The following is a 230686-nucleotide window of genomic DNA, read 5'->3' as shown; positions in this document are numbered from 1 at the left end:
ATGCTGAAACAGCTATTGGACGTGAAGAAGGTGTAATTGGAGCAGGTGTGATGAACATAGGCACTGACGAAAGCCCAGAGTATGTACCAAATACAGTAATGGTAGCAGGAAATCAGTTCTATGGCTATAACAGCCCAAGAAGATACCACGAAGCAGCCATATTTGATGGTACTTATGTGAAGCTTAGAGAAATGTCTTTAGGTTACTCATTTAGCTCTGCATTCTTAGAGAAAATGAAAATTCAAAACGCGAAACTTTCTTTAGTTGGTCGTAACGTATTGATGCTTTTCTCTAACTCTCCTCATATCGACCCAGAAGTTGACTCTTATGGCGGTAACTCTCAAGGTTTCACTTACGGACAATTGCCTAACTCAAGAAGCCTTGGCTTCAACCTAGCACTAGGCTTTTAATCCAAAAAAAATTGACAAGAAAATGAAAATAAATAATAAAATATTCTTATCTGCTTTAGCTGGAATCATGCTTGTTTTCGCAAACAGCTGTACGGATGATTTCGAAGAATTAAACACAGACCCTAACAATCCTACGTCGATTGGGGCTCAGTATCTCTTACCATATGCCATTGAAGAATCAGTAGATAGGTATTGGGGAGGAAGCACGCGTTTTGAAAGATTGAACCTTGATGGTGCCATGCTATGGATTCAATACCTGGCAAGAAACATCTATTCAAATGAAGGTGATAGTTATGGTATTACGCCAGCGTTTTACAATAACACTTGGGAATCACTATACAATGATGGCCTAACTAACTTCCAAAGAATAGAAACACTTAGTGGAGCAGAAGGTGCTAGCCCAAATGCTAACTACGAGGGAATAGCCATAGTAATGAAATCATGGATATATTCTTTACTAACTGACATGTATGGTGCAGTTCCTTATTCTCAAGCCGTTTCTGGAGCAGCTGAAGAGCCAATATATACGCCAGAGTATGACAATATGGAAGCTATCTATGCTGGTTTGTTAGCTGATTTAAAAATAGCAAACGAAAAGCTTTCTGTAAGTGGTCCTACTGTGTCAGGCGACATTCTTTACGGTGGTGACATACTTAAATGGAAGAAGTTTGCTAACTCTTTAAGCTTAAAATTAGCAAACAGGCAAGCTGCTAAGAAACCTACAGAGTCAAAAGCTATCATGTCTGAGATACTGGGTTCTCCAGGTACATACCCAATATTCACTAGTAATGATGACAATGCACAGTTAGTGCATACAGCGACAAGACCTAGTAATAATACATGGAACGAAGTAATGGTTCAGGGTGGACGTACCGACTGGAGTATGAGTAAAACCTTTGTTGACTTAATGACAGAAACTGCTGACCCAAGATTAGGTGCTATTGCAACTTCTGTAAATGGCGAATACAACGGTATTCCAAACGGCTTGCCTGATGCTATTGCTACTACTTATTTGAGCTCTGCTTCTATTCTTCAAAGCTCATTCAGTGCGGCCGATGCTCCTAGTATATTAATGACTTTCAGCGAGCTTAATTTTATCTTGGCAGAAGCTGCTTTAGAAGGCGATATTTCTGGTGATGCAGATGCTTACTTCAAGACGGGCTTAGAAGCTTCTTTTGAATCATTTGGATTAACAATGCCAGCTGGTTTTGAAACTTCTTTAGGTTCTTTAACTAAGGAAACTGTTATGACCCAGAAGTATGTAGCTCTATTTGGTCAAGGTATTGAGGCCTGGACAGAATATCGTAGAACTGGCTTCCCAGTCATTCCTGCGGCTGACCCAAGAGCAATTTTCGAAAACGACGGAATTATCCCAACACGTTTGCCTTACCCAACTACTGAGTATTCGCTTAATAAAGCAAAACTTGACGCTGGTGTATCGCTAAACGGCGGTCCTGACAATATGCAAACTGAACTTTGGTGGGCAGAGTAATTTTTGATTCAAATAAATAAAAAAAACAATGAAAAAATTATCATATATAATCTTAGTACTCGCAACGGTTACCACTTTTGTGGCCTGCGAAAAGCAAGATCCTTTTGTAGACAGAGTAGTAGCACCGGTATTAGTAACAGTAAAGGGAGACACTGGCTCTCCTTCATCAGGTCTAACTACTGACCCTACTATTAGCTCATCTTTTGGCGAAACCGCTAAGCTAAGCTTTATGGTTTTAGAACTTGACAAAACCAACATCTTAGATTACACCAAGGGGATTGATTCCATTCCGGTAGCATCTGTTTCACTTCTTGTAAAATTTAGAGGGGGAGCAGAAATCGGAACATTTACCACAGGAGCAGATGGACTTGCTTCCGTAGAAGTGCCATGGTCTACTTTAGGAATTTCCGAATCGGGCTCAACAGTTTCCTTAAGTGCCTCCGGAACTTATAAAGATGTGGCATTCACTAAATTATTCAAATTAGCTTCAAACTAACCTATAAGAAGCCCCTTCGGGGGCTTCATTTTCTTTTTAAAAAACTCTGAATTGATCATAATAAAAAAAACAGTAAAATGAAAAAATCTCTGAATCGTAGAAACATGCTTAAGACAGGTCTAATGTCTCTTGGAGGCATGGCCTTAGCTCCACATATAGCAAAAGGAGCCTTTGAAAGTGCCCCTTTCAAGCTAGATGCAAGTAACAGACTTGTTTATAGCCCATTGGCTAGAGAATATTTCGTTGACGAAAATTTTGCACCAGAAATTGTTGCCAAACTTACTTCAAACGAAAACCCTTACGGACCACCTGCCAGTGCAAAACAAGCAGTTATTGACTCTGTAAGCGGAGGAAACCGTTACGCTTGGAGAGAAATGGCAGAACTAATGGAAAGTATTGCCGAAAAAGAAGGTGTAACTACAAAGCACCTAATGATGGGGCCTGGTTCTTCTGATCTTTTGGAGAAAGTAGCCATTGTTCGTTTCATGAATGGTGGAAACTTAGTTTCTGCTGATCCTACTTACATGTCTCTTATTCGTGTGGCAGAAAGAGTTGGAGCTACTTGGAAACCAGTTCCATGTACTTCTGACTGGTCTCATGATTTAGATAAAATGGCTGAGGCTGTAGATGCAGACACTAAATTAGTTTACATCTGTAACCCAAATAACCCTGTAGGTACTATGACTGCAGCTAAAGACTTAGAAGCATTCTGTAAAAAAGTATCTAAGAAGGTTCCAATTTTCATTGACGAAGCATACATGGAACTAGCATACGGTCCAGATGCTATCACACAGTCTCCATTAGTAGCACAAGGATATAACGTAATAGTTTGTCGTACTTTCTCAAAAATCATGGGAATGGCCGGTTTAAGAATTGGCTTCATGGTTGCTCAGCCAGAATTCATTAAAGAAATCTCAAGCGTTACGCGTGGCGGAATGGGTATCTCATTAACATCAATCAAAGCTGCTACTGCGGCCTACGGTGATGACGGTTTCCAAGAAATGACAAAAACGAAGAACGATGCAGCCAAAAAATACACTATGGCTGAGGTAAAGGCATTAGGTTATGACCCTATTCCTTCCTTCACAAACTTCATGATGTTCCAGATAAACATGGACGGTAAAGAGTTCTTAGGCAAAATGCGTGAGCATGGCGTAGGCTGTAGAGCATTCACCATTAATGACAAAGACATGTGCCGTGTAAGTATGGGTACCATGGACGAAATGAAAATGTTCGTAAGTGCTCTTAAAACTTTAAGTTGATCAATTCTTATAAACACGCTTAGCCGAATTTCGGCTAAGCTGTTTTCTTAAACTCTCCTATCTCAATGAACGAAGCTATATTCAAAACCCTTATCCTTGTATTACTCATAGCATTAGGTTTCATACTTAAAGCTAAATTTGGTAGCAAAGACAAAATTAACGGCATCAAGGAAATAGTACTTTCGGTGGCACTTCCATCCACCATTTTCATCGCTTTAATGAAAATAAATCTGGACGCATCTTTACTCTTCATTCCGGTAGTAGCTCTTCTTTTTAATTTCATCATGTTTCTGATAACGCCATTGGCATTATCAAGCTTTGGAATGAAAAAAGACTCAGCAAGTGCCAGAACATTAACATTACTTATTCCTTCATTAGCTCCTGGTCTTTCTTGTTTCCCTTTTATTGTTGAATTTTTAGGTGAAGAAAGCCTAGCCATGGCCGCCATGGGCGACATTGGAAATAAGTTTTTCTGTTTAATATTCTTGTATGTAGTGGCCATGAATATGTCATTGAAAAACTCTGGTTCTGAAAAACAGAACGTCAAAGAAAAAATCACTTCATTACTAACAAGTTTGGCAAAAGAGCCTATCAATATTGTTCTAGTAGCAGGCCTAGTCTTATTAGCTTTTGGCGTTAGCTACAGTACACTGCCAGAAATAGTAAGAGGCGTTTTTGACAAAACCAGTGCTATTATGACGCCATTAGTCTTAATTTTTATTGGCCTAGCCGTTAACCTTAAAGAAGGTAAAAAGAAGCTTGTCTTTTCCTTACTATCTTTAAGAGCTGGTATTAGCCTTATTTTAAGTGCGTTATTTATATTTTCTACTGGCATGAGTTCAGCAAATCATATACTTCTTACTATTATATTCCCTTTAAGTTGTATTAGCTTTTGGCCATTTGCTCATATTTCTTTGTTTCTTAACAAAGAAGAAAGCATGGGTATAGCAAAAGAGAAAAGAACATTTAATTCAGAACTAGCTATTATGGTATTAGCCATATCTCTTCCATTCTCTACCACATTGGTTTTAACCATACTTACAGCAGGTACTTACTTTGTAGACATTTGGAAAATAGTTGGTTTAGGTGTTGTCTTATTAGCTTTAGGTACAGTTCCAATGCTAGTATCAAAACTTCAATTTAAAAGACACAAAACTAGCATGAGCGAAAATCATGCATAATTGACTCCTATCTTCTTTCATCAATAAACTAAAAAACACTCTCGCCATAAAGACGAGAGTGTTTTTGCTTTAAAGCTACAATTCTCTAAACCTGAAAAAAATAATTAATGTCAACTATTAGACTAATTTCCTAAATCTCACTTTATTTGACGCCCAATTAGAATAAATGGGATATCATTTCCTGTAATTTAGAATATTTTGCCATGAACCGCATTGACCCAGTCGATTTGAAAATCTTAAAGCTATTAGTAAAAGATGGCCTTAGCACCAATAAAGAGATTGCGGCAGAACTAAATCTTACTACTACGCCTGTTCATGAAAGAATTAAGAGACTTAGGCGAGATGGTATTATTGAAAAATATACTATCGAGCTTAATAAGAAAAAACTTCACAGAAACTTACTTGTTTTTTGTAGCGTAAGCTTAAAAGAACATGCTGCGGAATATTTAGAAAGATTTGAAAAAGACGTTCAAACACTTCCTGAAGTGGTAGAATGCTATTGTATATCAGGTGGTGCCGATTTTCTACTTAAAATAGTCGTTGAAGATATGGAAGAATACAAGCTATTTATCCTTAATAAGCTATCGGCTCTTTCTAATATTGGCAATGCTCAAAGTCAATTTGTGGTAAAAGAAGTTAAACAAGCCAGTATTCTTTCTTAAACTTGTCAAACTTTCAAATTTTCCCTTACTATTGGATTTCTTTTCAGACCATAGCCTATTAGAATGGGCACTAGTATTTTTCTCTGCCTTTATTGTAGGTTTCTCTAAAGCAGGACTCCGTGGGGTAGATGTAATGAATGTCACCATCATGGCTTTAGTTTTTGGTTCAAAAGCCTCTACGGGCATAGTACTTCCCCTACTCTGCATGGCGGACGTGCTAGCTGTAACCTATTATAACAGGCATGCCCAATGGAAGCACTTTAAGATTTTAATGCCCTGGATGGTAGCTGGTGTTTTAATTGGCTGGTATGTGGGCAGAGGCATTGACGACACACTGTTTAAACGCATCATGGCGGTAATCATTCTTGCAGCTGTAGGTCTACTATTTTGGTGGGAAAGAAGAAAATCCGAGAAAATGCCACAAGGCCTTTGGTTCGGAAGTACCATGGGATTAATCACAGGTTTCACCACCATGATTGGGAACTTAGCAGGAGCTTTTTCAAACGTCTATTTCTTGATTTTGAAATTCCCTAAAAATGAATTCATAGGTACTGTTTCATGGATGTTTCTTTTCATTAACCTTTTCAAAGTACCTTTTCATGTTTTCTCTTGGGAAACCATTAGCCTTGATACTTTTAAAATTGACCTCGTTTTAGCTCCTGCTATGGTAGCCGGCTTCTTTGTTGGTGTTAGAATTGTGAAGAGAATAAACAACGACAACTACAGAAAACTAATACTTGGGCTAACCCTTTTAGGTGCTCTGGTCATTTTCTTCAGGTAAAGCATCTGTGACTTAACTCACTCATTCTTGAAAACTGCATACGTAGCTTTGTGTCAAATAAAACACAAAAGAATATGTTCGATTTCATAAAAAAAATGTTTGCTGGCAACTCAGAAGAAATTAAGGAATTAATAAACAATGGTGCTGTCATTATTGATGTGCGTAGCCCCGGAGAATTTTCTGGAGGTCATGCTAAAAATGCTGTCAATATCCCATTAGACACCTTGACAAAAAACTTCACTAAAATTCAGAAATACAAAAAGCCCGTAGTTCTTTGCTGTGCTTCAGGTATGCGTTCTTCGAAAGCAAAAGGTATACTAACAAGCAAAGGCCTTGAAAACGTATATGATGCAGGCTCATGGGGTAACTTAAGGTAAACCGCTAATCTTAGCTCCCAAATGTTTAATGCTTTAGGTATAATTCCGTTGCAAAAAGCTAATTATTAAAATATTTTAATAACTTTGATTTAAACCTAATGTTATTAAAATGAAAACCATCCTTAGCTTAGTACTGTCTCTAGTGTTAAACCTTGCGGCATTTGCTCAGCATCAAATTATCCCTACTCCTGTTTCTTATGAAACTAATGACGGAATGTTTATGCTTGACAATCAAGTGGCCATTGATATCCGGACTGATGATGCACAGGTAAAAACCTATGTAACTAACTTTCAAAGTTTCCTTGCTCAATCTGGCAATAACATTGAATTGAAAAGTATAGCCGAACCGAGCAGAACCAATAGAGTCATTAGTATTTCTTTGGCTGCCGCTCCTGCACTCCCTAAAGAAGGCTACCAGCTTGAAGTACAAGAAAATGAAATTAGCCTAATAGCCAACGAAGCTGCTGGTATTTTCAATGGTCTTCAGACTTTAAGACAACTGCTCCCTAGAGAGTTTGAAAACACCGCTGAATACGGAATGGGCATGGGTATGGTCATGGGTTGTAAAATCACAGATTACCCTAGATTTGGCTGGCGTGGGCTTATGCTTGACGTAAGTAGACATTTCTTCTCTGTAGATGATGTAAAAGCCTATTTAGACAAAATGGCTCAGTATAAATTCAACGTTTTCCACTGGCATTTGACAGATGACGAAGGCTGGAGAATTGAAATAAAATCCTTACCAAAACTTACTGAAGTAGGTGCATGGAGAGTACCAAGGCATGGCCGATTTGGAAAAGACAGACCTTTCCCTAAAGAAGGTGAGAAAGCTACGGAAGGCGGCTTCTACACACATGAAGACATTAAAGAGGTTATCAAATATGCCGCCGACAGAAACATCACGATAGTACCTGAAGTTGACATTCCTGGGCACAGCATGGCCGTTTTAGCAGCCTATCCTGAACTTTCTACATTGAAAGAGCCTAAAGTGGTTAACCCTGGTGGCTACTTTGCCGACTGGACAGGCCCACATTTCAAAATGCTGATTGAAAACACATTAAACCCAGCCGACGAAAAGGTTTATGAGTTTGTAGATAAGGTAATGACAGAAGTGGCAGAACTTTTCCCGAGCCAATACATCCACATGGGTGGAGACGAGTGCTATCACGGATACTGGGAAGAAAGCCCTCAAGTGCAGAAATTCATGAAAGCTAATAAAATAGCGGATACGCATGGACTTCAAAGTTATTTTGTAAGTCGTGTTCAAAAAATCATCAACAGCAAAGGCAAAAAGATGATTGGTTGGGATGAAATCTTAGAAGGTGGTTTAGCAGAAGGTGCTGCCGTAATGAGCTGGCAAGGAATGAAAGGTGGTATAGAAGCTGCCAAGCTCGGGCATAATGTGGTGATGACACCTACTACTTTCGCATACCTAGATTACACCCAAGGAGACCACAGCTTAGAAAATCCTATTTATGCTGATTTAAGCCTAAAAAAGGCATACTCTTTTGAGCCAGTACCAGACGATGTTGATGCTAAATACATTTTAGGAGGACAGGGAAACCTTTGGACAGAAGTTGTTCCAAATCTACAATTTGCTTTCTATATGACTTACCCAAGAGCATTTGCTATTTCAGAAACACTTTGGAGCCCAAAAGAGAGCAAAAACTATCAGAGCTTTTTAAACAGAACAGAGAGCCACTTTTCAAGATTTGAAATGGCGAAAACTAATATCTCTCATGCGGTGCTAGACCCGATAGTTTCTGTTAAAAAAGAAGGTGATAAGCTCCTAGTGACTTTAGAAAACGACTTAGCTAATACCGAAATATTCTATACTATTGATAATACTTATCCTGTCCAATTTGGCAACAAGTACGAAGGTACTTTTGAAGTTCCTGAAGGCGATTTGAGTTTAAGAACTCAAACGTTCCGAAACGGAAGGCCTATTGGTCGTGCTATATTAATTTCAAGAGAAGACCTTGTAAAGAGGGCTAAATAAGTCATTTAGCTTCATTATGCATCTCCTATTTTTTGTAATAAATTGATAGGAGATGTATTTGTTTCAACATATTTAATTTTAAATTCGTTATCCAAAAATTAAATATCACATTATGAAACACTTCTTTTTCTTCGCATCCCTTATTCTAGTTTCTCATTTTGCTTCTGCACAAGATTTGGCCGGCAGAAAAATAGTTAATGGAAATTTGAATGCACAAATTACCTCTGGGTCAAACAATGACTATACTTCAATAAGTTCTTCACTTTTATTTGGAAAAATAAAGAGCGACAACACCTATTGGGCCTTTGGCGGAAAGTTCACACTTTATCCTACCAATAATTTAAACAATTCTTTTTCAATAGGACCATCTATAGAACGAGGTAAGTTTATTCCTTTGGTGGATAAACTATATCTTGCTCCATATATTGGAGGGTCTGTTTCAGCTATCCTTGGAGATACTGATGGTGTAAATATTAACCTTTATGCCACACCCATTAGGTTCATGTATCACTTTAAAGAAAGCTTAATGCTTACTGCTGGTTTTGGCTTCGCTAATATTGATTATACCAATCATAACTCTATATCGATATTATCTATAAATGCATCTTTAAACAATAATAGTGGCTTCGGAATTTTCTATACTTTTAAGTAAAATTCAACAAAGCCTATTTCAATGCGATTCTCCTTATTATTCCTTGCTCTTTTTTCATTCACCATTTTTTCTTGTCAAAAAGAGGAGGCAAAAAAGCCTAACATTCTGTTCATATTGACAGACGACCAAGGCTGGGGAGATATGAGCAGCCACGGCAATGACATCATAGAAACACCTAACCTAGATTTATTAAGTCAAAACGGTGCTGAGTTTGATCGCTTTTATGTTTCGCCACTCTGTGCTCCCACCAGAGCCAGCTTATTGACCGGCAGGTATCATTTAAAAACGGGTGCCACTTCTGTTTCTAATGGACTAGAAATTATGGACACGGAAGAAGAAACCATTGCCGAAGTTTTTAAAACGAACGGTTACAAGACTGGCATTTTTGGCAAATGGCACAATGGTTCCCATTACCCAAACCGACCAACCGACCAAGGTTTTGACGAGTTTATAGGCTTTTGTGCAGGGCACTGGAGCAATTATTTTGACACTAAACTAGATAGCAATAATACCGAAATTCAGAGTACTGGTTTTATCACAGATTATTTGACAGATAAAGCCATTGACTTTATAGACAGAAACAAAGAGGAGCCTTTTCTGTGTTATGTGCCATTTAATGCTCCGCATAGCCCTTTCCAAGTGCCCGACAGCTACTTCGACAAGTATAAAGCGAAAGGATTGGACGATAGACTTGCCAGTATTTATGGAATGGTAGATAATGTGGATTTCAATATCGGAAGACTCCTTGAGAAACTAGAAAACGAAGGTTTAGCAGAAAACACCATCGTGATTTTTATGTCTGACAATGGACCAAACGGTGCCCGCTATAACGGTGAAATGAAGGGTGTAAAAGGCCATGTGGATGAAGGTGGCGTAAGAGTTCCTGCCATTATTAACTGGCCAAATAAAATAGCGAAAGGAAGAAAAATTGGAGGACTGGCGGCACACATTGACTGGTTACCTACATTAAAAGAACTTTGTGGTATTGAGCATGAATCTAAAAAAGAAATTGACGGTATTAGTCTAGCAAATGTTTTATTAAACACAGAAGTAGAAATACCTGAAAGAGCGGTTTTTGGCCATGTTGCTTTTCTCGAAAAAGACCTAAAAAACAACCCAGGAGCTTTAAGAACTGGAGAAAGCTTGATGGTTTTTAAAGGAGAATCTCCAGAACTCTACTCCTTAAATTCCGACCCAAGTCAGAAAAACGATATTTCAGAAGACAACACAACACTTACCGAAAGCCTTTACAATAAGTACATCAGCTGGTTTACAGATGCCTCAAAGAATTATCAAGCTGTAAAACCGATAGCTGTTAATACAGATTATATAGAGTTACCCGCTTACGAAGCTCAATTTTCTGGTAATCTACATTATGAAGAAGGCCATGGCTGGGCACATGATTGGTTAAAAAACTGGACATCTACAGAAGATGAAATGAGATGGCTAGTGAGCTCATCAGAAGAAACTGAATTGAATGCCTATTTGATTTACAATTGCCCAGAGGAGTCTTTAGGTGCGGTAATCAAAGTGAAAATTGAAAACTCAGATGTGACCAAATCCTTGACTGAAGCTTTTGAGGGCACCTTCATAGATAGCCCAGATAGAATCACCAGAAAAGAAGCCTACGAAAAAACTTGGTCTAAAATGAAAATTGGGAATATCAAGATTCCAAAAGGCACAAATGACATTGTGCTTTCAGCTCTATCAATTCCCAATTCAGAAGCGGCAGAAGTAAAAGCACTAGTGCTTTCAAGAAATTAGTAGAAACTATTTCTACTTAGCCTTTGCCAATGCCATTTTAACCGCAAGTCCCGTTAGGACTGAGGCCATAAACCATTTCTGTACCCTTAACCAAATTGGTTTTCTAGAGAACCAATTTGCCATTTTTGCTGCAGAAATGACTATCAATAAATTAACAGAAAAGCTTATTAATATTTGAATAGCCCCCAATTGAAAACTTTGACTTAAAATAGAACCATGTTCAGGTTTTATAAACTGAGGAAAAAACGAAAGGTAAAATACCGCCATTTTCGGATTCAAAACATTTGTCAATAATCCAATATTAAAGAGTTTAAGAGGCTTGTCGGCTTTTAGGTTTTGGTCTGCGTCAAAAATCTTATTGTCCGACTTGACCGTCTTAAAGGCCAAGTATAACAGATATGCTACTCCCATAAATTTGACCAATGCAAAAGCATAAGGAACAGCAAAGAATATGGCAGTAAGACCAAACGAAACCATCAGTATATGAAATAAGAAACCACACATTACGCCTAAAAGAGAAATCACACCAGCACTTTTCCCTTGGGATAAAGACCTTGAAATTAAATAAATCATATTTGGCCCAGGAGAAAGCACCATAATTAATGCCGCTAAACCAAAGAGAAGTAAATTGTTAATTGGAATCATGGTTCATTATTTAAATTTAGTATCCAACGCTAGTATTCTCTGACCTTGGGTCAGAAGCTCCCTCGAGCATTCCGTTAGGGTGAAGCATGATGCAATCCATTCTCCCCAAGGTTCTGTTTTGAGCTTCTATGATAAAGCCTTTGTTTAGTAACTCTTGAAGAGCATCTAAGTCTAAGGCGTCTTTCTCTATAAAAGTTTTGTCTGGCAACCACTGGTGGTGAAATTTCAATGCATTTACCGCCTGCTGCATGCCCATGCCATGCTCTACCACATTAAGAATCGTTTGATAAACCGAAGTAATAATGGTACTGCCACCTGGTGTTCCTACCACCATTAGTAATTCCCCATCCTTCTCTACTATCGTCGGCGTCATAGAAGAAAGCATCCTTTTTCCTGGCTGAATTTCATTCGCCTTATTTCCTATCAAACCAAACATATTTGGCACGCCAGCTTTTACACTAAAATCATCCATCTCATTGTTCATCAAAAAGCCTGCACCGTCTACCACTACTTTGCTACCATATCCTCCGTTCAAAGTGGTGGTGAGAGAAACAGCCATTCCATCGCCGTCTACCACAGAAAAGTGTGTGGTTTCATCAGACTCATAATATGGAACCGCCCCTCCAGAAATATCTTCACTTTTACTTGCCTTATTCTCATCAAAAGATGCCCATCTTTCCTGCAAATATGGATAAGACATCAACTCGGTCATAGGTACTTTGACAAAATCCGTATCGCCCATCCATTTTGCTCTATCGGCATATACTCTTCTTTCTGCCTCTATCATTACCTGTACTGTTTTACCAGAGTTCCAACCCCAATCTTTTAAAGGGTAAGGCTCTACTAATCTCATTAACTGCACCAAAGCCACTCCACCACTTGATGCTGGCGGCATAGAAATAATCTCATATTCTTTATATGATTTCTTGATGGCTTCTCTCCAGGCGGCGTCATATGATTGCAAATCTTCATGGCTAATAATTCCGCCTCCTTTTTCCATTTCTTTTACTAACAAATCGGCCGTGATTCCTTCATAAAAACCTTTCGCTCCACCTTTTTGAATTCTTTTCAGGCTTTCTGCCAAATCCTTTTGAACAAACAAATCGCCAGCTTCCCATTCATCTTTAGTAGGATGAATAAAGTATGGCGTATCGTCACCATTCATTAATTGAAAACGCTTTTTAGAGCGATTCATACCATTAGCTCTACCTTCGGTCAATATTACTCCGTTTTCAGCAAGGTCAATAGCAGGCTGCAATAACTTCTCCCAAGACATTTTTCCGAGTTTTTGATGCAGCTCTACCATTCCCGCTACAGAACCTGGCACACCAGATGCCAAGTGACCCGAGGTGCTTTTTCCTTTAATTACATCTCCTTTCTCATCTAAGTACATATCTCTATGAGCTTTCAATGGAGCTTTTTCTCTAAAATCTAAGGCATGGTTAGTTCCGTTGCTTTCACGAATTACGGCAAATCCCCCACCACCAAGATTTCCTGCGAAAGGATACGTGACCGCCAAAGCGAAAAACGTAGCCACCGATGCATCCGCGGCATTACCTCCCTTCCTTAAAATTTCCTTGCCTATCTCAGAAGCCATTACATCAGCAGAAGCCACCATGCCATTGGCTCCAAAAACACCTTTTTTATCAGAATAAAATGTACTTCTATTCTCGTCCTCTACAAAAAGTTGGAACAGTCCATCGCCCGTTTTAATATTGGCCGCCTTTTGGGTTGATTTACAAGAAAAAATAAAAACTCCTAAGAGTATTATCGCAATTTTTTTAGTCATAGTACGTATTTTTAATTGCAGCTACCTACATAGCACCTGCACACACAATAGATAAGTTTTTAATTCACATGAAACACATCACCAAAATATCACTTTTCTCAATTTTACTTCTATCAAATTTCGCATTCTCTCAAGATACTACTACATTCTTACCTAAATATGCAATAAAGTGGAGGCCATTTGCTATGGTCAATATTGACCCCACTATTCAATTTCAGGCGGAGTATTTCATCAACCCTAAAAATAGCCTTCAATTTTCTTATGGCTTTGGTGCTCCTGAGATTTTCAAACAAACCAAATATACCAAAGCAGATGTTTTTAGAATAGAATACAAAAGGTATTACAAAACCATAGATATGGATAATCCGTGGGGTACATATTTTGGAGGTGAATTAGTTCTTTACCCTCAAACTGCTGTAAAAACGGAGGAGTCGCCAAGTAAAAATCCTCAAACTGATAAATACACTGTCAATATAAATGTAATGGCATTTCATCTAAAGTATGGAAAGACATTTATCAAAAAAGGAATTCCCACATTCGATTTCTTTATAGGTGCTGGCCTAAGATATCAATACAATTTTGACCAAGATTTGGAGCCTGGTTATGAATTCATTTACCATACCTCTTTCAATAGAATAGCACAGAAGGGTATTTACCCATCAGCCACCTTAGGCATTTCGCTTGGCATGAATGGCTGGGGTCGATATCCATAAATCCTCCTTTTCATCCGTTCGTTTATCCCTTCATGGCCTCCCTACCAAAAGCTTTGTTTTTTGAGTAGTGATTATCTTCCTTTACACTACCAAAATCGGCTAATTGAATGAAATTTCTACAACTCGTATTTGAAAGTTTTAGATTTGCATGGCAAGCTCTTAGAGCAAACCTTCTGCGAACATTGCTTTCCCTCCTAGGTGTTACTGTTGGCATTTTCTCCATCATAGGTGTTTTAACCATGGTAGATTCCCTAGAAGCGAACATCAAAAATTCATTAAGCAGCATTGGTGAAAAAACCATATATGTAGATAAGTTTCCATGGATGTTTGGAGAAGGCGACTACCCTTGGTGGAAATATTTTCAGAGACCAAGACCTAAATACTCCGAATATCAGTTTTTGAAAGAACGCATTAAAAATGCGAATGCCATTACCATCATGGATTACTCTTTGGCAAACGCGAAATACGAGAACAGCAGTTTTGATGCTTTATGTCATGGTATCACGGCAGAATTTAACTTAATCACAGAAGTACCAGTAATTGAAGGTCGATACTTTACGGAGCAAGAAATAAATTCAGGACAAAGTGTGGCTATTTTAGGAGGAGAAATCTACAACACTTTCTTTCCTGACGGGAACGGTATAGGTAAAAACATCAAAATAAAGGGTCAAAAATTTACTGTAATTGGCACACAAGAAATTAAAGGGAAACAGTTGGTAGATGTTGGTGGAAACCCAGACCAAAAAATTTACATCCCTTTCTTAAAGCACAAAAGAATGTTTTCTAGCGGAAACCTATATGGCATGATTCAGCTTCAAGCTTATGAAGATGATGAAAACATGGTTGCTCTAGAAGGAGAAATCACTGGTCTTATGCGAACCGTGAGAGGCTTAAGACCTACGCAGGAAGATAATTTTGCACTAAATAGACCTGATGCTGCCGCGAATGCCTTATCATCTGTTTTTAGTTCGTTGCGTGTCGGCGGCTATATTATCGGAGCTTTTGCTCTATTGATTGGTGGTTTTGGTATTGCAAACATTATGTTTGTCTCCGTTAAAGAAAGAACCAATATCATTGGAATTCAGAAGTCATTAGGGGCTAAAAACTACTTTATCCTTTTCCAGTTTCTTTTTGAATCTGTGTTCTTATGTGTACTGGGCGGACTTATAGGCCTATTGCTGGTATATTTGATTAGCTTCATTGACCTCGGCTCGCTTGATTTGATATTAACTTCGGGAAACATGATAGTCGGTCTTTTTATTGCTAGTTTTATTGGAATTCTCTCTGGAATAATTCCTGCATCTCAGGCAGCAGCTATGAATCCAGTAATTGCAATTCGCTCTAAATAAACAACATCATTTCTCTTCAAAACGGATGAAATAGAGATAATCTTGAAAAAAATCATTTGTTTTGTGTAACAAACGAAATAAAACCGCATTTTATGAAATTCAGAATATTTCTATTAGTCTTCTTGGCTATACTGCTAGCCGCATTTTGGTATGTTAGTACAGGTTACTTTAGCTCAGGCGAAAGAGCAGGTACTCTTTCAAAGCTAAGTGAAAGAGGCTATATATTTAAAACCTATGAAGGCGTACTTAACGAAGGTGGGTACTCTGGTGAAACTGGAACACTTCAGCCTCGCTACTGGGATTTCTCAACAGTGGCCGATTCGGTTATTGTAGATTTAAGAAAAGCATTAGGCACTGGAGAAAGAGTTACACTAATCTATCAAGAGAAGTTTGTAAGATTCCCTTGGAATGGAGATACTAAGTATTTTATTACGAAAGTAATATTCAAACCGCAACCAGAAAGACCTATCTATCAAGATTACGAAGAGCCTGCACAAGTACCACAACCGCAGCCTGTTTTACCACAGCCAGCTCCTTTATCTAAAGACACTGTAGCTGTTGCCGAGCCTGTTTAATTTTTGATAAAAGATTTGACAAAAACTTTATTATCCTCGTTTTTAAAACGAATAAAATACCTTCCACTTGGGAGGTATTTTACATTTAAGGGCACATCAGTTTGCCCTTTGCCCATGGTTTTACCGTTGGCATTATGAATTTCAAAAGAATACACCGTTTTCCCTGCCGTATCAAACTTTAAGAGTCCTTCTGTAGGGTTTGGATATAAAGAGAAACCTATTTCTTCCTGTGTACCTAAAGCAGGTACAAAAGAACCCAAAGAAAGGTCTTTAAGAATTAAATTATTAGGGTCAAAAACTATAGAACTAAGCTCTCCTTCCAGGTTGTCCAATGATATTATCATAGTATTGGTATCCACAAAAACCTTTTCAATTCGGCTGCTTCCATCTTTAAAAGTTAAGCTCAACTCCACCGGCATTGTAAACAAATCTGTTTCCTCTGAGCCTGAGTGAATAATGCTTAACCAAGCTGTATTATCCTCCGCTTGCTCCCAACCAAAAAAGTATTTAGGATAGCCGGTACCAAACAACCACTCGTCAAAAAAGTAAGTCAAATTTTGGCCAGAAACCCTTTCTGCCACTGCTTTGAAATCTTCGATACTGGCATTTCCGTAAGCAAACTCTGTATTTTGAAACTCTTTAAGTGTTTTAAAGAAAACATCATCACCCAATACCCCTCTAAGCATGTGTACCACTACAGAGCCTTTTTGGTAGGTTTTAGCAAAATTGAAAATCTCGTTTACCGAATTAGTATTCTCTATCGCCACAGTACCATTTACAAATTTGGCACCGTTCATGGCCAAACTTACCTCATTATTATAGGCTGCCTTTCCTTCTGACTTTTCCGTAAAATAATAGGAACCAAACTCTGCAAAAGCTTCATTAACCCAGATATCTCTCCAAGTTTTACAAGTAACTTTATCTCCAAACCATTGATGAGCTAATTCATGAGCTATCAAACTCGTATTGAATGTCCCCATAGAACTTATGGTTTGATGCTCCATCCCACCACCAAAGCCAAACATAGCGTGCCCATATTTTTCTTTAATGAAAGGGTATTCGCCAAAGGCGTCTGAAAAAACGCTCAACATTTCTACAGTTTCATCTAAAAGAGGGCTCAACCTTGGATCATTAGCAATCTCAGGATAGACATAATCCAAAACAGGCATAGCACCTGTTTGGCCGTAAGTAAAGCTTCTTTCTAAAAGCTGATAATTAGCTGCTGCAATAGAAATTAAATAGTGGGCTATTGGGTATTGGTGCTTCCATTTAGCAGTATTGGTACCATCAGTGTTTTTAATTAAGTCTTCCAAAGTTCCTTGCGAAACCGATGTATAATAGCTTGGTAATGTTATCCATACATCGCATGAATCCGCCTTATCGGCTGGATTATCCACACAAGGCCACCAAAGTGGGGCGTCATAAGGTTCGCTCAAGGACCAAATCACGGACTGATTATTACCGTGGGTGGTATATGCAAGACCAATTTTATCTCTCGGGCTAGGTGTGGTTCCTTGGTAGTAAACTTTTATCGATGCTGGGGTAGCACCTAAAGCTATGGTTGTAGGGAAGGTGATTTGTATTTGAGATGATTCTTTTGAAAAGCTTAAATTCTCCCCTTCATAAAGGACAGAATCTACCGCATATGAATCATCTAAATCTAAACTTATTTCAGACAGATTTTCTACCAAAGGCAGAAAATCTATCTGAACAGAACCTTTTAAGTATCTGGAACTTGGTTCTATTTTAATATCTAAAAAGTAGTAGGTGACGTCAATGTTTCCATCACCCGGATAAGCAACTTTGAGTTTTGAAAGTTTGTCATCAGTTATTCTGATTTTAGAATCAAAACAACTTACGTTTTCATCAAAGTAATTTTGAGCATTCGTCAAATGGGTAATTACTAAGAAAAATAGAAAAAACAATCTTTTCATATTACCCATATTTGTTATCCTGAAAACTTAAACACTCATTATATCTTTCTCTTTGACAGCCAGCATTTCATCTACCTTAACCATGAACTTATCGGTTAACTTTTGAACTCGCTCCTCACCTATTTTGATAGCATCTTCAGATACACCATCATTTTTAAGTTTTTTGATTTCGTCGTTTGACTCTTGTCTAACTTTTCTAACGTTGATTCTAGCAGTTTCCATTTCTACTTTAACCTTTTTCACCAAATCAAATCTTCTTTCCTCCGTCATTGGCGGTAAGTTTAATCTGACAAACTCGCCATCATTAGTAGGAGCTAAACCTAAATTAGCATTTATTATAGCTCTTTCAATATCAGCTAATAAGCTCTTCTCAAAAGGTCTAATAGAAATAGTACGGGCATCGGGTGTGGTTACAGATGAGGCCTGATTTATAGGAGTAGGAACACCATAATAGTCTATGGAGATGCCATCAAGCATATTTGCATTGGCTTTTCCTGCTCTAATTTTTTTCAATTCTGACGAAGTATAACGCAAAGATTTTTGCATACTATCTTCCGCCATTTCCAGTATCATGTCAATTTCTTCCATTGCTCTTAAATTTCGTTTGGGCTATTTACGAATTATTCTTTGTGAACGGTTTAAACACCGTTCTAACTAATCTTTTACTAATGTTCCTATAGTTTCACCATTTACCACCCTTAAAAGGTTGCCTTCTCCGTTCATGTCAAAAACAATAATAGGCAAATCATTTTCCTGACAAAGGGTAAAAGCTGTTTTATCCATCACTTTCAATCCTTTATTAATGGCTTCATCAAAAGTAATTTCAGTGTACTTCACTGCGTCATCACTTTTTCTTGGGTCTTTATCATACACACCATCCACATTGGTTCCTTTTAATAAAACCTCCGCTTCTATTTCATTCGCTCTTAAAGCTCCTCCTGAATCTGTAGAAAAATACGGATTTCCTGTACCTGCACCAAAAATAACGACACGCCCCTTTTCTAAGTGCCTAATGGCTCTTCTTCTTATAAAAGGCTCAGCTATCTGCTCCATTTTTATGGCAGAAAGCAGTCTTGTTTGTAAACCATGGTTTTCTAAGATAGACTGTACTGCCATACCATTAATAACTGTGGCTAGCATTCCCATATAATCTCCTTGAGACCTATCTATTCCTGAGTCGGCAGATGCCCCTCTATATATATTACCTCCACCTATCACTATGGCTACTTCGCAGCCTGCATCTACCACTGATTTTACCTCTTTGGCAAATTGTGAAAGTATTTCTGAATTAATTATCTGGCTTTTGTCGCCTCCGTTTAGGGCTTCGCCGCTTAATTTCAGTAGGATTCTCTTGTACTTGATTGACATTTATTGGGTGTTTGTGCAAATATAATTGAATTGCGATTATTTTTTTCTCTTATTAAAACCTCTTTACGTTTCCTTCTTATTTATTAGGTAAACACCTATCAAAATAACACTCATTCCCAGATAATGCCAAATTGAAATCAATTCGCCATCAAAAAGGCCTGCAACTGTAGCCACTATTGGAACAAGGTAAGTAACAGAAGAAGCAAAGACTGGTGAAGATATTTGGAGCATATAGTTGAAAAGCACTAAGGCTAGCGAGGTATTAACACCAGCCAGGCAAATCAAATAATAAAAAACTACTCTGTTTTCGGGAGCAAGTATTTTAGAATAAAAATCAGTAAACGATAATATAATCATTGCCACTATTCCTACAAAGAAAAAGGCAACAGCTGTCATTTGAAGCGGCTTCAGCTCTCCAAGGTATTTACTAACAATGTTCACATTGAAACCATACATCAATGTAGCCGACATGGCCAATAATGCATAAGGGTTTGCGAAGTTAATACCTTCTGTATTCCCAGTAAAAACTAAAATTAAACTTCCAGTGAAGCCTACTATAATTCCTATGATTTGAAATTTTAGAATTTTAGAAGCAAAGAAAAGAGCTCCTATTATTAGCACAAAAATAGGTGTGGTAGAATTAAGCGTTCCGGCTAATGAGCTGTTAAGCTTACTCCCTACCAGTGAAAATATAAATGCAGGAAACAAATTACCAAGTAAACCTATCCCAATAAGCCACTTATATTTTTCTTTTGGAATGGTCTTAAAACCTTTTAAAACCCAAGGAATCAAAAATATTGAAGCAAAGAAAACCCGTCCAGCTCCTAACTCTATAGGAGTCAAAACCACAACTATTTTCTTGATGAATAAAAAAGAGAGGCCCCAAATAATTGCCAGAAAAAGAAGGATGGACCATGCATAAAGCCCACTAGAAGAATTCTGTTTTTCAATCACATTGAAAGATTTTGAAGCCTAAAGCAGTTAAATAAAGGCAAAAATAGACAAATACATTCATTCGATAGAGCATAAGCAACGCTATTAAATTATCTTCCTCCTTTTATTCATGTATTTTTATAAAAAATTTCAACCCGAAATAAATTAACTAAACATTCGTATGAAGAATTCGCTCTACCTAGCCGTAGCATTAGCTTTTACGGCTTGTACTTCCTCCACTGAAAATACCGAGGAAGCATCAGAAGAAATAGCAGAAGTTGCTATTATTGATAGTAAAACTGTCAAAACTTTAGAAATAGGCTCTCAAGCTCCAGATTTTAAACTAATGGGAGTAGATAATAAAGAGTACTCCTTAGAGAGTTTTGAAGATGCTGATCTTCTTGCTGTATTATTTACTTGTAATCATTGCCCTACGGCTCAAGCATATGAGGCTCGTGTAAAAAAATACGTTACTGATTATAAAGACAAAGGTGTACAGCTGGTGGCCATTAGCCCAAATGCCGATAAGGCCGTTCTTTTTAATGAGTTGGGCTATACAGATGTAAATGACAGTTTTGAGGATATGCAATACCGTGCAAAAGATCAGGATTTCAACTTCCCATATCTATATGATGGTGCCACACAAGAAGTAACAGCGAAATATGGCCCTGTAGCTACTCCTCATGTTTTCTTATTTGACAAGGACAGAAAACTTCAATATGTAGGAAGAATAGACGATGATGAACATATAGGAAAAGAAAAGGTACTTAACCTAAGAATGGCAACTGATGCACTTTTAGCTGGAAATACGCCGAACCCAGCAGTTACTAAAACTTTTGGCTGTTCTATTAAGTGGATGGAGAAAGCAAAAAACAAAGCCAAAGAGATTGAAGACTGGTCAAAAGAACCAGTAAGTCTTGAAAAAGCTGACCTTGCCAAACTAAAGGAAGTTATGGAAAACAAGGGTACAGGAAACTATAGACTTGTTAACGTGTGGGCAACTTGGTGTGGGCCTTGTGTAGCCGAATTTCAAGGTTTGACAGAATCATATAAAATGTATAGAGATAGAAATTTTGAATTTGTGACAGTTTCTAACGACGAAGCAGACAATTATGACAATACCCTGAAGTTTCTAAAGAAGAAATTGGCAACAGATACTAATTACATTTTAGAAGAAGGTGTAAACAAATATGATATGATAGAGGCCATAGACCCTGACTGGCAAGGAGCTTTACCTTATACAGTTTTAATTTCTCCTGAAGGGGAAAAGGTCTACTCGCAAATGGGTGAGATTGACATTCTTGAATTAAGAAATGAAATAGCCGATAATATTGGTAGATATTTCGACTAATAGGATAACCCTAAATCTTCTTATTTTGAGCCAACTTTAAAAGAGTTGGCTCTTTTTTTTGACCGTAAAATAAGTTTTTGAAACCCTCCCATTTTATTGAAAATTTTATTCATGTCTACAGTCTATAAATTTTAGAAATCTCAAAGGGATATTTAGCACCTATAACTAGGCATTTTCGTCTTTCATAAAAACAAACTCTTTAGCATATACGCACCACTATAAGAATTGTTAGAATAAATTGTACAATCGCTACATTTCGCTTGCGTTTACACGCTTGAATCAGACTACTGATTTGAATTATTAATTTTTCAATCCTTTCAAAATCTATTTTGGTTAAAACAACTCTATTTTTATGAAAAAAAACGGACTAAGAAAATCTGTTAGAGCCTTACAATCAAGGATTCTACAGCCTCTTTTAGGTAATTGCAGTATTCTACTGCTCTTATTTGGAATAACCTTGCAATCGGTTGCACAGGTTGCAGGAACGGTTATGGGAGACGACAATTCTTCACTACCAGGGGTCAGCGTGGTTGTCAAAGGCACTACCACTGGAACTACCACTGATGTTAACGGAAAGTACTCTATTAACGCAGGCTCAAACGCAACACTTACCTTCTCATTTGTAGGTTACGAAGCACAGCAAATCTTGGTAGGAAGTCAGAGCATTATTAATGTTACTTTAGCCACTGATGCAGCTTCATTAGACGAAATTGTAGTAGTAGGTTATGGTACGTTAAAGAAAAGCCAAACTACAGGAGCAATCTCACAGATTTCTTCTAAACAAATTAGCGAAATGCCACTTACCAACGTAGGACAAGCACTGCAAGGAAGAGTAGCAGGTGTGGACGTATCACAATCTGGAAGTAAACCAGGTTCTACTCCAAAAATTCTTATTAGAGGAAGAAGATCTTTCAGAGCAAACAACGACCCTCTTTATGTGGTAGATGGAATTCCGATTGCTGGAGGGTATGAAGACTTCAACCCTAACGATGTTCAATCTTTAGAAATACTAAAAGACGCTACAGCTACTGCCATTTACGGAGCTAGAGGAGCAAACGGTGTAGTACTTATTACCACTAAGAGAGGAGCCGTAAAAGGTAAAACCACGGTTTCTTACGACACTTATTTTGGCCAATCTCAAGCCTTAGATAAAATTGAACTTTTCTCTGGAGATGAATTTGCGGAATATGTAAGAGAAGCGTATCGCTCTACTGGAATATATAAAGACGCAAGTGGTAACATTGTACCTACTGGTCAATCTTCTGTAGAAGCAGACAAGACCATTGCGGTATTAGGTGGAGATCCTAGTGTGGCTGCGGGTATTGCTGCTGGCAGAAACACAAACTACCAAGATATGATTCTACAGAACGGCTTTATTCAGAGTCATTCTATTGGGGTACAAGGAGGTACTGATAAAACGCAGTTTTACGTTTCTGGATCTTTCTTTAAAGACAAAGGGATTTCTGAAGGTTTGAACTACACAAGATCTTCTTTAAGAGCAAACGTGGATCATAATATCAATAAGTCTATTAAAATTGGTTTATCATCTTATATGATGCTATCTGACAGAAATGGTGAAAACCTAAACCCATATAGCTTTACGCTAAATCAAAACCCACTAGGTGCTCCATATGATGACGAAGGTAACATCAACTTCTCTCCTACTAACGATGCTCTTTTAACTAACCCACTTGCTGAGATAGTTCCTGGTGCACAGATTGACAACACTAAGTCTTATCGTATTTTCAATAGTATGTTTGCAGAAGTAAAAATCATTGACGGTTTAAAATATAGAATGAACTTTGGCCCTGATGTTGACATTTCTAGAAGTGGTCGCTTTATTGGTTCACAAACTAACTCAAGAAAAGGTGGTGACCCTCAGGCAAGCAGCACCAATAGATTTGGTTTTAACTACACGCTAGAGAATATCCTTAGCTACACTAAGTCTTTCGATAAACATAACTTTTCTGCTACAGCTCTTCACTCTATACAAAGAGACCGTTATGAGCAATATGGCACAAACGTTCAAGGGATTCCTGCTGAATCGCAAGAGTTTTTCAATTTTGGAAATGCTAGCTCGGTAACTGGAGTTTCAAGTGATTTAATAGCATGGACTATTAACTCTTACATGGGTCGTTTAAACTATGACTTTAACGACAAATACCTTCTTACCTTAACATTACGTCGTGATGGTTCTAGTAGATTTGGTGAGAATACTAAGTATGGTAACTTCCCTGGTGTGGCAGTAGGTTGGAATGTCGGCAATGAGAGCTTTGCAAAAGAAATTACCTGGTTAGACCTATTAAAACTAAGAGCAGGATGGGGTAAAGTAGGAAACCAAGCGGTATCGCCTTACCAAACCCAAGGTTTGTTAAGTAGAACTGCTTATGCATGGGATAACACAGCCGCTTTTGGTTACAGACCAAATACTATCGGAAACCCAGATCTTAGATGGGAAAGTTCTGCAACAGCTAACATTGGTTTAGACTTCAGCATGTGGAGAGGTAGATTACAAGGTTCATTAGAACTTTATCAAACCAATACCACTGCCTTACTTCTAGCAGATCAGCTTCCTGGCTCTATTGGCTTTAGTCAAGTTACTAAAAACGTAGGAGAAACTAGAAACAGAGGTATAGAATTAGGTTTCACTACCGTTAATGTAAATTCAACCAGTGGATTTAAATGGACTACAGACTTCCAGTTTACTAAAAACAAAGAGGCTATTATAGAACTTTATAATGGTAAAATAGATGATATAGGTAACAGATGGTTTATTGGCCAGCCGTTAAACTCTTTCTATGATTACAAGAAAGTTGGAATATGGCAGTTAGGAGAAGAAGAACTTGCTAAGTCTTATGGGTCTGCTGTAGGTCAAATTAGAGTGCAAGACACAAATAATGATGGTGTTATAAATGCAGATGACCGTGTACTTAACGGTTCGGATGTTCCTGATTTCTCTGCAGGTCTTACCAACAGACTGTCTTATAAGAACTTTGACCTGTCATTCTTCTTGTTCGGAAGGTTTGGTAATACTATTGTAAGTGGATTCCACCAAAACAATAACTCATTGGCTGGAAGATATCAGCAAATAAAAGTAGACTACTGGACTCCTCTTAACCCTACCAATGAATTCCCTCAGCCTAAGAGTACTCAGGAATTCCCTGTATACAATACTACTTTGATATACTTTGACGGTTCTTTTATCAAGTTGAGAAACATCAACTTTGGATATGCATTAAACCAGTCTCTTGCCAACAAATTAGGCATGGAGTCTTTAAGATTGTTCTCGTCTATACAGCAGCCAGCTATATGGGCTGAGTTCAGATCTAAGTATAACGGTGTTGACCCAGAGGCTGCAATCTCCTCTTCTGAAAACAACCCTATCACAGCTGTAAATAATGGTGTAACGCCAGCCACTAAGGTGTTTACTTTTGGACTTAACGCCAAGTTCTAATTTTTACAAAAATTAAAATAATTGAAGAAAATGAAATTGAATAATATAATAAAGCCCGTAAAACTATTAGCATTAGCGGCTTTACTTTTACCAACGCAATCTTGTGAAGACGTTTTAGACGAAGTTGTAGTTTCTGGTATTGGCAATAATTATATCAACACCCCAAAAGGTTTTGAAGATGCAGTTAATGCGGCATACTCTACGTTGAGATATTATTACGGTACACAACAAGGGCTAACATTGACAGAATATGGAACGGACATTTATGCTACTGGAGCAGATGGTGGCTATAAAGGTTTCCACTTTTATGACCCACAGTTAAACCCATCTGTAAATTACTTGGCAAACGTATGGGATGAATTATATAGAGGTATAAACACCTGTAATGCCATTATAGACAGAGCTCCAGAATCTTCGGTAGCCGCAGAAACTAAAAAACTTAGAGTAGCTGAAGCCAAATTCCTAAGAGCTCAGTACTACTTTATTTTGTTTCAACAGTATGGTGGGGTTGACTTAAGATTATCTGAGACATTGGCTCCCACCAAAGCGACTACTAGAGCTACCGATACAGAAATGTATACCGCTATAATTGCTGACTTCAATGCGGCTATTACTGATTTACCAGCTTCTCAAAGCCAATACGGAAGAGCAACAAAACCTGCTGCAGAAATGGCATTGGCTAAAGTTTATTTAGCTAAGGCCTACTCTTCTTCTAAAGCAAGTGATGATTTTAGCAAAGCAGCAGCATTAAGTCAAAGTGTTGTCAAAAATTATGGTTTTTCCCTATTAGATGATTTTGCAAGTGTTTTTGATGAGAACAATCAGAAAAACTCTGAAATAGTTTTTGCTGTACAATACACCTCAGACCTTCTCACTAACCTTACTAATAATACGAATGCAACAAATGGGGGCAATAACCTTCACTTATTCTTTGGTATGCAGTATGATGTTCAGTCTGGTATGCAGCGTGATGTATATTACGGTCGTCCTTTTAAAAGATTAAGACCTACTACCTATGCACTTGAAACTGTTTTTGGCGAAAGAGTAAATGACTCTAGATACAAAAAGACGTTTAGAGATACTTGGAAATCTAACAAACCAGGCACCTATAACTCTGCCTTTGATGACTCTAAAACAACTTTAAATTTTGCTTCTGGAGATACTACCATATTTATCCCAGGATATGAGATGTCAAAAGAAGAAAGAGCCAAAAGACCTTATCAAGTATTAAATCCGAGTAAGTACTCTGAGGCTTTATTCCCAACACTTACTAAATTCTTTGATACAAAAAGACCTGATATGACTTACGAGTCAGGAAGTAGAGATTATTTTGTATTTAGATTAGCTGATGCATATCTAATGTTAGCCGAAGCTCAACTAGGGGCAGGAAATATTCAAGATGCCACTGATGCACTAAACATGGTAAGAAGAAGAGCAGGATGGCCAGGTAAAAAAGAAGCTATGGTGATTACACCAGCTCAAATGAACATGGAAATGCTTATGGAAGAAAGAGCAAGGGAGCTAGCCGGAGAGCAAACAAGATGGTTAGATTTAAAACGATGGGGCAACCTAGTAGAAAGAGTTAAATTATATAACCCACAAGCTAGAGATTTCATAACTTCAATACACCTTGTACGTCCAATCCCACAAACTCAAATTGATAGATCAGACGCAGGCGTTTTTGCACAAAACCCAGGCTACTAAAATAAAAAAATAGTACATTTCTAATATTCAAAGACACCTTCGCAAATGCGGGGGTGTCTTTTTTTGTGCTATATACATCAAAGTCTTTAGGTTTCGTACCTATATACGCTCTATTCATCTAGATATTAATAGCTTACCCTGAAAAAACAAAACACCTCTTTTAGTAGACAAAATCAATAAGAGTATTAGAAAAGAGCATAAATTGTTCATTCCAAACAATTAAATAAGAAGATCAAAGTGATTTATTAGATTTTCAAAAGGTATTTTTTGACTATTTCTATAAAATTATTTTACGAAAATATTGCAATTTTCTCCTACTCCAACTACCTTACCGACCAAAGATGTTGTAAAAGCACTAATAAGCCTTGAAAACATCATATTACAAACCATTTCATTTTTATTAAACTTAACTCTATTTTTTATGAAAAGAACTAGACTCAGTCGTACTGCTGATTCCTTGAAAAAAAGGATTTGGCAGTTCAGTTTAGCAACTAGCAGCTTCATGCTGTTTTTTTTACTGACCTCTTTGCAATCGGTTGCACAGGTCACAGGTACAGTCGGCGGAGATGATGCTCCAGAATTACCAGGTGTTAGTGTAGTAGTAAAAGGTACTACTATAGGAACCACTACGGATATTAACGGTAAGTACAGTATTGCAGCTCCTGCAAACTCCACACTTACGTTCTCTTTCGTAGGTTATGTATCTCAAGAGGTGGTTGTTGGTAACCAATCTGTAATCAACGTTACTCTTGATACAGATGCTGCCGCTTTAGAAGAGGTAGTTGTTGTAGGTTACGGAACGGTTAGAAAAAGTCAGCTTACAGGTGCAATTAGTACAGTAAAAGCGAAAGACATTACTGACCTTCCTATTGAAAACACGCAGCAAGCTCTTCAAGGAAGAATAGCTGGTGTGGATGTAATGCAAGCAGGTAGTAAGCCGGGAACTCAGCCACGTGTAGTAATTCGTGGTCGTCGTTCATTCAATGCTTCTAACGACCCGCTTTATGTACTAGATGGTATTCCGTTAGCAACAGGAACTGGTGACATCAACCCTAACGATATCGCATCTATGGAAGTATTGAAAGATGCATCAGCCACTGCCATTTATGGTGCTCGTGGGGCAAACGGTGTTGTTCTTATCACCTCTAAAAGAGGGACAAAAGGTAAGCCAGTTGTTTATTACGACGCTTATTATGGTATCTCTAAAGCACATGACATCATTGATTTAATGGATGGTGAGCAATTTGCTGCAACAAAAAGAGAAGCTTATAGACAAGCTGACGGAACTATTCCTGATGATGCTTCTATATTCACAGCTGTGGAATTAGAGAGTATTGCTATGGGGCGTTCTACCGACTATTTAGATGGTCTTCTACAAACTGGTACAAAAATGAATCACCAAATCGGTTTTGCTGGTGGTAATGATCGTTCTCAGTTTTATATGTCTTTAAACTATTATAAAGACAATGGTATTATCCCAAATCAGGACTATAACAGAAATGTTCTTAGAGTAAACTTAGATCATAATATTACCAAAAACTTAAGAATTGGTCTTTCTAGTTTCATGAACTACTCTATCAGAAATGGTGAGAGTTTTAACCCACTTGGAGGTGCATTACGTGAGAATCCATTAGGAAAACCATATAACGATGATGGCACCTTGAATTTCTTACCAACGGAAGATGGTCTTCGTTCAAATCCATTCTCTGAATTAGTAGACGGGGCTATTGTTAATCAAAGAAGAAGCAATAGAATATTTGCTGGTCTATATGCAGAATGGAATATTTTGAAAAACTTGAAATATAGGTTCAACTTTGGTCCTGATATCAGAAATGACAAATATGACAATTTCGCTGGAACCTATACTAACGCTGTTCGTTTAGGACCACCAAGAGCTTCTAACGCAAACGAAGATATATTTAATTACACTGTAGAAAACATCTTATCTTATGACAAAGAACTTTTCGGTAATCATAAATTAAACTTAACTGGTGTACAGTCTTTACAAAAAGACCGTTATGAATCAAGTTTAATAAGAGTAGAAGGAATACCTTCAGAAACGCAGCAATACAACAGCTTAGGGACTGCGGCAACTATCTTAGGTGTTGACTCTCGTCTTGAAGAATGGGCAATCCTTTCTTATATGGCTAGAGTAAATTATGGTATAAACGATAAGTATTTATTTACAGCTACTATTCGTGCTGATGGTTCTTCTCGTTTCGGTGATAACACCAAATGGGGTTACTTCCCTGGTGCAGCTTTTGCTTGGAACATGTCTGAAGAGAGCTTTATTAAAAATGTTCCAGCCATTGACCTTATGAAGTTAAGACTTTCTTACGGTGCTATTGGTAACCAAGCTATTGACCCTTACCAAACTAAAGGACTATTAGGTCAAACAGCCTATAACTTCGGAAGTAGTCAGGCTTTTGGTTATGCACCAGGTACTATAGGTAATCCTGATTTGAAATGGGAAACTTCAACCTCTGCCAATGTTGGTTTAGACTTTAGTTTATTTAGTGGAAGAATTTACGGTTCGTTAGAGTATTACATGACTAACACTAGCGATTTATTACTTCTAAGAAACCTTCCTACTTCTACAGGTTTCTCTGATGTATTTACCAACGTAGGTAAAACAAGAAACTCTGGATTTGAAGGAACAATTAGTACTGTCAATGTATCTAAAGACAATGGCTTCAAATGGAGTACAGACTTCACCTTCTTTACCAACAAAGAGGAAGTAAGAGAATTAGCTCAAGGAAAAGCAGATGACGTCGGAAATGGCTGGTTTATTGGTCAACCTCTTTCTGTAATTTTTGATTACGAACAACAAGGAATATGGCAAACAGATGAAGCTGATTTAGCAGCAAGTTACGGTGGTGTTCCTGGTGAAATCAGAATTGTTGACCAAAATAACGATGGAGCTATCAACGCGGACGATAGAGTAATTCAAGGTTCTGGTGTTCCTAAATTTTCAGGTGGTATCACCAATAGACTTAAGTATAAAAACTTAGATTTCTCTTTCTTTGTCTATGCTCGTTTAGGACAAACGATTAGAAGTAATTATCATACAAGTAATAACTCATTATTTGGAAGATATAACAATATCGACGTGGATTACTGGACTCCAACGAATCCTGTAAATACATTCCCTAAGCCTAACCAAAATCAAGAATTCCCTAAATGGAACTCTTCTTTGAACATCTTTGATGGTTCATTTGTAAAAGTTAGAAACATTAACTTAGGTTATAGCTTCGCTGAGAAGGCCGCTCAAAAACTAGGTATGCAGTCTTTAAGACTATATACTAGTATTCAGCAACCGTTTATATTCTCTTCGTTTATCTCTAAGTATTCTGGAACCGACCCAGAAACTGATTTCGACGACAATATTGATGGCGGTGGTACTCCTGCAACATGGTCTGCGACCTTCGGCCTAAATGTTAAATTTTAAAAAATAAGCAACAATGGAAAATATAAAACAAACACTATTCAGAAAGATGAAGAGTTTAAGAATGGTAGCGTTGCTTCTAGTTACGTTATTAACAGGTCAATCCTGTGAAGATGTCTTAACCGAAAATGTAATCTCCGATATTGGTAATGACTATATTAATTCGCCAGTAGGATTTGAAGATGCAGTAAAAGCTTCTTACTCATTTTTGCGTCAATATTACGCTCAAGAGATGGGTATGACTATGATGCAAATGGGAACTGATACCTATACACATGGTGCCGATGGAAGTTATAAAAAGTATGACCGTTATGAGTCAAACTTAGATGGTAGAGATAATTTTATAAGGGGACTATGGCGTGAGTACTACAAGGGTATTAATACTTGTAATGCAGTAATAGAGCGTGGCCCAAATATCGAGGGTATTAATGCCGCGACTTTAAAAACCAGAATAGCAGAAGCTAAAGCTCTAAGAGCTCACTTTTACTTTGTATTAGTTCAGCACTATGGCGGTTTAGATTTAAGATTAACAGAATCTAGCGGTCCTATTACCGAGATTACACGTTCTTCTGAAGAGGCTGTCTATACACAAATTTTAGCCGACTATGCTGCAGCAATGCCTGATCTTCCTGCTACTAGTGGTGAGTGGGGAAGATATACGCAAATGGCTGTAGAAGCAATGCTTGTCAAAGTTCATATGGCTCGTGCCACACGTTCTTTTGGTGATGGTGCTGCAGACTTTGCAAAAGCAGAACAATACGGAAAAAACGTAATTAATAACTACGATAGAGCATTAGTTTCAGATTACGAGGAACTTTTCCAACTTGGAAACGATGAAAACTCAGAAGCCGTTTTTTCTATTCAGTTTAGTTATGATTTACTTACAGCAGGTGGAACAGGAAACAGATGGCACTTATACTACCTTATGGAATATGATACTCAGCCTGGTATGAGTCGTGTATTAGAAGTAGGTCGTCCTTGGAAACGTTTGAGACCAACTGACTATACGTATAATATAGCTTTTGCTGATAGAGTAAATGACGCTCGTTACGACAAGAGTTTCAAAAAAGTATTCTATGCAACTCGTGCAGGTACTTTCACTACATCTCTTGATAAATCAAAAGACGAAATCACAGTAGCGATTGGCGATACGGCTATTTATATGCCAGGTTTTGAAATGTCTGAAGCCGAAAGAGCAAAACGCCCTTATCAAGTTTATACACCTAGCATGTATCAAGAAAAGCAATTTGGTGTAATATCTAAGTTCTTAGACCCATTAAGAGCTAGTATTAACGAAGTACAAGGTGGTAGAGACTTTATGGTTACTCGTTTAGGGGATATCTACTTAAATGTAGCTGAGTGTTTAATTATGCAAGGTAAAAATGCAGAAGCTGTTGAGTATATAAATCCTATCAGAAGAAGAGCCGCAGTAGCTGGCAGTGAAGCTGCAATGGAAATATCAGCTGACCAAGCTACTATGGAGTTTATTTATGACGAAAGAGCTAGAGAACTTCTAGGTGAAGGTCATAGATGGACAGACCTTAAGCGTTGGGGTAAATTAGTAGAAAGAGTAAAAGCTTATAACCCTAATGGTTCTGTAAACATTGAAGAAAAACATAATTACAGACCAATTCCGCAAGAGCAAATTGACCTTACGGATGGTGGGGATGCTTCTTTCCCTCAAAACCCAGGTTACTAATAATTATTTTAGTTTATAATAAGACGAATAGGGCATCTCCTTTATGGGAGGTGCCTTTATTTTTTTAGGCGAATCACTTGTGGGCTTTTCTTTGGAATTCTTTCTATAATTCCTCTGGCTTCTAAATCGAGTTTAACCGTTACAAAGTACCAGCCCACCTTTCCTTCAAAGCTTGGCTGTAGTTCATCTTTAGCTTCTTCAAATAAGTCAGAAAAGCCAATCTCGGCTCTTTCTTTGAGAGCTGTTAAAATATAATTCTTTAGTGTATTATATTTCTCTAAATCAATATTAACCCCGTTTTTCCCTTGAGGATGAAGCGTAAGTATCTTCTCTGGTTTTGACATAATATCACTACGTTTTACACTTACTTTAGACCAAAAAGCAGGTGTAATAATTTAACTCTCTTTATAATAAACTCATAAAGCACCCAAGTTAAACCAAAAGTCCCCAGCACTAAGACAAACATTTTTATGCCATAATGAATGTTCAAATCCACCAAATAGAAAGCCAAAAGCATCATAACTGTTTGATGCAAAATATAAAAAGGATACACTGCCCTATTCCTATAAGTCAAAAGCTCACTTGGCTTATTAAGATATTTTGAGGCAAAACCAAAGATGGTTAATATCCACGCCCAACAGTTTATCTGTCGAGCTATAGGAATCCAGAAACTCGGGTCTAAATTATACCAAAGCCAAACTAAGCAGGGCAAAGCTACCATTCCTATTACAAGTGAAACGTATCGCAGTTTTTCTACGGTTTGCCAGAAAACCTCTTTAACGCTCACCAAAAGAAATCCGTAAATGAATAAGGTGAAAAACCAAGCCAATGCGTACCAATCTCCTACCAAAGCATGTGTTACAGGGTAATCGCCTTCTAAAAATAGGTCTACCAATATTAAGGGAATAGCAAACAAGTATATCAGTCCAGCCCTTTTCTTGAAGCTTCTTTTCAGAAATAAAACTACGCTATTGTCTTCATTTCTAAGCCAAAGGAATAGCGGCAGAGCGACCAAAGACATCAGAAACAAATAAGGTAAAAACCATAAGTGATGCCAGCTAAAATTCCCATCGGGATATGGTCCTGTATTAAAGATAGAAGGATAGAAATCAAAGAAACTTGTATAAGCGGCTCCATTATAAATACGCTCTAGATAAACCTGCGGTGGTACTATCAACAAAATACCCATCACCAAAGGGATAAAAAGCCGTTTAAATCTTTCAAAAGCAAAGGCCCCTCCACTTTTCTTTGATAAAGCATAACTAGTACCTATACCAGAAACCACAAAAAGTATAGGAAGCCGCCATTGATTCACAAAAATCATTGGCCACTGAATCCAGTCTACAATGACATTATTTTTCAGATGAAAACCCCACTCTACAAAGAGCATTCCTACATGATAAAAAATCAGGATATCGAATACGATAACTCTTATCCAATCAATGTCATGGCGACGTGTTTTAGTATGCATGCTTCATGGATGAACATTTTGGTCAAATGGTTGCTTTATTCAAAATGACTATCCTCTGTAATGCCCTTCCATGAGTCTGTTCTAAACGGAGAGGCTGGAAGGTTTTTTTTATTAAACAAATTGGCGTCTACAGGAGAATTTGACCAGCCGTATCTTACCGCTTTAGGTGCTTTAATCATCGGATGTGAAACCCCGACTGTATTTCCTATAATTTTGGACTCCGCGAAATAGAATTTCTTATCTGCTCCTGCTATTTCAAATCCTTCTAGGTTTCCGTACTTATTATTTACCTTTAAACCTCCTCCAACATTATCAAAGCTTAGAACAGCTCTTTTTCCTTTTACCTTCATGCTTTTAAAAGTAGGCCCGCTAAAAACTATATTTTTACCATAAGCTACCTTTTCTGCAGAAAGTGCCATCCTAAGCCCTACATCTTGCTTATTTCTTGGGTGAATATCTTTCGGGTTACCAATATCAATAGTCACTACTTCGCCCGTTTTTGGGAGTTTTAAGGCCATACTTTGAGCTTCTCTTAGCTCTGCCCAATCTGAACCTGAATTACTGTCATTAAAAGCCCCATAGCTAGAAAGCTGTACCCAGAAAAAAGGCAACTCTTCTTTCCATTTATTTCGCCAGTCATTAATTAAAAGCGGAAAGGCTTTTCTATAATCGTAAGCTCTTCCAGCATTAGACTCACCTTGATACCAAAGAACACCTTTCAAACCTAAACCTACAACTGGTGCTATCATGGCATTGTAACATAACGTTCCCTCATTATTCATCCATGGCTTGTATTTTCTTGGAGCGTCCCAGCTTGGTCTTGCTTTCCAGTCTGAATCCATTAGAGGAATGGATGAATCTGCAAACGAGAGTTTATATTTATCCGCACCGTGGCTTAAACCTAAGTCTGTGTTCTCTGGCCCCCTATTGGCCGAAAACTTAACTAGCAAACTATTTTCGCCTGCTTTCCATACACCATGAGGGATTTTAAATTTAATGAGGTCTTCATGATAGCCCTGATTAACCAATTTCCCATTTACATAAAATGCTATATCGCCCGTGGTTTCTCCAAAGCTTACTTCAGAAATAGACTCGGCTTGCTCTGCAGTAAGTTCTAAGGTCTTTTGAATATAAACAGTACCTCTAAATGATGGTACACCTTTCCAATCCCAACTTCCCATTGGCCCAATAGCTGTCCAATCGGAGAAGTCATAGGTTGGCTTTAAATAATCTTGTTCATTAAGCGTAGTAATGTCAAAGTCCTTAGAACCATGAAAACGTTCAATGGTTTTTTTCTCCATTTTTATGTCTGAAGCTGCCCTGTCAGTTGGCATACTTTCGACATAGTCTTTCAGTACTTCCGATGTCAACATAGCCGATTTGCTTATCCAAGTTTCTACATGCGAGCCTCCCCAAGCGGAGTTTACTAAACCTACTGGCACACCTAAATCTTGTGAAAGTTTTCTGGCAAAGAAATAACCCACTGCCGTAAAATCGCCAACCGTCTTAGGATTACAAACTTCCCACTCCATATCGGAAAAGTCTTTTTCTGGCGTAAAGGCGGTAGCTTTTGGAATTAAAATATGACGAATAAGTGGGTGGTTTCCGTTTTTAACTTCTTCTGCCCAATTATCGACATTCCAAACCTTCCATTCCATATTTGACTGACCAGAGCATAGCCAAACCTCTCCCATCAGAATGTCTGAAAAGGAAACATTTTCATCTCTATCCGAGATTTCCATTGTTAATGGTTTTAAGTCTGCTGAGGCCGAACCTAAAAGTAAAGACCAATTTCCGTCTGTATCCGTACTGGTTTGATATGACTCCCCATTAAACTGCACTTGTACTTTTTCATTTGGTGTATTCCAACCCCAAACATGAATGGGCTTATCTCTCTGAAGAACCATGTGGTCTCCAAAAATATTGGCAACCTTTAATTGAGCAAAAGCGGTAGAGCTCAAAAAGAATAAAAGAAGGCTTAAAATCTTATTCATCGAATTTATGTTTTGGCTTAGGGATAGCAGCGGCATCCTTTTTTTGGGTGCGGCTGGATTAGTGTTAAGAAAAAAAAGATATAGCGGATAGCCCGACCCTTTAGGGTAAGCTCCTAATCATCTATTGACTGAAAAACCATTTGTCTAAACATGTCGCCGGTGTAGTCTCCACCAGTTTGCTGCGTCTGTTTCATGATGATACCGATAGTGTTTTCTACTGGGTCAGCAAAATACTGTGTATTAAAATAACCACCCCAACGGAAAGTGCCTTCGCTACCTTTTCCGCCATCTGCCGCTCCCTTTTCATTAAGAATAGAAAATCCTAAACCAAATCCAGCATCTTTGCCAAACAGCTCTCCTACTTGGTTTTCAAGCATAAATTCAACAGTTTTTCTAGAAAGAAGCCTAGTGCCGTTTAACTCGCCCCCGTTTAGGTACATCTGCAAAAAGGTGGCATAATCAAATACTGTACTTGACAAGCCCGCTCCTCCAGAGAAGAAAGCTTTTGCTCCCGTTTTAGGATAATTTACATCGTAAAAATCATCAGTAAAAGGTACCCACTTATCATCTCTCTTGGTTTGAACTTCTACTAACCTGTTAGCCTTGTTTTTTGGCAGATAAAAGTAAGTATCCTTCATGCCCAAAGGTTTAAAAATGTGCTGCGAGAAGTACTCGTCAAGCTTCATTCCTGAAATAACCTCCACAAAGTAACCCAACACATCAATACCTTCAGAGTAAACATAAGCCTCTCCTGGTACATGATGAAGCGGTAATTTTGCCAGTTTTTTTACGCTTTTGCCTATTGGAATATCCTCCGTGGTGAAAAGGTCTGTAACACCTGCTTTTTTATAAATGGCTTTGAAGCTTTGGTCACGGTCAATAACGCCATAGCCTAAACCTGAAGTGTGGTTAATTAGCTGTCTAATAGTAATTTCTCTACCAGCCGGCTTGGTGGTGTACGAACTGTCTTTTAGGTTAAACCTGTCTAACACAGTAGGGTTTTTAAACTCCGGAATATACTTTGATATAGGGTCGTCAAGAAAGAAATGCCCTTCTTCCCATAACATCATAACAGCTGTGGTGGTGATTGCTTTTGACTGTGAAGCTATTCTGAAAATGCTGTTTGTTTCAAAAGCTTTTTTTGCCTGAACATCTGACTGACCAAAGGCCTTTTGGTATACTATTTTGCCATTTCGGGTAATGATGGCAACGGCACCGGGAATCACGTTTTCTTCCATGCCTCTGTTAATCATGGCGTCTATCCTATCTAGTCGCTGGCCAGACATACCAACCGACTCTGGCGAAGCGGCAGTTAATGGGGCACTTTTTTGTATAGATGCAGTTTGAGAATAGGCCGTGCAGCATACAGCCATTAGCAGAAAGAGTATTTTTTTCATTTTATCAGGGTAGTTGAATATTGTCAAAAATAAGAATTTCTATCCCGAGAAAGAAGAATATGAGACCAAGCGTTTATACTTAAAGGGCTTAGAAAAAGAAATGTACTACCTTTACAGCCCTAAGCTCCCTGTATGACCAAAAGAATGAAAACCAAAGTCAAGAAAACTGTCCTATATGGATTACTTTTTATGGCTTCCAAGTGGACAATAACTGCTCTTCTTTACTATTCTGGTTTTTGGTCTTATTGGTTTTTATTACTCTTCCCTATTGCTGATACCATAGCGGCTACTTTTGCCATCATATACCTTAGAAATAACTTTAGGAAATACTTTAAAAAAGCTTTAGAAATCAGTTATCCCGAAAAGTTTAAGGATATTATTAAGCAAATTGAAAGTAAGCAAACTTTACTTTTGAAGGAGATTACGTATGCCACAAAATCAAAAAACCCTTTAGACAAAAAGATGGCTTTTTCTGCTTATTTCTTGTCAACAATTAAAGTTTTAGAGAAGGAAGGCGAATCTTTTGAGACTATTAAGAAACTCTGTATTGATATAGCTAAGGATTATGTCAAGCCCAAAAACAAGCTTCACAAATGGATAAACACCTTACAGCCTAAGCTGATAAACTTGCCGTTTGCCGAGAGATACCTTAAACGATATGGTAGGAAGACTAGTGCAGCCTCACACGAAAATGGCTTTACTGCCGATGTGTTTACAGACAAAGACTCAACCCTAGGTTTTGGCTACGGAATGGATATTAAAGCCTGTGGCATTTGTACACTTTTCAAAAATAACCAAGCCACAAACTATACAGCTATCATGTGTGAAGTAGATAAGCTTACTTTTAGTTTGGCTGGATATGAATTAATAAGAATGGACACCATAGCAAATGGTGCTAGTAAATGCGACTTTAGGTTTAAGAAACTTTAGTATGCAACTGTCCCTGGTTTATCATAGCCTTTAGAAGCATCATCAATAACTAATACCCAGTCATTTCCTTTTCCGCTAGAAGGAGGTACCGCAGCAAAAGAGCCGTAATTAACCGTATTTCCGAGCATAAAAGCAGCTCCTGTTCTCACATCATACCACCAAATCCTTAGGTTTTGACCTCTTAATTCTTTCGTATTAATATTTACAGTTTTTCCTGAAGGCGAATAGATGAAAGCGTAAGTTCCTGACTCATCTCTAGTTCCTATAACATAATTCTCATCTTCGGCTTGCTCTCCTTCTATTAAAGTTTGGTCTGGTATTCTATCAAAAAATGGCCTAGACAGCATCAAGTTTTTTAGATGTTTCATTTGATTAGCCATTGGCAAATCAAGAGACTGTTTCCAAGAACGAATAGGAGAAATAACCCCTTTATCTTTCTCTGGGTCATACATTTGCCATACGCTGTTATGACCGTAAGTTTGACCGAAGGCTCCTGCAAAAACATTCCAATACATTCTTCTTCTTATATCGTAGGTTTGGCTATAGCCATTCTTTTTTTCATTAAAGCAAAACGGAATCTCCTCGTATAATGGCTCACCGTCAATGGTAGGTTTAACGGGCTTTAAATTATACTCGTGGCTTATTTTTTTATACGTAGTTAGGTCTTCGCAATGTCCCGTTTGGTTCATATTAAAACTTAACCAATCATCATTATGAAACCAATTAGAAGAACCTCCCGGCGTATTTGGTTGTGTATGAAACGAAAAGATACCGTCTACAAAGATGCCAAGCCCTTCTTTTACTCCCTTTGCCATGGCTCTCCAAATCTCTACATCGTTTGTATTTTCTCGTGGCGTTCTGTCTCCCCCTATAATCCAGACGATATTGGTTTTGTCTCTTAAATGAAGTCCTAAAAGCTTTCCATATTCAAAGGCATTTTTCTCATTAAACATTTCTGGTCCTTTTCCCCATTTGTCTTTGAAAACTTTATCGCCCCAGGTTGGTAGCAAACCTACATATAGACCATTTTCTGCCGCCTTGTCCAATACCGTTCTTACATGATTGATATAAGATACATTTAGCTTAATAGGATTTGTAGAAATAAAAGGCTTTTGCCCCAGAGCGTTGGCCGTTTCTACACCGTCAAATTCTGCCAAAATAACAGTTTGAACAATATTGAACCCTTGCTCGGCTCTTGTTTTGAAGTAATAATCTACCTCATCATTATTAAGCTTATGAAGTAACTCCCAAGCGGTATCTCCCGTCCAGAAAAAAGGTTTACCCTCTTCTGTTTGAAGAAAACGGTTATTCTCTGAAACTTTTAGTTTTGGTAGCTGTGAAAAAACTTGTGAAGAAATAAATAAACAAAGGCAAAATAATATTCTCATGGAGTAATTGGGTTTCATCAAATGCTAAGATAAACGCTCCTATTGAAATCTGTAATAGGTAAGCCTTATTTCCTTGTTTTTTTATTAGACTGCGGCTGATATTCAATCACCATATCGGTGATTTTATTCTTTTTCACAATCTTTATCAGTTCCCCATCTTCATAATGATATTCATCCACATTGTCATTTAAAACACCTTTATAGTATTCTGGCGAAGGTTTTGTGATGTTTATAAAATCGGCGTAGTATTCGGCGTAAACTTTATCTTTAGCCTTAGGTTCGTTAAAATATAGACTAGCGAAAGTGCTATTTATTTCACCCTTAATTTTCTTGTTAACTTTATCCTCATGCTGGACAGACTTGACATCATAACCCTCCTTGGACTTCTTAGTATCTGTCAAAAAGTTACCTCTATTTGACTCCACCTTAACTAAAGAACGCTGAAGTTCTCCACCTAACAAAACAGAATGAACACGATAGTCTACTTTTAATTTATAAACCAAAAAGTTGACATCAACTTTACTTTTAAGTTCGTAAGAAGTACTGTCTCCTGAAGTAGCTTTTGTAGCGTAAATAGTTCCTACCTTAACTCCAACTACTTTCACAGCATATTCTCTTGTTTGAGAGAAACAATTGAAAGAGAAAAAAAGAAGAAGGGTTAAGAAAATTTTGTTCACACGTAATTTACGTTATCAAAAGCTTTTTGGACTAGTCTACGCCAGCGTAGTCTACTTTCTTCGCTTTGGTTTCCAAGAAATAACCGTCAAATTCTACTAAAACATCATCCAAGATTGAAAACAACTCTTCTGGCTCTAGACTTTGAACTAGCTTCATTCGGTGTTCTTTAAAATGAGGTAGCCCTTTGAAATAATTAGAATAATGGCGACGCATTTCTAAGATGCCTAGTCTTTCATTTTTCCATTCTATAGAGAACTTCAAATGCTGTCTACAAGCATCCACTCGCTGTTTCATACTGGGTGCCGCTAAGTTTTCTCCAGTAGCAAAGTAGTGCTTTATTTCATTAAATATCCATGGATAACCTATGGCGGCACGACCAATCATAATGCCGTCAATTCCATATCTATTTCTATATTCCAATGCCTTTTCCGGCGAGTCTATATCTCCGTTTCCGAAAATAGGAATGTTGATTCTTGGGTTTTCTTTGATTTTAGCAATCAATCGCCAATCGGCCTCCCCTTTATACATTTGAGCTCTGGTACGCCCGTGAACAGTCAAAGCTTTTATACCAACATCTTGAAGCCTCTCAGCTACTTCTTCAATATTTTTAGTTTCATCATTCCAGCCTAATCTAGTTTTGACGGTGACAGGTAAGTCTGTAGCTTTCACTACGGCTTCTGTCATTTTTGTCATCATCGGGATGTCTTGAAGTAATGCCGCTCCTGCTCCTTTGCAGGCCACCTTTTTTACAGGACAACCATAATTTATATCAATCAAATCAGGATTTACGGCTGAAGCTATTTTAGTACACTCTGCCATGGTATCCACATCAGAGCCAAAAAGCTGAACGCCAATGGGTCTTTCGTATGGGAAAATATCTAATTTCTGGCGGCTTTTATAGGCATCTCTAATAAGGCCTTCCGAAGAAATAAACTCCGTATACATCATATCTGCCCCATTTTCCTTACAGACTTGCCTGAAAGGTGGGTCGCTCACATCTTCCATGGGAGCTAGTAATAATGGAAATTCACCGAGTTCTATGTTGCCTATTTTGACCAAACAGTTTAGGTATTTTGTGTATTATGCCGCAAATTTACATCAAAATAACCTTAAAACATGCAATTCAATTCCGTCCTAACTAAATTAAACTCCGATAAACCAGCTCTTTCTAGTATTTTGATAATAGTGGGAGTAGTGCTTTTATGCATGGTATTAGGGAATATAGCGGCCGCGGCTGTCATGATTACTGTAGGCGGAATTGGCCTTGATAACCTAAGTGATATCAACGCTGCACTAATGGCATCTGAGTCTGGATGGTGGGCATTAATGCTGGGCCAAGGAGTTGCAGCTATAATTACATTTATTTTTGCCGGTGTGTTTTACTGGAAAGTGGTAGAGAAGAAGTCTTTATCAGAGTTAAACTTTAAAGCTGTTTCTAGCCCTTCCATATTCTTATTGGTAATTATTACCCAACTATGCTTTCTACCATTTAATGGCTGGCTTCAAGAAATCAATGAGGGCATGGTATTCCCAGAAGCTCTTTCTGGTCTTGAATCTTTCTTTAAGAGTATGGAAGACTCTTTAGCCGAGGTTACAAAGTTCTTGACCACGTTTGACAGCTTTATTAAAATGTTAGCTGGGCTTATAGTTATAGCGGTGGTAGCTGGTGTAGGTGAAGAGCTTATTTTTAGAGGACTTATTCAGCGTAAGCTTTACAAAGGATTAAATAACCCGCATCTAGCTATTTGGGTAGCGGCATTTATTTTCTCTGCCATTCACATGCAGTTTTACGGTTTCTTACCGCGATTAATGCTTGGTGCCTTGTTTGGATATTTCTATTTCTGGACAGGAAACATTTGGGTGCCAATAGTCGCTCACATTTTTAATAATGGTTTTGCGGTAGTGATGTTCTACCTTTCACATACAGGTGTTATCAGCACTGATTTGGAAGAATTAGAAACATTCCCAATGCCAGTGGTTATTGCATCTTTAGTATTGACAGGTGGACTTATTTGGTTTTTCAGGAAAAAGACGGATGAGAGTATTTCTTAGTATATTTTTTATTCTAATCATTGGTATTCAAAACCCTACCTATTGTCAGGTTTTTGGATTAGATAGCTCGTACCTCATTCCTAACAAGGAATCGTATTTTGCAGAGCGAATATTTGAGCTAAGTGATTCTTCTTTTTTAGTTACATATTCAAAAAAGGGTAGTGTCTCTAGCAATAGAAAGGACATTTTCCAAAAACTAAATGCTTTCGGTATTTATGACATTTCTAAAGAAGAGATTTATTTCAATGAATTCTCTGAAAAAATTAATTACGTAGGAAAAACGGACGATAAACTAGTTTTTGCCGATACAAAAAACATTTCCACTTTCGATTTAAAGGCCCTAACATTTGACAATGAACTTGCCTTAACCTATTCTTCTCAATTATTACATCTTGACGCTACCTTTGGCGACCTATACTTCTATGATTCACTGAATCATAGCATTCTCAGTAAGAATCTATTTTCTGGAGAATTACTTCACAAATTTCATTTAAACCCTGATTTTGAAAACTATCACCTCGCTTTAGCGTCAAACGAGAAACAGGTTTGTTTTGCCATAAAGGACAAAACCTCTAGTGCTGCCAGAATATATTATTTAGACCATTACCTCCACTTAACTTCAAGTATAGATATAAGTATTAATTCTATAGTTCCATGGGGAAGTAGCGTAACCTATATTGGTATAATACCCAAAACAAACTCTGAAAGTTTTCTTTTAGAAGTTATAGATTATGGAGAAGGGACACACTTTAAGTATTTTGAAATTTCTAAAACCGGCAACAAAGTTTTTGACAATAAAGGTTTCTATCATATAAAGCAGTTAGAGAATGGCCTTGCATTTATATCCACGCTGTCCAAGTGGGAATCCTTAAATAGTAATATCCAAATAAGAGTCGAAATGCACGACTTCGCTCAAATAAACGGTGACTTTTACGCTTTGGATACCGCAGGAGTAAGAAAACTAAAGGATGGCTTAATATACCTAGACTTAATTCAACCGGTACAGCATTATGAATACTTATCAAAGTTTCATGTTCTGCAGTATGAAACAAATAGTGCATCACCGCCAAACTTCAAAATTGAAGGGTCTGGCTATCTTTCCAACGATACTCTATTTTTTAACACCGCTGGAACTATCAAAGTAATAGCTAGTGTACCTCAATCTCAACCTTTATGGCAAGAAATAACTATAGTCGTTGGTAAATCAAGCCCCGCGTTTAATATTAGAAGTTGTGAGCATTCAAATTTTTGGAATTTACCAAGCGACCTTCCTTTGAACTACCAAATTGAAGTTCAAAACCCCTACCAAAATGAACTAGAAGCAAGTATTCAAGGAGGAAACGGAACTTATGAAAATGGGATACTTGCCATTACTGAGTTTACAGAAAATGTGTTTAACCTAAGCATACAGTCAATTGAAAATGAAAACTTTCAAGCCTCCCAAGTAATTACTTGTCATTATTATATTGCTTTCCCAGGGTCAAATGACACTTCTTCTCTTGAGGTATACCCAAACCCAATTAGTGGTAAAACTTTTTATATACGCCTACCAAGCTCTGAAAGAGACAAAATTCCCAAGTTGAAATTATATGATTTAAATGGGAAGGCTGTCAAATTTAAAATGTTAGTGGCTGACCCATTCAACTATGAAATTTACATTCCCAAATCTACTCAAGGCACCTACATATTGAAAAACATGTCTTCTAATACATCTGCTAGAGTTATTTTTAATTAACAGGTAATTTCAAAATTATTAATAATTCAAACAACTACATACACTACTAATAACAAGGAGCATCCCGACCATTAGCACTAGTCATAAGTTCTTAAAAGTGTTAAATAGAATTAACACTTTTGATTTATGTCACTTACAAATAACACAATCTATTTGCCCTAGTCTGGACAACCAGAAATTAAGGCTTCAAAAACGTTTCCTTGCTCAATTACGGTTCCTGGCTTTAGCTGAACAGATTCCCCTGCCGTTAAAATGACATTTTTATTTGCCGTCATTTCTACTGTAAGCTCTATAAAATCAGAGCTAGTATAATCCGCTTCTACCAAACTCCCCTTAAGATTTATAGAACTTGGGCATGGATTATTAATATACGTTGGCGTTTCCAGTTGACTAAGCCAGCTTGAAGAGTTTGACTCTGTTCCGTTAGCGTAGCTTTGAGCGGTGCTTAATGAATAACTCTTGCCACTATCTGCTTCGGTGCTTAAAAACGAAGCTGTGTTATCCCAAACGCCTTCCGTAACAGCTTTGCCAGCGTGCACTTGAGTTCCAGATCCATACTGTAAATAATCTATCAAATCACCGCTTGTAGTATCTCCATCATAAAGGGCTAACTCACCATCATTTTGACCTATATCAGACCAATGAAGTACTAAGTATGCTGCTGAATCTAACATTACATTTCCGTTTAAAACCGATACATTTCCTCCTGAAATAGTGGAAGTCGCACTTCCATTTACCAAGGTGTAATTACTAATATCTACCGCAGCAGTATCTGGATTATACAGTTCTATCCTTTTCTTCTGAGTATTGACTTCGTTTAGTATAATTCTGCTATCTGAAGGTATCGTGTAATTTATAGTCAACTTAGGCTTATAGGCACCGTAGATAGATTCAGGAGCATCCTTTGAGAAAAACGCCTTCGCAGAGCCACTAATAGTTTCGTCTCCAATTAATATCCATCCATAATTACTGAGCGGATTTGACCTCCACCCATTTACATCATCTATCATTTTAGTTGACTGCCACTGGCCTTTCTCAGGAGGAAAATCTGCAAAAGACACAAGGTCTGAAGCAGAAGAATCAAGAACATAATCTCCTCCCGGATTATTCCAATTTGATGAACCATAAAAGTTATTACTCCAAGTAGCATCTCCTGTTTGTGCAGCTCCTCCCATTCCAGTACCTGAGGAACCTGCTTCTCCCCAATCAGACAACACTTTATGAATATTGAATTCATGATAAGTAGTTGTTCCTTGAGAAGATTGGAAAACATATAACTCCAACTTCACATTTTGAATAATAGCCTCAGCCGGAATTGATGTAATATCGAATTTTAATAGTGCTCTCCTAAGATGAGGGGCATTTTTCAATTTACCAGAAAAGATATTTATACCTGAGCCATTGCTATTATTAGTGTTTTCAGAATAAATACTATTATCCTTCTCAGCTCCTAGTTCCAGCGTAAAGCCCTGAGAATAGACCGAAAATGTCAGGTAAAAGAGAAAAAGAAATATACTCAACTGCCTTATCAAAGTTCTATAAGTTTAATCTACCACGAACGTTTCTTTTAGCTGATTGCCATTAATTGACAGCTCTACCACATAAGTACCTTTATCTAATTTTGCTGTTGGGATATATTTTACTTGAGTACCTAGGTTTTCGTAATAATCGTCAATGATGGTCACTATGTTTTGACCTTTGGCATCTAAAAGCACCAATTTGACATCTCCGGGGGCATTAAGCCTAAAAATCACTTTTTTGATATTATCTCTTTCTGTATCATCTGACAGCATTGTTTCTTTCTTCAAACTTAGCTCTTGATTTTCCTCAAAAGCCGTTTGAACGCAGTTTGCAATATCTGCTTTAAAGACTGCATCGCTAGACACTTCAAAACCTGGCAACAGCACTATGCTATTCCCTGCCGTGAATGTTATATTTTGGGTGCTTGGCACGAAACTTTGTGATTCAATTCTTTTTATCGCTTTAAATTCAGCATCAGTAATCTCGCCCCTAACTAAGGCTAAAGTATCACTGGCACAGTTTATATCCTGTCCTCGGCAGTTGCAGTTATCGTCAAAAACATCATAAGACGTAAGTGGGTCACCGTCATCACAAGGTGTATCTTTATTGTCGCATAGTAAGGCATCAAAAGACACTTTACTAAACCCTGAACAAGTGGCATCTCCCCAGTTGTCAACAGACGATATCAAAATGTATCTGGCTTTTAGTTCATTAAAATTTGGCCCAGAAAAACCTGAGTAATCACTGCTTCCTGGTGCTTGTGGCCATGAGTATGTGCCACCCAAAGCTTGCCAAGTAGTTCCATCTATGGAATAATCTACCACCACATTCTTAAAACCCTTTGTGGTTTCTCCAGGAACATTATAATTCCAAATTCTTGAGTTAGCGAACTTGTATTGATTGGTAAAATCATACTTAATCCATCTGTTAAGACTACTTCGAGCAGGATTTGGATTAGCGGCTGTACCACCTCCACATGAAAGCCACGAATTTTCTTCCGTACTTATGACATTAGTGGTATGCTCCGCTTTGTCATAAAAATCATATTTAGCAAAAAGATTATCACAGTCTTCGCCTGTGCAAGGCACTCCTGCACATTCGCAGTTGGCGTCTATTTGGTCATTGTTTGTAAACGGATTATTATCATCACATGGCGTACCTTGAGCTATACAAGAGACCTCACAATCATAATCATAGAGGTAAAAATTTGGCACTCTTTTCCAACCATCATGCGTTTGAAAAGGTGTTTTCCAGTGCAGACTAAAAAAGCCTCGCCAGGAGTTTTCCTTATGCCTAAACTCATAATAATAATATTTACCAGCCTCTAGCAGTAAAGGACCTATGTTTTGAAAAACAGAATTATCATGCTCTGATTCGTCTACGCCATAAAAAACCAATGCTTGACTGGTTTGCTTATATTCTATCGAATCATTTTTACTGAGAAAGAAAAAGGTTTGATTATCTCCTGTAATATTAAATTCATATTGACCGGTTACTGGTACTGTTAAATAACCCTGCACCAAAGAACCGAAGTCATTTCTATCATAAAAATCATGAGGACCAAAAGCACCATCTAAATACTCTCTCCTATCTGGTACCAAGGGGAAATTAGGAGCATTGGTCAAATCATTTTCTACGTACGTTCCGTCAATATCGTCATAGAAGTACGCCTCTACTTTGCCTCTTTCACCTACACATGCATTTGCCGTTGGATATTCTCCTACACAGTTGCAATGTCCGTCTTGTTGGTCATTTATGGTGGTGGCATTACCATCATCACAGGCTGTCCCCCTTTCAGGACAGCTTACTTCGCAGTTGTAATCTTTAATATAATTATAGTCTACTATTTGCCAAACGGTATCAATATCAGGAACATTTGGGTTTCGCCAATAAACGCCGACATGATCGCCACCGCTTCCCTCATAATGATGAATCTCAAAGTAATAATTCTGCCCTGCTACTAGCTGAGTCAATTCAGAGGTTTGGGTGCTGTCTTTATTATGTTGGCCTACACTCGTATAACTATAAACCCAAGCCTTCTTTTTAAGGTTTTCTCTACTTTCATCGGTACTTAAATAAAACTGAGAATCGTCATCTCCTGTAATATTGAAATAGTAAGATGCCGTTTGCGGCACCGAAATATACCCTCTAATAAGTGATACGTAATAGTTATTAAAATTGACAGCAGTTTCTAAGGAACCTAGAATAATGGTTTGGTCTGGCGTCTCTGGGTAAAACTCCTGCACAGACATATAAGAACTATCTCTAAAGGTTTCAAAACCCATCCAAATATTCCATTTGACCTGACCGGCTTGTCCCACACACTGGGCTTGCCCATCAAAAGCAGCTGTTAATACTAAAAAAAGAATATATAGAGCTTTTTTCATATCAATAAGTCAGACAGTTTTTAGGGTTATCTACACTAGAAATACCATCCGACATATTCATTAAGCCTAAAGGATAATTTCCTGCCGAATACGAATAGAAGTTTCCAAGATTTGGCAAGACGTAACATAAATCTGCAGGGCTAATGCCATACCAAAGAGCCAATTCAGCATAAAGCTCATCGGTAGAAACAGCGGGTATAAAATTCCCACGGAAAGAAACGTTTTGAGGATTATTATTAAGGCTCATTTGAGGAAAGCCACCATAAATTTTACCACCGTTTACAGCCCCTCCCATCACCATACTATTTCCTCCCCAACCGTGGTCTGAACCTTGACCATTTGAAGTTATCGTTCTGGCAAAATCTGAAATGGTATAGGTGGTTACTTTATCTGCTATTCCTAGTTCTACCGTGCTATCATAAAAGGCTTTCAATGCTTCACTAACCACTGGCAGTCTAGTATTCAAGCCATTGACCAAGCCATCATGCATATCCCAGCCACCATAATTCACAAAGAAAATTTGTCTTTTGGCACCTAAATCATTTCTCACACTCATTACCCTAGTAATAGCTGCCATTTCTTCTGCCAATGTGGTTTCAGGAAAAACTGTAGACATGGCAGGCACTTTCTTTAAAGCTTCTTTGAAAGTAGCAAAGGCCGATATGGACGTTTTTGCTGTGGTAGCATATGTTTTTTGCAGCAGATTAGCGTAAGTATTTGACATCATATTGTCAATCGCATTATCTCTTAACTGATTCAAATAACCTGCATTACTCCACCATTCTGGGAATGACTCAAAACCCACATTATTAGGTCCAATATTTGACCGAATGGCGTACTCCGCTATGTCATGACCTCTTTGAAATATATTCTTTCCATCTAAAGAAAGATTCATACTCAAACTTTGATTGGAATTACTGGCTTGAAGCAAATCTGCCATTCTTCCTCCAAAACCTACAGCATCTCTACTTTGAGGAACAGAGGTTTGCCATTGCATGGATTGGTCAGAATGAGAATAAATACCTAATGGCTTCTTCTTTTGACTGTTTTGATAATCGGCTATTGACATCAATGGCTCTACCAGAGTGCCAATATTTGACATAAAAGCTAATTTACCCGAATCAAAAAGTGTTTTCATTTCAGGCATTCCTGGATGAACACCAAAGGAATTATAGGCATTAGAAAAACCTCTAACACCTACATGCTGGGTATTATTAAAAACTTGTAAATCTTCTAAATCTTGAACGGCCAAATCTGTACGCAAAGCTTTGTAATCACTGAAGCCATTGTCTCCGCCAGCATCTTCCCCTGCGGGGATAAGCAAATTATAAGAATCTAAACCGCCTGAAAGCAATACACATACAATGGCTTTATAATCTTCTGCACCAGGGTCAAAAGAAGTATTTGCCATGGCACCATTCATCACACCAAGATTAGCCAGTGTATTTAGAAGCGTAGTGCTTCCCATAGCTCCACAACCAACCGATTTTATAAAATCTCTTCTTCTCATTTTATCTGTTAATTAAAAAGTCTGGTGAAGCCATGATAAGGTATATTGCCATTCTTATTCTGAAACCTTGGTCATCCTCATTAGGTAAACCATCTGAATATCGATAAGGCAAGTTTTTTAGCACAAACTCTATTTCTTGAAGATTTTGAGGACTTAATGCTCCGTGTGCCAAAATCAAATTATACTTATCTAAAAGCACCGAAACATTTTGGTCGCTACTCAATGCATAATCTGCTGAAAAGTCAAAACGTGGTTCTTGTTCTGGTTTATAGGTTTCCCCTCCGAAGTAAGATGAATAGTCTATAGGGTCGTCATCTATCAACCACTCACTAAGTGCATTCAAATAGCCCGTAAGTGTTATTGAATTAAGTTTTTGAAACTCTGGGCCAAACTTCCCTGCCTCTTTAAGGTCGCCATCTGGCACATAATCTGGTTCAAAAAAGTTAAAAACCGTGGGTGACTCTAAAGGCCGCTGCTCCATTTGGTCATACACCTCATTCATCCTATTTCTATAAACCCCCGTGCTGGAGTTTAAACCTAAACCATATACTAGGTTCATATAAGTCACAAAGGGCTCTCGAAGTTTTCCGGCAAAAGCTTCGTCCTGCTCGTTGACAAGTCTGGCTTCTCGGTCTAACAAAATAGCTTTGACCACCGCTTTTAAATCACCTCTAACTCCTTGACCATTATCATTAAATACTCCAGCAACTCTACTGATATAAGCACTTGAAGGATTTGAAGTAACTAATCTTTGAATAAGCCTTCTACTAATAAACGGCCCTACATTAGGGTGATTAAAAATAACATCTAATGCGTCTTGAATATCATCTTCGCCTTGCTCTACGGTTCTCCCCTGCCCTATGGTTGTACCCAAAAAAGTTTTACCACCGGCTTGGTGAGCATTTGTTATATCAGGGTTAGACTTCCAAGGCCTTCTTATTGCATCACTACTGTCAATAGGAAAAAACTTAAGTCTTCTAGTATAATCTTGTTCACTATTTTCTCTATCACCAATATACTCAGCATCTGGCCAAGATAAACCGGTGAAAACTTTAGCTAAACCCGCTATATCATTATTGTCATAAGTAGGTATAGAATTGCCTAGGGCGTCTTTCTTTTCTGTTCCGTCTTGATTTAGTTCATACAAACCAATAGAAAACAGCTGCATAATTTCACGAGCATAATTTTCATCAGGGAAAACCAAATTTCCATCTACAATACCTTGGGCATGATTATTCATGTAGGTTAAATAAACCGCCATGGTGGGGTGGTAAGTAATGCTATCTAGCAAGGCTCTATAATTACCAAAAGATTGGTCTAAGAGCAAATCATAATAACTGGCTAAAGCGTAGGGGTTTCCATCAAAGTCAGAGACTCTGGAAGTGACAAAAATCTCACTTAACGCCAAAGCTACTCGCCATCTAAGTTTATCAGGAGAGGTCATGCTTCCTTGAAACCAGGCAACGTCAAAATACCAGTCGCTTAAATTTAGATTTTCTACAGTAAAAGATGTTTCAGGGGCAGGGTCAGCCAGATTTAAAGAATCTGCAACCCCTTGAGCTAAATATCTTAAATAGCCCTCAATGCTAAATGAGTTGGATTGATTTAGTTGAGCATCCAACCAATTTTCGGTGCCTTGATTAGCTACCGCTTCAATATCAGCGAAAGTTGCCCCTAAGGTAGCTTGTGATAAAAAACGAGAGGCTGCATTATAATTTGGGAGGTAGCCATCTACCAGTAATGTGTTAATTCCTTTTGACGAATTAGAACTGGCAGTTACGGTAACATTTCTAACATTTCCTAAACCGAAGGTTTCTAGCTCTTGGCCAAAAACGGTGGTAAACAAAAAGCTACAAAACAGAAAGGGTAGCAGTGTTTTCATCTTGAAAAGGAAATATTAGGGGTTTGCAAAAGCAAACAGCCGCAAATATTATTCCTAAATCACTGAAAGACAAGCCCTAAAGAAGCAACAAAACGATTAAACGCTTATTATAAACACTATACGCTCCTAAATAAATACCTTAAAACAGTTATTAGGGCATTATAAGACATTAGCAATTACCCAGAATTACCCTAATCAGGCATATTCAAATTCCCCAAATTGACTCGTTATGGTCAATTTCTTAGTTTCAGAGGCCTCCACTCTACCCACTATTTGTGCGTGAATATTGAAGGATTTAGAAATATCAATCACTTTCTGAGCATGCTCCGCAGGAAGGTAAATTTCCAAACGGTGACCCATATTGAACACCTTATACATCTCTTTCCAGCTAGTAGCACTTTCTTTTTGAATCAATTCAAAAAGAGGCGGCACAGGAAACATGTTATCTTTTATGATATGTAGATTATCTACAAAATGAAGTACCTTGGTTTGAGCACCGCCAGAGCAATGCACCATCCCATTTATCTTACCCTTGAGTTCTTCTAAAATCTGTTTGGCTACTGGAGCATATGTTCTAGTAGGAGAAAGAATCAATTTCCCTACGGAGATTTGCTCACCAGTTTCTACCTTAATTTTATCTGTAAGCTGCTTGCTTCCAGAATAAACTAAAGAGCTATGAATATCTGGGTCATAACTCTCTTTATACTTTTCGGCATAAATCCCTTCCAAAACGTCGTGCCTTGCAGAAGTTAGGCCATTACTACCCATACCTCCGTTATACTCGTATTCGTAAGTCGATTGACCACTAGAAGACAAACCAACTATGACATCACCCGCTTTAATATTATCATTTGAAATAACATCAGCCCGTTTCATTCTGCCAATAACCGTAGTATTTACCGTGATGGTTCTTACCAAATCTCCCACATCTGCCGTTTCTCCTCCTGTGCTGTAAATCTCTACGCCATTATCACGAAGCATTTCTAATACCTCTTCTCCACCATTTATAAGCTCTGAAATAACTTCTCCAGGAATTTTACCTTTATTTCTATCGATAGAAGACGACATTAAAATAGGACCAGTGGCTCCTACACATAACAAATCATCAGTATTCATGATGATGCTATCTTGTGCAATGCCTTTCCAAACACTCACATCACCCGTTTCTTTCCAATATAAATATGCCAAAGAAGTCTTTGTTCCCGCCCCATCAGCATGCATGATATTGCAGTATTCAGGGTCGCCGCCTAAAGTATCAGGTGATATTTTACAAAACGCCTTTGGAAACAAACCTTTGTCTAATTTCTCAATTGCCTTATGAACGTCTTCTTTGGAGGCCGAAACGCCTCTTTGCATGTACCTATCGGTCATGGGTAAAGTAGTTTTTGATTCTGGCGTAAAGGTAGGGAAATATCAAATAGCTAGCCTGAAAAAATTACTGGCTTTCATTTAATATAGAATTTTTCTACTTCACCATGCTGGGCGTAAGCTACCCACGTTTAAACTAAAAAAGGGCTAAAAATTTTTCTCCAAAAATTAAGACCGCTACAGATACAGCAATCATTGCGACTATTAAAACACCTGCTGCAGCAATATCTTTCACTTGACCTATTCGAGTATCCCATTCTGGAGAAACAACATCACAAAGTTTTTCAATAGCCGTATTAAAAGCCTCCGCCGAAAAAACCAATGCTATTTGAATCAATAAAACGGACCATTCCCACCTCGAAACTTCAAAATAAAAACCTGCTAGAACAACAAGCGTTGCCGCTAAAAAATGAAATTGAAAATTATTCTCGCTACCCAGTAGAGCTTTAAAGCCCTTACCAGCATAGCTAAAACTTTTGACCATTTTCTTTACATTCATTTCGCTCTGATTATTTATTCTTTAGAAATATAGGACATTACCCGAGTCCTACAAAACAAAAAGCCCCCTTGATTTCTCAAGTGGGGCTTTAGTGGTCATCTAAAAGGGGTTTCAGAAAATCTGACCACATATCAATCAAAATAATAATCTCTAAACCAGATGGTTTAAAACCTAAAATCAATTTTAAGACGATAAATATCTTTGAGGTCACAAATAATAATGGGTTTACAATAAAATCTTTAGTTCCTCTTTTATAAATCGGGTAGATTTGCAGGAGAAAACAACAAACGTATGCCCAAACCAAAGAAAGTTTCTGAGTCTTTAGCTATTAATTCTCAAATGATAATGCCAAATGACACCAACACATTAGGTAACCTAATGGGTGGAAATTTGATGAGAATGGTGGATATTGCAGGTGCTATTTCTGCCCAAAGGCACTCCAACAGAATTGTGGTAACTGCATCTATTGACAATGTTTCTTTTGAAAACAAAGTACCCCTGGGTGACGTAATTACGCTAGAGGCCAAAGTCACCAGAGCCTTTAATACTTCTATGGAGGTAATGGTAAAAGTGTATTCTGAAAATATTCCAGCGGGCACTAGGGTTCAAACGAATACTGCTTTTTTAACTTTTGTGGCTGTGGACCAATCTGGTAGACCTATAGAAATAGCCGAGGCTGTTCCTGAAACAGACGAGGAAAAGGCCTTATTTGCGGCAGCATTAAGAAGAAGACAGTTAAGACTAGTATTGGGAGGCAGAATGAAACCTGAAGAGGCTAAGGAATTAAAGGCTATTTTTGGATTGTAAAACATTTAATTTCAAAAGAAACAGAAGTTCATCACCATGCATATGGTTTACTGCACAATGATGAAAGATTAAAATAAAAAATGGCTCGGTACGGGGTTCAATGGATAGAAGCTGAACGCAGCCCGGCTAGTCGCAGCCCGTTCAGTTTACGGCACAATGATGAAGGATATAAAATAAAATGGCTCCGTAGTTCAATGGATAGAATGAGGGTTTCCGGTACCCTTGATGAGCGTTCGATTCGCTCCGGAGCTACTAAGACCTCTGCTTTTTGTAGGGGTCTTTTTCTTTTATTCACATAGTTTAATTGTAAACTGCCTCTTTCTGAGGTAAGAAGCAGACTCAGCAAGGTTACTATTTCTGGTATCTTGATGGGTCAGATACCCCAATTTGATAAGTTCTGAAGGCACATCCAAGGCCATTAGTCTAAGGAGTTTCATAATCAATCCTCTGATTTATTAAACCTCTCACCTTTAAGTCGCCTCTATAATTGCTTTGCAAAAAACTGAAGCGTTTTCATAATGTTCTCTTTCCAATAGGCCCAACTATGCTCTCCCTCATAGGTGTGAAATTCATGAGGGATACCTGCATTTAATAATTGCTCATGCAAAGAAACATTCCCTGCATACAATGTGTCTTTACTCCCGCAATCAAACCGAAATGGTGATAAGATTTTCTTGTTTCCCACAATAATATCAAGAACCTTCTCCTCCTTAATTACAGATTTTTTAAGTGCACTAAAATCTTCTAAAAATTGGTCAAACTCATCAAAAAAAGTAATGGAAGACAAGCCACTAAAGGCCTTAAAAGCCTCAGGGTATTTAGCTCCAATTCTCAAAGCACCATAACCTCCCATAGAAAGCCCTGCAAGAAAAAAAGAAGAGTTTTCGCTTACTTCTTTGTATTGTTCTTTGATTAATTCAGGAACTTCATCAGAAATCCATTTTTCATAATCTGCTGTATGATGTGACAAATAAGCACTCCCATCTTGAAATAAACCATCTGAAGGCATCACCAGCATCATCGGTGGCAACTGCCCTTCATCTATTTTTTGTTGCATGGTAAGATGTACCTCTGCTTTTAAGCTCCAGGCCCAATGGCTTCCATACACACCGTGAAGTAAAACCACCACGGGCATATCCTGAAAATTTCCAGCAGGTTTATAAACAGAAACATCAACACGGTTGCCAATGGCTTTACTTTTAACAGTAAAGTACTCAATTCCGTTATTAGAACCGTTTTCTACGGTAAAAAAAGTATCCATATCTATTATTAAAAAACCAAAACTCCTTTCGCATTTTTTCCTGCAAGCATATCGTCAAAAGCCTGTTTCAGCTCCTGAATAGGATAAGTTCTAGTGACCATTTCATCAAGAAGAAGGTCGCCTTTTTTGTAAAGGTCAATGATTTTTGGAAAATCTATTTGTGGACGAGCTTTTCCATATAAAGGATTGATGTACAATTTATCCCACTCAAATAAATTCATATCAATACTTATTTCTTCTTCAATTCCACTCACCTGCACTGCCGTACCAGCGTTTCTTATCATAGCCAAGGGAGCTGCCCCCAAAGCAGGTATAGCCGTACATTCAAAAGCAAAATCAGCTCCTCTGCCTTCGCAAAGTTCTTTCACTTTTTCCGAAGCTTTCAAAAGTAGTTTATCTGTTTTTTCAGCTAAAATCGTATGTGTGGCACCAAACTGCCTAGCCAGCTCTAAGCGTTCTTCTTTAATATCAATTGCAATGATTTTTGCGGCTCCCGACACTTTGGCTCCCTGAATAACATTTAAACCAACTCCTCCCGTGCCTATCACTGCTACAGTACTACCTGGACTGACCTTTGTGGCATTCACTACAGAACCATAACCCGTCATAACACCACAGCTCACTATAGCCGCACTTGCAAAAGGAACATCTGAAAATGTACTTACACAAGCCGCTTCCCTTACCAGACTATATTCTGCCATGGTACCCAAGGCAAACGAACGCTCTATTGCTTTATCTTTAAAAGTTGTTGACTCTAAAGTGGCGTGCCCTCCAGCTAAAGTGTTTCCTGCAGTTACTGCTGAGTTCTTTTCACAGATATGCTGATTACCTTCCATACACTGAAAGCATGAATAACAAGGAATGGCCCAGTTAAGAATGACATGCTCACCTACCTTAAGATTTTTAACATCAGGTCCAACTTTCGCTACAATACCAGCCCCCTCATGCCCCATAACAATGGGTTTCCCCCAACTCAGTGAGTCCCAGTCTGTATGACAAATACCTGCAGCCTTCATCTCTACCAGTACTTCGTCTCCAATTGGGTCTTGAATTTTTATAGTTTCAATAGAAAACGCTCCATCTCCTAGGGCAATAGCCGCTTTGGCTTCCGTCATATTAGCTCAATTTTATTTTTAAAAGTCAAGGCTTATCCTCACTGGGCTATTTCAAGCCTTTACAAAGGTCATTTAATTTCGGAGCAGTTTTTTGGTGTTTCTTTTCAAAAAATTGTCTTATTTTATCTAAGCAGAAGCACTATTTAATGAAACATGCAAAATGAAAGCAGTTTTAGAGCATATTAGTCCAAATAACAATCATTCCGTTGTTTACAGAGAATTAGATCTTCCAAACTTTGATTCGCCATTTCATTATCATCCTGAGTACGAGTTAACCCTCATAGTCAAAGGTAAAGGAACTAGGTATATTGGAATGAAAATGGAAGAGTTTCAGGAGGGTGAGCTCGTTTTTTTAGGTCCTAATTTACCGCACTGCTGGTTAAATATACCGGAGCCTAATGGAGAAAATGTCAAATCTTATGTAATCCAATTCAAGGAATCTGTCTTTGAAAACTCTTTCTTTCAGCTTCCTGAGTTTAGCGAAGTGAAAAAGCTTTTTCATCAATCAAAGGCAGGCATTAGGTTTGAAGGCAACTATGAAAAAAACATTGAAAAAATATTTAAATCAGAGGGTAGTAAACGTATAATTTCCTTGGCAAATCTTTTGGTAGAGCTAAGTGCTCACTCCTCAAAAACAATCCTCGACAATATACCTCCACAAGGTACTAGCCCTGACCGATTTCACTCTGTTTTTGATTTTATAATCAAATATTTCAGGGAAAATATAACCTTAGCAGAAGTAGCTGAAAAGGCTGGTTTAACGCCTACCTCCTTTTGTAGGTATTTCAAGAAAACTACTGGTAAAACACTTTTTGAAGTGATTTTAGCATATCGCCTAGAAGCAGCAGCACAGTTATTGACTTCCGCCCCAATGCGGATAAACGAGATAGCGTTTGCTTCCGGCTTTGATGATATCCCCTACTTTAACAGAGTTTTTAAAAAGTGGAAAGGGTACAGCCCTAAAGAGTTTCGAAAAAAACATAACCAAGGTATTTGAAATGGTAAACCTCAACATTTCACTTCAAAAGCAAGCAAATCGTTATCATCAGTTTGCTATCAACTTCATGTCAAAATACTATTAGCTTCATTTACAATAAGCGAGTATAGAGAACAGAAAATGGATTAACTCCCTATATGTGCCAATTTATACCGCATTATTGGTAATATCCTGACAGTTTTTCTGAATTGGTAATATTTACTTTGGTTAATAATTCAACCTAACCTCATAAAATGCTTCAGAAAACGTCTTTTATCTGCCTATATATTCTCTTCTCTCTCATTTTCACAGAGGCAAAAGCTCAAGACAAACCGAACTTCGTCTTTATTCTTACTGATGACCAATCTTATGGCATGATGGGATGTGATGGAAATAGCATAACTCAAACACCAAACATTGACCAGTTGGCTTCAGAAGGGGTTTTCTTTACAAATGCACATATCACAAGTGGAATTTGCACACCAAGTAGAATCTCAATTCTACTTAGCCAACACGAAAGAAAACACCAGGTTAATTTTAATTCAGGTACCAGCGTCTCTCCAGAGGCTTGGAGTCTTTCATATCCTATGGTGATGAAAAAGGCTGGTTATTACACAGGCTGGATAGGAAAAAACCATGCACCCATTGGAGATGGTGGTTATGAAAGTGGATTAATGGATAAGAGTTTTGATTACTGGTATGCGGGGCATGGTCATTTAGGTTTTTACCCAAAAGACAGACATAAAATTTTTAATGGGGCAAAATCTGATACACAGGTAGAGGTTATTAATGAAGGAATTGATGATTTCTTGAATGACTCAAACGAGGATAGACTGGCAGGTGCTGTTCACTTTTTAACTAAAAGGCCAAAAAACCAGCCTTTTGTTCTTTCCATATCGCTTAATCTACCGCACGCGGCTGGCACGAGTTCAATGAAACTAAAGCCAGAAGATGATGACATTTACAAAACATTATATAGAGATAAGGACGTTCCAATGCCACCAAACTATGTGGCTAAAAAAGATATAAAGGAACCTAAATTACCAGCTGATTTATTAAGAGCGGAAGACCGTCAGGAAAGCTACAATAGCTCGTATACGCCTGAAGATAATCGTGAAAGAATCATACGAGAATCTCAAGCTATAACTGGAATAGATAGACTCGTAGGAAATTTAAGAAAAACGCTAAAAGAACAAGGCATTGAGAAAAACACCATAATCATTTTCACTTCTGACCATGGTCTTTTTCATGGGGAACAAGGCTTGGCGGGCAAAGCCCTTTGCTACGAAGTAGTAACGCATGTTCCCTTAATCATCTATAATCCTTCTCAAAACACGCCGCTTAAAGGAGCCAGGCTAGATGCCTTGGTACAAAGTATTGATATCCCCGCGACTATGCTCTCTCTTGCTGGAATTGAAAGACCCAGTTCTTTTCAAGGAAAGGATATTTCGGAACTTTTAATTGGCAAGAAAAAAGAAGTAAGAGAATATGTATTCACAGAAAACCTATGGTCTACGCAGTTTGGCAACCCACGCTGTGAAGCTGTTCAAAATAAGGAATGGAAGTATATCCGATATTACAAAAACCAAACTTTCCCGGCTTCTAAAAAAATAGAAGCTGCCAATTTCTTTGGAATCAAAATCAACGAAGTACTTTACGCTGTCCATGATTTGGACATGGCTATTTACCATGATTTCGTGGAAGCTCCATTAAAAGGTGAGCAGCCTGTCTACGAAGAATTGTATCATCTAAAATCAGACCCATATGAACTTCATAACCTCCTTTCAGGAAAATCGAATCAAGCCGTTTTGGCAGAAATGAGACAAGCCTGGAAAGAGGAAATACAGAAAGCAAGAGGTACTGAACCAGCCAAAGTATTAAGATATACCAAAGAAAGTCATAGTGCCGGTTCTTACTAATTATTTGAAACTAAATCAGACTAGTTCAGTTCATATTTCTATTCTTTTTTGCTCCTTTTATAAAAAATATGTTCACCAATAAAGAGGAGCTCTTGAGGTTTTATTTAAAGGCCCTCTAAGCAAAATGGTTCAAATCCCTTTTATCGAAAATTTCAAGAAATTCTAATAAATACAGACCTTAACCTTATTAAAATTCCTGCGGAAGAACTAGCAGTAAGGCTATGATAAGGTTAAATCTTTTTTTCTCATTATTTAACATTTCTTTGATCGTAATACTATTTCAGGATGGAATAAATTTATAAAAAAAAGAGGTCGCCCACCTTTAATTGATGAAACAACCTCTTTTTTATTAAGACCTTATTTATTTTACTTCGTCTTTACAATAGTAATTGGAATACATAAGGCCGCTTTACAGCTAGAGCAATTGAAAGGTGGCGTTACCGCAATATCTGTACTACAGCCATTTATTTCATCAGTAAGGGTTACACTAAATGAACCACTAGAAATATCAAAGCTTCCTGTTTCACCACTAGGTTGACCTACGTTTAACCCTGTTATATTTAAGCCATTCCCTGTAATTGAATAAGTATGGCCCAAGGCTCCCGTAGGTGTAATATTGAAACTAAATTTATCATCTGCCCCATCATCGTCCGTTCCATTATTATCACATAGCGTTACAATGTTTGGTACGGCCAGACTTTGATTAACCACAACATTGAAAGTGTCAATTGCGATACAACCGCCTTCGAAAGTAGCCTGCAATATATATTGACCGCTATTTGACACAGTGGCAGAATTAATATTCACCCCGTTGGTTGACAAGTATGAACCGTTTGGTAGCGTCCATAAATAATTTGTTATAGTTCCGGTACTGGTGCTTGCCGTAAGGTTAATAGAACTTCCAGAGCATAAACTCTCTGTTCCGGCAATAGTCACCTCTGTGGCTACTCCACCAATTACGATAAAAGGACAGCATAAGCCAGTAACACAGCCAGACTCATTATCAATATCGACCGTGTAAGACCCTTGCGATGAAACCACAAGTGTATTACCCGTTTCGCCAGAAATAGGAGAACCGTTAAGATTCCACTGATAAGAAGTATATCCCGCTGCCACACTTAAGGTTAAAGAATCTCCTCCACAGATTTCGTAAGGTACACTAGAACAAGCCAAACCATGGTCATCTTCATTAAGGTTGTTATTCGCTGGGGTAGAGTCTACGTCTGTTTGGTCTACGGCTATTACTTCGGCAGCATTAGAGATAACGCCAGAGCCAATAACTTTTACTGAAATGCTTAAGGTAACAGTATCTATTGATGCCATCACATTTCCAATCTCCCAAATCCCACTTATAGGGTCAAAAGTAGTCCCTGCAAATGCAGTATGTCCAACGTATTGCGTTTGTGAGGGTAATTGATCTAAAACCGTAACTCCTGTAGCTGCAATACCCGAAGCTTCATTCACTAAAATCAGCGAATACTCTAGCGTGTCACCAATAGCAGCCACTTGGCTATTTACCGTCTTCATAAGATTCAAATCTATATTACATGCCACAGGGTCACATGGATTATTAGGGTCACTCTCCAATGCGTCTACCTGGCCATTAAAGTTTTTATCTTCAGCACCGTCCGTATAGCCATCATTATCTGTATCAGGCTCTAATGGGTTTGTGGTAGTACTTGGGTCACTATCTGGTATAAAAACAGACACATTAGTATACTTATTTGGTGAAGTAAGACCAACCTCAGTACCGTCTTGTATTCCATCATTATCAGTATCTTTTAGAAGCGGGTCTGTAGCTGTAGTCAAAGGAGAACTTGCGAAAATCTCTGCATAGTCTGAAAGACCATCATCATCTGTATCTCCATCAAAAGGATCTGTAAAATATGTTGAATTTTCATCAATGTCAGAAATCAAGTCATTGTCATCATCTAAGTCACAGTCATCCGGAATTCCATCTCCGTCGTTATCTCTTAAATCATTTCCTGCACATTTGTCTAAACAATCATAAACACCGTCTCCATCGGTATCGATAGCTGTGTAGGCATAATAAACTCTGACATCAGATAATAAACTCAACACCGCACTTACTGTAAGTCTGATTTCATCAAAACTCTGCGTTGTTTTAAATGATAAACTTTGTATCGACGAATTACCCAGAACACTCGCCTTCACCAGAGAGTTGTTTGCCGCAAATGATTGTTTTAATACTCCTCCCTCATAGGTAGATATGATAATATTTTCAAGAGCACCAATATCTAAAATCCCTGAAGAAGGTGAAATGGTAAACCCTGCTTCCGTTCCTGCTGGTTTAGTAGAACCAACACTCACTGAAATAGAACCACTACCTAACACTCCAACTGTTTGACTAATGGTAGCAAAAAGAGTGGTATCATTATTCACTACGTTTGCCCTATCGCTTACAGAACATAGGACACAAATACCGCTTATTCCTGTACGAGCATTAACAACACTTGCTCCAGAAGAGGCTGTTACCGCTTCAATACAGTTACTTGGACAAATAGTGGGTTCTTCAAATGCATAATATACACGTAGGTTAGTCAATAACGACAAAGTGCCGTTTACCATAATTTGAATCTCGTCAAAATCAGAAGTGGATGTGATACCAATTTTTTGAAGTCCTGATGAACCACTAAGTAAACCCAATGAAACTAATCCACTACCTGTAGTTCCAGCCTGAACTAAAACATCATCTTTGTAAAGATTAATGGTAAGATTAGATAATACATCAGCACTAAGAATACCTCCAGCAGTTTGTATCACAAAACCAGCTTTATAACCAGAAGGGTATAGGTAAACAGAATCTTTAATAGACAATGCAGTACCACCTCCAAGTAAGGCTACTCCAGTTTGCATTTCAGTATAATTACTTAAATCTCCGTCAATAGATCTTCCAGAAGAAGATACGCCCCCGAGAAGATTAATCCCAGCACTTCTAGCTTGATTTATGAAAACGCCTGCTCCCACTATTGGGTCAGTACATGTCCCGTTGTTTTCTGCAGTTTGAGCATATAAAAAGGATGGAAAAAGAAATAGAATAAAGAAAATAAATTTGATGTTTTTTCTCATAGCATTTGTAAGTTTTTTATGAAAATGCTATCGGCAATTTATATACCCTTAGAGTACCAAATACCCAAATTTGAACTAATGGAATACTTAAATGAACAGAAGGACAAATTACGTATATTGATAAGCTTACCTTACCTTATGTATATATACGTAAATACCAACATTCGCTCCAATTTTTCGTCTATTGAATCAGTACTTAGATTGGCTACACTTTGATTCTCTGTTTATTTTTGATTGATTTAGACTATTAAAACAGGTTTCTGCTTGTTTTTTTTTAACACCATGAAGCATAAAAAAACAAATGACGCAGTTTAATTTCAGCGTAAAAGATCCTTTTACATTTTGGGAGAATATTTTAGAACATCATGAGGTATGTTCCACTGCAGATGAATTCGACTTAAACGGGAAAATAGGGTTCGGCAGTTACTCATTTAAAAGAATTGACCCTAACATTAATTACTTACAGTTTAACATTAAACTAAATGAATCTATTAAGTTTAACTTTCATGAAACAGAATATGCTAAGAATTATAAAATAATTTTATTCCATAAAGGTTCTCCCAGTGCCATCAGATTTCTAAACTCTAAAAATCAGAATACTGCTATTAGTAACGTTACCCCAATCCCCGGATTCGGGAAAGATAACACCTCCATTTCATGTCATCTTTTATCACAGTTCAGTGATATGCCAGATTTTATTATTAAGAAAGATGAAGCCTGTACATTTCACTTATTGTTCTTGAACCAAAATGTACTAGACCAAATGCTCCCCGATAATGTCAGCCTCAACTTTCAGGAGCCCTTGTATAACATACGGCAATCCTCTGAAATAATTGCTCTCAATAAAGTTGTAAGCTTTAACAAACTATTTGAAACCCTTAATCTCTTTCATGATAAGTTCCATGGGAATAAATTTGAAAAATTTGGAGATTTTTTAAAAATGCTCGGAGATTACTTCTTCGTAGTTAAGTTTTTGAAAGATTCTCGCCAGAAAAGCTCCTCAGCACTTGACGATAAAGACTTCAAAAAACTAATGCAAATAGAACGGAAGCTCAACCAAAGTTTATATTCCTGTCCTCCAACTTTAAAAAGTTTAGCAGAGGAGTTTGGAATGTCTAAAACAAAAATGTGCGTAGACTTTAAGGCCTTTTATGGGAAAGGGATTCTATGTTATTACAATGATTTAAAGTTAAAACTTGCGAAGGAACTACTTGTTAACACTAACCAGAGTATGAAGGAAATATCAAATCAGCTTTCCTTTTCAAATCAAAGTAATTGTAATAAATGGTTCAAGAAAAATGCAGGGACCACACCAAAAAGCTTTAGAAAGGGAGAAATTAAACACAGTCATGCCAAATAGGTATCTTATACCTTTTATCCAGGCCTTTTATATTGATTAAACTCCAAACCCTATGGAGCCAGGCTTGTTTTTCTGCGATTAGGTAACTCCAAGCAGTCTTTTGAAACACATTTAGAGAACAAAAAAATGAGACGATAGATTAAACATCAATCGTCTCATTTTAAGTTAAAAGAGTGAATTTCTATCTCTTAATCAACACCACCCAGTCCTGCTCCTCATTATTAGGCGACAGACCTAAACTTTGAATAGAACCACCTTTTATATTTTTCAAACTACCTGCTTGAAGTTCACCACCTTTTAAAGGGTCATACCATTGAATGGTAAAATCTCCTGAAACTCCTGACAGGTCAATTTTAGCTTCACCTTTTTTAGGAAGATAAACTGCATAGACTTCATTTGGCTTTGTCAAACAATACGCTTCTTCTTGATTTATCAAACCATGCTTCGGTGTCATTTCCCAATAAGGAAGATGATTTTCAAAAAAGGCTCTCGCATGATTAGAAAGGTCCCACAGCTGGTCTCTTTTTCTCCAATCTTCAGAAGTCAAATCGTTATGAGGATGCTTCGCTCCAAAATACCACTCCACACCTGCCGCACCAGACATTAACGAGCCCCAAAGCACATAATGACGTAACGAATCATGACCTGGATTTTCCTCATCCATAACAGCTCCTGTGTGCCATTTTCCTATCTCATCCATGGTAATTAACCACTCGTGGTTCTTTTCTTTTGCCTCCCTTCTCCAGTGCTCTATCACCTCCGCAGTTTCGGTACGCTCTGCCTGTTGAAGAGACAATCCATCCACGTATTTATTACCCACTATATCTTCTAAAATATCAGACCTTAAAGGGTCTTCCGAGTGCGTATGTAATAATACTGGATGATTATAAGGGTCGTTTTCTTTAAGATACTTTGCCATCGCTTTCCTTTGAGCATCGTTTTGCCCGACTGGTGACCAACTAGCTGGCCCATTTTCTTCGCCTAAATTCCACACCAAGGCAGGATTATGACCAAACCTCGCTATTAATTCATTAAAATATAGCTTCCTCATAGGGCCGGTATCTCCACCGTCTAACATGGTTTCATTCTCCGTTTCTTGAATCACAACATGAAGAAGAAGACCTTTTGACTGCATATGGTCAAATAAAATTTGCCATTGCTCTAGCTTACTCACATCAAACCTTGTAAAATCTTTTTCACTGGTATACGGCCACACATCTTTTCCATCTCCCAGAATGTTCATACTCAAAAAGTACACGGTGTTCATTCCTTTTGACGACAAGTAATTCATGGCACCAATGATGGATTTGCCTTTTCCATTTTGCCAAGTTGGGTCTCCTAATTTCCAGTCTTTTTCATGGTTTGCATATTTATGCAATTCTTCTGAAGCAGTAGCCTCACCATCACTCGCCTCCGCCGAAATTCTGAAAGTACCGTCAAAACCTTCATAAGCGAGAAGGTTCTCTGGACTGTTAGTTCCCATTTTTAACCAATACTTATTGGTATCGTTAAATTTGAAGTAACCTTCACTTGCCACCAAACGGCCTTTTGCTCTAAAATCTGCTTCATCTTTATCAGAAGGAACCACAATAAACTTTCCTTCAGAATTAGTGATGGAAACAGCAGCACCTGCATTCCCATCATTACTTAAAGCTATGTTTTCACCTTTTTGTAAGCTCGCTTTGTAAGTCCAATCGCCAATTTTATCTGGAGTAAACCTAACATTCCAAATAGCCCCTGCATCTGCACTAGTCTCGCCAGCATTTCCATCGGCAGCGTAAAAACCTCTAATGGTTTGATTACTTTCTTTATGCTTAAACTCTACTAAAAGTCTGTAATTCAAAAATGGATTATCAGCAGCACTTTCAGAAGTTTGAGGTCCTTCAAAAGACAAGGTCACTGTATTTAACTTGGTATAAACTGGCGTTTTTATGACACCCTTCAAAGGAACAAAAGAAGATTTTTCAGGTAAACGCAAACGCTCTACAGACTTAAGTTCCGGCTCTCCACCAGGTTTCCCACAGCCAGATGCCGTGTAAACATAATCACCAATCACCGCAAAACCGGTACCATGCCTTCCTCTATTAAATGATGGCCAAGCCTCCCACATTTCTGTCAGGGTATTGAAAGCTTCCACCTCATTTTGAGCTAAATCCATTCCTGCTTGCTCTCCGCCACCTATTATCACCAAATTATTATGAGCAAAAGCAAAACTTCCTGCTCGCTGAGTAGGTATGGCCAAATTACTAGTCACTGGCTGCCATTTGTCTTTTTTGAAATCGTAAATATTGCCATGCTGAATCGTTCTCGACATGTCTTCTCCGGTTCTTCTAGAGCTATTTCTTCCACCAAATGCATACAATTTATCATTAACAGCCACGGCCTGAAAATGGTCTCTGTCACTTGGAGCATCTTCCAAAACCTCCCATTCTCCAGTTTTAGGGTCATAAGCATCGAACCATGCTTTTGAGCCGTCCATGTGTCCATTAGTAATTCCACCTACCACATAAATCTTATTATTATAGACCACTGCCCCTGCTCCTCCTCTTCTTCTATCTTCAGGAATAGTATGGCCAAATTCATATTTATCTTCCTTTGGGTGATAAATCACGACCTTCTCTAATGGTTTTTCATTTGGCCACTGTCCAGTCATAGCACCTACTATATAAATAGCTCCACCATAACTTACTGGCTGAAAATGATGTAATTCTAAGGGTGTCTTCGCTTTTGAAACCCATGTATTTGTTGCCGGGTCAAATTGTGAAGTTTCATTTATTCTTCTACCTCCTAAAAGATATATTTTAGAATCATGAGCTACTAAGCCAGCTTCATGCCGAGCCACGGGTTCGCCATTGACGATTAATGTGTTCCATTGCCAGTTTTCTGTTTGAGGTTTTACACACCCCACTAAAAAAATAAAGCCCAAGAGGCCTAGAATACGACTGAGCGGTTGAAATTTTCTCATTAAAAAATGTTTGTTTTTGTTGTTCTCTTCAGGTTGCAATTTGTAAAAATCATGGGCTTAGATAAAACATAAGCCTCTCACTTCATGACACTTAATAAATAGCTAGACTAAACTAGCAAACTGTTTAATTTACCTATCCTAACAAATCTAGTGATTTTCCAATACTTTTGTATACAAAATACAGTATACATGATAAAGCATTCCGACCTAAGTAAGCTAGCATACCATGAATTAAAAAACAGAATACTGAAAGGTAATCTGGTAAAGGGGCAAAAACTGGTTCAGGAAAAAATAGCGGCAGACTTAGGCATTAGTCGCATGCCCTTACATAAAGCACTTCAAATGCTGGAAAGTGAGTTTTTGATTGAATCTGTACCCAGAAAAGGCTACTTCGTAAAAGAACATAACTTAAAAGATAAGATTGACGCTTTTGAATGTAGAGAAGTACTAGAAGGATTGGCTGCCAGAAAGCTGGCCAAAAATCCGGAACATAAAAAAATAGCAGACAAACTAGCCTCCTTTTTTAAACCTTACTTAAACAATACTTATATAAATAGCGAAAGTTATCGCAAAGCCGACCAAGATTTTCATAATACCATCTGTGAGTTAAGCAATAACACCGTTTTACAAAAGATGGATGCCTTGGCAAATTACTTACAAATGACTTTTATTTATGGATTATTAAGAACTCCAGAAGAAACACTCCCTGAGCACATGGGCATAATAGAAGCCATTAGGGAAGGAAACGGAGAAAAAGCAGAACTCCTAATGCGTAAGCATGCTTCCATTACCATAGATAAATTAGAAAAAGAACTTAAAGCTTCGCTTTAAATTATTATCAAAACTTTTAACGTCTTCCATTATAAGGCAAAATCTTAGCTAATTGCCTTGCTGTCTCAGCTCCTAGCCTCTGTGGCGTATCCATTCTGCTAGTTGGGTTTTGGCTTAATTTCTTTTGCCATAATAACTCCCCCGTTCTTCCATCGTATAAATTTCCATAAGTAGTTGCTCCGCCAGGTAAAGCACTAAATCCAAAGGGTGGATTAACCACAATACTAGTTTCTCCCCACACCACCGCATCCACATTCAGTACGCGGCATAGGTCGCCTTTATCTAATTTAGGAATGTCATAAATTTTAACTCCTGAAGACTCCAAAAGCTTGTTTGTTGTCAAAAAGTCTTGAACTACTTTTTCAAACTTTCCTTTTTCTACTTGTTTCGCCACAGAAATAAAACACTCCTTCTGCATATCTAAACCAGCTAATCTTTCTTGCTCTCGCCAATACTCAACACCAGTTCTTCCTCGTCTATTCTGCTTATATTCCTCATTAAAACTTACTTCAAAAGGAAGTACCGCAATTTTCTGGTGTCTTGAAATAGCACTCTGCACATCTGCGGAAACATATGGAGCATTTGAAGCACAACTTGTCACTATATAACTTAGAACCACTAAAGCCGTCAATATTCTTTTCATACTTATAAATACGCTTTTAGGGACAAAATTGTTGTATTTAATATGTACTTCAAAAGCTTCTATAAAAAAGTTATTTCTTTATAGCCGCCAGCCCTCTCCACCCTTTGAGGTAAATCTTTCAAAAGAGAGCTAATATTGTCTAAGACCAAATGCCCAAGTTTATTGGATCTCCCATTTACAGAAACAGTTGTTTTTTCTCTCCAAACCAACTTACCATTTCTCGCATCGTACATGGAAATAAAAAAGACTATTTTCTCTATACGTTCAATTTCATCATAGTTTTCAATCCAGTCAGAATCATTTACACCATCATAAAACTCACAAACTACCAAGCCATCAACATCCAACGTATTTCCAATATAAACCCTGTCGGCTCTCGACAAGCTGGAATATTGTAATTTATGACGCTTTACTTTTGAGTTAGATTCTAAAAAGCTCTGAAGTGCCAAATCAAGCTTACCCTCTGCCACTCTCTTTGCCAAGCCAATGAACAACTCCCTTTGAAGATAACTAGGTCTTAGCAGGCTTGATTCATCCCATTGTTTTTTTTCTTCTGAAAAAGGGTAAGCCATTGTCTTGCTTTGAAGCACGGCCACCTTCCCTATGTAGGCATCTTGATTAATAATAGAAGACTCTTGAAGGCCCGTTGGATATTCAACAACTTTATTAAATCTTCTTTGACAGGCCGAAAAAGAGAAGGTCAATATGAGACATATGATAAAATTTCTATTCATAATAGCTTAGTTTAAATGATACTTTGAATCCACCAAAGCCCAAATAAACATAAACTACTGATAAACAATTAACTAAAAAGACAAAAAAGGTTCTATACGAAATCTAACTTACTATTTGAATTTTCATAAATCAAGCGATTAACTGGCTTGATTCTGTCCTAAAATCCTAAAAAATTAATAAGGAAGAGCTTTAACTAATGCCAAAATACCTCTACGAACCATCGACGGTCTAATTTCCCCTAAATTATACTTACTACTAACTTCAGTTTTTTCATCCCAAACAAGCTTTAAGGTCTTAGTGTCATAAATTGAACAAAAGACTGTAGTGACAACATCTCTTCCACCCACAGACTCTTCCAAAGAAGATTTACAGATAATGATGGCGTCAACTCCTAAAACCCGACCAAGCTCACTAGAATCAAAGCCCTCTTCTTCTATGCCCTTATCTTTTAAAATTCTATTGGTCTCTATATAACTTTGAACCGATACCTCCTGTCTACCCTTGCTTACCTGCTCCGCAAGCGTGACAAAAAACTGCTTTTGTTCAAGGCTTTCATAAGGTAAGATGGCTATCTTCTTATGAATACCACGAAAACTTGCTTTTTCAACGTTGCTTTCACCCCCATTGGGAACAGTCCGAACACAGGCAAAAGTCGAAAAAAGGAAAAGATAAATTACGTACTTCATTTTTATGGATTTTTTATGAAAAGCAAAACCCTCGATTACGCTACCAAGCCTTCACTGTATCAATAAAACACTTCACATTATCGGGATTCATATCAGGATATACTCCGTGTCCTAAATTTGCGATATACTTCTGCTTACCAAATTTATTTAGCATTGCAGTAGTTTCTTTTTCTATTTCTTGGAAAGAGCCATATAACACACAAGGATCCAAATTACCCTGTAAAGTCTTATTTGGGATTAACTTTCTTGTCTCCAGAATATCCATATTCCAGTCCATTCCTACTACGTTACAGTCTAACTGGCCTATTTCTTCTCTTGCAAAATATGCTCCTTTGGCAAAAACAGTTACGGGAACGTTATTAATAGCTTTACAAATTTGAGAAATATATGGTGTAGCAAAAGCTGAGTATTGACTTGGAGAGAGTATTCCAGCCCAGCTGTCAAAAACCTGAACTAAATTAGCTCCGCAAGCTACTTGAGCTTTCAAATAAGTAATAGTTACATCTGTAATTTTCTGTAATAACTGATGCGACAATTCAGGCTCTGTATAAAGCATTTTCTTGGCTTCAGAGAATGTCTTAGATCCTTTCCCTTCTATCATATAGCAGAAAATAGTAAAAGGAGCTCCAGCAAAACCTATTAAAGGTACCCTTTCAGACAAACCTGTTTTGACTAATTTGATAGCATCTAGTACATAAGAAAGCCTGTCTTCAATATCCCCTGTATTAAGAGCGTCAACCTCAGCCTTAGAGTTAATTGTTTTTCTAAAGATAGGCCCTACTTTTTCTACCATCTCATATGGCAAATCCATTGCCTCAGGTACTACTAAGATATCCGAAAATATAATTGCAGCATCCACTCCTAAAATATCGACTGGTTGAAGCGTTACTTCCGCCGCCATTTCAGGACTCTTGGCCAAATTAATAAAACTACCTGCTGTTTTTCTCACAGCACGGTATTCCTTTAAAATTCTACCTGCTTGCCTCATTACCCATACAGGTACTCTTTCTTGGTCTTCTCCTTTGGCCGCTCTTAAGAGCAAATCATTTTGTAAACTCATGCTGCAAAAATAACAGGTCTTTAAACGAGATTTATTTTTTTACATAAAAAAAGCCAACCTACTGATTGACTTAAGTGTTTATATTGAAAAGCTACGTTAGTTCATTACATATTGCTCTTTCTTTGAGGAGCTCAAAAGCCTATGAGACTCGTCCAAACCGTCTAGTGTTTTTGTCAAATAGTCAGGATAATAAAACCCTTTAAGTTTTGTCACCTCATTTCCTTTATAGTCCGCTATCAATAACGTTGGAAATTCTTTCACACCAAAACGTTCTACAATTGCCTTTCCATCTTCCGAATCTATGTTCACTCTGTAAACTAGATAATTATCATTTAAGTACTCCGCTAAGCCAGCATCTGAAAAAGTTTCTCTATCCATCTTTTTGCAAGGTCCACACCATGAAGCCCAAAAATCTAGTATGATTGGTTTATGTTGTTTCTTAGCTGTCCTAAGGAAATTGTCATAAGTGCCACTGTAAAATTCTACAGTCTTTACATCTTTATTAGAAGTCCAGGAACTAAGTGTGATAAGAGAGAAGGCCAGAGCCAGTATGGTAAGTTTTTTCATTTTGCACGAGTATTTATATGTAATATTTTCAATTACCGTGCCAAAGATAAATAATATTATTCTGTGATTTAGAAAGCCTACTCAAAATAAGGCTGTTAGACTGAAATAATTACTATTTAAAATATTAACCCCTCTAAAAACTTAGAGGGGTAATATGCTCACCTTTTAACCTAAATTCTACATTGAATTTCAAATTCTTTATAGGAGTACATAAACCTCAGCCTAAAAACTAATAGAATTTCGACTTACTTTATGCCCTCATTTGTTAAAGTACGCATAATTCTAAGGTCAGTAGTGTAGAGTCGATTTACCATCAAAATCATTCGTTAAAACCATTCATTGGGTCGATGGCAAAAACCTTAAGTCAAACATCATTCTCCATGTCCAAAAAATTAGTTTCCCTTATTTAAGTAGATTCCCAGACTTAAACACTTTTTTTAGCACCTCGTGCAACCATCCGAGATAAAAGATGCATCTTAGGTTTGAAACAGGCCATTTATGACAAAAATTTTATCCTTGTTTAGCTCAGAACACAATCTGGCAAAAGCATTAAAACGAGGAGACAAAAAAGCTCAGAATCACTTATACGAACGCTACTCAGGTTTGATGTTCGGTATATGCATGCGTTATATGGGTGACCAAATGGCCGCAGAAGATGTAATGCTCAAAGGTTTTATGAAAATCTTTGAAAAGATTGACCAGTTTAATTTCAAAGGAAGCTTTGAAGGATGGATTAAACGCATCATGGTAAACGAGGCCTTAATGAAACTAAGGTCTATTAAAACAAAAGAGGTTGGGATTGAAGACGTTTCTGTCTCAAATTTTGAAACACAAGCTTCTTCTAAACTAGAAGCGGAAGACTTACTCTCCATGATCAACACTTTGCCGCAAGGCTATAAAACGGTTTTTAACCTCTACGCCATTGAAGGTTTTAGTCATTCCGAAATTGCAGAACAACTGGGCATTTCGGAAGGTACATCCAAGTCACAACTGAGCAGAGCACGAGCAATGCTCCAAAAAAGATTAGAAAATCAGGATAACAGCTTAAAAAATGAATTCAATTAAAAACAAAAAACATCCAATAGATGAGCTTTTTCGCCAAAAGCTTTCTGGTTTTGAAATAGAACCCTCTCTTGAGGCGAAAGAAAAGTTTTTGGCTTCTATCAACACAGAGGACTCTTCTAGAAAACCCTTTTGGTACTTCTCAGCAGCTGCTGGAATAATATTTATTGGTGCCTTAAGTTGGTTTTTCCTTAATAATAGTTCTGATTTCAATACAGATTCAGCTTTGGCGGAGCATTCTGTGGAATCAACTAAAACTAAAACACAAGCCACTTCTGAAAACACTATTTCAACTCCGGAACCGGAACAAGAAGAGCTTACAAATTCAACCAGTAAAAAAGAACCTGGTACACTACCTGATAAAGAAATACGTCAAATAGAAAACACTGGTATTCAAAAAACAATTACTCCGAAACCCGTAAAAAGTCTAACTGGTATAATTGAAACTGATGAGCTCATTCAAGACAGACTTACCTTGGCTCTACAAGCGGCTGAAGATAAAAAATCTAAAAATGAAGCTGATTTAAAGGCTGAAGATTTACAAACTTCAAAAGACCTCTTCCAAACAAGTGTTGGCGAGACTATAATCATTGTTGCCACGGAACTTGATACAGAAGAGATATATTTACCAGAAATAAATTCTGATTCACCTATTACTTTAGCTGAAGCTGAAGACCTAGGTTCCTCTATTTTAGAGGAAGACCGGTCTTTAATGGCTAAAGTATTCACTGAACTTAAACATTTGAAACATGGAGAAAAAACAAGTTTCAATAGCATTACAGCATCAAGCGACCAATCTATCCTTAATAATGAAGACGGCTTTATAGGGCATGAGACCATGCAATTCAAAGAACGATTCAGATGGGTTAAAGGAAAACTTTCTAAGCAATAATCTTATTCATCAGCTATTTTACAATGAAAAAACTTTTAGTGCTACTTAGTCTAATTTCTTTCCAAACAGCTTACAGCATGGAATGGGCAGCTGCAGACACCACCATTCTTTCATTTTCTGATAATTCGCTCAATAAAAGAGTGACAGTCATAAGCACCGGAAATAAAGAAATAGATATTCCTATTACATTTAATCTTGAAAAGCTATTAACTGAGCTCGGCCTAGGCAAAGATGAGACTCAAAATATTCTGAATGATATCCAAAACGACAAATATCGAAATGACACATTAAAGGTAATGAGCCCTTCGGGTCAAAAACTTCAGATTGTTGGAATAAGCCCTCATCAAAAATTTCTTGAAAAAATGGATGATTTTGAGGAGGCCCTAGATGAAGACAATTGGGAGTCCGCAGATAATCAAAACAACCATTCACCCGAATCTAGTCCAAAATTCTTTCCTCGAAGCGATTTTGGATTTTACATAGGTCTTAATAACTATAAAAACTCATCCACCACAGCTCCATCACAGCTAAGCAAACTTAGGCCATGGAGCTCCAGATACCTTGCGTTTTCTTTTAGAAAAAATGCAACGCTCTCAAAAAGCAAAAATCTTGACTTAGCCTTTAGCTATGGTCCAGAGTTTGCGATTTATAATCTCATGTTTGAAAACAGCAATGGTATTGTAAACCAAGATGGGCAAGTCACCTTTGAAACATTAGGATATGAGACCAAGAAGTCAAAACTAACAGTGCCTTACATAAACCTTCCTTTATTATTGAGCCTCGGAACAAAAAAGCAAGGTTTTAAATTAAGCTTAGGAGGTTACATGGGCTATAGAATAGGCAGCCATACCAAAACAAAAGATACAGACGGAAACAAAGAAAAGATACGAGATGGATTTAACCTTAATAGATTTAATTACGGCCTTACATCCGAAATTGGAAAAAAAGGTGGGCTGTCATTTTTCTTTAGGTACGATTTAAAACCACTATTTAAGTCAAATCAAATAAATGCAAAAGATTTACAAGCATACAGTTTTGGCATACGATTATAAGCAAATGGCTCGTAATTAGGCTCTTAAAAATTTCTTTTAAGCGAACCAGCCAAAGTCACTTTTACAACCTTGAAAAAAAATAGGTTTTTTTTAATCAATGTTTTGCCAATTCAAAAAATCGCCCTACTTTTGCAACTCCTTTTTCAGGAACAAGTTCTTTGTCTAGTAAATATTACGATTTTTGGGGGTGTACCAGAGTGGCCAAATGGGGCAGACTGTAAATCTGCTAGCTTTCGCTTACGGTGGTTCGAATCCATCCGCCCCCACAGTTTTTTAGACGCAGAAATGCGAGTGTAGCTCAGCTGGTAGAGCGACAGCCTTCCAAGCTGTAGGTCGCGTGTTCGAACCACGTCACTCGCTCTAAAAAGCCTTCGTAGCTCAGGGGTAGAGCACTTCCTTGGTAAGGAAGAGGTCGGCAGTTCAATTCTGCTCGAAGGCTCTCCTTGTTTCGAGTAAAAGGAGGTGTTTATCACTAGAAGTTTTTCTATGTGATTTTTTATTTTGATTTTTACATCGGATTTAATATAATTTAATTTAATAACAATATGGCAAAAGAGAATTTTGACCGTAGTAAGCCTCACGTAAATATTGGTACTATTGGTCACGTCGATCACGGAAAGACAACTTTGACTGCTGCGATTACAACAGTACTAGCAGGTAAAGGACTTTCAGCTTTAAGAGACTTTTCATCTATTGATAATGCTCCTGAAGAAAAAGAGCGTGGTATTACTATTAATACTTCACACGTTGAGTATGCAACTGCTAACCGTCACTACGCACACGTTGACTGTCCTGGTCACGCGGATTACGTAAAAAACATGGTTACTGGAGCGGCTCAAATGGATGGTGCCATACTTGTTGTTGCTGCTACTGATGGTCCTATGCCACAAACACGTGAGCACATCCTTCTTGCTCGTCAGGTAGGTGTTCCTGAGTTAGTAGTATTTATGAACAAAGTTGATATGGTGGATGATCCTGAACTACTTGAATTAGTAGAAATGGAGATTCGTGAACTATTGACATTCTATAAATTCGATGGTGATAACATTCCTGTAATTCAAGGTTCAGCACTTGGTGGCTTGAACGGAGAAGAAAAATGGGTTAAAACTATTGAAGAATTAATGGAAGCGGTTGATACTTTCATCCCTCTTCCAGAAAGAGCGACTGATAAGCCTTTCCTAATGCCAGTTGAGGATGTATTCTCTATTACTGGTCGTGGAACTGTAGCTACTGGTCGTATCGAAACTGGTGTAATTAACTCTGGTGACGCTGTAGACATCTTAGGTATGGGTGCAGAGAACTTGAAGTCAACTGTAACTGGTGTTGAGATGTTCCGTAAGATTCTTGATAGAGGTGAGGCTGGTGATAATACTGGTTTACTTTTAAGAGGTGTTGAGAAATCTCAAATTAAACGTGGAATGGTAATCTGTAAGCCAGGTTCTGTTAAACCACATACTAAGTTTAAAGGTGAAGTTTACGTTCTTTCTAAAGAAGAAGGTGGTCGTCATACTCCATTCTTTAACAAATACCGTCCTCAGTTCTACTTCAGAACTACAGACGTAACTGGTGAAATCATGCTACCTGCAAACGTAGAAATGGTTATGCCAGGTGATAACGTAACTATCGAAGTTACATTGATTAATGCAATTGCTATGGATAAAGGTCTTAGATTCGCGATTCGTGAAGGTGGACGTACTGTAGGTGCAGGTCAAGTAACCGAAATAATAGAATAATCTCGAATTATTTTAGATATTAAAAAAGCACTCCTCACGGAGTGCTTTTTTTGTGTAAAAGGCATTCCATAAAATGAAAACAAGAAAAGCCGCTACTGTCTTTATATTTATAACTGTCCTTATAGATGTAATAGGAATTGGTATTGTAATTCCAATAATTCCAGCTCTTATCCAAGATTTAGTCGGTGGAACTATAAGTGACGCTAGTCAGTATGCCATGGGGCTTGTTTTAATATACGCTTCCATGCAATTTCTCTTCTCCCCTATCATAGGTGGACTAAGTGACCAGTATGGCAGAAGGAAAGTCTTACTTTTTTCCTTACTAGGGTTCGGAATCGACTCCCTTTTCCAAGCACTAGCACCTACCATTGGCTGGCTGTTTCTAGGCCGTACCATTGCTGGTATTACTGGAGCAAGTTTCACCACTGCAAACGCTTATATAGCGGATGTAAGCACCCCAGAGAAAAGAGCTCAAAACTTTGGCCTTCTAGGAGCTGCATTTGGCCTAGGTTTTATTATAGGTCCCACACTAGGTGGCGTTTTAGGTTCTTATGACACCAGACTCCCTTTCTACGCCTCTGCAGCACTATCTTTCTTAAATTGGCTCTATGGCTATTTTGTACTTCCCGAATCTTTAGCTCCCGAAAACCGAAGAAAGTTTGACATAAAAAGAGCCAACCCTATTGGCAGTTTACTAAACCTTAAACGCTATCCCTTTATTCTTTCATTGGTTGCATCACTATTTCTAGTTTATGTAGCTGGTCATGCTGTTCAATCAAGTTGGTCTTTCTATACTATAGAAAAATTTCAATGGACCGAAATGCAAGTCGGCCTTTCCTTGGGTTTTGTTGGGCTAATGATAGCCATTGTCCAAGGTGGCCTTATACGAGTCATCATACCTAAAATAGGTCAAGTAAAATCATTATTTGTTGGCCTAACCATAAATATGTTTGGGCTCCTTGCCTTCGCTTTTGTTAGTCAAGGCTGGATGATGTACGCTATTATGGTACCCTTCGCACTTAGCGGATTAGCTAATCCTGCGTTTCAAGGAATTATTTCTAGTCAAGTTAAACCAAATGAACAAGGTGAGCTACAAGGTGCCCTTACCAGCGTTTTAAGCATTGCCGCCATTGTAGGCCAACCCCTCATGTTAGGACTTTTCGGCTATTTTTCGGCAAAAGATTCTGAAATTTATTTCCCAGGAGCACCTTTCCTTTTAGGCTCATTTTTCTGCCTAATCAGTATCATTGTGACCAGAAAAATCCTAGTAAAACAAAAAGGGTAGAAGAAACATTTGATAAAGTAATTTTTCTTCCTACATTTGCAGCCCAAATACTCCCTCAAACGGAGTACTTTTTTTTTATACACGGGCATAGTTCAATGGTAGAATAGCGGTCTCCAAAACCGTTGATCAGGGTTCGAATCCTTGTGCCCGTGCTTTAATTTGATAAAATGGAAAAATTACAAAGTTTTGTAAAAGAGTCTTGGCACGAAATTACCAATGAGGTAACATGGCCTAAATTCAGCGAATTGCAGGCTAGTGCTACTTTAGTACTTATTGCCTCTATTATTTTCGCATTGGTGGTTGGAGCCATTGATTTCGTTATAGACAATGGTCTGAAGTTACTTTATCAATCATTCTAAAGAATTATGGAAGAAATAAACTGGTACGTAGTAAGAGCTGTTTCTGGCCAAGAGAAGAAGATCAAAATGTACATTGAGAATGAGGCTGAAAGAGCAAATCTTAAAGACTTCATTCCTCAGATTTTAATTCCTTCCGAAAAAATAGTAGAAGTTAAAAACGGTAAAAAGCGTGTTCGTGAAAAGAACTTCATGCCTGGTTATATGCTAATCCAAGCCGATTTAAATAACGGAGAGGTAATGCACATGATTAAAAGCTTACCAGGTGTTATTGGCTTCTTAAGAAAAGATGGTAACTCATCTATTGAACCAGAACCATTAAGACTTTCAGAAGTTAATAGATTCTTAGGTGTTCAAAACGAAGTTGAAGAAGAGGCTATTGACTCTAACATCTCATTCGTTGTTGGAGAAGCTGTAAAAGTTATTGACGGACCTTTCTCAACTTTTGAAGGTAGCGTTGAAGAAATTTACGAAGATAAAAAGAAACTTAGTGTTAGTGTCAAAATATTTGGCCGAAGCACTCCGGTAGAATTAAGTTACGTACAAGTAGAGAAATTGTCGTAACACATTTTCTACCATATATATTTAAAAGCTCGCTATGCAGATAGCGAGCTTTTCTTTTTCACCACCCTCATCTCCATAACTATCAGCATTTTATTCACAACAACCTTGCGTAAAACAAAATAATAAATTACTTTTGCAGTCCGTTTGAAGAATCATGTGATTTTAGAACGGCAAAAGGTCAATTGTTTTCTTGTCAGTTTGCTCTTCCAAGCAGCTGCTAGGCTTCCCCTGAGAATGGAATTGATCTTTTGGAGAAACGAATGAGCATTTTAAGTAGAAATAGCTGATTGTGACTTACGCTATCGAAACTAATTTGTGGTTCGTCATTTCGTATTTCTCAATATTAAACAAGTAAAACTATGGCGAAAGAAATCGCAGGATACTTAAAATTACAGGCAAAGGGTGGTCAAGCTAACCCTGCACCTCCTATTGGTCCTGCCTTAGGTTCTAAGGGTATTAATATCATGGAGTTCTGTAAGCAGTTCAATGCTAGAACACAAGATAAAATGGGACAAGTGGTTCCTGTGTTAGTAACATACTACACAGATAAATCATTTGAGTTCGTAATTAAAACTCCTCCTACGGCCGTATTACTTAAAGATGCAGCAAAAGTTAAGTCGGGTTCAGACCAGCCAAATCGTGCTAAGGTCGGAACTGTAACTTGGGATCAAGTTAAGGTTATTGCCGAAACTAAGATGCCAGATCTTAACTGTTTTACTGTTGAATCTGCCATGAAAATGGTAGCAGGTAGTGCAGCTAACATGGGGATTAGAATCAAAGGTGCAGCACCTTTCTAATTAAATTATTAATGGGAGCCACTTAACAGTGGCGTTATTTACCAAAACAAACAAATGGCAAGATTAAGCAAAAAAAGAAAAGAAGCTCTCGAGAAATATGATTCTACTAAGGATTATACTTTGGCTGAGGCTACTTCAGTGTTGAAAGAAATTTCATACACTAAGTTTGACGCTTCTGTTGATTTAGACATCCGATTGGGTGTTGACCCACGTAAAGCGGACCAAATGGTTCGTGGCGTTGTGGCTCTTCCTCATGGAACTGGTAAGAAGATCAAAGTTTTAGTTCTTTGTACTCCTGATAAGGAGCAAGAAGCTAAAGACGCTGGTGCTGATTACGTAGGTCTTGATGAATACATCGACAAAATTTCAAAAGGATGGACAGACATAGATGTGATTATCACTATGCCTGCTGTTATGGCGAAATTGGGACGTTTAGGACGAGTACTAGGACCAAGAGGTCTTATGCCGAATCCTAAAGCAGGAACAGTAACACCTAACGTTGGTCAAGCAGTTACTGAAGTAAAAGCTGGTAAAATTGACTTTAAAGTTGATAAAACTGGTATTATTCACGCTGGTATTGGCAAAACATCCTTTGGAGCTGAGCAGTTAGAAGCTAACGCTAATGAATTGATTCAAACAATCATTAAGTTGAAGCCATCTTCTGCGAAAGGAACATACGTAAAAGGCATTACATTGTCTAGTACTATGAGCCCAGGAATAAAAGTTGATCTTACCGGAATAAACGGATTGTAATCATGAATAGACAAGACAAAGGAGCGATAATTCAGGATCTGTCTGAGAAGTTTGCTAACAACCCATTTTTCTATATCACAGACGCAAGTGGAATGACCGTAGCTACTACTAATAAGCTACGTAGACTTTGCTTTGAAAGAGGTATTGAATACAAAGTTGTTAAAAACACTCTTATAGAGAAAGCTCTAGAAACACTAGACACAGATTACACGCCATTCAAAGAGTCAGTTTTGACAGGTTTTTCAGGCATTATGTTTCACCCTGAATCAGGGAAAGATGCTGCCAAACTTATCAAAGACTTCTTGAAAGAAAACAAGGATTCGATTTTACTAAAAGGTGCATCTATTGACGCTGAACTATTTATAGGTCATGATCAATTGGATATGCTTGCTAGCTTGAAATCTAAAGCCGAATTAATTGGCGACGTAATCATGTTACTTCAATCTCCTGCGAAAACCGTTATTGGTGGTCTGCAGAGTGGTGGTAACAAACTGGCAGGTATTCTTAAAACTCTTTCAGAGAAAGAAGCCGCCTAATTTTAATCAAAGTATAAACTATTTAAATTTTTAGAAATAATGGCAGATTTAAAAGCCTTCGCAGAACAATTAGTTAACCTTACTGTTAAAGAAGTAAACGAGTTAGCTGACATTCTTAAAGACGAGTACGGTATTGAGCCAGCAGCTGGTGGAGCTGTAATGGTAGCAGGACCTGCAGGTGATGCTGGTGCAGCAGTTGAAGAAAAATCAACTTTTGATGTAATTCTTAAATCAGCTGGTGGAAGCAAACTTCAAGTAGTGAAATTAGTTAAAGATCTTGCAGGCTTAGGCTTGAAAGACGCTAAAGACCTAGTTGATTCTGCTCCTAAAGCAGTGAAAGAAGGTATTGCAAAAGACGAAGCAGAAGCTTTGAAAAAGCAGCTTGAAGAAGCTGGTGCTGAAGTAGAATTAGCGTAAGCTATACTTCAACCAAACATCAGACTCGGTCCGATTTTCTTTGGAAAATCGGTCGAGTCTTTTGCTGTAAATAACAGCCGCATTCTAATAACACACAATAAAAGATATTCAAGACGTTAAACTCTTGATTAATTAATAAGGTTTTTGCCCGATACACTGCTGTTTTTCGTAGGACAGTTGCAAAGGGGCATCAATTGGCTTCACTGCGAGTTCTTTGGTAAAAGACGCCTAGCGTTTTTAAATACCAACAAGTTATAATTTTTTTTAATTTAAACAATTAAAGCTTTGAATTTGACAGCAACCGGAAGGAAGAGTTTTGCCAATGTTCACCCTGCTTTAGAGTATCCAGATTTCTTGGATATTCAACTTCAATCTTTTCAGGAATTTTTCCAGATAGATACTCCAGCTGAAAGCCGCCGTGCCGAAGGTTTGTACAAAGTATTTATGGATAATTTCCCGATAGCAGATTCTAGGGAGAACTTTGTGCTTGAATTCGTCGACTATACCGTCGACCCACCAAAATACTCTATTGATGAGTGTATTGACAGAGGATTAACTTACTCTGTTCCATTAAAAGCAAAACTAAGATTGCTTTGTAATGATGATGATAACGAAGATTTCGAAACTATTGAGCAAGAGGTATTCTTAGGAAATATCCCTTACATGACAAACAGAGGTTCGTTTGTTATCAATGGTGCAGAAAGGGTTATCGTATCTCAACTCCACCGTTCTCCAGGTGTATTCTTCTCTATGAGTAAGCATACAAACGGAACAAAACTTTATTCAGCCAGAGTAATCCCGATGAAGGGTTCTTGGATTGAATTTTCTACTGATGTTAATAATGTGATGTATGCATATATTGACAGAAAGAAAAAATTCCCAGTAACTACACTTCTTCGTTCTATTGGTTTTGGTTCTGATAAAGATATCCTTAACCTTTTCGAATTATCGGAAGAAGTTACGGCAAGTAAAAAAGACCTTAAAAAAGCAATTGGTAGAAAACTAGCTGCAAGGGTTCTTAAAACTTGGACGGAAGATTTCGTTGATGAAGATACAGGTGAGGTTGTTTCTATTGATAGAAACGAAGTAATCATGGAGCGTGACTCCATCATCACCGAAGAAGATATTCAATTAATTTTGGATACAGACCAAAAGTCTGTCATTCTTCACCGTGAAGATGCTAACATAGCAGATTACAACATTATATATAACACGCTTCAAAAAGATAGCTCTAACTCTGAGAAAGAGGCCGTAGAACAAATCTACCGTCAACTTAGAAATACAGAAGCTCCTGATGAAGCTACCGCTCGTGAAATTATTCAGGGTTTATTCTTCTCTGAAAAACGTTACGACCTTGGTGAAGTAGGAAGATATCGTGTCAATACCAAATTGGAAATGGACACGGAATTGACCAAAAGAGTATTAACTACAGAAGATATTATCAAAATTGTTAAGTACTTAATCACTTTGATTAATGCTAAGACTGTTGTTGATGATATTGACCACCTTTCTAATCGTCGTGTTAGAACAGTTGGAGAGCAGTTATCTAGCCAGTTTGGTGTAGGTCTTGCTCGTATGGCTCGTACCATCAAAGAGCGTATGAATGTTCGTGATAACGAAGATTTCAAACCAGTTGACTTGATTAATGCAAGAACTCTTTCTTCAGTAATTAACTCATTCTTTGGTACTAACCAGCTTTCTCAGTTCATGGACCAAACTAATCCATTGGCTGAGATTACGCATAAGCGTAGAATGTCAGCACTTGGGCCAGGTGGTCTTTCTAGAGAAAGAGCAGGTTTTGAGGTTCGAGATGTTCACTACACGCACTACGGTCGTCTTTGTACTATTGAAACTCCTGAGGGACCAAACATTGGTCTTATTTCTTCGCTTTGTACCTATGCAAAGGTTAATTCAATGGGATTCATTGAAACTCCTTACATGGAAATTGCTGACGGAAAATTATCAGGTGATGTTCAGTACTTAACTGCTGAAGAAGAAGATGGTAAGAATATTGCCATGGCTACGCCAGATACTGATGAAAAAGGAGCCTTTACTACAGCTACTCTGAAATGTCGTTTTGAAGGTGATTTCCCTTTAAAAGACCCGAAAGATGTAGATTACATGGATATTGCTCCTAATCAAATTGTTTCGGTTGCCGCTTCTATCATTCCGTTCTTGGAGCATGATGATGCCAACCGTGCCTTGATGGGATCTAACATGCAGCGTCAGGCAGTTCCTTTATTAAGACCAGAAGCTCCTATTGTAGGAACCGGTCTTGAGAGTAGAATTGCTCGTGACTCTAGAACAATGGTTGTAGCCGAAGGGCCAGGAACTATTGAGTATGTAGATGCTAATAAAATCGTAGTTAATTATGACTGGAACGAAGATGACATCATGGTCAACTTTAACACTAGTGAGAAAACTTACGACTTAATTAAATTTAGAAGAACTAACCAAGACACTTGTATTAACCTGAGACCAATTGTTGGTATGAAGGATAGAGTACAAAAAGGTCAAATCTTAGTAGAAGGTTACGCTACACAAGGTGGTGAACTAGCACTAGGTAGAAACATGCTAGTGGCTTTCATGCCTTGGCAAGGTTATAACTTTGAGGATGCGATTGTAATATCTGAAAGAGTAGTAAGAGACGATATTTTCACATCGCTTCACATTGAAGAGTTCGACTTAGAAGTAAGAGATACTAAGAGAGGTCAAGAAGAGCTTACTGCTGAAATTCCAAACGTTTCTGAAGAGACTGTTAAAAATCTTGATGAAAACGGAATAGTAAGAGTAGGTACTCATATTAAAGAAGGTGATATTTTGATTGGTAAGATTACTCCTAAAGGAGAGTCAGACCCAACTCCAGAAGAAAAACTTCTTCGTGCAATTTTTGGAGATAAAGCTGGTGATGTAAAAGATGCATCTAAGAAAGCATCTCCTTCATTAAGAGGTGTGGTTATTGATACTAAACTTTTCTCTAGACCTTCGAAAGAAGAAAGAGTTAAGCATAAAGAAGAGTTGAAAACTTTGCTTAAAGAGCACAGCAAAAACCTTTCTGAAATCAAAACCATTATGATTGACAAAATGGTAGGTGTTCTTTCGGGAAAAACTACTAATGGCGTTAAGCATAAATTTGGTGATGAATTAATTTCTAAAGGAGTTAAATTCAACAAGTCAAATATCACTAATAACCTTTTCCCAGAGAAAAACCCATACGTAGACGAAAGTACATACAGTGTACCTGAAGAGTCTAACTTATTGGGTGATATCATGCTAGAAGGTTGGACTAAAACTGAAGAGACAAACCAACTTTTAGTTAGATTAGTTAAAAACTATCTTTCTAAGCGTAGTGAGATTATCGGTGAGTTCAAGAGAGAAAGGTTTGTATTAGAAGTAGGTGATGAATTGCCAGCAGGTATTGTCAAACTAGCTAAGGTTTATATCGCTAAGAAGCGTAAGCTGAAAGTTGGTGATAAGATGGCCGGTCGTCACGGTAACAAAGGGGTAGTTGCAAGAATAGTACGTCATGAAGACATGCCATTCCTAGAAGACGGTAGCCCAGTTGATATCGTACTAAACCCGCTTGGTGTACCTTCTCGTATGAATATTGGTCAGCTTTATGAAACTGCATTAGGCTGGGCCGGTAGAAAACTTGACAGAAGATATGCAACACCAATTTTTGACGGAGCCACTGCTACGCAAGTAGACGCTGAACTTAAAGAAGCTGGTCTTCCAGATTTCGGTAGAACGGTTCTTTTCAATGGTCTTACAGGTGAGAAATTTGACCAAAAAGTAACAGTAGGTATTATTTACATGCTGAAACTAGGTCACTTAGTTGATGATAAAATGCACGCTAGGTCTATTGGACCATACTCATTAATTACGCAACAACCATTGGGTGGTAAAGCTCAATTTGGTGGACAGCGTTTTGGAGAGATGGAAGTGTGGGCATTAGAGGCATTTGGTGCTTCTCATGTTCTTCGTGAGATTTTGACATTAAAATCTGATGATGTAGTTGGCCGTGCCAAAGCCTATGAGGCAATCGTGAAAGGGGAAAATCTACCTAAGTCAGGAATTCCAGAATCATTCAATGTACTTGTACATGAATTGAGAGGATTGGCTCTTGAGATTACCTTGAAATAATTTATCATTTTCATTTAAAAAAGAAGAAAATGTCTTTTAAGAAAAACAAAAAGTTAAACAGCGACTTCAATAGCATAACCATTAGTTTGGCTTCTCCAGAATCTATTCTGGAAAGCTCTTTTGGTGAAGTTACTCAACCAGAAACTATCAACTACAGAACCTACAAACCAGAAATGGGTGGTTTGTTCTGTGAGCGTACTTTTGGTCCAGTTAAAGACTGGGAGTGTCACTGTGGAAAATATAAGCGTATTCGTTATAAAGGTATCATCTGCGACCGTTGTGGTGTAGAGGTTACCGAGAAAAAAGTACGTAGAGAGCGTATGGGTCACATTGAACTTGTGGTTCCAGTAGCTCATATCTGGTATTTCAAAAGTCTTCCAAATAAAATTGGATACCTACTTGGACTTTCGTCTAAGAAACTAGACCAAATTATTTACTACGAGAGATACGTAGTAATTCAAGCTGGTGCTAAAGAAGAAGATGGTATCTCTTACATGGATTACCTTACGGAAGAAGAGTATCTTGATATTGTAGATAAGCTTCCAAGAGAAAACCAAATGCTTCCTGATGATGATCCTCAAAAGTTCATCGCCAAAATGGGTGCAGAAGCTCTAGAGATGCTTCTTGGTAGACTTAAACTTGATGAGTTATCTTATCAATTACGTCACCAAGCTGCTACTGATACTTCTCAACAAAGAAAAGCAGAAGCTTTAAAAAGATTGAGAATTGTAGAAGCTCTTCGTGATGCTAACACCAGAATTGAAAACCGTCCAGAATGGATGATTATCAAGATGGTTCCTGTAATTCCACCAGAATTACGTCCTCTTGTGCCTTTAGATGGTGGTCGTTTTGCCACATCTGATTTAAATGATCTTTATCGTCGTGTTATTATTCGTAACAACAGACTTAAGAGATTATTAGAAATTAAGGCTCCTGAAGTTATTCTTAGAAATGAGAAACGTATGCTTCAAGAAGCAGTGGATTCTCTTTTTGATAACTCAAGAAAAGTGAACGCTGTGCGTTCTGATGGAAACCGTGCATTGAAATCTCTTTCAGATATGCTGAAAGGAAAGCAAGGTCGTTTCCGTCAAAACTTATTAGGAAAGCGTGTTGATTACTCTGGTCGTTCTGTAATTGTAGTTGGACCTGAATTAAAACTTCACGAATGTGGTCTTCCTAAAGGAATGGCTGCTGAGCTTTTCAAACCATTCATTATCCGTAAGCTTATTGAGCGTGGTATAGTGAAAACGGTTAAGTCGGCTAAGAAAATAGTTGACAGGAAAGACGCTGTAGTTTGGGATATTCTTGAAAACGTGTTGAAAGGTCACCCGGTTATGCTTAACCGTGCTCCTACGCTTCACCGATTAGGTATCCAAGCATTCCAACCTAAGTTGGTAGAAGGAAAAGCAATTCAACTTCACCCACTAGTTTGTACAGCATTTAACGCCGATTTCGATGGTGACCAGATGGCCGTTCACGTTCCTTTAGGACAAGAAGCTGTTTTGGAAGCCTCTGTATTGATGCTTTCTTCTCATAATATTTTGAATCCTGCAAACGGTGCACCTATTACAGTACCTTCTCAAGACATGGTTTTGGGACTTTACTACGTGACTAAGGGTAAGCGTTCTACAGAGCATGAAAAAATTGATGGGGAAGGAATGACATTCTACTCTCCTGAAGAAGTCATCATTGCGATGAACGAAGGTGTTGTTTCTAAACATGCTTACATCAATTGTAAGTTGACTGTTAAGAACGAAAAAGGTGAGTTAGAGAAAAAGATTATAGAAACAGTAGCTGGTAGAATTTTATTCAATCAGTTCGTTCCTGAGCAAGTAGGATATATCAATGAACTTCTTACTAAGAAGAAACTTCAAACCATTATTGGTCAAGTTTTCAAAGAAGTAAGTTTTGCGAGAACTGCTGACTTCCTTGATGATATCAAAACATTAGGTTTCCAAACTGCCTTTACTGGTGGTCTATCTATTGGTTTAGGTGATATCATGATTCCTGAAGAGAAGCAAGATCTTATTGTAAATGCTCGTAAAGAAGTAGAAGAGGTTCAAAGTAACTATATGTTTGGTATTATTACTGAGCGTGAGCGTTATAACCAAATCATTGATATCTGGACGCGTGTAAATACAAGACTAAGAGAAACTCTTCTTCAACAATTAGAAGATAAAGATCAAGGTTTCAACTCTGTTTATATGATGATGCACTCTGGAGCCCGTGGTTCTAAAGAGCAAATTCGTCAGCTAGGAGGTATGAGAGGTTTGATGGCAAAACCACAAAAGAACATCGCTGGTTCTGTTGGTGAAATCATTGAAAACCCAATTCTTTCTAACTTTAAAGAGGGTCTTGACGTGTTAGAGTACTTTATCTCTACACACGGTGCTCGTAAAGGTTTGGCCGATACTGCTCTTAAAACAGCCGATGCAGGTTACCTAACAAGACGTCTTCATGATGTTGCACAGGATGTGGTAGTAAATGAGGTTGATTGTGAAACTTTAAGAGGTATCACAGTTTCAGCACTTAAGGAAAACGAAGATATCATTGAGCCTTTAGCTGAGAGAATTCTTGGTAGAACGGCTGTTGATGATGTTATCGACCCTATTACTAAAACTATCCTTGCAAAAGCAGGTGAAGAAATCACGGAGGAAATTGCAGACCTTATCGAAGAGTCAGCTGTTGATTCTGTAGAAATTCGTTCTGCTTTGACTTGTGAAACAAGAAAAGGTATTTGTGGTAAATGTTACGGAAGAAACCTTTCTACCAATAGAATGGTAGAAGTAGGTGAAGCCGTTGGTGTAATTGCTTCTCAGTCAATTGGAGAGCCAGGTACACAGTTAACATTACGTACGTTCCACACAGGGGGTACTGCCATGAACGTTTCGGTTGATGCAAACATCAAAGCGAAATTCCCAGGTGTTGCTAACTTTGACCAAGTAAGAACTGTAGATACAGTTGATAAAGAAGGTAACATAGCGAAAGTAGTGTTAGGAAGACGTGGTGAATTGAGGATTGTAGATCCAGAAACCAACCAAATCTTGATTACTAACAATATACCTTACGGTGCTACCCTTCAGATTGAAGATGGTCAAACGCTTGAGAAAGGTGACGATATCTGTCACTGGGATCAGTTTAACGCCGTTATTATTTCTGAAAGAGACGGTACTATTGAGTATGACGCTATCGAAGAAGGTATTACATTTAGAGAGGAAGCCGATGAACAAACTGGTTTCAAGGATAAAGTAATTACTGATTCTAAAGACCGTACTAAGAACCCTTCTATCATTATTAAAGGTAAAAAAGACGACGATAAGTCTTATAACCTTCCGGTAGGAGCTCGTGTAATGGTAGAAGAAAACTCAAAAGTAAAAGCAGGACAGATTTTGGCCAAAATACCAAGAGCTGTAAACATGAACGCCGATATTACTGGTGGTCTTCCTCGAGTTACTGAGCTTTTTGAAGCACGTAACCCTTCTAACCCTGCTGTAGTTTCTGAGATTGACGGTGTAGTTTCTTATGGTGGTATCAAAAGAGGTAACCGCGAAGTTTTCGTGGAAGCTAAAGACGGTACTAAAATGAAATACATGGTTTCTCTTTCTAAGCTTATCCTAGTTCAGGAAGGTGATTACACCAGAGCGGGAGAACCGTTATCTGATGGAGCCATCACACCTGCAGATATTCTTAGAATTAAAGGACCTACCGCGGTTCAAGAATACTTAGTGGACGAAACGCAAGCCGTATATCGTCAGCAAGGTGTGAAACTTTCTGATAAGCACATTGAGGTAATTGTACGTCAAATGATGCAGAAAGTCGACATTCTTGATGCTGGAGACACTATTTTCCTTGAGATGCAAGCCATCGATAAATGGAAATTTAGAGTTGAGAATGATAGAATTCTTGATATGAAAGTAGTAGAAGACGCTGGAGGATCTTCAACTTATCTACCTGGACAAATGCTTACAAACCGTGAGTTCAGAGATGAGAACAGTAGACTTAAGCGTGAAGACCTTAAAATTATGAAAGTGAGAGAAGCTAGACCAGCTGTATCTCAAACCATACTTCAAGGTATCACTACTGCCTCTTTAGGAACTGAATCTGTATTCTCAGCAGCATCGTTCCAGGAGACTACTAAAGTTCTATCTCATGCTTCTGTTCAAGGTAAAGAAGATACCTTGGAAGGCTTGAAAGAGAATGTGATTGTTGGTCATCTTATTCCTGCCGGAACTGGTAAGAGAGATTATCAAAATCTAATAGTAGGTTCTAAAATAGAATTAGAAGCGGCTCAAGAGCGTATGCTTATTGAGAACAGAAAAAGAGAATATGTAGACTAAGTCTATAAGCCCGCTTGAATTTCAAGCGGGCTATTTTTATTTAATATGATACTATTTTAACAATTTTTATAACTTTTGCCGATAACTCACACATTTCAATAGCTTTGTATGTGTTTTAAACACATTAGATTATGTATGAATATCGCTGAAAGGTGATTTAATCATAGGTTAAAGTATTTTCGTATTAGAAAGACATTTGGGATTCCCGAATGTCTTTTTTTTTGATTTAGGCCAACTAAAATAATTTTAGCAATGCTAACTTTAGCTTCTAATTCCGTTTAATTCACCGTACTTTTGTTCCACTCTCACCATAATTATAAATTGTGACCTTAATTAAATCCATCTCCGGAATCCGAGGAACTATTGGCGGAAAAGCCGGAGACAGCCTTAGCCCTTTAGATATTGTAAAATTCACTGCTGCTTTTGGTACTTTTTTAAAGAAAAGAAACGAAGACAACCATAACATCATCTTAGGAAGAGACGCCAGACTATCAGGAGAAATGATTTCTGGTTTAGTAAGTAATACTTTGATAAGTCTTGGCTTTAATGTCATTGACTTAGGACTCTCTACCACTCCTACTGTAGAGATGGCTGTCATTACCGAAAAAGCCTCTGGAGGTATAATTTTGACTGCAAGTCATAATCCTATTCAGTGGAATGCTCTAAAACTTCTAAATGAAAGAGGGGAATTTATATCCGCTCTAGATGGAGAACAATTACTTGAAATTGCAGATAGTGAAGATTTCAGTTTTGCAGAGGTAAAAAAATTAGGTACTTATAGTACAAACGATACCTTACTCCAAAAACACATCGATGCCATTCTCGCTCTTGAGCTCGTGGATGTGGAAGCTATCAAGAAAGCTAATTTCTCTGTAGCGGTTGACGCTATTAATTCTTCTGGTGGAATAGCCGTACCATTACTATTAAACCAACTTGGTGTTAAAGACATTAAATGTATTAACTGCGAACCTACAGGTCATTTTGCTCATAACCCTGAACCACTTCCTAAACACCTTACTGAAATCTCTAACGAACTAGAAAAAGGAGATTATGATTTAGGCATAGTGGTAGACCCTGATGTAGACCGCTTAGCATTTATATGTGAAAATGGTGAGCCATTTGGCGAAGAATACACACTAGTGGCTATAGCTGACTATATTCTCTCAAAGACCGCTAAAAAAGGCTTAAAAACAGTTTCTAATCTGTCTTCTAGTATGGCCTTAAAGGTTGTAACAGAAAAACATGAGGGCGAATACCATGCTTCTGCCGTAGGCGAGGTTAATGTGGTAACCAAAATGAAAGAAGTAGGTGCTATTATTGGTGGTGAAGGAAACGGAGGCATCATTTATCCAGAATTACATTACGGTAGAGATTCTTTGGTAGGAATAGCATTATTCCTTTCTCAACTAGCTCATTACAAAAAACCTGTTGGCTTTTTAAGAAAAAGCTACCCAAACTATTTCATAGCTAAGAAGAAAGTAGAATTAGATAAATCAATGGACCTTGATGCTATCATAGGTGGCGTAAAAGAGAAATACAAAAAGTACCCTGTTGACACTCAAGATGGTTTAAAAATCATTTTTGATAATGAATGGGTTCATTTAAGAAAATCTAATACAGAGCCAATAGTGAGAATATATGCAGAGTCAGAATTTGATACTACTGCAAATAATTTGGCTGATAAAATTATAGAAGATATCAAGGAGCTAATGAAAGCTACTGGAGATTCTAAGTAAATATTAGCTCAACAAATTTAAGCCTGTCCGTCAAAACCTCCACTCTAAAATAGAATGGTAAACCAATGACCGACAGGCTTTTTTATGTCTAACTAAATCCTAAATATCTGCTATTGGAATACGGTTTTTATAATTCCAGAATGCAGACACATTCACTATTTTCCAATCATCTTCGACCTTCTCCATGAGCCTAACTTCTTTTGAATGAAGGAAATACTCCTGACTTCTATCACTATTATACTGGTCCCAAGTTAAATGAGCTGCTGTGTTTCCGTAAAACTTAACCTTTATATTTTCCCTCTTAATTATTGGATGACTAGAACCTGGCTCCTCAGGGTCAGAAGGGTTTTCTTTAATATATTTCCCTAAGTTCTTCTCAATGGCCTCCCAACCCACACTAGCATCAAAGGTTCCGTCGGAGTTGCTCCAAGCTTGATAAGAATAATCTGTATGTGTAAACTGGTCTTGCCAGCAATCATAATCACGTAGAAAAAAACACTTTGTTTCTTCCTCTATTACTTTAACGATTTTGGCAGTCTCTAATTCTTCGTCAAGTTTTGTTTGGCTCGCCAAGTTACAAGATTGGCACAAAAATAGGCAGCCGGCAGAAACTGCTAGGTAGCTGATATAAGTTCTCATAATGGTAAAAGTTTAAATTGTCAATGAAAAGAATAATGACCGTAGCTCTGTGAATTGTTAAAATTCAAAACCTTTAAACTTATATCGTTTAGAACATACAAAATAGAAGAGAGAATAGCAAGAGAAAGTGCACAAAACTACTTAAATATATTATACTTTTTCTTTGATTTATACCGAAAAGAACTAAAAAGAGCGCTCCGCTTTTATGGCAGAACAATCTTAATCTATTTCCTTACTATTACCTATTAACGTCCAAAATCATCTTGAACACGAACGATGTCGTCTTCGTTTGATGGATTTGCCTTGTCTGTGTGTTGCCAAATTTCCGCAACAATGCCATAACCATCTGTACCTACCAATCTATGCCTCTCTCCGCATTTAAGGTTTATTACTTGGCCAATCTGTAGGTTTTGCAATTCCGTTTGCTCATCTGTATCAGAAATAACTACACCAGCCACTCCGCCAATCAGCTTCCAAATTTCCGCACGTCTGTGGTGATACTGCCAAGAAAGTCTTTGGTCAGGAGCAACTACCAATATTTTAGGGCTTAGTTTTTCAAAACCAGCAAAATCTTCCAAAGAAAGATGAGGAAAAAAACTTTTGATAAACTCAGGAGCTTGGCTTTCTTCTAATACGAAAAAACCACCCCACGGTCTATTATGGTCTGTAGCTACCACCTGAAAACCCTTATCATCTAAGAAGCTTTGAACTCCTTTAAAAACACTTGGCCTCTCAGCACTTTTATCAAAATCTAAACTCATCCTGTTGTGATATTTTTATTTAAAATTAGTTGAAAAATTATTCAAATGATAGTTTTACTGGACCTAACAAACCTGAAGAAACTGGTGCCCATTTGGAAGCATCAAAAGGAGTATACGTAATGTCCACAAAATTAATGTCGTAGAACTTTTTCCATGGTACTCCTTCTTTGTCTAAAAGTCTCATTCTATTTGCTGAAGTATTCCTTACCACTATTTCAAGGTAATTTTCCTTCTTTAAAACTCCCTTAGGAATATTTATTTCAAATGGCAAACTCCATGCCGTGCCTAAATCAACACCGTTCAATAATACTTTGGCCGTTTCACGAACATCACCAAGCGACAAAACACCTCCATCAACTGGTACATTTGACAAACTAAAATCTATCGAATATTTGGCGTAGCCATCAAAATACTGAGCCTTACTGTCTGGTGCATTTGTCCACGAGCTTAATTCCGACGTTACATAAGAAGCTGGCTTTTCTGGATTTCCTTTTAAAAATTCAACCTGCCACTCTCCTTTAATTTCTAATGCTTCATTCGTTTTATGCCAAACCCAATTTTCTTTTGAGCCGCCTCCTGCTACAATGAAAACACTTTGCCCGGGTTCTAAATAAAATGGAATTAACGTTTCACCTTCCTTTTGGTCAATTGCCTTTAAAACTCCATAATCCTCTGTCAATGGCGAGAATACTCCAAAATTCTCTGCATTCGTATTTAACCATACGTTTTGGTCAACAGTATTGGCAGATAAATTACTCACAAAGTATTCTATTTGACCCTTAACATTAATTTTCTTGACAAAGTCCAATCCTAATTGACCAAGCTCTTCACCATCAACATTAAAAGCATTTAAGGTAATCAAAGGTGCCTTTGAAACTTGCTCTCCCATTGCTGAAAGCATTGCTTTTAACTCCGTATCTCTTCTTTCAAAATTCTGGTAGCCGAAAGACTTCGAAGGTAATATTTCTTCAAAAACCACGGGCACCTTCGCTTCATGGAAAAACTTTAGCCTATTAGCCGTTTCCTTCTTCATGTGAACCGATTTTGGAATTACGACCGCCTTATATTTTGCTAAACCGTTCTTGATTCGTAAATAAGATTGATTCTCTGCCACCACATCTAAATCATACAACTGACTGTCTGAAATAAAGTCATAGGAAATACCAGCAGCCTTTAAGTCATCCAAAAGCTTTAATAACTCTTTAGAAAAGATACCTCCATTGGTAATGTTATGCACATCTACCATGTGCATTCTAGATTTATTTCCTATCGAATGCCATAGGTCAGAAAAAGGTAAAAGCACCAATACATCATTATCTGGGGTGCTTTGCTGTAATCGCGTTTGACAAACCTCTATGTATCTATTTAACAGTGGCAGCTCTTTAAAGAAATGCGAGTTTTGGTTAAAGTTAGTACTGGCATAAAATAGCCATCCTGGAAACTCAGCACTTGGGGGCGAATATGGCACACCATGATAAAAAACATGATTTACCCCTGCCACAAAAGACTCGTCTATCAGTGGCTTTATTTGCGAAAGTGCTCCTTTAAAATGATTGGCGTTCCATGTAGCAGTCTCTGATGACACCAATGGTTTCCCTAAAATATGTGCTGGCGAAGAAGCCATTTTCATCACATACTCCGTTGGCATACCAAAACGGCTTGGGTCATAATCTTCGTCTTGTCTATACCCCGGAATGTCATATTGTTTACTGCCGAAAAACTCCGTTTCAGGCACATCAGAAAGGCCATATAAATCTAAAATATTAGCAGGCGAACCATGTGCTTCGTTTCTAGCAAATTTGCCAAAGCTGTGAGCAAAGTCCATGTAGCTTTTAGTAAAGGTGCTTAAAAGTAAATCATGTAGCGTTTGATTATAGTCTGCCCAAATTCTCTGTTCTTTTTCTGTCCTAGCAGAATCTATAGCTAAGACATCATAATGTTCCGCAATATCATAGCCACGCAATTGTTTGAATTTAGCTAGAAAGTCTGTTGTCCAGTTGGCTCCATAAACCTCGTAGGAGTCATTATAAAAAGCTCTAACACCATAGTTTTTCATTTTGAAGGCTTTGCCAAACAAAGAGAAATACGTTTCGGCTGCTTCGGCACTAAAATGGTCAAGCACTAAACCTTCGCCACCAGGAGCTGCTCGCTTTACTTTTTGACCCGTATTGGTCACCATCAATTCGTATTTACCATTAACCTTTTCGAGGCTAAATTTCTTCGCAGCCTCTTTTTGAGTCAATTCCGAACCGCCAAAAGGCCAACCCGTTCCTAAACTCATGTCTATTTGCATGCCGTTCTTTTTGGCTTCTTTGACCGTAAAATCTAAGATTTCTAGCCACCTATCGGACATGTAAGGGATAAACTTATCCTCCTCCCCTTTTACACCGTAAATAGGAATAATGTGCATGCCACCAAAACCAGCTTCTGCATAAGTTTTTAAATTTGCCGCTAGGTCTGCTTCATTAACAGCCGAACCCGGCCACCACCAATACGCCCACGGCTTGGCGGTATTCTTAGTTGCTTCTTGAGCGAACAACGTGCTGATGGAAACTAAAAGAAAAAAAGACAGTAATATTTTACGCATAGGGTGATTGAATAAATTGATGCCAAATTAATCAGATATGCTGACTTATGCTCTATATATGGCTCTGGGATAGTCCAAAATATTAGCACCTTCTTTCTCCAATTCTCTCAAGGCATCTTTCGCAATCCATTTAGCTGCCTTGCTTTCCTTTTTCAGTAATTCCTTTGACAAGCTTATAGCTGCTTTGTTTAAATCTATATTTCTTTTGCCAATACTGCGTAAAGACCAATTAACTGCTTTTTTAACATACAGTCTTTCATCCTCAGATTCACGCTCAATGATGGGCAAGAAAGAAAGGAAAAGCTCATTCTCAGATTTTTTATCTGCCATGCAGTAAGATGAAAGCGTGGCAAAAGCAGCTCTCTTTTCAAACTCTCGCTCCCTGTTAGACCATTCTCTAATCTTTTTTACCGCAAAAGGTGATTTAGAAAACAAACCCATGCTAAACGAATCGCATATTTCCCAGTTTTCAAAAGTCACTAGCCATGTTTCCATGAGTGCTTCTGTAATATCCTTAGGTTTGAATATTTTACTGCATAAAAGTCTTCCTTCAAAAATGCCAGAATCAAACAGTTTCAAAGCCATCTCATTATTTGACCCTATCTTCTTAGCCAAAACCTTTAAATCTGCATGATAAACGCCCAAAGCATCGCTAGTAATTATGCCATACTTCTCCCTTTTGAATTTTACCTTTTCAGGATTCGCTAGAGCATGCAATTCCTCTATGACTTCTTGATAAGTCATTCCTTAATTTCTTCAAGGGTTGATTCTCCTTTAGAAAAATCTCCCGAAGTCCATTGCCATTTTTCATGTAACCTGATACGACCATCGGATAAGATTTCTGGAATAGAATGACAATTCCCCGTCAATAATTCACCTTTTACATTGATTTGATGATAGGCCACTTCTAAGCTTCCATCCGGTTTTACTTTTGCTAAAAGGTGTCCTTCTAGAATTTGTTCTCCCTTATAATTACAGCTCAGTATGTCACCTTTTTGCTGATATATGAAAATAGTATTTCCGTCGGTTTCGCCATTCTCCGAATTTGACATCACCCTAAACCTCCTATTGTTATAATCAATCATACAATTCTCTAATTCTAGCCTTCAAACGCAGTTTTTCGTCAATTTTTTGACACTTTTTCGATACAAAAATGGTTAGTTCCCGTAAGTAAAGGACGTTACAATAATCAAAAGTAAAAATAAAAAAAACAGGATTTATGCAGAAGTATATAGACCAAGTTACGAGTATGGCGGTTGAATTTTTACCGAAAGTTCTTTTAACCATCGTTACACTTATCGTTGGTTTTTGGATTATCAAAAAAATCACCGCAACCTTTAAAAGAACCTTAGATAAAAGAGAGATTGATGAAACCGTAAAACCATTTTTGGTTTCGCTGGTGAGCATAGGCTTGAAAGTGCTGCTATGCTTTAGTGCTGCAGGTATTTTCGGGGTAGAAACCGCCTCTTTTGTGGCTGTTTTAGGAGCTTTGGCTTTTGCCATTGGTATGGCGTTACAGGGTAGTTTAGGGCATTTTGCTAGTGGTGTTTTGCTTTTAGTATTCAAGCCATATCAAGTAGGCGACGTGGTAGAGATTAGTGGCAAAATAGGTACTGTAGAGGGTATCCATATTTTTAATACCATTCTGATTACACATGATAATAAGAAAGTAGTAATACCAAATGGTGTGGTGACCAGCGGGGTTATTATTAACATTACTGGTCAAGAAGAACAAAAACTAGTAATGACCTTTGGTATTGGTTATGGCGATGATATTGACAAAGCTAGAAGTGTAATTAAACAGGTAATAGACAGTTGCCCAAATATCATGAGAGAGAAGCCTATTGACATTTTCGTGTCAGAACTTGCCGATAGCTCTGTCAACTTTTCAGTAAGAGTTTGGGCTAAAAATGAACATTACTGGGGCATTAATTTCTACATGCAAGAGCATATTAAAAAGGCATTTGATAAGGAAGGAATTGAGATTCCGTTTCCACAAAGGTCTGTGCATATTGAGAAAACCGCTTAAAAGTTTCAAAGCGTTTGACAGTGAAGGGAGGTGCCTAATTGGGTATCTCCCTTTTGTGTTTAGGAGTCATTTTGAAATAAAAAATGACTTTTAAGATATTCTGCGTCTAATTAATAATTAACGCAATTATTGAACATTAAACCTAAACACAGATATGCAAAAATATACTGACCAATTCTTAAGCATGGCCGTCGAATACGCCCCAAAAATACTTTTAGCCCTTTTAACGCTAATCGTTGGTTTTTGGATTATTAAGAAGATTACCAATATTTTAGAAAAAACATTAGACAATAGAAATGTTGACGAGACTGTCAAGCCATTTTTATTATCGTTAGTCAGTATAGGTTTAAAAGTTCTTTTGCTTTTTACTGTAGCAGGAATGTTTGGCGTAGAAACCGCTTCATTCATTGCGATTTTTGGTGCCATGGCCTTTGCCATTGGAATGGCACTTCAAGGTAGCCTAGGGCACTTTGCCAGTGGCGTTATGTTACTTACATTCAAACCATACGTGGTAGGCGATTTAGTAGAATTAGGTGGGAAAGTAGGTGTGGTAGAAGCCATTCAAATCTTTAACACCATATTATTAACACCAGATAATAAAAAAGTTATAATCCCAAACGGGGTGGTAACTAGTGATGTTATTCTGAATATTTCAGGGCAAGGAGAAATAAGAGTAGATATGACTTTTGGGATAGGTTACTCTGACGATATAGACCGTGCAAGAGAGGTTATTCAGCAAGTGGCTGATAAGTGTCCACAAATATTGACCTCGAAACCAGTTGATATTTTTGTATCTGAACTAGCCGATAGTTCTGTGAATTTCGCGGTTCGCCCATGGGCAAAAAGTGAACATTACTGGGATGTGTATTTCTACATGCATGAGCAGCTTAAGAAAGGATTTGATAATGCGAAAATTGAGATTCCGTTTCCTCAAAGAACGGTGCATTTACAGAAGTAATAAAAACCTTCTGTGCAAAATTAAAGCGAGCCATTTTGGTTCGCTTTTTTCATGTTAAGAATTCAGAATATTCGATATTAAAAGACAGGGTACATCATAATCATCTAACTCCATTATAAAAGGTGATTCTCTACCATCCTTAAATAAATAAATTCCCTCCTTTGTTAGTTCGAAAGAGTGTATCTTAGTATAAGGCATTGAAAAACTCTTTTTCGTTCCTTGAAAGCCAATTCTTTTGTTAGTCAACCAAAATAAGCCGTTGTCAATTACCTTTAACTCTTCTCTTGTATTTGATGATACCTTAAACGAACCTATTCGATAACGAACACCCTTCGCTATTTTAACAGAGCTCGATAGACCCCGGTATGATGCACCACTATTGACCTTTTTAAATTGCTTCAATTTCATTTCACACCCCCAATGGTAAAACTCATCTTTTTTTAGAATCACATTTAAAGTACGAATATTTGTTTTCGGCAATTCCCCATTTTCAATTAATCCTAGAGTATAGCACTTATTAAACTCCTTTTGGTTAAAACCAAAGTCGCTTCTAGCAAAACCAAAATAACTCATTAAGTCCTCTAAGTGAGCCTTTTCGATTTCGGTTATTATACCATCCGAAGTGATTTCTTTAAAAACATTTGTAATTGCCTTTTTATGAATTCCTCGTAAATCACTAGCCAAAATATTATAGAACCTAGCTAAATCCTCTAATTCGCTTTTTTGATTCTCTGAAAGTGCCTTATCATTTAAAAAACCATGTAGTAAATCTTGATACTCCTTGTATCCCTCTGGTTTTGACAAAAAATTTTTCAAAAATTTAAACATGATATATAGTTTTGGGATTTATTTAATCTTTAGCCTTTGGTCAATTAGTACCTTAAATTCCGTACTTCTTCTTCAACTCCAAATGGCTTTCTCTAAAAGAGACATACTTCGTTTCATCTTCTTCCAATCGCTCATCTAAAAGTGCCTTTAACTCAGGTGAGAATTCATCCTCATCTTTCAATACTCTTGAGTTGTATTTAAATTTTTCTATCAGTGAATTGAAAAAATCCAATTCTCCTTCTGGAACCTCAACCAATAATTGTGTCATTTTCAAAACATTTTAGCCTAAACAAATTTAACAAAACTTTTGAGTCAAATCACTTCTTCAATTGCTTCATCATCCAAGCTCGCTGTTTCTCATGCTGTTCTGGAAAAACCCAGTGTGAGGACTCTACCGCTAAGAACGTTTCCTTTGGACTGGTGATACTGTTATACGCAGCATAAACAGATGTGGGCGGGCAAGTGGTGTCATTATAACCAAAGGAGAATAAAACAGGTACAGTAACTTGTCTAGCGAAATTCACGGCATCATAATATCCAATAGTCTCTAAAACATCAGGATGGCTTGCTCTTGACCTTTTGGTGGAATCTGCCAAATAATGTGGCCAACCGCCTGCTCTTCCTTCTAAATACCCTGTCAAATCGCACATGGCTGGGTGTACAGGAGAAGCGGCCGTTACTCTTTTATCAAGACCTGCGGTTACCAGCGTTAAAGTACCTCCTTGGCTGCTTCCCATCACGCCTAAGTTTTTACCGTCCCACTGTGGAAGCGACGTTATGAAATCATTGGCTCTCACCACCCCCATATACACGCGTTTGTAGAAGTAAGTGTCTTTATCGTTCAGGTTATTATTCCAATAATTGTTATTCCAGCCTGATAAAAGGTCGTCGTAATTTTGCTGTGGCATAATCACGGAAATACCATGAATGCCTATTTCAAAACTTATAACACCGTCTTCGGCAAACTGAACATCGCCATAATAAGGTCGAATACCTGCCCCCGGTACTTTTAAAACTGCCGGGTACTTCCCTTCGGCTTTTGGTACACATAGGATTCCGTAAAGCCTTGCCCCTCTTTTCCAGTTTTGAAGGCTTACGTGATACACATTCACTTTTTCGGTACAGCGTTCTGGTAAAAGTGTCATTTTGGTATCTAGCGGAAGTTTCGCATTTTCTGTCAAGGCTTCAGTCCAGAAGATGTTGAAATTGACAGGTTTCTGTACCGTAGCCTTAATTTTTTCAGGTTCAAAACCCGCTGTAGCCCAGCCGGAATATGTTTTACCATCTACCTCCGTACTGACATAACACCTTAGAAAGCCTGGAGTTTTCATGGTACCGCCACTAATTTTAATGGCACCATAGTTTAGCACCACTTCATTTTCAACAGTGGCAGCCATTTTCTCAGGACCTATGGAGTATTTGATGGTGGCGTTTTCTAAGGGGACATTTCTCTTAAGAACGGTCACCGTAAATTCGGCCTCCTCTCCTATTTCATAAAGCCAATCTGAATTATTTGGTGAAACTATCACCTCCACCCATTGATGGTCAGGTGGCGGTTGTGCTATTAGATTTTGCCAGGTGAAAAGGCTTAGGAATAGTAGGGCTAGGGTTTTCATTTTAATTAAAAATTTCATGGAGCTTCTTTTGAAGCAATTTTTTATCCGGCAGTTTGGTCTTATATTCTGAGACTAGTGTCGGCGACAAACTTCTACTTAGTGCATATTCTACCACTTCTTCTTCCTTATCCTTGCAAAGTAAAATTCCAATACTTGGATTTTCATTATGTCCTTTGACTTCTCTATCAAGTGCTTCCAAATAAAAGTTTAATTTACCTAAATGTTCAGGCTTGAATTTATCAGCTTTTAATTCAAAAGCAATTAGACACTGTAAGCCTCTGTGAAAAAACAGCAAATCAATATAAAAATCGCTATTGCCGACTTGTACTTTATATTCTTCTCCCATGAATAAAAAGTCTTTCCCCAGCTCCAAAACGAAGTCCTTCATTTGATTCACTAAACCTCTTTGTAAATCGCTTTCGCTATGCTTATCTTTTAGGTTTAAAAAATCAAATACATAGCTATCAAGAATTGTATTTGAAATTTCAGGGTAAGTCTTTTGAACCATGTTAACGGCTTTAGATTTACTCAACATCATTCGTTCAAATAATCCTGCTGAAATTTGGCGGTCAAGCTCTTTGACAGTATACCTCTCTTTGATGACCTGTTTTATGTAGAATACTATCTCCTCTTCCGTTTCACATCTAGTAAATATTGTTCGATGATGAGTCCAACTTAAACTACATAAAATAGTGTCTCTAATGTCATCTATTTTAAATTGTGTACTTGACGAGGGCACTTTTATACCACTCTTATTATCAGTAATTTGTAATTGTGTCCTCGCCGAGGACACAATTGCACTTTTCCCTTTTTCAAGCCCTTCTAATTGTGTCTTCTTAGATGTCACAATTGAGAAAGAAGCGTAGGTTTCGTAAAACTGCTTCATTCTGTACAAACCTCTTCTGTTAAAACCTTTCAGTTCTGGATGATGATTTTGTATAAAAGTTGCAAGCTCGTCAATCGTTTTATCACCCCATGAAGCTTCTTTAATCTCTTTAGAAATATACGCCCCAACATTCCAATACAAATTAATCAACTCTTCATTAACTGCCTTAAAAGCATTAGTGCGAGATTGTTGAATTATTTGGACGATATGTGTGAATTGTTGGTTCAAGTTATTGGCTTTGCCATGCGAAAAGGCTTAGGAATATTAGGGTTTTAATTAAATATCTCATGAAGTACAGACGTCTTTTATACAAATAGGTCGTTTTTGCGTTTACTATGGTTGTCCTACCGGACGGGTATTACTTTTTTAATGTAAAAAAGTAATCAAAAAAACATTATCAAAATAAACTTGTACACTCAATTTTTAAAGAGAAACCCCTTTTTGAAAACATCGCTCAAGAAAATTGAATGTACTTCAAACAGTATTTTAACAATATGGATGAACTTATAAAAGTGCTACCGCACAAATTAATAATAAGTCATTTAAAACATTACCTCAACTCCAAATCACCCTCCAAAACATCTCTAGAGTTAGTTCCTACAAAGACCTTGAAAGCTCCTTTTTGAAGTAAAACATTTCCGTCTTGGTCAAAGAATGAAAGCTTAGTGGCTGGCAATTCGAATGTTACTGTTTTTGATTGGCCTGCGGCTATTTCTACTCTTGCGAAATCTTTCAACTCTTTCACTGGTCGCACTGGCTGGGCAACTAAATCTCTAATGTAAAGCTGCACTATTTCAGTTCCGTCTACATCTGAGGTATTTTTGATATTGACCGAAACGGTAACAGACTCATTCTGATTGATGCTGCTTTTTGAGATTTTCAAATCTGAATATTCGTACGTAGAATAGCTCAAACCATAACCGAAAGGATATAAAGGCTCATTAGGAATATCTCTGTAACGCGACACCCAGAAATGTGCAGGACCTTCGTTTCCATCTATATGCGGACGGCTACCGTTATAGTGATTATAATAAACTGGTATTTGACCCATAGCCACAGGAAAACTCATGACAGTCTTTGCCGAAGGATTCACATCTCCACTCAAAACATCAGCTACGCCATGACCATGCTGCGTACCGCCAATCCACGTATAAAGCACCGTATTGAAATCTTTTACCACATCTGTCATAATCATTGGGCGGCCAGCCTGAACTAAAATTACCACTGTCTTCCCTGTAGCTTTTGCATTCGCCAACATTTCCATTTGACCATCAGATGGCGAAACATCAGAAAGTGAACGAGCCTCCCCTGCCAAATCACCAAAAAGCCCAATGGTGGCAATGATTACATCGGCTTTTTTAGCGGCCTTCTTCATTTCCTTTACAGAGCTGGCATCAAAATCTCCTTCTCTACTCACCGAGCGAATGAAAGTTAATTTCGCCTTCGGGTACTTTGCTTTTAGTCCTTCTAAAATAGTTACCGTGTATTTATGCTCGCCTTGTCCTTTCCAGAAATCTAAAACATCATCTTGACTTTCTGCCAAATGGCCTAAAACTAAAATGCTCTTTGGACTATTCAATGGTAAAACGCCATCCGAGTTTTTCAATAAAGTCATGGTGTTTCCTGCTGCTTTTCTAGCTTCAGCCAAATGAGCATCTGCCATAAGTGTAGCTTTTTCTTTGGCAGCATCATGATATTTGTAAGGATTGTCAAATAAGCCCAATTTGAATTTCAAGGCCAAAACTCGACTAACGGCTTCATCCAAAACAGCCATTGGAACTTTGCCTTCTTTTACAGAATTCACCAAAGTAGTTCTGGTAACTCCAGCCTCCATATCCATGTCAGAACCTGCCATGATAGCCTGAATGGCGGCTTGCTCGGCATCTTTGGAGTAACCATGGTTCATCATTTCGCCAAAAGACGCCCAGTCTGAAACCACCATGCCATCAAAACCCCATTTATCTCTAAGGACTTTATTGACCAAGTAATCATTTCCACTGGCTGGTACACCATCCACAAAATTGAAGCTATTCATTACCGTGGCAGCACCCGCATCCACTGCCGCTTTGTATGACGGTAAATAATAATTCCAAAGAGCATATCTGCTCACATCTACCGTGTTATATTCTCTTCCTGCTTCCACAGCACCGTATGCCGCAAAATGCTTTATGGTAGCCAAAACATGATTTTCATCGAAGTTTCCTTGGAATCCTTTTACTCTGGCGGCGGCAAATTTCCCTTGCAAATATGGGTCTTCACCAGAACCTTCCATCACTCTACCCCAGCGTGGCTCGCGAGACATATCCATCATAGGAGCGAATGTCCAGTGCAATCCTGCCGAAGAGGCTTCTTTAGCCGCAATAGATGCAGATTTTTCCGCAGCATCTAAATCCCATGAAGCAGCCTCAGCTAATGGAATAGGAAAAACCGTTTTGTAGCCATGAATCACGTCAAAGGCAAACAATAATGGTATGCCCAGTCTTGTTTGTTCTACGGCTATTTTTTGGGTGGCCAATGTTTGCTCTGTTCCTACCACATTTAGGAAAGAACCTACCATGCCGTCTTTTAATAATTGAATTTTGCCCTGTGCTCCCGGGTCGTTTGCTACACTTGGACCTGTTAATACACCACCATTTACTTGGTTTAGTTGACCCACTTTTTCTTCCACAGTCATTCTAGAAAGCAAATCTGCTATTCTAGCTTCGTCTGAAAGGCTTGCGTTTTTATAAGGGGATTGGGCAAAACTTACAATTGCCAATAAGGCAAAGGATAGGCTTAAGGTTAATTTTTTCATTTATAATTTAGGTTATTCTTATTGAATATAAAACTACGCAATTATTGCTTCTCTTTATTCTAAGAATATCTCTAGATTATGCTCTTTAATGGAACACGCCTGCCTGGCGGCAGACAGGGATTCCTTTTCTCAGACTGGGATTTAAGGCGTCTTACTTAACCGGCACCCAAATTTCCTCTTCTGCCTCTGGATTATTTCTTGCGTTTTCTTCTAATACTTCGAAGTCTGGGCGATTATCAATCTCATACTCCGAATTTGGAAGCCATTGACTTAAAATAGTTTTTATCTTTTCTATGAAGGCGGGAACGCTCTTTCCTTTGTGAAGAAAGATGGCATATTTACCTGCAGGTAATACGAAGGTTTCCATGCCCTCTGGCACATTATCAAGATTGGAAACTTCTACTAAAGCCCATTTTGTAAAAGACCTGTCAACATTTCTGTCATACATGGTGAAAGCAGGGTCTGTGCCTTGTAGTGAGAAATAACCCTCATGAATTCTGTTTTTCACTTCATGACGACGAGGCATGAAACTACCCCATAATTGACCCGTGGTATTATTGGCATAAGTCATTTCTAATGACATTCCTACAAACTTTCTTTCAGGCGAATTTATGATTTTAGGATTCATAATTTGATTTAATGATGCAATTTATAACCACAGAGTTCACAAAGCAGGCATAAAGTAGCTAAGGTCTTTTCCCATCGAAAGCTCTGTGCTCTTTGTGAAAACCTTTGCTTCCTTTGCGGTTCATTAATTTTATAATTTCAAGTCGCAGTTTTGCTCGTTGTCATCTATTACCGCACCTAAACTTCTATAAAACTCCTTTGCTTTCACATTCCAATGAGATACCTGCCATTTCACTTTTTGACACTTATTTTCTTTTGCAAAGTCTATCACTTTATTGATTAGTCCTTTGCCTAAACCCGTTCCTCTATGAGCAGGTTTTACGTAGAGGTCGTCCATGTAAATGGATTTTCCGCTCCAGGTATAATAAACAAAGTTATAGGTAGCGTATCCTACAATTTGACCGTCAGGTAAAACTGCCGCAAAGCCTTTGAAATAATCTTTTTCGGCCTTCATTGTGGTCAAATCATTGACCATCATATGAGGGCGTTTTTCAAAAACAGAGAATTCTTTGAAGAGCTCAAGCAGTTGCTCAAAATCATCTTCGCCAAATTCTCTGATATTAATGTCTTGCATATATTTAGTGTCCGCCTTTTGAAGCACCTTTTTTAGCTACTTCGGCATCAAAGTCAATTCCTTGCTTTCTCAATGTTTTCTGAGCTACTAAGCCAAAAACAAATAAGAAGATGAAACATGCTGCCGCCAAAGTATAAGAAAATTGAATACCTATCATATCGGCTAATTTTCCTTGAATTACTGGTAAAATAGCTCCTCCCAAAATCATCATGATAAGTAAAGCTGAACCTTGATTGGTAAACTTACCAAGACCTGCCGTACCCAATGAGAAAATACTTGGCCATAAAATAGAACAGAAAAGTCCACCAGAAATAAGACAGAAAAGAGCGATATCTCCCGTACTGAAAATACCAATACAGGTCATAATGGCACCTAATGCTGTAAATATTAACAAGATTAAAACAGGTTTTTCTCTAGCAGCTATAAACGCCAAAATCATAATAACCACACAACCCGCATACGGATAAAGGTCTGATACATCACCACTGTAAAGCGAATTGGCACCTAAAACAATACCGAAGGCCGAAAACGGAACTACCCAGGTCAAAATCTTCTTCCACATGACCGAAGGATTAAACGCTGGCATAGCGGCTGTCCAACGACCAATCATCATACTACCCCAAAACAGCGATACGTATTTAGATATTTCTGAAGAATCTAGGTCTTGCGTTTCTTTCAAATATTCACCGAGGTTTGAACCTACGGTAACCTCCACACCTACATAAACAAAGATGGCAGCCATACCTAAAAGAGCCTGTGGGTAATCAAAAACGGAGGATTCTTTTCCCGTTAAAGGACCGGAACTGATACCTCTGAAAAGAGCATAAGCCACAAAAAGCATCATAATACCAAAACTTACCATAATGGCCATTTCTATACTCACTGCAAAAGAAACTATCCCGAAAACACCTAAAAAAGCCAGCGGCACATAAGTTAGTGTATTGTCTACCGTAACTTCTTCTTCATTTCTAATTCTTGGAAGTTTAGACACTAAAAAGAAAATAGCCACAATTACGAAAAGAGCTCCTAAAATTAAATAAGGAATTTTCACATCTTGAATAGAAGCGTTTAATGCAGCATCCTTAGAAATAGATCCAAATATGGCATAACTAACCAATGCTGGACCAATGGTTCCACCAAAGTTATTTACGGCACCACCCATATTAATACGTTGGGCACCTGTTTCGGCAGGTCCTAAGGCTATCATAAATGGCTGTGTAGCCGTTTGCTGAAGGCTAAAACCAAGACCTACTATAAACAGGCCACCCAAAAGCAGCTCATAAGACTCTGCGACTGCTGCTGGATAAAACAAAAGCGTTCCTAAAGCTGATAAACCAAGACCAATGACGATTCCGTTTTTGTAACCAATCTTATTAAGAATATCGGTTTTCATTACTTTAGAGAATATCAAATAAAGCCAAGAACCTACAAAATATGCCGCATAGAAGGCAAAGTCTACCAACTGAGCTTCGGTTTGGGATAGGGCAAATTTCTCTTTAAATAATGGAATTAGGATACCATTAGATGCCGCCACAAAACTCCAAAAGAACCATACGGTCATTAGAGTGTACAGAGCCGGCATGTTGTTTTTTTGATTTTCAGACATGGGTTAGGGTTAGGATGGTAAATAATAGATTTTGTTTTCAGGGAAGAAGAACTTCGATTTTTTGAAAGTTGAAAGTCCATCTAAGATTCAAAAATAGAAATAACCGTCAATCACTTTCTAAAAACATGCATTTTTTTAAGAAGGGATAACATAATGTGCAGAAACGAAAAAGAGTAATTATAGCTACATTAATAATACAATTTTATCTGTGACAAAATGTCAAATATTCACTAGTTCATGTCATTAAAGTACAGATAACTAGCTTAATCGTTTTAGTAATCAAATAAAATACAGTTTGAAATGTAATACAAAATCAACTACTTTTGACATGAATACTTTTACCCTATATATTGAATGGCTCAAGTTTACCGAGAAATAACCCCATTGACCGAGTATGACTGCTTTTACGTTATCACTAGGACTAAAACCAATTTTGACTTCCCTCTTCATTTTCATGAAGAATTTGAACTTAACTTTTTGCTAAATGCAAAAGGTGTAAAACGAATAGTGGGCGACCACCAAGAAGTTATTAATGATGTGGAGTTGGTTTTAGTTGGTCCTAACTTACCACACGGCTGGGTAAATCACGATTATAACTTTGAGAAAACGGGAAAACATATTGATGAAATAACCATTCAGTTTCATCTTGATTTGTTCGGAGAAAACTTCTTAAAAAAGAACCAATCTTATCTGATAACAAAACTATTTGAGAAATCGGCAAGAGGGATAACTTTCTCACCAGAATTGGCTTTAAAGCTAAGACCAAAGCTTCAATCTTTAACAGAAAAAACAGGCTTCGAGAGCACATTAGACCTCATGAGTATTCTGCATGAGCTTTCTATATCAGAAGATATTCGTTTGCTATCTGATGATACTTTCATGGGGAATAAAACAAGCTTTAATAGCCGAAGAATAGAGGCCGTTTTTGAGCATATGAGAACCCATTATGCCAAAGAAGTAACGCTTTCTACTGTAGCCAAAATTGCCGGAATGACGGATGTTTCTTTTAGTAGGTTTATTAGAAAAAGAACTGGTAAAACCTTTATCGACAGTCTGAATGAAATCAGGCTAGGCCATGCTTCTCGGAGGTTAATTGACACTACAGAAACCATTTCAGAAATAGCGTATAAGTGCGGATTTAATAATCTTTCTTATTTCAACAGGCTTTTCAAATCTAAGAAAAACTGTACGCCAAAACAGTTTCGAGAGGATTTTGCTGGGACTAGGAAGTTTGTTTGATGGCTTTGGGCTTTGGGCTTTGGGCTTTGGGCTTTGGGCTTTGGGCTTTGGGCTTTGGGCTTTGGGCTTTGGGGAAATCATATTTTACATATCCAAGTTCCTCATTTCAAAATTTCATCTCAGAATTAACTCTCCAAACAAACACTAAGCAGTTCTTTTGCTATAATTTCTTACTGCTAGGAAATTAAATACTATCGCAAAACCAACCATCGCTAAGAAATCTGGGAGTAGCTCTGTAAAACTGCTTCCTTTGATGAAGACAGCTCTTATAACTCTTATAAAATAAGCCGGAGGATTTATCTTGGTGAGCCACTGTGCCCACTCTGGCATACTCTCAATAGGCGTATAAAGCCCTCCCAAAAGAATAAAAATCATCATAAGGAAAAAGGCAAAAAGTGTGGCTTGCTGCTGGGTATCGACAAAAGTACTTACCCAAAGGCCTACCCCTAAAACACCCAAAAGATACACTGCTCCAAAAACATAAACCGTGAGATATGAGCCCACAGGAATAATTCCGAAAATGAGCCATGCGAGCAGCATTCCCAAAGTAATAGAAACCATTCCAAGCACCCAGAAAGGAATAAGCTTCCCTAAAATAAACTCATGCTTCTTTAAAGGTGTCACATTAAGCTGCTCTATAGTGCCTACTTCTTTTTCGGCTACAATGTTTAATGCCGCTATAAAACTACCCACCATAGTTACCAAAATAACCAAGATACCTGGCACCATAAACAGATAATAATTAATGTGTGGATTGTACCAATTTGAAGAAGTAATCTCAATTTGGGGCAAAGGAAACATTCTTGGAAATTGCACCCATTCTTCTCTAATCTCTTGATTAAAACTGTTTATCATTTGACCAGCATAGGCCACTCCTAAACTAGCTCTAATACCATTAACAGCATCCGCTGCCAAATGAAGCGTGTTTTTATTCTCTTTAATTAAATCTCTTTCAAAATTTGGCGGAATGGTTAAAATAATATCCGTCTCGCCTCTGCCTGCCGTTTTTAAAGACTTTTGGTAAGAGTTATGATATTCGGCTAATTGAAAATAGCCAGAAGCCGTAAGTTTGCTTGTCAACCTTTTAGAATATGTAGAGTGGTCTTGGTCTACCACAGAAATATTAATCTGTTTCACCTCATAATCTGCCGCCAAAGGAATGATTATAAGCTGAATAATCGGCATCAAAAGAATTAAACGCAGAATGGCCGGGTCACGGAAAATCTGTTTAAACTCTTTCTCCAATAGAAAAAATAGGTTGTTCATTTTATTGATTTTAAAACCTTAACACTTGAGGGTTTTGGAACTATCTGAACACTCAATCACTCTAACCTTACTTTAAACTTTTTGATGGCTACTGCCAGAAAAACCACTGTCATCCCAAAAAGTATGGCAGTTTGTTTGGCCACAAAAGCAAAGCCAAGTCCTTTCACCATAATATTGCTAATGATGTTATAATACCATTTGGTAGGTACCACATTACTGACAATTTGAAGCGGAAGCGGCATATTTTCAATAGGAAACATAAAACCACTAAACACCAAAGCTGGCATAAGGAAACCCACCAAAGAAATAAACATGGCCACCTGCTGTGTATCAACAATGGCTGAAATCAACAGCCCTAAAGACAAGGCCGTAAATATGAACAACAGACTCTCTGCTAAAAGCAGCGGAATAGACCCTACAATGGGCATATCTAACACATAAACCGCCATCAATAAAATAATAATGACATCTATAAAACATAAAACCAAATAAGGTACCGCCTTGCTCAAAACCACCAAAAGTGGTTTCATAGGAGAAACCAAAAGTATCTCCATAGTTCCTGTTTCTTTCTCTTTCACAATAGAAACCGACGTCATCATAGCTCCCAAAAGCATCAAAATGAGCGTCATCACCCCTGGCACAAAACTGTATGCTCCTTTTAGCTGCGGATTATAGAGCATCCGAGTTTCGGTGTTTATTTGAAAAGGCAATTTTGCCCGTCCAAAAAGTTCGTTTTGATAATCTCTGAATATAGCCGAAGCATAGTTTATCATGATGTTCGAGGTATTTGGGTCAGAAGCATCACCAATTAATCGAACTTGAGCCTTATTACTATGTAACAAATTAGCTTGAAAATTTTCTGGAAAAACAATCACTAACCTAATCTCTCCCCTCCTGAAACTCTCTTCAATTTCACTTTCACTCTGCAGCACTTTATTGACGCTAAAATATTTGCTTTGGTCAAACCTATCTATCAGTAATCGAGTAGTTTCATCTTTAGAAAAATCTAGCACGCCCACCTCAGAGTTTTTAACCTCGGAGGTTAATGCAAAACCAAAAAGTAACATCATCACAATGGGCAAGCCCATCAAAATAATCATACTCCTCTTGTCACGCAGTACGTGCCAAAACTCCTTTCTAACAAAAGCGAAAAAGACCTTCATGCTTTAATATTTAAATCTTGTCAAATCCACTACTCTCCTCTTTTGGCTCCTCTAGCCAGTTTTAAAAACACTTCATTCATATCCTTCGCCTGAAAAGCCTTTTTCATCTCAGCAGGTGCATCTAAAGCTGCTATGGCACCATCTACCATAATACTTACACGGTCGCAATATTCTGCTTCATCCATGTAATGTGTGGTTACAAAAACCGTAATACCTCTGCTAGATGCTTCATAAATCATGTCCCAAAACTGACGCCTTGTAATAGGGTCTACACCACCTGTAGGTTCATCTAAAAACACAATTTTGGGCTCGTGAAGAATGGCGGTAGAAAAAGATATCTTTTGTTTCCAGCCTAGTGGCAATGAGCCTACCAATTTATCAGCATGCTCCTCTAGGCCTAACCTTTCAATAAGAGCATTCCCTTTTTCTTTCAGCTGCTTTCTGGGAATACCATAAATGCCCCCGAAAAAAGTAATATTCTCTCTCACCGTCAAAGTCTCATACAAAGAGAACTTTTGACTCATATAGCCTATGTTTTTTTTGATTTCCTCATTCTCTTTGTATACATCAAAACCTGCCACACGTGCTATACCCGAGGTTGGTTCTAATAGTCCACAGAGAATTCGCATGGCTGTAGTTTTCCCTGCACCATTTGCTCCTAAAAAACCAAATATTTCGCCAGCTTTTACGTCAAAACTTATGCCGTCTACTGCGGTGAAGTCACCAAATTTTCTGGTGAGATTGTCAGCATGAATTACCACGTCAGTCATTTTCCAGCATCAGTTTAATAAAAGTATCTTCAATATCAGGTTCTACCTCGGCTACAGAAACATCTGTATGCCCACAGTCTTTTAAATACGCTTTCAGCTTATTCTCGTCTGGTAAATTAGCCTTTAGGGTCACGTGATTTTCTTCACCAAAAGCGAAACAACTACTAGTGCCTTCGTAAGCCTTGATGTCTAACATGAGTTGATATCGCTGAACACCTTTTACTGCAAAAGTTTTCAATCTATGACGCTCTATTATATTAGTAAGCGTGTCTAACTCCAGTATTCGTCCGTTTTGAATCAAAGCTATTCTATCACATCGAGTGGCTTCGTCCATATAAGGTGTTGATACCACAATGGTAATTCCTTTCGCTTTTAGCTTATCTAGCATGTCCCAAAACTCTACTCTGGAAACAGGGTCAACCCCAGTGGTGGGTTCATCTAAAAAGAGTACTTTAGGCTCATGAATCAAGGCACAACAAAGTGCTAACTTTTGCTTCATACCACCTGATAAATCACCTGCCAAGCGATGTTTGAAAGGTTCTATCTGGTCATAAATGTCTTTAATGAGGTGATAGTTCTTTTCTAAAGTGGTATCAAAAACTGTTGCAAAAAAATTGAGGTTTTCTTCAATACTTAAATCCTGATAAAGCGAAAACTTCCCAGGCATATAACCTACTATCTTTCTTATATCCCAAATGCCTGACACCACATCAAAGCCCGCCACTTCAGCACTTCCAGCATCGGCTATTAAAAGCGTGGTTAAAACCCTAAACAGGGTTGTTTTTCCCGCTCCATCTGGCCCAATTATGCCAAAAAGTTCTCCCTCATTGACCGATAGGCTGATATTATCAAGAGCGAGTACCTTTCCCTTGTCATACGTTTTGGTGATATTTTCAACTTTTACAGCTATCATTAAAGCTTCACTTCTCCGTACATGCCTATTTTTAAGAAACCATCATTCTTCACTTTGATTTTGGTAGCGTAAACCAGATTTGCTCGCTCGTCTTTAGTCTGAATTGTTTTTGGTGTAAACTCTGCTTTGTCAGAAATCCACTCTACCACACCCTTTAATTCTTTATATCCATCTTCACCGTTATCTATCAGCACTTGCACCTCCTGTCCTACTTTCACTTTTGCTAGTTGGCTATTAGTCAAGTATGCTCTTAGTTTTAGCTCGGTCATGTCAGCCAATTTATATAAGGCTTTTCCTGGAGCTGTCATTTCATTTTGCTCTGCATATTTCACCAATACAGTTCCCGCCTGAGGGTTTTGAATTTGGCATTTGCCAATCATATTTTCCATTTGAGCTATTCGCTCTTGCATCGGTTTTTCTTCACTCATCACAGCACGGTTGCCAATCGCAATTTGTTGTTCTGCCGAAGTTATTTGCTGCTTAGTTACATTTAACTGGCTCTCTGCAGCTTCAATTTGCTTTTGAAGTACTTCTAAATTCCCCGTCAAATCATCCAACTGTTTGACCGGCACAGCCTCCGCTTTCACCAACTTCTCCACTCTTTTTTGTTCTTTTTCCAAAACCGAATACTGCTGACGCTGAGCTGCCAACTGTTTCTTTTGTGTTTCAATCTGCTGTTTTAGAATGCCTACCTGAGGGCCTGAAGAGTTCCTTTTAGCTCCAATAGCATCATAACTGGCCTCTAACTGTGCTTTTTGAAGGTTTAAATTTTCGCAGTCAATGTTTCCTATAATTTGACCTTCGGTCAAAACCGTGCCCTCTTCTATGGTCAGCTCCAAAATTTTACCTGAGCTTTCTGAAGAAACAATGATTTCTTTGGCTTCGAACACACCAGAGGCGTCAAAGTCATTTTCACCTCCACTGCAGCCTACTATCACAGCCGCTAAAAAGGTTAGTTTTAATATATGTTGTCCTGTCATTTTATGCTTATTTATCATGTTATTGACCCAGAATGATTTTAATATTTCTATTGGCTTGCATCAGCTGAACTTCGTGAAGAATCAAATTTCGTTTCGCCAAATCTTGCTTGTTAAGTTCTTCTAAATAGTCGGTGGCGGTAATGATGCCGTTTTCTAGCTGAGCACTAGACACTTCCGTTATTTCCTCTCTTATAGCTATCAGCTTATTATCACTTTCTATTAAACTCTCTAGCCTTTCTATTTCTTTTTTAAGCGAAGCCAACTGTACATTGGAAGCTATATCGAAGCTCTCTTTTTGCTTTTCTATTCTTAGCCTATTCACCTTTAATTGTTGAATTTCACTTTGCTGCCCACCATTATATAAATGACTTAAAGGCACCTTTAACTGCAAACCACCTATGAAATAGGGCGAAAAATCTCTAGCCAAAAAGTTAAGACCTGGTCTACCATAACCACCTGTTCCGAAGAGGGCAATCTTTGGTTTGTTCTTAGATTTCACCAAACTCTCCGAAGCCATAATAGACTGCTGCTGTGCAGAAAGTAGGCTTAACTCAGGTCGGTCGTTTTCGTAAGAATCAATCTGAAAAGTAACTGGTGATTCAAAAACCGTTTCTTTACTCAGCTGTGCTCCCGTCAAAAGATAAATACCTTCTAAAGCCGCTTCTTTTTTCTTGTCAATTTCTATAAGGCTTTGCTCTAGCTCTATCTTTTTAGCCTCTAAAGCCAGTAAGTTACTTTTGATGGCTACGCCATTTTCAATAGCCGCCTTTACTCTTACCAAATTGGCATTAATCTCTGTTAAGATTAACTCAGCGTTACCTTTCTGCCTGTTGGCAAACAAAACACCGAAATACAAGGCTGTTACCTGCTCTTCCGATTTATAAAGGTCAACCTCCACCTTAGCCTTTTCCACTTTTTGATTCGCCAGCGTCATAAACTTTTGACTGGCTGTAAGCCCGCCGTCATAAAGGTTTTGCTGAATATCCAAAGTTACTTTATACTGGTCTTGAGCCGGAAGCTCAATATCTACTCCTGGAATGCTAATAGGCAAAGAAGTAACTTCCGACTGCCATGTAGCCTGCCCACTTAATGACGATTGCGGCAAATAGGCTCCTTTGAGATTCTTAATTTGCAAAGCTGTAATCTCATCAATAAGCCCCATCTGCTCCTGTTGCGGATTAAAATCACGAGCCTTGGAAATCAAATCATCCAAACCAATATTGGTTTGAGCATGAAGCGAACCTGCAATTAAAAATATTAGTGCGAGTGTCTTTTTCATATTTAATCCACTATTAAAATTTTTCGGATATATCGCTTTAACTCTTCTATCCTACCCAGCATAAGTGCGGCAAAAGCTTCCTCATCTGCACCAAAATTATGCATCAAAATAGGCCTAGAGAGGTATGGAAAAATACACATCCCTAAAACTGAAAGTAACAATTGCATAGGGTCAAGCTCTGGCACCCGACCTAGTTTCAGGTCATCCGCATAACTTTTCATGAAGTTTTGTGCAATGGTTTCTTTAAACGGCAGCTTTTCTATAAAGCCATCATTTCCCCTTTTATTAACCGTGCTAATTATAAAAAAAGGTATAAAAGGGTTTTCATTCATAAATAGAATGTACTTCTCTATAAAAACCTCCAACTTCTCTACCATAGAATTATCGGTCTGGAAAATACTGGAAACTTCAGGGAAGAAGTACTTTGCCTTTTCGGCAAAAACTCGTTCGAATAGGAGTTTTTTAGAACGGAAATAGTAGTGCAACATAGCCTTATTAATTCCTGCCGTATCGGCAATCTCTTGCATACGGGCACCATCAATACCATCTCTAATGAAAATATCTTCGGCTGCCTTTAAAATCTTTAACTCTGTAGATGCTTCTTGTGTCAACTGCATAGTCTATCTGATTGGTTTAACCATTTGGTTAATCGATAGACAAATGTAAGCACGGAAAAGAATAGAAACCAAAAAAAATAATGAGCCTCCTTACCTAAACAACTACAGCTACCTATTTATAAGCAATTTACCAACTATAAATCATTCAAAAGAAAATAATCTTAGTTTGTCTTGGCTTTGACCTATAAGGAGTTTTTTGTCAATTTCTAGCAATGCCCTTGTTTCACCTTTTAAGTTTAATCCCGTTTTAGAAGGAGCTAAAAAACTAAAATCACCATGACCATCGTTAAGGAAAACTTGACCATGATTTGCGGAAATATTTCCGATTCTGACACGTGTATGTGTGTTATTTCCTGCGGCTATTAAATCCTTTTTACCATCGCCATTCAGGTCTTTTGCTAGCATGCCATAAATAGGTGCCGCCTGTATTTGGACAGGCAAATCTACATTCACAAACTTGCCATTGTCATTTCTAAAGTAAGAGGTAGAGAGGTTGGTAGCTTTGAAAACTTCGGGTTTCACATCTGGAAAGTTTTCTAGAAACATCTCGGTAGTTGTACCTGAGTAAATTTCATAAGTAGTATATACTTTCCTTAAAGAAGCTATATGGTCTAAGAGCTCATCTCGGCTGTATGCGGGATAGCTTTCACCCTGAATAAAGCATGATATCACAGGGTCAATTCTTCCATTTCCATCAAAATCTGCTAAATGCAGTTGCAATGGCTCTTTATCAGATGCACAGTATTGAGAATTAAGACCAAGATTTCCTGCGATTAAATCCATATCGCCGTCACCATCAAAATCTTCAAAAAGTAAACTTTGCCAAAAACCAGTTCCACTAGAAATAGCATCATTCACCTGTTCAAAACCGCTTCCTGTATTTCTTAAAATCTTAATATCCGTCCATTCGCCAGCTAAGACTAAATCCATTTTCCCATCCGAATCATAGTCTACCGCTTTAGCGTCTTTTATTAAACCTAGCTTAGCAAAAATTTCTGTATTCAGGTTTTTGAAGACGCCCCCATCATTGATGTACATTCTTGAAGAGTTTGCTTTTGGATAATCGCCCGGAACCACAAAACCAGCCACAAAAACATCTTGGTCACCATCGTTATCAAAATCAAAAACCTCCACTCCCGCATCTGAGAAGATATCAGCAGGAAAAGAGGCATCATTCTTAGAAAAGTTACCTTTCCCATCATTTAAGAAAAGCCTGTTTTGAAGCATGAGGTCATTTGGTAAATATTCATAACCTCCACCGACTACATATAGGTCTAAATCACCATCATTATCTGCATCAAAAAACTCAGCATCAACATCCGTACAAAGCTCCCATTGTTTGAAAACAGATTCATTCGTGGCTTTATACTTTCCATTCCCTAAGCCTTTCATTAGTTGCCCTGGAAAGCCTTTACCTCCTCCCAAATAAAAATCTTCAATACCATCATTATCTATATCTCCTTTAGTAAGGCATGGGCCTTGGTAGGAATACATCCAAGGCAATAAAATTTGACGGTTAAAGTCATTTAAATGCTTTTGCGAATGCTCTACTAACTGAAAATCAAGCTCCTTAAATAGTGGAACATCATTTTCAATACCCAATATTTCTTTTGGTGTAAACGCCACATCTATGTAAGTATCAACAGCAGGATTCATCAAGGTTTGCCCTTTCCCGTCGGGATAAATTACCTCTATCTTTTCTACAGAAGTAAGCTCACCCAAACCAAAAATCTGTGGACCATAATAAGAGCTTTGAAAACCATGATTTGGCGAAAACTCTCTGTATTGAGAGCTGCCATCGGCATAAACTTTAATTTTGGTGTTTAAAATCTGACTAGAATTACCTTCCAAATTAACACCAATGAAATGCCCTTTTTTATTCGTTTTATTCTCAAAAATACTAGCTACTTCATTTAAGTTGTTTGTGATTATTTCTAAATCTCCGTCATTATCTAAATCGGCATAAATAGCTCCGTTTGTAATTCTGGCATCTTCAAAACCCCAACTTTTTTGCACATTCTCAAAAGTCTGTCCACCCTTGTTTTTGAAAACGTAATTAGCTGTTTTGGTAGAAGGCATTTTATTAATAATCTCCAAAACATTGTCATTTCCTTCGCTTCTTTGTTCTGAGTAAAATTTGACAAAATCATTGTTAGTATAGTCTCTCAAATAACCATTTGAAACGAACATGTCTTTAAAGCCATCATTGTCAAAATCTGCTAACAGCGGAGACCAGCTCCAATCTGTATTAGAGATTCCGGCCAATTGACCCACCTCCGCAAACTTTCCAGAACCTTCATTGACATGCAGCATATTCCGCATCACTTCAGGGTGAAATCCGTTTTGCAGCATGTTTAAATACCCCTCATAATTATCTGGACCAAAAAGTAATTTTTGACGCCTATTATCTTCCGGAAGCATGTCTGCCGTAAAAATGTCCGGTAAAGCATCGTTATTAATATCTGCCACATCATTTCCCATACTGAAGTAACTGGTATGGTCTACCATCTCTGTGATATTATCCGTAAACGTGCCATCTTGGTTATTGACATACAGATAATCCCCTTCTATATAATCATTTGAAATATAAATATCTGGCCAGCCGTCTTGATTTAGGTCTGACACGCTAATTCCTAAACCAAAACCAATTGGATTTCCTTTAATTCCTGCTTCTTTGCTGACATCGATAAACTTGCCGTCATCATTCCTCAAAAGCTTATCGCCGGCATACTGGTCTCGCATAAAATGAATGGCCTCTACGTCAAAACGCTTAAAGTCTTTCACGTTATGATTCATAACATATGCGTCTAAATCACCGTCTTTGTCATAGTCAAAAAAAGCAGTTTGTGTGGTAAAACCATCGCAGTCTAAACCATAGTCTGCAGCCCTATCGGTAAACTTAAAACCACCCTCGTTTATATAAAACTTATTCTTTCTAAGGTCTGGTCGCTCTTCATTTCCAGAAACCGATACATAAATATCTAAAAGTCCATCTCCATTAATATCGACTACCGTTACTCCTGTTTTCCATTCATTATTCCATGTAATACCAGCTACTTCCGATTTGTCTTCAAACTTTAATCCCCCTAAGTTTTTATAAATCTTATCTGCACCTTGGTTTGCAGTAAAATATAAATCCGTTAAACCGTCATTGTCAAAGTCTGCCGCTGCCACGCCACCTCCATTATAAAAATACTCATACACCAAGACGTTTAAATCGTTGGTTTCTTCAATGCCATTTTTAAAGTTGATTCCAGAATCGGTAGCATCTATAGCTAAAAACAAGGTATCTGCTGACTTTTGACAAGAAAGCGTAAAAACAGTAAGACAAAAAAAGATGTATTTTTTCATTTGAGAAGGAGCATATTCGCATTTCACGGAAACATAAAATTACTTTTTTGAAAGCTTTTTAACTAAACAGCGGCAATATTTTAAAAAGGAATCAGGTAACTTGTGCAGGTTTAAAAGAACATCTCAAACATTCTGAAAATTTAGATGACAAAATACCTCTCTATTGCTTTAGTTGCCCTTATTGGACTTTCGTGTTCCTCGAAAAAGACAGAACTGACTTGGACCAAAAACTTGCCCAGGATAGGCTCACAGTCTTCGCCAAAAACTACAGATCTGAATAATGATGGCGTGTTAGACATTATTATGGGTGCTGGTAAAAATGAATATCAAAAATCTAATCAAGGGGTTATGGCCTTTGACGGAAAAACTGGTGAAACGATCTGGTCACATGCTACCATTGACCAAATATATGGTTCGGCAACCTTACTAGATGTAAATGAGGATGGCGTAAAAGATGTTTTTATTGGCGGGAGGTCAAATCAGTTTTATGCTATTGACGGAAAAACAGGCGAAAGTATTTGGAAGTGGGAATTCAAATATGAGAATCACCCGAAACTTAAAAATGCCAAATATAACTTCCATAATGCCATCATTATTCCTGACCAAAACAATGACAATACTAAAGATTTATTGGTGGTAACAGGTGGAAACTCTAAAGCCGCTCCAAACACCAGCGAAAACAGATACGCAGGTATTTTGATGATACTAAACAGCAAAGATGGTAGCGTAATAGCGGCCGACACTATGCCAGACGGAAGAGAATCTTACATGCCTCCACTTTACTTTAAACAACCTGACGGAACAGAAATTATAGTATTTGGTACAGGTGGTGAAACCATTGACGGAAATCTATACAGATGTACATTAGCTGATTTAAAAAATAACGATATAAGCCAATCAACAATTATTTCGTCTGATACTAGCGGTCATGGCTTCATAGCCCCTTCGGTAGCTGTAGATTTAAATGATGATGGTTTTTATGATGTTGTTTCTATTTCTCATGGAAGTAACATTTCTGCCATTGATGGTAAAAACAATGCAGTACTTTGGACACAGCATGTGCCAAATACAGAGTCTAGTAATGGTTTTGCCGTAGGCAATTTTAATGGCGACCAAACACCTGACCTTTTCACTTTTGTGAGTGAAGGCGTGTGGCCACAAAGCAGAGGTTCTATTCAAGTTATGTTAGACGGTAAGACTGGAAAAATAGGATACACGAATACGCTTGGCTGTACTGGGTTTTCTTCCCCAGTAATTTACGACCTTAATGATGATGGTGTAGATGAGGCCATCATAAGTATAAATGAATATGATTGTGAGGTTGGGTTTACATCGCCACAGGACATAGAAGTTACCACAAAACTTTTAGCCATAGATTTTAAGCGTAACAAAATCCAAAACATTGAGGAACTCGCTTTATTTAAGAACATATTTAGTACTCCTTGGATTGGCGACCTAGACCAAGATGGTTATTTAGACATTATTCACTGTCAATACTTTAGTCCAAACCCTAACTTACTTGCTTTCTTAGGCATGCAAGTCAAACGCATTAGCACTTCTATAAAAATGGATGTTCCTGTAAAATGGGGTGCCTATATGGGAACAGAAGGAAATGGAGTATTTACCAAATAAGATAATAGCCTATCAAGCTTAATGTTAAACATAAGGGAGAAAACAATTTCAGATCCATGTCTGAAAAACGAGTTCCCCTCACCTTCTGAAAAAAGCCTACGTATTTAAAGTCGCCAATGGCTCTAAAAAGGAAAATAGTACATATTACCCATCCTCCATATTTATCAATAGAGGCAGGCAAATTCACAGCTAGCAAGCCTTCTTTAATTAGAAAGTAAAGGGTAAAAATAAGAAGCCCTGATGCCACTATTAAGCTGTCAATAGCTTTTGGATTAAGCACTTTTTCTCCTTTCAAATTTGTGGGAATAGCTACGTCAAAACCAAATTTCCCGCCAAATACCCATGTAAAATGAATTCCTGACAGAATCAATAAAATACCAGCTTCAATAATAGTAAGGGTCAAGTCCATATTTTCATTTATTTAAATACACCATCATAATCACTACCCATATAAGCACCCCATTTTATGGGTTTTGAAATTGGAACTGTAGTTTTAAGGCAATTAACTCTTAAACCATCAAAGGTATAGGTATGATATTTATTTACGCCATGACAATATATAATATCAAGAAGGCCATCTTCTTCTAAATCACCAACCCAAGGCGTAGAAGACACATTATGACCAGGCAAACCATCTACAAGAGGCCCTGACTGATTTTGAGTGAACTCTATGGCATATAGCGTAGTATAATAATTTTTCCTGCTGAGGCTATCCAAAACTTGATAATCTACACTCAGAATAACTTCATCAATTCCGTCACCGGTCAAATCAACCACCACCGGACTAGAGGTTTGATAATAACCTAAAGAGTCCAAATACTGAATTTCACCATCTATTCCACTCATCATAGCTTGCCTAGTCCATGATAATTCTGGCCAAACACCTTGAGCGAATGAAACAAAAAAGTCAGGAATGTCATCTTCATTGAATTTGCCCACCGCCATAGAACCATAAGACTCTGTGTCTGGTATTTTCACCTGCCAAAGACTTTTATATGTTTTGCCATCAAAAGTTAAGAATCTCCCATCTACAGAACTAGCCACAATATCTTTTACACCATCTAGATTTATATCTACCCAAACAGGTGGAGCAATAAAACCTTTCTCACCGCCATCCGCTAGTTTGACAGAAGCACTTAAATCTCCATTCATGACCATCCCTAAAGTGCCTACAAACAGTCCACCCGGTGTGGTTTCTCCTCCCGTACCGTAAATAACTTTTGACAATAAAGGTTCTAGTTCATTCTTATCAACTGCTACCGACATATAGATTTCATGTTTATCGGGCATACTGGCATCAGCTATTAAAGCTCCCGTTTTTGAGGCAATGATGCATAGTCTTCCTTCTGTTCGGTTTGGGTCATGTGGTGCTACCCAAATATCCCCTCCATTTGAAATCAATAAATCTGGAACGCCATCTTCATCAACATCATGAATAATCTGAGGATTATAAAAGTTAAACCATCGTTTATTTCCTTCTTCAGAATAAGTCAAAGTATCAAAAGCCCAGAAAACCTCTCCTGTTTTACCATTTATGGCTTTTAACTCCGAAGAACGCCCTCCTAGGAATACATCTTCTACACCATCCTGATTAATATCTAAAAGCCCTGCAGAAACGAAAATTTGATCCGTGGCAGGTACTCGCCAAAGTAGGCTACCATCTTTTCCATCTAAAGCCAGCATAGCAGAATCGCAAGCTTGAAACTCTAATCTGCCTGCACCTAGAATTATATCCTTAGTGCCATCACCATTTAAATCTGAAACTCTTGGAGACGAGAAAGTGCCTACTGTAGGTAAAACGGTTGTCCAAGATTCTTGTGAAAAAGAAACATGTGAAACCAATATAACCAAGAGCGTAACCAAACTTTTGGCAAGGCCATGAAGAAATTTCTTATTTGAGATTTTCAAGGTCAAATAACACCATAATGATTCATCTATAAAATTAGGCATTGACCGACTAAAAACTTCTTATTTTAAAGTAAATTTGGAATACCGTTTTTATTAAAACCCATTGTTTTTCATGAGAGCCATTCTCCCCATTTTTTTTATTGCGTTTCAATTTATTTCCTGCCAGAAATCAGATGAGAAAAAAAAGCTCTTTGAATTAAAATCAGCAGAAGAAACTGGCATAAACTTCATAAACGAAGTAAAAGAGACTAAGGAATTCAATATTCACACTTACCGAAACTTTTATAATGGTGGTGGCGTAGCCGTAGGCGACATCAATAATGATGGACTGCCAGACATCTATTTCACCAGTAATCAGCATCAAAACAAACTCTACTTAAACAAAGGAAATTTTCAATTTGAAGACATTACAGATGCAGCAGGAGTAGGCGGAAGTAATGAATGGAGTACAGGTGTGGTCATGGCCGATATTAATGACGATGGCTTCCTTGATATTTATGTTTGTAACTCTGGTGGTTTAGAAGGACAAAACAAAGAAAACGAGGTTTTCATCAATAATGGTGATTTAACATTCTCTGAAAAAGGAAAAGCCCTTAACCTTAATAACACAGGTTACACCACACATGCAGCATTCTTCGATTACGACCAAGATGGTGATTTAGATTGCTATATTCTTAACAACAGCTTTAAAGACCCGTCGAAAATAGAGCTTTATAAAAGCATGAGAGACCAGCCAGATGCTGCTGGTGGCGACCGACTCATGAGAAACGACAATGGTATCTTCAAAGATGTTTCCGCAGAAGCAGGTATTTATAGTAGTGAGATTGGTTTTGGATTAGGCGTGGCCATTGGCGATTTAAACCAAGACAACCTACCCGACATATACATTAGCAATGACTTTTGGGAACGGGACTATCTTTATCTCAATAATGGAGATGGCACTTTCAAAGAGGATTTAACTAGCCGAATAAACTACACGTCTGTCTCAAGTATGGGAGCTGACATAGCCGATATTAATGGCGATGGATTCCCTGAAATTTTCACTACCGATATGCTTTCTGGTGACAATTATAGAATAAAGTCCATGGTCAATTTTGACCCATTTCATCTGGAAGATTTAAAGTATAGAGCCAATTATCATTATCAAATGATTCAGAACTGCCTTCAATTAAATGATGGCGATGCCAATTTTCAGGAAATAGCCCTATTGTCTGGTGTGGCAGCTACCGACTGGAGCTGGGGAGCTCTACTTTTTGATTTTCAAAACGATGGTACCAAAGATATTTTTGTTGCCAACGGCATCAATAAAGATATTATGTCAGGCGATTTTAGAGATTTCATGCGTAGCACTGACATTCAGAAAGAGCTCGCTACTTCGCCAGAGACTTTTGATTTTGTAGCTCTGAGCGAGCAAATACCCTCAAATCCACTGAAGAATGTGGCTTATCTAAATCAAGGAAACCTGAAATTTAGTAATGCTACTGATAGCCTTGGATTAGGAACTCCTTCCTTCAGCAATGGCTCCGTTTATGCCGATTTAGACAATGATGGCGACCTTGATTTGATAATCAACAATGTCAACATGCCTAGTTTCATTTATCAAAACAATGCCGAAACACTGTTTAAGAACAACTACTTAAAAGTAAGCTTTAAGGGTCCAAAAGGAAACTCGAAAGGTTTAGGAGCAAAGGTTACCGTAAAAACAGTCAAGGGAATTCAGGTCATGGAAAACTACATGAACAGAGGCTTTGAAAGTAGTATAGAACCTTCTTTGATTTTTGGTTTAGGTAAAGAATCCATAGATGAGTTGACTGTAATTTGGCCGGATGGCAAAACACAAATTGTAGACAAACCTCAAATCAATCAAGCCTTAGAACTCGATTATAAAAATTCTAGTGAACCACAAAAACTAAATACTTCTGAAAATATCAAGCCTTGGTTTACCGACATCACCAAAGAAACCATTAAAGGGAATGCCACACATGTAGAAAATCGCTACAATGATTTTGACCAAGAAATACTACTTACTAATATGCTTTCTACCGAAGGTCCAAGACTGGTAGTGGGAGATGTTAACGGTGACCGATTAGATGATTTTATTCTTTTAGGAGCAAAAGACGACCCCGATAAGCTCTTTCTTCAAAACCAGAATGGAAGTTTCAAACCCGGAAATAACAAGGCCTTTCTAAACGACAAAGCTTTTGAAAGCACTTGCGGGAGTTTTCTAGACTATGATATGGATGGTGACCTAGATGTACTTATTGGTGCAGGAGGAAATCAAATAAACGTAGAGAAAATCAATTTTATAGTAAGACTATACACCAATGACGGCAAGGGTAGCTTCACCGTGAGTCCTTCTAAAATCCCACCTGCTATTGGCAATTTTTCTACCCTAGAGGTGAGCGATTATGATAAAGACGGTGACCCCGATTTCTTTTTGGGAGCTAGAACCGTCCCTGGGAATTATGGCTTAGGCCCTAAAAGTTTCCTTTTTAGAAATGATGCAGGTATCTGGACTGATGTAGCCACAGACGCCATAGGAAATATAGGTATGGTGACAGATGCTATTTGGGAAGATTGTGACCAAGATGGTGACATGGACCTGATAGTGGTGGGCGAATGGATGGGCATTCATATTTTCAGAAACAATCGCGGTATCATGTCAATACCAGAGATAATACCAAACAGCACAGGCTGGTGGACACGTGTGGAATCTCAAGATTTAGATGGGGATGGAGATATGGATTTCATTCTTGGCAACTGGGGTGAAAACAGCAAATTCAAAGCTTCGGCTTCAAACCCACTTAGCTTATATGTCAACGATTTTGATGATAATGGTAAATCTGAAGCCATTTTAAACTGGAAAGCTCCTTTAGACTCTGAAAGTTTTCCCTTTGCAAGTAAAATGGACTTAACGATGCAAATGCCCAGTCTTAAAAGAAAGCATTTAAAGTATGACCAGTTTGGCAGAATGAAATATCAAGAACTATTTGATGCAGAAAAAGTGAATAAAGCCAAGGCCTTCAAAGCAGAAAACCTTAATACTGGAATCCTATGGAATGACGGCGGCAAATTCACTTTCAAAGCTTTGCCTATTGAGGCTCAAGTGTCACCAGTATTTGGAATTATAGCCAATGACTTTAATAAAGATGGCAGCATTGACATTTGGCTAGGAGGAAACTTTTATGGCTTAAAGCCTCAAGTAGGCCGCCATGACGCCAGCAGAGGTGTGTTATTAAAAGGCACAGGAAACCAAAGCTTTGAAGCTATATCTACTAAAGAATCAGGTATTAGTATCGCTGGCGAAGTGAGAGACGCTATTAGTTTTGGAGGTAAGATTTTTGTTGCTAGGAACAATGCTTCCATGCTAGTTTTTGAATAAAACAAGGATAGCTTTAAAGCAAAAAGAGGTTGCCAGTTGGCAACCTCTTTTTTTTAGAATTAACATTTAAGTTAATCTTACTGAACATCCCACCATACACGAGAAGTGTACTCATTAGGTAATGTCGCTCCTTCTTGAAAACTATCTGGGTTGATAGACAGTTCGCCATTTGGAACCCTTAGTTTACGCGGAATAGTTCCACCTGTAACGTTCCCTTGATAGTTAACAGGAGTTAGAACTGGATATCCTGTTCTTTTCCAATCTGACCATGCTTCCCACCAATTGAAAAACTTACTTACCCACATTTGCTCACCTATTGACTCTAATCCATTATAAGGATTAGCAGCAATATAGTCGGCAGCATCAGCATCTGATACAGTAAGAGACTCATCATAATGAGCATACTGCTGTAAAGCCGCCTTTACGCCTTTAGCATAATGCCCTGCAGCATCACTTGCTCCTCCTATACCTCTTTGAGCGGCTTCAGCTAATAAAAACTCCACTTCAGAATAATTCATGAAAACATAATCCTCATCATCATCAAGCATTTTAGGATTGATAACCGAAAATTCTTCCATCGGATTAGCACCAGATTTGCCTAAGAAATCCTGAAGTGTTCCTGTATCCAATCCATTAGGAAGGCCTTTTTGAGCCGCAGGGTCCATGTTTCCATTTACCCCTCCACTCAAAATCATTAATCGAGGGTCATTTTTAGCCTTTAACCAATCTACCAATGTTTGACTTAACGGAGAAGGCTGACCACCATCACCATCTGCAAAAGCACGAGAGATTCCATTTTGGTTTGTCCACTCACTAGGGCCTATGTCGGTCATGATCATCGCTCTATCTTCAATACTGGTCATAACACCTCCGCTAATGGCCTCTGTTGCATACTGGCTAGCTAAAGCCGCGTCCACATTCGAAACCCTCATTGCCATTCTTAATAATAAAGAATTACCGAATTTTTTCCATTTAGAAATATCACCATCATAGAAAAGATCTGCTCCAGGAACACCGTTAACTGTAGCAAGTCCATCTCCAGTAATTGAAGCATTTAGAGCTTTAGTAGCTTCCGAAACTTCCTTCATGATATCCTTATAGATAAATTCTTGGCTATCGTACTTAGGAAAGAAAATACCATCTGACTTACCTTTCAAAGCCTCGGTATAAGGAACATTTCCATAATAATCCGTAAGTCTCATAAAGTTATAAGCCTTCAGAATTCTTGCTATTTGAAATGTGTTTTCACGCTTACCAGCTTGAAAGCCCTCTGGTCCCGCTTGAATAATAATCTCCTGGAGCTCCTGTAAAACACCATTATACAGCAAATCCCATGGAGCTGCATCTGTTTCAGGGTTCTCTGTATACTTATCTCCTGGAGCTATTCCACCACCAACATTGGCAATATGCTGAATGGCATGACCAAACATTCCCATGTTGGTACGCCAGTCAATATATCTATTATCACCAGTATTACCGGCAGAAGCTGTTCCCAACTGAGCGGAAGTCAACAAATAGTTCATGTCTATTTCGTTGATCGCCTGGGGATTTATGTTTAATTCTTTCAACTTTTCTTCATCGCAACTTGTAGCGAAAAAGAGCATTGAAAAGAATGCTATTGCTATTTTTTTCATATTGTTTCTACTTTTAAAATTAATACGTAAAGTTTAAACTAAACCCAAGAGTTCTAGTTGCAGGTAAGGCAAAATACTCAAGACCTTGAGCACCACCAGCTACAGAATAAGAAGACTCCGGATCCACATTTGGAATGTCTTTATATAGCACTAGAAGGTTTCTTCCTACAATAGAAGCACTAATTGCCTGGAATGGAGTTTTACCAACTAAACCGGCTGGTAAACTATAACCAAATGTTAGCTGACGTAACTTTACAAAATCAGAACTGTACATATAAGCTGCAGCATTTCTATTCCCTAGGTTTTGCCAGTAAGCTTGTGCCTGTCTTGGAGTAAGGGTTAGATTAAGAGGCTCACCTGACTCGTTTACACCAGTAACAGTAAGTGGAGCTTCTCCATCACGACCGATTAAAGAGTTTTGAGAGAATCCCCATTCGTCTAACCTTTGATTAGAACCAGAATGGACATCTCCACCAAGCTTAGTATCAATCAAGAAATTAAGGTTAAAGCCTTTGTAGCTAAAACTGTTATTAATTCCACCTGAGAAAGGAGCAACTCCCTGTCCAAGAATCTCATAAACATCATTTCTTACTGGTACTCCTTCGTCCGTAAACACAGGCTGACCATTAATCATTTTTTGAGTAATACCAGTGATAGTTCCATAAGGATAACCAACTATATTTTTAATTCTTGTAGTTCGCGTTCTAGACTCTTCTTGAGAAAGTTCCGTAGAACCTTCAATTAAGCTAACAACTTCGTTTTTGTTGGTAGCAAAATTAAGAGATACATCCCAAGAGAAATTCTGTTTCCTAATAGCATTAGCTGTCAAAAGAAATTCAAAACCTTTATTGGTTATCTTACCTAAGTTAACAGTAGTTCCTCTAAAACCAGATGCAGCAGAAATACTTGCGTCAAGAATATCTTCCGTAGTAAACTGGCTATAATAACCCAAGTCTAAACCAATTCTACCACCAAGAAATCTCAAGTCTAAGCCAAATTCTGTCTCAGTAGATAAAGCCGGAGTAATAAACGGATTAGCTATGATACTTTTATTTGAAAAACCTGCCATATTTCTACCTAAATGAGGATTACCATTCAAAGCATAAGGCTGCGAAGTAGAATAAGGACTAAGACCTCCAGTTATCCCTACCTGAGCCCAAGAAGCTCTTACCTTACCAAAACTCAACCAATCAGGCATTGAACTTACGAAAGCATCACTAAATACAAAGCTACCACCCACAGAAGGATACAAAATACTTTTACCATCCAAAAGAGAGAATTTATCTTCACGAGCCGTAGCTGTTAAGAATAGATAATTGTCATATCCAACCTCCGCTGAACCAAAAATAGAATTGATACCTGACTCAGAAAAACCATAACCAAAGTTTCTGTTATTAGCTGAAGTCAATGCATGAACATCAGGTACTGAGAAACCATTACCGGTAGCTGAGATTTGCTCATACTTACTATACTGCTTGTTTCCACCGACAAAAGCATTTACAGAAATCTTACCAAAAACATCATCAAAACCTAACATCATATCCATGTTAGTTTCTTGGCGATTTTGAAAACGCTCATTGATACTACCACCTTGCTGGTAACCTGTTCCTTGTGGAGTAAGAGACTCTCCTTTAGTATAATACAAGTCAGTACTTAATCTACCTGTTACAAAAAGGAAATCAGTTATATCATATTTTAACTGCCCCGATGCCGTTACACGATCTCGCACGGTGTTTTCATTATATTGATAAGCCGACCAGTAAGCGTTTGAACCCCAGAAGTTTGCATAATCAGAAAGCATTTCCATCCCAGGAGTTCTACCACCAGCATCATATACGCTTTGATCTAAACCTGCAGGTAAGGCTCCTAATTTATTAGGATCACCCTTAGTATCAGTAATATCAACGTTCGCTGGTATTTTCCAAACAGCTTGATGTGGGTTACCTGGTGAATCAGATACTCTAGGACGATTCCTTGCAGTTTCCTTTGAATACAAGATTTTACCATTAACCGTCAATTTCTTTCCAAACTTAGAGTTGGTAGAGAATGAGATATTAGTACGGTCAAAATCAGAGTTAGGAACAATACTTTTTGATCTTAAATCCGCCAAAGACAATCTAAAGTTTTGCTGTCCATTTCCACCAGAAAGAGCAATACTATTTGTAAGAGCACTACCAGTTCTATAAAATGCATCAAAAGCATTTCCTTGATCAGTATAAGGTCTGTCTTCACCAAATACGTTTGGTACAGAACTTACACTGCCTAATTTAGGTCCCCATCCTATAGCACCCCAGTTACTCGCCTCTTGAATACTGCGAGGTGCAGTAGCCGTTTCATTGACATAATTCCCAGCACCATATTCGTTTTGCTTTTCACTTTGATCATTCACGGTTTCGGCTACATAGTTAAGAGCGTACTGCACACCAAGCCCTTTTCTCTTTGTTCCTTTCTTAGTAGTTACGTTAATAACACCATTACCACCTCTTGAACCATAAAGGGCAGTTGCATTTGCTCCTTTAAGTACTGTAATAGACTCAATGTCGTCAGGGTTCATACTAGAAAGACCATCTCCACCATCAGAACCACCCCATAAACCGGCCGATCCATTTTGGCTGTTATCCATAGGTACACCATCTATTACATATAAAGGCTGACCTGAACCTCCTAAAGACTTATTCCCTCTAATTACAACCCTAGAAGAACCAGCAGCACCAGTTGCAGGAGCTGATACATTCACACCAGCAATACGTCCTGCTAATGCATTTCCTAAGTTGTTTTCACGAGCCTTAGTAAAATTATCACCCGCAACTTCCGTCACAGAATATTGAAGAGCTCTTTGATCTCTTTCGACACCCAGTGCCGTAACCACCACTTCTCCTAAAACACTAGCATCCGCCGAAAGCGTAACATTGATTACATTAGCATTACCGACTGTAATATCCTGTGATTCAAAACCAACATAACTATAAGTTATTGTTTGACCTTTGGTTACTGTTATACTGTACTCTCCAGCATCATTTGTAATAGTACCATTCGTGGTACCCTTTACCGTAACATTTACCCCATAAAGTGGGGCTCCATCATCCTCTACTATAGTACCCGTAACATTCATTGACTGAGCCATTGAATAACACGAAATAAGAGAGAGGATAAAAACTTTCCATATAGGTAGTTTTTTTCTCATAAAAATTAAGGTTTAAATAATTGAATAAAAAATTAAAGAAAAGAGTTTAAGGGTGTCTCAAAGTTCATGAGGGTTAGACACGAACTTAACACTTTGCAAAGTTAAAACATTTATGAGGATAGTACCATTAGCTTTTGACACTATTTTATCCATTCATACGCCCTAGGTTTCACTTCGCTAGAATCAATGTCAATATCAAAGAGAGGACTGAAAGAGCCTCTGAGCAAACTTTTCTACTAAAAACTCAAAACTTGTGACAAAAAGAGCTCTCTAGAAACTAATACTAAATAGCAAAAAAAACACCATCCTTACCCTCTCCATTTCAGGGGTTAAACGGGAGTTATAACACCATTAGAAACAAGGCAGTTCTATCAAAACTGACACACATTTTTCTATACAATTTCTTATGAAAACTATTCGCAAAACATCAATCACAGTACTTATACTTATACCTACAAACAACAGCTGTAAAAGACCTTAATAAATTCCCAAGCCCAGTGGTTGAAATGTAGAAACTTACAGTAAAAGCAAAAAACCAACATAAAGAATAACCAGTTTCATTTAGTCAATCTGCCGTTTATACCAATTAGGTTCTCAGGAATACGTATTGTTTACTAACATTGCTACCGAAAACAAGAGATGCAGATGAACTATAGACTTCTATTTTTACTTTTTTTAGGTTCTTTGACCGCTTCGGCCCAAACAAAACTTTCGGGTGCGGGAGAAACAAAAACCTATTCCCTTTACGATTGCATTGATTATGCTTTAGAGCACAACATCACCTTGCGTCAAAGTGAACTTGCCATTGAAAGCAGCTCCATAGGACTGAAACAATCTCAAGCTGCAGTGCTTCCAAGTGTTAATGGTCAAGTAAATGCGAACACTAATTTTGGTAGAAATATTGACCCTTTTTCAAATGATGTAGTAACTAGTACTATTGGTACTAACTCCTTGGGAGCCGGTGCCAGTATGGTTTTATACAATGGCTACCGTCTAAAAAACACAATTTTACGAAGTGAACTAGACCTAGAGGCTGCCAGACTAGATGTAGAAACTCAAAAGAACAACATCTCTTTACAAATTGCGGTAGCTTACCTTAACATCTTGTCTTCCGAAGATATGATAGAAGTGGCAAACCAGAACGTAAATGTCACTAAACTGCAATTAGACAGAACTGAAAAGCTAGTTAGAGCAGGGGCACTTCCTGAAACTAATATTTTTAACCTTAATGCTCAGCTGGCAAACGACGAACTACAATTAGTTAATGCTCAGAATGGATATCAATCTAATCTATTGACATTAAAGCAGAACATGAATCTGCAAGATTATGATGCCATTGCCATTGAGCGAGTAGAGGTGCCAAATCCTTCGATGAGAATTTATCCGGAGACTCCTCAAGAGGTTTACGAAGCCGCTCTTAATTATCTCCCGGAGGTTAAATCATCTATTATGAGAGAAAAAATGGCGGAAGTAAATATACAAATTGCAAAAGCTGTGGGACTACCAAGTATAAATGCTAATGTAAGTTGGGGCTCGTCCTACTCTACTATTGCAAAAAATATAGTCCCTGGAGCTACCGTTTATAACCCAATTGCGGTTTCTGCCGAATTTGAAGGACAGACAATTCCGTTTGTGGTAAATTTCCCTGAGCAAAGCGTAACTAGAGAAAGTATTCCATACTTTAACCAAATTGGTAATAATCAAAATGTCAACATTGGCGTATCGATGCAAATCCCAATATTTAATGGTTATAATAAGAAATATCAAATGCAGAGTGCTCAAATTCAAAAAAGACAGTCTGAGTTAACCACAGAAAATACTAAAGTAGGGATTCGTCAAAACATTGACCAAGCTTACATTAACATGCTTAACGCATCAAAAACTTATAGTGCCAACAGTGTTCAGGTTGACGCACTTCAAAGAGCATTTGAAGCAGCTGATGCTAGTTATAATGCTGGAGCCTCCAATTATGTGGATTACAATTTGGCCAAAACCAACCTCGACAGAGCACTGGCAAACCAAATACAAGCGAAATACGACTACCTTTTTAAAATTAAAATCTTAGACTTTTATCAAAACAAACCGCTAGAATTCTGATATAAAAACTAATAGTAATGAATAAGAAATCGAATAAAATATGGTGGATAGTAGGTGGCGTAGCTGTACTTTTCATTGCCGCTTTACTACTTGCTAAACAGCAGGGCTGGATAGGACAAAAGAAAGCAACACAAGTAGAATTTACCACGGTAACAAAAGCCGATTTGGTAGAAACTGTTTCTGCTTCTGGAAAAATTCAACCTGAATTAGAAGTTAGCATCACACCTGATGTACCAGGAGAAATTATTGGTCTTTATATTGAAGAAGGCGACTCTGTTAAAAAAGGTCAATTATTGCTGAGGATTCAGCCTGAAAACTATATTTCTGTTGTAGAGCGTTTTAGAGCAGGTGTAAACCAAGCCAAAGCTTCTTCTGAGCAATCTAAGTCGCAAATAGCAAGAGCCGAATCGCAGCTACTTCGTGCCGAATTAGACTTTAAAAGACAAAAGCAGCTTTTTAACGACAAAGTAGTTTCTCAGTCAGAATATGAAATAGCTGAAACTAATTTTGGCGTAGCTAAACAAGACTTAGCAGCCGCTAAAGCAAATTATGAAGCTGCCAAATATGGTATAAGAAGTGCAGAAGCAAATTTGAAAGATGCTTCCGAAAACCTTCGTAAAACCAATATATATGCTCCAATGAATGGTATTGTCTCTATGCTTAATGTAGAACTTGGAGAAAGAGTAGTAGGAACCTCTCAAATGGCGGGTACCGAAATGTTAAGAATAGCCAATCTTAACAACATGGAAGTTAGGGTTAATGTGAACGAAAACGATATAGTAAGAGTTGCCGATGGCGATAAAGCTATTATTGATGTAGATGCATATAGTGCCGATGACAAAGAATTCATGGGTGAAATCACCCAAATAGCTAACTCTGCCAATGGTTCGGGAGGAGCTTTGTCAGCCAATGCTAATTCTACAGAAGCGGTTACAGAGTTTGAAGTTAGAATTAAAATCTTAGCAGACTCCTATAAAGAGTTATTGTCTAGAAACAGATACCCTTTTAAACCTGGTATGACAGCCACTGTAGACATTATAACAGAAACTAAAACTGACGTAATTACTGTACCAATTTCAGCGGTAACCACCCGTACAGGAGAAGAAAATAACACAAAGTCCGAAGGCAACAATGACATGGGACCAAGCCTAGGGGCTATAAAAGAAGAAACTATCGCTAAAGAAAAGCCAAAAGAAATAGTTTTCATTAATGAAGGTGGAATAGCTAAGATTAGAGAAGTAAAAACGGGTATTACTGACACCGAAGCAGGAACCATTGAAGTTATAGAAGGACTAAAAGAGGGTGATGTTATTATTTCAGGGCCTTTTGTAGAAGTATCAAAAAGACTTAAAGACGGTGATGCCGTAACCAAAAAAAAAGAAGAAGAGAAAAAGGATAAATAACACTTTTTGAAACATATTTATTAAAGAGAAGGCTCATAGCCTTCTCTTTTTTGGTTCTATAAAGATATATTTGCTATATGAAAGTTACAGTGATAGGAGGAGGAAGTTGGGCTACCGCATTGGTTAAGGTTTTAAGTGAAAACCAGCAAACCAAGATAAAATGGTGGATGAGGAATCATGATGCCGTAGAACATATTCGTAAGCACCATCATAACCCAAAATATCTCAGCAGTATTGAGTTTCATCCATCTAGAGTTAAACCATACTTTAACTTAAAAGAAGCCATCAAAAACACAGAATGGGTGATTTTAGCTGTACCTGCTGCTTTTTTGGCTGAAGCTATTGCTTCTATTAAAAAAGAAGACTTAAAAGGGAAATTTTTGGTTTCTGCCGTAAAAGGAATGATTCCCAAAACGAATGAACTGGTATCAGACTTTCTTTTAAAGAAATACGATATTCCACTTTCTCATCAATGTGCTATAGCCGGCCCATGCCATGCTGAAGAGGTAGCTGCCGAAAAGCAATCTTATCTTACTATAGCAGCTCCTGACTTAGAAGTAGGTCAACGGTTTGCCAAATTACTTTCTTGTAGATACGTCAACACATCTGCCATTACAGATTTATATGGTGTAGAAGTTTCTGCTGTTATGAAAAATATAGTGGCTCTAGCTTGTGGTATAACACATGGATTAGGTGCTGGTGATAATTTTCAGGCCGTTATGGTTTCAAATGCCATGCTCGAAATCAAGCGATTTGTTCATCAAATAGCTCCTTTAGAAAGAGAGCTAATATCATCTGCATACTTAGGAGACTTGTTGGTAACAGCCTACTCGCAATTTAGCCGAAATCGTACTTTTGGAAATATGATAGGGAGAGGCTACAGCGTCAAAACGGCTCAAATGGAAATGAATATGGTGGCAGAAGGCTACTATGCCGTAAAAAGCATTTATGAAATAAATCAGAAAGCGAAAGTTGAACTGCCCATTGTAGATTTTGCCTACGCTATTTTATACAAAAAAAACTCCCTGAAAAAGGAGTTTAATTCTTTGAAAGTAAAACTTTCTTAAGTCTTAAGCATCTACTCTGAAAGACAATTTACAAATACACCCATAAGTGGTTACTTTACCGTCTTGTACATGTGCTTTAATATCTTCTACATAAACCGAGTCTATGTTATGAATAGACTTAGAAGCAGATGTTACTGCGTTTTGAATTGCATCTTCAATACTGATTTCAGATGACGCTATTAGTTCAATTACTTTTACAATTGCCATACCTTATTGTTTTTAGTTTGTTATGAGGTGAAAAGGTAAGAATTTTAAACCAGCAATGCCAATTTAAAGCTCCTTCTGAATAGCAGTCGCTATTTCAGAAAGTTCTTCTGGTGAAATTTTAATTTTATCAGAAAAGTCCATATCCGCCATGCTATTTAAAGGTATCAAATGAACATGGGCATGAGGTACTTCAAGTCCAATTACAGCTACCCCTACCCTTTTACAAGGCACTGCAGCTTTTATGGCCGGCGACAATCTTTTAGCAAAAGCCATTAAGCCTAGATACAGCTCATCCTCCATATCAAAGATATAATCAACCTCCTTTTTAGGTATTACCAACGTATGCCCCTTTGCACAAGGAAATACATCTAAGAAGGCTAAGTAGTCCTCCGTTTCTGCAATTTTATGACAAGGAATTTCACCGTTTATAATTTTAGAAAAAATGGTAGCCATATCTTTATAATTACATGCTAATATCTACAACCTCTACTTCCACAATTCCTGCAGGTGCTTGAATTTCAGCTTTATCACCAACTGCCTTCCCTAACAGACCCTTAGCAAAAGGAGAGTTTATAGAAATTTTCCCTTGCTTTAAATCAGCCTCTTCTTCTGCCACCAAGGTGTAAACCATTTGAGCCCCATTTTTCAAATTCTTTATGGTAACTTTATTAAGTAAAGAAACCTTAGAATTGTCAATAGCCGACTCATCCAAAATTCGTGCTACAGACATTAATGTCTCCAACTTTGAAATTTCAGATTCCATGTGCCCTTGAGCATCTTTGGCTGCATCATACTCTGCATTTTCAGACAAGTCACCTTTATCACGAGCTTCTGCTATTTGATATGCTATATCTTGCCTACCTCTTCCTTTTAAATCGGCTAACTTATTCTTTAAGTTTTCGTAGCCCTCTTTCGTGTAATATTGATATTTTGACATATATAAATCTTTTATTATGTGTTTCTTAAAAAAAAATTGCCCGCCTTCGCAGGTGGGTAAAAAAAAGAACGGCGAAAATCGAACCGTTCCAAACAAACATATTATGTGTTATGGAATCTTGTTCAGAGTCGCTCTTTAAATTTAAATAAGTATATCTCTTGCCTCATTTTTGTTCTTTACAATCCAAAATTACAAATTATTCTGAGTAAATCAACAACCAAGACAATTTTCGAATTTCATTTTTTCTAGCTTTGCAGTACACAAAAAGGTTTTAAAAGAGATGAGAATAATATTTATGGGAACACCAGACTTTGCCGTAGAAAGCCTTAAAGTCTTGGTGGAAGCAAATTGTGAAGTAGTTGCGGTAATCACCGCTCCTGATAAACCATCAGGCAGAGGAAAGAAGATTCAGCAGTCTCCGGTAAAAACCTATGCTCTTTCACAAGATATACCTGTTTTACAACCTCCCCGCTTAAAGAATCCTGAATTTCTAGAAACCTTAAAAAGCTATAATGCCGACTTACAAGTAGTGGTAGCCTTTAGAATGCTGCCAGAATTAGTTTGGGCTATGCCAAAATTTGGGACATTTAACCTTCATGGTTCGCTTTTACCACAGTATAGAGGGGCTGCACCTATTAACTGGGCCGTTATAAATGGAGAAACAGAAACGGGTGTCACTACTTTCTTTATTGAAAAGGAAATAGATACGGGAAAAATCATTTTTAAAGAAAAACTAGTCATCAGTGAAAATGATAATGCAGGAAGCATCCATGACAAATTGATGGAGATAGGTGGTAAACTAGTACTTAAAACAGTAAGAGCCATTGAGCAGAATGACTATCCACAAGCCGACCAAGAGGAGTTTGAAGAATTAAAGCCTGCACCAAAAATCTTTAAAGAAGACTGTGAAATTGATTGGTCAAAAAACTCAAAATCAATATTTAATTTTATAAGAGGTTTAAGTCCATACCCTGGTGCTTGGACTAAATTTGAAAATCTAAAAACTAGCGAAACGGGAAGCCTTAAAATCTATGATTCCAAAATCTTAGATTCCGAAGAAAAGCATAAACCTGGCAAAATATTGACCGACAATAAAACGTACCTACATATAGCTACGGCAGACGGACTTTTAGCTATCTTAAACTTACAAATTCCTGGAAAAAAACGTTTGAGTATTGACGATTTACTAAGAGGCTATGATGCCGAACAAATCAAAATTTGCTAAGGTAAGCTTAAATTGTCAGCCTAGCCCATTAAGGGTCAATGGCTTACAGGATTGCACTCTACCAACTAATTATTTAACTATCAATAGATTAATAATATATTAAAATAGCACAATAGAGTTTACTAATTATTATGGTTACTTTTGCGGACTTTTTCATAGGCTTCTAGTTAACAAAACGTTCCCTCTAGAAATTTAATATTATGCAAGACATTAGAAACATCGCGATAATTGCCCACGTTGACCACGGCAAAACTACTTTAGTGGATAAGATAATCCACGCATCGAAAATTTTTCGTGAAAATCAGGAATTTGGCGAGCTAATTCTTGACAATAATGATTTAGAAAGAGAACGTGGAATTACCATCGTCTCTAAGAACGTATCAGTAAGATACGGCGACACAAAAATCAATATCATTGACACACCTGGTCACGCCGATTTCGGTGGTGAAGTGGAGCGTGTTTTGAAATTAGCTGATGGTGTTATCCTTTTAGTGGATGCTTTTGAAGGCCCAATGCCTCAAACGCGTTTTGTACTAGGTAAAGCACTTGACCTAGGCTTAAAGCCAATAGTAGTAGTTAATAAGGTAGACAAAGAAAACTGTAGACCTGATGAGGTTCACGAAATGGTTTTCGACTTAATGTTTAACTTGAACGCTACAGACGATCAATTAGACTTCCCAACACTTTACGGTTCTTCTAAGCAAGGCTGGATGAGTGATGATTGGCAAAAGCCAACAGACAATATTATTCCTCTTTTGGATGCAGTTATTAAGCATATTCCTGCTGCAAAAACAAAAGACGGTTCTGCTCAAATGCAAATCACTTCTTTAGATTATTCTTCTTTCGTAGGAAGAATTGCTATTGGATTGGTAGCAAGAGGTGTTCTTAAAGAAGGTCAAAATGTAATGCTTTGCACTGCAGATGGCCAAATGAAGAGAAACAAAATCAAAGAACTTCATGTATTTGAAGGTCTTGGTAGAGTAAAGGTATCCGAAGTTTCTTCTGGAGAAATTTGTGCCATTACAGGTATTGAAGGTTTTGAAATTGGTGACACTGTTGCTGACGTTGAAAACCCTGAAGCACTTCCAAGAATTTCTATTGATGAGCCTACCATGAACATGCTCTTCACTATTAATAACTCTCCTTTCTTCGGTCAAGACGGAAAATTTGTTACGTCTCGTCACTTGAGAGACAGACTAATGAAAGAAATGGAGAAAAACCTAGCCCTAAAAGTAGAGCAAGGTGAGTCTGAAGATAAATTTATAGTATTTGGTAGAGGTATCCTTCACCTTTCTGTATTGATAGAAACAATGCGTAGAGAAGGTTACGAACTTCAAGTAGGACAGCCACAAGTAATTTTCAAAGAAGGTGAAAATGGCGAAAGACTAGAGCCTATTGAGACTTTAGTAGTGGACGTGCCAGAAGAAACTGCCGGAAAAGTGATTGAGCTAGCTACACAGAAAAAAGGTGAGCTTCTTATCATGGAACCTAAAGGTGACTTACAGCACTTAGAATTCAACATTCCTTCTAGAGGTTTAATTGGTTTAAGAAGTAATGTATTGACAGCTACACAAGGTGAAGCTATCATGAACCACCGATTTAAATCTTACGAACCATATAAAGGAACATTACCAGGTAGAATTAATGGTTCATTAATTTCTATGTCTAATGGGCCAGCTATTCCTTACTCTCTTGATAAACTTCAAGACAGAGGGTCTTTCTTTATCGATCCAGGAGAAGAAATATACATGGGAATGGTAGTAGGTGAGCACAACCGTCAAAATGACATTGTGGTAAACCTTCAAACAACCAAAAAACTTAGTAACATGCGTTCTTCTGGTGCTGATGACCAGACTAAGATTGCTCCAAAAATTCAATTCTCTCTAGAGGAGTGTATGGAGTACATCCAAAAAGATGAGTACTTAGAGATTACTCCTAAGTCTTTGAGAATGCGTAAAATATTCCTTGACGAAAACGAAAGAAAACGTAACAGTCGTCAAACAGAACTAGCCTAAATTTAAAGGCTTATTAAAACCACCAAAGCAAATTTCTAAACCGCTTTGGTGGTTTTGCATATAACCTAGTCGCTGTTCTTTGTAGTTTTATCAAACACAAATTTCCTTGTAAATTTGTTGTTAATCGTCAACCCGAAGAAACCTTCATTTAATGCCTAAGACTCTCGCTTTTACTATTTGTTCTGTAAACTATTTGGCTCAGGCCAAAATACTCTCAGAATCTCTTCAAAAAACGAACCCCGACTTCGAATTCTTTATCGGATTGTGTGATAAGATGGAGAGTAGAGAAATAGACAAATCTAAAATTGAAGGTTTGAATATTTTAGAGGTTGACAAAATTGGTATTGAGGGTTTTGACGACATGTGTGAGCGTTATGACATTACGGAGCTTAACACCGCCGTAAAACCTTTCTATTTCAACTACTTTTTGAACGCTAAAAAAGACGTTGACAATTTTTACTACATAGACCCAGACATTGAAATCTTTGACAAATTTGACGGTATCCAAACAAGTCTTTCTAAATACGACATTATTTTAACACCTCATTTTTGTACGCCAGTATACGACAACTACTCCAGAACAGAGCAAGAGATGTTTGTCAACGGGATTTATAATCTTGGTTTTCTGGCAGTAAAAAGGTCTAATTCTACCACCGAGTTTATGAACTGGTGGATGATAAAGCTAAGAACAGAGTGCTACATGGATATCCAAAAAGGGATGTTTGTAGACCAGCTTTACTGTAACATGGTTCCTCTTTATTTTGACAATGTTTTTATAGAGAAAAGCCCTGCTTACAATATTTCATACTGGAACTTACACGAACGTACAGTTTCAGAAAAAGATGGTAAGTACTTTGTGAATGGTGAGCCGCTTATTTTTTATCACTACAGTGGCATGAATGCCAATGACCCTAATAATATTTCAAGGTGGCAAAACCGTTTTGATATAGCAAGAAGGCCAGACCTTGCTCCTCTTTTCAAGTCTTACAGAGAGCAGCTAGAAGCATTTTCAAACTCATACTTTAAAACCTTTAAGTGCGTTTACGCTAAAGGTGATGTAGTGGTAGACGATAGAAGCTTCCTAAAAAAGGCTCTGATGTCAATTTCTTACAGAGTTTTTACTTTCTTTGAAAGATTACCTATTTAATCTAAAAAGATGAAAATAGCCATAGTTTCTATAGTATTCCCCTACCCCGTAGATAACGGCGGTGGAGCGGCTACTTTTAACATGATTGACTATCTTAGAAATAAGCATGACATCACGTTTATTTGCCCTAATGTCAAACCTGAAAACAAAGAGAAGCTTCAAGAACTGTGGCCTAATGTTGAAATCTTAACTACCGATAAAATTGAGGGAGAAAGCCTCTCTCTCAAAGCTTACAAAACACTTCTAAAGCTTAATACATTTTTAAAAGGCAAAGTAGAAGATTACTTCTACCCAAAAACGCACCTTTCTATTAATGACCTTTCAAAGGTCTATTTCCCTGATTTTTTAAATTTGGTGAAAAGTAAGGTGACTAAAGCCAACTTTGACTTGGTGCAGGTTGAGTTTATTGAATTTGCCGGTCTAGTTCATATTCTTCCAAAAGACCTACCTAAAATTTTCATTCATCATGAACTGAGATTTAAGAGGTTGGAAATGGAATATCAAACACTACCATCTAAATCACTGGAAGATAAGTGGCATATTTCTGCCACTAAAGACCTAGAAATAGCACTACTTAATCATTATGATAAAGTGGTGGCTGTGACAGATACTGATAAGAATTTCTTAGAAGAAGCTGGCATAAAAAAGGAACTTCTTTATACCTCTACCCTTCCTATCAATTTTAAAAAAACGCAAATCAACCAGCCTTTTAAGTTTAAGCAAAACCTAGTTTTTCTTGGGCCTGAAAACCATTATCCTAATCTAGATGGTATCAATTGGTTTTTGGAAGAATGCTGGGATAAGATCTCAAAGGAACACCCTAAGCTTACGCTTCAAATAGTTTCAAAGTGGACAGCGGAATTTCAAAAGATACATAAAGGAAGAAGGAATGTAGAATTTGTGGGTTTTGTAGAAGATCTATCTAGCATTTTTCAAGGCTCTATCATGATAGTACCTTTAAGAATAGTTAGTGGAATGCGAATGAAAATACTAGAAGGTATTTCTTGGAAAATGCCTATTGTAAGTACCGTAGAAGGTGCCGAAGGGCTTCCAATGAAAAATGGCGAAAACTGTATGGTGGCAGGAAACACAGAAGAGTTTATAGAAAAAACGCTTCAACTAATAGATGATAATGAGCTATGCTCCAAACTAATTTTAGAATCACAAAAGCTCATAACCGACCAATACAAGATTGACAAATGTGGTGAAACTAGAAATTTGCTTTATAATTCATTCAAATAAATTCTATTTCGATAGTTAATCACTTAAAGGCTTTCCGTAAGTTTGGAAACCCTAATTAATCTCATCTTTACCTAAAACTTTTTCTCTCAATAGTTCGCAATGCCTTCAGTAAGCATCATTTTACCCAATTATAATCACGCCAATTTTTTGGTAGATAGAATTGAGAGCATTCTGAACCAGACGAACCAAGATTTTGAGTTAATAATTTTAGACGACGCATCTACAGACGCGAGCCCTTCTATCCTAAAAACCTACGAAAACCATCCAAAAGTATCCGCCTTAATTCTTAATCAGAATAACTCAGGTAGCACTTTTATCCAATGGCAAAAGGGTCTTTCTTTAGCTAAATCAGAATATATTTGGATAGCCGAAAGTGATGATTTGGCAGCTCCTAAATTTTTAGAATACCACCTTTCCGAGCTTCTGGCCAACCCTAACCTTGGTGTTTCTTTCTCGGCATCTGTCTGGATTGACGAAAATGGCAACAAGATTCATGAACCAGGGCACGAAACTGACTTTCAAAAAAAAGGAAGCGACCTACTTAAAAATGAGTTTATAAAAGGCAATGTAATTTATAATGCCAGCACTTGTGTTTTCAAGAAATCACTGGTGCCTTGGGAGACTTTAGCATCTATCTCAACATATAAATACTGTGGTGACTGGCTTTTTTGGGTTGACCTGATAAAAAATACCGAAGTTAAAAGAAGTAGTGAAAGGCTCAACTCTTTTAGGAGACACGCTAATAATGTCTCTTTTGAGGCAGAATCAAAAGGACTTCAATTTTCTGAAGGCTTAAAAGTGGTTAATCATATTTTTGATACGCAAACTTTTGGTTTCTTGGAAAAACAGAAGTTCATTTTCTATTGGGTTCAAAAACTTAGAAACAGCAAAATAGAGGAGAAGAAAAAATTCTTAGAAATAATGCCTTTCCCTGCTAAGGTCTCTTATGCCCTTACTCCACTTGTTAATATATTTTTACCATCAACACTAGCCTCATAAGAATCTAAATGAAAGGAATAAGCCTAATAATCTGCTGCTATAACAGTGAAGAAATAATTGAGCAAACACTTTCTTATGTAGAAAAACAAGTGGCTACTAATGTCAATTGGGAGGTTATCTTGATTGACAATAACTCTACCGATAATACATCGGCGGTAGTTAAGTCTTATTGGAACTTTGATAAAAACCCGAACCTAAAGGTTTTCAAAGAAGAAAACCCTGGGCTGTCAAATGCGAGGTTAAGGGGCATTAAAGAGTCACAATATGACATTATTTCGTTTGTAGACGACGATAATCTAATTCCTGAAAACTGGGTGGCTTATATACATGATGTTTTCCAAAAACAAGAAGTAGGCGTTTTGGGTTGTACATCCATTGGGAAATTTGATTACCCAGTACCAGCTTGGTACGAAAAACATAAACTCTCCTTTGCCACCGGCAAACTATACGAAGTAGATTTTGGCAATGTAACCTCTGCTGGTTTAGTATATGGGGCAGGCATGTCTATGAGAAAAGAGATTTTCAAAAAACTGGACGAAAAAGGCTGGGAACCTTACCTTTCTGACCGAGTTGGCAAAAAACAATCTGGTGGTGGAGACTCTGAACTAACCCTTGCTTCAAGACTCCTAGGCTATCAGATATTCTATTCTAATCAAATAAACACACAGCACCTTATCAAGTCAGATAGGCTTACTTGGGAAAGGTTAAAGGCCATGATTCATGGTTTTGGCGAAGCCGATGTTTTTGTGCTGCCTTACGCCTATCAATATAAAAAATCACAAGGCCTACTCACTTTTTTTGACCAACTTAGAAAAAAATGGTGGGTAAACTACCTTGGCAAAAAAGTGGCTCTTAATATACTTCGTATCAAAAAAGGTCTTGGTAAAGTAAGCCCTGAGGATTTTGAAATAGCCGAAATAAGAAATCAGGCCTTTTGCACATCCATTTTAGAGCAAAAAACAACTTTCGAAAATTATTTTGAAGACCTTAGCAAGCTACAATAAGCTTTCCTTCTCCAGAAATTAAATTTATATTTCGGGATGAAGCATGAGCATTTTATGGAAAGGGCTTTAGAGCTCGCTCAAAAGAGTGAAGGTTATGTAAGCCCAAACCCAATGGTAGGTTGTGTACTAGTACACAATGATAAAATCATTGGCGAAGGCTGGCATAAAAAATATGGCGAAGCACATGCCGAAGTTAACGCCGTAAACTCCGTAATTGACAAATCCTTACTTCCATTTGCTACAGCTTATGTAAGCCTAGAACCTTGCTCCCACTTTGGTAAAACGCCGCCTTGTGCCGATTTGTTAATCAAAGAAGGTATTAAAAAAGTGGTTATCTGTAATACCGACCCGAATGAGAAAGTAAACGGCAATGGAATTCAGAAACTAGAAAACGCAGGTATAGAAGTAGTCACTGGAATTCTTGAAAAGAAAGGTGCATACTTAAACAGAAGGTTTTTCAAATCACAAACCTCAAAAAGACCCTATATTACCTTAAAATGGGCGGAATCTGCCAATGGATGTGCCGCAAGTTCTGATGGAAACCCTGTGTCAATAAGCGGAGATTTTGCCCAATTACATTCACACAAATGGCGAGCTACGGAGGATGCCATTATGGTGGGCAGCCAAACAATTTTAAATGACAACCCAAGCCTTACTACAAGGCACTGGAAAGGCCGAAACCCAATAAGAGTGGTACTCTTTCCGGATATAGACATTAAAGCTAAATACCGCGTACTCGACCAAAATATTAAAACTTACGTATTTAATAAGAGCCATTCTTTGATAGATGGCAATGTTGAATTTATAAAGATTAGTGTAAATTCGAATATTCTTGATTTCATCTTAACGGAACTTCACCGCAGAGATATTACCTCTCTTATGGTAGAAGGAGGCCCTAGGCTTCATCAAATGTTTATTGAAAACAACTTTTATGATGAAATCAGAGTTTTTAAGAGTAAAAAGTTAATTATCCCTGGAGGGCTAAATGCTGCTGTAATTCCTAAAAATTTACTGGAAACAGAGAATATCGATTTAAAAACAGACTTTTTACGGATTTTTTCAAGAGAATTCCAACCATAACCGCAGTAGTTGAGTCTTGATAAATGGATTCCTTTGATAGGGACTTGCCATTTATTGGAAATTAACAGCTGATAATTGCAATTTCTATATCGAATGGCCAATGAAACTCAAATAATCCAAGACTGCTTAAAGCAGGACAGGGGTGCCCAAAAAAAGCTTTACGAGCTTTATTCGGGTAAGTTATTTGTAGTGGCATTACGGTACATGAAAGACAGAGAAAGTGCTCAAGATGTTTTGCAAGACTCGTTTGTCAAAATATTTAAATATCTCGACACTTTCCGTTTTGACAGTCCACTGGAAGCTTGGTTAAGAAAGATTGTGGTAAATACGGCTTTAAAAGCCCTAAAAAAAGACAAGAAACTTACTCAAAGTTTAGAAGGCGATTATATGATAAGCGAGGAGCTTCATCACAGTAATGCTGGCTTTGAAAACCTTGCTTACGAACATCTGATGGAAATCATTGGAGAATTGCCCGAAGGGTGTAGAACTATTTTTAACCTCTACGCCATTGAAGGTTTTAAACATCAGGAAATTGCTAAAATGCTTGACGTGACCGAAGGAACTTCGAAATCGCAGTATTCTAGAGCTAAGTCTTTATTGCAAGAGAAACTTGCAAAGGAAAATTATAAGAAGACTGGAAAAATTCCAGCAAAACTGTAAGTAATGAATCATTCTTTTGAAAATCAGTGGAAAAAAGCACTAGGAAGTGCCGAGGAGAATCCTCCAGCTGATGTTTGGAGAAAAATTGAGGGAGAGCTTGACGAGCAATTGATAGCAGAAGCAGCAATGAAAAATATGCTTTTATCTGCTTCAGAAATGCCTGATGATTCTGTATGGTTAAACATAGAAAAGGAACTTGACAAAGAGGAAGAGAGAAAGCCGTTTATTGTTTTTTGGTTAAACAAATATGCTGCTACAGGAATAGCCGCTTTACTTCTTCTCGCATTAGGTTTTTCTGTTTTTAACAATTCTGACAGTTTCTCATCAGAAGGTTCTAAAGAGCTTTCAAAGATTAGCTCTTTAAAGTCTGATAGCAGTATTGGCGACTCTGAGAATATCAATTCTCTTTCGTTTGAAAGTAATTCTTCAGACCAAATTTTAGAAACTAGTAAGTCAGTAGCATTTAATAAGAGCTATAAAGCATTAGGAAAGACAGCTATAAGTTTGACAGCCGAATCTGAAAATACTGCGACCACAAATCTTCCTTCTCTTTTAGGAGTAGAAAATTCTCAAAAAACTGAAAGTTTATCAAACACCATTGAGCATTCAGTTGACAATTTAAAATCATTAGTCAAAAAGGAATTTGACAAATACGGGAACAGGTTTGTCTTGAAAAGAAATAAGCTTTCTTATCAAACCCCAGACGAACTCCTTGCAGACAATTCTTCTTTCTTAAGAAGGTCTTGGTTTGGCCTATTCTCAGGAGTATCTCCTTTTGACCCAAACTTTAAGATTAACAATTTTGAAAGAGCTGCTCTGGTTTCTTCTAGCGATATCCCTTTTCAGGCAAACAGTGTGGGAGAAAATACAAACCCTATTAAGAGTGAGACTTTTGCCATTCCGCTTTCTCAACCTTACAATAACGTTAAGGCTGGCCGCTCTGTAAATATCAGCCTTAATTATGGAAAGCGATTTAAGAAACATTGGTCTATAGAAAGTGGAGCAAGGTACTTAGCTGGAAACTCATTAGTAGCCAGTAATGTGTATTCTTATAATCAGTTTACAGGAAGAGTTCAGAGCTTTTTAGAGTCGAATTACATTCGTCAAGACGCAGGAGCTTTTGAAAATACAGTTATTTCTGCTGGAGAAGATATTGACAGTGATTATCAGTTCTTAATGATTCCACTGCAGCTTGGCTACCATTTACCTATGACCAAGAAACTAGAAGCTTCTTTAACAGCTGGTGTGTCAGGCGACTTTATTATTAATAATGTTTTCGACAACATATCAGAAGGAGGCAGTAAACTTACCGCTGGCAACTCAGCATACAAACCCGTCAATCTTAGCGGCTTGGCTGGTTTAAAATTGAATTATGCTATCAGAAGCAACTGGCAAGTTTCTGTGGGTTCCAACTTCCAGCAAACTATCACATCTGGTGTAGAACGAAATGAAGGGTTTTCATTTAAACCAAGATACTTAGGAATAAACTACGGTGTCAACTACCGATTCCATTAATAATATTTTAATAAACTGTGCAAAAAAAATACCCCGTCGAATTTTTCGGCGGGGTATTTATCCTTTAAAAAATGAGCTTATTTAGCTTCGTCTTTCAAAGCCCTTCTTAAGATTTTACCAACGTTAGTTTTTGGCAATTCTTCTCTAAACTCTACATGTTTAGGGCATTTGTAAGGAGTAAGGTTTTCTCTCGCAAAAGCCTTAATCTCTGCCTCTGTAATATTTGGGTCTTTCTTTACCACAAAAACCTTAACAGCTTCTGTAGACTTAGGGTCAGGAACACCTACACAAGCTAACTCTAATACACCTGGATGCTCAGCTATAACATCTTCCACCTCATTAGGATAAACGTTAAATCCAGATACTATAATCATGTCTTTCTTGCGATCAACTATTCTGAAATAACCATCTTCGCTCATTTCTCCAATATCTCCTGTCTTAAACCATCTTCTGTTATCAGAAGGGTCTATAAAGAAAGTATTCTCTGTTTCTGTTGGTCTGTTATAGTAACCCGACATTACCTGTGGACCGAAGGCACAAATCTCTCCTACTTCACCAGGTTTTGCCCAAGTTTCATCATCTTTTAATATTCTGATATCAGTACTAGGCCATGGCACACCTATGGTTCCTATTCTATTGTCTCCTTTGATAGGATTGGAAGTTAATACTGGCGACGTTTCAGACAATCCATACCCCTCTACTGGTAAACAGCCTGTCATATCTTTCCATCTATTAGCTACAGCCTTCTGTAAAGCCATTCCTCCTGCTGATGTAATCTTTAATCTGCTCCAGTCTACCCCAACTATGTCTGGATGATTTAACAAGCCATTATAAAGCGTATTAAGACCTGTAAAAATATGAGGAGGATTCTTCTTTAAATCTTTTATAAACCCTGCCATATCTCTAGGGTTAGTAATCAAAAGATTCATAACACCAGTCTTTAATGCAGTAAGGGCATTAACAGTAAGGGCGTAAACATGATAAAGCGGAAGTGCCGCCACCACCACAATTTTGTCCTCTTCTATATCGCCCATAATAACACTTTGCCAAGCATCATTTGCTTCCAAATTGGCTAGTAAGTTTCTATGAGAAAGCATAGCTCCCTTTGACACACCAGTGGTACCACCAGTATATTGAATAAAAGCTAAGTCCGTTCTTTTGACCGCAGGTTTTACATATGCTTGACTTGCCCCTTGGCTCAAAGCAGCAGAAAGCTTAACAGCCGCAGGAAGAGAAAAAGGAGGTACCATTTTCTTTACTGTTTTCACTACAAAGTTCACCAATTGCTTTTTCGGAAAACTCAACATGTCTCCTAACTCAGTCAGTATTACGTGCTCAATAGCCGTATCAGCAATGACTTTCTCTAGGTTATAAGCAAAATTAGCTACCACCACTATTGCCTTGGCACCAGAGTCTTTAAACTGATGCTTCATCTCTCTAGGCGTGTAAAGTGGGTTTGTATTAACCACAACTAATCCTGCTCTCAAAGCTCCAAATAAAACTACAGGATACTGCAGGCAATTCGGCATTTGAATAGCTATTCTATCACCTTGTTTTAAACCTAAACCTTGTAGGTATGCTGCAAAGTGCATTGAGTGTGTATCTATGTCGGCAAAGGTCAATTCTTTACCCATATTAGAGTAAGCAGAATTTGACGCAAACTTGCTAAAACCCTCTTCTATTAAATCTATTAAAGAATTATGTAAGTCCGGATTTATTTCAGTTGGAATCCCTTCAGGGTAATTTTTAAGCCAGGGTTTCATATCAGTCATTTCTTTATAGGTATTTATAGTTTGTATTTATTGAAGTAAAATTAGTGTTTTTCATGGAGTTGATATGACAAATATAATGAAGACTTCTCTAATTTAACCATTCAAAAGATAGCATAAAAGATTCATTTCTGATAAAATACCTATTAATGTGCAAAGACTATAAAAAGTCTTCCTTTTTAACGAAAAAAGGCCGCCCCTGGATAAGGACGGCCTTTTAAATATTGCTAGTTTGGATTAAACATCTACATGAGCATATTTTGCATTTTTCTCAATAAACTCTCTTCTCGGAGCTACTTCATCTCCCATTAACATAGAGAATAAATGGTCAGCTTCTGCCGCTGAATCTATTGTTACTTGCTTTAGGGTACGTCCTTCAGGATCCATTGTGGTTTCCCAAAGTTGTTCCGGGTTCATCTCTCCAAGACCCTTATAACGCTGAACACCTACAGACTCTTCTTTACCATTACCAGCTAGCCTTTTTATAGCCGCAATACGCTGATCTTCTGTCCAGCAATATTCTGACTTAGTACCTTTTTTAACCAAGTAAAATGGTGGCTGAGCAATGTATAAATAACCTTTTTCAATAAGTTCTTTCATGAACCTGTAGAAGAAAGTCAAAATCAAGGTACGAATGTGACTACCGTCAATATCCGCATCCGTCATGATTATAATTTTATGATAACGTAGTTTCTCCATGTCAAGAGCTCTTTCATCACCATCTCTACCCATTCTCACACCTAATGCTGTGATAATGTTTTTTATCTCATCGTTCTCATAAATTCTATATTCCTGAGCTTTCTCCACATTAAGAATTTTACCTCTAAGTGGCAAAATAGCTTGGAATGCTCTGTCTCTTCCTTGTTTAGCAGAACCACCTGCAGAGTCTCCCTCGACAAGGTAAACTTCACAAACAGCTGGGTCAGAGTTGGCACAATCGGCTAGTTTCCCTGGTAAACCAGAACCAGTCAAAACGTTTTTACGCTGAACCATTTCTCTAGCTTTCTTAGCTGCTATTCTTGCTTTAGCTGCTATGATAACCTTGTCTACAATAGTTTTGGCTTCTTTCGGGTTTTCCTCCAGATAGTTTTCAAGCATTTCTTGAACACAACCACTCACTGCAGAAGTAACTTCTGAGTTACCTAGTTTGGTTTTTGTTTGACCTTCAAACTGAGGCTCAGCCACTTTAACAGAAATTACGGCTGTTAAACCTTCTCTAAAGTCATCTCCAGAAATCTCAATTTTTTCTTTTGCCAACATACCAGACTTGTCAGCATAGTTTTTCAATGTCCTTGTTAAGGCCATTCTAAAACCAGAAACGTGCGTTCCTCCTTCAATTGTATTGATATTATTTACAAAAGAAGATACATTCTCAGAGTAAGAGTTATTGTAAATCATAGACACCTCTACAGGTACACCATCTTTTTCTCCTTCCATATGCATAGGCATTGGAATAAGACGCTCTCTACTTTGATCTATGTATTCTACAAATTCTACTAAACCACCTTCTGAATGAAAATCTTCAGAAACAGGTTTACCATCATCATCCAGCTGCCTCATGTCCGTAAGCTTTAGCGTAATTCCTTTATTAAGGAAAGACAACTCACGAAGCCTATTAGCCACCGTTTCAAACTTATACTCTACAGTTTCAAAAATAGTTTCATCTGGCCAAAACTGAATAAAAGTACCACGCTTCTCCGTAGTGCCTATTTCTCTAACATCGTATTGAGGTTTTCCCGCTCTATACTCTTGCTCAAAGATTTTGCCTTCTCTGTGTACCTCTGCTCTTAATAATTTAGAAACGGCATTCACACAAGAAACACCCACCCCGTGAAGTCCACCAGACACTTTATAAGTATCTTTATCAAACTTACCACCGGCATGCAAAACAGTCATAACAACCTCTAGTGCCGACTTTTTCTCTTTATCATGGTATCCCGTAGGAATACCTCTCCCGTTATCTTGAACAGTTATGGAATTGTCTAATTCGATAGTTACTCCAATAGTATCGCAGTAACCGGCCATGGCCTCATCAATAGAGTTATCCACTACCTCCCATATCAAATGGTGAAGGCCTTTGGTTCCTACATCTCCTATATACATGGCTGGACGCTTACGCACCGCTTCCAGACCTTCTAAAACTTGAATATTATTAGCTGAATAATCCTTCCTATTCTCTGCTCCGTCAGACATACTCTAAAGGGTTTATTTTTGTAGTTTAGATTAAATTTCTCGTACTAAAAAGCCCATAAAAATGGGCTCTTGTTTTACCACGTAAAAATAGTCATTTTTTATGACAAATCGGCAAAAACTAAAGTCACAGAAAATAAGTAATTTCCCGCATTAATTCATGAAATGAAAAAACGAATGGCAAGTTCAAAAAGAATCCTCTCTGTTGACATTTATAGAGGTCTAGTCATGTTTCTGATGATGGCAGAGGTTTGGCACTTAAGTAAAGTCTCTTCAAACTTGCCAGAAAGTAGCTTTTGGAGCTTTTTAGCCTTTAACCAATCACATGTAGCTTGGGCTGGCTGCTCTTTACATGACCTAATTCAGCCTTCCTTTACATTTTTAGTCGGTGTAGCCTTGCCATTTTCTGTTGCACGAAGAATTAGTAAAGGAGATGATTCTAAAAATTTGTGGTTACATGTAATCAAACGTGCCGCTATATTGGTACTCTTAGGAGTGTTTTTAAGGTCAATGTATAGCTCTATTACCAACTGGACTTTTGAAGACACCTTATCACAAATAGGGCTTGGATATCCTATCCTCTTTCTTCTTGGTTCTAAAAGCGAAAGAAAACTATGGATTGCACTGGTAGCTCTTCTTATAGCTTACTGGCTTGCATTCTTCCTTTATGAAATTCCTCCTTCTCTTAATAATTTATCTAACACAGGAGTTTCTCCAGACTGGCAACACAATTACTCTGGTATAGCTTCTCATTGGAACAAGAACACCAACCTAGCTTGGGCTTTTGACCGATGGTTCTTAAATCTTTTCCCAAGAGAATCCGTTTTTAATTTTAATGGTGGCGGTTACGCTACTTTAAGTTTTATACCAACACTTGGCACCATGATTCTTGGTCTTTTTGCTGGAAGAATATTACTAGAAGATAGCTCCGATAAAATAATGCGTTTCGTAAAAATTGGCGGCAGCCTAATAACTATCAGCTTGGTACTTCATTTTGCAGGAATTAACCCAATAGTAAAAAGAATCTGGACGCCATCTTGGACTTTATTTAGCGGCGGTCTATGCTTTTTTATCCTAACTCTTTTCCATTGGCTTGCTGATAAAAAAGAAATAATCAAACCATTTAACTGGCTTAAAATAATAGGCATGAACTCTTTAGCTGCCTATGTCATGGCTCATACCATTGATAGCTTTATACACAAAAACTTTCAAATTCACATTGGAGAAAACTATGCTAGTTTCCTTGGGATGCCTTATCAAACATTAGTTTCGGGCAGTGTTATTTTGATAATGGAGTGGCTTCTTTTAAGATGGATGTATCAAAAGAAAATCTTTATTAAGGTTTAAGCAAAAGCTTAAACCTTAATAAAACTAAATCACTTTACCTTAATCTCATAAGGCATTCTAGCCTGTAATTTGTCCATTTTCTGTAGAGCATTTATCTCTTTAAGATAAGGGGCTAAAATCCCTAACTTCTGGTCTAATTTAAGAGAGCTTTGCTCCGATAGTTTTTCCATCAAAAACTCTATTTCGCTTTTCGCTTTTGGGTAATATCTCACCTGGAAATCATCTTCGATACCTACGTTTTCAGCAGCCAATTGAATGGCATCTTCTAAGCTTCCAAGCACATCAACTAAGCCATTTTCTTTTGCCTGCAAACCCGTCCAAACCCGTCCACTCGCTACGGATTTTAAATCTTCAAGTGACATATTTCTTCCTGCCGCTGCCTTTGAGGTAAACTCTTCGTACCCTTCATTCACACTCTTCTGAATCATCATTTTCTCTACATCAGACATCTCCCCTACTACTGATGGGAAGTTTGAATGCTCATGAGACTCCACGCCATCAAAAGTTACACCCAGTTTGTTATTTAGAAGTTCCTCTGCATTTATCAGCATTCCAAAAATACCAATAGAGCCTGTTATTGTAGTTGGGTTTGCAAAAATAGTATCACAGCCCATTGCCATATAATAACCACCTGATGCAGCATAGTCTCCCATACTAGCATATACTGGCTTCTCTTTCTTTGCAAGCTGAATTTCTCTCCACATAATATCAGAAGCCAAAGCACTTCCACCACCAGTGTTAATTCTCAGCACTATGGCTTTTACTTTTTTATCTTTTGCAGCTTTTCTAAGTTCCTTTATCCAGCTTTCTGAGGCTATCACCTCATTTGTTCCTTCTCCAGAAACTATGTTTCCTTGTCCTACTATTACCGCAATTCTTTGATTTCTATCGCCGCTTTTAATCATTTTCTTAGCCTTACCATATTTCTTGGCCGAAATGAAATTGATTTTATCATCCTCTTCTATTTCCAAAGCTTCTCTCAAAACCGCTTCAAATTCATCATAATACCCAACATCAGTAATTAACTTCCTTTCTAAAGCATCTTTAGACGAACTAACATTATCATTTAGTATCTCTTTTATTTCTTCATCTGTCATTCCACGAGACTCCGCTACTTGATGATAGATATGGTCTGCTATCGAAGTTATATAAGAAGTTACTTGCTCTCGATTGGCATCAGACATATTAGTCCTGACAAATGGTTCCACTGCACTTTTATAATCTCCAACTTTAAAAATAAGTGGCTTAACACCAATCTTATCAAAAAGTCCTTTGAAGAATGTCACTTCTCCATACAAACCATTAAACTCTAAGCCACCGGCGGTATTCAAAAATATTCTATCAGCCACAGAATTGACATAAACAGCCTGCTCCGACATTACTTCCGAATAGGCATAGATAAACTTACCTGACTCCTTAAATTCTTTTAATACATTTCTAAGCTCTTCTAAAGTACCAAAACTTGCTTGTGGGTATCCGCAGTCTAAAAAGATACCCTTTACATTTGGGTCTTCTTTGGCATTAAGAATGGCAGACTTTAAACTAACTAAGCCCACTTTACTTGGCCCGTTTTCGAAAAGCTCTGATAAAGGGTCTTCTGAAGGAGCATCCTCTATTATAAATTGGTTAAGGTTAAGCTCTAAAACAGAATTCTCTTTAACCGTCACCACAGAATCGGAGCTAGAAAACATAGAACCAATACCTGCCAAAAGAACTAGGGATAGGATGAAAAAGACAAACAACCCTGCCACTGTGGCCAAAACGTATTTAAAAAATTGAAGCATGTGCTTATATTATTATGAATCTTGAAATCAAAAATAGAGATACAAAAGTAAGATTGGTTAAGAATGTATCATGTTTTTATTGATAAATGGTATTTTGCACACCCAAAAACCTTATTTCAACAATTTTAATGGACAGAGGTATATTCCTTAAAGCTTGTAATTTTTGTGTTTATCAAGAAAGAACCCAAGATGAAGTGCGTCAAAAACTCCAAGAATGGCACACCTATGGCGAACCTGCCGAAGAGATTATCTCAGAATTGATTCAAGAAAACTTCCTGAACGAAGAACGATTTTCTAAAGTTTATGCTGGAAGCAAATTTAGGGTTAAGAAGTGGGGACGAAGAAAAATCTTGCTAGAACTAAAGAGACGTGGCCTAACAGATTATTGCATAAAAAAAGGAATGGCTGAAATTGACGAGGAAGAGTATTATTTGGTGTTACAGGCTTTGCTTCATAAGAAGCTTCATGCTTTAAGAACGGAGTCCAACCCCTTTGTCAAAAATCAAAAAGCAGCTAAGTATGCCATGCAAAAAGGGTATGAAAGTGGCTTAATTTGGGAAATATTGAAGAAAAACGACTAACTTCAAAGCCTACCACACTTCGCTATAAATCAACAAACCCTAAAATTGATGAAATACGACTACATAATAGTGGGGGCTGGAAGTGCTGGATGCGTTTTAGCCAACAGGCTTTCTGAAAACCCTGCGAATCAAGTTTTGCTTTTAGAAGCTGGCGGACCAGATAAAAAGCTAGAAATTCATATTCCCGCAGGCTACGCAAAACTTCACAGAACTAAAGTAGATGGCGGCTACTATACAGAGCCACAAGAACATATACTAAATAGGAAAATATACCTCCCAAGAGGGAAAGTGCTGGGAGGATGTAGCACTACCAATGCCATGGCGTATGTGCGAGGCAATAAAGAAGACTATAATGACTGGGCAGCTGCCGGCAATAAAGGCTGGGGCTATAAAGATGTACTTCCATATTTTAAAAAGTCAGAGCATAATGAAGACCATCAAGACCAATACCATGGTAGTGGCGGCGAGCTAAATGTTACTTTTAATCAGAGTTTTGGTACCCCATTTTCACAAGCCTTTATAGACTCTGCCATAGAGCAGGGCTTTGAACTAAACCCTGATTATAATGGAGCTTCGCAAAAAGGCGTAGGAAAATTTCAGTTTAGCATTAAAGACAGTAAAAGACATAGTGCCGTTGGAGCGTTTCTTAAACCCGCTTTTAAAAGAAAAAACCTCCGCATAATTACCAGAGCTACGGTCAGAAGAGTCAATATTGAGAACGACATAGCTAAAGGAGTAGAGGTAGAACTTGGAAAAAACAATATTCAAACCTTCCAGGCCGCTAAGGAAGTTATTCTTTCGGCTGGCTCTTTTGTTTCGCCTCAGCTATTGATGCTTTCCGGAATAGGCGAAAAAAGTCAATTAGAAAAACATGGCATCACGTGCATTAAAGAGCTTAATGGTGTAGGAAAAAACCTGCAAGACCACCTTTTTTATGGTGTGAGTGGCCTAGCCAATACCCAAGAAGGTCAAAATCACCATTTGTCTTTATTCAATCAAACGAAAGATTTCATTCAATACTTCTTTACCAAAAAGGGAGCATTGACTATTGGCCCATTAGAATCTGTGGCTTTTGGCAGCACCGCTGCTAGCCCAGATAGAATTGATTATCAATTACACTTTGCAGCCATAAATATTGGTAATGATTACACGGTTGATATTTACAATCACAAATCACTTCCTAAGCAAGATGGATTCACCATTTTACCAACTCTGTTAAGACCAAAAAGCCGAGGTGAGGTAAGACTGAAAAGCTCTAACCCTTTTGACCAAGCACTTATTCAACCCAATTTCCTCTCAGAAGAAGCAGACAGGCTGCTACTTTTAAACGCTGGCAAAAAGGCTTTAGAAATCTTACATTCTAATGCTTTCTCAAAACACATGGAGGCACATTTAACTCCGCCAGATTATAGTTCTGACGAAGCATTTATGGACCATATTTTGAAACAAGTAGAAACGGTCTACCATCCTGTAGGAACTTGCAAAATGGGGTCTGATGATATGGCAGTGGTTGATGATAATTTGAAGGTGCATGGCATAGAAAATTTAAGAGTCATAGACGGCTCTATCATGCCAACCATAGTTTCGGGTAATACCAATGCACCTATCTATATGATTGCTGAAAAAGGAGCAGCTGCTATTCTCACGGATTAATTTCAAAAAAACGCGTCGCTTTAATTATTCAAACAATATTTTGTACTTTTCTGATTCATTCATCAAGCTAAACTAAAAATTGGAAAACATCATAAACTACTTTGATACCATTCCACCCCTTCATAGAACCATAATTCTAGTTGGAGGAATAGCCTTCTTTTGGATTTTGGAGTCAATAGCCCCTTTGTTTGAATTCAAGTATAAAAAGGTCAAACACGCAGGTCTAAACATTTTCTTTACGCTAACCACCATTCTGGTCAATTTCCCTCTTGCTTTTATTCTTGTAAAATCGTCCGACTGGGTTGTGAAAAATGATTTTGGCATTATCAATTGGCTTCCCGAAATGCCTATTTGGGCTTATGCCATTTTGGGTTTAATGATTCTTGATTTAATAGGAGCATACTTTATTCATTGGCTAGAGCATCAAGTAAAATGGATGTGGATGTTTCATTTAATTCATCATTCCGACCTTAATGTGGACACCACTTCAGCAAATAGACACCACCCAGGTGAAAGCGTTTTTAGGCTTATTTTTACTACCATAGCCGTAGTGATAACGGGTGCACCCATGTGGATGGTTTTTATGTATCAATCTATCTCGGTGGTGCTTTCTCAGTTTAACCATGCCAATATAAACCTACCAGACAACGTTCATAAAATACTGAGCTACTTTATAGTAACGCCTAACATGCACCATGTGCACCATCACTATACGCAGCCATACACCGACTCTAATTATGGAAATATTTTTTCCATTTGGGACAGGATTTTCGGTACGTATAGTAGTATAGAAAAAAATAAATTAATCTATGGAATAGATACCTATATGTCTCCTGAAGAAAACGAGCATATTGGCCCCCTCCTAAAAATTCCTTTTGGAGCATATCGAGATCCTGAAAACGAAAAATATAACAAAAAACCGTGAACACAGTCATAAAAGGTACCGGAACAGAACTTCCAGAAAGAGTCATAAAAAACGACTACTTTCTTGACCATCAATTTATGAGCCCTGATGGCGTTCCAAATCCCAAACCGCAAGCAGAAATAATAGCTAAACTAGAGGCTATTACCGGCATAAAAGAAAGGCACTACATTGCAAAAGAAGGCGACTCGGCTCCGCTAATGGTAGCTGCTGCTGAGAAAACCATTAAAGATTCTGGACTCGACAAAAACGAGATTGACGGTATCATTGTGGCTCATAATGCTGGAAACATGCTGGAAGGCACTGCAGGTTTTCATACCGTGCCTAATATGGCCGCTATTTTGAAAAACAAGCTCGCAATAAGCAATCATGAGTGCTTTGCTTATGACATTCTCTTTGGCTGCCCAGGCTGGATTCAAGGAATAATTCAAGCGAAACAGGCGATAGAAGCGGGTGACGCCAAGAACGTTTTGGTGCTCGGCATTGAGGTGGCCTCCAGGCTCTTAGATCCTCATGATTTAGATTCCATGATTTTGGCAGATGGTTGCGGAGCAGCTATAATCTCTTCTTCAGAAGAGACTGATATTGGAATTTTATCATACGCCACATTTTCTCATGCTCAAGAAGACCTTGGCTGCATTTATTTAGACAAGTCAAACAATCCTGAACTAGACCTCCCTACCCTTTTCAAAATGAATGGCAAGGATGTTTATCGATATGCCACCGTTTGGGTACCGAAGGTTATAAAAAAAGCCCTCGATAAAGCCAAACTAACCGTAGCCGACGTAGATATGTTTTTATTTCATCAAGCCAACGGTAAAATGCTGCATGCTTTTGCAAACAATTTGGCTGAAATGTATGGCATGGAAGGCACTTCGTTTGAAGGGAAAATACCAACCACCATTCAGTTTACCGGAAACACTTCGGTGGCTACTGTACCAACCATGCTCGATTTGATTTTAAAAAAACGGCTAGGGGACTACGAAATAAAAAAAGGAATGACCGTGGTAATGGCTTCGGTAGGTGCTGGAATGCACTGTAACGCTCTCGTATATAAGTTTTAAAAAAATAAAATGGACAAAATAGTAGACTCAAAAAGCAAGGAACTCATTCAGCAAACATTTGCTGCACAGAAAGCCAACCAGTATACTATTGCCAACTGCACCATTAAAGAACGAAAAGCGAAACTTAAAGCTCTAAATAAAGCGGTAGAATTTACCTACAGAGATAAAATTAGGGCAGCCATGATGGCGGACTTTAAAAAGCCCGCAGAAGATGTTGACCTTAATGAAATTTTCATCATCAAAAACGAGGTCAAAGAGGCACTGCACCATTTAGGACAATGGACCAGAGACCAAGCTGTAAGTACTCCCATAAGTCTTCTGGGCTCTAAGTCTTATATAAAGTATGAGCCAAAAGGGGTTTGTTTGATTATCTCTCCATGGAATTTTCCTTTTAATCTCACATTTGGGCCTCTTGTTTCGGCCATTGCCGCAGGAAACACGGTAATCATAAAACCGTCAGAGATGACACCTAACAGTTCAGCTGTTATTAAAGAAATAGTGGAGGAGCTTTTCGAACCCAATGAGGTTGCCGTTTTTGAGGGAGCTGTCGAAACGTCAACGGCCTTATTAGAGCTACCATTTAACCATATTTTTTTCACGGGTTCTCCTGGTGTAGGAAAAATAGTAATGAAGGCTGCCGCCAAGAACCTTTGCTCTGTTACGCTAGAACTTGGAGGAAAATCTCCAACCATAGTTGACGAAACGGCTTCCATAAAATCAACGGCAAAAAGGCTTATTTGGGGTAAATTTCTAAATACGGGTCAAATTTGCATTGCCCCTGATTACCTCTATGTACACGAAAGCAAGAAGGAAGAACTCATTGCAGAGATGAAAAATACCTTGGTAAAGTTTTTTGGAGAAAATCCAGAAAACTCTGATTCTTACAGCAGAATGGTTAACACCAAACATGCAGAAAGAGTGATGGGTTATGTCAAAGATGCCGTAGCTAAAGGTGCCAAAATAATAGCAGGAGGCCAGTCAAATGAAAAATACATTGCCCCTACTTTAATAACAGACGTGGCTAAAGACAGCTCATTAATGATGAACGAAATCTTTGGCCCTGTTTTACCCATTTTTACCTTTCGAGATATTAACGAAGTTATAGCCGAAATAAACGCTGGGGAAAAACCACTGGCACTTTATATTTATAGCAGCAATAATAAAAACACAGACCACATATTAAAAAACACCAGAGCTGGCACCACATGTATTAACAATAACGATGTCCAGTTTTTTAACGGAAACCTTCCTTTTGGAGGTTCTAACAATAGCGGTATTGGAAAATCGCATGGCTACTATGGATTTCTTGCCTTTTCAAATGCAAGAGGAGTTTACAAACAAATTATCCCTGGTGCCATTGAGATGATTATGCCTCCCTACACAGACTTCAAAAGAAAACTAATTGCCCTTACATTAAAATACTTTTAAACTATGCTTAATCTTTCAACCTGTATTCAGGAAAGTGCCAGAAAGTACCCTACTAATACGGCCTATATTTTTGGCGATACAGAACTCAATTTTGCTCAAATAAACGGAGCAGCTAACCAAGTAGCTAACGGACTAGTGGCTAAAGGGATAAAACCAGGTGACAAAGTAGCACTAAGCTGCTTCAACCTACCTTACTTCCCTATTATATATTACGGAATTTTAAAAGCCGGAGCGGTGGTAGTTCCTCTAAGTGTTTTATTAAAAAAAGATGAAATAGATTACCATTTATCCGATAGTGAAGCTAAAGCATATTTCTGTTTTATAGGAACGGAAGATTTACCCATGGGAAAAATGGGCTATGATGGCTTTCAGCAAGCCAACTCTTGTGAACACTTTTTCATGATTATGCCAAAGCCCGAAATGCCTTCTTCTATTGAAGGAACGCAAACCTTGGGTAGTCTAATGAGCGGTCAATCGCCTTTATTTGACACCGTACAAACTGGTGCTGAAGATACCGCCGTAATCATTTATACTTCAGGAACCACAGGTAAACCAAAAGGAGCAGAACTTACGCATAGTAATTTACTTCAAAATGCAATTCTTTCGGCTGATTTAACTCGAATGAACTCGGAAGATACCGTGTTAATCGTATTGCCATTGTTCCACATATTTGCCATGACGGTATTGATGAATGCCGCAGCATATAGAGGGGCCACATCCGTCCTGCTGCCTAAATTTGATGCCGCCGCAGTATTCGGATTGCTAGAAAAGCATAATGTCTCTGTTTTTGCAGGTGTTCCTAGTATGTACTGGGGATTGTTGCATTATACCGGAGATGCCTTTGATTACGCCAAAATTTCTCAGAACTTAAAAATATGTGCCTCTGGCGGAGCTGCACTTCCTGTCAATGTACTAGAAGAATTTGAAGAGCGATTTAATGTAAACATCTTAGAAGGCTACGGAATGTCTGAAGGCTCGCCCGTGGTCACTTTTAACCAATTAGACCTTGGAAGAAAGCCAGGCTCGGTAGGAAAACCAGTATGGGGCGTTGATGTCAAAATTGTAGATGCTGAAGGAAACGAAGTGCCTACTGGTGAAAAAGGAGAACTTATTTACAGAGGTCATAACGTTATGAAGGGCTATTATAATAGACCCGAGGCCAATGCCAAAACACTTAAAGAAGGCTGGTTATATTCTGGAGATGTGGCCGTAAAAGATAATGACGGTTTCTTTTTTATAGTTGACAGAACCAAAGAAATGATTATCAGAGGCGGATTGAATGTGTATCCTCGCGAAGTAGAAGAGGTCATTATGCAGCATGATGCCGTTTCTATGGTAGCCGTAATAGGTATTCCAAACGAAAGACGAGGCGAAGAAATAAGAGCTTGTGTGGTTTTAAAACCTGGTCAAACTATTCCCGAAGAGGATTTAATAGCTTGGACAAAAGAGCGAATAGCTGCCTATAAATATCCAAGAGAAATAAGATTTATGGATGCACTTCCTATGAGTGCTACTGGAAAAATATTGAAAAAGGAAATTTCTAGGGATTAGAAAAATCCGTATCTCATTTGTGTAATCCGTGTGCTATCGTAAAAAAATAGAACACGGATTTTCTTTTGATTAGACACGGGTGCCTAGGGGCACACACAGATGCAGTCCTTCTGAAAAATTGTACTTGCTGTTAAAGCAAAATCCGTGTCCACCCCCCGCAATCCGTGTGCTATTGACACGGAAAACAACAAGATTAGACACGGATTTAATTATCCTTCGGTCAATCAGTTTGACCTACCAGAATAAAGCATATAATGCTATCACTACTATTCCTATTGCGAAAGCAGAAATATTGAAAGTAGCACTGGTTTCGAAGGTTTTCTTTGATAACTCAATACCCTTAGGGTCTTCTTCGCCATTGCTATCCAAGTGACTAATAACCACGATAACCAATGCTGCCAATACGGCCGACAAGCCCATTTGATGCATAAATGGTAAGTCTGTGAAAATATTGAAAGAAGCCGTAATTACGATTGACAATAAGGCACCCCAAATAGCACCTTTGTTGGTAGTTTTCTTATAAAAAAGACCTAACATAAATACTGCTAAAATACCTGGACTCACCATTCCTGTGTACTTCTGAATAAACTGGAAAGCTTGGTCTATACCACCTAAAAGAGGGGCCATAATACAAGCAATAAGCAAAGCAACAAAAGCCGAGATTCTTCCCACATTAACTAATTTCCCTTCAGAAGCATTTTTGTTAATGTACTCTTTGTAAATATCCATTGTAAAAATGGTAGAGGTAGAATTAAGCATTGACGCTAGCGAAGAAACAATAGCAGCCGTTAATGCTGCAAAAGCCACTCCCTTAAGACCAGAAGGTAATAATTGCAATAACCATGGATACGCTTTATCAGCCTGCCCTAAGCTTGGTAAGTTTGTTTGACCAAGACTACCTAATCTTTCCATTACGGCAGGGTCATTAACCATGACATAAGCTGCAATACCTGGAATTACAACGATAAAAGGAATTAACAACTTCAAACCAGCTGCTAAAACAATACCCTTTTGAGCTTCTTTAAGCGACTTTGCTGCCAAAGTTCTTTGGATAATATATTGGTTAAAACCCCAATAGTAAAGATTGGCAACCCAAAGTCCACCTATCAATACCCAAATACCTGGTAAGTTTTGATACTCTGGATTTGATTTATCTAAAATCATGTGGAAGTTTTGAGGAACAGCTGCATAAACCTGCTTAAAACCAGCTATTACACCAGCTCCATCAGAAAGCGTATTTAGAGCCAAATAAGTAGTACATAAACCTCCTAATACCAAGAAAACCACTTGAACTACATCTGTCCATGCTACTGCCGAAAGCCCACCATAAAGAGAATATGCTGCTGCAAAAAGAGCTAAACAAGCCACGCCTGTCAACATAGGCACTCCCATAATAGTCTCAAGAGCCAAGGCTCCCAAATAAAGTACGGAACTAAGGTTTACAAAAACGTAAAGACCAATCCAGAAAACAGCTAAAATAGTTTTAAGCTGTGTACTAAATCTTTTTTCAACAAACTCAGGAATAGTATACAATCCCTTTTCAATGAAAATAGGCAAGAAATACTTACCTACGATTAGCAATGTAATGGCCGCCATCCACTCATAAGAAGCAATAGCCAAACCACCCGCAAAACCAGAACCAGACATTCCGATAAACTGCTCGGCAGAAATATTGGCCGCAATCAATGAAGCTCCAATAGCCCACCATGGCAATGATTTACTAGCTAAAAAGTAATCTTCAGATGTTTTTTCACCTTTTCTTGACACCCACAGCCCAACCCCAAGGATTAAGACAGCGTAAGCCCCAAAGATGATGTAATCTAAGGTTGAGAAATTCATAAAATTATTTATATAGATTAGAGTAATAATTCAAACTGCGACAAATATAAGCGAGTGAACGAGAATATGGAGGCAAAAGGCTCAAACAAGTGCACTCAGAATGATATAAAATAGAGATGGGCAAAGCAAACATCCCAAACCTGTGTAAAAAGTAGCCGTCAGAGCTCCGTATGGCACCAGCTTAGGGTCTGTGGCTGCTAAACCAGCTGTAACACCACTGGAAGTTCCTATTAAACCTCCAAAGACAACAGCCGAATGTGGGTTGTCTAAGCCTATTCTTTTCGCAATTAATGGCGTCACTATAGTAGTAACCACTGTTTTTACTACGCCAATAGCAATACTAATAGCTATCACATCAGAACTGGCCCCTAAAGCTGAGCCTGTGATTGGACCTACAATATAAGTGCATGCACCCGCACCAATAGTGGTTAAACTTAACACATCACGATAACCAAGTGCTGCCGCTATGCCCACACCAAAAAAGAAGGAAAACATAACACCCACTAAAAGTGCTACTACACCAGCCAGTCCTGCATGTTTTATTTTATTCAAATCGGCTCCCATGGCCGTAGCTACCACCGTAAAGTCTCTAAGCATAGAACCACCTAGAAGTGCCATTCCTGCAAAATAGGGCACATTAGAAATTCCTTTTTCTCCACCAAAAGTAGCCAACCAAAGTCCTATTAAAATGGCTATAGCTACGCCAGGTATCTTTTTCTTTAAAAACTTATCTGAAAACCAGAACGAAACCAGCATGATGATGCCGACCAATAAAAAGGCGAAGACTAATCCATTTTTGTCAATGAGGGTTTTGATTAAATCCATGATTAGGCTTTCGGTTTTCCTATTTTAGAAATGACAGGAACTAAAAAAAAGAAGCCAAGGTAACCAACACACCTACCATCACTGCAACCCAACCTCCTGAGAGAGCTGCTTTCACATTTAAAATAGAAGCCATAGCTACCACTACTGGAATGTACATGGAGCTCCAAAACAAAATTCCTTTTTCGGTTTCGGCCTCCAACCAACCTTTCTTTCTTATGTAAGAGTTCATCAATATTAGTAAGAGCATAGCAAAACCTACGCCGCCTACATCGCCATTGACACCTATGGTTTCTCCTAAAAACGTACCCAACAGTTTACCTACCAAATAACAAAAGGCCAACAAGGCAACTCCATAAATTTTCATAGTATTTTGAATTTTAGAGAAGCTTCTTTAATTCTTTCTTTGTCACTTTCCCCATGACGTTCCTTGGCAAATCTTCTTGGAAAATATATTTACGCGGCATTTTGTAGTTGGGCAACTTCTCTTTCAACCATGCATTAAGAGCTTTTAAATCAATTTCAGATTCTTTGGCAATTAAACTTGCACCTATAATTTCTCCCCACTCATCGTCAGGAATACCAACCACACCGCAATCTTTTATACTAGGATACTTCCTTAAAACCTCCTCTATTTCTAAAGCAGAAATTTTATAGCCTCCTGATTTTATTATATCTACCGAATTTCTTCCAAGAATTCTGTAGGCACCATCTTCAAAAACTGCGATATCACCGGTTTTAAACCAACCATCTTTAGTAAAAGTCTCTTCCGTAGCTTCTGGCTTTTGCCAATATTCTTTAAATACATTCGGTCCTTTTATTTGAATCTCTCCCTGTGAACCATCCGTAATTTCAGCTTCGTTCTCATCTGCTAGTCTTACCGTAACATTTGGCAAAGCCTGCCCTATATATCCCGGCTTACGCTCTCCTTTATATGGATTACTGATGGCCATGCCCATTTCTGTCATGCCATATCTTTCTAAAAGCGTTTGACCACTAATAGCTCTCCATTGTTCTAAAACAGAAATTGGTAAAGCCGCTGAACCAGAAACCATGAATCTGAATTTCTGTAAGGCTTCAGAAACTTGCTTTTGATGAGCTTCGTCTAAGTCATTATAATAGTTTATCAGCTTATAATAGATGGTAGGTACCGCCATGAAGATATTCACCTTCCCTTCACAGAAAACATCAAAAATTCCTTCTGGACTAAATTTTGGCAAAAACTCTACACAAGCTCCGCTCCACAGTGGGCAGCAGGTGGCATTTATAATACCATGAACATGGTGCAAAGGCAGCACGTTTAAAATCCTATCGTCCTTATCCCATTCCCATGCCGTCACCAGAGAACTTAACTGAGCCTCTATGTTTGCATGTGTGCTCACCACACCTTTCGGATTGCCAGTGGTACCACTCGTATAAAGAATCATAGCTCTCCGACTTTCATCTATATCTGGTAAATGACCTGAAGTGGCTAAAATCTCATTTTTATTTAGGAGCAGCTCCTTATTAAACTTGGAAACCAAAGGCTCATATTCATCAGAATGAATGATGGTTTCTGCCTGTGTATCTTCAATCACATATTTCAATGACTCATAAGGATGCTTCACGCAAAGCGGCACAGCCACTCCACCAGCACGCCAAATGCCCCACTGTATAGCCACATAGTCAAAACCGGGGTTTACTATAAAAGCAATTCTAGCCTCTTTTAGGTCTTGCCTGCCTCTCAGCAAAGCAACTGAAATGTTTTCTGAACTATCTAAAAGCTCTTGATACGTATAATCTTTGTTTTCGCTGCGAACAGCTACTCTCTCTAAGTGAGCCTGAGCTCTTTCTACTATATTAATCAAATCGAGTTTCAATAAGGGTTTAGGCAGCAATATAGGAACAGAGAGCCTATTTCAATAAAAAAACAGATTTCTTTAAAACTTTATGAGCTAACATTTGGACTTTAAAATTAATGTTGTACTTTTGCAGTCCAATATCGCGGGATGGAGCAGTTGGCAGCTCGTTGGGCTCATAACCCAAAGGTCGTAGGTTCGAGTCCTACTCCCGCTACTAAAAACGAAAAGGAGGTCATTTGGCCTCTTTTTTTGTGCGTAAAAGTGTAATTCAAATCTTAAGATGGGTTAATTTCACTTACAATTCTTTCTATCCCCTTATCTTTGCCCCATGACAAAAACACATAGAGCTGGCTTTATAAGTATTATTGGTAAACCAAACGTGGGGAAATCTACTTTGATGAACCAGTTGGTGGGCGAAAAGCTATCCATTATAACTTCTAAGGCCCAAACTACCCGTCATAGAATTATGGGTATTGTTAATGGTGAAATGAATGGTGACGAATTTCAGTTGGTCTACTCCGACACACCAGGCATTATCAAACCAATGTATGAGCTTCATAACTCCATGATGGAGTTTGTTCATGGTTCGCTTGAAGATGCTGACGTGGTTCTTTTTGTCACTGATATTTTTGAAAAATACGACGAGGAAGATGTAATCCAAAAACTTGGTAAGTCTGATGCTCCTTTACTCCTAATCATAAATAAAATTGACCTAGCTACTGAAGAGCAGATTGAAGAAAAAATAAATCATTGGAAAACTGTTTTAAACCCACGAGAAATTCTAACAATTTCTGCTTTGAAAAATGTTGGGGTAGCAGAACTTCTCGAAACAGTTATTAAGCTTCTTCCTGTACATCCACCATACTTCCCGAAAGACCAACTTACAGACAAACCTGAACGCTTTTTTGCAGCAGAAATGCTGCGTGAAAAAATCTTCACGAACTATAAAAAAGAAATACCTTATAGCTGTGAAGTGGTGGTGAGTGAGTTTAAAGAAGATGATGATATCATTAAAATTTACGCCGAAATATACGTGGAACGATCTTCGCAAAGAGCCATACTCTTAGGTCATAAAGGCGAAAGAATTAAAAAAGTAGGAACAGAAGCCAGAGAAGAAATGGAAGCATTTTTTGAAAAGAAAGTTTTCCTTCAGCAATACATTAAAGTAGAGGCCGACTGGCGATTAAAAAGAGACAAGATTAAGCGGTTTGGGTATTAAAGTGTCTGATGTTAGGTGTCGGCTGCCAGATGCTTGATGACGCGTACGTATTCCGCTACTTTTGTCTTATGTCTAGTGTCTTATAATCTAAAAAAATGATTTACCTTCTTTCAAGCATCCTTTTCTCTGTTTTGCTATTGGTCAATTTCAGGTTATTTCCAAAGTTTGGTATCAATACGCTTCATGCTATTTCGCTAAACTACATCGTTTGTTTTGCCACCGGAATGCTTTTGATGCCCAAAGGGCAGTCTTTTGACTTAGACCTTTCTCAAAACTGGACATGGTTTTGCCTTGCACTAGGTGTTGGCTTTATTATCACCTTCGTTTTATCTGGCTTATCGACCCAAAAAGCAGGAATCACCGTAACGTCTTTGGCAAACAATGTCTCTTTGGTCATACCTGTATTGGTAAGTTTACTATTACTTGAAACAAAAGGAAAAGCCTTTGACACGTTTAACTACCTAGGACTATTATTGGCTATTTGTGCCGTAGGCCTAGCCACTTATCAAAAACCAGACGGTGGATTAAAGAACTCGCTATCAAGTTGGTATTTGCCTTTAGGCGTATTCCTTATGTACGGTATTACCAATGCTGCTATCAATTACCTCAACCTAGAATTTATTCCTAACCCCGAATTGACAATTCCAGTTACGTTGGTTATGGTATTTGGAGCGGTGATAGCTGGTGTCCTTCTGTTGAGCTTTAGCTTAATCAAAAACAAAGAAAAATGGGAATGGAAAAACGCTTTGGCGGCTGTGACGCTTGGTGTTCCAAATTTCTTATCGTTCTACTTAATTTTTCTTGCTCTTAGCTCCTTTGGCAATAGTGGTGCTTTTGTTTACCCTATTTATAACATTGGCGTGATTGTTTTTTCGGCTGCCGTGGCAGCAATATTTTTTAAAGAAAAACTTAATCAAATCAACAAACTAGGCTTCCTACTAGCTATAGTAGCCTTGTTTCTAATCTCTTATCAAGAGATTTCTAGCATATTTTAAGAAAACGAGGCAACATTTATAGCACTATTACATGATAGCACTGCACCTTTACTCGCTGCTTTCATGTAAAAGGGAACTTAGCAGAACATAATCCTCGTTCTTTCAGTATCTTTGCAGCCCTTTTCAGAAAAAGGGTTTAATTTTAGAAAAGAAAGTAAGTATTATGGCAAATATCGTAGCAATAGTTGGACGCCCGAATGTAGGCAAATCAACCTTATTTAATAGGTTAATAGAGCAACGTATGGCCATCACCGATAACGTATCGGGGGTAACCAGAGACCGCCACTATGGTGAGTCTGTATGGACAGAAAAATATTTTACAGTAATAGATACCGGCGGATACGTGGTAGGCTCAGAAGACACCTTTGAGGGTGCCATTAGAGACCAAGTAGCCATGGCTTTAGATGAAGCTACGGTAGTGCTTTTTGTGGTTGATACCATGACTGGCCTTATCGATTTAGATAACGACTTTGCCAATGTGCTCCGTCGCTCTAAAAAACCTATTATTGTAGTAGCAAATAAAGCAGAAACTTTTGAAAGACAATCTTTAGTAGCTCCAGAGTTTTACTCTTTAGGTATGGGAGAAGTTTTCCCAATATCGTCTACAGATGGTTCTGGAACAGGAGAACTGTTAGACGAAGTGGTTAAGCATTTTGATGATGATGGTGTAGAAAACCCAGACGATGGTATTCCAAGAATATCAATATTAGGAAGACCTAACGCAGGAAAATCTTCATTCCTAAATGCTCTTTTAGGAAAAGATAGAAGTATAGTAACCGATATAGCTGGTACCACTAGAGACTCTATTGACACACACTACAAACTTTACGGAAATCACTTTATTTTAACTGATACTGCTGGTATCAGAAAAAAAGCTAAAGTGCAAGAAAGTATAGAATTCTACTCGGTTTTGCGTAGCCTCAAGGCCATGGAAAACTCTCAAGTCTGTATTGTTTTACTAGATGCAGAAAGAGGTTTAGAGGCTCAAGATATGCACATTATTGCCCATGCTCATAATGCCAAAAAAGGTATTGTGATTATGATGAACAAATGGGATACCATAGAAAAAAGCTCAAAAACAGCTGACCAGATGAAGAAGGAGATTCTGGAAAGACTAGCTCCCATGAACTATATGCCTATGATTTTTGCTTCTGCACTTCATAAGCAAAGAATTTTCCAGGTGATAGAAAAAGCCATGGAAGTGTATGAGAATAGAAGCTTAAAAATACCTACATCAAAAATCAATGATGTGATGCTTCCTCATATTGCCCGTACTCCTCCACCTGCTGTAAAAGGTAAGTATATTAGAATTAAATACATCATGCAGCTGCCTACCCCGTCGCCTACTTTTGTATTTTTCTGTAACCTTCCACAGTATATTCGTGAAGATTATGAGCGATTCTTAAGAAACAAACTGAGAGAAAGTTTCGGTTTTGAGGGTTCTACCATTACTGTACTTTTCAGAAAGAAATAAGCTTTTGGCTCTTTACTTTTAAAGAGCCGGCAAATAGATACTTGTGCTTAAAAACTGTACATTGGAGTCATTTAAAACTCCTATGAGACAGTTTTTAGCATTATTGGGCATATCATTCTTCTTTTTCTCCTGTGAGAAATCTGAAGTATCTACACCTGAAAGACAAAGGCTGGTAGGCTATAAGCAGGTATATACTTACACCAACAAAACGGATGTTTACTCTGGAGTTTATAGTTATGACGAGAATAACAACCTCATATTAGAAGCAAAAAACGACACCTCTTATTCGGATATTACTGGACAAATATCGCCGGTAAAGGTAACTCACGAATACTTTTATAATGCCGAAGGCTACCTAACAAGGAAATATAGCGAGGCTCAAAGCATAACATTAGTAGATGAAGCCGAGGTTAATTATAGCTATAAAAACGAATTATTATCGCTAGAAGACTTCAATGAAAACGTGCGAGAATACCGCTATAATAGCCTGGGAGAACTCACCACAACCATTTTTACCAATAAGTTTTCTGGAAACAAAACTGTAATAGACTACGAGGATGACATTCCCCTAAATTATGTCAAAACCAATGAAGGATTTTCCTTCTTGCAGGAAAATGAGAAGACTTTTCTTGACAATGATTTACTTTTAAAAAGATACGAAAAATACAATAAGGATGAGCTCATTTTTGAGCAAGATTATACTTTACAAAAAAGCGGATTACCGGAGTCTGCTCTTCCTACTTTTAAAGGATTTCCGAAAATAAAAGCCTTTGATTACCGCATAGGGATAGAGAAAGAAATAGTAAGCCATAAAACCATTAATGGCGTCAGAATCTTGTCAGACCAAAGAACCTTGAATCCTGAATTTGACCAAAACGGTTATTTAATCAGAAACAGTGGGCAAGAACTTCTCAATCAAGAAACCGACAATCCCATCTTTCGCGAACTTCTTTTCGAGTACTATTACGAGGCTTATTAGCGGATAAAAACCCTTTTTATTCGTGTTCCTTTTTCTGTCAAAATCTGAAGAATATAAGTTCCCGAACTTAAACCTTCGGTGTTTAAATGCCTTCCATTTTCAAATGTCCTTTGTTTTTCTCCTTTCATATTAAAAAGGTAGGCCCCTTTTAATTTTTCAGACGACTGCACCTTTAAAGCACCCTCACTTGGGTTAGGGTAAACCAAAATCTTTTGCCTTGGCTCGGTAGCCAAAATGACCTCTTCAGAAAGAGCAAAATCCATAAAAATATCACCACCCGTTTTACTTTTACCTTCTAAGCTGCCATCTTCATTTCTGAAAACCATGCCTATTCTATACCAAGTGGCACTAGCTGGCACTCCAGAGAAATATTTATTTGGTGTCAATGTAATCTGCCATTTGGTATCAGAGCCACTGACTTTGGTCATTTGACCTATTCCGTCATCTTGCCCCCAGTTTCCTTTAGTGTATTCCCAGTTTTCGTCAAAAAGCGAAGCAGTAATAATACCGGCATGCATATATACCTTTTTAGCTCCTACCAAGCCCGCAGTGCCACTTCCATTAGCGGCAGCCGCATCAAAAGTGATAGTGATTGGCGTGTCTTTATAAAACTCTTTTGGATTAATCTTTACTACTTCCGCTTCCGATTTTAAGTTTAGCCAGATAAGCTCTTTGCCATAACCAAAGCCTTGAGTTAGGGTATCCTTACTTTTTAAATAAAGACCAATCTTATAAATTTCTTCTTGTTCAGGAACACCAAAATACGCTCTAGGATTTAAACTTAATTGCCAGATCTTCTCTTCCGCAGAGCTTAAAGTAAATTCGTTCTCGGCACTTGGCTCAATTTTCAAATATTTTAAATCCACGCTATTGGGTGAATCTGTGACAACGCCTGCAGCCAGAAATATTTGGTCAAGGTCTTTAAAATCACCCTCACTCTCTGCCAAGTTTGCTCTCAAATTAAGCGTTACATCGGTCCCAGCTGAAAAGCTTTCTGGCTCTGTAAAAACAATAGGCTCAAAAGTGGTAACCAAACCCTCTTCTAGTTCCTCTAGCTTCACCGAAGTATAAATATGAAACTCCCCAGGGCTAAGGTCAAAAACATGTTTTTCAGTACTAAGGCTTAATGAATCATCCGAAAAGTAATCAAACCACTTTCCTGTTTTCGGAAATGCTATTTCCTTCGACTGAACATTTATATCAAAATTCCCTACAATGAAGGCATCCATTTCATCTGCTTCAAAACTTATGCTTTTTACTGCTTGAATTAAAGAGCTCTTGACAGTTCCTTCTGAAAATGTAGCTCTGTTATTTTGAACAAGATTTATGATAGCTGCATAAGCTTTGTACAAGTCTCTTCGCTCTTTTTGTTCGTAATAGCCTAAGCCACCTTCACCCCATGCTTGTGGTTTATTTCCTACTCTGCCATTAAAATCTATGCTGACATCATAGCCAAGCTCTTGAAACTGCCACATCATTTTTGGGCCAGGCAGCGTAAAGAAAAAGGCGGCCAACATCTTATCTCTATTTAGTGCTATTAGCTCATTATTGGTATCATAAGTGGTTGTTTTTAAGGTGCTATTGTCTGCTTTATAAATCAATCGCTCCTCATCATGGCTTTCCATGTAAGCCACTTTTCCTAAATCCGCTACGCCAGAAATATCTGTGGTGGCTTTACCCGTCAATAAATCTCCATACGTATATGTGTAGTTTCCCCATGTGAGCATTCCTGCAGCTTGAAGTTCGTCTTCTTCATTATTAGCAGCAAAGTGTTCTAAAATTACATAAGCGTCTTCTTTCTGCTCCCATATTTTACTCGCCATTCTTTTTAGAATCGCTATTCGCGAATCATCTTTTTGACCCCATTTATCTATGTTATCAGGATTATTGGTTTGCGTAAAACCCTTTGACAAGTCAAAACGAAAACCATCAAAATGAAATTCATTTAGCCAGTAGGCATTCACATCATCTACAAAAGACTGTGTATAAGAGCTTTCGTGATTAAAATCATAACCGACATTAAAAGGGTGTTTAGGTACCAGGTTAAACCACGGGCTGTTTGCGGCAGGTCTATTATTAACAGCATCCCAATACATTTTCACCATGGCATTTTGACCGTAGGCATGATTTAAAACCATGTCTAAAATCACCGCGAAACCTTGCTCATGAGCAGTTTGAATAAAATTCTTCAAATCATCTTTTGAGCCATAATACTTATCTGGAGCAAAGAAGTAGCTTGGATTATAACCCCAACTTTCGTTTCCTTCAAACTCCATGATAGGCATAAGCTCAATGGCATTTACACCTAAAGTTTTCAAATAACTTAGCGTGTCCGCAAGGTCTTTATAACTATGAGAGCCCAGAAAATCTCTAACTAACAGCTCATAAATTATCAGGTTCTCTTTCTCAGGTTTTTGCCAAGAGTTTTCACTTTGACCCCAGTCAAAAGCCTTTTGACCCGTTTTTAAAACAGTGGCTACGCCAAAATCTGTTCGCTGATATGATGGCAAATTAGGATATACTTCTTGTGGAATATAGTTATCATTCCAAGGGTCGGCTACTTGGTCGGCATAGGGGTCCCCTATTTTTATATCACCATCTACCCAGTATTGGAAAACGTACTCTTTTAAAGGTGTTAGATTTTCAACTTCTAGCCAAAACAGTTCTCCGTCTGGCGTTTTGTTCATCAAAAACTCATCTTTGACTTCCCAATTGGTAAAATCACCGACCACGTAAACAAAATCCTTCTGCGGAGCTTCCAATACTAAAGTTACCTTAGACTGGTCTTCCGTATAGTTTATTCCCTTTTTTAGTCCAAGAAGTAGCTCTACAGTACTGATTGTTTTTTGAATCACAAATTGATATTCCTTGCTTATGTTTTGGGTGTCTGCCTCAAAAATGGCTTCTGCCAAAAGGCTTGCTTTCTGAGTTACTTTTGGTGTATAATCAAAATCAATGGTCTGACTATTGTTCACCGAACTTAATAATTCAAAGCCCTTACCTTGGTCTAAATATAAGGAAAGCTTCGTAGCTTCCGTAGATGCATCGGCTCTAAAACTAACAGCCTCCCCTTCTTTCAAATAAAGGCTAGACGCTGTAGGTGCTGAAATTTGAACATAATTATTGACCGTGATGTCAATGTAAATATCACCGTTTGTAGCTACACTACCACCATTAAAATTGCCAGGACTTCCTTTTCCTTCGCTACTGCCATTGGCATTTCTAAAAACCATGGAAAGTCTGAAAATATTGATGCCTGCTGGCACACTATAATAAGCGGCAATATTTGAAATTTTAATTGACCAGAGGTCGTCTTGACCAGCCACTTTGGTCATTTTCCCTAAGCCATCATCTTCTCCCCAGTTTCCTTTGACATACTCCCATGCAGTTCCATTTGGCTGGTCTATTACCACGCCAGAGTGCATGTAAACATTGGTGGCTCCCACCAAACCTTGAGTGCCCTGCGAGGCATCGAAAAATATTTCTATTTCGTCATTAAGGCTAGGATTTTCTGGAGTAACTTTTACTATCTGAGCTTGCGAACATAGCAAGCCAAATACGAAAAGAATGGAAAGTGTTATTTTTTGCATTTCAATAGGTTATTGTCTTACAAAATTAGGTCTAAACTACTTCCCATTCGCCCCGATTTAGAATGACCGCACATCTTCTAAAACAGCAAAAGCAGCCACTAATGGCTGCTTTTGCGTACCGATTTATAAAAGGACACAAATACCCTTTACGGCGAATCAATTTTTATCAATGCAAGACCACATCTGTTTGCATCGGTTTGAAATAGCCCTCTGTGGCTTTTTCAAACTCTGATTTTAGGCTAGCTCCTAGTTCAGATTCCTCTTCAAAAATGTTAGTCATTTCTCCTGGGTCATTTTTAACATTATAAAGTTGCTCTTCTTGACTTACTCCAACTTCAATGTTGACCTGTTTGTTCACAGCATTTCCTTTATATCTTGGGATATAGGCATAGTCACCTTTACGGTAAGACAAACGACCTGTGGCCTCTAAAACTAGGTTTTCTCTTCCTTCTTCGCTTTCACCTAAAAAGGTTGCTAAAAAATTTTTACTATCGTCAAAATCAGACTTGCCATTTACCAAAGAAGCAAAAGACGAAGCCAAATCTAACTGACAAACCATAGCATCCGAAACTGCTGGCTTTACCTTTCCTTTCCAAGAAACTATAAATGGCACTTTAGTACCTGCCTCAAAAAGGCTGTATTTTCCACCTCTCAATACACCTGCCGGGGTATGGTCGCCTAACTTCTCAACAGCTTCATCAAAGTAACCGTCGTTTAAAACTGGGCCATTATCGCTTGAAAAAACAACTAGTGTATTTTCTAAAAGACCTTTTGACTCAAGATGTTTTATAATTTCCCCGACACACCAATCTGCCTCTAAAATAGCATCACCTCTTGGCCCTAAACCAGACTTACCAACAAAGCGTTGATTAGGCACTCTAGGCACATGCGGCTGATGCAAGGCGTAATACATAAAGAAAGGTTTTTCAGACTCCGTGCTTTTATCAATTTGACCTTTAGCAATGTCAAGAAAATGGTCGGCCATGTCTTCATCAACCCAAAGAGCCGACTTACCGCCTTTCATGTAGCCAATACGCGGCACACCATTATGCACAGACTGGTTATGACCATGATGCCATTTCATTTTGGTCATTAATTCTGGGTTAGAAATAGCCGTTGGTTCCCCTTCAAAGTTCTCTTTGTAACTCACAAAAAGTGAATCGTCAGCCGAAAGGTTATCCACTCTTCTATTATCTACATACACGGTTGGTGTTCTATCATTTGTAGCCGCCATGATGTAGGAATAATCGAAACCAATATCGTTTGGAGTAATGCTTATATCTTCATTCCAGTTTATACTTCCATTACCTAAACCCAAATGCCATTTTCCAACCACAGAGGTTTCATAGCCTTGACTTTTAAACATATCTGCCATGGTATAAGAGGCTGAGTCAATAAGCATTGGAGCATCGCCAGCCAAAATTTTAGCTCTTTCGTTTTTCCATGGATATTGTCCTGTCAATAAGGCATATCTACTAGGTGAGCAAGTGGCCGAAGTAGCATAGCCATTTGTAAATCTTACTCCATTGGCCGCCAATGCGTCAATATTGGGCGTATTTAGCGTTCCCTGACCATAAGCACTTACGTCTCCATAGCCAAGGTCATCCGCATAAATCACCAAAACATTGGGTTGTTTCTTTTCTTCTTCCTGCGTACAGGAAATAAACATGCTAGCCAAAGCCAGTGATAAGAGTATTTTTTTCATTTATAATTATTTTTTATTGTCTTCAGACTAAGTATTGAATTGTTTTAAAAGTAGTTCTCAAAATCTTTAAACGTCACCTTTCTCTTTCTTTCATGAAGCACCCCCACCTTCTACTACGCTGGCCTTCCGGCCGGGATTTCATTTTTTTAATTGTAAAAAAACGAAACAAAAAAAGCACCACCCTGTAAACTCGTACACTCAAAACCATTATTATCAACAAAAAAAACCATCACAACTAAGCTAGGGTTTTGACTGTACTCAAACAGTACAGGGCGATATAAAGAATTCTTAATACTAATAATTTTACTCAGCCTACGATAACTATTTTTCTGATAATACGATACTAGGATTAAACGGGTAACGACCGAAATCTTTTCCGTAAACGGCCAAACCTCCACCGTTTTTAACGGTCAATTTTACTGAAAGTTGACCCTCTTTTTTTAAAGTCTTTAATTGAGTTTTGTTAAGAGGTATTTTAACCATATACCCATAACTACCAGCTTCATGAAGTAGCCTGTCTTCTTTTTGGCTATGCCAGCTTAATATTCCTCTATGGTCTGCGGGGTCATCTTCCAAACTTACATTTTTAACATTAAAACCATTGATGCTCACCATAACTTTTGACGGAAACTTGGTTTCGTCTGTCATAGGATAAGAGTTTTTGTTTTGACTTGGCTCTGCTATGGCACCTAACATATAATCCATGTCAATCAAATCTACACCACCTCTATCTTTAGCAAAAAGCTCTTTGGCACCTAACTCCATAAGCAGATAACCTGACTTTGCTTTTTTGGCATCGCCAGTAAAAACATACTCAAAAGAACCATTTCCTGTACCGTTCATTTTAAGACCGTCCATAACCTCCCAGCTCTTGACAGACCAGTCTGCATTTTTAAGGTCTTTTGGTGAAACTTCTAAAACAGAAACTCCGGCAGGATTAGCACCTCCACTCACTTTGAAGTTCATAAAGTTATGGTGTAAAGCTCTCCCATTCATGTCTTTCAAGATAAGTGTCACGGTGTATAAACCATCCATTTCTGGCATTTTCACACTTAACGGAGCCTCTCTTTTCTGCATCCATGGTGTGTAATCTAGTGTTTTTGACTGTGCAGGTAATTCGTGCATCTTCCCTAAAACGTCTATTCCAGTAACTCGATATTCTAAAGTCACTTTTGATTGCGGAAGCTCTTCATCCGTATGGCAAGATATATAAATAGGAACTGTAGCCATGGTACCAGCTTTGCCAGTTTGCGTTATATCTTGCCCAGTAGAAACATAAAATAGCGAGTGAAAGTCTTCGTCTTCCATGCCCTTCGCTATTTCGCTCAGGCCTGTATATTTCATGGTTCTGTCAAAACGCCAGTAGCCATTCCACTCGTTAATAACATCATGATGCTCGGTATATAACCAACCTGCCATTTTAGGATGCTGCCTGAAAACATTCATCATTCTGTGGTAATCATAGCTCCAGTCAATATCTCCCGTACTGCCATCATAACCCCAAACATTTCCGCACTCAGAATTAATCATTGGCTGGTTTCCTTGAGCAAAACCATCTTCAAAATCTGCTGTACTTCCGGCGAAGGTGTTTTTATCTAAATTGGTCATGAAAGCTTCCCATTCGTATCCTGGCAAATAGGCATGCCATGAATTGATATCGGTTTCTGTATGGCCTGCTCCGCAGCAAATAGAATTATCTTCCACCAAACGTGTCTCATCTAAAGACTTTGCCAAATAGTACATAGATGCCACCCAATACTGCGTTTTAGGCAGGTATTTACGGTCAATATCACCATTCTTATTTTTGACTTCCGTTTTTAAACCCCAAGTCTCGTTAAACGTAATCCATGAGAAAATAGACGGATGATTAAAGTCACGTTTTATCATTTCACGAAGTGTGTACTCTGATTCCTTTTGAGCGTCAGCGTCTGGCTCTCCCCAGCTATTTGGCAAATCAGCCATTACAAGCAAGCCTAATTTATCAGCCCAATAAAGCTTTCTAGGAATATCAATTTTGATGTGCGTTCTAAGTCCATTAAGACCAATATCCTTACATAACTGAATCTCATTTTTCATAAACTCATCCGAAGGAAAAGTATAAAACCCTTCTGGATGGTAAGACTGATCAAGGGTAAGTTGAAGATAAAGTGGCTTATTATTTAGAGCAACATAAGGTATATCTGTACCCGGTAAATTAGTCACCGATATTTTACGCATACCAAAATATGACTTCACTTTATCGTCAGCTACCGTAGCGGTAACCTCATAAAGATATGGGTCTTCTATGGACCATAAATGAGCATTTGCTAAATCAAACGTAGCTTCAAAGCGTTTTTGACCGGCCTCTATTTCAGTTTTGAGCGTTTTCCCAGCTACAGAAAGTTCTAAAGTTTCGCTTTTTATAGAAGCTGCCCCTAATTCTCCTTTGATAGTAAACTGCCCTTTGTCAATGTCTGGAATAAAATGAAGGTAATCTAAATAAGTACTCCCTCTGGCTTCTAGGTAAGCCGTTTGCCAAATCCCCCTTGCATTTCCGTAGCCTTGTTTGCCATAAAGTGTAAACATTCTTCTGGCGTCATCTACTCTTACTACTATGTTCTGAGCTTTTCCGTAGGTTAAATGCTCAGTCAAATCGAAAGAAAAGGGCGTGTAGCCACCTTCATGTTTCCCTAATAATTTTCCATCAATCCAAACTGTGGTTTCCCAGTCGGAAGCCCCTATGGTGAAAAAAGTACGTTTGCCTTTCCAGTTTTCAGAAACAGTGATGCTCTTTTTGTACCAAGCTATATCGGCCTCATCTGCCACACCTGACAGTTTAGAACCCCATGGAAAAGGAACATTGATTTCTTTAGAAAAATCAGCAGTTCCTGAGGTCCAGTTTTGACTAAGACCTACATTAAGGCTGTCAAATTCAAACTCCCAGATACCGTTTAAGTTTTGCCAATTCTCCCTTTCAAAGTCTGGTCTTGGGTGCTCAGGCAAAGGTATACTTTGCCCCATAGCCGAGTTGAGCCCTAGAAAAAGGGCTACTACTAACACATAAATTGATTTCATTTAATTAGGTTGAATTTTGTTATAAATAAGATTAGTCGTCCGTAGCATGACTCCCCCACCAATCGGCGTTGGGTTTGTACTCTTCTGACAACATCCTTCTTCTTTCTTCTTCTAATCTAGGCAGTAGTACCTTTCTATTCTTTTCCAGAACAGCATTATGTTTTTCTTGATTAAAGATAGGGTCTTGAGCGGCATATTCTGCCTTTGACTCATCTAACCATGATTTCAATTTCGCTAACAATAGCCTTGTTTTTTTTGACTGCTTTTGGCTTAAATCATTTCTTTCTTCAGGGTCATTTGCAAGATTATAAAGTTCATTTCTTTCATCTTCCCAATAGTGAATAAGCTTCCAATCGCCTTCTCTAATAACTGAAGATGGCTCACCGCCTTGATTTCCGTAATGAGGATAGTGCCAAAACAAATCTCTATTAATCTCCTTTTCACCAGTAATAATAGGCAAAAGACTGACACCGTCTACATGTTGAGAACTTTGAGCAGACAAACCTGCCAAATCTAAAAGCGTAGGGTAGAAATCCATGCCGATAACTCTGTCAGAAATTTTTCTTGGTGCTATACCCGGGGCAGCTATTAGAAACGGCTCCTTTATGCCGCCTTCCCACTGATAGCCTTTACCTCCGCGAAGTGGTGCATTTGAAGTAGAAAAAGCATCGCCCGAAGCCACGCCACCATTATCTGAAGTAAAAACCACTATGGTATTTTCTGCCAAGCCTAACTCTTCTAACCTTTTCATAACTATTCCCACAGCATCATCCATGGTTTCTACCAAGCCACCGTACACTGGATTATCTTGGTGCTGGCGAATAGGCAACACTCTTTCCATTTCAAAACCAGATTCCGCAATTCCTGCTTTCTTGGCTTTGTTTTGATATTTCTCCCACTTTTCTTCCGTTGTCTGAATAGGACCATGCACCGCATAAAAAGATAAAAATGCGAAGAAAGGCTTCTCCTTACTCTCTGAAATGAAATCCGCAGTTTCAGTGGCCAGTCTTATGGATAAATTCTCTCCGTTTGTGCCATCCTTCATTTTAGGATTATCGTAAGGAGAAAAATACCCTCCAAACGGGCTACCTGCGTGGTAACCTCCTACATTTACGTCAAAACCATGGTCTTCTGGATAAGAACCTTCTCCTCCTAAATGCCATTTACCTGCAAAGAAAGTACGATAGCCTTCTGCTTTAAAAGCTTCAGCCATAGTTGTTTCTTCTTGTGGTAAGTTATGAATATACGTAGCAGGCAAAAGTTTGTTTTCTCTGCCAACAGTACGCCAATCCGTACCCGACTTTGCACCTATCCAGTCTGTGATGTGTAATCTTGCAGGAGATTTCCCTGTCATTAATGCCGCTCTAGAAGGACTACAAACTCTGCTTGCCGCATAGCCATTAATAAAGTTTAAACTTCTAGAAGCTAAGGCGTCAATGTTTGGTGTTTCGTAATAGTCACTACCTGTATAGCCTAAATCATGATAGCCTAAATCATCGGCTAAAATGAAAACGACATTTGGCCTTTGTTGAGCCTGCACAGTTGACACTACAAATAGTAACAGGACTAATCTAAAAAAAATCATTTATTGAATATGGTTGAATAAGTGGGTGAATTTACAAAAAAACTAGCCTCAGCCATTCCAAAGCAAAAAAAATGAAATAATAAATAGCTCAGGAGAGCAAAAACCTTAGTAATTTTTCGGTTAATGAATTTTGAAACAACCATTATTTGACCCGAAATGAAAAAAAATATTCTTTTACTACTGTGTTCCTTCGGGTTTTTAGCCGCCTGCCAAAGCGAAGAAGCTCCTGAAAAAGCCACGGTCATTTTTGACACTGATGCCAACAATGAACTAGACGACCAACACGCCCTTGCCTACCTTTTAAGTAACGGCGACATTTTTGATATCAAAGGCGTAACAGTAAATGCAACACCCAGTGGAGGCGAAATTAATTTGCATTTTGATGAAGCCGAAAGAATTTTACAACTGTATAATTTAAAAGGTAAAATTCCTTTACTAAGTGGGGCAAACTCAAATTTTGAAGAAATTATAGCCTCCGATTCCCTTAAAGAAGATGGTTCCGATGCTGTAAATTTTATGATAGCAGAAGCAAAAAAAGGTCCGCTCACTATAGTTGCTGTTGGTAAATTGACCAATGTTGCTTTGGCAGTAAAAAAAGACCCCACTTTTGCCAAAAAGGTAAGGCTGGTTTGGCTCGGTTCTAATTATCCTAAACCGGGCGAATACAATCAAAATAGCGACCCTGCCTCTATGAATTATCTTCTGGACTCCGACATTCCTTTTGAAATGGTTACTGTTCGCTATGGAGAACCTTCTGGAACAGATGCCGTAAAAGCACTTCAAACTGATATTCATGAAAAAATGCCCAAACTAGGACCTAAAGCATCCAAAGAAATCACAGGGCGACATGGCGGTACTTTTGAGCATTTTGGCGATTATGCCATTGACCTTTTTGACCACATTACACTTCACGGAACACCTCCTTCAAGGCCACTTTTTGACATGGTAGCAGTCGCTATCATCAAAAATCCAGCGTGGGGAACTACCCGAGAAATACCTGCACCAATCTTAGAAAACGGCGAATGGAAAGAAAGACCAAACAACACTCGAAAAATTACACTTTGGGAAAACTTTGATAAAGAAAGTTTAATGACAGACTTTTACAGCCGAATGGAACATTATACGCTCCCAGAAACAAAATAACCGATATGGAAAGTCATAAAATATTAGTTATAGGCAGTGCCAACACCGATATGGTGGTAAAAACAAGTAGACTCCCTAAGCCTGGCGAAACCATTTTAGGAGGAGATTTTTTCCTTTTCCCTGGTGGCAAAGGAGCAAATCAGGCGGTGGCATGTGCCCGCTTAGGTGGGGCAGTAACCTTTGTGTGTAATTTAGGAAATGACGTTTTCGGGAAAGAGGCTCTGGAAGGTTTTAAGAAAGATAAGATTGATACTTCTTTTATTACTTTGGACGATAGTCAGCCTTCTGGTGTAGCCGTTATTACGGTCAATGAAAATGCAGAAAATACCATAGTAGTAGCTCCAGGAGCCAATGCTACTCTAAATGCAGAAAAGGTGTTGGAATTAGCTTCTGTTTTTGAACAAACTGAAATCATTTTAACTCAGTTAGAAACGCCGATAGAAGCCACGGAGGCTATGGTAAAAATGGCTAAAAAATACAAGAAAAGGCTAATTATTAATCCTGCACCTGCCAGGGAGCTATCTTCTGAAATTTTAGAAGGTTTATTCCTAATTACCCCTAACGAAACAGAAACAGAGCTATTGACTGGCATTTACCCCGACTCTCCTGAAAAGTGCCTAGAAGCATCAACTATTTTACTAAAAAAAGGCGTTGAGAACGTCATAATTACCTTAGGCAAAGAAGGTGCTTTTTATGCTTCAAAAGATGAAAGTTTCGTGGTGAAAAGTGAGCCCGTAAAAGCCATTGACACCACCGCCGCTGGTGATGTTTTTAACGGTGCACTGACTCTTTCCTTAGCTCAAAATAAAACTTGGAAAGACGCCATCACATTTGCCAATAAAGCAGCAGCTATCTCTGTCACCAAAATGGGTGCTCAAAGTTCTGCTCCATATTTGAAGGAATTAGAGGGTTAAGGACACCCACCCCCTATCTCCGCCCGAAAAACAGTGGCTGCACCATCATTAATTGGTGCTACCGAAAAACCGGGCAAGAGCTGCACATTATTGCTGCCTTGATAAAGCACATTATTGGTGTTAAAGATTTGGCTGCTGGCTTTTAAAATGGGGATTCCACTCAGGCTTGGGTTAGCACCATCGGGTATTTGAATATCTACCACTGCCTGGCCATACTCATGGGCACCCATATCTGGAAGCTCTACTCTGGTGAAGCCAGTGATGTCTTCCGCGGGTGCTCCTGTGGCAGTTCCGGCATTTATGGCCGGAGAGTAGCATTTTAATTGCAGAAAACCATTGGCGGCATCTACGAATTGTGGGTTTTGGTTATTGATAATGCCTGTCCCTGTGCTGTATAGGCTATTTTCCTGGGTTACGCTGTAGGTAACTAAAGGTGACGGTGTTTCATTACTATTTGCAATATCTGCCCCTTGTGAATTTGAAGCTCCATTTTTAACATTTTCCCAAAAAATATTATTGGTGATAATTGGAATGGATTCATTGTAGTTTAGTATTGCACCACCCCCACTAGATGAGCCAGCCGAATTACCCACAAAGGTATTGTTGTTAATTTCAGGAGAAGAATCCCAAATCACCATTCCGCCACCCCAGTTAGAAGCAGAATTACCAGAAAAAGTACAATTGCTGATTTTTGAATCTGCGTTTTGATTAAATAAGCCACCTCCCTGCTCTGCCAGGTTTTCGATAAAATTGCTGTTTGTTAACTCTACTGTTCCCGAATTGTATAGACCACCGCCATATTGGCCATAATTTCTTAAAAATAATACGTGATTAATGCGAGGATTGGAAGATTGGTTATACAATCCACCGCCAGCTTCTGCTGGTATGGAACTCGATTGATAAGTTATTCGGGCAGGATGCACTCCGTTTGCATTCCCTCCATTAAACTGAAAACCATCAATAATAGCAGCAGATGTCAAATTAGCTGTTATCATTATATGGTAGGCATTCTCGGTATTATTTGTGATGGAAAGTGTTGCTCCACTTCCTGAAACTATATCATCTCCATTAAAGTCTCCGCTTAGGTTGGTAAGATTCGCTTTCCAATCCCGCTCAGAAAACAAAGTTTCTGTGCCCTTAAAACCTCCGTAAATTTTCATATCCATGGCTAAATGAAAGGCATTATTTCTGTCCATAAGGCCAGTGGACGTAGTTCCATCTGGTGCGTCTTTGGGTAAATAGGTGCCTGCCGCCACCCAGATAGGCAAACTGCCACATTGATTATCTATGGCATTTTGCAGGTCTTTATAGGCATGGGCCCAGGTGCTTCCATCGTTATCGCCAGTGGCATTGTGTTTTACATAAATGGCATTGGTAAATGGATTATTTCCTTGATATTCATAAGCCCCCATATCTACTAAACTAGCCCCAAAAGGCCTCGTATTTCCTACCACATCAGTAGAAAGGCCTGTGGCAGTCCATGCGGCATTGTCTCCAGTATTTATGGCTGAGGAGCAACGACTTAACTTTAAATCGCCATTGGCGGCGTCTGTGAATTGTGGGTTTTGGTTGTAAACCATATTGTTAATACTACAAATCCCCCCATTTGAATTAGTACTCAGTGCGGTGGAATCAGACTCAGGAATTAAGGAATGACTAATTGCCAAAGAAGAATTATAAAGCCCACCCCCGTAATCTGTTGCTGAGTTTCCTTGAAAGGTAGCATTGTTTATACTTGGAGAAGAAAAAGAATTATAAAGCCCTCCTCCGTAAACTGCTGAATTTCCTTGAAAAGTAGCATTGCTTATACTTGGAGAAGAATCAAAATTATAAATACCTCCTACAATATACCCTTTATTATTTAAAAAATGAATATTCATTATCTTCGGAGAAGAGTTCTCCTCATTATAGACTCCCGCACCTCGGTTGAAGGTTTGATTCCCATAAAAAGTGATGTTCTTTATAAGCGGTGAAGAAGATACATTATACATACCTCCGCCATGACCAATGGATGCAAAGACTTTTCCAGCATAAGCTAATGGTGAATTTTCCAAATAATACGCATTGCCACCCCGAATGTGAAAACCATCTAAAATAGCGGCAGAGCTGAGATTGGCTGTAATGAGTACATGATTAGCATTTTCGTTATCCCCCGTAATATCCAGCGTGCTGCCACTTCCTGTTACTACATCATTCGCAATAAAATCTCCACTTAAGATGGTAAGATTTGCCTTCCAACCTCTTTGAGAACGCTCCGTTTCCGTTCCTGTAAAGCCACCGTAAAGCTGCATATCAGCTGCCATATGAAAGTTTTTATCGCGTGGGTCTGTTGGTGAGGCATTGCCTGTATGGTCTTTGGTGGGTAGGTAAGTTCCTTGGGCCACCCATATTTCCGTAGTTCCATAAGGATTGTCAATAGCATCTTGCAATTCTATATAGGCATTTGCCCAAGAAGCACCGTTTTTCATACCGCTGGTGGCACTGCTATCTACATAAATAATAGCTGGTATGGTTATGCCTTCATAGGCTCCCATGTCTACGGTGGTGTTTTGTGGGCGTAAATTTCCTGCAATATCCGTACTTAAGCCAGTGGCTGTCCAAGCATTATTATCCCCTGCATCCAAAGCAGGTGAACCTGACAAAAGCCTAAAGTCTCCCTGCTCGGCATTGACAAAAAGCGGGTTTTGATTTGTGATGCTCCCTGTACCCGCACCCCAATAAGTTCCTAGCTGCATAAGGCAATATTCTACTGTTGGTGCATTGTCTGAAGAAACATCTGAATTTTCTGCTCCGTTACTATTTGAGGCATAGTTGTTCCAAAAAATACAGTTTTTTATGATTGAACCAAATGATTGCTCAATAGATATGCCACCACCATAAGCAGCTGAATTTTCGTAAAAAGTACAGTTGGCTATAGTCGTATTTCTGTTAGTATAAATCCCAGAGTTTGAATTGAATGAAAACACTGAATTTCGAATGATAGAATTATTGAGTCCACCGACGTCAATTCCACGACCCTTATTACCTGAAATGGTAGAATTAGAGAGCGTTATTTGGGAGGTAGCAGTTAATCCACTATTTACATTTTTTTCGATATTTACGTTTGTCATTACCGTACGTGCGTTTGCATCAAGATATAAACCACCGCCGCTGCCGGCCGAATTGTTCATTATCTTCAAATTGGACAATTGTATATTTCCAAATCTTACACAAATTCCACCTCCAAGCGACCTAAAAAACGAGTTGCCGTTCAGGTACATTGTACCAGAACCATTGGCATTTCCTCCTTTTATGGTTAAACCATCTAAAATGGGTGAAGTAGCGGTAGTTACCATAAAAACATGATAAGCATTTTCGGTAGTATTGCTTATAAGAAGACTAGCACCTATGCCGCTAATCTCATCATCGTTACCGAAATCACCACTAAATATGGTTTCATTTATCTTCCAATCCCGTTCTGAAAGCGTGGTTTCTGTGCCGGCGAAACCTCCATAAATTTTCATATTTTTAGATAAATGAAAACTTTTATCACGATTATCAGTAGAAACATCATCTGGCGGGGAAGTAGGCAAATAGACGCCCGCGGCTACCCAAATAGTGTCTCCGTCAGAGGCGGCATCCATCATAACTTGTAAACTATCAGAAGCGTTAGCCCAGCTAGTACCAGATGCATTACCAGAGGCTGTGGGTTTTATGTGCCATACTGTGGCCATTGTTAAAAAACTCTGGCTTAGAAATAGAAAAAGCAGAATGGTTTTATTAAAAACAGACTTTCCATTTTTCAATAGTGCCAAAAACGGTAAATTATTACTTCTTGAAATCATATCTTGATTCATATTTTACGAGTTTAGATTAAGAACCTATGGTTTAATCTTTCCTCAACCTGGCCATTAAAATTTGCAGGAATCAGACGTAGGACTTTGCCTTAGCAACCGCCGAAAGGTAGTCTTTTTATATTGGCTTGTTAGGATATCAATATATTCTTAAAAAACATGAACCACAGTTAGGCTATTTCTATACATATCCAAACATGCTTAATATCTTCATTCCGAATTTTTAAGGAAAAAAGATGGTTCTAATTTCCTATGGCTCCTCCTGCACTAAAAACATTAAAACCGAAAACCTTCAACTTCAAAGAAAGCTTTGAAGCTTTACGGTACGTTCCCAGATTTTTTAAGAAAGTAAGGGAAGTAAGTCCTTTGCTTTTTTTCTTCAATATTCTTTCAAGGCTCATTGATGCCGTTACGCCAGTTTTGATGCTTTGGGTAGGTAAAATGATTATTGACGAAGTTATTTTGCAAGTAAGTCTCACGGAAAAAGACCTGAAACAGCTTTGGATTTTGGTGGGTATTGAGCTAGGTCTTGCCGTACTGTCTGACCTTTTAAAACGAGGTGTTAACCTTACCGATGCACTTTTAGGCGACCAATATTCTAATGCATCATCTGTAGAACTTATTCAAAAGACTGCAGAGCTAAATTTAGAACAATTAGAAGACGCTGAGTTTTACGACAAACTAGAAAGGGCTAGACGCCAAACCACCAACAGAGTGGGTTTAATGTCAAATATTTTGACGCAAACACAGGATGTCATTGTCATTGTTTCTCTGCTAACAGGTTTAGTGGTTTTTGAGCCTTGGCTCATTGTGCTACTTATAGTTTCCATTATTCCGACGGTTATCAACGAAATCAAATTTAGTGGCACCAGTTATTCCTTATCGCGTAGCTGGACATCTGAACGCCGTGAATTAGACTACCTCCGCTATGCAGGTGCTTCTGACGTTACCGCCAAAGAAGTTAAGCTTTTTGGACTCGCAGATTATCTGGCAAATCGATTTAAAATCTTGTCTGACAAATATTACGAAGCCAACAAAAAATTGTCTATTCAGCGAGCCTCTTGGGGTTCGGCATTTAATGTTTTGGGCACAGGAGCCTATTACGGAGCCTATGTTTTAATTCTTATGAGAACTGTGGCTGGCGTACTAACCATTGGCGACTTAACTTTCCTGTCAGGTTCATTTAGCAGCCTACGTAATAAATTACAGGGCTTTTTTACGCGTTTCACGCAAATCACAGAAAGCTCTCTTTACTTAAAAGACTACTTTGAGTTTTTAGACATTAAAAATGAGGAGACTGGCAATGATGAACATTTACCCTTACCTAAGGAAATCAAAACAGGTTTCGAGTTTAAAAATGTAGGTTTTCATTATCCAAACTCAGAAAGATGGGTGGTGAGAGGTATCAACTTCAAATTACTTGCTAATGAGAAACTGGCTTTTGTAGGAGAAAATGGAGCAGGAAAAACGACTTTGATAAAACTTCTTCTACGATTTTACGACCCTACGGAGGGTCAAATCTTACTAGAAGGAATTGACATCAAAAAGTACGACAGAGCAGCTTATCAGCAATATTTCGGAGTGATTTTTCAGGATTTTGTCAAATATGAACTGACTATTAGAGAAAATGTAGCGGTTGGGAAAATTGACCAAATAGAAAATGTAAATCAATTAGAAAACGCGGCTGAAAAAAGTTTGGCAAATCAGGTGATTGACGAAATGCCATCTGGCTTAGACCAGCAGCTAGGAAGACGTTTCAAAAACGGTAAAGACCTTTCTGGCGGACAGTGGCAAAAAATAGCTTTGGCGAGAGCCTATATGAAAGATGCCAAAGTGTTGATTTTAGATGAGCCTACCTCCGCATTAGATGCCAGAGCCGAGTTTGAAGCCTTTCAGCGATTCATAGGTTTGACCAAAGGTAAAACCGCCGTCATCATCTCTCACAGGTTTAGCACCGTAAGAATGGCGGACCGAATCATGGTACTAAAAGACGGTAAAGTGCTGGAAATAGGCACGCATGAAGAGCTCATGGGCAATGCTGCTTTATACTCAGAACTCTTTAATCTTCAGGCGGCGGGGTATCAATAATAGTTATTCTGGACAACCTTCTATTGACGCCTCAAAACTTCCCATATTAATGATTTTCGTTTCAAAACCAGGGTTGAGAATTACATTATTTTCAGCCTTAAAAACCGAGGTAGAACTATCCTTTACTTTATTAGTTGCAGTTATTTTTTCTGCCCTTGGATTTGTCACTTCGTTTTCCTCTATATCTAGTAATGTGGAATATAGATCCTTTACTTCAGGACACTCCTCCATTAATGAATAGGTGATTTTTGAGAACCCATTAGGCTTATTACTAACGGCACTACTCAACAATGTAACCCCATCAGAATCATACATGTGAATAGAATTATAAAAGTATTGGCCTAAAGTGGTTTCTAAGGTTTCAAAGATTAATTGATTTTCGCTGTAAGTCAGTTTCACCTTATAACGATTGTTTTCTGGAACGCTATAAGACACGCTGACTTTGAAATAAAAAGGCTTTCCATTAAAAATCCAAACAAACCAATCTTCATCTTCAATGTAATCAATGCATAAAATTTCACTCTCATAATTGATTGTCTTTATTTTAGAAGACGAAGTATGGACATCATTCATTTCTAAAGGATCACAATCAAGCCTTATATGCTTGGTCATTATATCTGATATACAATTTTCTGTTTTACAAATGGCCTTATATGCTTTTGATTTAGAGAGCGTCTCTACCCTGGTAGTTCCGTCAAAACCATTGTCCCATTGAATAGTTCCATTGGTACAATTTTGAATTGACAGGCTAACACTTTCTCCTGACGTAATAAAATCATTGGACGATTGAATAAATGAATTCGGTTTATCAAAAGCTTTTACATTTAAAACACCATGACTTAATGGACCAATAAAGCCGTTTTTTCGAATTACTCGTAAACGATAGTCTCCTGAAGAAACAAAGTTTGGCAAGATAAACTCTAAGTCAAACTTAGTTTCGTTCGCACTAAAATTTCTATTGATAAGCGTCAAACTATCAGCAATTAATGTTGAGCCAGTAACATCCACTAATTGCAAAACCAAACTATCTGCTCTGAATGGGTACACCAGATCTTTCACCTCCATTTTGGCAAAAATCTTTTGTCCTTTGCAAACTGAAATTGAGTCAAATAATAATAGAGTCTCGCAAGTATTAGTTTCATAAACTCGTTCGCAATCCCCACTTTTTAAAACTATACTATACTTACCAGGACTTGATATACTTAAATTAGGGCCTGTTTCAGCTAATTCCCTTAGCCCTCCAGTTGAATTTTCCATCCCATACCATTTCCAAGTAACCCCGGAATTTAAAGAGGTATAATTTAATATATAGTTAGCAGACCCAGAGTTATCACAAAGGGGGGCTGAACCTGAATTACTTAAATAAGGATAAACATTTTCACCAAATATATTTCCCTCACTCACCACTTCATTAGATTCAATGGTTTGGCCTAATGAGTTAGTAACTTTTACTTTAAAGGTTCCTACTCTACTATCATACAAATATGCAGAGGTATGCCCTGTCATAACGGAATTGTTATAAAACCATTGATATGTATAACTTCCACCATTTGGATAAGCCGAATAGCTAGGTTTAGAAGAGCAATCACCCGAATTACGAAGATATGCCTCTGAAGGAAAACAATTATTAGAAACTAAATTTAATTCAAAAGAACTTTCAATAAAGCTTGGGTTTAGTATTGGTATAGTATTTCCTGTTACCATAACCTTATACTTAGTACCAACCACATAATGAGGAGGTATTGGTAGTTTTATAGAGTTTAAGGAATCTTCCCAAGTAAAATAATTGTGAGTTATATTTGTTGATAAATCCTTTAGACCTATTACTACATTAAAATCCTCCCCCCAATTACCAGTTTTTTCAAAAGGAATTTCTATTATATCACCAGCACAAACATCCAGACTAATAGGTTCCATTAATTTAATAGCAGGTCGATCTTCAATATTGATAAGGACATCATTTGCCGTCAAATCATACCTGTCAAGAAAATCACATCCTGTAGAAATTTCACTTACAATGTACCTTCTAGACGCTTGAGGACTAACCTTAATGATGGCTGGATTAACTTTTGAGAAATAAGATTTTTCAAATTTTCCGTCATCAATTGTAAAATTGAAAGGTCCTGTATTACCAGTAAATAATAATTTCAATGAGACCGTATCTCCTTTTTCAATCAACTTAGTTGAAAAATCATCTTTTGTTGAAAACATTAGATCTTCTTTACTAAAAGAAAATGCTGGAGATGTAGAACTACACAAACCATTGTTTACCTCCAATTTATAGAACCCTAAAATTGACACCGAAATAACGGAATCCACCACATTCAAATCAGAGTATTCAGAATTCCTTTTGTCGGAGTATAACCATTTATAACTGTGAGAAGCGTTGGGCGAGCTTGCCTTAAGTATAACTTCTTTGCCATTTAAACAGCCACTTCCTTCAATTATTTCTATTCCCGCTTGAAAGGGCAAGATAAAAACTTCATAAGGTCTTGATGTACTATTATAATCATTTTCATTGTAAACTCTTACTTTATAATTTCCTGAATTATATGCAAAATAATATGAATTGATGGCTCCAGGTATTGGTTCATCTTCAAAAAACCACTGATAAAGAGCCCCGGTAATTTCACTTGTAGTAGGGTAAGCTTCTAGCCTCAGCCCAATGCAACTCGCTTCGCCTTCGTATGATTTTATAATAGCCTCCGAAGAACACCCCACCTCAGTAACCGTAAAATTAAATGCACTCTCAACTGAAGTAAAATAAGGCACTATACCAGTCGCACTGACTTTAAATCGAGTGTTTAATTCCGCATTAGGTGAAACAGTTATTGGTAAAGGGTTCTGAAAAGAGGTTCCATAGGAATAAGCAGACCCACTTTCTGGCACTAAAATCATACTAACTTTATTATTTTGAATATCCCATGTTCCTATTTTGCTGTAATCAATAAATAATGTCTCTCCTGCACAAACTTCCAAATCTTCAGGCGATTCAATATTTACGCTTGTGCTATTGTCTATTATAGCAACTTGACGGCTTCCTTGCCTGTTCAAAAAGGTTCCACATCTATTTTGGGAAAAATATGTATTGACCGTAAATTGTCTATTCATAGTCGGAACAACCTTTAAATTAAAAGGTGATTCTGTCATGGTAAATCCCGTACTACCTTTGCCATTTTCCAACCTCGCCTCAAAAGGTAAATCAGGTCCGATTAATTCGGCAAACAAATTCAAAGTATCTCCTAATGCTAAAATATTGTCTGCAACAAGATCACCATTATCATTCTTTAATCTAAGAACTCCTTCTGATAATAAATAAAAACTATTTGAATTAAAAGGAGGATTGACCCCATCAAAAACAGAAACTTGATATCTTCCAGAAGCAATTGTTTTCAAAGTACTATCAGTGGCACTTGGTATAGCTTCATATTGATAATTTGACGTATTCTGTTTATACCATTGGTAACTATAAGATGGATTTGAAGGTACTATCTTCATGGTTACCGAATCTTGGTTATTGCAGGTTGTTGGAATATCAGCAATAATACTGGGAAGAGAAGAGTTTATTTTGTCACCAGTATTTTCTGGCTTTGAAAATGTAGTGTTTGGTGCATTCTCCGTATTACTATAACATTGTTTTAATTCAACATTATTGGATGAGTACAAAATCTCTTCAAACTTAAACTTCACGGAATAAATTCCGGGCTCCAAAACTTCTAAATAAGGTACACCAGTAGTAGTAAATACTATGTCATTTTTCACCCAAGTATAAGGCGTATCAGAAATACTATTAACTTCTAGACTAACATGATTGTTTTCACAAACAGTTCTGGACCCGTTATGATAATTGACTTTTAATTCTATTTCTTTAAATTCAGTTTGAGCATTACTAGAAAAAATGAAAATAAAATTTATTAGTAGAAGTAGAAAAGGTGGGTTCCTCATTTCTTGTTAAGTGGATTATTTTTGAGTTCATGATTATAATGCAATTTATATTAATTTATTTTTTCGCTTGCCCCTCCTCTAAAATTATTCTACTTGATAATTTAAATGAGCTAGTAAACCTTCTATTCAGAACTCTTTAATCTTCAAGCGGCGGGGTATCAGTAAACTGCCTCATACAACCTTTTAGCCCGACTAAGCGTCTAAGGATAAAAATAGAATATCATGTTAAATAAAGTTGCTTTTCTTATCATCGGTTTATTTATGACACAACTAGATTCTTGCGAAAAAGCGGAAGTAGCCATCAAAGAAGATTTAGCTGGAGAATGGGTTTTAAAGAACGTTTTCTTAAGCGATGCCATTGACACACCTTGTGGCTGGGAAGTGGAAAAACACGAACCCTTAACACTTAAAGTAGCAAAAGATGGCGATAAATATTCCATCGGTGGAAAATCTGCAATCAACTCTTATTTTGGCACTTTAGAAGTCATTTCTTTTGACGAGAAAAACCGTGCAGGTAAAATAGAAACAGGACCTATTGGAAGTACTAAAATGGCTGGTCCAGAAAATTTAATGAATTGTGAAACTCGTTTTTTAACACAGCTAGATACCGCCACTGATTTTGCCTTTGATGATAATGGCGAACTTAGAATTGGAAACTTTAGAGACGAAAACAGTCACCCAAGAGATGGCGGCTATTATCTGATATTTGATAGGAAATAATAGGTTTTAAGCGGAGTACTTTCTAGCCAAATTTCTATTTTTGATAAAGACCCTATCAAAAAATGAATTTTCAAGATGCCCTTTTAGAACTTCAAAATGACAAATTACTACTATTTGCCATTCCGCTTTTCTTGGCATCTGCCGCTATCGAATATCTTTTTGCGAAAGAAAAGCACCCGGACCTTTACAACAGAAAAGACTTTTGGGTTTCTATATCCATGGGTATTTTCAGCAGTATTGTGGAGTTTCTGCCAAAACTATTGGCCTACATGGCTTTCTACTATCTACATGAAATTAGTCCGCTAAAAGACATTGTGCAGCGGCAGTGGTGGGCTTGGATTCTTCTATTCTTTCTGGACGACTTCGCCTACTACTGGTTTCATAGATTAAACCACGAAGTAAGGCTCTTCTGGGCAGGTCATGTGCCTCATCATTCTTCCATTTATATGAATTTTGGTACCGCACTTAGGCAAGGTGTAGGCGAAAGAATCCATAAGTTTTTCTTTTGGCTTTGGATTCCACTTTTAGGTTTTGACCCCTTGATGGTTTTCACCATGATTTCAATTAGCCTTCTCTATCAATTTTTTGTACATACAGAATTGGTAAAAAAACTACCCAAATGGTATGAAGCCATTTTCAATACACCTTCGCACCATCGAGTACATCATGCATCTAACATCAGGTATTTAGACTGTAATCATGCTGGAGTTTTAATTATTTGGGATAGGCTGTTTGGCACCTTTTCTGAAGAGTTAGAAAAAGAAAAACCGGTGTACGGACTTACTGTAAATATAGAAACCCATCAGCCTTTAAAGGTAGCTAGCCACGAGTATGCTGCCATTTGGCAAGATGTGAAAAAAGCGTCTAAACTATCTGATAAACTGTCTTATATCTTTAAGTCGCCGGGTTGGAGTCATGATGGAGAAGATAAACGAGCTAAAACTTTAAGAAAACAGCTTTAGAATAATTTCTTAAAAATCATTTAATGTCAAAGGGTATGCAACCTCGTCCGCCAAATTGCTACCTTTGAATTGATTTTAAACACTTAACAAAATTTCAAAACCGATGAAAAAATTACTATTGGGTTTTGCTGTGCTTTTCTCTATTTCTGCATCAGCCCAAAACCTTAAAACACCTGCTCCAAGTACTACACAAACTATCAAGCAAGACTTCGCTCTTTCTAGCATAGAAATCAACTATTCACGTCCATCTATGAAAGGACGTAACATTTTTGGTGGTTTAGTACCTTACGGTGAAAAATGGAGAACAGGAGCTAATGGCCCTACTACTTTTACTTTTGGCCAAGACGTTACTGTAGGTGGAAAAGCTGTTAAAGCTGGCAAATACTCTGTAATAGCTGTTCCTGCTAAATCTTCTTGGGAGATTTTATTATGCAATGAAGGAACAAGCGTTTTCAACTTCAAAGATGAAAATGTAGTAACAAGCTTTACTGCAAACTCTATCAACCTACCTTTTGATGTAGAAACTTTCACTATCATGGTTAGCAATGTAACTAACACCACTGCTGACATTGATATACTTTGGGCTAATAAAATGGCGACTATTTCTGTTTCAGCTGATATCGATGCTGATATCATGAGCCAGATTGACAAAGTGATGAACAATGATAACAAACCGTATTTTGCGGCCGCTTCATATTACTATGAAAACGGAAAAGATATCAATAAAACTGTAGAATGGGCTAAAAAAGCAGCTGATGCTCAGCCTGACGCTTACTGGGTAAGGCATTTATTAGCCAAAGCAAATGCTAAAGCTGGAAACAAAGCTGCTGCTATTGCTGCCGCAAAAGCATCTATGGAACTTGCTCAAAAGGGCGGAAACATGGATTACGTAAGACTTAATGAAGCTTTGCTTAAAACACTGAAATAAGTTTTAAATAAACTACTTCATAAATTAACGCGGAGCCAAACGGCTCTGCGTTTTTTTATGCTCTAAAAGTGGACTTTAATTTAATATTCAAAAAACAAAGTTTAGTTTAAGGGCTTCAATTCAACCTTAACAAATAAATGAAAGCTTTTTCAATTTCTATTTTAGCATTTATCCTCTTTTCTTTTAGCCTAACGGCTCAAAATTCCAGCTCTTTTGAAACCTTTAGCGATGACGGTGCATGGTGCTGGTTTTCAGACCCCAGAGCCGTTCAAATAAATGATAAAATTTATGCTGGCTGGGTAGCTGCAGACGGCAGTATCATGGTAGGCAGTCATAATCAAAGCACTGGAGAAACCAAAGAAGTGAATATTTCGCCTGAATTTGATAAAGACGACCACGCCAATCCTTCTTTCTTAGTACTTCCTGATAAAAGATTGATGGTATTTTTCTCTGCCCACTCTAGACTAGGTAAAGGAGAAGAAGAACCTGCCATTACCTACGCCACCACCACAAACCCAGAAGATATTAGCTCATGGGAGACACAAAAAAGGCTGACAAAAAATTCAGAAGGGCCCATGAAGTTTTGTTACACAAACCCCGTCATGCTCTCTAAAGAAAACAATAGAATCTATATTTTTTGGCGTGGTGGTGATTGGAAACCTACTTTCGCTTACACCGATGATTTTGGGAAAACTTGGTCTAATGCTCAATCACTTATAAAATCATTTTCTGACAACGGAAAAAGACCTTACGTCAAAATATCAAGCAACGGCATTGACGAAATCAACTTTGCATTTACCGATGGTCACCCAAGAAACGAGCCTTTAAATAGCATATACTACCTAAAATATAAAGCAGGTAAATTTCACAAAGCCGACGGCACTGTGGTAGGAACTATGGAATCGCTTCCAATTAGACACGGCGACTGTGACGTGGTGTATAGCTCACCAGACGAGTTTAAAGAAAGTCATAATGCCAGCAGGGCATGGATTTGGGATATTGCAGAAGATGAGAAAGGAAACCCGGTAATGGTTTATACACGACTTCCTGAAGAATCTAAACATCAATATTACTACGCCAGATGGGATGGCTCTAAATGGGTAAATTCTAAAATATCAGAAGCTGGTTCATGGTTTCCGAGATATCACAAGACAAAAGAAACACGTGAGCCAGAGCCACATTATTCTGGCGGAATCTACCTAGACCATGAAAACACCAACATCGTTTATTATTCAAGACCCGTGGGTGATGTTTTTGAAATCTTTAAATCTGAATCTTCAGATGCAGGAAAAACATGGACAGAAACAGCCATAACCTCAAACTCTGACAAAGATAATGTACGCCCATACGCTATCAGAGGAGCTGGAAAAGATGCCAAAAATCAGATTCTCTGGATGTTAAACGATAGGTATTCGCATTACATGGACTTTAATTCTCAGATAAAAATGGATAGCTCAAAAAAGTAATGTAGAGCTTGTTTTTATTTATAAATTAACACATTTCTAAAATAGACTGCCACAAACGGTCAATAAGCCTTATTTTTGGGCTTTAATCAATACTCTAAAATATGTCCGGTAAAGACAAAGTTTTTGAACAACCCTTAAAAGCTCACGATTTCAAATTCGGAGCCAATGTAGTTTCCGTGTTTGATGATATGGTTACTCGCTCCGTTCCTTTCTACCTTGAAATGCAACGCATGATTACTGAAATTGTTCAGGATTTTGCGGTAGAAGGCACTAATGTATATGATTTAGGCTGTTCTACAGGAACTACCTTAAACAACCTTGACAAGGTACTGCCAGACGGTATCACCTTTGTGGGTATTGACGATAGTAATGAAATGTTAGAGAAGTGTGATGCCAATTTTAAAGAGCAGGGCATGACCAGAGAATATAAGCTAGAGTGGCAAGACATGAACCAATCTGTTAAGATTGAGAATGCTTCAGTTGTGGTTCTATGTTTGACTTTACAATTTATCCGCCCGCTATACAGAGAGCGTTTATTGAAAGAAATTTACGATAGCATGAACCCTAATAGCTGCCTTATTTTGGTAGAAAAAGTTTTAGGAGAAGACTCTCTTTTCAACAGACAGTTTATCAAACATTACTACGATTTCAAACGTAGAAACAACTATAACGAGATGGAGATTTCTCAGAAAAGAGAAGCTCTTGAAAATGTTTTGATTCCTTATAAATTGAATGAAAACATTGAGTTATTGAAGAAAACAGGTTTTGAATACGTAGAGACCTTTTTCAAATGGTATAACTTCTGTGGCATGGTAGCCGTAAAATAATCTAACCCATAAAACACCCATGGTCAAAATTGGTAATGTACTTTATCATAATAGAAACTGGCTTTTCCCTATAGTCTATCTATTTTTATTTATTCCTTTCACGCAAGTTTTTGAGCACCCTAACACTGCCATGATAATTGGCTTTATAGTAGCCATTATCGGGCAAGCTACGCGTATTGCCACTATTGGTTTGGTCTATATTATTCGTGGAGGAAAGAACAGACGTGTGTACGCAGAAGATTTGGTAACTACAGGCATTTTTGCTCATTGCCGTAATCCTTTATACGTAGGTAATATTTTGATGCTTGCTGGTTTAGGAATTGCTTCTAACTCTTTACTTTTCATTGCGGTAATTATTCCGGCATTCTTGTTTATTTATCAAGCCATAGTTAGGGCGGAAGAAGATTTTCTTTCGAACAAATTTGGCAAAGGTTACGACGAATACACCAAAGATGTGAACAGATGGCTGCCTAGCTTAAAAGGCTTAGGAAACACGTTAAGCAGCATGGATTTCAAATGGAACCGTGTTATCATCAAAGAATACAACACCACATTTATATGGCTACTGGGAGGTTTAGGAGTGCTTTACATGCATTTCTTCAGAAACCCAGACTTATATAATATAGCAGAGCACAAGGTCTTTTTCATTGCTGCATTCGCGGCTATTGTAGCGTTCTACTTTATAGCTCGCTATTTGAAAAAAGCTAAGATTATTGTTAGTGATTGATTTACTCTTCATAAATCACTTTAAAGAAAAAGCTCCATTAAGGAGCTTTTTCTTTATCTATTCATCACAAACTATACGTATTCCCAACCTCACTCAAAGGAATACAACCTTTGTACGGCCCAGGAACTGGGTCATAAGTTAATACATTCAGGCCAATTTCTTCTGAAGAAAAATAGCCCCAAAGAGCGGTTGATTTCAAATTTCGATAAAAGCCAACTGGCTCTTGTTTGCCAGCAGCAGTTCCCCAGATAGACCCATTAAATTTGGGAGAATTTGCTTCTTCCATCTTTAAGAATTCTGCTTGGTTTTCTGGACTTAAGTCTGCAAACCTGTCACCAAATTTCTCTTTACATCTGGCGTCAAAATCATCCATCCCTTTGTCCATTTCTTCTTGACCCGCCTCTCCATTGAGTTTTCCATAAACTAGGTCAATAAACATATCAACTTTCATTTCTAAAGCCCCTGGCGTTTCTGTTTTTGGCAGTAAAGTATCTACTAAACTAGAAACCAGTTCGGCGTGCTTTACACTCAAAAACTGTGGCTGCCAATTAAGCCTAGACGTCTCTTTGCATGACTGCAATAACGATGGAAATAAGGCAGTAGCTACGCCAAATAGAGCGGTTTGTTTTAATGCTTCTCTTCTTTGCATAGTATTAAAGGTTTTTCTTTTTAAGTTCAGAAACAGCGTGATTAGCAGCTCTAGCAGTAAGAGCCATGTAGGTCAATGAAGGATTAACACAAGACGAAGAGGTCATACAGGCTCCATCTGTTACAAAAACGTTTTTGACAGCATGTACCTGATTGGTAGCATTCAGTACCGACGTTTTAGGGTCACGACCCATTCTTGCGGTGCCCATTTCATGAATTCCGTAACCCATGCCATGTTCGTTATCAAAACCCACAATATCTTTCAACCCTGCTTTCTCTAACATTTCTACAGCATCTATCTGAATCTGCTTATTGATAGCCAATTCATTTTCTTTAAACTCCGCATCAATCACCAAAGTTGGCCTGCCCCACTTGTCTAATTTGTCTCTATCTAAGCTTACTTGATTTTCATGGTATGGTAAACATTCAGCAAAACCGGTTATGAAAAACTCCCAGTCTCCTGGTTTCATTAGAGCATCTTTAAATTCTCCACCAAAGGCTTCTTGATTTGCTCCTGCACCCCAGTTTGCTCTTCCTGCTCCACCTTGATATCCGTAACCTCTTAAGAATTTATCTGTTGTTGATTTTTCGTCAATATTTCTATACCTCGGAATATAAATACCGTTTGGTCTTCTTCCTTTGTAGTACGTGTCTTCATGACCATCAAATTTACCCATAGCCCCTACTCTGTACGTATGGTCCATTAGGTTATGCCCCAACTCTCCGCTATCATTTCCTAAACCATTTTCAAAACGGTTAGAAGTAGAATTTAACAATAACTGCGTAGTACCAATAGTAGACGCATTACAGAAAACTATTTTGGCGTAATACTCTAGCACTTCCTTTGTTTCAGAATCTATCACTCGCACACCAACAGCCTTTCCTTTTTCTTCATCATAAATGATAGAATCTGCAAGAGAAAATGGTCTGATTGTCAAATTTCCTGTGGCATTTGCCGCAGGTAAAGTCACGGCATTACTACTAAAATAAGCTCCATAAGGACAGCCACGGTCACATCGGTTTCTAGATTGACATTGACCACGACCATTTAAAGGCTCTGTCAAATGAGCTACTCGTCCTATAATCATGTTGCGGCCAGGGAACTCCTTTTCTATTCTTTTCTTAACGTCTTTTTCTACACAGTTTAGCTCCATAGGAGGCAAAAAGTGACTATCTGGCAACTGTGGTAAGCCTATTGCTTCACCCGAGATACCAGCAAATTTTTCAACATGTGTATACCAAGGAGCAATGTCTTTATAGCGTATAGGCCAATCTACCCCATGACCATCTTTGGCATTTGCCTCAAAATCTAAGTCAGACCAACGGTAACACTGTTTCCCCCAAAGCAAAGAACGACCTCCCATTTGGTTTGCCCTTACCCACATAAAAGGCTTAACCTCTTTGTATGGGTTCTCATCATCTTTAGCAAAAAAATGCATGTTGTTTTCCCCAACAAAACCGGTGCGAGCATTTATCTGTCGTTCTTTCAGGTCACCTACAGATGCAGCCCCCCGAAGTTCAGAATCCCATGGGTCATTATTCATGGTAGGATAATCTATCACGTGTTCTACCAGTCTGCCTCGCTCTAGGACTAAAGTTTTAAGTCCACTTTCGCAAAGTTCTTTAGCAGCCCATCCACCGCTAATTCCAGACCCAACGACAATAGCGTCATAGGTCATATCCTTCTTTGCATCAATATTAAAATTCGCCATTAATTTTTCAATAGGTTTGAATGCTAAATTTAAGAAAAGAATTTGATGCTCTTTAATCCAACTGTTTTTAAAACTTAAGGTATTTTAGTAGTTCATTTTAACCGACAGTGTAGGTCAATTTCCTGTTTTAACCTATTCTCTGTTTAGAGCTTACCTTTAAAATAGTATATTGGAACACTAAAGTGAAAGCTAAACTTTCCTCTTTTTTCAACCCTCATATAAAAACGTAAACAATGACTAAGACAAGACTTATCCCCTTATTCCTCGCACTCCTTTTTGCCATTCAGGCAAATGCACAAATCAAATTACCGTCTATTTTTGGCGACCACATGGTTTTGCAACAGAAGCAGAATAATCCAGTTTGGGGTTGGGCGAAGCCAAACGAAAAAATAACTGTAGAGATAAACGGTCAAAGCCACTCTACCACAGCAGATGCCAAAGGAAACTGGCGTGTGGTTTTAAAACCTTTGCCTGTAGGTGGCCCTTATAGAATGCACATTGATGGAGAATCTTCTAATTTCTTTCTTGACGATGTATTGGTAGGCGAAGTTTGGATTTGCTCTGGCCAATCTAACATGCAATGGGAACTCAAAAGAAGCACTAGTGGCCCTTTAGCCATTACTGCAGCCAATTACCCAAATATCCGATTAATTACCGTGCCTAGAGTAGGTACTCCAGAAACCCAAGATGATTTTGAAGGCTCTTGGGAAATAACTACACCAGAAACTGCTGCCGACTTTTCTGCGATAGGCTATTTCTTCGGACAGCGTTTACATCATGCATTAGATGTTCCTATTGGTCTTATTGACAATGCTTGGGGAGGTTCTGCAGCCGAATCTTGGGTAAATAGAGATGTTTTAGAAGCTGATAAAAACTTTAGCGAATTTATGGCATCTTGGAAAAAGCTAGAGTCTACTTATGATTACGAGGAAGAAAAAAAGAAGTGGAGAAAATCTGTGGAAGAGTGGGAAGCCAATAAAGAAGACAAGGCTATGCCAAGAAAACCATACGATTTAATGACAGGCAATCACCGCCCTGCAAACATATATAATGGCGTACTTCATCCTACTATTGGATATGGAATCAAAGGTGTTATTTGGTATCAAGGTGAATCAAACGCAGGCCGTTCTTATCAATACCGTGATTTATTCCCTTTGATGATTCAAAACTGGCGTAACGAATGGAAACAAGGTGATTTCCCATTCTATTATGTACAGCTGGCAGACTTCATGGCAGAAACCGAGCAACCACAAGAAAGTGGCTGGGCAGAACTTCGTGAGGCTCAAACCATGACAAAAGATAGGCTTCCAAATGTAGGCGAGGCTGTCATCATTGACCTTGGCGAAGGCAGAGACATTCACCCTAGAAATAAACAAACCGTAGCCGACCGTTTAGTAAGAATAGCTTTGGCCAGAGATTACCATAAAGACATTATTTATGAAGGACCTAGCTATAAATCAATGGAGGTAAAGGGAGATAAAATTATATTGACCTTTGATAATGTTGGGCAAGGTCTTTACTCTTTTGACACTAAAGAACCTAAAGGTTTTGCTATTGCAGGAGCAGATAAAAAGTTCGTTTGGGCAGATGCCAAAATCATTTCTAGTAACCAAATGGAAATATCAAGCGAAAGTATTTCAAACCCAGTTTCTGTAAGATACGCATGGGCAAACAATCCTGTTTGTAACATGTATAACCGCGATGGCCTACCAATGACACCGTTCAGAACTGACTCTTGGGAAGGTGTAACCTTTGGGAAAAATGTGCGTTGATAATTTAAGCTAGCTTAACATCATTCTCCATGAAAAACGGAAGTCTAGCTTTCGTTTTTCATGGTAAAACCCAAAACCTCAGAAACCTAAATCTCCTGCAACTCTACCAATTTGTGGTAAATACCATCCGCATCAGTGTATAATTCTTGGTGTGTTCCTCTTTCTGCTATTTGACCTTTGTCTATCACTAAAATCTCATCCGCATGTTGGATAGTACTAAGTCGGTGTGCTATCACAAGTGAGGTTCTATCTTTCATGAGATGCATGATAGCGTCTTGTACCAGTTTTTCTGATTCTGTATCCAAAGCAGAAGTAGCTTCATCCAATATCAAAACGGGTGGATTCTGAAGAATGGCTCTTGCAATAGAAATTCTTTGACGCTGCCCTCCTGAAAGTTTGACACCACGGTCTCCTATAACTGTTTCATAGCCTTCAGACTGCTCTTCTATAAACTCATGGGCATTCGCAATTTTGGCGGCAGCTAAAACATCTTCACGACTTACGTCTTTACCAAAAGTGATGTTATTATAAATACTATCATTAAACAAAACAGGGTCTTGAGTCACTATACCCATCAAATTTCTTAAAGAAGCCTGCGATATTTCATTAATATCAATTCCGTCTAACTTTATTTGACCATCAGTTGGTTCATAAAATCTTGGTAACAAATCGGCCAGTGTAGATTTACCTCCACCAGATGGACCCACTAAGGCTACTGTCTTTCCTTTCCCTAATTTGAAATTGACATTCTGAAGTACTTTTTGACCTTCTTCATAGGCAAAAGAAACATTTTCAAAAGCTATTTCATTGTCTAAGGTTTTAACCTCTTTGGCATTAAGACTGTCTGAAATTTCTGGTTCCATGTTTAAAACCTCCAAAATTCTATCACCCGAAGCTATTCCTCTTTGCGAAGCACTAAATGCTTGTGCGATGGTTTTGGCGGGACGAACCACCTGAGAAAAAAGAGCGATATACGCCATAAAAGTAGACGCATCCAAGGCACTTTGGTCTGACAAAATCAAGCTTCCTCCATAAAGCAAGAGCGAAGCCACCATGCTTACACCTACCACTTCTGAGAAAGGATTTGCCAATTCTCTTTTGGCTGCGTAAGAAAAAATAGAACGTTTATAGCCCTGATTCTCTGTCTCAAACTTATTGCTGATAAATTTCTCTGCCACAAACCCCTTCACCACACGCATGCCGCCAAAAGTCTCATCCATCAAGCTCATGATATTACTAAGTCTGCCCTGTCCTTCGCCAGCATCATGTCTTAACTTTTTCAGCATCAAACCCAAAAATGTACCTGTAATAGGAATCACTATCAAAGCAAAAAGTGTCAACTTATACGACATATAAAAAAGGGCAATCAGATAACCCACCAAAAGAAAAAGCTCCTTAATAGCAGCCGAAAAGGTATTGGCAATACTGTTTTCTACTTCTTGCACATCCGTGGTGATTCTAGAAATAATATCTCCTTTTTTCTGGTTATTAAAAAAGCCTATAGGCAGCAGCAATGATTTGTCAAAAATGGCTTGACGGAGGTTTGAAACCATGTTCACCTTAAAGCCTTCCAATAAACGTAAGCTGAGGTATCGGAAAATATTCCCAATGAAAATACCTAGAATAAGAGCAATGCAAACAAATTGTAGTGCTCCTAATTTACCCTTTGTTTCTAGAAAATGAGCGAAATAATAATTGAACCAATCTAGTATGTTGAGGTTTTCTGGTTTGTGAAGCATTCCCGAAACAACTTCTGGTTCTACCTGACCAAATAGTACATCTAAAATAGGCTTTAAAAGCACCAGGTTTAACACCCCAAATACCGCCGCTATAAGAGAGGTAAACAAAAACGGAATGACAAATTTCTTTAGGTTTCCGGCGTAAGAAAGTAGTTTAAAATAAGTGTTCATATAATGGAGCCTTTAATCAGGCTGTCAGATTCTCTTTTATCTATGACTTAGTCAAAAATCAATACTCTTGTCCAAGCTTATCAGATTTTGATTCGCAAAGTTGCGGAAAAGCTTTTACTTTGAGTCTATGACTTGTCGTTTCTTCTTGTGCTGCTTTTGTTTGTTTGTCCTTTCCTGTTCTGAAAAGCCAGAGAAAAAGGTCATATCAAAGGCTGTATACCATTGGAAAGCGAGCTTTCAACCTTCACAGAAAGCGAAAGAAACTATCAAAACACTCAACATTCAGAAAACTTACATTCGCTTTTTTGATATCGATTTTAACGCTGAAGCAAATGAAGCTATCCCGAAAAGTATTGTAAAATTTAAAGACAGTCCAAAAGGCGATATAGTTCCTGTTATTTACATTACTAACAGAACCTTCAAAGAGATAAACGAAACTGAAATAGGCGACCTTGTTTCTAAAACCGCTATTAAAATAAAATCTATCGCTTCTGCCGACTCATTAAGTTTTGATGAAATACAGTTAGACTGCGACTGGACCAAAACCACAAAAGCTAAATACTTTCTATTTCTAGAAAAACTGAATGCTAAATTTGATAACAAAATCAAACTCACCGCTACCCTAAGGCTTCATCAAGTTAAATTCAAAGAAAAAACAGGCGTACCGCCGGTAGACAGAGTTGCACTCATGTTATATAATGTGGGCGACTGGACCAACATAAACACCAAAAATTCGCTTTTTGACCCAAGCATTATTGACCAATACATTTACCGCCTACCAGAATACCCACTGCCCGTTAACATTGCTTTGCCCATTTATCAGCAAGCCATAGTTTTTAGAAATAATCGGTTTCATACATATTTCAAAAATGTTTCTAAGCTAGATTTAAGAAAACATTTTAATACCAAATCCGGGGAAAACGACAAACTGCTTATTTGTCAAGAAAACTGTGAGTTTCAGAATCAGTCTTTCCGAAAAGGCGACGTTTTTAGGCATGAAGAAGTGGACTTCAAAACCCTCAACAAGGTCAAAAAAGCTATTCTTGAAAGGGTTAACAATAAAGATGTGCAAATTTTGCTCTTTCACCTTGACGACAAAAGCTTGGAAAACTTTACACTAAAACAATATGCGAAGCTGTTAGAAAATTAGATTATAGTTTAAACCAATGAAACTAAAAAGACTTCTCTCCTACTTTATTCTTTTCTCTATTGCCTGTGGACCAGGTCCGCTAGATTTTACAGAATACTTCACCATTTTTTACCCTGAAGCGGCCAATAATCCCTCTGCTACACAGCCTTATTTTTACACCAACGACTACTTAAACCAGCAGTATTCTATGCTGAGCTCTGCTCAATTGGCAGATTCGCTCAATATTGAAAGCTGGTATAATTACGCAGACAAAAAGATTGACAAAGCGGCCATTAAAAATGGTTTGTACGAAAAAACATCAGGGGAAAAATTTGCATCGCAACTTCGAAAAATCGGAAAACCTGAGGCTGCCGATTATGTACTATTAGCACAAGAAGTAGATAAAGAAACTGAAAAAAGAGCCAGCTATTGGGAGCCAGCTGAGCCCGTCAATGAGCAACTATTAGCCGACCTTAGAGATGTTGCCCTTATAAATGCCAATAAGTCAAACAGTGATTTCATAAAGGAACGCTACGCTTTTCAATTGATGAAAATAGACGCTAAAGTTAATGACTGGCGTTCTTTGTTTGAAGACTATGAGAAATTCAAAAAAGAGGTAAAAACAACAACATACATCTCGGAATGGTCTCAAAGCAGGTATGCTGGAGCCTTACTTTACAAAGGAGACACCGCAAAAGCTGTTTTAGAATTTGCGAAAATTTTTGAGAAATCACCCACCAGAAGAAACCAAGCTGATTTAAGTGTTAGAAGGCTAAATAAACCACATTTTGAAGACGCGATTCAGCTTTGCCAAAATGAGGAAGAAAAACTAATGGTTTATGCTTTGCAGGCCATCCAACCTTTTCAAGATGGACTGGAACTCTTAAAAAAGATGATTGCCATAGACCCAAAGCATCCGATGTTGGAATTGGTCATGGCGAGAGAAATCAATAAAAATGAAGTTAATTTTTATGCCGAAAAAAATGCGGGTTTATATTCTCATAACCTTGATGTTTTAGACCAAGATTATAAAATAGACTCTTCAAAAGTTCAGGGTATTGAAAATGAAAGTAAAACATACTTTCAATCGCTTTTAGCATTTAATGCAGACTTATTAAAAAGCAAAAGTTTAAAGGAAAAGGCATTTTGGCTAACCACGGCTGCCTACCTCCACTATATAAAAGGCGATTACCTAGCAATGGAACCGCTTCTGGAAAAAGCGGAGGATGAGGATGTGAATAACACTGCTTTGAAACGTCAAATACAGCTTTTTAAAACACTCTATTTCTTAGAAACCGAAGCCGTAGATGAGGAAGAAAGTTTGCTAGAGCAAATAGCTGTATTTAAAAAAGTAGAAACCTTCCGAGATAATAATGTTTTGGTGCTATTGACCGATAGGTTACAAGACAAGTATTTAAGTGTTAAAACTGTTGAATCTAAAAGCTGGTTGCAGTCATGCTTTAAAAACAAGGTAGAAAGTATTGATACCCAAAAAGTGAAGGCTTTCTTGGCAGAGAATATTGCCGCAGTAAAAGAGGATAATTATTCTTACATGAACGGTACTTCAGAAGCAAGACTTTTGGAAACACAAGAAGCACAGCTTTTAGAGGCGACATTAGACTTTATTAATAGCGAAGATTTAAGTACTGCAGACAAGCAATTAATTGCCCTTTCAGGCATCAATAAGCAAAACCTGTTGATGGCTTATGGCAGAAAACTCATTAGAAGCCAGCAATACGAAAAAGCACTTGCCGCATTCAAACAATGTGAAGTGTCCCATTTTCAGGAAGGTCCTTTTACACATTATTTCTCTCCAATTCCAAGACAATTTATTATGGGGGAAGAAGTAGATGAGGGATTGCTCAATCCATTATACTTCTTGGAAAATGCTGTCAAAAACCAAAATGAAGTAGTTAAGAATCCGAAAAATGCAAGAGCTTGGTATGAGCTAGGATTAGCAGCTTATAATATGAGCTACTGGGGAAATGGCTGGCTTTTTTCTGACCGTGAATGGAGTGCCATGGAAATTCAATACGGCGAACCAACTGCCGAAGATTACTTTACAAATACCTATGCTAAAGAGTGTTTTGAAAAGGCACTAGCTGCTAATCCTGAGCCCGAATTAGGTGCTAAAATTTGTTACATGGGTGCTTTATGCGAAAGAAATCAATATTTCGTGGCCTATACCAACGGCCAACCCAAAACCTATAAACAAGAAGAGCTAGATTACTATAGAATCAAAATGGAAACTAGCGTAAAACCTACATTTCAGAGTTTCTTCAAAAGGCTAAAGAACAAATACGACGAAACAGTTTACGAAAGTCAAGTAATTAAAGAGTGTATGTCATATGTAAGTTTTAAATTACAGTAAATAACACTAGCCCCATGAAATACTTCTCTCTGTTTATCCTAATTATTTTAGCATCCTGCGAAAAACCAAACCCTGCTTACTTCGACCAAAATCCTGAATTCCAAAAAGCTTTGGCTGATTTTGAAATCATGGATGGATTCAATATTGAAATAGTGGCAGCCGAACCTCTTATTTCTGACCCAGTTGCCATAGAAATTGATGAAAACGGAGATTGGTATGTAGCCGAGATGCCTGGATATCCATTGGATTTAACAAAAACAGGGAAAATCAAAAAGCTAATAGACACCGATGGAGACGGTTTGCCAGATAAAAGCGAAATTTTTGCAGACAGCCTCACATTGCCAATGGGCTTAATGAAATGGGAAGATGGAATTTTGGTGGCAGATGCTCCAGATGTAACATTCCTAGCTGATAAAGACAATGATGGCAAAGCTGATGTCATAAAAGCCATGCTTACTGGGTTTTCTCTTTCAAACCCGCAGCATAACATGAATACCCCCAAATTCGGCATTGACAACTGGATTTATGTGGCTCACTCTGGTGCCATTAATTCATTTGCCTACGAGCATGTTTTTAACGACAAAGGCTCTGAAGTAAGATTCGCAAATGAAGCTCAGTCGCCAAAATTGGCAAGAAATGCAGATGGAAGGAATGTTCGCTTTAAGCCTAATTCGCTAGAGCTTGAAACGCTCTCTGGCGAATCACAATATGGGCATACGACCGACCCATGGGGTCATCGATTTTACACAGATAATGCAAATCACCTTTTCCATGAAGTGATGGATGCACGCTATGTGAATGCAAATCCAAATTTGGCGATAGAGGAAGCCATGGAGAAGTTTTCTGACCACGGCAATGCCGCCAAAGTATTTCCAATTACACTAAACCCAAATCATCAATTGCTAACCGATGTGGGTCAAATAACATCTAGCTGCGGCATCACTTGGTACGATGGCGGAGCTTTTGGCTCAAGCTTTGAAAATACCACATTGATAGGTGAGCCCGTTCATAATCTAGTTCACATAGACCATATAGAAACAGAAGGAGCTACTTTTTCAGGAAAAAGAGTCTTGGAAAATAAAGAGTTTTTGGCCTCCAAAGACCCTTGGTTCAGACCTGTATTCTTTTATGTAGGACCAGACGGAGCTTTATATGTGGTAGATTATTACCGCCAAATAGTGGAACACCCAGAGTGGATGAGTGATGAAGTAAACGAAAGTGGTGCTTTATACGAAGGAACCAACAAAGGCCGAATCTACAGGATAACACCAAAAAGTGGTCTTAAAATGGACTGGATGAGTGTCTTGACCCTTGGAAAAAAATCTACAGAAGAACTGGCCGAACTTTTAAAACATGAAAATGGATGGTATAGAAGAACCGCCCAGCGTTTACTTTTTCAAAGAGACGACCATGCGGCTGCCCCTATTCTTCATGAAATATTGAGCGAAAGTAATGAGCAAGCCAAAATTCCTGCATTATGGCTGCTTCATGATTGGCAAGAATTAACAAGTGATGACTTGAAATCGGCTTTAACAGCTGAAGAACCAGGCGTAAGAGAAAACGCATTACAGTTAGCTGATAGAGTTTGGTCAAACCCCGATTTCCAAACAGATGAACTCAAAGCGGCAATATTAAAAACGGCAAATGACCTAAGTGAAAGAGTCAGGTTTCAATGGCTTTGCTCCGCTGCCTTTTTTGATTTCCCTGAGAAAGAAGCATTAAAGTCTACTATTCTAAAGCAAGATGTGGAAGACAAATGGGTAGGCATTGCAGCCATAGCCTCCTCGGCAGGTTCTGAAGAACAATTATTTCAGAATGCCGTAAGTGATTTTGGAGCGGAGGCCTCAAAAAATAAAAGTGAGTTTTTTACTCATTTGGCCGCCACCATATTTAAAAAGGGGGGAGCTAATCTAATTGCTAACATTCTAGACGCTAAGGGTGACAATAACAGTTGGTGGCAAGCCGCCATGCTTTCTGGCATATCATCTATACAGGCCTATGGCAGCCCAAAGTCGTTGACCAAGTTAGAACAAGAGCAACTCTTGAACACTTTCTTAAACAGTCAAAATCCTGAACTTCGCAAAAGTATGATTCGTGTTTTTGATGTATATAAGGTTTCCAATACTTTGAACACTAATCCTATTTATGCCAAAATGAAAAGCGATAATAACATCGAATTTCAGATAGACGGAATGAGCTTGTTATCAACTTTAGGAGAGCCTAAAATCAAGGGCAAAATCCTTGAAAATATTCTTACCGGCGAAAATGAAAAATTGCAATTAGCATCAATAAAAGCTTTGTCAAATACTTTAAGCAGCACTGAATTGGCAAGTATTAACAAGAAATACACAGATTTGACCAGTTCTTCCAAAAAGGCTTGGATAGCTTACTTACTGAATAACGAAAACAAAGTTTCTGAATTAATTAAGCAGGTAGAGTTAGGAAATATTGCCAAGACGGATATTGAATGGCCGCAAATAGTTCATTTGATGAATTATTATGATACCGATATTAGAACCTACGCCAGAGAGGTGTTTGCTATTAATGAAGACCGTAAAGCCGTGCTTCAAAACTATTTACCAGCTGCTGATATAAAAGGTGATGCCGAAAACGGCAAAAAACTATTTGCTCAAAACTGTGCTATTTGTCATCAAATTGACGGTAAAGACGGCACTGCCTTTGGCCCTGACTTAGCCACTTTAAAAAGCAGAAACAAACATTCTATCATTACAGAAATCATAAACCCTAATAATTCCATTGCCGATAAATACGGTCAATGGAACATTGAAACAAATGATGGTAATTACCTATCAGGTATTATTGTTTCGGAAAGTGAAAACTCATTAAGCCTGAAAACACTTGGTGGGCAAACAGAAAATATAGCGAAGACAGCTATAAAATCTCGTCAAATAGCCAAACAGTCTGCTATGCCAAACGGTTTAGAGGGTGCTATTTCACCAGAAGGGATGTCCGATATTTTAGCTCTTATAAAAGGAGAGTAATCAAAAAGAAACTCTTGAACAAAATCTGCCAGCTAGAGAACAGAAGCCTTACGGCAACTTTAAATTTCGGTAAACTTTATGCTAGAGGTTAAATAAACCCTTAGTTATAATTTTTAGAATATAAGAGCCACTTTATCAAACAAATAAACAATTGACTTCTAGATTTTAAATTCTTTTAATAACTGAAAATCTATCCTCTTGTCTACTTTTCTACCTAAAAAGCTGACAACTTAGGCTTTATATCGAATTTTCTCGACTTATATTTGAAGTTCCATTTTAGAAAATACATAAACAAATGAAAAAAAATGCTCTCGGGCTACTCCTACTAGGGAGTATCAACCTCCTATTTGCTCAGGAAAAGATTTTATCTGACGACCTATCTGGGTTTTCGAATAAAGCGAACAATTGGAGTATTGTGGGTAGTGCCTCTGCCAATCCTTTCCTTGACAATAACCTTGAAACTACTGCCGGTAAAGGCGTATTGGCCAACATCCATGAACATGGTACCTATGGCGGACAATATGAATTAGTCTCAGACTTTACACATGGCGACCTTGATATATCATTTGATTTTATGATAGCCAAAGGTTCTAATTCAGGCATCTATCTCCAAGGAAACTATGAAATTCAATTGTTTGATAGTTGGGGAAAGAAAAACCCTATCTACGGAGACTGTGGTGGAATTTACCAAAGATGGGACGAAAGTAAACCTGAAGGTCAAAAAGGCTATCAAGGCTATGCTCCAAGAATAAATGCAGCTAAAGCTCCTGGCTTATGGCAGCACATGGATATTTCTTTTCAAGCGGCAAAGTTTGACGCCAAAGGAAATAAAATAGCCAATGCCGAAATTCTTTCTGTAAAGCTGAATGGCATGTTGATTCATGAAAATGTGGAGCTTTCGGGTGTAACTAGAGGTGCCATGACTGCAAAAGATGTGGCAAAAGGTCCATTAAGATTTCAAGGCGACCATGGTTCTTTAGCATTAAAAAACATCATGATAAGCAACTTTGATAAACCAAGTGCAAGCTTGGAAAACTTAACATACAAAGTTTCTTATGCTCCTTATGACCCAAGTGCAGACCCAAAGAATCTTGCGATTGACGACTCAGGCGAGTTAAAAGAGCTTTCGTGGGAATTCATGAAGCAGCCAAACGAATACTCTTATACTATTAAAGGAGATTTTACCGCCCCAGCAGATGGGAAATATACTTTCAATCAGTTTTCCTCCGCTAACAACACGCTAAGCATTGACGGAAAAGAAGTTTTGGCCAACAAATACACAGGTTCAAATGACGAAAGAACAGGTGTAATTGAATTAAAAGCAGGTAAGCATTCCTTAGAAATATATAATGCGAAATATGACGGCTGGATGAGCCCTACATTGGGTCTCTTTGTGACTGGTCCTGGTTTTAGAAAAGTGGCTCTTCACTCACCAAGCTCTATGTTTGGAAATAAAGCTACCGACCCTATTTTAATTGATGCCAAAACCAATACAAACCTTAGAAGTTTTATGGATTTTGACAATGGCGACGAACGAATCAGAATTGTTCACGCCATAAGCGTTGGTACACCAGAAAATATTCACTTCACGTATGACCTTGACAAGGGTGCTTTGCTTCAATTTTGGAGAGGCGATTTCTTAGATGCTACGCCAATGTGGGATAGCAGAGGAGACGGTTCTTCAAGACCAAGAGGTTCATTGACATTACTTAACAATGATTTGACGCTTGCGAAAACGGCATTGGCCTGGCCTAAAGACACCGTAGGTACTGGGTACAAACCAAAGGGTTACACCATAGATGAAAACAATATGCCAACTTTCGTTTACGAAATTTATGGCTCTAAAGTAAGCGACAAAATCAGGGTTAAAGACGGAAAAAACTTTGAAAGAACTATTACGGTAGACGGCTCAAAAGATTTGTTTGCCAAACTGACTAGTGCTTCAAAGATTGAAAAAATGTCTGACAACTTATATGCGATTGATAATAAAAGCTGGTACATAAAACTAGACCCGAATGCTTCTGTTATTATCAGCACAAATGGCAACAAAAAAGAGCTAAAAGTTGCGGTGAAAGACCAATTGACTTACGAGCTATTATTCTAATATTAAAAGATTTAGATAAATGAAAAAATTACAAATATTACTTTTAAGCCTCTTCTGCTTTGCTGTGCAAGCTCAAGAGTCTCCAAAAGAAGAAGATTTTTACAAAATTGTTACGCCGCCAGTTCCTGAAGGAGTGCTTTTAGAGGTGGGTGGTGTATGTACATTACCTAATGGCTCTGTGGCTGTTTCTACCAGACGAGGAGATATCTGGATTCTGGAAAACCCACTTAGCAGAAAACCATATTACAAGTTATTTGCTTCTGGCTTACATGAAATTCTTGGTTTAGAATACCGAGATGGTTCTTTCTATTGCGTGCAGCGTGGTGAGCTAACTAAACTAACCGACGAAAACGGAGATGGCAAAGCAGACCGTTATGAAACCGTAAGTGCATGGCCAGTTTCTGGGCATTACCATGAGTATTCTTTCGGACCTAAATTTGCTCCAGATGGTAGCTTCTTTGTTAGTGGAAACGTAGCTTTTGGAAACGAAGAATGGTGGAGAGGAGAAGCAAGAGTGCCTACTAGAGGGACTGTATTTAAAGTGTTTCCTGATGGCCATAGAGAAGAGTGGGCTACAGGAATGCGTTCCCCAGCTGGTTTAGGAATGATTGACGGTGAGTTATTTTATGCCGACAATCAAGGTGACTGGATGGGTTCTGGTGGAATTTGGCATTTGAAAAAAGGTGCTTTTACAGGTCACCCAGCTAGTTTAGCATGGACCACGGAAGACTCGCCTACCAAACTTACGGAAGAGCAGTTTTTTGCGGAACGCGACAACAGAAAAGTTAGAAACGCAGCAGGTGCCTATATCAAACCTGAAAACGTGGTAGACGAAACGCCAGATATGCTTTGGCAGCTGAAAGAAAAATACCCACAGGTACAAACTCCTGTAGTTTGGTTACCTCATGGTATTCTTGGTATTTCTAATTCAGAATTAATAAAAGACGAAACTAAAGGAGCTTTTGGCCCATTTAGCAACCAGATTTTTATAGGTGACCAAGGTCAATCTAAAATCATGCGTGTGTTTATGGAGAAAATCAATGGTGAGTACCAAGGTGCTGCCTGGGACTTTAGAAGTGGTTTTCAGTCTGGTGTAATGAGAATGGATTGGGCTAAAGACGGTTCTCTTTTTGTGGGAGAAACTAACCGTGGATGGGGCTCTGCTGGAGATGCCAACCAAGGTTTCCAAAGGTTAGTATGGAATGGTAAAATGCCATTTGAAATGCTAACTGTAAAGGCTATGCCTGATGGTTTTGAAGTAGAATTTACATTGCCGGTAGATAGAAAATCTGCGGAAGATTTAGCTTCTATTTCTGCTTCTAGTTTTAACTATAAGCACCACCCAGTTTATGGTTCGCCTCCTATTTATAGAGAAGACTTAAACATTAAAGGTGTTAAACTTTCTGCCGATGGCAAAAAACTGAGAATAGTAATGGATGGCTTAAGAAAGTACTTTGTACATGAGCTAAACCTTGACGGCATTAGAGCTGCTGGTACCTACTACTCACTAATTCACCCTACTGTTTATTATACTTTGAATAATATTCCTGCAGGAGATAAAGCGTCAACATCAGATTTGAAAACAACGGATTCTGGAAAAGCAAAACCTGCTTCTGCTTCAAAAACAGTTAAGAAATTGGTTTCTCCTGATGGTCAAGGTCAAGCAAAAGCTTCGGCTGCTGCTCCTACTTATGATGAGGTGAAGCCTTTGCTTCAAAAGCATACCTGTTTGGCTTGTCACTCACAAGACAAAAAAGTGATTGGACCAGCATTTAAAGACATTGCCAAAAGAAAATACAGCGATGCCAAAATTGCCGAATTAATTGCAGTTCCTCAGCCAAAAAACTGGCCTGACTATGCTACGCCAATGGCCCCAATGCCACATGTGCCAAAAGCTGATGTGATGAAAATTGCTAGTTATATAAACGGGTTGAGGTAATCTAAAACTTCGTTTCAATTTAAACACCGGTTGTCAATATTGATAGCCGGTGTTTTCGTTTTTAGGGCGTCTGAAATAATTCAAATGATTGCACAAACCAGCAATTTGGCTGTTTTGAGATAAGCAGAATTCAGCAGAACCAATTTCTTTGCTTAACTTTAACCGTTACCCTAACAGAACAATAATGAACACATCAAGACGAAATGCCATTAAGGCCTTGGGCACAGTGGCGGCAACCTCAATAGCTGGAGGAGCAATTGCAAACGAACATTTAATCAAACCAAAAGTGGAACTTAAGAATAACATAAAGCACTCTGTGTGTAGATGGTGCTATGGCTCTATTGATTTTGAAGAATTATGCCAAGGTGTAAAAGACATCGGGATGGCTTCTATAGAACTTACTGGTCCTGAAGAGTGGCCAATATTGAAAAAGTATGGTTTAACAGCAGCCATTGGTTGGGGTGCATGGCCTAAAGGAACTGGTCTTACCAACTTTTTTGCCAACACTAAAAATCACGAAGTACTTATTCCTTTTTATGAAAACCTGCTAAAGCAAGCTTCTGAAAACGGTATTAAAAGTATTATCTGTTTTTCTGGAAACAGAAATGGCATGAATGATTACGAGGGTATGATAAACTGTGCCACCGTGATTAGAAAGCTAATTCCAACCTGTGAAAAGTACGACGTTATACTTTCTATGGAGTTACTTAGCTCAAGAAATAGCCACAGAGATTACATGTGCGACCACATAGACTGGGGTGTGTCATTATGTGAAATGGTGGGTTCTGAATACTTCAAATTATTATATGACATCTTCCATATGCAGAGTATGCACGGAGACCATATCAGAAATATCAGACGTTTTGGAAAATACATAAACCATTACCATACAGGTGGAATGCCAGGCCGTAACGAGATTGACGAAACACAGGAAATCTATTACCCAGCGGTGGTAGAGGCCTTAATAGAATCAGGTTACAAAGGCTATTTAGGTCAAGAGTTTATTCCTAAAGCAAAAGACAAAGCAGGCATGTTAGCATCACTTGAAAGATGTGTTAAAATATGTGATGTTTGATAAGCTTTTCAAGCTCAAATTTAAAACGAAGTATCGCGAGGTGCTTCGTTTTTATTTTGGCTACTCCATACTTAAAATTTTCAACTCCACACGTCTGTTTAGTTCTTCTTCATCTCTTGAGATTGGCCTATCTGGGCCTAAACCCAAGGTTCTAATTCGTCTTCCGTTTATTCCTTTCTGCACCAAATAGTCTTTACACGCCTCCGCCCTAAGCTCCGAAAGTTCAATATTGGCTCCTCTGTCTCCTTCCGATGAAGTATGTCCACTAATTTCAATTTTTGATTTAGGATACCTTAGTAAAAACTTATACACCGTATTTAAACTCTGCTGACTATAATAATCTAGTTCCGAAGAAGACTGCTCAAATTGAATCTCCTGCATCACTAATTCTTCCCCTATTCTTACTGCTTGCTCCCCTATCTCAAAACTCTCATCATTCGTTGAAACCATTGGTTTCTTCACCTTTATTGGCTTTGGTGCTCTCTCTTTTTTTCTAAAATTAAAAGACTGTTTAAGACCTAAAAATACACCATTGATAAGTTTGTTATTTCTATTTCTTCCTATGAGCGAGCCTCCATTATAAAAGTCAATTTGTTCTACATAAAGAGGCTGAAGAGCAAAACTAAAACCTAGCTCCAGTTCCGTATCACCTCCTAAAAACACCTCTTGCCCTATACCTAAGTAAAGTCCATATTTAAGGTCATTAGACACTAGGGTGTTGTATTTCAAACCTGTGCCACTTGTATTGGTATAGTCTCCTGAGATTATATCCGAAGAATATTTTTCTTTACGCCTGTTGTAAAAACCATTGGCATTTGGAATGAAATTTCCCTGCACCACATAATAGAGATTATAGGCTCTATATTTTATGCCAAAGTTTAGACTTAGGTAATTATAATTATCAAGAAAAGCCTGCACCTGCTGCCCCTGAAAATCATAATTCAAACTTGGCTTATAGGCACTCACATAATTTACCCTCGTTCCTCCCGCAGTTAAATCAATGTTTTGCGATAGCTTATAATTAAAATTTACGCCTATCCTATTTGTTGTTTGAAGGTTGAAGCTTCTTTCTCCTTGATTATTTGTGGTATAACCAATGTTGTAAAATTTCCATATGTAGTTCATCCTTTGGTTTCCCTCTATTGCTTTTTGAGCACCGGGCAGCAGCATTCCTAAACCAAAATGAGGGCTTATGCCAAATCTAGAATTTTCCGCTTGCCCAAAGGCTAGGCTAGAAGAAAAAACTAAAACACAGATAAATAGAATTTTGGCTTTGGTCACTTTCAAGTAAATTTTGGTTCAACTAAGCATTAATAATTTGACTAAAAAGAGGCAATGCTTGTTTTAAATCTGGCAGTTCTGGGTGCCATCTTTTCTCCCATTCTAGACTTATAAAGCCCTTGTAGTTTATTTTATCGAGTTGCCTCAAAACCTTTGCAATAGGCACTTCCCCTTTTCCTGGCAAAAAGTATTCGTGGGTTTCTCTATTCTTAAAACTACCGTCTTTAATCTGAACAAACTCTATAAATGGTTTTAACGATTTCGTCATTTTTGATGCGGACTCCTCCGTCAAATAATGCATATTGAAATAGTCCCAAATTATACCTGAACTGCCGGCTGGCTGCTCATTCATAACCTGCTTAATATCTTCAGACCAAACCAAATCTCCATGGCAGTCTAGAAGTACTTTCACGCCACTCCCATTTGCATATTCATTGGCTTCTTGCAGCCCCTCACTTATCAAATTGAGGGATTTTTCTTTATCATTTTTGAAAGCAAATTTGTCTGGAAAAACTCTGACATAAGGGCTATTTAGCTCTACCGCCAAATCAACATACCTTTTCAGCTCATCCAAATTAGCCTGACGCTTGCTTGTTTCTGTTTGATGTAAATTAGATGAGGGGTTTAGGTTGACAATTTCAACACCGCTATCTTCTGCCCTTCTCTTCGACTCCTTTAGCATTGCTTTAGAAAAAACAGGGCTTTTCAAAATATCAATCTCACTACCTAGCCCTCTTATTTCTATGCCTTTATAGCCATATTTTTCAGCATTATTTATAATTTCTTCCCAAGTCCAGTCAGGGCAACCTAAAGTGGAAAAGCAGAGTTTCCGGCCTTTCTTAAAAGACATTTGAACAAAACCAGACAAAACCGTAGCTAAGAAAAGTCTTCTATTTAAATTCATAAAGGTTAATTGTATTGATATTGTCGAAAATCACCATTTGGTTTTCACAATAGCTTATAAGGGAATAAAGGGGGTAGTTTTGAAATGATTTACTGTAAATTTACAGAAAACCTATTAAATAAATTATGAAACTTATACTCCTATTCTCTATGGCCCTATTAGCTCTAAACGTGGATGCCAAACCTGACACAAAGGTTTATGAATTACGTGTATATCACTGCCATGAAGGCAAAAGAGATGACCTTATTGCTCGCTTTCAGAATCATACTACGCGTATTTTTGAGAAGCACGGCATGACAAACGTAGCCTACTGGTTACCTACTTCACCAGACATGAAGAATGACCTAATCTATATGCTATCTTACCCTTCTATGGAAGCAAGACAAGCAGCATGGAAAGCTTTTTCTGCCGACCCAGAATGGCAAAAAGTAGCTGCTGACTCTCAAATAAACGGAAAAATAGTAGCTGCGGTGGATTCTAAATTCCTAAAAATGGAGCCTGAATTGACAAAGAAGCTAAAGTTAAAAGCTAAATCTCCAGAGCGAATCTTTGAACTTCGTTCTTACTATTGCCTTCCAGGAAGATACCCAAACATAGTTGCTCGATTTAGAGACCATACTAGAGACATTTTCGAAACACATGGTATTGAAAACATAGCCTACTGGGGCACTATAGAAAAAGACAATACTCAACCACATTTGGTATATATCATTGCTCATGAAAGTGAAGCTGCCGCCAAAAAATCATGGGACGCTTTCCGAGCTGACCATGTATGGAAAAAGGCTCAAAAAGTTTCTGAAGAAGATGGTAAAATAGTAGAAAAAGTAGTCTCAGTCATGATGACTCCATTGCCGTTTTCAAAGCTTAGATAAGTTTTATTTACATGAAAATTGCCACTTTCATCTTTGGTCTTCTAGCTAGCCTCTCCCTTATGGGACAAGAGATTACTAGAGGGCCTTATTTGCAATCTGCAAGGCAAGATGGTCTGATTATAAAGTGGCGTTCTAATGCTGTTCAGGTTTTTGAAATAAAATACGGCCTTCAGCCAAATAAATTAGATAGCTCAAAAACCATTACAGGCTTTATTGATTTTGAAGCCAATTTGACAGGCCTTTCGCCTGCTACACTGTACCATTACTCCATTACCAACTCTGAGAATAAAACGGTAATTGGCTCTTTTAAAACATTGCCTTTAACTGGCAGCACAAAAAAACTAAGCTTTGTGGCTTTTGGTGACTGCGGAACAGGCACTACAATGCAAAAGGAGGTTCTTTCGCAAGTCAAGAACTACTACCAAGAAAGGCCTATAGATGGCATGCTTTTATTAGGTGACAATGCTTACAGTTTTGGTTTTGACAGAGAATATCAATCCAAATTTTTCGCTGTTTATCAAGAAGATTTATTAAGAAAAACGGTTTTATGGCCAAGCCCCGGAAATCACGATTATGCGGGTAAGCTTTGGCCAAATGACCTAGGAGAAAGGCCTGATTATTTCAATATTTTCAATTTACCTACACAAGGTGAATCGGGTGGTTTGGCGTCAAACAGTGAAGCTTACTATTCCTTTGATATTGGCAATGTTCATTTTGTTTCTCTAGATTCTTATGGGCAAGAAGACGGCCAAAGAATGTCAAACCTGCTAGGGAAACAAGCCAAATGGTTGGAGGAAGATTTAACCGCCAATCAGCTTAAATGGACAGTGGTTTATTTTCACCACCCTCCTTTTTCTAAAGGCTCGCATGATTCTGATAAAGAACAAGAGCTAATTGATATAAGAAATAACCTTGTCCCCATTTTTGACAAATACGCTGTAGATTTAGTATTGACAGGGCACTCTCACACCTATGAAAGGTCTTATTTACTAAATGGATTTAACGGTCCTGAAACTGAATTTCAAAAAGACAAACACGCAGTAAGCAGCTCTTCTGCAAAATATAATCAACAAGAGAACTCTTGCCCATATAAAAAAGCTGATTTAGGTACCGTTTATATGGTAGCTGGAACCGCAGGCTGGGTTGGTACTACATCTGAGGGTTATCCTCATGACGCCATGTATTTTTCAGATACCAAAGAAACCGGAGCCGTGATTATAGAAGTAGAAGACAATGTATTCACCGTCAAATATCTTACTTCAAAAGGCATTACACTTGACAATTTTGTAATGGTAAAAGAAGAGCAAACCACTGAAAACCTAAGGATAGACTGTGGCGAGTCTTTGACATTAAAAACCAAGTGGTCGGATAATTCTTTGCTAAAAAACTGGAACCCTGAGGTTAATACAACACCCTTAATTCAAGACACATTAATTAGTATTACAGACAGCCAAGGTTGTCTAACTCAAAGCTTTCAAGTTCATGTCAATGCACTTCCTGCCCCTGTTGCGAGTTCTAACTCGCCTATCTTAGCTAACCAAGATCTTACCTTAAGTTCACAGACAAACAGTAACGGAACCTTGACCTGGAAAGGTCCAAACAATTTTCAAAGCAATGAGCCAAACCCAACATTGAAAAATGTGAGTACCAAAGAATCTGGAATTTATATTTTGACCGAAACTAATGGAGGCTGTGTGAGCGAAACGGCTATTGAAGTAATTGTCAACCCTGTTCTAAGCACTGAAACGCCTTTGGCGAAGCTCATTATTTCTCCAAATCCGTCTAAAGAAAGGTTTAAGGTTTTATTTAATCCTGTCAAGTCTGACACTTATAGTTTTCAGCTTTACACCCTTTCGGGTCAAATGCTTTATCAAGAAGCACATTATATTGATACCAAAACAAACTTTGAACTAGCCATTGACATTCAAAAAGCTAGATTAAACCAAGGTCAGATGATTTTGAAAGTAAGCTCCGAAAGCTATAGTCAAAGCAAATTAATCTCCACCTTTTAAACTATTTGCAAAAGGGAAAGACACCTTAACCGAGGTTCCTACATCTTTTACTTCGGGTTCATCTGTAAGGTTAGAAACCATGTAAGTAATATTGGATTGGTGAATGGCATTATATGTCATAAATCGTTCGGCCGTAATTTTCAAGCCTTGAGAAATATAGCCTTTATTCGTTTTAGCTAAAATAGCTTCCGCTCTATCTCTTCCCACGCCATCGTCTTCTATTTTACAAAGTAGGCTGCCATCATGGTTTTCAAAACTAATTTTGAGTAAGCCTTTTTTGTCTTTATATCTTATTCCATGGTTAATAGAATTTTCTACAAAGGGCTGAAGCATCATACTTGGGATTTCCATTAACACATCAACCTCAGGCCCCAAATCTATCTTAAAATCAAACCTATCACCAAACCTCATCTGCTCCATTTCTACATAAAGCGTTAAAAGCTTAATTTCCTCTCTTAATCTTATCTTAACCGAACGAGAGGAGTCTAAAAAGGAACGAATTAGCCTAGCAAACTTACTTAAATAGTCATTGGTAGATATAACATCATTTTTAAGAATAAAACTCTGAATAGAGTTAAGCGAATTAAATATAAAATGAGGGTTCATTTGCATTTGAAGTGTCTTCAGCTCTAATTCTGCCTTAGCCATTTCAGCCTTCATCGCTTGGTTTTTAACTTCGTTAAGCTCTCTTTCATTTTCCTTTTCACCAGTCACATCTATCGCTACACCTAAAAGCATATACGGCTCACCATTTTCATCTCTTATAGTCTTTGCTATATTATGAACCCATCTTTCCACACCACTTTTACTTACAATTTTACAAGTACCCGTGGCAATTTCAAGAGAGTAAATTCTCTTTTTAAAACCCTCTAATAAGTGCTTATGTTCTGGATGAACGGCCTTCTCCCAAAGGAGCCAATCTTCTTGCCATTCTTCTAGATTAAAGCCATAAAACTCCTCAAAAGACTTACTTACAAACAAAGGCACATAGTCTGGTATACTAGCTGCCCAAACAGCCTCATCTAAGGCAAATAAAAGATCACTTAAATTTCGCTCACTACTTTTAAGTTGATTTTGAGTATTAACCTGTTCTGTAATATCTAAACTAATACCCAGCATCATGTCTAATTCTCCACTTTCGTTATAAACGTATTTAGCCACACTATTTAACCACTTCAGATTACCATTAGCATCTTTAATTTGTACTAAAGCTTTAGCGGCTCCTTTTAAAGCTAACTCGTCCAGTAGCCGTTGGTGCTCTTCTTTTGAACTCTCTAAAACACAGTCAGTCCACACTTCGGTGTTTTGATACCATTTATCTGTTGATATCCCCACCACCTTTTCAAAAGATTCGCTAATAAAAAGTGGCTCTCGGCTCGGTAATTTTATAGCCCAAACTATTTCGTCCAAAGAGTTTAAAATAAGCGAAAGCTGCTTTTCACTTTTCTCCAATTTTTTAAGAACCATCACCTTTTCGGTAATATCTACGGCCATGCCCAAAATCATAGTGGGTCTACCTTCGTCATCAAAAAGAATTTTCCCTCTATTCTCTACCCAGCGGACTTCTCCCTCTTTATTTAATACTCTTAGAGTGTAGCTAGCAAAGGTTTTATTTAGCACATCATCTAAAACCGTCCCAATTATATGTTTATCCTCCTCGTGAATTACTTCCATCCACTTTTCAGGATTTTCTTTCCACTCTTTCAAGGTAAATCCAAATAAACGCTCAAAAGATTTACTCATAAATGTTGGCGTGTAGCTATAAAAATCAATAGCCCAAACCGCCTCATTTAAGGCGTGTAGAATTTCACTTAAAAGCTGTTCATTCTCCTTAAGTTTAAATTCAGAATCAATAGATGCTGAAATGTCTCTAAAAATAACAACAGTGCCCTCGTGCTTACCCTCAGCGTCGTAGATAAAGTTGATCGTATCTTCCCGCCAATAGTATTCTCCCGATTTATGCCTTGCCCGCATCTTTAGAACTAAACTCTTCTCTTTTTGTGCAACAGCATTTTGCCCTAAAACGCTAATAGTATCTCTTTCTTCTGGGTGAATGAAGCCTAACATATCCATTTCACTATACTCAAGCATTTCATTAAAACTATAGCCTGAAATCCTTTCACTAGAGGCAGAATAGTATTTTAAAAGTCCACCTTGCATCACAATAATACCATCGGAAGTATTCTCGGCAATAAATCTAAACTGCTCTTCTTTCTCTCTTAATTGCTCTTCAACATATGAACGGTCTGTTATATCCTGCCCTATACCAATTATTCCAGAAACCTCGTTATTATCATCTTTAAGAGGGTACTTAGAAACCAAAAATTTCCGAAGGCTTAAATCTGATGGTCTAACATGAAACGTTTCTTGGTTTAAAATAGCCTTACCGGTCTTAAGCACAACATCATTCCCCTCCATCCCTTCTTCTCCAGTATCTCTTGGAAATATCTGCGTGTTAGCCTTCCCTAAAACCTCTTCTTCTGAAGCTGCTCCAACATACTTCAAAGTCTCTTTATTAGACAAAATCCACTTGTAATTTTTATCCTTCACAAAAACATGAAAAGGCAAATTATCAACAATGGTTTTAAGCAAAAGACGTTCTTCTCGAAGCTCCTTTTTCGTCTCTTTTACTCTAAATAAGCTATTGACCAAGGATACTAAACCAGCCACTAGACTAACAAAGTATACCTCGCTATCACTCCATTCTCTTTTTTCTCCAATATGTTCACAGCAAAGTATTCCCGTCTGTTTTCCTCGTTCGTGAATAGGAACATCAAGCATAGATGTGATACCAAATGACTCTAAATATCCATCTTTAAATTCACTCGTACTTTCGTGTGAAGCCGCGTCATTTGCTACAATGGGTGCTCCTGTTTTAATCGCTTTAAAATATGAAGGGTATTCCTTTTCAGATAAAGTTCTATTAGTCTTACTTATTTCTCCTTTAAAGTAGGTACATCTAGAAACCATAGTGTCTTCATACAAATCCCAAAAGCTTAACCTGTCAACCTCAAGTACCTGATTAATGGATTTAGCTATTTCCTCATAAGCATGTGAAACACTCTGAAACTGGGAGAAATCGGTTTTAAGCAATTTTACCAGTGTTATATTTAGTATATTATTGGGATCAATATTTACCAATGTGATTTAACTTTTACAATTCTAGGAATTCAGGCAATTTACTCAATTCCCCCATAAAAAAAGTGGATTCTGCTTTCACAAAATCCACTTTAAATATTGTAAATCAAAATTTTAGATAAATTCCATTGCGTTTTCTGAAGCTTTATTTTCTTTCCATTCCTTCCATTTCTTTCCTAAAACCTTAGTCATGCCTCTATCTACAATACTGTGTCTTGCTAAAAACATTCCACCTTTCAGGGTAGTAAAAACAGAATCATTTGCTCTTAATGCTAAACTAAAGCCTCCATCTACGTATCTGATATGATGCCACCATAGTGAAGGAATAAAAATAGTTTCACCATGACCAAAAACGCCCTCTTGACCAACTAAATTTTTGGCCGCAGGAAACCTGTCAAAGTCAGGATTTTCTGGGTCAAAATGACTCATAACGGTATAAGGATGCTTATAAAGCTTTTTACTTTGATCAGGCCCAAAAAGAATAACCTTTTTTCTAGTTTGAAACTGTGTTAAAAAGACATTAGAACAATCCATGTCATAATGCAAACTGGTGACAGAATCCTGTCCGCCAAAAAACATAAACTTATAGCTTTTAATAAAGCCATCCATTATAGTAGGGTAACGAATATCTTCAGCTAATTCAGGTATCTTCTTAAAGATATCGAACAAAAATATTCTCAAATCTACCGGTCCAGCTTGAATGAGGTCTAGGTAATCACCAAACTTCATTTTTTTCGCAATCTGAAAGTACTTATCCGGATCATGATAGTGCTTATCTATCAATGGCACTTCTAAATTGCCATGATTTTTCTTTAGCCAATCAAAAGTCCACTTCTCAGTAGCTGGCCAATCTTTTACCAAGTCGGTAAAAATGACCGGCTTTTTGGGCTTTAAGTAACTTTCAATGAATTCTTCTCTTGATAAATTACTTCTTCTTTCTATTGCTTCTAATTGCATAAAACTAAATTCGGATTAGTTTCGTTTTCATTAAAACTAAAATCTTTAGTGACCATTTGTATTCTGCAACAAAATTAATATTATTTCCATTCATTACGTAATGACAAAAATCATAAAAAATGTTATCAGCCTTCTTATTGTTGCCCTCATTGCCATTCTTGTTTGGGAACTATTAATCCCAAAACTGTCAAATCCGTTCAAAATTAAAAGTATTGAGTCTAATCACTCCATAATTCTTAAGGAAGTAAAGACAATGGGAAATCTCGAATTAGCTGCTTACTACTTTAACGATATAGTAGAGCAAAAGCTTCCTAGAGACTTTTTGCCTGACCCAAAAGCTCTTTTAATTGTATATGGCAGTGCTTCTGGTTGTATTGATTTAACAAAAATAGGTAATGATGATGTATATACTTTAGGAGACACTACTTATATAAAATTACCAAAACCATATATCTGTCATTTTAAGATTGACCATTCAAAATCAAAAATTTACGACTCCGATTATGCCTTCATGAATGAAGAATTACTTTTTGGCGAAGCATTTAAATCGGCAGAAAAGAAACTTCTTCAAACCGCCCAGAATTCAAATTTACTCAAGACGGCTGAAGAAAATGCTTCAAAAATTTTAGTCCCTCTGTTAGAGAAAACCTCTAGAAACCCTGTAGTAGTAGTAAACTAAACCTGACAAAATCAGCCATAAGGTAATATATAACTTGTAAAAACAAGCAATTCTGGCACTTAAGACTCCTTATACCATGAAACATTGTCAATTTGACACACCTTGCTTTTCATGCACTATTCTTGTTATGTTACAAGTGTTATTAAGTAATTTTGTATTCTATTTTCTATAAGCGATATAAAGATTTTAAAGATATATAATGTTAGATTTTTTAAGTAAAGGCATCTCAAAAATATTCGGTACTAAATCTGAAAGAGATGTTAAAGAACTCACTCCATATGTTACGGCTACTAATCAGGAGTTTGAAAAACTTGGTCAATTAAGCAATGACGACTTCAGAGCTAAAACTGCCGAACTACAGCAGTACATCAAAGACTCGCTTGCATCCATTACAGATGAGATAGCAGCTATCGAAAAAAATATTGAAGAAAACGCTGAGTTGAGCATTGCTGACAAAGAAGCTGCTTTTAACCAGATAGATAAATTAAAAGAGCAAGAGAATGAGGAACTTGAAGTAGTTCTTCTTGAGATTCTTCCAAAAGCTTTCGCAATTATCAAAGAAACGGCGAGAAGGTTTAAAGATAACGATAGCATTACCGTTACGGCTAGCCACCTAGATAGAGAGCTGGCCATGAAAAAAGGCCATATCACTATTGAAGGCGACCAAGCAACTTGGAATAGCACATGGGAGGCAGCAGGCAATCTATTGAGATGGGATATGCTACACTATGATGTTCAAATTATTGGTGGAGCCGCACTACACAAAGGAAAAGTAGCTGAGATGCAAACGGGTGAGGGTAAAACCTTAGTAGCTACATTCCCGGCTTTCCTTAATGCACTTGCAGGCAAAGGTGTACATATAGTAACAGTCAATGATTATTTGGCACGACGTGACTCTGAGTGGATGGCTCCTATTTTTGAGTTTCATGGTATCACTTGTGATTGTATTGACAAATATCCAGCAAACAGTAATGCCAGAAGAGAAGCTTATGCCGCTGGTATTTCTTACGGAACAAACAACGAATTTGGTTTTGATTACCTAAGAGATAATATGGTAAGTAATCCAAAAGAACTTGTTCAAAAGAGACACCACTTCGCCATGATTGATGAGGTTGACTCTGTTCTTATTGATGATGCTCGTACACCACTTATTATTAGTGGACCTATGGCAAAAAAAGGAGACGAAGCTCTTTACAATTCTCTTAAACCTAGAATTGGTCAAATTGTAGAAGTTCAAAAAACAATTGTCAACAACTACCTTAACGAAGCCAAAAAATTAATAAAAGCTGGTGAAATAAAAGAAGGTGGCCTTTCTCTTTTCAGAGCTTACAGAGGTTTACCCAAAAGTAAACCACTGATTAAGTACCTATCAGAAAGTGGTATCAAAAAGATATTACTTGATACAGAGGCTACCCACATTGCGGAAAACAACAAATTAATGCCGCAAGCCGACGAACCTCTTTATTTCACTATTGATGAAAAGAATAAGGGCATTGAACTTACAGATAAAGGTATTGACTACTTAACAGGCCATGATGAAGACCCTAACTTCTTTATCATGCCAGATTTGTCAATCAAAATTGACGAGATTGACAAAAGTGAAGCATCAGAGCAAGATAAAATCCTTAAAAAGGACGAACTTATAAGAGACTACTCTACTAAGGCTGAGCGAATTCACGCTGTAAACCAACTCCTTAAATCTTACTGCCTATTTGAAAAAGACGTTGATTACGTATTGATGGATGGCAAAGTTAAGATTGTGGATGAGCAAACTGGCCGTGTGATGGATGGTAGAAGATGGTCTGACGGACTACACCAAGCTGTTGAAGCAAAAGAGAATGTAAAAATTGAAGACTCTACACAAACTTATGCTACCGTAACGCTTCAAAATTATTTTAGAATGTATCACAAGCTGGCTGGTATGACTGGTACAGCCGAAACTGAAGCTGGCGAGCTTTGGAAAATATACAAGCTTGATGTAATGTCTATTCCTACTAACAGACCTATAGTTAGAGATGACATGCAAGACAAGGTTTACAAAACGGTTAGAGAGAAATATAATGCTGTTGCTGACGAAATCGTAGAATTAGTTGAAGGCGGAAGACCAGTACTTTTAGGAACCACTTCTGTAGAAAACTCTGAAATATTAAGCAAAATGCTTAGTATCAGAAAGATAAAACACCAAGTACTTAATGCTAAGCAGCATTCAAGAGAGGCTGACATTGTAGCTGAAGCTGGAAAGCCTGGTACTGTGACCATTGCAACTAACATGGCCGGTCGTGGTACGGATATTAAACTTACCGCAGAAAGTAAGGCTTCCGGTGGATTAGCTATTGTAGGTACAGAGCGTCACGAATCTAGAAGGGTAGATAGACAGCTAAGAGGTAGAGCTGGACGTCAAGGAGACCCAGGTTCTTCTCAATTCTTTGTGAGTTTAGAGGATAGTTTGATGAGGCTTTTCTTCTCAGACCGTACGGCCAAAATGATGGATAAACTTGGCATGGAAGAGGGTGAGGTTATTCAACACTCCATGATTACCAATTCTATTGAAAGAGCTCAACAGAAAGTTGAAGAAAATAACTTTGGAGTTAGAAAGCGTCTTATTGAGTATGATGATGTCATGAACATCCAAAGAGACACTATTTACAAACGTAGAAAAAATGCACTCTTCGGCGACAGACTTTCTTTAGACATTGCCAATGTACTTTATGACAACTGTCATGCTATCTTGTCAAATGCAAACAACAATTATGACGAGTTTGAACTAAGAACTTTACAGAACTTAGGCTTTAAACCAGCCATCACTCGTGAAGAATTTGATAGCGGAAAATCTAGCTTAGAAAACACTTTCTACGATTTAGCCGAAGAGCATTACGCTGAAAAAAATCGTGCAATAGCAGATAAAACAATCCCTGTACTACAAAAGGTACTTGAAGATAGAAATGCTATTAAAGACGAGCCGTTTATGGCAGTAGTGGGTGATGGTACTAGAAATATTGCAGTTTTCTGCGATATGAAGAAAACCGTTGAGTCAAACGGAAAAGAGCTAATCAAGGAAATGGAAAAAGCCATTTCTTTAAGTGTAATTGACCAAGAGTGGAAAGAGCACTTGAGAGACATGGATGATTTGAAGCAGTCTGTACAGAATGCTTCTTATGAACAAAAAGACCCGCTTTTGATTTACAAATTTGAAGCGGTAGAGTTATTCCAGAGCTTCCTTCAAAAGGTAAATGCAGAAATGATTTCCTTCTTAATGAAAGCTGGAATAGTAGAAATGCGTTTCCAACAAGTAGCTCCTCCAAAACAAGACAAACCGAAACTTTCTACAAACAGAGCAGAAGGAGCTGGAGAAGAGGGAATAGCACAAGTTACTCCTGCAAAATCTCAAAAAGTGGCTAACAGAAACGAAAGAGTGAGTGTTCAATTTAAAGACGGCTCTATTAAAAGAGATGTCAAATTCAAATTCGTGGAAGAAGAGGTAGCAGCTGGTAACGCCGTTTTAATTGACTAAGAATTAAAAAGAGCCAAATTCATGAATTTAGAAAACAAAGTAGTTTGGATAACGGGAGCTTCTTCTGGAATAGGAGAAGCTACCGCTTATGAATTTGGTAAACATGGCTGCAAACTTATTCTTTCGGCTAGAAGAGAGAATGAGCTTTTAAGAGTGAAAGAAAACTTAGCCTTGCCAGAAGGTCATGTTTTAGTTTTACCAATGGATGTTCAAGATATTGAAGTGTTTGGTTCACTCACCCAAAAAGTAATTGAACATTTCGGGCATATCGACATCCTTTTCAATAATGCAGGTATTTCTCAGAGAAGTTTTGTCTTGGAAACGGATATTGAGGTTTATAAAAAATTAATCGACATTGACTTAATTAGTGTCATTGCATTGACCAAAGCTGTACTGCCATATATGGTTAAGCGTAAGTCAGGGCATATTGCTGCCACTTCAAGTGTAGCAGGTATAGTGGCTACTCCAGGCAGGTCTGGCTATGCCGCTGCAAAGTTTGCTCTCAGAGGATTTTACGATTCTTTAAGAGCTGAAATCTACAAATACAACATAGGGGTTACCGTAGTTTGCCCTGGTTATATCAATACTGATATCTCAAAAAACTCACTTTCTGCTGATGGTTCTAAATATGGCAAAATGGACAATAACCAAATAAATGGATTGTCTTCTACAGAATGTGCCAAACAAATAGTAAAGTCAATTTCTGCAAATAAGAACGAAATATACATAGGTGGCCTAAAAGAACGGGCCGGTGTGTATTTGAAAAGATTTTTCCCTAAGATTCTTAGTAAAATCGTTGTTAAACAAGCCCCTAAATAAGGAGTCGTTCATAATAGTATGCATGCATACCTTTATACTTTTCCAACAAAGGATAGCACTATTCCCATATAAATAGAATTTTATTTATATTCAGGTAATAATTTATTTAACATTTTTTAATTTGGCACTTTAAGAATTATTAAAACCTTAATAACAAACTGTATGAAGAAATTTTTATTAACCATGTGTTTGGTTAGCTTAAGTGTTTTCACTTTTGCACAATCCATGGAAGTTTCCGGAAAGGTAACCTCCGCTGACGACGGCATTGGCCTTCCAGGTGTATCCGTCACTGTTCAAGGTACAACTCGTGGTACAACATCTGATGTAGATGGAATGTACAAAATTGCTGCTCAAAAAGGAGCAACACTAGTTTACTCTTTTGTTGGTATGAACAGCCAATCAATTCAAGTAGGCAATCAAAGCGTAATCAACATAGCTCTTTCTACAGATGCTAATCAACTTTCTGAGGTAGTAGTAACTGCTTTAGGTGTTTCTCGTGAGAAAAAATCTCTAGGTTATGCTGTTCAAGAAGTTGGTGGTGATGCCGTGTCTACGGTTAAACAACAAAACTTTGTAAGCTCACTTTCTGGTAAAGTAGCCGGAGTTCAAATCCGTCAAAATACGAGTATGGGTGGGTCTGTAAACGTTTTAATACGTGGAAACAACTCATTAGCATCAAATAACCAACCATTATATGTTGTTGATGGAGTTCCTGTTTCTAACTATCAAGGTAACACTTCTGCTCAAGGAAATGGTCAAACTGGTTTTGACTACGGTAATGCAACATCTGATATTAACCCAGAAGATGTAGAAAGCATTTCTGTACTTAAAGGTGCAGCTGCAACCGCTCTTTACGGTTCTCGAGGAGCGAATGGTGTAATTATGGTAACAACAAAAAAAGGTGTTGTTAGAAAAGGAATTGGCGTAAGCATTTCTTCTACAGTTACAACTGGTGCAATTGATAAAAGCACTTTCGTAAACTACCAAGACAAGTATGGTGCAGGTTACTCTAACTACTACTATAGCAACGAAGATGGTTCTTTTGACGCTGCTGATATTAATGGTGATGGTACTGTTGATGATGTAGTTCCTACATATGAAGATGCATCTTACGGTCAAGCATTTGATCCTAATAGAATGGTTTATCAGTGGGAATCATTTGTTCCTGAATCTGAAAACTATGGTAAGCCTATGCCATGGGTTGCTGCAAAAAACACTCCAGCAAACTATTATTTCCAGCAACAAACTACATTGAACAATTCAATATCGTTTAATGGTGGAAATGAGAACGGAACTTTCCGTTTAGGTTATACTAACTTAGACAACAAAGATATCCTTCCTAACTCTTCTCAAAAGAGACACAATGTAAACTTGAACTCAACGTACAAGTTTGGAGAGAGAATTACTGCAACAACTTCTGTTAACTACTCTAGACAAGCTACTATTGGTAGATTTGGAACAGGATACTCTGGTTTAAACCCTATGCAATCTATGCGTCAGTGGTTCCAGACTAATGTAGATATGGAAAGACAAGAGTATTTCTATAACTTAACTGGTAGA

The 230686-nt window shown here is 38.0% G+C and carries 168 protein-coding genes and 6 tRNA genes (2 of these 174 running past the window's edge); 97 read left to right on the top strand and 77 right to left on the bottom strand.

The genetic code is table 11. The annotated features are described in order from the left end of the window. The 11 genes from AC0L6O_RS04000 to AC0L6O_RS03950 form a co-directional block, all read left to right on the top strand. Window positions 1–410, top strand: partial view of a SusC/RagA family TonB-linked outer membrane protein gene (locus AC0L6O_RS04000; protein WP_473306503.1) — the final stretch only. 2746 nt of this gene lie to the left of the window's left edge; only the last 410 of its 3156 coding nucleotides appear in the window; the start codon falls outside the window, past its left edge; the stop codon is at window positions 408–410. A 22-nt stretch (window positions 411–432) separates the two neighbouring features. Further along, on the top strand, window positions 433–1902 hold the full coding sequence (locus tag AC0L6O_RS03995) for a SusD/RagB family nutrient-binding outer membrane lipoprotein (RefSeq protein WP_473306502.1): 1470 nt from the start codon (window positions 433–435) through the stop codon (window positions 1900–1902). Window positions 1903–1930: 28 nt separating this feature from the next. Then, on the top strand, window positions 1931–2398 hold the full coding sequence (locus AC0L6O_RS03990; RefSeq protein WP_473306500.1) for a hypothetical protein: 468 nt from the start codon (window positions 1931–1933) through the stop codon (window positions 2396–2398). Between the two features lie 77 nt (window positions 2399–2475). Then, window positions 2476–3660: a pyridoxal phosphate-dependent aminotransferase gene (locus tag AC0L6O_RS03985; protein ID WP_473306498.1), complete on the top strand. Its 1185-nt coding sequence runs from the start codon at window positions 2476–2478 to the stop codon at window positions 3658–3660. Window positions 3661–3725: 65 nt separating this feature from the next. After that, complete coding sequence (locus tag AC0L6O_RS03980; RefSeq protein WP_473306496.1) at window positions 3726–4841, top strand: AEC family transporter; 1116 nt, start codon at window positions 3726–3728, stop codon at window positions 4839–4841. 203 nt (window positions 4842–5044) lie between these two features. Continuing rightward, complete coding sequence (locus tag AC0L6O_RS03975) at window positions 5045–5503, top strand: Lrp/AsnC family transcriptional regulator (RefSeq protein WP_473306495.1); 459 nt, start codon at window positions 5045–5047, stop codon at window positions 5501–5503. A gap of 31 nt (window positions 5504–5534) precedes the next feature. After that, complete coding sequence (locus AC0L6O_RS03970; protein ID WP_473306493.1) at window positions 5535–6284, top strand: sulfite exporter TauE/SafE family protein; 750 nt, start codon at window positions 5535–5537, stop codon at window positions 6282–6284. A gap of 74 nt (window positions 6285–6358) precedes the next feature. Next, complete coding sequence (locus tag AC0L6O_RS03965) at window positions 6359–6661, top strand: rhodanese-like domain-containing protein (protein ID WP_473306491.1); 303 nt, start codon at window positions 6359–6361, stop codon at window positions 6659–6661. A 109-nt stretch (window positions 6662–6770) separates the two neighbouring features. Further along, entirely contained in the window at window positions 6771–8660 is a 1890-nt protein-coding gene (locus AC0L6O_RS03960) for a beta-N-acetylhexosaminidase (protein ID WP_473306490.1), read from the top strand. 112 nt (window positions 8661–8772) lie between these two features. Then, entirely contained in the window at window positions 8773–9312 is a 540-nt protein-coding gene (locus AC0L6O_RS03955) for a hypothetical protein (protein WP_473306488.1), read from the top strand. 21 nt (window positions 9313–9333) lie between these two features. Beyond that, window positions 9334–11076, top strand: coding sequence for an arylsulfatase (locus AC0L6O_RS03950; RefSeq protein WP_473306487.1), 1743 nt, complete (start codon window positions 9334–9336; stop codon window positions 11074–11076). A 12-nt stretch (window positions 11077–11088) separates the two neighbouring features. Here the strand turns inward: AC0L6O_RS03950 and AC0L6O_RS03945 are convergent, their stop codons facing one another. Together AC0L6O_RS03945 and ggt are read right to left on the bottom strand one after the other, a co-directional pair. Then, the gene (locus AC0L6O_RS03945; RefSeq protein ID WP_473306485.1) at window positions 11089–11721 is read right to left on the bottom strand and encodes a LysE family translocator; all 633 of its coding nucleotides are present in this window, start codon (window positions 11719–11721) and stop codon (window positions 11089–11091) included. A gap of 16 nt (window positions 11722–11737) precedes the next feature. After that, the gene (gene ggt, locus AC0L6O_RS03940; RefSeq protein ID WP_473306484.1) at window positions 11738–13510 is read right to left on the bottom strand and encodes a gamma-glutamyltransferase; all 1773 of its coding nucleotides are present in this window, start codon (window positions 13508–13510) and stop codon (window positions 11738–11740) included. A gap of 68 nt (window positions 13511–13578) precedes the next feature. Between ggt and AC0L6O_RS03935 the strand changes: the two genes are divergently transcribed. The 3 genes from AC0L6O_RS03935 to AC0L6O_RS03925 all read left to right on the top strand — a co-directional run bounded on the left by AC0L6O_RS03935 (window position 13579) and on the right by AC0L6O_RS03925 (window position 16147). After that, window positions 13579–14223: a hypothetical protein gene (locus AC0L6O_RS03935; RefSeq protein WP_473306482.1), complete on the top strand. Its 645-nt coding sequence runs from the start codon at window positions 13579–13581 to the stop codon at window positions 14221–14223. A gap of 107 nt (window positions 14224–14330) precedes the next feature. Continuing rightward, a complete protein-coding gene (locus tag AC0L6O_RS03930) occupies window positions 14331–15572 on the top strand; it encodes an ABC transporter permease (RefSeq protein WP_473306481.1) in 1242 nt (413 codons plus the stop codon). Between the two features lie 92 nt (window positions 15573–15664). Further along, on the top strand, window positions 15665–16147 hold the full coding sequence (locus tag AC0L6O_RS03925; protein WP_473306479.1) for a hypothetical protein: 483 nt from the start codon (window positions 15665–15667) through the stop codon (window positions 16145–16147). Here the strand turns inward: AC0L6O_RS03925 and AC0L6O_RS03920 are convergent. The 4 genes from AC0L6O_RS03920 to AC0L6O_RS03905 all read right to left on the bottom strand — a co-directional run bounded on the left by AC0L6O_RS03920 (window position 16144) and on the right by AC0L6O_RS03905 (window position 20403). Further along, on the bottom strand, window positions 16144–18081 hold the full coding sequence (locus AC0L6O_RS03920) for a M1 family metallopeptidase (protein WP_473306477.1): 1938 nt from the start codon (window positions 18079–18081) through the stop codon (window positions 16144–16146). The genes AC0L6O_RS03925 and AC0L6O_RS03920 overlap by 4 nt on opposite strands. A gap of 27 nt (window positions 18082–18108) precedes the next feature. Then, complete coding sequence (gene frr, locus AC0L6O_RS03915; RefSeq protein ID WP_473306475.1) at window positions 18109–18669, bottom strand: ribosome recycling factor; 561 nt, start codon at window positions 18667–18669, stop codon at window positions 18109–18111. Between the two features lie 66 nt (window positions 18670–18735). After that, on the bottom strand, window positions 18736–19449 hold the full coding sequence (gene pyrH, locus AC0L6O_RS03910) for a UMP kinase (protein ID WP_341227849.1): 714 nt from the start codon (window positions 19447–19449) through the stop codon (window positions 18736–18738). Between the two features lie 63 nt (window positions 19450–19512). After that, window positions 19513–20403: a DMT family transporter gene (locus AC0L6O_RS03905; protein WP_473306474.1), complete on the bottom strand. Its 891-nt coding sequence runs from the start codon at window positions 20401–20403 to the stop codon at window positions 19513–19515. A gap of 160 nt (window positions 20404–20563) precedes the next feature. On the opposite strand from AC0L6O_RS03905, the gene AC0L6O_RS03900 reads away from it, so the two are divergent. The 5 genes from AC0L6O_RS03900 to AC0L6O_RS03880 all read left to right on the top strand — a co-directional run bounded on the left by AC0L6O_RS03900 (window position 20564) and on the right by AC0L6O_RS03880 (window position 32035). Beyond that, entirely contained in the window at window positions 20564–21733 is a 1170-nt protein-coding gene (locus AC0L6O_RS03900; protein ID WP_473306473.1) for a redoxin domain-containing protein, read from the top strand. A 352-nt stretch (window positions 21734–22085) separates the two neighbouring features. Next, window positions 22086–25187, top strand: a complete 3102-nt coding sequence (locus tag AC0L6O_RS03895; RefSeq protein WP_473306472.1) for a SusC/RagA family TonB-linked outer membrane protein — start codon at window positions 22086–22088, stop codon at window positions 25185–25187. A 30-nt stretch (window positions 25188–25217) separates the two neighbouring features. Then, the gene (locus tag AC0L6O_RS03890; protein WP_473306471.1) at window positions 25218–26891 is read left to right on the top strand and encodes a RagB/SusD family nutrient uptake outer membrane protein; all 1674 of its coding nucleotides are present in this window, start codon (window positions 25218–25220) and stop codon (window positions 26889–26891) included. Between the two features lie 421 nt (window positions 26892–27312). Next, window positions 27313–30339 (top strand): SusC/RagA family TonB-linked outer membrane protein, encoded by a 3027-nt coding sequence (locus AC0L6O_RS03885; RefSeq protein WP_473306469.1) that lies wholly within the window; start codon window positions 27313–27315, stop codon window positions 30337–30339. A 13-nt stretch (window positions 30340–30352) separates the two neighbouring features. After that, window positions 30353–32035, top strand: a complete 1683-nt coding sequence (locus tag AC0L6O_RS03880) for a RagB/SusD family nutrient uptake outer membrane protein (RefSeq protein WP_473306468.1) — start codon at window positions 30353–30355, stop codon at window positions 32033–32035. A 56-nt stretch (window positions 32036–32091) separates the two neighbouring features. Here AC0L6O_RS03880 and AC0L6O_RS03875 read toward each other — a convergent pair whose 3' ends face one another. From AC0L6O_RS03875 to AC0L6O_RS03860, 4 genes are all read right to left on the bottom strand, one after another. Next, complete coding sequence (locus AC0L6O_RS03875; RefSeq protein WP_473306467.1) at window positions 32092–32379, bottom strand: DUF6958 family protein; 288 nt, start codon at window positions 32377–32379, stop codon at window positions 32092–32094. A gap of 20 nt (window positions 32380–32399) precedes the next feature. After that, complete coding sequence (locus tag AC0L6O_RS03870; RefSeq protein ID WP_473306465.1) at window positions 32400–33506, bottom strand: acyltransferase family protein; 1107 nt, start codon at window positions 33504–33506, stop codon at window positions 32400–32402. A 35-nt stretch (window positions 33507–33541) separates the two neighbouring features. Next, window positions 33542–35500 carry a sialate O-acetylesterase gene (locus tag AC0L6O_RS03865; protein ID WP_473306464.1) on the bottom strand — a complete coding sequence of 653 codons (1959 nt, stop codon included), beginning with the start codon at window positions 35498–35500 and terminating at the stop codon, window positions 33542–33544. Between the two features lie 113 nt (window positions 35501–35613). Further along, window positions 35614–36897 (bottom strand): serine hydrolase domain-containing protein, encoded by a 1284-nt coding sequence (locus tag AC0L6O_RS03860; RefSeq protein ID WP_473306462.1) that lies wholly within the window; start codon window positions 36895–36897, stop codon window positions 35614–35616. Between the two features lie 144 nt (window positions 36898–37041). Between AC0L6O_RS03860 and AC0L6O_RS03855 the strand changes: the two genes are divergently transcribed. Then, entirely contained in the window at window positions 37042–37827 is a 786-nt protein-coding gene (locus AC0L6O_RS03855) for an L-2-amino-thiazoline-4-carboxylic acid hydrolase (protein WP_473306461.1), read from the top strand. Here the strand turns inward: AC0L6O_RS03855 and AC0L6O_RS03850 are convergent. From AC0L6O_RS03850 to dusB, 3 genes are all read right to left on the bottom strand, one after another. Next, window positions 37824–39215 carry a glycoside hydrolase family 140 protein gene (locus AC0L6O_RS03850; RefSeq protein ID WP_473306459.1) on the bottom strand — a complete coding sequence of 464 codons (1392 nt, stop codon included), beginning with the start codon at window positions 39213–39215 and terminating at the stop codon, window positions 37824–37826. The two genes, AC0L6O_RS03855 and AC0L6O_RS03850, sit on opposite strands and share 4 nt — an antisense overlap. 65 nt (window positions 39216–39280) lie before the next feature. Then, window positions 39281–39892, bottom strand: coding sequence for a DUF6134 family protein (locus AC0L6O_RS03845; RefSeq protein WP_473306458.1), 612 nt, complete (start codon window positions 39890–39892; stop codon window positions 39281–39283). A gap of 31 nt (window positions 39893–39923) precedes the next feature. Continuing rightward, complete coding sequence (gene dusB / locus AC0L6O_RS03840; protein WP_473306456.1) at window positions 39924–40952, bottom strand: tRNA dihydrouridine synthase DusB; 1029 nt, start codon at window positions 40950–40952, stop codon at window positions 39924–39926. A gap of 57 nt (window positions 40953–41009) precedes the next feature. Between dusB and AC0L6O_RS03835 the strand changes: the two genes are divergently transcribed. Then, window positions 41010–41945 carry a lysostaphin resistance A-like protein gene (locus AC0L6O_RS03835; RefSeq protein WP_473306455.1) on the top strand — a complete coding sequence of 312 codons (936 nt, stop codon included), beginning with the start codon at window positions 41010–41012 and terminating at the stop codon, window positions 41943–41945. Further along, on the top strand, window positions 41929–43680 hold the full coding sequence (locus AC0L6O_RS03830) for a T9SS type A sorting domain-containing protein (RefSeq protein ID WP_473306453.1): 1752 nt from the start codon (window positions 41929–41931) through the stop codon (window positions 43678–43680). The genes AC0L6O_RS03835 and AC0L6O_RS03830 overlap by 17 nt, the downstream gene beginning before the upstream one ends. Window positions 43681–43838: 158 nt before the next feature. Here AC0L6O_RS03830 and AC0L6O_RS03825 read toward each other — a convergent pair whose 3' ends face one another. The 6 genes from AC0L6O_RS03825 to AC0L6O_RS03800 all read right to left on the bottom strand — a co-directional run bounded on the left by AC0L6O_RS03825 (window position 43839) and on the right by AC0L6O_RS03800 (window position 52847). Then, the gene (locus tag AC0L6O_RS03825) at window positions 43839–45212 is read right to left on the bottom strand and encodes a DNRLRE domain-containing protein (protein ID WP_473306451.1); all 1374 of its coding nucleotides are present in this window, start codon (window positions 45210–45212) and stop codon (window positions 43839–43841) included. A gap of 12 nt (window positions 45213–45224) precedes the next feature. Beyond that, window positions 45225–47588 (bottom strand): PA14 domain-containing protein, encoded by a 2364-nt coding sequence (locus AC0L6O_RS03820; protein WP_473306450.1) that lies wholly within the window; start codon window positions 47586–47588, stop codon window positions 45225–45227. Between the two features lies 1 nt (window position 47589). Continuing rightward, a complete protein-coding gene (locus AC0L6O_RS03815) occupies window positions 47590–49098 on the bottom strand; it encodes a DUF1501 domain-containing protein (protein ID WP_473306449.1) in 1509 nt (502 codons plus the stop codon). Window position 49099: 1 nt separating this feature from the next. Further along, a complete protein-coding gene (locus tag AC0L6O_RS03810; protein ID WP_473306447.1) occupies window positions 49100–50980 on the bottom strand; it encodes a DUF1800 domain-containing protein in 1881 nt (626 codons plus the stop codon). A gap of 195 nt (window positions 50981–51175) precedes the next feature. Continuing rightward, window positions 51176–52351 (bottom strand): AIR synthase related protein, encoded by a 1176-nt coding sequence (locus AC0L6O_RS03805; RefSeq protein ID WP_473306446.1) that lies wholly within the window; start codon window positions 52349–52351, stop codon window positions 51176–51178. A 133-nt stretch (window positions 52352–52484) separates the two neighbouring features. Beyond that, the gene (locus AC0L6O_RS03800) at window positions 52485–52847 is read right to left on the bottom strand and encodes a diacylglycerol kinase family protein (RefSeq protein ID WP_473306444.1); all 363 of its coding nucleotides are present in this window, start codon (window positions 52845–52847) and stop codon (window positions 52485–52487) included. Window positions 52848–53138: 291 nt separating this feature from the next. On the opposite strand from AC0L6O_RS03800, the gene AC0L6O_RS03795 reads away from it, so the two are divergent. Both AC0L6O_RS03795 and AC0L6O_RS03790 read left to right on the top strand, forming a co-directional pair. Next, window positions 53139–53654: an acyl-CoA thioesterase gene (locus tag AC0L6O_RS03795; RefSeq protein WP_473306443.1), complete on the top strand. Its 516-nt coding sequence runs from the start codon at window positions 53139–53141 to the stop codon at window positions 53652–53654. Between the two features lie 180 nt (window positions 53655–53834). Then, window positions 53835–53906, top strand: a tRNA-Arg gene (locus tag AC0L6O_RS03790). A gap of 35 nt (window positions 53907–53941) precedes the next feature. Here AC0L6O_RS03790 and AC0L6O_RS03785 read toward each other — a convergent pair. The 3 genes from AC0L6O_RS03785 to AC0L6O_RS03775 are packed head-to-tail and all read right to left on the bottom strand — an operon-like array spanning window position 53942 to window position 56030. Further along, a complete protein-coding gene (locus tag AC0L6O_RS03785) occupies window positions 53942–54091 on the bottom strand; it encodes a hypothetical protein (RefSeq protein ID WP_473306442.1) in 150 nt (49 codons plus the stop codon). 44 nt (window positions 54092–54135) lie between these two features. Continuing rightward, window positions 54136–54915, bottom strand: coding sequence for an alpha/beta hydrolase (locus AC0L6O_RS03780; RefSeq protein WP_473306440.1), 780 nt, complete (start codon window positions 54913–54915; stop codon window positions 54136–54138). Window positions 54916–54923: 8 nt separating this feature from the next. Continuing rightward, on the bottom strand, window positions 54924–56030 hold the full coding sequence (locus AC0L6O_RS03775) for a Zn-dependent alcohol dehydrogenase (RefSeq protein ID WP_473306439.1): 1107 nt from the start codon (window positions 56028–56030) through the stop codon (window positions 54924–54926). 160 nt (window positions 56031–56190) lie between these two features. On the opposite strand from AC0L6O_RS03775, the gene AC0L6O_RS03770 reads away from it, so the two are divergent. Together AC0L6O_RS03770 and AC0L6O_RS03765 are read left to right on the top strand one after the other, a co-directional pair. Beyond that, on the top strand, window positions 56191–57027 hold the full coding sequence (locus AC0L6O_RS03770; RefSeq protein WP_473306437.1) for an AraC family transcriptional regulator: 837 nt from the start codon (window positions 56191–56193) through the stop codon (window positions 57025–57027). A 233-nt stretch (window positions 57028–57260) separates the two neighbouring features. Continuing rightward, the gene (locus tag AC0L6O_RS03765; RefSeq protein ID WP_473306435.1) at window positions 57261–58925 is read left to right on the top strand and encodes a sulfatase-like hydrolase/transferase; all 1665 of its coding nucleotides are present in this window, start codon (window positions 57261–57263) and stop codon (window positions 58923–58925) included. A gap of 366 nt (window positions 58926–59291) precedes the next feature. On the opposite strand, the gene AC0L6O_RS03760 is transcribed toward AC0L6O_RS03765, so the two are convergent. Next, window positions 59292–62015: a DUF11 domain-containing protein gene (locus tag AC0L6O_RS03760; protein ID WP_473306434.1), complete on the bottom strand. Its 2724-nt coding sequence runs from the start codon at window positions 62013–62015 to the stop codon at window positions 59292–59294. Window positions 62016–62700: 685 nt separating this feature from the next. On the opposite strand from AC0L6O_RS03760, the gene AC0L6O_RS03755 reads away from it, so the two are divergent. Beyond that, window positions 62701–63375: a helix-turn-helix domain-containing protein gene (locus tag AC0L6O_RS03755; protein WP_473306432.1), complete on the top strand. Its 675-nt coding sequence runs from the start codon at window positions 62701–62703 to the stop codon at window positions 63373–63375. 181 nt (window positions 63376–63556) lie between these two features. Here AC0L6O_RS03755 and AC0L6O_RS03750 read toward each other — a convergent pair whose 3' ends face one another. Beyond that, on the bottom strand, window positions 63557–66340 hold the full coding sequence (locus tag AC0L6O_RS03750) for a Kelch repeat-containing protein (protein WP_473306430.1): 2784 nt from the start codon (window positions 66338–66340) through the stop codon (window positions 63557–63559). A 189-nt stretch (window positions 66341–66529) separates the two neighbouring features. Here AC0L6O_RS03750 and AC0L6O_RS03745 point away from each other — a divergent pair, with 189 nt between their 5' ends. After that, entirely contained in the window at window positions 66530–67171 is a 642-nt protein-coding gene (locus AC0L6O_RS03745; protein ID WP_473306429.1) for a GntR family transcriptional regulator, read from the top strand. Window positions 67172–67187: 16 nt separating this feature from the next. Here AC0L6O_RS03745 and AC0L6O_RS03740 read toward each other — a convergent pair whose 3' ends face one another. The 5 genes from AC0L6O_RS03740 to AC0L6O_RS03720 all read right to left on the bottom strand — a co-directional run bounded on the left by AC0L6O_RS03740 (window position 67188) and on the right by AC0L6O_RS03720 (window position 70862). Further along, a complete protein-coding gene (locus tag AC0L6O_RS03740) occupies window positions 67188–67814 on the bottom strand; it encodes a hypothetical protein (RefSeq protein ID WP_473306427.1) in 627 nt (208 codons plus the stop codon). A 59-nt stretch (window positions 67815–67873) separates the two neighbouring features. Further along, on the bottom strand, window positions 67874–68548 hold the full coding sequence (locus AC0L6O_RS03735; RefSeq protein WP_473306426.1) for a hypothetical protein: 675 nt from the start codon (window positions 68546–68548) through the stop codon (window positions 67874–67876). Between the two features lie 174 nt (window positions 68549–68722). Then, window positions 68723–69235, bottom strand: a complete 513-nt coding sequence (locus AC0L6O_RS03730; protein WP_473306425.1) for a hypothetical protein — start codon at window positions 69233–69235, stop codon at window positions 68723–68725. Window positions 69236–69275: 40 nt separating this feature from the next. Then, a complete protein-coding gene (hemE, locus tag AC0L6O_RS03725) occupies window positions 69276–70295 on the bottom strand; it encodes a uroporphyrinogen decarboxylase (protein ID WP_473306423.1) in 1020 nt (339 codons plus the stop codon). Between the two features lie 96 nt (window positions 70296–70391). Beyond that, window positions 70392–70862 carry a thioredoxin family protein gene (locus AC0L6O_RS03720; RefSeq protein ID WP_473306422.1) on the bottom strand — a complete coding sequence of 157 codons (471 nt, stop codon included), beginning with the start codon at window positions 70860–70862 and terminating at the stop codon, window positions 70392–70394. A 498-nt stretch (window positions 70863–71360) separates the two neighbouring features. Between AC0L6O_RS03720 and AC0L6O_RS03715 the strand changes: the two genes are divergently transcribed. The 18 genes from AC0L6O_RS03715 (at window position 71361) to glmM (ending at window position 90525) form a co-directional block, all read left to right on the top strand. Then, window positions 71361–71927 (top strand): RNA polymerase sigma factor, encoded by a 567-nt coding sequence (locus tag AC0L6O_RS03715; RefSeq protein WP_473306420.1) that lies wholly within the window; start codon window positions 71361–71363, stop codon window positions 71925–71927. Then, a complete protein-coding gene (locus AC0L6O_RS03710; RefSeq protein WP_473306418.1) occupies window positions 71914–72816 on the top strand; it encodes a hypothetical protein in 903 nt (300 codons plus the stop codon). Before AC0L6O_RS03715 ends, AC0L6O_RS03710 begins: the two co-directional genes overlap by 14 nt. Window positions 72817–72839: 23 nt before the next feature. Further along, complete coding sequence (locus AC0L6O_RS03705) at window positions 72840–73868, top strand: porin family protein (RefSeq protein ID WP_473306417.1); 1029 nt, start codon at window positions 72840–72842, stop codon at window positions 73866–73868. A 183-nt stretch (window positions 73869–74051) separates the two neighbouring features. Further along, a tRNA-Tyr gene (locus tag AC0L6O_RS03700) sits at window positions 74052–74134 on the top strand. Window positions 74135–74155: 21 nt separating this feature from the next. Further along, window positions 74156–74228, top strand: a tRNA-Gly gene (locus AC0L6O_RS03695). A 7-nt stretch (window positions 74229–74235) separates the two neighbouring features. Then, window positions 74236–74307, top strand: a tRNA-Thr gene (locus AC0L6O_RS03690). Between the two features lie 106 nt (window positions 74308–74413). Next, a complete protein-coding gene (gene tuf, locus AC0L6O_RS03685; RefSeq protein WP_473306415.1) occupies window positions 74414–75601 on the top strand; it encodes an elongation factor Tu in 1188 nt (395 codons plus the stop codon). Between the two features lie 73 nt (window positions 75602–75674). Then, window positions 75675–76886 (top strand): TCR/Tet family MFS transporter, encoded by a 1212-nt coding sequence (locus AC0L6O_RS03680; protein ID WP_473306413.1) that lies wholly within the window; start codon window positions 75675–75677, stop codon window positions 76884–76886. Window positions 76887–76967: 81 nt separating this feature from the next. Next, a tRNA-Trp gene (locus AC0L6O_RS03675) sits at window positions 76968–77038 on the top strand. Between the two features lie 15 nt (window positions 77039–77053). Further along, window positions 77054–77245 (top strand): preprotein translocase subunit SecE, encoded by a 192-nt coding sequence (gene secE, locus AC0L6O_RS03670; RefSeq protein ID WP_111372623.1) that lies wholly within the window; start codon window positions 77054–77056, stop codon window positions 77243–77245. Window positions 77246–77251: 6 nt separating this feature from the next. Next, window positions 77252–77806, top strand: a complete 555-nt coding sequence (gene nusG / locus AC0L6O_RS03665) for a transcription termination/antitermination protein NusG (RefSeq protein WP_341227919.1) — start codon at window positions 77252–77254, stop codon at window positions 77804–77806. A 359-nt stretch (window positions 77807–78165) separates the two neighbouring features. Then, entirely contained in the window at window positions 78166–78603 is a 438-nt protein-coding gene (gene rplK, locus AC0L6O_RS03660; protein WP_341227920.1) for a 50S ribosomal protein L11, read from the top strand. A gap of 54 nt (window positions 78604–78657) precedes the next feature. Next, on the top strand, window positions 78658–79356 hold the full coding sequence (gene rplA, locus AC0L6O_RS03655) for a 50S ribosomal protein L1 (RefSeq protein WP_473306410.1): 699 nt from the start codon (window positions 78658–78660) through the stop codon (window positions 79354–79356). A gap of 2 nt (window positions 79357–79358) precedes the next feature. Further along, window positions 79359–79892, top strand: a complete 534-nt coding sequence (gene rplJ, locus AC0L6O_RS03650; protein ID WP_341227922.1) for a 50S ribosomal protein L10 — start codon at window positions 79359–79361, stop codon at window positions 79890–79892. Between the two features lie 39 nt (window positions 79893–79931). Further along, the gene (gene rplL / locus AC0L6O_RS03645; protein ID WP_473306409.1) at window positions 79932–80309 is read left to right on the top strand and encodes a 50S ribosomal protein L7/L12; all 378 of its coding nucleotides are present in this window, start codon (window positions 79932–79934) and stop codon (window positions 80307–80309) included. A 285-nt stretch (window positions 80310–80594) separates the two neighbouring features. Continuing rightward, entirely contained in the window at window positions 80595–84452 is a 3858-nt protein-coding gene (rpoB, locus tag AC0L6O_RS03640) for a DNA-directed RNA polymerase subunit beta (RefSeq protein ID WP_473306408.1), read from the top strand. Window positions 84453–84481: 29 nt separating this feature from the next. Beyond that, complete coding sequence (rpoC, locus tag AC0L6O_RS03635) at window positions 84482–88789, top strand: DNA-directed RNA polymerase subunit beta' (protein ID WP_473306407.1); 4308 nt, start codon at window positions 84482–84484, stop codon at window positions 88787–88789. Between the two features lie 323 nt (window positions 88790–89112). Continuing rightward, entirely contained in the window at window positions 89113–90525 is a 1413-nt protein-coding gene (gene glmM / locus AC0L6O_RS03630; protein ID WP_473306405.1) for a phosphoglucosamine mutase, read from the top strand. Between the two features lie 99 nt (window positions 90526–90624). On the opposite strand, the gene AC0L6O_RS03625 is transcribed toward glmM, so the two are convergent. The 5 genes from AC0L6O_RS03625 to AC0L6O_RS03605 all read right to left on the bottom strand — a co-directional run bounded on the left by AC0L6O_RS03625 (window position 90625) and on the right by AC0L6O_RS03605 (window position 95597). After that, window positions 90625–91164, bottom strand: coding sequence for a hypothetical protein (locus AC0L6O_RS03625; RefSeq protein ID WP_473306404.1), 540 nt, complete (start codon window positions 91162–91164; stop codon window positions 90625–90627). 245 nt (window positions 91165–91409) lie between these two features. After that, a complete protein-coding gene (locus AC0L6O_RS03620; RefSeq protein WP_473306402.1) occupies window positions 91410–91925 on the bottom strand; it encodes a cupin domain-containing protein in 516 nt (171 codons plus the stop codon). A 37-nt stretch (window positions 91926–91962) separates the two neighbouring features. Beyond that, window positions 91963–94512, bottom strand: coding sequence for a glycosyl hydrolase (locus AC0L6O_RS03615; RefSeq protein ID WP_473306400.1), 2550 nt, complete (start codon window positions 94510–94512; stop codon window positions 91963–91965). 45 nt (window positions 94513–94557) lie between these two features. Next, entirely contained in the window at window positions 94558–95256 is a 699-nt protein-coding gene (locus tag AC0L6O_RS03610; protein ID WP_473306399.1) for a DNA alkylation repair protein, read from the bottom strand. Then, window positions 95253–95597, bottom strand: coding sequence for an avidin-fold protein (locus AC0L6O_RS03605; protein ID WP_473306397.1), 345 nt, complete (start codon window positions 95595–95597; stop codon window positions 95253–95255). Before AC0L6O_RS03605 ends, AC0L6O_RS03610 begins: the two co-directional genes overlap by 4 nt. 134 nt (window positions 95598–95731) lie before the next feature. Between AC0L6O_RS03605 and AC0L6O_RS03600 the strand changes: the two genes are divergently transcribed. Together AC0L6O_RS03600 and AC0L6O_RS03595 are read left to right on the top strand one after the other, a co-directional pair. Next, complete coding sequence (locus AC0L6O_RS03600) at window positions 95732–96541, top strand: mechanosensitive ion channel family protein (RefSeq protein ID WP_473306396.1); 810 nt, start codon at window positions 95732–95734, stop codon at window positions 96539–96541. A gap of 154 nt (window positions 96542–96695) precedes the next feature. Further along, window positions 96696–97499, top strand: a complete 804-nt coding sequence (locus tag AC0L6O_RS03595) for a mechanosensitive ion channel family protein (RefSeq protein WP_473306394.1) — start codon at window positions 96696–96698, stop codon at window positions 97497–97499. 54 nt (window positions 97500–97553) lie between these two features. Here AC0L6O_RS03595 and AC0L6O_RS03590 read toward each other — a convergent pair whose 3' ends face one another. From AC0L6O_RS03590 to AC0L6O_RS03555, 8 genes are all read right to left on the bottom strand, one after another. Beyond that, window positions 97554–98327, bottom strand: coding sequence for a hypothetical protein (locus AC0L6O_RS03590; RefSeq protein ID WP_473306393.1), 774 nt, complete (start codon window positions 98325–98327; stop codon window positions 97554–97556). Between the two features lie 52 nt (window positions 98328–98379). Further along, complete coding sequence (locus AC0L6O_RS03585; RefSeq protein ID WP_473306391.1) at window positions 98380–98595, bottom strand: hypothetical protein; 216 nt, start codon at window positions 98593–98595, stop codon at window positions 98380–98382. 49 nt (window positions 98596–98644) lie between these two features. Further along, window positions 98645–99961 (bottom strand): acetylxylan esterase, encoded by a 1317-nt coding sequence (locus tag AC0L6O_RS03580; RefSeq protein WP_473306390.1) that lies wholly within the window; start codon window positions 99959–99961, stop codon window positions 98645–98647. Beyond that, on the bottom strand, window positions 99945–101057 hold the full coding sequence (locus tag AC0L6O_RS03575) for a PDDEXK nuclease domain-containing protein (RefSeq protein WP_473306388.1): 1113 nt from the start codon (window positions 101055–101057) through the stop codon (window positions 99945–99947). The genes AC0L6O_RS03580 and AC0L6O_RS03575 overlap by 17 nt, the downstream gene beginning before the upstream one ends. A gap of 322 nt (window positions 101058–101379) precedes the next feature. Next, window positions 101380–103623, bottom strand: a complete 2244-nt coding sequence (gene bglX / locus AC0L6O_RS03570; RefSeq protein WP_473306387.1) for a beta-glucosidase BglX — start codon at window positions 103621–103623, stop codon at window positions 101380–101382. A gap of 151 nt (window positions 103624–103774) precedes the next feature. Next, window positions 103775–104251, bottom strand: a complete 477-nt coding sequence (locus AC0L6O_RS03565) for a GyrI-like domain-containing protein (RefSeq protein WP_473306385.1) — start codon at window positions 104249–104251, stop codon at window positions 103775–103777. Window positions 104252–104380: 129 nt separating this feature from the next. Beyond that, window positions 104381–104824, bottom strand: a complete 444-nt coding sequence (locus AC0L6O_RS03560) for a GNAT family N-acetyltransferase (protein ID WP_473306383.1) — start codon at window positions 104822–104824, stop codon at window positions 104381–104383. 4 nt (window positions 104825–104828) lie between these two features. Beyond that, on the bottom strand, window positions 104829–106430 hold the full coding sequence (locus AC0L6O_RS03555) for an MFS transporter (RefSeq protein WP_473306381.1): 1602 nt from the start codon (window positions 106428–106430) through the stop codon (window positions 104829–104831). A 354-nt stretch (window positions 106431–106784) separates the two neighbouring features. Between AC0L6O_RS03555 and AC0L6O_RS03550 the strand changes: the two genes are divergently transcribed. After that, window positions 106785–107669 carry an AraC family transcriptional regulator gene (locus tag AC0L6O_RS03550; RefSeq protein WP_473306379.1) on the top strand — a complete coding sequence of 295 codons (885 nt, stop codon included), beginning with the start codon at window positions 106785–106787 and terminating at the stop codon, window positions 107667–107669. Between the two features lie 144 nt (window positions 107670–107813). Here AC0L6O_RS03550 and AC0L6O_RS03545 read toward each other — a convergent pair whose 3' ends face one another. The 8 genes from AC0L6O_RS03545 to AC0L6O_RS03510 form a co-directional block, all read right to left on the bottom strand. Beyond that, a complete protein-coding gene (locus AC0L6O_RS03545) occupies window positions 107814–108935 on the bottom strand; it encodes an ABC transporter permease (protein WP_473306377.1) in 1122 nt (373 codons plus the stop codon). 56 nt (window positions 108936–108991) lie between these two features. Next, window positions 108992–110098 (bottom strand): ABC transporter permease, encoded by a 1107-nt coding sequence (locus AC0L6O_RS03540; protein WP_473306375.1) that lies wholly within the window; start codon window positions 110096–110098, stop codon window positions 108992–108994. A 29-nt stretch (window positions 110099–110127) separates the two neighbouring features. Beyond that, window positions 110128–110868 carry an ABC transporter ATP-binding protein gene (locus AC0L6O_RS03535; protein ID WP_473306372.1) on the bottom strand — a complete coding sequence of 247 codons (741 nt, stop codon included), beginning with the start codon at window positions 110866–110868 and terminating at the stop codon, window positions 110128–110130. Continuing rightward, a complete protein-coding gene (locus tag AC0L6O_RS03530; RefSeq protein ID WP_473306370.1) occupies window positions 110861–111781 on the bottom strand; it encodes an ABC transporter ATP-binding protein in 921 nt (306 codons plus the stop codon). The genes AC0L6O_RS03535 and AC0L6O_RS03530 overlap by 8 nt, the downstream gene beginning before the upstream one ends. Beyond that, on the bottom strand, window positions 111781–112761 hold the full coding sequence (locus tag AC0L6O_RS03525; protein ID WP_473306368.1) for an HlyD family secretion protein: 981 nt from the start codon (window positions 112759–112761) through the stop codon (window positions 111781–111783). Before AC0L6O_RS03525 ends, AC0L6O_RS03530 begins: the two co-directional genes overlap by 1 nt. A gap of 19 nt (window positions 112762–112780) precedes the next feature. Further along, window positions 112781–114040, bottom strand: a complete 1260-nt coding sequence (locus AC0L6O_RS03520; protein WP_473306367.1) for a TolC family protein — start codon at window positions 114038–114040, stop codon at window positions 112781–112783. Window positions 114041–114042: 2 nt separating this feature from the next. Next, the gene (locus AC0L6O_RS03515; RefSeq protein WP_473306365.1) at window positions 114043–114657 is read right to left on the bottom strand and encodes a TetR/AcrR family transcriptional regulator; all 615 of its coding nucleotides are present in this window, start codon (window positions 114655–114657) and stop codon (window positions 114043–114045) included. A 141-nt stretch (window positions 114658–114798) separates the two neighbouring features. Beyond that, a complete protein-coding gene (locus AC0L6O_RS03510; protein ID WP_473306364.1) occupies window positions 114799–118008 on the bottom strand; it encodes a VCBS repeat-containing protein in 3210 nt (1069 codons plus the stop codon). A gap of 144 nt (window positions 118009–118152) precedes the next feature. Here AC0L6O_RS03510 and AC0L6O_RS03505 point away from each other — a divergent pair, with 144 nt between their 5' ends. Further along, window positions 118153–119640: an outer membrane protein assembly factor BamB family protein gene (locus AC0L6O_RS03505; protein WP_473306363.1), complete on the top strand. Its 1488-nt coding sequence runs from the start codon at window positions 118153–118155 to the stop codon at window positions 119638–119640. Here AC0L6O_RS03505 and AC0L6O_RS03500 read toward each other — a convergent pair. Then, a complete protein-coding gene (locus AC0L6O_RS03500) occupies window positions 119630–120049 on the bottom strand; it encodes a DUF3995 domain-containing protein (RefSeq protein ID WP_473306361.1) in 420 nt (139 codons plus the stop codon). The two genes, AC0L6O_RS03505 and AC0L6O_RS03500, sit on opposite strands and share 11 nt — an antisense overlap. Window positions 120050–120057: 8 nt before the next feature. Further along, window positions 120058–121590, bottom strand: coding sequence for a hypothetical protein (locus AC0L6O_RS03495; protein ID WP_473306360.1), 1533 nt, complete (start codon window positions 121588–121590; stop codon window positions 120058–120060). Window positions 121591–121660: 70 nt separating this feature from the next. Here AC0L6O_RS03495 and AC0L6O_RS03490 point away from each other — a divergent pair, with 70 nt between their 5' ends. After that, window positions 121661–124930, top strand: a complete 3270-nt coding sequence (locus tag AC0L6O_RS03490; protein ID WP_473306358.1) for a VCBS repeat-containing protein — start codon at window positions 121661–121663, stop codon at window positions 124928–124930. 77 nt (window positions 124931–125007) lie between these two features. Here AC0L6O_RS03490 and AC0L6O_RS03485 read toward each other — a convergent pair whose 3' ends face one another. Together AC0L6O_RS03485 and AC0L6O_RS03480 are read right to left on the bottom strand one after the other, a co-directional pair. Further along, on the bottom strand, window positions 125008–126564 hold the full coding sequence (locus AC0L6O_RS03485; RefSeq protein ID WP_473306357.1) for a SusD/RagB family nutrient-binding outer membrane lipoprotein: 1557 nt from the start codon (window positions 126562–126564) through the stop codon (window positions 125008–125010). A gap of 19 nt (window positions 126565–126583) precedes the next feature. After that, on the bottom strand, window positions 126584–129748 hold the full coding sequence (locus AC0L6O_RS03480) for a SusC/RagA family TonB-linked outer membrane protein (RefSeq protein WP_473306355.1): 3165 nt from the start codon (window positions 129746–129748) through the stop codon (window positions 126584–126586). Window positions 129749–130393: 645 nt separating this feature from the next. Here AC0L6O_RS03480 and AC0L6O_RS03475 point away from each other — a divergent pair. The 3 genes from AC0L6O_RS03475 to AC0L6O_RS03465 all read left to right on the top strand — a co-directional run bounded on the left by AC0L6O_RS03475 (window position 130394) and on the right by AC0L6O_RS03465 (window position 134315). After that, window positions 130394–131845 (top strand): TolC family protein, encoded by a 1452-nt coding sequence (locus tag AC0L6O_RS03475; protein ID WP_473306354.1) that lies wholly within the window; start codon window positions 130394–130396, stop codon window positions 131843–131845. A gap of 17 nt (window positions 131846–131862) precedes the next feature. Next, on the top strand, window positions 131863–133248 hold the full coding sequence (locus AC0L6O_RS03470; protein WP_473306352.1) for an efflux RND transporter periplasmic adaptor subunit: 1386 nt from the start codon (window positions 131863–131865) through the stop codon (window positions 133246–133248). Window positions 133249–133325: 77 nt separating this feature from the next. Continuing rightward, window positions 133326–134315 carry an NAD(P)H-dependent glycerol-3-phosphate dehydrogenase gene (locus tag AC0L6O_RS03465; RefSeq protein WP_473306351.1) on the top strand — a complete coding sequence of 330 codons (990 nt, stop codon included), beginning with the start codon at window positions 133326–133328 and terminating at the stop codon, window positions 134313–134315. Between the two features lie 3 nt (window positions 134316–134318). On the opposite strand, the gene AC0L6O_RS03460 is transcribed toward AC0L6O_RS03465, so the two are convergent. The 3 genes from AC0L6O_RS03460 to greA form a co-directional block, all read right to left on the bottom strand. Beyond that, window positions 134319–134522, bottom strand: coding sequence for a dodecin family protein (locus tag AC0L6O_RS03460; RefSeq protein ID WP_341227962.1), 204 nt, complete (start codon window positions 134520–134522; stop codon window positions 134319–134321). A 63-nt stretch (window positions 134523–134585) separates the two neighbouring features. After that, window positions 134586–134975, bottom strand: coding sequence for an HIT family protein (locus AC0L6O_RS03455; protein ID WP_473306350.1), 390 nt, complete (start codon window positions 134973–134975; stop codon window positions 134586–134588). A 10-nt stretch (window positions 134976–134985) separates the two neighbouring features. Further along, complete coding sequence (greA, locus tag AC0L6O_RS03450; RefSeq protein WP_473306349.1) at window positions 134986–135459, bottom strand: transcription elongation factor GreA; 474 nt, start codon at window positions 135457–135459, stop codon at window positions 134986–134988. Between the two features lie 280 nt (window positions 135460–135739). On the opposite strand from greA, the gene fmt reads away from it, so the two are divergent. The 9 genes from fmt (at window position 135740) to AC0L6O_RS03405 (ending at window position 146346) form a co-directional block, all read left to right on the top strand. Continuing rightward, a complete protein-coding gene (gene fmt / locus AC0L6O_RS03445; RefSeq protein ID WP_473306347.1) occupies window positions 135740–136684 on the top strand; it encodes a methionyl-tRNA formyltransferase in 945 nt (314 codons plus the stop codon). 200 nt (window positions 136685–136884) lie between these two features. Then, complete coding sequence (gene typA / locus AC0L6O_RS03440; RefSeq protein WP_473306346.1) at window positions 136885–138699, top strand: translational GTPase TypA; 1815 nt, start codon at window positions 136885–136887, stop codon at window positions 138697–138699. Between the two features lie 151 nt (window positions 138700–138850). Then, a complete protein-coding gene (locus AC0L6O_RS03435; RefSeq protein WP_473306344.1) occupies window positions 138851–139846 on the top strand; it encodes a glycosyl transferase in 996 nt (331 codons plus the stop codon). Between the two features lie 9 nt (window positions 139847–139855). Further along, a complete protein-coding gene (locus tag AC0L6O_RS03430) occupies window positions 139856–141088 on the top strand; it encodes a glycosyltransferase (protein ID WP_473306342.1) in 1233 nt (410 codons plus the stop codon). A gap of 99 nt (window positions 141089–141187) precedes the next feature. Further along, entirely contained in the window at window positions 141188–142087 is a 900-nt protein-coding gene (locus tag AC0L6O_RS03425) for a glycosyltransferase family 2 protein (RefSeq protein ID WP_473306341.1), read from the top strand. A gap of 8 nt (window positions 142088–142095) precedes the next feature. Then, window positions 142096–143091: a glycosyltransferase gene (locus tag AC0L6O_RS03420; RefSeq protein WP_473306340.1), complete on the top strand. Its 996-nt coding sequence runs from the start codon at window positions 142096–142098 to the stop codon at window positions 143089–143091. 36 nt (window positions 143092–143127) lie between these two features. Beyond that, window positions 143128–144171 carry a bifunctional diaminohydroxyphosphoribosylaminopyrimidine deaminase/5-amino-6-(5-phosphoribosylamino)uracil reductase RibD gene (gene ribD, locus AC0L6O_RS03415; protein ID WP_473306338.1) on the top strand — a complete coding sequence of 348 codons (1044 nt, stop codon included), beginning with the start codon at window positions 143128–143130 and terminating at the stop codon, window positions 144169–144171. Window positions 144172–144264: 93 nt separating this feature from the next. After that, the gene (locus AC0L6O_RS03410) at window positions 144265–144831 is read left to right on the top strand and encodes an RNA polymerase sigma factor (protein ID WP_473308492.1); all 567 of its coding nucleotides are present in this window, start codon (window positions 144265–144267) and stop codon (window positions 144829–144831) included. A 3-nt stretch (window positions 144832–144834) separates the two neighbouring features. Beyond that, window positions 144835–146346 (top strand): hypothetical protein, encoded by a 1512-nt coding sequence (locus AC0L6O_RS03405; protein ID WP_473306336.1) that lies wholly within the window; start codon window positions 144835–144837, stop codon window positions 146344–146346. Window positions 146347–146423: 77 nt separating this feature from the next. Here AC0L6O_RS03405 and AC0L6O_RS03400 read toward each other — a convergent pair whose 3' ends face one another. Further along, on the bottom strand, window positions 146424–148118 hold the full coding sequence (locus AC0L6O_RS03400; protein ID WP_473306334.1) for an AMP-binding protein: 1695 nt from the start codon (window positions 148116–148118) through the stop codon (window positions 146424–146426). Between the two features lie 234 nt (window positions 148119–148352). Then, window positions 148353–150308 (bottom strand): DNA topoisomerase (ATP-hydrolyzing) subunit B, encoded by a 1956-nt coding sequence (gyrB, locus tag AC0L6O_RS03395; RefSeq protein ID WP_473306332.1) that lies wholly within the window; start codon window positions 150306–150308, stop codon window positions 148353–148355. A gap of 174 nt (window positions 150309–150482) precedes the next feature. On the opposite strand from gyrB, the gene AC0L6O_RS03390 reads away from it, so the two are divergent. Next, window positions 150483–151652 (top strand): acyltransferase family protein, encoded by a 1170-nt coding sequence (locus AC0L6O_RS03390; protein ID WP_473306331.1) that lies wholly within the window; start codon window positions 150483–150485, stop codon window positions 151650–151652. A gap of 29 nt (window positions 151653–151681) precedes the next feature. Here the strand turns inward: AC0L6O_RS03390 and sppA are convergent, their stop codons facing one another. Next, window positions 151682–153436: a signal peptide peptidase SppA gene (sppA, locus tag AC0L6O_RS03385; protein WP_473306330.1), complete on the bottom strand. Its 1755-nt coding sequence runs from the start codon at window positions 153434–153436 to the stop codon at window positions 151682–151684. Window positions 153437–153564: 128 nt separating this feature from the next. Between sppA and AC0L6O_RS03380 the strand changes: the two genes are divergently transcribed. The 6 genes from AC0L6O_RS03380 to AC0L6O_RS03355 all read left to right on the top strand — a co-directional run bounded on the left by AC0L6O_RS03380 (window position 153565) and on the right by AC0L6O_RS03355 (window position 160635). Then, window positions 153565–154017: a regulatory protein RecX gene (locus AC0L6O_RS03380; protein WP_473306329.1), complete on the top strand. Its 453-nt coding sequence runs from the start codon at window positions 153565–153567 to the stop codon at window positions 154015–154017. A 48-nt stretch (window positions 154018–154065) separates the two neighbouring features. After that, window positions 154066–155670: a GMC family oxidoreductase gene (locus AC0L6O_RS03375; RefSeq protein WP_473306327.1), complete on the top strand. Its 1605-nt coding sequence runs from the start codon at window positions 154066–154068 to the stop codon at window positions 155668–155670. A gap of 79 nt (window positions 155671–155749) precedes the next feature. Further along, on the top strand, window positions 155750–156595 hold the full coding sequence (locus AC0L6O_RS03370; protein WP_473306326.1) for a sterol desaturase family protein: 846 nt from the start codon (window positions 155750–155752) through the stop codon (window positions 156593–156595). Further along, window positions 156592–157656: a 3-oxoacyl-ACP synthase III family protein gene (locus tag AC0L6O_RS03365; protein WP_473306324.1), complete on the top strand. Its 1065-nt coding sequence runs from the start codon at window positions 156592–156594 to the stop codon at window positions 157654–157656. Before AC0L6O_RS03370 ends, AC0L6O_RS03365 begins: the two co-directional genes overlap by 4 nt. Before the next feature lie 9 nt (window positions 157657–157665). Then, the gene (locus AC0L6O_RS03360; RefSeq protein ID WP_473306323.1) at window positions 157666–159084 is read left to right on the top strand and encodes an aldehyde dehydrogenase family protein; all 1419 of its coding nucleotides are present in this window, start codon (window positions 157666–157668) and stop codon (window positions 159082–159084) included. A 3-nt stretch (window positions 159085–159087) separates the two neighbouring features. Further along, window positions 159088–160635, top strand: a complete 1548-nt coding sequence (locus AC0L6O_RS03355; RefSeq protein WP_473306322.1) for a long-chain-fatty-acid--CoA ligase — start codon at window positions 159088–159090, stop codon at window positions 160633–160635. A 234-nt stretch (window positions 160636–160869) separates the two neighbouring features. On the opposite strand, the gene AC0L6O_RS03350 is transcribed toward AC0L6O_RS03355, so the two are convergent. From AC0L6O_RS03350 to AC0L6O_RS03335, 4 genes are all read right to left on the bottom strand, one after another. Continuing rightward, entirely contained in the window at window positions 160870–162474 is a 1605-nt protein-coding gene (locus tag AC0L6O_RS03350) for a sodium/sugar symporter (protein ID WP_473306321.1), read from the bottom strand. Window positions 162475–162555: 81 nt separating this feature from the next. Further along, window positions 162556–163299 (bottom strand): malonate transporter subunit MadM, encoded by a 744-nt coding sequence (gene madM / locus AC0L6O_RS03345; RefSeq protein WP_473306319.1) that lies wholly within the window; start codon window positions 163297–163299, stop codon window positions 162556–162558. Between the two features lie 40 nt (window positions 163300–163339). Then, window positions 163340–163663, bottom strand: a complete 324-nt coding sequence (madL, locus tag AC0L6O_RS03340; protein WP_473306318.1) for a malonate transporter subunit MadL — start codon at window positions 163661–163663, stop codon at window positions 163340–163342. Between the two features lie 13 nt (window positions 163664–163676). After that, complete coding sequence (locus AC0L6O_RS03335) at window positions 163677–165143, bottom strand: acyl-CoA synthetase (RefSeq protein WP_473306317.1); 1467 nt, start codon at window positions 165141–165143, stop codon at window positions 163677–163679. 135 nt (window positions 165144–165278) lie between these two features. Between AC0L6O_RS03335 and AC0L6O_RS03330 the strand changes: the two genes are divergently transcribed. The 5 genes from AC0L6O_RS03330 (at window position 165279) to AC0L6O_RS03310 (ending at window position 169804) form a co-directional block, all read left to right on the top strand. Beyond that, window positions 165279–165351 (top strand) — tRNA-Met (locus AC0L6O_RS03330). 114 nt (window positions 165352–165465) lie between these two features. Next, window positions 165466–166356, top strand: a complete 891-nt coding sequence (era, locus tag AC0L6O_RS03325; protein WP_473306316.1) for a GTPase Era — start codon at window positions 165466–165468, stop codon at window positions 166354–166356. A gap of 95 nt (window positions 166357–166451) precedes the next feature. Beyond that, window positions 166452–167351 carry an EamA/RhaT family transporter gene (locus tag AC0L6O_RS03320; RefSeq protein WP_473306315.1) on the top strand — a complete coding sequence of 300 codons (900 nt, stop codon included), beginning with the start codon at window positions 166452–166454 and terminating at the stop codon, window positions 167349–167351. Between the two features lie 163 nt (window positions 167352–167514). Continuing rightward, the gene (der, locus tag AC0L6O_RS03315; RefSeq protein WP_473306314.1) at window positions 167515–168825 is read left to right on the top strand and encodes a ribosome biogenesis GTPase Der; all 1311 of its coding nucleotides are present in this window, start codon (window positions 167515–167517) and stop codon (window positions 168823–168825) included. Window positions 168826–168907: 82 nt separating this feature from the next. Continuing rightward, window positions 168908–169804 carry a hypothetical protein gene (locus tag AC0L6O_RS03310; RefSeq protein WP_473306313.1) on the top strand — a complete coding sequence of 299 codons (897 nt, stop codon included), beginning with the start codon at window positions 168908–168910 and terminating at the stop codon, window positions 169802–169804. Here AC0L6O_RS03310 and AC0L6O_RS03305 read toward each other — a convergent pair. The 4 genes from AC0L6O_RS03305 to AC0L6O_RS03290 all read right to left on the bottom strand — a co-directional run bounded on the left by AC0L6O_RS03305 (window position 169801) and on the right by AC0L6O_RS03290 (window position 179738). Beyond that, window positions 169801–173394: a DUF4961 domain-containing protein gene (locus tag AC0L6O_RS03305; protein ID WP_473306311.1), complete on the bottom strand. Its 3594-nt coding sequence runs from the start codon at window positions 173392–173394 to the stop codon at window positions 169801–169803. The two genes, AC0L6O_RS03310 and AC0L6O_RS03305, sit on opposite strands and share 4 nt — an antisense overlap. 166 nt (window positions 173395–173560) lie before the next feature. Beyond that, the gene (locus tag AC0L6O_RS03300; RefSeq protein WP_473306310.1) at window positions 173561–175099 is read right to left on the bottom strand and encodes a sulfatase family protein; all 1539 of its coding nucleotides are present in this window, start codon (window positions 175097–175099) and stop codon (window positions 173561–173563) included. Between the two features lie 321 nt (window positions 175100–175420). Continuing rightward, window positions 175421–178153 carry a glycoside hydrolase family 2 protein gene (locus tag AC0L6O_RS03295; protein WP_473306308.1) on the bottom strand — a complete coding sequence of 911 codons (2733 nt, stop codon included), beginning with the start codon at window positions 178151–178153 and terminating at the stop codon, window positions 175421–175423. A gap of 31 nt (window positions 178154–178184) precedes the next feature. After that, complete coding sequence (locus AC0L6O_RS03290; RefSeq protein ID WP_473306307.1) at window positions 178185–179738, bottom strand: sulfatase; 1554 nt, start codon at window positions 179736–179738, stop codon at window positions 178185–178187. Between the two features lie 156 nt (window positions 179739–179894). On the opposite strand from AC0L6O_RS03290, the gene AC0L6O_RS03285 reads away from it, so the two are divergent. Together AC0L6O_RS03285 and rbsK are read left to right on the top strand one after the other, a co-directional pair. After that, on the top strand, window positions 179895–180881 hold the full coding sequence (locus tag AC0L6O_RS03285) for a nucleoside hydrolase (RefSeq protein ID WP_473306305.1): 987 nt from the start codon (window positions 179895–179897) through the stop codon (window positions 180879–180881). Between the two features lie 5 nt (window positions 180882–180886). Next, entirely contained in the window at window positions 180887–181795 is a 909-nt protein-coding gene (gene rbsK, locus AC0L6O_RS03280; RefSeq protein ID WP_473306304.1) for a ribokinase, read from the top strand. Here rbsK and AC0L6O_RS03275 read toward each other — a convergent pair. Next, window positions 181792–185631 (bottom strand): choice-of-anchor Q domain-containing protein, encoded by a 3840-nt coding sequence (locus tag AC0L6O_RS03275; protein ID WP_473306302.1) that lies wholly within the window; start codon window positions 185629–185631, stop codon window positions 181792–181794. The genes rbsK and AC0L6O_RS03275 overlap by 4 nt on opposite strands. A gap of 249 nt (window positions 185632–185880) precedes the next feature. On the opposite strand from AC0L6O_RS03275, the gene AC0L6O_RS03270 reads away from it, so the two are divergent. Beyond that, on the top strand, window positions 185881–187716 hold the full coding sequence (locus AC0L6O_RS03270) for an ABC transporter ATP-binding protein (protein WP_473306300.1): 1836 nt from the start codon (window positions 185881–185883) through the stop codon (window positions 187714–187716). Between the two features lie 3 nt (window positions 187717–187719). On the opposite strand, the gene AC0L6O_RS03265 is transcribed toward AC0L6O_RS03270, so the two are convergent. Further along, window positions 187720–191661, bottom strand: coding sequence for a 3-coathanger stack domain-containing protein (locus AC0L6O_RS03265; protein WP_473306299.1), 3942 nt, complete (start codon window positions 191659–191661; stop codon window positions 187720–187722). Window positions 191662–191883: 222 nt separating this feature from the next. Between AC0L6O_RS03265 and AC0L6O_RS03260 the strand changes: the two genes are divergently transcribed. The 6 genes from AC0L6O_RS03260 to AC0L6O_RS03235 all read left to right on the top strand — a co-directional run bounded on the left by AC0L6O_RS03260 (window position 191884) and on the right by AC0L6O_RS03235 (window position 197291). Beyond that, a complete protein-coding gene (locus tag AC0L6O_RS03260; RefSeq protein WP_473306297.1) occupies window positions 191884–192381 on the top strand; it encodes an META domain-containing protein in 498 nt (165 codons plus the stop codon). A gap of 62 nt (window positions 192382–192443) precedes the next feature. Beyond that, window positions 192444–193343, top strand: a complete 900-nt coding sequence (locus AC0L6O_RS03255) for a sterol desaturase family protein (RefSeq protein WP_473306296.1) — start codon at window positions 192444–192446, stop codon at window positions 193341–193343. A gap of 103 nt (window positions 193344–193446) precedes the next feature. Next, on the top strand, window positions 193447–194271 hold the full coding sequence (locus tag AC0L6O_RS03250) for a DUF2911 domain-containing protein (protein ID WP_473306295.1): 825 nt from the start codon (window positions 193447–193449) through the stop codon (window positions 194269–194271). Window positions 194272–194408: 137 nt separating this feature from the next. Then, window positions 194409–195737 (top strand): BNR-4 repeat-containing protein, encoded by a 1329-nt coding sequence (locus AC0L6O_RS03245; protein WP_473306294.1) that lies wholly within the window; start codon window positions 194409–194411, stop codon window positions 195735–195737. Window positions 195738–195838: 101 nt separating this feature from the next. Beyond that, a complete protein-coding gene (gene cmoA / locus AC0L6O_RS03240; protein ID WP_473306292.1) occupies window positions 195839–196564 on the top strand; it encodes a carboxy-S-adenosyl-L-methionine synthase CmoA in 726 nt (241 codons plus the stop codon). Window positions 196565–196583: 19 nt separating this feature from the next. After that, the gene (locus AC0L6O_RS03235) at window positions 196584–197291 is read left to right on the top strand and encodes a methyltransferase family protein (protein WP_473306290.1); all 708 of its coding nucleotides are present in this window, start codon (window positions 196584–196586) and stop codon (window positions 197289–197291) included. 64 nt (window positions 197292–197355) lie between these two features. On the opposite strand, the gene AC0L6O_RS03230 is transcribed toward AC0L6O_RS03235, so the two are convergent. After that, window positions 197356–197940, bottom strand: coding sequence for a gluconate 2-dehydrogenase subunit 3 family protein (locus tag AC0L6O_RS03230; protein ID WP_473306289.1), 585 nt, complete (start codon window positions 197938–197940; stop codon window positions 197356–197358). Between the two features lie 4 nt (window positions 197941–197944). Next, complete coding sequence (locus tag AC0L6O_RS03225; protein ID WP_473306287.1) at window positions 197945–199651, bottom strand: GMC oxidoreductase; 1707 nt, start codon at window positions 199649–199651, stop codon at window positions 197945–197947. A 233-nt stretch (window positions 199652–199884) separates the two neighbouring features. Here AC0L6O_RS03225 and AC0L6O_RS03220 point away from each other — a divergent pair, with 233 nt between their 5' ends. Next, a complete protein-coding gene (locus tag AC0L6O_RS03220; RefSeq protein WP_473306286.1) occupies window positions 199885–201423 on the top strand; it encodes a sialate O-acetylesterase in 1539 nt (512 codons plus the stop codon). Between the two features lie 86 nt (window positions 201424–201509). On the opposite strand, the gene AC0L6O_RS03215 is transcribed toward AC0L6O_RS03220, so the two are convergent. Next, on the bottom strand, window positions 201510–203333 hold the full coding sequence (locus tag AC0L6O_RS03215) for an ABC transporter ATP-binding protein (RefSeq protein WP_473306285.1): 1824 nt from the start codon (window positions 203331–203333) through the stop codon (window positions 201510–201512). 100 nt (window positions 203334–203433) lie between these two features. Here AC0L6O_RS03215 and AC0L6O_RS03210 point away from each other — a divergent pair, with 100 nt between their 5' ends. The 6 genes from AC0L6O_RS03210 to AC0L6O_RS03185 all read left to right on the top strand — a co-directional run bounded on the left by AC0L6O_RS03210 (window position 203434) and on the right by AC0L6O_RS03185 (window position 214953). Then, window positions 203434–204483, top strand: coding sequence for a hypothetical protein (locus AC0L6O_RS03210; protein ID WP_473306284.1), 1050 nt, complete (start codon window positions 203434–203436; stop codon window positions 204481–204483). 16 nt (window positions 204484–204499) lie between these two features. After that, window positions 204500–206833 (top strand): hypothetical protein, encoded by a 2334-nt coding sequence (locus AC0L6O_RS03205; RefSeq protein ID WP_473306282.1) that lies wholly within the window; start codon window positions 204500–204502, stop codon window positions 206831–206833. A gap of 14 nt (window positions 206834–206847) precedes the next feature. Further along, the gene (locus tag AC0L6O_RS03200; protein WP_473306280.1) at window positions 206848–209835 is read left to right on the top strand and encodes a PVC-type heme-binding CxxCH protein; all 2988 of its coding nucleotides are present in this window, start codon (window positions 206848–206850) and stop codon (window positions 209833–209835) included. Between the two features lie 295 nt (window positions 209836–210130). After that, window positions 210131–211939: a 3-keto-alpha-glucoside-1,2-lyase-like domain-containing protein gene (locus AC0L6O_RS03195; protein WP_473306279.1), complete on the top strand. Its 1809-nt coding sequence runs from the start codon at window positions 210131–210133 to the stop codon at window positions 211937–211939. A 19-nt stretch (window positions 211940–211958) separates the two neighbouring features. Then, window positions 211959–213878 (top strand): hypothetical protein, encoded by a 1920-nt coding sequence (locus tag AC0L6O_RS03190; RefSeq protein ID WP_473306278.1) that lies wholly within the window; start codon window positions 211959–211961, stop codon window positions 213876–213878. A gap of 184 nt (window positions 213879–214062) precedes the next feature. After that, entirely contained in the window at window positions 214063–214953 is an 891-nt protein-coding gene (locus tag AC0L6O_RS03185) for a hydroxypyruvate isomerase family protein (protein WP_473306276.1), read from the top strand. Between the two features lie 60 nt (window positions 214954–215013). On the opposite strand, the gene AC0L6O_RS03180 is transcribed toward AC0L6O_RS03185, so the two are convergent. Then, the gene (locus tag AC0L6O_RS03180) at window positions 215014–216234 is read right to left on the bottom strand and encodes an OmpA family protein (RefSeq protein WP_473306274.1); all 1221 of its coding nucleotides are present in this window, start codon (window positions 216232–216234) and stop codon (window positions 215014–215016) included. Between the two features lie 22 nt (window positions 216235–216256). Then, a complete protein-coding gene (locus AC0L6O_RS03175) occupies window positions 216257–217138 on the bottom strand; it encodes a sugar phosphate isomerase/epimerase family protein (protein WP_473306272.1) in 882 nt (293 codons plus the stop codon). Window positions 217139–217263: 125 nt separating this feature from the next. Between AC0L6O_RS03175 and AC0L6O_RS03170 the strand changes: the two genes are divergently transcribed. Together AC0L6O_RS03170 and AC0L6O_RS03165 are read left to right on the top strand one after the other, a co-directional pair. After that, window positions 217264–218010 carry an NIPSNAP family protein gene (locus AC0L6O_RS03170; RefSeq protein WP_473306271.1) on the top strand — a complete coding sequence of 249 codons (747 nt, stop codon included), beginning with the start codon at window positions 217264–217266 and terminating at the stop codon, window positions 218008–218010. A gap of 11 nt (window positions 218011–218021) precedes the next feature. Continuing rightward, the gene (locus AC0L6O_RS03165) at window positions 218022–220022 is read left to right on the top strand and encodes a metallophosphoesterase (protein WP_473306269.1); all 2001 of its coding nucleotides are present in this window, start codon (window positions 218022–218024) and stop codon (window positions 220020–220022) included. On the opposite strand, the gene AC0L6O_RS03160 is transcribed toward AC0L6O_RS03165, so the two are convergent. Together AC0L6O_RS03160 and AC0L6O_RS03155 are read right to left on the bottom strand one after the other, a co-directional pair. Continuing rightward, a complete protein-coding gene (locus tag AC0L6O_RS03160) occupies window positions 220005–223115 on the bottom strand; it encodes a PAS domain S-box protein (RefSeq protein WP_473306267.1) in 3111 nt (1036 codons plus the stop codon). The genes AC0L6O_RS03165 and AC0L6O_RS03160 overlap by 18 nt on opposite strands. A 159-nt stretch (window positions 223116–223274) precedes the next feature. After that, a complete protein-coding gene (locus AC0L6O_RS03155) occupies window positions 223275–224117 on the bottom strand; it encodes a cupin-like domain-containing protein (protein WP_473306265.1) in 843 nt (280 codons plus the stop codon). Between the two features lie 100 nt (window positions 224118–224217). Here AC0L6O_RS03155 and AC0L6O_RS03150 point away from each other — a divergent pair, with 100 nt between their 5' ends. The 4 genes from AC0L6O_RS03150 to AC0L6O_RS03135 all read left to right on the top strand — a co-directional run. Beyond that, window positions 224218–224796 (top strand): DUF4230 domain-containing protein, encoded by a 579-nt coding sequence (locus AC0L6O_RS03150; RefSeq protein ID WP_473306264.1) that lies wholly within the window; start codon window positions 224218–224220, stop codon window positions 224794–224796. A 199-nt stretch (window positions 224797–224995) separates the two neighbouring features. Continuing rightward, on the top strand, window positions 224996–228307 hold the full coding sequence (gene secA / locus AC0L6O_RS03145) for a preprotein translocase subunit SecA (protein WP_473306263.1): 3312 nt from the start codon (window positions 224996–224998) through the stop codon (window positions 228305–228307). Window positions 228308–228328: 21 nt separating this feature from the next. Further along, the gene (locus AC0L6O_RS03140) at window positions 228329–229126 is read left to right on the top strand and encodes an SDR family oxidoreductase (protein WP_473306261.1); all 798 of its coding nucleotides are present in this window, start codon (window positions 228329–228331) and stop codon (window positions 229124–229126) included. 162 nt (window positions 229127–229288) lie between these two features. After that, on the top strand, window positions 229289–230686 hold the 5' end (the start) of the coding sequence (locus tag AC0L6O_RS03135; protein ID WP_473306260.1) for a SusC/RagA family TonB-linked outer membrane protein. It continues 1854 nt past the right edge of the window; only the first 1398 of its 3252 coding nucleotides appear in the window; it begins with the start codon at window positions 229289–229291; the stop codon falls past the right edge of the window.

The organism is Arcticibacterium sp. GJ41-1 (genome assembly GCF_055808875.1).
Note: the sequence above shows the minus strand (reverse complement) of the source record. Positions and strands in the feature narration are given on the sequence as shown.

Bases quoted from the DNA above. Each gene is read 5' to 3' on its own strand.
- AC0L6O_RS03610 (WP_473306399.1), bottom strand. From the start codon at position 95,256: ATGACTTATCAAGAAGTCATAGAGGAATTGCATGCTCTAGCGAATCCT.
- AC0L6O_RS03205 (WP_473306282.1), top strand. From the start codon at position 204,500: ATGAAACTAAAAAGACTTCTCTCCTACTTTATTCTTTTCTCTATTGCC.
- AC0L6O_RS03830 (WP_473306453.1), top strand. From the start codon at position 41,929: ATGAGAGTATTTCTTAGTATATTTTTTATTCTAATCATTGGTATTCAA.
- greA (WP_473306349.1), bottom strand. From the start codon at position 135,459: ATGTCAAAATATCAATATTACACGAAAGAGGGCTACGAAAACTTAAAG.
- rplA (WP_473306410.1), top strand. From the start codon at position 78,658: ATGGCAAGATTAAGCAAAAAAAGAAAAGAAGCTCTCGAGAAATATGAT.
- AC0L6O_RS03975 (WP_473306495.1), top strand. From the start codon at position 5,045: ATGAACCGCATTGACCCAGTCGATTTGAAAATCTTAAAGCTATTAGTA.
- AC0L6O_RS03310 (WP_473306313.1), top strand. From the start codon at position 168,908: ATGAGACAGTTTTTAGCATTATTGGGCATATCATTCTTCTTTTTCTCC.
- AC0L6O_RS03980 (WP_473306496.1), top strand. From the start codon at position 3,726: ATGAACGAAGCTATATTCAAAACCCTTATCCTTGTATTACTCATAGCA.
- AC0L6O_RS03490 (WP_473306358.1), top strand. From the start codon at position 121,661: ATGAGAGCCATTCTCCCCATTTTTTTTATTGCGTTTCAATTTATTTCC.
- AC0L6O_RS03810 (WP_473306447.1), bottom strand. From the start codon at position 50,980: ATGAAAACACTGCTACCCTTTCTGTTTTGTAGCTTTTTGTTTACCACC.
- AC0L6O_RS03485 (WP_473306357.1), bottom strand. From the start codon at position 126,564: ATGAAAAAAATAGCAATAGCATTCTTTTCAATGCTCTTTTTCGCTACA.
- AC0L6O_RS03760 (WP_473306434.1), bottom strand. From the start codon at position 62,015: ATGAGAAAAAACATCAAATTTATTTTCTTTATTCTATTTCTTTTTCCA.
- AC0L6O_RS03255 (WP_473306296.1), top strand. From the start codon at position 192,444: ATGAATTTTCAAGATGCCCTTTTAGAACTTCAAAATGACAAATTACTA.
- rplL (WP_473306409.1), top strand. From the start codon at position 79,932: ATGGCAGATTTAAAAGCCTTCGCAGAACAATTAGTTAACCTTACTGTT.
- AC0L6O_RS03955 (WP_473306488.1), top strand. From the start codon at position 8,773: ATGAAACACTTCTTTTTCTTCGCATCCCTTATTCTAGTTTCTCATTTT.
- AC0L6O_RS03850 (WP_473306459.1), bottom strand. From the start codon at position 39,215: ATGAGAATATTATTTTGCCTTTGTTTATTTATTTCTTCACAAGTTTTT.
- ggt (WP_473306484.1), bottom strand. From the start codon at position 13,510: ATGACTAAAAAAATTGCGATAATACTCTTAGGAGTTTTTATTTTTTCT.
- rbsK (WP_473306304.1), top strand. From the start codon at position 180,887: ATGGAAAGTCATAAAATATTAGTTATAGGCAGTGCCAACACCGATATG.
- AC0L6O_RS03465 (WP_473306351.1), top strand. From the start codon at position 133,326: ATGAAAGTTACAGTGATAGGAGGAGGAAGTTGGGCTACCGCATTGGTT.
- AC0L6O_RS03540 (WP_473306375.1), bottom strand. From the start codon at position 110,098: ATGAAGGTCTTTTTCGCTTTTGTTAGAAAGGAGTTTTGGCACGTACTG.
- AC0L6O_RS03780 (WP_473306440.1), bottom strand. From the start codon at position 54,915: ATGGATACTTTTTTTACCGTAGAAAACGGTTCTAATAACGGAATTGAG.
- rpoC (WP_473306407.1), top strand. From the start codon at position 84,482: ATGTCTTTTAAGAAAAACAAAAAGTTAAACAGCGACTTCAATAGCATA.
- AC0L6O_RS03920 (WP_473306477.1), bottom strand. From the start codon at position 18,081: ATGAAAAGATTGTTTTTTCTATTTTTCTTAGTAATTACCCATTTGACG.
- AC0L6O_RS03605 (WP_473306397.1), bottom strand. From the start codon at position 95,597: ATGATTGATTATAACAATAGGAGGTTTAGGGTGATGTCAAATTCGGAG.
- AC0L6O_RS03480 (WP_473306355.1), bottom strand. From the start codon at position 129,748: ATGAGAAAAAAACTACCTATATGGAAAGTTTTTATCCTCTCTCTTATT.
- AC0L6O_RS03740 (WP_473306427.1), bottom strand. From the start codon at position 67,814: ATGAAAAGAATATTGACGGCTTTAGTGGTTCTAAGTTATATAGTGACA.
- AC0L6O_RS03140 (WP_473306261.1), top strand. From the start codon at position 228,329: ATGAATTTAGAAAACAAAGTAGTTTGGATAACGGGAGCTTCTTCTGGA.
- AC0L6O_RS03730 (WP_473306425.1), bottom strand. From the start codon at position 69,235: ATGAAGTACGTAATTTATCTTTTCCTTTTTTCGACTTTTGCCTGTGTT.
- AC0L6O_RS03965 (WP_473306491.1), top strand. From the start codon at position 6,359: ATGTTCGATTTCATAAAAAAAATGTTTGCTGGCAACTCAGAAGAAATT.
- AC0L6O_RS03990 (WP_473306500.1), top strand. From the start codon at position 1,931: ATGAAAAAATTATCATATATAATCTTAGTACTCGCAACGGTTACCACT.
- AC0L6O_RS03200 (WP_473306280.1), top strand. From the start codon at position 206,848: ATGAAATACTTCTCTCTGTTTATCCTAATTATTTTAGCATCCTGCGAA.
- AC0L6O_RS03960 (WP_473306490.1), top strand. From the start codon at position 6,771: ATGAAAACCATCCTTAGCTTAGTACTGTCTCTAGTGTTAAACCTTGCG.
- AC0L6O_RS03260 (WP_473306297.1), top strand. From the start codon at position 191,884: ATGTTAAATAAAGTTGCTTTTCTTATCATCGGTTTATTTATGACACAA.
- AC0L6O_RS03305 (WP_473306311.1), bottom strand. From the start codon at position 173,394: ATGCAAAAAATAACACTTTCCATTCTTTTCGTATTTGGCTTGCTATGT.
- AC0L6O_RS03720 (WP_473306422.1), bottom strand. From the start codon at position 70,862: ATGAAAAAACTTACCATACTGGCTCTGGCCTTCTCTCTTATCACACTT.
- AC0L6O_RS03300 (WP_473306310.1), bottom strand. From the start codon at position 175,099: ATGAAAAAAATACTCTTATCACTGGCTTTGGCTAGCATGTTTATTTCC.
- AC0L6O_RS03520 (WP_473306367.1), bottom strand. From the start codon at position 114,040: ATGAAAAAGACACTCGCACTAATATTTTTAATTGCAGGTTCGCTTCAT.
- AC0L6O_RS03430 (WP_473306342.1), top strand. From the start codon at position 139,856: ATGAAAATAGCCATAGTTTCTATAGTATTCCCCTACCCCGTAGATAAC.
- AC0L6O_RS03860 (WP_473306462.1), bottom strand. From the start codon at position 36,897: ATGAAAAAAATACTCTTTCTGCTAATGGCTGTATGCTGCACGGCCTAT.
- secE (WP_111372623.1), top strand. From the start codon at position 77,054: ATGGAAAAATTACAAAGTTTTGTAAAAGAGTCTTGGCACGAAATTACC.
- AC0L6O_RS03580 (WP_473306390.1), bottom strand. From the start codon at position 99,961: ATGAAATTTTTAATTAAAATGAAAACCCTAGCCCTACTATTCCTAAGC.
- AC0L6O_RS03225 (WP_473306287.1), bottom strand. From the start codon at position 199,651: ATGGCGAATTTTAATATTGATGCAAAGAAGGATATGACCTATGACGCT.
- AC0L6O_RS03885 (WP_473306469.1), top strand. From the start codon at position 27,313: ATGAAAAGAACTAGACTCAGTCGTACTGCTGATTCCTTGAAAAAAAGG.
- AC0L6O_RS03870 (WP_473306465.1), bottom strand. From the start codon at position 33,506: ATGCATACTAAAACACGTCGCCATGACATTGATTGGATAAGAGTTATC.
- AC0L6O_RS03350 (WP_473306321.1), bottom strand. From the start codon at position 162,474: ATGAATTTCTCAACCTTAGATTACATCATCTTTGGGGCTTACGCTGTC.
- typA (WP_473306346.1), top strand. From the start codon at position 136,885: ATGCAAGACATTAGAAACATCGCGATAATTGCCCACGTTGACCACGGC.
- AC0L6O_RS03230 (WP_473306289.1), bottom strand. From the start codon at position 197,940: ATGCAAAGAAGAGAAGCATTAAAACAAACCGCTCTATTTGGCGTAGCT.
- AC0L6O_RS03185 (WP_473306276.1), top strand. From the start codon at position 214,063: ATGAACACATCAAGACGAAATGCCATTAAGGCCTTGGGCACAGTGGCG.
- AC0L6O_RS03815 (WP_473306449.1), bottom strand. From the start codon at position 49,098: ATGAGAAGAAGAGATTTTATAAAATCGGTTGGTTGTGGAGCTATGGGA.
- fmt (WP_473306347.1), top strand. From the start codon at position 135,740: ATGAGAATAATATTTATGGGAACACCAGACTTTGCCGTAGAAAGCCTT.
- AC0L6O_RS03835 (WP_473306455.1), top strand. From the start codon at position 41,010: ATGCAATTCAATTCCGTCCTAACTAAATTAAACTCCGATAAACCAGCT.
- AC0L6O_RS03530 (WP_473306370.1), bottom strand. From the start codon at position 111,781: ATGATAGCTGTAAAAGTTGAAAATATCACCAAAACGTATGACAAGGGA.
- AC0L6O_RS03880 (WP_473306468.1), top strand. From the start codon at position 30,353: ATGGAAAATATAAAACAAACACTATTCAGAAAGATGAAGAGTTTAAGA.
- AC0L6O_RS03935 (WP_473306482.1), top strand. From the start codon at position 13,579: ATGAAACACATCACCAAAATATCACTTTTCTCAATTTTACTTCTATCA.
- AC0L6O_RS03895 (WP_473306472.1), top strand. From the start codon at position 22,086: ATGAAAAAAAACGGACTAAGAAAATCTGTTAGAGCCTTACAATCAAGG.
- AC0L6O_RS03215 (WP_473306285.1), bottom strand. From the start codon at position 203,333: ATGAACACTTATTTTAAACTACTTTCTTACGCCGGAAACCTAAAGAAA.
- AC0L6O_RS03875 (WP_473306467.1), bottom strand. From the start codon at position 32,379: ATGTCAAAACCAGAGAAGATACTTACGCTTCATCCTCAAGGGAAAAAC.
- frr (WP_473306475.1), bottom strand. From the start codon at position 18,669: ATGGAAGAAATTGACATGATACTGGAAATGGCGGAAGATAGTATGCAA.
- sppA (WP_473306330.1), bottom strand. From the start codon at position 153,436: ATGCTTCAATTTTTTAAATACGTTTTGGCCACAGTGGCAGGGTTGTTT.
- AC0L6O_RS03320 (WP_473306315.1), top strand. From the start codon at position 166,452: ATGATTTACCTTCTTTCAAGCATCCTTTTCTCTGTTTTGCTATTGGTC.
- AC0L6O_RS03285 (WP_473306305.1), top strand. From the start codon at position 179,895: ATGAAAAAAAATATTCTTTTACTACTGTGTTCCTTCGGGTTTTTAGCC.
- AC0L6O_RS03930 (WP_473306481.1), top strand. From the start codon at position 14,331: ATGAAATTTCTACAACTCGTATTTGAAAGTTTTAGATTTGCATGGCAA.
- AC0L6O_RS03800 (WP_473306444.1), bottom strand. From the start codon at position 52,847: ATGAATGTAAAGAAAATGGTCAAAAGTTTTAGCTATGCTGGTAAGGGC.
- AC0L6O_RS03745 (WP_473306429.1), top strand. From the start codon at position 66,530: ATGATAAAGCATTCCGACCTAAGTAAGCTAGCATACCATGAATTAAAA.
- madM (WP_473306319.1), bottom strand. From the start codon at position 163,299: ATGGATTTAATCAAAACCCTCATTGACAAAAATGGATTAGTCTTCGCC.
- AC0L6O_RS03290 (WP_473306307.1), bottom strand. From the start codon at position 179,738: ATGATTTTTTTTAGATTAGTCCTGTTACTATTTGTAGTGTCAACTGTG.
- rplJ (WP_341227922.1), top strand. From the start codon at position 79,359: ATGAATAGACAAGACAAAGGAGCGATAATTCAGGATCTGTCTGAGAAG.
- AC0L6O_RS03715 (WP_473306420.1), top strand. From the start codon at position 71,361: ATGACAAAAATTTTATCCTTGTTTAGCTCAGAACACAATCTGGCAAAA.
- AC0L6O_RS03750 (WP_473306430.1), bottom strand. From the start codon at position 66,340: ATGAGAAAATTTCAACCGCTCAGTCGTATTCTAGGCCTCTTGGGCTTT.
- AC0L6O_RS03250 (WP_473306295.1), top strand. From the start codon at position 193,447: ATGAAAAAATTACTATTGGGTTTTGCTGTGCTTTTCTCTATTTCTGCA.
- AC0L6O_RS03755 (WP_473306432.1), top strand. From the start codon at position 62,701: ATGCCAGATTTTATTATTAAGAAAGATGAAGCCTGTACATTTCACTTA.
- AC0L6O_RS03945 (WP_473306485.1), bottom strand. From the start codon at position 11,721: ATGATTCCAATTAACAATTTACTTCTCTTTGGTTTAGCGGCATTAATT.
- AC0L6O_RS03805 (WP_473306446.1), bottom strand. From the start codon at position 52,351: ATGACCGATAGGTACATGCAAAGAGGCGTTTCGGCCTCCAAAGAAGAC.
- der (WP_473306314.1), top strand. From the start codon at position 167,515: ATGGCAAATATCGTAGCAATAGTTGGACGCCCGAATGTAGGCAAATCA.
- bglX (WP_473306387.1), bottom strand. From the start codon at position 103,623: ATGAAAAAATTAACCTTAAGCCTATCCTTTGCCTTATTGGCAATTGTA.
- AC0L6O_RS03710 (WP_473306418.1), top strand. From the start codon at position 71,914: ATGAATTCAATTAAAAACAAAAAACATCCAATAGATGAGCTTTTTCGC.
- AC0L6O_RS03510 (WP_473306364.1), bottom strand. From the start codon at position 118,008: ATGAAAAAATACATCTTTTTTTGTCTTACTGTTTTTACGCTTTCTTGT.
- AC0L6O_RS03535 (WP_473306372.1), bottom strand. From the start codon at position 110,868: ATGACTGACGTGGTAATTCATGCTGACAATCTCACCAGAAAATTTGGT.
- AC0L6O_RS03245 (WP_473306294.1), top strand. From the start codon at position 194,409: ATGAAAGCTTTTTCAATTTCTATTTTAGCATTTATCCTCTTTTCTTTT.
- AC0L6O_RS03855 (WP_473306461.1), top strand. From the start codon at position 37,042: ATGAAAACCAAAGTCAAGAAAACTGTCCTATATGGATTACTTTTTATG.
- nusG (WP_341227919.1), top strand. From the start codon at position 77,252: ATGGAAGAAATAAACTGGTACGTAGTAAGAGCTGTTTCTGGCCAAGAG.
- AC0L6O_RS03705 (WP_473306417.1), top strand. From the start codon at position 72,840: ATGAAAAAACTTTTAGTGCTACTTAGTCTAATTTCTTTCCAAACAGCT.
- AC0L6O_RS03735 (WP_473306426.1), bottom strand. From the start codon at position 68,548: ATGAATAGAAATTTTATCATATGTCTCATATTGACCTTCTCTTTTTCG.
- AC0L6O_RS03425 (WP_473306341.1), top strand. From the start codon at position 141,188: ATGCCTTCAGTAAGCATCATTTTACCCAATTATAATCACGCCAATTTT.
- AC0L6O_RS03615 (WP_473306400.1), bottom strand. From the start codon at position 94,512: ATGCGTAAAATATTACTGTCTTTTTTTCTTTTAGTTTCCATCAGCACG.
- hemE (WP_473306423.1), bottom strand. From the start codon at position 70,295: ATGAGTTTACAAAATGATTTGCTCTTAAGAGCGGCCAAAGGAGAAGAC.
- rplK (WP_341227920.1), top strand. From the start codon at position 78,166: ATGGCGAAAGAAATCGCAGGATACTTAAAATTACAGGCAAAGGGTGGT.
- AC0L6O_RS03295 (WP_473306308.1), bottom strand. From the start codon at position 178,153: ATGAAATCAATTTATGTGTTAGTAGTAGCCCTTTTTCTAGGGCTCAAC.
- AC0L6O_RS03435 (WP_473306344.1), top strand. From the start codon at position 138,851: ATGCCTAAGACTCTCGCTTTTACTATTTGTTCTGTAAACTATTTGGCT.
- AC0L6O_RS03900 (WP_473306473.1), top strand. From the start codon at position 20,564: ATGAAGAATTCGCTCTACCTAGCCGTAGCATTAGCTTTTACGGCTTGT.
- AC0L6O_RS03455 (WP_473306350.1), bottom strand. From the start codon at position 134,975: ATGGCTACCATTTTTTCTAAAATTATAAACGGTGAAATTCCTTGTCAT.
- secA (WP_473306263.1), top strand. From the start codon at position 224,996: ATGTTAGATTTTTTAAGTAAAGGCATCTCAAAAATATTCGGTACTAAA.
- AC0L6O_RS03220 (WP_473306286.1), top strand. From the start codon at position 199,885: ATGACTAAGACAAGACTTATCCCCTTATTCCTCGCACTCCTTTTTGCC.
- AC0L6O_RS03170 (WP_473306271.1), top strand. From the start codon at position 217,264: ATGAAACTTATACTCCTATTCTCTATGGCCCTATTAGCTCTAAACGTG.
- AC0L6O_RS03525 (WP_473306368.1), bottom strand. From the start codon at position 112,761: ATGACAGGACAACATATATTAAAACTAACCTTTTTAGCGGCTGTGATA.
- AC0L6O_RS03190 (WP_473306278.1), top strand. From the start codon at position 211,959: ATGAAAAAATTACAAATATTACTTTTAAGCCTCTTCTGCTTTGCTGTG.
- AC0L6O_RS03770 (WP_473306437.1), top strand. From the start codon at position 56,191: ATGAAAGCAGTTTTAGAGCATATTAGTCCAAATAACAATCATTCCGTT.
- AC0L6O_RS03460 (WP_341227962.1), bottom strand. From the start codon at position 134,522: ATGGCAATTGTAAAAGTAATTGAACTAATAGCGTCATCTGAAATCAGT.
- AC0L6O_RS03565 (WP_473306385.1), bottom strand. From the start codon at position 104,251: ATGAATCCTAAAATCATAAATTCGCCTGAAAGAAAGTTTGTAGGAATG.
- AC0L6O_RS03355 (WP_473306322.1), top strand. From the start codon at position 159,088: ATGCTTAATCTTTCAACCTGTATTCAGGAAAGTGCCAGAAAGTACCCT.
- AC0L6O_RS03150 (WP_473306264.1), top strand. From the start codon at position 224,218: ATGACAAAAATCATAAAAAATGTTATCAGCCTTCTTATTGTTGCCCTC.
- AC0L6O_RS03270 (WP_473306300.1), top strand. From the start codon at position 185,881: ATGGCTCCTCCTGCACTAAAAACATTAAAACCGAAAACCTTCAACTTC.
- AC0L6O_RS03765 (WP_473306435.1), top strand. From the start codon at position 57,261: ATGCTTCAGAAAACGTCTTTTATCTGCCTATATATTCTCTTCTCTCTC.
- AC0L6O_RS03620 (WP_473306402.1), bottom strand. From the start codon at position 91,925: ATGAGTTTAGATTTTGATAAAAGTGCTGAGAGGCCAAGTGTTTTTAAA.
- AC0L6O_RS03865 (WP_473306464.1), bottom strand. From the start codon at position 35,500: ATGAATAAGATTTTAAGCCTTCTTTTATTCTTTTTGAGCTCTACCGCT.
- AC0L6O_RS03400 (WP_473306334.1), bottom strand. From the start codon at position 148,118: ATGACTGATATGAAACCCTGGCTTAAAAATTACCCTGAAGGGATTCCA.
- AC0L6O_RS03380 (WP_473306329.1), top strand. From the start codon at position 153,565: ATGGACAGAGGTATATTCCTTAAAGCTTGTAATTTTTGTGTTTATCAA.
- AC0L6O_RS03495 (WP_473306360.1), bottom strand. From the start codon at position 121,590: ATGCCTAATTTTATAGATGAATCATTATGGTGTTATTTGACCTTGAAA.
- madL (WP_473306318.1), bottom strand. From the start codon at position 163,663: ATGAAAATTTATGGAGTTGCCTTGTTGGCCTTTTGTTATTTGGTAGGT.
- pyrH (WP_341227849.1), bottom strand. From the start codon at position 19,449: ATGTCAATCAAGTACAAGAGAATCCTACTGAAATTAAGCGGCGAAGCC.
- AC0L6O_RS03950 (WP_473306487.1), top strand. From the start codon at position 9,334: ATGCGATTCTCCTTATTATTCCTTGCTCTTTTTTCATTCACCATTTTT.
- AC0L6O_RS03165 (WP_473306269.1), top strand. From the start codon at position 218,022: ATGAAAATTGCCACTTTCATCTTTGGTCTTCTAGCTAGCCTCTCCCTT.
- AC0L6O_RS03600 (WP_473306396.1), top strand. From the start codon at position 95,732: ATGCAGAAGTATATAGACCAAGTTACGAGTATGGCGGTTGAATTTTTA.
- AC0L6O_RS03265 (WP_473306299.1), bottom strand. From the start codon at position 191,661: ATGAGGAACCCACCTTTTCTACTTCTACTAATAAATTTTATTTTCATT.
- AC0L6O_RS03390 (WP_473306331.1), top strand. From the start codon at position 150,483: ATGGCAAGTTCAAAAAGAATCCTCTCTGTTGACATTTATAGAGGTCTA.
- AC0L6O_RS03235 (WP_473306290.1), top strand. From the start codon at position 196,584: ATGGTCAAAATTGGTAATGTACTTTATCATAATAGAAACTGGCTTTTC.
- AC0L6O_RS03405 (WP_473306336.1), top strand. From the start codon at position 144,835: ATGAATCATTCTTTTGAAAATCAGTGGAAAAAAGCACTAGGAAGTGCC.
- AC0L6O_RS03515 (WP_473306365.1), bottom strand. From the start codon at position 114,657: ATGCAGTTGACACAAGAAGCATCTACAGAGTTAAAGATTTTAAAGGCA.
- ribD (WP_473306338.1), top strand. From the start codon at position 143,128: ATGAAGCATGAGCATTTTATGGAAAGGGCTTTAGAGCTCGCTCAAAAG.
- AC0L6O_RS03505 (WP_473306363.1), top strand. From the start codon at position 118,153: ATGACAAAATACCTCTCTATTGCTTTAGTTGCCCTTATTGGACTTTCG.
- AC0L6O_RS03925 (WP_473306479.1), top strand. From the start codon at position 15,665: ATGAAATTCAGAATATTTCTATTAGTCTTCTTGGCTATACTGCTAGCC.
- AC0L6O_RS03375 (WP_473306327.1), top strand. From the start codon at position 154,066: ATGAAATACGACTACATAATAGTGGGGGCTGGAAGTGCTGGATGCGTT.
- gyrB (WP_473306332.1), bottom strand. From the start codon at position 150,308: ATGTCTGACGGAGCAGAGAATAGGAAGGATTATTCAGCTAATAATATT.
- AC0L6O_RS03595 (WP_473306394.1), top strand. From the start codon at position 96,696: ATGCAAAAATATACTGACCAATTCTTAAGCATGGCCGTCGAATACGCC.
- AC0L6O_RS03820 (WP_473306450.1), bottom strand. From the start codon at position 47,588: ATGAAAAAAGCTCTATATATTCTTTTTTTAGTATTAACAGCTGCTTTT.
- AC0L6O_RS03195 (WP_473306279.1), top strand. From the start codon at position 210,131: ATGAAAAAAAATGCTCTCGGGCTACTCCTACTAGGGAGTATCAACCTC.
- AC0L6O_RS03545 (WP_473306377.1), bottom strand. From the start codon at position 108,935: ATGAACAACCTATTTTTTCTATTGGAGAAAGAGTTTAAACAGATTTTC.
- cmoA (WP_473306292.1), top strand. From the start codon at position 195,839: ATGTCCGGTAAAGACAAAGTTTTTGAACAACCCTTAAAAGCTCACGAT.
- AC0L6O_RS03410 (WP_473308492.1), top strand. From the start codon at position 144,265: ATGGCCAATGAAACTCAAATAATCCAAGACTGCTTAAAGCAGGACAGG.
- AC0L6O_RS03585 (WP_473306391.1), bottom strand. From the start codon at position 98,595: ATGACACAATTATTGGTTGAGGTTCCAGAAGGAGAATTGGATTTTTTC.
- AC0L6O_RS03785 (WP_473306442.1), bottom strand. From the start codon at position 54,091: ATGAAACTCCTTAGACTAATGGCCTTGGATGTGCCTTCAGAACTTATC.
- AC0L6O_RS03420 (WP_473306340.1), top strand. From the start codon at position 142,096: ATGAAAGGAATAAGCCTAATAATCTGCTGCTATAACAGTGAAGAAATA.
- AC0L6O_RS03590 (WP_473306393.1), bottom strand. From the start codon at position 98,327: ATGTTTAAATTTTTGAAAAATTTTTTGTCAAAACCAGAGGGATACAAG.
- AC0L6O_RS03775 (WP_473306439.1), bottom strand. From the start codon at position 56,030: ATGACGGAAGCCAAAGCGGCTATTGCCCTAGGAGATGGAGCGTTTTCT.
- AC0L6O_RS03475 (WP_473306354.1), top strand. From the start codon at position 130,394: ATGAACTATAGACTTCTATTTTTACTTTTTTTAGGTTCTTTGACCGCT.
- era (WP_473306316.1), top strand. From the start codon at position 165,466: ATGACAAAAACACATAGAGCTGGCTTTATAAGTATTATTGGTAAACCA.
- AC0L6O_RS03985 (WP_473306498.1), top strand. From the start codon at position 2,476: ATGAAAAAATCTCTGAATCGTAGAAACATGCTTAAGACAGGTCTAATG.
- AC0L6O_RS03625 (WP_473306404.1), bottom strand. From the start codon at position 91,164: ATGAGAACTTATATCAGCTACCTAGCAGTTTCTGCCGGCTGCCTATTT.
- AC0L6O_RS03890 (WP_473306471.1), top strand. From the start codon at position 25,218: ATGAAATTGAATAATATAATAAAGCCCGTAAAACTATTAGCATTAGCG.
- tuf (WP_473306415.1), top strand. From the start codon at position 74,414: ATGGCAAAAGAGAATTTTGACCGTAGTAAGCCTCACGTAAATATTGGT.
- AC0L6O_RS03175 (WP_473306272.1), bottom strand. From the start codon at position 217,138: ATGAATTTAAATAGAAGACTTTTCTTAGCTACGGTTTTGTCTGGTTTT.
- AC0L6O_RS03470 (WP_473306352.1), top strand. From the start codon at position 131,863: ATGAATAAGAAATCGAATAAAATATGGTGGATAGTAGGTGGCGTAGCT.
- AC0L6O_RS03550 (WP_473306379.1), top strand. From the start codon at position 106,785: ATGGCTCAAGTTTACCGAGAAATAACCCCATTGACCGAGTATGACTGC.
- AC0L6O_RS03795 (WP_473306443.1), top strand. From the start codon at position 53,139: ATGCCCAAACCAAAGAAAGTTTCTGAGTCTTTAGCTATTAATTCTCAA.
- AC0L6O_RS03560 (WP_473306383.1), bottom strand. From the start codon at position 104,824: ATGCAAGACATTAATATCAGAGAATTTGGCGAAGATGATTTTGAGCAA.
- AC0L6O_RS03360 (WP_473306323.1), top strand. From the start codon at position 157,666: ATGGACAAAATAGTAGACTCAAAAAGCAAGGAACTCATTCAGCAAACA.
- AC0L6O_RS03500 (WP_473306361.1), bottom strand. From the start codon at position 120,049: ATGGACTTGACCCTTACTATTATTGAAGCTGGTATTTTATTGATTCTG.
- AC0L6O_RS03275 (WP_473306302.1), bottom strand. From the start codon at position 185,631: ATGAATCAAGATATGATTTCAAGAAGTAATAATTTACCGTTTTTGGCA.
- AC0L6O_RS03555 (WP_473306381.1), bottom strand. From the start codon at position 106,430: ATGTCTGAAAATCAAAAAAACAACATGCCGGCTCTGTACACTCTAATG.
- AC0L6O_RS03680 (WP_473306413.1), top strand. From the start codon at position 75,675: ATGAAAACAAGAAAAGCCGCTACTGTCTTTATATTTATAACTGTCCTT.
- AC0L6O_RS03995 (WP_473306502.1), top strand. From the start codon at position 433: ATGAAAATAAATAATAAAATATTCTTATCTGCTTTAGCTGGAATCATG.
- AC0L6O_RS03155 (WP_473306265.1), bottom strand. From the start codon at position 224,117: ATGCAATTAGAAGCAATAGAAAGAAGAAGTAATTTATCAAGAGAAGAA.